The organism is Chroococcidiopsis sp. TS-821, from assembly GCF_002939305.1.
Lineage (GTDB): Bacteria > Cyanobacteriota > Cyanobacteriia > Cyanobacteriales > Chroococcidiopsidaceae > Chroogloeocystis.
The window spans coordinates 1-230686 of the sequence record NZ_MVDI01000002.1 but is presented as its reverse complement, the minus strand read 5'-3'; the positions used below and the strand labels follow the sequence as shown (position 1 = coordinate 230686).

The window sequence follows — 230686 nt, the reverse complement described above, 5'->3', positions numbered from 1 at the left end:
AGCAGAATTTAGACGTGCTTTTTCAGCTGCGACTGTTCTTGATATGTTTAACTTACTAGCAGTAGCTATGTTTTTGCCCTTAGAAATTTTATTTCATCCTTTAGAACGGCTGAGTTTAGCAACCGCAGGATTATTTTTAAGCGATGCTTCATTAAGCATGAAAGATGCTAACTTTATTGCAGTTTTGACAAAACCAGTAGCAAGTATTATTACCGGCAGCACTGAATTTTTACCTTCTCCGTTTGATGGTATTTTACAAATTCTTATTGGAGTTGTCTTGATTTTTGTGTCTATTTACTATGTAGGCAAATTACTCAAGCGTCTCATCGTAGGACGTGCTAAGGATATCCTACATACTGCTATTGGGCATTGTTGGCAGAGGTACTAGCCGTACTGATTATGTAGGTAGCGAAGATGTCGATTTTTTAGTTGAACAAGTACAAAATGACCCAGAAGCATTAGCCTTTTTTGGATTAGGTCACTACGTGCAAAACTGGGAAACACTGAAAGAGATCGCTGTTGATAGTGGCAAAGATCCAGTTTATCCCACAGTAGATGCAGTGCGTTCAGCAACCTATAAGCCACTGACTCGTCCGCTGTTTCTTTACATCAATACCGACTCTATTGCTAAGAAACCGCAGCTTGTTGCTTTTGTCCAAGACTACTTGAACAACATGAAAAACTGGGTTCCGTTTGTTGGGTATGTTCCTCTATCAGATATTGGCTATCAACTGGCGCTAGCGCGTTTTCAGCAACGAGTTACTGGAAGTTTGTATGATGGGCAAATAACAGTAGGCGTTTCCCCTGAAGCCGTGTTACAACAAGCAACTGTGAATTAGTAGGAGTCAGGGAGCTTTTTGCATTAACGAACTCACCAACTCTCTAACTCGATCCGCTGAATCCAAATTCAAAGCCCTTTGCGCGATCGCTTGCGCTTCAACTGCATTTAACTCAGAAATAGCGTGTTTCACTATTGGTATCGCTTGCGGATTGAGACTAAGTTCATCTAACCCCAATCCCACTAAAATTGGCGTAGCCACAGCATCAGCAGCTAACTCTCCACACAAGCCCACCCAAATCCCAGAAGAATGCGCAGCTTGTACCGTTTGCCAAATTGAGCGTAGTACCGCAGGATGTAAAGCATCCGCCAGCATGGCAACTTGAGAATTTGTGCGGTCTGCTGCCATCATATATTGACTTAAATCATTCGTTCCAATACTCAAAAAATCAACTTCAGTAGCTAACTGGTCGGCGATCGCAACAGCAGACGGAATCTCCACCATAATTCCTACTTGCATTGTCTCATCAAAGGGAATATTTGCTCGTCGCAATTGAGTTTGCACTTCGGCTAAAATTTCCTTGGCAGCTTGCACTTCTTGCACCGTCGCAACCATCGGAAACATAATTTTGAATTGATGTCCGTAGCTAGCCCGTAAAATCGCGCGTAACTGCGTTTTAAAGATATCCTGATTTTCTAGACAAAACCGAATACCGCGTTTGCCAAGAAAAGGATTTGGTTCTGAGTGTAATCCGAGATAATGCAGTGGTTTATCACCGCCGATATCTAAAGTCCGAATGATTAAAGCGCGGCGGTCTAGAACTTCAGCGATCGCTTGATAAACTGCGAATTGTTCCTCTTCGGTAGGTGCAGTTGTGCGATTGAGATACAGAAACTCGGTGCGGAGTAACCCAACACCTTCAGCACCATTTTGGATTGCTATTTTCGCCTCGGCGACACTACCAATATTCGCCGCGATTGTCACGCGCTTGCGATCGCGCGTGATTGCAGGTTGATGTGCGGTAGCTTGCGCGTGTTGTTGCGCTTGTAATTTAGCTTCGCGTTTAGCTTGTAGTGTTGTTATGGTATCTGTATCCGGTTCTAGCCAAACTCTGCCATTTGTACCATCAATTGCCAGAAGTGTCCCATTGGCTAGATGTAAAACTGCGGCTGGAACGCCCACGACGGCGGGTATACCAAGGCTACGCGCGAGAATTGCTGTATGTGAAGTTGCACTACCCCGCGTTGTACAGATTCCTAACACTTTTGTTGTGTCTAACTGCGCGGTGTCTGAAGGCGTTAAATCAGTTGCAACTATAATGCTAGGTTGCGTGAGTTCAATTGTTGGTATTGTGATTCCGCGTAGCGATCGCAAGACTCTTTGTCCCACATCAGTAATATCATTCGCGCGTTCTTGCAAATACGCATCGTCTAAGGTGTCAAAGTTATGTGCTAACTCATCAATCGTACTTTTCCAGGCAAATTCTGCATTTTGGTGATGGCTAAAAATTCGTTGGCGTACGGGTTCGAGTAATGCAGGATCTTGTAGAATCAGTAAATGCGCGCTAAAAATTTCCGCCTCGTCGCCGAGTTGGTTTGCCCTTTGCAATGATTGCAAATCTTGTGTAGCAGTTTGAATTGCTGTTTGTAACCTTTGCCATTCGCTGGCTGTATCCTCAACAATGTATTCTTCAACTTGAACAGTTGTCGGACGATATTGAAAAACAGGCGCGATCGCAACTCCCAAAGACGCAGGAATCCCAACGAGTTCTCCTTCTACCGTCTCACTTGCAGCAATAACTGGCGGTAGGAGATCGCTGTCATCTTCACCAAAGTTATCTGCAACTAATTGTTGCAATGCTGCTATAGCCGCTTCTGCATCGATTCCCGTAACCGCGATCGCAATTTCATGTCCCTGACGCACTCCTAGTGTTGCTACTTGATTGATACTATCAGCCCTCACAAAGTCTGTATTCCTCGTAACGTTTCGTACTTGAATTTGCGCTTGAAATTTGGCTGCTGTTGCCACAAACCTTGCTGCGGGACGTGCGTGCAAACCTAATCGATTAGCAACTGTCAGTTGAATTTGGACTGCGTGCGGGTTATTAGTGGGTGTTTGTTGATTGTTGGTAATAACATCAATTCCCAGTTGCGCGGCTTTAGCAGTTAATGCACCACGCGCTTCTGCAATGACTTGTTCAATCGAATTTCCGGATGCGGCGGAAATGGTTGCAGCGATCGCGCCTTCGACCAGTGGTGCTTCGCACAAATAGATTTTCTTGCGCTGAGTTTCTGACAAGAATTCCAACGCCATCTCTGCACTTAATAAAGCACTTCCCAAATCCATCAAGACAATAACACCATCGTCGCTATAAACAGACTCGATCGCTTGATAAACTTGCATTGCATCGGTACCGAGTGGATTGTTTGGATCGTCAATACCAGCAGCGACAGCTAAAGCAACATCACCGCCAACCATTTGTGCTGCAAGTTCCCGCACTCCTGCTGCTAGCTGTTTACTGTGAGAGACGATGACAATTCCTATCACTACAACACCATAATTTCAGAGGACAGGGGTCAGAAATCAGAGGTTAGGCTTATGCTAAGCCTCTATAATGTTTTAACTATATCGGCTGTTGCTATAAGTATTACAGCCTTAACTTGCGCTTTGATGATGAAGATTTTTTTAGAAACTGAAAGATTGATTTTGCGACAATTTACCGAAGACGATGTAGATAATTTATTTGAACTTAATAGCGATCCGCAAGTCACTCATTTAACACCTGACGCAGATCGACCACCAGATTACGCGACAATTCAGACGCAAACGTTACCACAATACCTTGCTTACTACCAACTATACGATGGTTACGGTTGTTGGGCTGCTGTGGAAAAACCTACTCAAGCGTTCATTGGTTGGTTCTACTTGCGTCCAGCCATACACGCAGCTTACTTTAATCCTGCATTCGCCGATCGCGATGATATTGAGCTAGGATATCGCTTGCGTCAAGCAGCTTGGGGAAAAGGTTATGCTACAGAAGGAGCTAAAGCTTTAATTCATAAGGGCTTTTTTGAGTTAGGAATGCAGCGCGTGTTTACCGTTGCTTTGGCTGTGAATGCACCGTCGATTCGAGTTATGGAAAAAATAGGACTAAAACACGAAAAAAGATTGTTCGATGAATTTGGTAACGATCTGGTTATCCACGCACTCAACAAAGCTGAGTTTGAATCCTTAAGCTTACTCTAAACTTGCTACGCAAACCGCGCGATCGCGATACCATCCAAATGTAGTTAGCATTACATTGAGTAAAAATTATGGAGCCAGATTCACTACCAACGGAGATCATTCTGACGCACCCACGTCAATCTTTGGGTAGCGTTAGATTAGATTGGATACCCCAACCAGGAAACTATCTCGACCTTGAAGGGAAAACTTATGCTGTCCTAGAGCGCCGCCACCGCTATCATTTAAGATCGGGACGCTATCGCTTGCATAAAGTTGCACTATACGTACAATCAGCACCACGTCCGAGTGAAAAAAGTCTTGTGGCTGGGCGTTGGGTAATTGGCGATGCTAGCTGTCGCTACAATGCGCATTCTGAATTAATTCGCTGTGCCGTTAATCCTGAAGGACCGTGCGATCGCTGTCGCTTTTACGAACCTGCCGAAGCGTAACTCCTCAACTTTTCTCCTACCATTAAACGACTACCGTTAGCAAAATCCCATCCTGATTGCGGACGCTTCCCTGCAAGTTGTACCTGTTGTAATAGTAAGAGTCCTTCGCCTGTTTGGATAATTGGTCCTATTCCCTTGGCAATGCTGACGACTTCACCGATCGCCGCCAAAGTTGACAAAGATAAAGTCTGATATAGAGAGCTAAACTCTGGTAGTAATGACATATAAGCAGCGCCAAGGGGAACCGTAGCGATGACTTTTAACGACTCGTCGCGAAAGTGCGTGACGCAGTTGGGAAAAAAGCCGCGCACTTGGTTGTGTAATGCGATCGCAGATTTAGACCAATCTAAAAGGTAATCGTGCTTTTTAATTAACGGTGCATAAGTTGCTTGCGAGTCATCTTGCGGAATTGGTTGAATTTCTTGGCGTTCCCACTTAAATAGTGTTTCTATCAACAAATCTGCGCCTATTTCGGCAAGTCGTTGCGCTAAGTCTTGGGCGTTATCAAGTAGCTGAATCGGCGTATAGGCTTTGAGTAGCATCGCACCCGTATCCATACCCGCATCCATCAGCATTGTTGTAATACCCGTCTCGGTTTCGCCATGATAGAGACACCACTGAATCGGCGCAGCACCTCGGTACTTCGGCAAGAGCGAAGCATGCACGTTAATACAACCTCGACGTGGTATATCCAAAATTTCCTGCGAAAGAATTTGTCCATAGGCAACGACAACAAAAACATCGACGGATAATTTTCGTAATTGTGCTAAAACTTCAGCATCTTTCTTAATCCGTTGCGGTTGCCATACAGGAAGGTTATGCTGCAAAGCTAAAGCTTTCACCGGAGAAGGACTCAACTGATTACCGCGTCCGCGACGTTTATCTGGCTGCGTAACAACCGCCGCGACTTCAATTGCGGGATGTTGTAATAATTTTTTTAACGTGGGGACGGCAAAATCAGGAGTACCAAAAAATACGACTTTCATTCGAGACGACAAGCTAGGCGAATATCGGCTATCCTATCGCAGAGTTTAGCCAAGGCACAGGTACAAGTCTTGTGACACTTTTATTTGTGAACTTCGATCCAGCCAACTCAAGCGGTAGAAAAATTTAATGGAAATAGGTCTTCTCAGTTGCCTATTTCTCTTGTTATACCTGAAATAGCATACTGCCACATCGCCTGTCTCGCTACTGCCCTACCTAAAACTGTACAAATGCTACGAAACTTCTTCTCTGGATGGTTTTGCTCGCAGCCACGCCTTAAGCTGCTGTTAATGGCTATGCTACTGACGCCAGCGATCGCAGCAACGTCAATTCAGGCGGCGTCAGCCCAGTCGTTTGAAGCGATCTCGCCAGAAGAGCAAGCTAGCGATCAGCCATCAGTATCTCTCGATCCGTTAAACAGCCCTTATCCTGTTCCTTGGAATTGGGTAATGAAAACTTACGAAGATGTGAGTTCGCAACAAGGTTCGGGAGTTCGTTATTACCGCAGTCATTCCCTACTTTCTCCTGATGGCGAGTATGCTGCTTACAGCCGCATTCAAATGCAAGTGCAGCCAGAACTTTATCGCAGTCAGGTCAGTAGTGTCATGTTTTTAGAACACTTGCGCACCGGGAAGTTACAAGAAGTTAAAGCGTCATCGCCATTAGCAATGCATTTGTTGCTGCGTGGGAAATCAGCCGCTCCAGGAATTATTTCAATTTTGTCTCCTATTGGTTGGTCGCAGTCAAGCGATCGCTTACTCGCGCGTCAATTTGAAGGTTTCTTTAATACGTCTGATGTATCGGACTATGCTGTGATTTGGCATCGGTACAAAAATCGCACAACAACACTAGCGCCAGCACAAACGTATCACAACCATGCCATGTCCATTTTACTTGGCTGGAGTCAAACTGACCCCGATCGAGTTGTCTTTCGAGTTGGTGAATTAGGCGATGAGCATTGGCAGATGTGGACAGTAGCAGAAAACGGTCAAACAACGCCTGCAGCAAGTATCGAGCAACCCATCGTTTTCGGACTACGGCAGATGAAACTTTGGGCAGGCGAACAAATTGCCTTTCGATAGTATGGCAAGCGCTGCACAAGATTTGTGAGTTCTCTAGGTCGAGTGTTGATTTCAGCAAATTCTTATAATATACCTTCGGTTCGCAGCCTGAACAAAACTCAAAACCAACTACTAGCCACTCATCACCAGTTACTCACCCCTCGCTGTTTACTAAATTACTTAAACTTAAAAACGCGATTGACCGAGATAACGTCCTGCAAGCTGTATAGCATCAGCAATATCTACCTCACCATCGCCGTTGGCATCTAAGAAAGCGTCTAATACAGTATTTCGGTTACTCGTTTGAGTACTAGTACTTGGCGCATTTTGTACGCGGCTACCGCTTTGCAATAGATTTAGCACGATCGGCACTAAAATAGGTAGCATTTGCACAATCATATTGGGATTCAACCCTGTGCGCTGGGCAGCAAATTGTGCGAGTTGTTGAATTTGATTTTGAGAAAACAGTCCAGAAACCGCTTGTGGATTTGGTGATGCGCCGCTGTATTGATTGACAAACGCTTGTGTTTGGTCGTAACCATCTCTAGAACGCTTTTGCTGTAGTCCTGAGCGAACGTAGTTACCTACAATCGACATTAACGATTGCATTGTCGATGGATTTGTGTGATAGCTACTGCTTAATTGCTGTACTGTATTCAGAATGTTAGCTAGCTGTCCAGAATTTGCTTGCTGCGAAGGATTATTGATTGCCCCAAGAATTTGGTCAAAAAGTCCCATATGTCAATACTTTCATCATGTATGACTTCAATTTTCCCTAGTCAACAAGCTGACGACCTCTAGCTAACAGCAGAAAATTTGATGAAATCTGCAACGGGGAATTTGTTTTAATTGCTTCTCAACGCAAATATCTCCCCCAGAATTAGGGGAGAGTGAAAGGGGGCAAGAAGCCTTAAACTTGAATTAGTGAACTTGTGCAGATACTACGACTCTGCTTGCATTACAGATTTCGATCGAAGTCGAATGAGGCGGTCAATACAGGCTTGACCGTAGCTAATTGCTTCATCAAGCGTTTGGAAACAGAATGGTTCGCTGTAGTGATTGCCTTCTGGATCGGTGTAGTCTACAACAATACCGTTGAGTTCTTGCTTTGCAAGTAAGATCCACTGTTTGTAATAGTTCATCATCCTTTACCTCTGTTTACGTGTAGCGACGGACGAGGTGGGTCGAGAGGTCAGCAGTTAACCCAAATATTGATTCAGGGATACCTGCGAGGAGACCCTTAGGACAATTGCTTATATAAAATATAAAGCTAATGCCACAGGTACTCCTTCCATTGCCTACGAAGTTAGCTGACGGGCTAAGATTGGAAGGTATCTTTCTCAGATCCTGAGATTCGCCCCAAATTTTGGTTCCTCCGTTCTTCAACGCAAGCCGTAGAAGATTAGGCTACCCACTAAATTAACTGACAAGTAGTAGCACGCGGTTACTTTATATCCAGACTAATAACTCATCAGTTATGCGTAATATAGCGGAATCGCTTCTGTTGCGCAATCCTAATAGAGTGAGACACAAAATTGAGTCAAGCTATAGTCTCAACTGTATCTGGCTTTCAGAACAATATTAAATTTTCCTAAAGCTTCAAGACAGCTTGTCGCGATCGCCCTATTCCCCCTGATGCATTCAAGACAACAGCAAGCAGATTAAGATCAAAAGCATCTCCTGCGTTGTAGTAACTCAAAGACAATGCCTTTTCCACGCATCGTAATGCTGCTGATTGCCCTGATTGTTGTCGTCGGGCTGTTGCTGTGGCTGTTCGCTAGCTTGTCACAGTTGTTATGGCAGTTGTCTTACACTTCGCCGCTACTAGCGGATGTGTTGTTATTTCTCATCATTGCTTTAGTTGTCTTGCTGATTGGTGTCGTTATCTACTACATCGCGATTGTCCAACGCGGCGAACGGCGATCGCGACGACGGGCACAACGACAAGTTCAGATTCCGGAAGAACGCATTGATGTGGCAGAGGAGAATCTGCGGGCAATTCAGCAACAATTAACCCAAATTCAAGACGAAGTGGCGCGTCAAGCGTTACTCGCGCGATCGCAAGAAATTGAAGCGAGTTTATCGCGTGGTGCGTTGCGAGTAGTTGTCTTTGGGACAGGTTCAGCGGGTAAAACTTCGCTCGTGAATGCTATCTTTGGGCGGATTGTCGGACAAGTTGCCGCACCAATGGGAACAACACAGGAAGGACAAACTTATAGCCTGCGGCTGAAAGGCATGGAACGCCGAATTTTGATTACGGATACGCCAGGAATTTTAGAAGCAGGAGTCGCTGGAACTGAACGCGAAAGACTCGCACGACAATTAGCTACCGAAGCTGACTTGTTGTTGTTTGTTGTAGATAACGATTTGCGGCGTTCCGAATACGAACCGTTACAAACTTTAGCCGAAATTGGCAAGCGATCGCTGCTAGTTTTGAATAAAACTGACCTATACACCGACGTAGACCGCGAGACGATCCTCGCCCAACTGCGCGAACGAGTTAAAAATTTTATTGCACCAACGGATATTGTGGCGATCGCGGCGAATCCGCAACCTGTGACGTTAGAAAATGGCGAAATCTTTCAGCCTGAACCAGATATTATGCCGTTACTGCGCCGCATGGCTGCGGTCTTACGTACTGAAGGTGAAGATTTAATTGCAGATAACATTTTACTGCAATCGCAACGACTCGGCGAAGAAGCACGGCAGATTATTGATGCCCAGCGGCGTCGTCAAGCGGATAAAGTTGTCGAACGTTTTCAATGGATTAGTGCAGGTGTTGTAACAGTCACGCCGTTACCAGGAGTTGATTTACTCGCCACCGCTGCGGTGAATGCACAAATGGTTGTTGAAATCGGGCGAATCTACGGCAGCGATTTGAATTTAGAACGCGGTAAAGAGTTGGCACTTTCTTTAGCAAAAACGCTAGCTAGTTTGGGAATTGTCAAAGGGGCGATTCAACTTTTATCAACAGCATTGCAGTTTCACGTTGCGACGTTTGTGGTTGGTCGTGCAATTCAAGGAGTGACGGCTGCGTATTTAACGCGAATTGCTGGTAAAAGTTTTATTGAGTATTTTCGTCACGATCAAGATTGGGGTGACGGTGGAATTACGGAGGTAGTGCAGCGTCAATTTGAACTGAATCGTCGCGATGAGTTTATCAAAGCTTTTGTGCAAGAAGCGATCGCCCGCGTGATTAAACCGCTTAAGGTTGATTCGTAACTTGGTAATCGGTAATTGGCGTGTCTAGCCACTAATCACTCGTCATACCAAGGACTTCGGATAAACTTTTTAGCATCAAATATACAGATGTTGCTCCAGGATCTTGATGGTCGATGCTGCGATCGCCTAAGTAGCTGGCGCGACCTTTCTTTGCCAGCATGGGGATAGTTGCTTGCATTCCTTGTTCGGCGGCGGCGGTTGCTTGTTGAATTGCTTCTGAGGTTGTTTTACCTTGACCGATAGCTTGGGTAAAAGCCGTAACCGCAGGCGATAGCGCGTCAATCATTGTTTTATCACCAAGTTGCGCTTTGCCGCGTTGTAAGACGCCATCTAAGCCTGCTTGCAGTAAACTTGCCAAATCTTTGTTCGATAATTCTTGTTTTCCAGCAACAGCGGTACTCGCGCGTAAAAAAAAAGTGCCATACAATGGTCCACTCGCACCACCAACACTAGAAATAAGTGTCATACTAACTGTTTTCAAAACACTGCTGATATCTTGCTCTGCAAGCTTGGGTAATTGATTGACAACTTTTTGGAACCCGCGATCCATATTGATACCATGGTCGGCATCACCGATCGCCGCATCGAGTTGCGTCAAGTATTCTTTATTTTGCGCGATCGCATCTGCGAATTGCTCTAACCATTGTAAGATCTGCTCTTTTGTCACCATCATCAACTTCCCCAGCGCCAGCTTGCTGTTTTTACAGGTGCATCCCAAAGGCGAATCATTTCATCGTCTAACCTTAGTAGCGTAATCGAACACCCTTGCATATCGAGCGATGTGATGTAAGAACCGATTAAGTTGCGGACAATTTGCCATCCTTGCTGCGCGCACAAATCGGCAAGTTGGCGATACACAATGTAAAGTTCAGCCAGTGGCGTACCACCCATACCGTTAACAAAAGCTAAGAGGCGATCGCCCTTTTCCCATTCAGGATCGGTTAATTGCACGTCAACAAATCCGCCTTTGCTTTCATCCCACTCGCGGACTGTGCGAGTATAAGCAACATCTTCAAAAATAGACATTGCCAGCATTTCAGTAATCTCATCCGCCGACATAATCGTCATTCTTTCGCGCCCTGGTTCGCCGTGAATCCCGATTCCCATTTCGATTTCGTCAGCACCTAATTCAAACGTCGGCTTCATAATTGCGGGTACAGTACACGAAGTTAAGGCGACTCCCATACTTCGCCCATTAAGATTAACTCGACGACACAAATCGGCAACATCGGCTAAATCATATCCTTGTTCTGCTGCCGCACCACAAATTTTTTCGGCTAGTACCGTTGTTCCTACACCCCGCCGTCCTTGCGTGTACAAACTGTCTTTAACCGCGACATCATCATCGATTAAAATACTCAAAACTCGCAGATCTTCAGCACGGGCTAACTCGGTTGCCATCTCGAAGTTCATGACATCGCCGCTATAGTTTTTGACAATATAAAGAATTCCTGCACCACCATCGACTTGTTTTGCCGCTGCTAGCATTTGATCGGGCGTTGGCGAAGTAAAAACTTCTCCAGGACAAGCCGCATCCAGCATTCCTCTACCAACAAATCCTGCATGCATAGGTTCGTGTCCGCTACCACCACCGGAAATCAGTGCAACTTTTCCTTGTACGGGTGCATCTGCACGATAGACAAATGTAGGTTCAAATTGTACCTTTAGTAGATCGGGATGCGCCTTTGCCATACCTGCTAAACTCTCACGGACAAAATTTTCCGGTTGATTGATGAGTTTTTTCATTAGGGTGACTCCTGGCAATGTCGCTTTGAGGCTGGTAATCAGTAATTGGTAATGGGTATTTGCGTGTCAAAGAAGAGGACAAATCAAAAATCTATTAGGGTAGTTGTTCTTTTAGTTGGCTAAGACTATCGGGATTGAGCGTAATTTTGACTTCTAGTTGTTGGTGATTGTCGCGTAATGTAAGGATGTGGTTTTCACCAACGCGACGATACAGCCAGTACGGATTTTTAACTTCAATTGTTTCATAATTTACCTCGCGTAAAGCTACGCGGATGACGAGTTGCTTTTGCGACTGCGGGAAAATATATAACTGCTGCAAGCGAGGATCGAGTATCAACTGATGCGGTGTCGTGTTGCGTGTTTGCGGTGAATCAGGTTTTTGCCAGTAAAGCGTGATACCGCGAACTTCAGGATTTTTGATTTCAAAAACTTCATCAAAGCGTTGTGGTTCCCAATCAAGTTGATCGACATCGCCATGGGAAATCATCCTCTGTGCTAGCATCACTTGTTTATTTGCCAAGCTTGACCACCATTGCTGAATTACCGCAAAATTGTCGAGATTATCTGGTTGAGAGTTACCTTGCTGCCAAAGTATTTTACCTTCCATATTTCTTATCTCAGTTGCGATCGCTTCTCTTTAGCAGAATAATTGATGCACGATCAGCTAAGGGCTAAAAGCTAATCGCTTGCTAAAGATGGACTTACCAATTATTTACCACCCTGACTACGTAGCACCTCTACCCGCAGGTCATCGCTTTCCGATGCCTAAGTTTAGCCGACTTTATGAATTACTCATAGCCGATGGCGTAGCACATCCGGCACAATTTCATACTCCCGTGCAACCACCACCCGAATGGATTACATTGGTTCATACGCCAGAGTACTTTCAAGCCTACTGTACAGGGACGCTCGACCCTAAAGCGCAACGCCGCATTGGCTTACCTTGGAGTTCGGCGTTAGTCAAGCGCACGTGTATTGCTATTGGGGGAACAATTTTGACGGCAAAATTAGCCCTCACTTACGGTTTAGCGTGCAATACTGCGGGGGGAACGCATCATGCTTTTCCCAGTTATGGTTCGGGTTTTTGTATTTTTAACGATTTGGCGATCGCCGCCCGCGTTTTACAACAGTTAAAACTCGTCGAAAAAGTGTTGATAGTAGACTTGGACGTACATCAAGGCGATGGCACAGCATATATTTTTCAAAATGACGCGAGTGTTTTTACGTTTTCGATGCACTGCGAGGTAAATTTTCCAGGAACTAAACAAAAAAGTGACTTGGATGTTCCTTTACCTGTAGGGATGGAGGATGATGCTTATTTGCAAACGTTAGCGAATTACTTACCCGATTTACTTTCTGAAGTTAAACCAGATCTGGTGTTATACGACGCAGGTGTTGACCCGCACGCAGGCGATCGCTTAGGTAAATTAGCCTTGACTGACACTGGCATTTATCGCCGCGAAATGCAAGTTTTAAGTACCTGTGTTAGTCGCGGTTATCCCGTAGCTTGTGTCATTGGTGGTGGCTATGCAGATGATTTTCAAAGTTTAGTTTATCGCCATTCTTTACTACACCGCGCCGCTAGCGAAGTCTACCGTCATTATCGCTAAGCACAGTTACGAATTTTTAACTCACTCCTCACCGCTCGAAACTTGTAAGATGCTAGCCTCTTGACGGATGCGTCGCGAGCGTTACAGATTTAGACTGTAAATTGTAAAAATCTATCCCATTTGAGGAAATACCGTGCTGCTATCCAAAGGTTTTGAAGTCGAGATGTACACTGGTACACCCCAGGGTGATATTGTCGGTCTTTCAGACAAGATTGTAGCCGGTATAGATGGCTTTGTCCGCGAGCCAGATAGCCGCAATGTCGAATACACAACCCCTCCACTAACGAAGTATGAAGATCTGCTCTGCGCCTTACTACGCCCTCGCTTGCGGTTACGCGAATATTTACAAAAATTGGGAAATTATACTTTAATCCCAGGGAGTACGCTGGCTTTGGGTGGAAGCGATCGCTTCTTTCGTTCCGATCCAAATAACCCCTATCACGAATACATTGAAAAAACTTACGGTACGAAAGTCGTTACCGCTAGCGTTCATATCAATATAGGTATTCCTGAGCCAGAAACATTAATGCGTGCGTGTCGTTTAGTGCGCGTAGAAGCTCCATTGTATCTTGCATTAAGTGCCGCATCTCCCTTTCTTGATGGCAAAGCCACAGGCTATCATTCAACGCGCTGGGGACTATTTCCGCAAACTCCTGCATATGTACCTTTATTTGAAAGTCACGCACATCACATTCGCTGGGTAGAAGAACAGTTAGCAGCAGGGACAATGCAAAATGTGCGACACTTGTGGGTATCAGTACGACCGAATGGCGATCGCCGCCCGTACGACCTAAATCGCTTAGAATTACGAATCTGCGACCTTGTAAGCGATCCTATTAATCTACTCGCGATCGCAGCTTTGCTCGAAGCACGTCTATTACAGCTCATTGCCGATCCGGGACTCGATCCACTCGAAGCAAGCACCATACCTGCAACAAATCGTTCAGAAGAACTGATGGCGATTACCACTGCAAATGAAGCGGCGGCGGCGCAACATAGTCTAGATGCACGTTTGACGCATTGGCAAGATGGTAGAAAAATTTTAGCACGCGATTGGATTGCAGAAATTTATCAAGATGTTTGGGCGATCGCAAAACACAGTGGTTTCAACTGTTTTCTTTCCCCCGTTCGCAAAATTCTCCGCGAAGGTAACGAAGCACAGCAGTGGTTACAGCTTTGTAGTTATGGATTTAGTATCCAACAAGTTCTAACGCAAGCAAGCCTCGCGATGCGCGAACGCGAACTAGAACTCGAAGCAGAATTGTGTTCGCCTGTAGCAGCTTGAGTTAAAGTGCGAAGAAGATTCAAAATATTTAATCAATGTGGTTGAATAGACTAACATAAAAAAAAACTATAAGTTGACTTTAGGTGCATTCTGGCTGGAACAGGCAATTTATGATTGTTCGCAGTCCAATTTAAGATCGCATGCCTCAGATTGTCTTAGTTCATCCTCAAATTCCGCCAAATACTGGAAATATTGCTCGTACCTGTGCTGCAACTGAAACTGAGTTACACTTGGTTGGTCCATTGGGATTCGAGATTAGCGATCGCTATCTCAAACGCGCTGGATTAGATTATTGGCCTTATGTCAACTTGCACTATCATGAATCAATTGATACTTTTCAGTCTCACTACAAACAACGGGGCGGACGCACAATTGGTTTTAGTGTAAGGGGCAACAATAACTACGCAGCTTTCCAATTTCAAGCTGACGATTGGTTAATATTCGGCAGTGAAACGACAGGTTTACCGCCTAAAATGCTAGCAGAATGTACTGCTACGGTTTATATTCCCATGCCCCATCCTAAGGTGCGGAGCTTAAATCTTTCTGTCAGCGTTGCAATTGGTTTATTTGAAGCTCGACGCCAATTAGGTTATCTTGTATAAGTTGTTGTCATTTTTACATACAACCAAACATTCAAGAAACGCGTCAATCTGCAATAAAGTTTAAGATTTAGCCTGCGCTTACTGAGCAGTCAAAGTGATTTTGAGCGCAGTTTTTTTGTATTTTCTTGGGATAATCAGCATAAATTTATACAAGAATTACTGTAAAAAATCTGGGATTTGGCTTTCCCCAAAATGTACTTCGAACAAAAAAAGCGATAAGAAATATTTATATTAAAAAAGATTTTTTAGGAGAAGAAAGCGATAGATTTTACTCATTCTAAATTGGCTAAATCTGTCACGTCTTCGGGGATCAAATCTGATTAAACCTAGTACAATCGACAAGCTAAGCTATTTGGCTAAATTTGACGAACTTCAACGCGAGCTAGAGGAGGGGAAAGTTAACCTGCACGAGGACAGCAACGTAGTAGCAAAGAAAAACCAGTCGCTGACTAAAGTAAATTGCCGAAAACTTAGAAAAACGGTTAAGTACATAACAACTGCGATCGCTTGCATGAAGGACAATGACAGCCGCGATTTTAATACCATTTGCAGGTAGTAAAAATCAACACCAATTTCTGCGAGTACGCACTCGGCAACGCGAGTCAGCACAGTGCTAGGAGTTGATGTAAACTTGTCTAAATTAAAATTGCCTAGTAATCTTGCTTAAGTATGTTTGCTGGATATGAAGGAAATCTATCAAAAGAAGTAGTTTAATTCGTTAACTAGTAATAAACTCGATAAATCGAGATCAGGTAAGCCCTATTGCTCATAGGAGGTCATTTTTGAAACGAGCATGGATGAAGAAGGTTAAGGCTGTTCCTACCAGTGCCAAAAGCAAAGCAGCTGTGGAGGAACAATTGAAGCCCGTTCAACCCAAGGTCAAACGGCGAGTGCGCACTTCGGTCGCGATGATGGCGATCGCGATTTCAATGGGAGGACCCAACCTTTTACTGACTCGACACGATCGCGCTCCAGCAGCCGAGATCCCCCAGAGTGAAGAACCTGCTGCTACTCCAGTTTCGGCGACAACTTCTTCTCATCAAACAGCATCGATTGTGGTAGAAGTTTTGCCAGCGCCAGCCACGACAACTGCACCGGCTACGCCTGCGAGTCCTCCCTTGGCGGATACAGTGCAAGTCAAAACAATAAAGCAAACTCCAATTCAAGCACAACAGCAACAGCCAACTTTGGCAGTGAATGCGACGCCAACGCATACTGCACCAAAAGCAGTAGCACCGCGCCGCCAAGTTGCCGCAACAAATCCTGCGACACAAATCAGTACGAGTCGAGCACAGACAGCACAGCGCCAAGATCGCTTAGTACAAAAACTCAAATCAGCAAACAAAGTAAACGCAACCAACAAATCAATTAGCGTTCCGCTAGACTCATTACCGCAGCCAGTAAGCGGTACAAACAACCAACAGCCAGAAAGCACGCTACCAGCAGAAATTAAAGATAGTGGGAGTGTAAGTGCGAAACAAAGATTGCTAGTCAATCGCCTAAAGCAACAATCGAACCACTCACAAGCTAGTTCGGCGGAGTTGCGGTCTGAGGAGTTCAATACGCGTACAGTTATTCAAGAAATGCCACAATCGCCTAGTACGGTTGTGACGCAGCCGAGTAATCGTATAGTCAGCTCACAGGTTGAGACGACTAGACGCGAAGCTATGATGGATAACACTACGAGCAAGTTAAATCAATCTGTCACAACGGCACCTCAACTTGAGCCTAATTACGAAACATCCAATCAAAGACAACTCGTACAGCGGCTGCGTGCAGCCCAGTCCCCACCACAATCGCAGCCAGAAAGTACGCACAATAATCAAAACTTGATTGTTGAAACTCAAGTTCCATCAGCATCAGTTCTCCATCCACCCCAAGTTTCAGCTCCAAGTGTCAATCCACTTCATACAGTTACATCTCCTACCATTATTGGCGCGCAAGCAACGCCAAGCGAAGATATCCGCGATAACAGCGTCGTAGTTGACACTAAAGAATCTTTGGCGACACCATTCGCCATAACTCCGGATACGTCACAGCAGCAAGCGCAAGCAGAAACTACAAGTGGGGACAATCAAAGCGATCGCACTCAAATTCCAACAACATCAGTAGAATTTGGAATTGCTAACAGCGCACCATATACAATTTCTAGTCCTACAAAAGATACTGTAACTCAAACAGCAGAAACGGCAACATCACAGAATTTAGCGCAGCGACTGCGAACCCAAACAGCAGAAAACCAAAGTAGAGTTGCAGAGCGCGTACAGCCAAAAACGCTAGAACCAGATACAGTTTTTGTTATTTCTGAGGCACTTAAAGACACTAACCACGCCAGCGTTCAAGTAGCCTCGCTAGCAACAGAATATCAAGTAAAACCAGGAGATACACTTACCGCGATCGCCCGCGCGCATGGTGTTGCCTTAGATGAACTTGTCAGTGCGAACCAAATCGCTAATCCTGACCAACTACAGATTAACCAAAGCATCACAATACCGACATCAGCATATCGCAAAACAGTTGCTCAAAATAATAATGTTGATGTCAGCGATCGCCCTCGACAACAAAACACGGCAACGATATCTGCACAACCCCATATAGTATCAGTTATTCCTGACAACCGTGAAGCGCAAGCAGTCGCATTTGTTGCTGATAACAATTCCACAACACTTGGTATGGGTGGCAGTCTCTCGAACGAGGAACCGCTAGATCCGCCAAATTTTTATGTCCAAGGCTTAAAAGCAGAAATTCAACAACTGCGTCAAAAGTACAATAATTCAACGGCTAATTCTATTGAACAAACTGTTGAAACGGCACTTAAAGTAAATACCAAGCCGAATACTGCTTTGGCAAAGCCCAAGTCAGTGGCGTCAGATAGTCAAAGTCGTTCTCGTCAAGAAGTTGCTCCTGAACCAGTTAATCCAGAGTTTCGTCGCGTTGCTCAAGCAAACACATCAGGTTCTGGCACCATCAAAGCTCGACTAGCCACAGCACCGACGAACGTCGATCCTACCGAAGCGCTGCAATCACTTCGAGGCAGACAGGTTTCTCCAGAATTGCCTCCTCTGGGAGCAGCCGATATGTATTTACCGAAACCAGGATCGTCAGCACCCTTCACAGGCTATATTTGGCCGGCAAAAGGCGTTCTCACTTCTGGCTATGGCTGGCGCTGGGGCAGAATGCACCGAGGAATCGATGTAGCCGCACCAGTAGGAACCCCCATTTTTGCAGCAGCTTCTGGCGTGATCGTGCGTGCTGGGTGGAATTCTGGTGGTTATGGCAAGTTAATAGACATCAGGCACCCTGATGGTTCTTTAACACGTTATGCTCACAACAACCGCATTCTAGTCCGTGCAGGGCAAGAAGTCGAACAAGGTCAACAAATTGCAGAGATGGGTAGCACTGGTTTTAGTACTGGTCCTCACCTCCACTTTGAGGTGCATCCTGCAGGTAAAGGAGCTGTCAACCCGATTGCTTTGTTACCTCGGCGTTAGCAATTTAATCTAGTCAAGATTGAGGAGAAAAACGTTAGTTCTTCCCATAACTAGCGGAATCTCCTCAGGTCAGGAGTGCATTTAGAGCGATCGCAGCCTGCGCCAAATTGTAAAGCTCAGTAGCACGATGATACTGGCGATAGTTACGAGTGCGGCGATCGCGCTCATCCCCTGTAGCTGCATTGCTAGCCAATTCGAGACAATTGTCACCGTCCACAATGTAAGCGCTGTATGTCTTTGAGAAAAGCCCCAAGCAAGTAATCGGTGATGCAAATGGTCTTTTCCAGGGGTACTCAGCGGATTTTTACCTGCCATCAATCGCAGTACAAATACTTGAGTTGTATCGATGACTGGTAACAGCAGAAATAAAACAGGCGGTACTAGCGCAAATACCGTAGTTACTTTGAGATTACCTAAAATAGTTGTTGCTGCTAAAACGTAACCAAAAAAATAGGCTCCAGCATCGCCCATAATAATTTGTGAAGGATGAAAGTTGTGCCGTAAAAATCCTAATGCGCCTCCTCCTAATGCGGCGAGTAGTAACGTTGCAGCTGCCCGTGTTTCAAATTGAGCCGATACCGCTAGCAAACTCATTGCGGTAATAAAGCTAACTCCTCCAGCCAAGCCATCCATTCCATCCATCAGATTAATGGCATTGGTAATTCCTACTACCCATAGCACGGTAAGACATATCGCCAGTAGCGAGTCAACCAAAGTACCCAACGGTGCTTCAATTTTGATACCACTGCTGATGAGTAGTAGGGCTGTCAGAATTTGAGTAAATAACCGCACCCAGGGTGGTAAACCAAATTGGTCATCAATAAAGCCAACAAGGACTAGTATCGATCCTCCCAGTAAGATGGTTAGGACTTCAGCAAGGACACCTTCAATCACGATCGGGCGTAATAGCGTAGCAAGTACTAACGCAGCTAGAACTCCGAAATAAATTACTAAGCCTCCAGCGTTGGGTAATGGTTCGCGATTGAGTCGCCTTTCGTTAGGTTGATCTGCCCAACCAACTTGCAAGGCAAACGCACGCACGGGCGGAGTTAACAGCCAGGTGACTACCCAGGCTAATAAAAAGGTAAAAACCACCGCTAGCCAACCAGTTCCGCTAGGATTGGCAATGCCGAGCGATTGAAGAAATCCGTACAGGTTCATCTGTTAATTCAACCCTTACTGGGAATGATGACATCAAGTATTATCGCTACATAAATGAATATGCTACTGCGTTAGGGAAATTTCGTCGCTGATATAAATCAGAAAAAAAATTAGGAAATCTCACATTTTTATGACTCAATAGCTGTCTTTACGCACAAATCGTGCTATTTCTATTTAATTTAAGTACGGCTACTAGCGATCGCGTATAGTATATGCTATAGTTATAAATTGTTGTCTAATACTTGGCTCAGTAGCTCAGTTGGTCAGAGCAGGGGACTCATAAGCCCAAGGTCGAGTGTTCAAATCACTCCTGAGCCACTTTTAATCATCAATAACAAAGCGGTGAACCGCTGATTTTGTAAGGTTTTCAAAATTACTGGCATTTTGGCGATTACCGTTGAATTAGGTTGATTGTTGCTAATACAGGGTCAGTTTTTAGGCAAGTTTTAGGCATGAAATATTTCTGGTGGACGCGGGCGATCGCTGCGGTTCAAAAGGAAAGGCACTAGGAACAATCGTTACGATTATCTTTAAAGACCACACAGTTTCGCCTTCCTCGTCAACCCCAAGCGATCGCTTTAACAGAAGCTAGCAAGGAAGCAGTTGTCGAAGCCCTGTCACAGCGTTCCACCGATTTCAAAAATGCACTCGAATTTCAGATTGAATACGCAGAATATCTGCGAAGCTTAGAAAACCAAGGTTGAAGCACTACAGATGCAGCACACTTAAGTTTGAGCAACGCTAACGATACCCAGTTGCATCTGCGGGTTTACCAACAGCCTCAACCTCACGAATGTAGCGCCAAGCATCAGGCTGCGAACCATCTAAATCTGTAAAGCCATAGAATTTTGCCAGTTGACCACTCGACAGCGACTGACCATTCCAGCGAGCAACGTTTGGATCTCCAGCAAGACACGCCACAGCACGACCGATGTAATGAGGGGTTTCAGAAATAACAAAGTGCGGTTCTTTTGCCGTTGCGTCTTGCCAGTTGGCTTCGCTTACCCCAAAATGATCTAGCATGATTTCCGATCGCAACCATCCTGGAGTCAGCGCCACAGATGTGCATTGATGAGGTTGAAGCTCTTGTGCTAGCGCCCAAGCCATGCGAATTACTGAGGTTTTTGCCAGATCGTAGAACAGTGATAGTCGGTAGTTTTTATTGTTATATTCTGCCGTACCATCAGTGATTTCGACGACTAGACCACCTGGTTGTTTGATTAAAAGCGGCAGCGCAAAGTGGCTAGTAATAATATGCGTGTCGAGCGCTAGTCTTAGCAATCGCAGTCCCTTTTCCAAAGAAAGCTGCCACACGGGCTGATTAAACTCTGCTAGATATTCTCCACCGATATCATTAACTAGGATATCTAACCGACCTTGCTCGTTCTCAATTCGCGTTACCAGAGCTTGAACCTGTGTCGAATCGAGATGATCGACCTGAACGGGTATACCATAACCGCCCACTTGATTTACCAGTTCTGCCGTTTCTTCAATAGTTTCAGGACGGTTGTACTCGGAGCGTTGAGCGTGGGTAGTTCGACCTGTGGCATAAACAATTGTACCCGAAGCACCTAGTTCAATGGCAATACCGCGACCGGCACCGCGTGTTGCTCCTGCAACTAGGGCAACTTTGTTCTTCAGCACTTGATTTATCATTTAAACCTCCTCCGTTTCTACTTGGGGAAGTAAATATTAGCGATCGCCACTATGTGTTGTAAGGCACTGTCGAGTGCGAGTGTTATTCGATACCTCAAGTTGCGAGTGCCTAGTAAGCTAGAGTCCAAAAATTAAGTTTGCTCACTGATGGTTGGGGAAAGACTAGACGTTGCGTCATCAGAATGGCAACCATTTTAGCAATCGTATCTATATTTACCCCACCTCGGCGACTGACCAAAGTGACAAAACCAGGTTCTTCGTCAACATAGCTAGACATGACATCGTGCATCCGGCTGAGTCGTGCTTTGGAAAGCCGCCAATGCTCAATCGCTGTTTCCTCGGTTCTGCTACATGGTGCTAGAATCTGGAATTCTGCTACGACTGCCGTCGATAATTTATTGTCATAAACTTGTGCCACTCTCCGTCATCGCCCAACACAGACGATGTCAGCACCCGATGATTGTCGTTTTTGAACTCGATCGCGTCTTTGTACTTTGCCAGCCCTTCACCAGTCATTGCCGGTCCCTCTGCTTTGAGCGTCAACACCCTTCCAGCCGCATCTAGTTCGCCATCGTATACCCAAAGGTGAGACATCATCGAGCCAATCCAAGTGCCCACATAACGCTGCTTCTGCGAATCGTAGCCAAGTGTCACCATCGTTGTTGCACTACCACAGCCAGGCATCTCACCGCGTCCTTCAGCTAGAATCCAAATTCCATCAAGCGATCATCGCACGCGCTCGGTTCCCGCAGCCTTTTCCGGTGGCTGATCTACCTCGATCGTCACCTCTTCGTATGTCCACTCGCCAACAAGCTTCTGTAACCAACAGTGTTCGTTCTGTAGTTCAGTCTTCATCGCTGACTCCTAATATGCTTTATTTGTCTCTATTGCTTGCTCGGCTCTTCGTTGCACCGTAACGTCTGATGCATCAAGCGGCTGGTTCGGAGTTAATCATCCACGGGATGCCAAATTGATCGACAAGCATACCAAAACGGGCAGCCCAAAATGTCTTCTGCATGGGCATCCGCACTGTCCCGTTTGCAACCAATGCCTGAAAAATGCGCTCTGCTTTTACTGGACTGTCAATGTCGAGTAATACAGAAAAGCCTTTTGTTTGTTCATATTGCCCAGGCGAACAGTCAGAACCCATCAATACTCGCTCGTTCACAATTAAGCTGGCGTGTATGATTTTGTTGCGCCACTCCGACGGCACTTCCTCTGCCATTGGCGACTCACCATAGCTCATCATTGCTTCGATTTTGCCGCCCAAACACTGCTCGTAGAACTTAAACGCTGTCTCGCATTGTCCGTTGAAAGTCAGATAGGGATTCAACTGCATCGTGCGCTCCTTGTAGTTAATAGAAGATTAAAAAATCTGCTTGCGCGAAATGATGTGGCTCCCCGATTTCCAAATTAATAGTACAAATGTACCATAATCTACGAACTCTACTTACCAGCGAAATATATCTTAAGAAAGATATGCAAAGTAATTTAGAATTCAAAGCCACGGTGTTGAACTAACACTACTGACGAACGAAACACAAGCCTCAGAAGCGCTTGCAAGCACAACGCCATACTGCTGATTGCTGTATATAGAACCGCAACAAAGAGGCGATCGCATATCTTTCGGTATCTGATCCTACTGACACTGCAAGACAGTTTGTTTTCTCAATATCAAACATTTGGAAGGAAAGCTGCGTTGTAGTGAAGTCATTCTTGAGCTTACTAGCTTGTGATAATACGCAGCCAAGTACCATCTATTGAGCAGACTATTCATACTGAGGTTTTTGTCTTAGTTATTACTCTAGGGGCGATTTCGTGTTTATATAACTTTTCCCTGAGAAAGTTTGACAACTAAATTGATGAGTTATTTTGGTGAATCACAAAACGATGGTTTCTCTAAATTTTCCTAAACTTTTTTGTGTTTAAAATCACAATTAATATAAGCTATGTAAAATCTGTGATTGAAGGAGATATTCTCTCTCTAATGAACAAATTTTGTTAAAGGCAGATCTGGCAACACAATTTTGAGTAGATCGCGCCTAAGTACGAGATAATGAGAGCGTTTTTAGCAACATTGTGTTTAGCTAAAAGTGTATTAATTGAATTTCTGAACACTGAAACTACACATAAAAAACCTAAAATTCGTAACGACGAATATCTTGTTTTCATAACATTTAGGGCATTGTTGAGACCAAAGGTAATTAATGTTTTGGCAACTTAAATTGAGAAAGAAAACAGCACGGTCGCGCGGAACACAGCGCCAAAGGCGATCGCTATTAGGCGCAGTATTAACAGCGCTTTTAGTTAGTGCTTGTGGTAATAATCAGCAGACTACGACTACCACTAGTCCTCCAGGTACAACAGCAGCGGAAGGTGGAACACTCGTTTGGGCACGTTATGGAGATGCAGATTCGCTCGATCCGCATCGCACAACAACAACGCTATCGTGGCAAATCTTTGACCAGATTTACGATACGTTATTAGCATTCGATGACAATGGTGAGATTGTGGCTAATCTGGCTCGCGAATGGCAGGTTAGTGATGATGGTAGAGAAGTCACATTTGTGCTCAATGAAGGAATTACGTGTCACGACGGTACGCCGTTTGATGCCAACGATGTGAAATACACTGCCGATCGCGCAATTGATAGTCAGAATCCTAGCGTAACGCGCGGTGCGTGGGGACCAATTGAATCTGTCGATGTTGTTGACCCGCAAACTGTCCGATTTAGATTTCAAACTCCGTTTGCGGCATTTGTCTCCTTTATGGCAGATCCTTTTGCAAGTATGATTTGTGACAGCAATCAAGAGTTTGGCGGTCAATTTGGCGTATCACAGGCAGTAGGTACAGGTCCGTGGCAGCTTGTGAGTTGGACGCGCGGCGATGAAATTGTGTTAGATAGAAATCCCGACTACGTTCGTTATGGTCGTCCTGTACAAAATGAGGGCGCGCCGTATTTAGAAAGGCTAGTGGTGCGGCAAATTCCCGAAGCGCAAACGCGGCTGGCTGGTCTACAAACAGGGGAAGTGCAGCTAATCGTCAATCCACCCCTCGATGACTTGGATGCAGTGCGCAATGATGCCAATTTGGAGTTACACGTTGCTGAGAATACTGGACAGAACTTTTTCTTTGAGTTCACAGTTTCGCGTCCGCCGTTTAACGATATCCGCGCGCGTCAAGCGGTGGCTCATGCCGTTGATGTTGATGCAGCGCTGCGAGTTGCTTTTGATGAAGGATTAGTCGAACGCGAACGCTGTCCGATTAGTCGCGGGGTATTTGGTAACGACCAAGAATTTTGCGCGCAGCATGGTTACGAGCATAATCCCGATCGCGCAAGAGAACTATTAGCAGAAATGGGTTATGGTGCAAATCGACCGATGGAAGTGATTTTGATGACTTCCACAGGTGACAACCGCGAACGCATGGTACAAGTTTTTCAAAGTCAATTGGCGCAAGTCGGGATTAACGCCAAGATTGAAACGATGGACATTGGTACGCTCAATGCTCGTGTCAAACAAGAGAATGAAAGAACTTCTGGGATTAGTACGTTTGACATGATGGACTGGGCATGGTTCGATCCAGATATTCTTTATCAACTGTGGCATTCGCCTGGGGCGTACAGCGGTTATCAATCGCCAGAATTGGATAAATTATTAGAGCGAACGCGCACGACGGTTGATGCAACTCAGCGGCGAGAAGCTGTTAATGATGTAATGGAGTATTTGCTGTCGAATGCTGTACACATTCCACTGTATACACCAGGTTCGTTATGGGTTTATGCGACGCGATCGCAGGTGCAAGGCTTTAAGATTGGTCCTTTTAATCGACCTGTGTTTAATGATGTGAGGCTGCAATAGATACATTTTTGGTGGGGGCTTTTTGGAACGAACCACAAAGGTCGCAAAGAGAAGAGATGGGGAGTGGCAATTTTGAGGAGTTTTATCACACAGACTGATGACACGTTATTTTATTAAACGGTTGCTGGGTGGTTTGTTTACGATTTGGATTACGACGATCGCGGTGACGTTGTTGATTCATCTTGTGCCTGGCGATCCGGTGCAAATTATGTACGCGCAGTCGCAATCGACAACGCCAGAACAAATTGAACAAATTCGCCGCAATTTGGGACTCGACCGCCCAATTTATGAACAGTACATCATGTATATGGGGCGGGTATTGCAGGGGGATTTCGGCACTACGATTCGGGGAAATCAGCCAGTATTGGATTTATTGCTTGTAAGGCTACCGAATACGCTGTTGCTTGCGGTGACTAGCTTGATGATTACGATGGTTGTCGGCGTGACGGCAGGTTTTTTTGCGGCGTATAAGCGCGGTACTTGGATTGATACGACGTTGATGACGGGTGCAATTATTGGAATTTCGGTTCCTAGCTTTTGGCTGGGGTTGATGCTGATCTCGATTTTTTCTGTGCGGCTAGGATGGTTTCCTGTTTCAGGGACAAATTTGAATAATCTCGTTTTACCTGCACTGACGTTAGGACTTGCTAATGCAGCATCCGTATCGCGCTTGACTCGATCTTCGATGCTGGATGTGCTGTCGCAAGATTATATGCGGACTGCAAGGGCGAAAGGATTAGCAGAAACTTTGGTATTGTCGCGCCATGCGTTTCGCAATGGCATGATCAACGTCGTCAATATGCTAGGGCTACAGTTTACCTACATGATGGGCGGTGCGATCGTTGTAGAAAATGTGTTCGCCTGGAATGGTATTGGACGTTTGGCAATTCAGTCGATTTTTCAGCGCGACTATCCGACAATTCAAGGCTTTATTCTGATTTTTGCTACCGTTGTTGTCGTCGTTTCTATCGTCTTGGATTTACTTTACGCCTGGATTGACCCTCGAATTACATATCACTGATGACTCAGCAAATTACCACACCACCACCACCTGTTGCGCCGCTTCCGTCTAGGAATAGAGAATTTCGGCGGTTTCTACAGGTTCTGTTTCGCAGCCCTGGTGCTAAGATTGGCGGCGTTATTTTGCTAGTAACGACGATCGTGGCAATTTTTGCTCCGGCGATCGCGCCTTTTGACCCACTGGAAATGGGAGTTGGTTCGACGTTGCAACCTCCGAGTGCGGAACATTGGTTTGGTACGGATGATTTTGGACGCGATTTGTTTAGCAGGATTGTTTATGGTAGTCGCCTAACGTTACGTATTGGACTCGTCGCCGTGTTTATCTCAATGACGGCGGGAGTTTTGCTAGGAATGGTTGCAGGCTACGCCGGAGGTTGGGTAGAAGCTATTTTGATGCGGGGCGTCGATGTTTTGTTCTCTTTTACCGAAACGCTGATAGCCCTCGCAGCTGTTGCGGTACTTGGTCCTAGCCTTACTAATGCCACAATTGCTGTTGGAATTAGTTCGATTCCTTTCTATGCGCGCGTTACTTATGGGGCTGTGCTGGTAGAAAAAAATAAGGAATATTTCAAAGCCGCCCAAGCTGTGGGTGCAAAGCACTTTCGCCTCATCTTTCGTCACATCTTACCCAATATTCTTTCGCCGATTATTGTTGTAGCAACTGTAGGAGTCTCCGTTGCAGTTCTTTCAGCATCTGCGTTGTCATTTCTCGGACTCGGCGCGCAACCACCCTCACCTGAATGGGGAGCAATCTTAGCCGCAGGACGCGATTACTTTCGCCGCGCACCTTGGGTAACAACGTTTCCTGGTTTGGCGATCGCAATTACAGTCTTAGGCTTTAATCTCCTCGGTGATGGATTGCGCGAAGCCCTCGATCCCCAACAGCGACGGTCTTAATTACCAACATTTTCTCCCCTGCCCACGCCAGTTGCCTCAACGGGGGAAACCCCCGCACGGCGCAGGCTCCTCTGCTTCCTCTGCTCCTCTGCTCATCCATACGTACTAACTTTAAAGCACAACAGTACCATGGCTCGATTGCTTGATGTTCAGAACCTGAAAACGCGCTTTTTTACCCAAAATGGTGTCGTTCATGCAGTGAATGATGTCTCGTTTCATGTCAATGCGCAGGAAACTGTAGGAATTGTCGGCGAATCGGGTTCGGGAAAAAGTATTACGATGCTATCGGCAATGCGGTTGATTCCATCGCCTCCAGGCAAAATTGTGGGTGGTGAAGTGATGTTTCAGGGACAAGATCTACTCAAATTGAGTGGGCGCGAAATGCGATCGCTGCGGGGAAATCGTCTCTCGATGATTTTTCAAGACCCGATGACATCACTTAATCCGGTATTGCGGGTGGAAAAGCAGATGACTGAAGCTATTCAACTGCATTTAGGCATGGCAAAATCAGAGGCGAAAGCGAGAGCAGTTGAACTTTTAGAGCAAGTTGGCATTCCTGGGGCACGCGATCGCGTCCGCAACTATCCGCACCAATTTTCTGGAGGAATGCGCCAACGCGTGATGATCGCGATGGGACTAGCGTGTAATCCTGATTTACTGATTGCCGATGAACCGACAACAGCACTTGACGTGACAATTCAAGCACAAATTGTTGAACTTGTCAAGCAACTCAAAGAAGAACGTGGCATGGCGGTCATTTGGATTACGCACGATCTGTCATTGCTTGCAGGTTTAGCCGATCGCATCTTGGTGATGTATGCAGGGCAAATTGTTGAACAAGCGCCACTGAACGCACTGTATCACCATCCACGCCATCCGTATACAATTGGGTTACTGCAAAGTATTCCGCGTTTAGACGAACAGCGCCAAGAACGTCTCAAGTCAATCGATGGATTACCGCCAAGCTTAGTCAACTATCCGCAAGGATGTCCGTTCGCGCCGCGTTGCGAGTTTGCGATCGCCAAATGCCATAACGAAGATCCACCGCTAGAACCTGTGGGAGTGAACCACCAAGTCGCGTGTTGGGTAAAACCCGAAGGCGCAGACGTTTTGCAAGCATCTCAATCAGCAACCGCCTAATGTCGATCAACGAAAATCATGGTGCAACCTCAAACGAGTACAATTCAAACGCAACAGCGAAACGACACCTTATTGCGCGTGCGCGACCTTAAAGTTCATTTTCCGATTCTGCGCGGGTTAATTCTCCAACGACAAGTAGGGGCGGTAAAAGCCGTCGATGGACTCACTTTTGATATCAAACGTGGCGAAACTTTGGGCTTGGTAGGGGAATCAGGATGCGGTAAAAGTACGACAGGACGGGCGATTCTGCAAATAGAACCACCAAGTGCAGGACACGTTTATTTTGAGGAAACTGAACTAACGGCATTATCCGGCGAACCGTTACGACAAATGCGCCGACAGATGCAGATGATTTTCCAAGATCCTTACGCATCGCTCAATCCTCGCATGACAATTGGTGATGTGATTAGCGAACCACTAGAAATATTCGGTTTAGCTTCAGGACGCGAGAAACAGGCGCGAGTTCAGCATCTTTTAGATGTTGTCGGCTTGAGTCCAGAGTTTATTTCTCGTTATCCACACGAATTTTCTGGAGGACAACGCCAACGAGTTGCGATCGCACGGGCGTTGGCTGTTAACCCTGATTTTTTAGTATGTGACGAACCGATTGCCGCATTAGATGTTTCGGTTCAAGCGCAAGTAATTAACTTAGTGCAGTCACTCCAGCGCGAGTTTCAACTGACTTATCTATTTATTGCCCACGATTTGAGTGTTGTGCGCCATATCTCAGATCGCATTGCAGTAATGTACCTTGGTAAAATTGTCGAACTTGCCGATCGCGTATCGCTATACGAAAATCCACTACATCCATATACACAAGCTTTACTCTCTGCGATCCCGATCCCCGATCCTACCGTAGAAGCAAAGCGCCAGCGAATTGTTTTACAAGGCGATGTTCCTAGCCCAACAAATCCTCCAAGTGGCTGTCGTTTCCACACGCGCTGTCCTTGGGCAATTGAACATTGTCATCAAGTAGAACCAGAATTTCGCGACGTAGGCGATGGACACTATGTTGCGTGTCATCTAGTTGATACATCAGGAAAGTTCGATCCGGCGCTTGGCGAATAACGATTTTCCAATGCTATGTAGTCAATTAGTGGCAAACTGCGATCAAGGCTAGAGTTAGGATATTTTGCCATTCTCAAAACTTGGACACAAATTGCTTTGGTGGATACAGTATACGAGTTGTAACTAACTTACCAAAGAAGAAAATGAGACTGCGCCATTGTTACAGATTTATCCGCTTAGCTAGTATAGCAACCGAAGGGAAATTTAGGACAGTATACAAGCTCGAAGACCTTGCCCTGGGTAGCTTTTAGCTCTGAATTATGCTATGTAAACGGTTGTACCACATATTCGTGAGTTTGCCCCTGAGCAAGCAAAGTTGGGGCAGATTCAAAAACTTGCTGAAGGGCATTATGGCTGGGGGTGTATAATCACTTCCCAATAGGCTGTAAAGATTTAGGTCAGTTCACTTGAATAGCAATATAAGTGGAATTGTTGTTCTCGTACTGTTCGCTGACCGCATTAGTTCTATCCACAATAGCACCTATGTAGTAGTTGCCAACAGTTAGATCGCTAGGAATAGTAACTGTCCTCCTCGATGTCAAAGCAATATCCCTAGCAAGTGTAAATGAAGCTGTTGCAATTAAGCGGTCAGCTGTTGAGATATTGTCATTAGTAGAAATATAGTAGCCAACACCAACCGTTTGAGTGGCAGCACCATTGTTTTCATAGGTTAGCTCGACTTGAACCTGCTGTCCTCTATTTACGCGATAACGTGGCTCACCAGCATCATTGAAGGAACTAAGAAGTGTGCCAGTAGTATTGTACATTTGAGTTCTGGTGTGTGTACTATATTCTCCATCGCTACCTAACCGCTTCCAATGAACTACAGAAAGATCATTAATAGCAGGCGAATAGAGACCATACAGAAATACTGCACCATTTGAAGCATCTTCCCCTGGATAGTTTCTCGCAATTCCTGCATTGGTATGGATATGATTCCAATCTTGACCCATTATGTTGTAAATTGTATTCACGTGCAGCAGACCCAATGCATGACCGAATTCGTGTGATGAAGTTGTCTGGAAAGGACGAGAGCTTCCACCATAAGGCCAAAGTGAACTTTTGTTGGTAGAAGGGGTGTAGGCAACTCGACTGTCAAAGAGGACATCTGACTCATTGATCTTGATGCTACTAAATATGTTACAACTCCACCAGGTATAAGCAATTGCCGGTGCACCATTTAGCAGACTATCATCATTGCTGAACCAGACTTCATTTTCGCCATTGTCTAATCCAACACCAGGTTCGTTATAAGTTAGGTTAAAGTAGAAATTACTGGGGTTTGTGTTCCAACGACTGACAGAATCGGTCAAAGCATCTCTCCAGACACCAGCTGGAAAACTAACTCCAGCTGCGCGCATTCGTGGTGGAATACTAGTCCATTTAATAGGACCATCAGAGGCTGGCCATGGTCGATCGCAGATCCGATAACGGAAGGCATGAGCGTCAGACGTATGACCAGTAATAGCCGCAAACAATGCTAGACCGATTAAACTTGTTAGATATTTCTTCATAACTGTTCTCCATAAATTTCTCTTCCGGTTAAATAAAAATCCAATTAATCTGTTTTTTCCCTCAAGTCAGTAGCCTTGAGGCGAAACAGCCTGTGAAATAAGCACTTCAAAGTTGCAAAATGCTCTGGTATATTTCGCCCACTGCATTCTGCATAAGTGTTCTACTTAAAACGGGGAAACTTCCTAAACCTTAAGGTTTAGAATTCAGGAATACTGGATTGCCTCCGTTTTGCTGTAACATCTCAAGTTCTCTGCGGTCAGTTTCGCTCAAGCTTGACGATCTTGAAGATTCAGAATGAGGAACTGCTATCGCAGGTGGACTTACAGGTCTAGGTTGGGCAACAGAAAAACTTGCTTTACTGTCCACGCTGACATTAAACTGTCGTGCCTGCATCTGTGTAGATAAGCCAAGCTGTTGCACTTGATTTTGAATAAGATGCTCAAGTTGACTTGCGCTCAGAGATGATGATGAAGCTACTAGTTCTTGTTGAGATCGCACTACACGCCCTCCAGCAGCATCTTGCGAACTCTCTTCGTTTGATAAAACATCCCTAACAGATATATCACCAATCCTATTGTTGACTACTTCCTCTAACGGCAGCGGTCTCCCATAAGTCAGTTCCCCTTGGTTATTTAATGCAATTGGCTGTCCCTCATCAGTGAAGACTTGATCGCTAATAATCCGAAACCGACCGTCTGCACATCCCACAAGGGGACACCCAGATTGACCATTACCTTGTACTAAGAGAATACTCCGCTCTCCAACGTCAAAAAGAGGAACTTCAGACACTGTGAGAAAGTTACCATTACCAGCAGGACCGCCAATAAAACGCAGAGTCACAAATTGTTGATTAAATTGTCCCTTGAGCCTCTTTTCTACTTTAAAAGTCACAAACGAGTGAGGAAGTTGTGGCTCATTAGCTGACATGCGATATTCAATTTTAGTAACAACTCCTCGGAAAATGAAATCAGCATCTTCTACAGATGCTTTCAAGGGATGATTTTGAGCCATCGCCCCTGAACCCTGAACTGTGGAAGGTTTACTACTATCCTTCATCTGTGCTTGAACTGCTGTAACTCCATATATAAGTGCGCCTAGGAGGACAGACATAATAATAAGCTTGAATTTCATATACCTTAGTCTCACCTCATGAAGTAATAACGGAATTCACTGAGTTAAAGTTCTAGTTCGCGTCGCTTTCAATACCTCAACTTGCAGTTTATAAATATGCTTTTTTAATAAAAAAGTGGATGTAGTTTTAGAATGCAGCTATCATAGTCGAAATTCTATTGAAATAAAGGACATTTAGCTCTCTAATGCTTTATTCAGCAGACACCTGAGGAATTACTCATAAAAGCTACAAAACTTTATATTCAAAAAAATCGGCACTGATGGGTATCACAACAAGAGTCATGCAGTGCCTACTCTATCCAACAGATGTAATATAAATAAACAATAGGCATTCTGTCCCCGATCGTCCGCTTCCCTACCTAGAGAACGGTCTATTATTACTTCCGCAGCCTAGATAAAAGCTGCTATGGTTGGAATCATCAATGGACGATCAGCGTTGTAATTTATACTTTTCAGACATTCTCTAATGGTATTAGCTGTTGGCACTTAGTCTAATTGTTAGTTAAAAAGTGCTAATTGCTTTTATAGGTTTTATGCCATCACTAATACAATAAGTGTTCCTCTGCCCCTCTACTACCTACTGGATAGCAACTTATAGTGGGAAGTATTACGCTCCAACTAACACAAGTTGATCTTTAGCGTACCAACCGCGCTCTTTGGCGCGATCGCGGGCGACAGCAGGCACATCATTGCCGACAAAATGCTTGTGCAACATTTGCACGCTGAGCATATGATTAATAATTGCATCGAGTTGTACGCGGTCTGACACTGGGGTATTGGCATCGCCGTGACGCTGAAGAATCTTTTGTACGCCTGCGGCGTCGAGTAACCCTGCTTCTTGGATCGCTTGTTTTGATAAATAAGTTGCCGATAACGCCTGCATCGCCCGTTGTTTAATGGGGTCAGTATGCGATGGGGGAGCCATGAACGCAAATTTTTGTCGCTCGTAAAGTGCTTTTGGTAAAAGCTCGCGCATTGTTTCGCGCAGGATATATTTATCTTTGCGTCCCCGCAAGCGCATATTTTGCGGTAGAGTCACAGCGAATTCGACTAAGGGATGATCGAGAAACGGCGGACGTGCTTCCATCGAGTTTGCCATATCGACGCGATCGCCTGCCCAGCCGAGGACTTGTGACTCAAACTGCGTTTTTATCCATATATATTGCACTTTGTCAAGTGGGTGACGTCCCTCAATTTGACCGCGATCGAGGGCATTGGCAACAGCTTCTCCTGGCGAGTAATTTTGCGTTGCGGCGCGGCGATCCGGATGCAGTAAACTCGGTACGTAGGCAGATGCCGATAACCACGATTGTAAGCAACTGGGTGTAAAGCCCACTAAGTTTGTCAATGCTGGATCGTCTAACGCTTTTTCCGCTAAAAGATTGCCTTTGAATAAGCGATTACTTTCTGCTAGCCAATCTTCTAAATCGGCGCGTTCTTCTGGGGAAGCATCATCCATACCATGCAAAATCATATCAAGTCGCAGTTGCGGATATCCTGCAAAAAGTTCATCCGAGCCTTCACCTGTGACGACGACTTTGTATCCAGCTTTGTTGACATGTTCGCTCATCAACAACTTGGCAACGGTAAAAGTATTATAAATACTGCGTTCTGTATGCCATAGCGTCCGCGCAAAGTGATCGTAAAGTTGATTGCCATCGACCATTAAGACATCTTGATCTGCACCTGTGGCTTGTGCCATTTCGCGGGCGATCGCAGTTTCATCGTAGTCGCGATCGTCAAACCCAATCGTAAATGCTTTAACAGGTGATTGTTGACTTGCGGCGGCAATACCCATAATCGTACACGAGTCGATACCGCCAGAGAGATAACACGCTACAGGAACATCCGCTTCGAGTCGCAATTGCACAGCTTCAATAAAACGGCTGCGTAACTCTTCGATGTACTCTTCGTCAGCTAATCTTGCGCCGCGTTCAGACTGACGCGGGAAGTTCAAATCCCAGTACTGTTTTGTTTTAACTTGTAGTTGCCCGTCATGACGCTCAACAATCACCATTTGTCCAGGTTCAACCGCATAAATGCCCTCAAACGCGGATGTTCCTGGTACAATTAGCTGCATCAGTTGATGATAAAGTCCTTCAGAAGAAAAGCGGCGCTGGACTGCTGGATGTGCAAATAACACTTTAATTTCTGAACCAAAGACTAAACCTTCGGGCGTCATCGTCCAATACAAAGGTTTGACACCAAAGCGATCGCGCACTAATGTCAGGCGGTCTTTGGAACGTTCGTAAAGTGCAAAAGCAAACTCGCCACGTAGATGTGGTAATGCACCTTCTAACCCGTAGCGATCTGTTAAGTGCATCGTTAGTTCAGTATCGCTCTTGCTGCGAAAGCGATAACCTAAAGAAGTCAGTTCAGCGCGGATGCGTTTGTAGTCGTAAAACTCGCCGTTGTGTGCAATCATGTATTGCCCATCAGCAGAAACAAACGGTTGTCGTCCGCGTTCTGGGTTGAGGTCAATAATTGACAGTCGCGCATGGGTGAAGCCCACACCGCAATCGCTCATAATTTTGACACCGAATCCGTCTGGTCCGCGATGATACTGAATCGCCGCCATCGCCACTAGAACATCTGGATTCACGGGACGAGCCGGATCGTGGTGCATGACGCCACCAATACCGCACATAAAATTACACCTTTACTTACAACAAACCGAAATAACTGCTAAGTCCTTCAACAACAATTGTTTTGTGAGATATTGCAGCGGTCAATCTTAACTCATAAAACCTGACCCCTGACCTCTGCCATAGCAGCTAATGTTAGCAATACAAGCTTTTTGGGAATAGTTAAATACACGACAGTACATACCAGTACATAAATGATATAGAAAAATAACGTTTCTATACAGAACTCATTAGGTAGTAAAGACAGGGAATCATGACATTCTCAATTGTGGCTTGGGATCCATCAACGCAAATGACAGGGGTTGCAGTCGCAACAAAGCATCTAGCAGTAGGGGCGTTAGTGCCTCATGCCAAAGCGACAATTGGGGCGATCGCAACGCAAGCACAAACTAACCCGCTGCTGGGAATTTTGGGTATTCAGTTACTCGAACAGCGTGCCATCAGCGAAGGAACCTTAGACGAAATCTCTGTCGAAGATATCATTTACCTTTTACTCAAAGACGATAAAGACCGCGACCATCGGCAATTACATTTAGTCGATCACAACGGTCACACTGCAGCTTGGACAGGCAAAGAGTGCATCGATTGGGCAGGACATTTTACTTTTCCCTACTTCTCTGTCGCTGGCAATATGCTAGTTGGCGAACAAACTTTGCTAGCAATGGCAGAAGCGTATCAAGCCAAAGAAGGGATGGAGTTTTCCGAACGCTTACTGCAAGCCTTAGAAGCTGGGGAAGCAGCAGGCGGTGATAAACGGGGTCGTCAATCGGCAGCAATTTATGTTGTCCATCAAGATGTCTATCCCTATCTTGATTTGCGCGTCGATCATCACAATAACCCGATCGCTGAATTGCGCTATTTATTTGAAGAATCCCGTAAAGATTACTACCAAATGTTTCGGCGGACAATGCCTACACGACACCCTCGTACGACGGAACCGCTTAGTTTAAATCCTGCACCGTGGTCAGCTTCTACAAAAGTACCACAAAAGAGTGTTAATACGACAGACACACCCCTGTCTGCTTGATTTATTCTCTGAGACAACGCAAACAGAGCGGAAACAATAAGATCAGTACAAGCGCCTCGATTGGTAGTTGAAACTGCAAGGGGGTTAGGGCAAACCCCCACACGATCGAGATGGCACCAGAAATTGCTATTGCCAAGCGATAAACATCGTTTTTGACTTTTACACTTACCCAGACGAGTCCCATACCAAGCGTTAAAAAAACTAAGTGAGTTAAAGGCATATTGTCAATAAATATTTAAAATCTACTCGCTAGGATACTAAGGATGCGGTTAGGTACAGCAGTACAAGACAGTACAATCGTCTTTGTATTAACTGCTAAGTGCGATCGCGCTTTAAAATCATGTCCACAGTTGAGACGAAATCAAATTCTGTATTCCAACGAGTTCTTCTTACCTTCATCGCATTAGTGTTCGTCACTTTTTGTGCATTAGGAACTAAAATCACCTTTTCTGGAGAACCGCAGCTATTTGCCGGAACGCGACCGAATAACCTTGGAGTTCATGCTGGTCAATTAGCACCGTGTCCGACTACCCCTAATTGTGTCAGCAGTCAAAGCCAAGATGCAGTGCATCAAATTGCTCCTCTAACTTACAATTCAACTGACCAAGAAGCAATGGCGCACCTCAAAACAGTGCTGCAATCTTTTCGCCGTGCCAAAGCGATCGCCCAAACCGAAAATTACATTTATAGCGAATTTACAATTCCCGTTGTCGGATTTGTTGATGATGTCGAATTTTTGCTTGACAAAGATGCCAAAGCGATCCACGTTCGTTCAGCTTCGCGGTTAGGTGAGGGCGACTTGGGAGTTAATCGGCGTCGAGTTGAAACTATCAGGACTAAATTCATGGATGTCTCCGAATGAAGTCGGGGCTACATAAGCCAAGTGTACGTAGGCACACTCAAGAGTTTAAGATTTATGTGTAGTCCACGTAAGTGGACTTTGTATATTAGCCGCGAATTCATTCGCCAGGCATTTATATGTAAGCTTTAGAGAAGACAAGCTAAAATTGTCTTGACCAATCTTGGAACCAGCGTTCGACCACAACTTTCGTTTGGGTAAAGAATTCAACGGCGTGATGTCCTTGTCCGTGCAAATCGCCAAAGAAACTTTCTTTCCAGCCGCTAAAGGGAAAGAAAGCCATCGGTGCAGCAACGCCAATGTTGATACCAATGTTACCCACTTCCGCTTCGTAGCGGAATTTGCGTGCAGCAGCGCCACTAGAGGTAAATAAGCACGCCATATTACCGTATTGACCGCTATTAACAAAGGCGATCGCGTCATCAACTGTATCGAGATGAATTAAACCGAGTACAGGACCAAAAACCTCCGTTTGAGCAATTGTACTTGTAGGTTCGATATTTTGGAGTAGCGTCGGTCGAATAAAATAACCTTGAGGATAATCAGCAATTTTTGCTTGTCTACCATCAACAAGCGGCGTTGCACCTTCAGCGATTCCCTGCTGTATTAATTGCTCAATTCTCGCTCGACTTTCTGCTGTAATCACAGGTCCCATTTGAACTTTATCGTCTAACCCGTAACCAACAACGCGAGTAGACGCCGCATCAGCGATCGCCTCAGTAAAAGTTTGACGTGCTTTTCCAACAGTAATCGCCAGCGAAGCTGCTAAGCAACGTTGTCCAGCGCAACCGAAGGCGCTATCTGCAACAATGCGAGTTGTCATCTCCATATCTGCATCCGGTAGCACAATCACTGGATTTTTTGCCCCACCCTGACACTGCGCGCGTTTACCATTTGCTGTCGCCCGACTGTAAACATAACGCGCTACCAAAGTCGAACCGACAAAGCTAATTGCCCGAATCGCAGGATGATCGAGAATCGCATCGACAACTTCTTTCGCACCGTTAACAAGATTGACAACACCTTTGGGTATTCCTGTTTGTGCCAAAAGCTGCATCACTTTTTGCATTGTCAGCGGTACTTTCTCAGAGGGTTTAATAATATATGTGTTACCGCAGGCGATCGCATACGGCATAAACCAAAACGGAATCATCCCTGGAAAGTTGAACGGCGCAATAACTGCTGCAACACCTACAGGTTGTCGAATTAAGATTTCATCAATGCCTTTGGCGATATCTTCTGAGTTGTAGCCTTGCATTAAAATCGGAATTCCACAAGCAACTTCCACATTTTCGATCGCCCGTTGCAATTCGCCTTTTGATTCTGCCAAAGTTTTGCCGCACTCTTGTGTAATCGTCGTGGCTAAGTCAGCAAAGTTCTCTTCTAGTAGCGTTTTAAGTTTAAATAAATACTGTACTCGTTCCCCCGCTGGAGTGCGCCGCCAGGTGGTAAATGCTGCGATCGCGGCTGTTGCTGCTCGATCTACGTCGGTTGCTGTTCCGAGTGGAACTTTAGCAAGTATTTCTGCTGTTGCTGGATTAGTTACATCCAAATATTCAGTAGCAGTGGAGTCACACCATTCGCCATTAATGTAGTTTTGGAGAACAGCGCAACTCATAGGATTCACTCTGAAACTAAACTCTATCTATTATCAGGGTAATACTAGACAATTGCTTTAAAATTTAAGCGAATAAATTCACCGCTAAAAAAACAAAGTCCACCTGCGTGGACTTCTTCAGTCGTAGGGCGTTTGTCAACCTTTACTATACACCTACAGCTAGCGAACACTTTGGCGCACTTTTGCTAATCCAATTCACAACAATTGTAATTCCCTGCAAGCAAAACGAAAATTCAGCAACTGTACCAGCTACATAGACTTCATCACCTATTTTAAATTCCTTGAGATTGCCCACAAGTGTGTAAAGTTCGCCGTCAGCAGCGCGGAGTGTTTGGCATTCTACACCCTCATCGGTGAGAACTCCTTTAACGCAAATTGTCCTTTCTTTACCGCTAGCTTCTAAAAGCGCAATTTGAGAATTACTGGAAGCATAAACTTTTACTCCTCTCAGGTTAGGAATCGTTTCCAGACGAAAATTTGCCTTTATTGACGCAAGTGCTGGTGCGACAATTCCTTTTGGCGGTTCAGCGACAAAATCAAATTCATAAATACCATCTATCGGTGGCTGGATATAAATGTAAGGAATGAGTTCAGCATTTTTCCAGCCCTGCGTGGGAACAATTCCAGTTGCTGTAATGGAAAGTTGTGGAGGAAAACTTTCTAAAATAGCTAGCTTAATTTCTCTTACTTCTAACACCTTCTTTGCTTCCATTCTCTGTCTCCAAGGCTGCTTTTTTTGATAAGTGAAGTTGTGCTTCATTTCTTCTTCAAAGCAGTTTGGGGATCTTACACAAGTTATTTGCAAAACTTAATAATTAATCTTGATGTTCAGAGGAAGTATCTTAATTGAAGTGTGGCAGTAAAAAAAATGCGTACAAATAAAAACAGTTAGATAAGGCGATCGCGCTAAAATAATTAATTTTTTAATAACTAAAAGAAGGGAATTTGTACTCCCTTCTTTATCGTTTTACTTATGTTCAGAGTATCTACTTTCCGAGTATCTTACTGCTGCTTCTGATGGAACAATTTTGTATCCTAAGATGTGATGTTCTCTTGCTACTGTTTCTGCTTTTTCTCTACTTTGATACATCAATGTATAGTGCAGATGTCCGTGCCATTCTCCGTAGACTCGATTTTCGTCATCTAAGATTGAATAGTGATTAGGCATCGTTACTTACTCCATTTTCAAGCACCGCCTATATGCTTTAAATTATCGTCTGTAAACGAACTGTCTACGGTAAACAATTATAAAAATGTGTTGAAATTATTTTAAGTTTTTTATTCAGAAAATAACATTGTTGTCAATTGATGAGTCAAACACGACTCATCGCCATCACAAAGCAGCAGTTACTTTATAGTTTTCGCTTGATCTATAAACTAAGCTATCAAAGCAAGCAAAATTTTCTTAACAAACTTATACATTTCTACTTAGCTCTTAGCTTTAAAGGGATGCTCATAGCACCCCTTATAGTACTTATTCTTCTACAACTTCACGAATTCGCTGCTCGAGGCGTTCTAAATCAAGTCCACCCTCATCGCGCACAATTCTACGGATCGTTGGATTGACATTACTCAAATCCATAAGTAAATCGTGTAAAATCTCCTGCTGTTGGCGTGATTGAGTCACCTCACGTGGTTCTTGCACTAAGTCACGAACTATTGAGTCTTCAGCGCGAGAAGCAACAATCGGATCTGTTTGTCCTTGGAGGTGTATAAACGTCCGTCGCCCAGGACCGCGATCTTCCTCGATAGGGATAACCGCTGTTACTTGATCTGAACGCACATATTTGCCAAAACCAAGATGCACTAGTGCTGATGTTTGTATTCTCATTTGATCGCATGAATTTTTTCACCTATATCTATTATCTTTTATTGAATGCTAACTCAAGAATAAAAATCGAACGGTTTCTTGCACTTTTTTATCGTATTTTCCCTAATTTTTCCTGAGAATAGTTTGCTATTTTGCTCTCTTATTTATCGAGTTTAAACCATCCAGTATTGGCAATAAAATACCTGAAATATTTTTTATAATATGTTTGTGGAGTTTGAATTTGACCGTATTTGGGTAAACGGTGTTAAAGAATTTGGAATATCAATGTATATTCAGTTTTTGAAGTTGATTTTTAGATTGAAGTTAAAGGATAGGAGTTGAGTGAGGCAAAATTGTTTATTCCAGAAAAGATTACGACGATGAATCAAATGCTGCTAGGACTTGATGAGCAAATTTTTCTGGATCGTCTGGCGTAACAACAACTGTGCGATCGCGCAACTTGAGAATGACGGCTTTACTCAGATCAGTGGCATAAGCTTCATAATTTCCTAATCTGCGGTTGTAGAACTTTCCAGAAAAACTAAATAAACCACCATTTCCCCACTTGCGGATCGAGTTTCGCATTGCTTGCGGGTCTACCTCAGCGGTAATCAAATTCTGTAAATCAACTTTGGTATTCCAACCAAGGCGTTGAATATAAAGGGTATTGTCTGTAATGACATAACCGCGAATACTGAAGAAGAGAGAGGTTAATAAAATCGCCACAGGAATGATTACCATGGCAACTATCCACGCAAGATCGCTGCGAGGACCTGTTAACAAGCCAATTAGAACAATTCCCAGTAGTAGTGCAGAAGTTATGGTGGCTATCACTATCAGCGATCCTGCCCAAGGAGCCTTAAATACTCCATTCACAAATAGCTTCTCCTGTGGGACATTAATGCTTTACTTATATGTTATTCGTGGCAACTGATACGTTAGTGGTAGGTTAGTAAATCGTTATTCAGTACCTTGAGATTTACAGACTCCCGCTTGCGGGAACCCTAAAAAAAGACTTGCATTGATTGCTGAGTCGAGTTGAGAATAAGTTAGAGTAACGCGCGCGCTTTGAGGAGACCTGCGGTGAGTCAGGAAGCATTTGATTACGATTTAGTCATTATTGGCGCTGGAGTCGGCGGACACGGTGCGGCTTTACACGCAGTCAGCTGTGGATTGAAAACCGCCATTGTCGAAGCAGCGGATATGGGTGGAACCTGTGTCAATCGGGGTTGTATCCCCTCAAAAGCACTACTGGCTGCTGCTGGTCGCGTGCGAGAATTACGCAATGCGCATCATCTCAAAGCTTTAGGAATTCATGTTGGGGATGTGACGTTTGACCGTGCAGCGATCGCCGCTCACGCGAATAACTTAGTTAGCAAAATTCAGGGTGACTTGACAAATAGCCTCAAGCGTCTGGGTGTTGATATTATCCGCGGTTGGGGTAAAGTCGCAGGACAGCAAAAAGTCACAATCGCTACCGACAACGGAGAAAAAACCGTTACAGCCAAAGATATTATTCTTTCGCCTGGTTCTGTCCCGTTTGTTCCACCAGGAATTGAAGTAGACGGTAAAACAGTATTCACAAGCGACCAAGGCGTCAAGTTAGAATCGCTTCCCGACTGGGTAGCAATTATTGGTAGCGGCTATATTGGGCTAGAATTTTCTGATGTGTACTCGGCGCTGGGGTGTGAAATTACAATGATTGAAGCCCTAGACCAACTTATGCCAGGCTTTGACCGCGATATTGCCAAACTCGCTGAGCGGATATTAATTACACCGCGCGATATCGAAACGTATGTGGGAATTTATGCAAAGCGCGTGATTCCTGGTTCTCCTGTAGTTATTGAACTTGCAGACTTCAAAACGAAAGAAGATGTGGATGTCATTGAAGTAGACGCTTGCTTGGTTGCTACGGGACGCATCCCAGTGACGCAAAACCTCGGTTTAGATTCGGTGGGCGTCGAACTTGACCGCCGCAATTTTATTCCTGTAGACGATCGCATGGCAGTTTTATCTGCGGGTGAACCTGTACCGCATCTGTGGGCGATTGGCGACGCGAACGGCAAAATGATGTTAGCGCACGCGGCTTCTGCACAAGGTATCGTTGCTGTTGAAAATATCTGCGGGCGTCACAAAGAAATCGACTATCGCAGTATCCCCGCCGCTGCGTTTACGCACCCTGAAATTAGCTATGTAGGAATGACCGAAACTGCGGCGAAAGACATGGGTAAAGAACAAGGATTTGAAGTGGGTGCAGTCCGCACGTACTTTAAAGGTAATTCTAAAGCTCTCGCGGAAGGCGAAGCTGACGGTATCGCAAAGGTCGTGTATCGTAAAGACACTGGGGAAGTCCTCGGAGTTCACATTATCGGAATGCACGCCTCAGATTTAATTCACGAAGCCTCCGCCGCGATCGCCAATCGTCAATCTGTCCATTCTTTGGCGCATCTCGTCCACGCCCACCCCACACTTTCAGAAGTGCTGGATGAAGCCTATAAACGCGCGATCGCTTAAGTAAAGTGCTAATCGGTAATTGGTAATTGGTCATCAGCAAAAATATCTATTACCCATTACCCATTTCCCATTCCCCATTCCCCAATATGCAAATTCGCCGTCGTCCACCAAATCCATCTGTAGACATCCGCAACTTGCGCTATCAGGTTGCACTGCCTGATGCTGAGCCACAAAATATCTTAGAAAAAATTGTCTGGCATAAAGAAACTGAAGTCGATCAAATGCGGGAAAAACTCCCTTTAGTCGAACTTCAGCGTAAAGCCCTTGCTGCGCCACCAACGCGTGATTTTATGAGTGCGTTGCGTCAAGGAAAAACAACCCCTGCACTTATTGCCGAGGTAAAAAAAGCTTCACCAAGCAAGGGGGTCTTTCGCGAAGATTTTGACCCTGTAGCGATCGCGCAATCGTATGCGCAAGGTGGTGCTAGCTGTCTTTCGGTACTGACGGATGAAAAGTTCTTTCAAGGCAGTTTTAATAATCTTGCCTTGATTCGTGGTGCAGTAGATCTACCACTTTTGTGCAAAGACTTCATTATCTACCCGTATCAAATGTACATGGCGCGAATTCGCGGTGCGGATGCGGTGCTGTTGATTGCTGCAATTCTGAGCGACCAGGATTTACAATACTTTGTCAAAATTGCAACTGCTTTAAAAATGGCAGTTTTAGTTGAAGTTCACACCCTACAGGAACTTGACCGCGTTTTGGCAATTGATGGCGTACAATTAGTTGGTATAAATAATCGCAACTTAGAAGATTTTACCGTAGATTTACAGACAACTTGCGCGTTACTAGAAGCACGCGGTGAAGAGTTGCGATCGCGGAATATCTTAGTCGTCAGCGAGTCAGGATTGCATACACCCGCAGATCTACAAGTTGTCGCTCGTGCAGGCGCAGCAGCGGTACTCATTGGCGAATCTTTGGTCAAGCAAAGCGATCCGCAAGCGGCGATCGCGGCTTTATTCACAACTCAGTAAGCTGACAAAATCAACTTCTTCATGCAAACAATTCCCCTTCCTTCCCCCATTCACTACGAACTTTTGTTGCAGCTATTAGAACAACAGACACTATCCGCAACAAGTCAAAATCCAACTTTGCGCGAACAAGTGAATCAGCTGATCGTTACCCTGCGTAAAGCCGCCGCGCAACAGAAACAGCTAGAAGAAAGTTGTCAGCAGTCACAAATTGCAATTGAATCGCGGTGGTCACTGAATCATCAATAAAAGAAAAAACGAAGGGTGATGAACTGCATTATTCGACCGCTGATGATTGAAGATGAGCCGTTTTTGTGGGAAATGTTGTATCAGGCACTTTACATCCCCAAAGGGCAATCTGCGCCACCGCGCGATGTCGTTAGCCTCCCAGAAGCTTGTTATGTTCGAGGTTGGGGACGTGAAGGCGATTGTGGTCTCGCTAGCGATGCGATAACAAAACAACCGATCGGCGCGGTGTGGTTGCGCTTACTCGTAGGCAATCGTAAAGGTTATGGTTATGTAGATGATGGCACGCCTGAACTGAGCATTGCTGTATATCCTGAATATCGCGGTCAAGGTGTAGGCACCAACTGCTGACTCACTTATTTAGCTCCAATTGCGGACAATCATCAATTTCGCTGAGTGTCTCAGTCAACAATCCGGCGTTGCGGCTTTATGAGCGTTTCGGGTTTAAAGTCGTCAGCAAAAGCGCAGAGTCACTCACGCTGCGACGAGATTAACGCAACGTTGGTAGCGTAGCAAAATCAACTTTCTGCGCGGGCTTTGAGTGCTTGATTCATCTTTTCAAAACCACTTTTAGTTTTCGTGTCTAAGCTGTTTGCTAAAAAGGGAACGAGTAACCCTGAGAAAACTTCGCTGTGGATAAATCGAATGCGATCGCGGTCTCGCGACTCAATTTGAAAACAATGTTCGCCATCAAAAATTCCTGGTAAAAGCAACCGCCCTAACCAACGCAATTCTCGTTCAGGTTCAGCAACCAAAACTGTGGGGCGAAATGTCATCGGGTTTCCCCCTGGTGGTTGCAGTTGTACTTCTAGCCGCGCCCCTTTTTTCACCTCACCGCGCACAAAGCGAATAAACGGGTTCCATTGTGGATAACTATCAAAGTCAGTCAAGATTTTCCAAACCTTGCTAGCCGCAGCATTAATTTCAATGTGGGTGTTTAACTGCTTCACAAGCCATCTCCTCAATGAAAACGCGAGCGAATCATGCTGCTAGATTAACAAACTTTAGACGATGCGGAGACTGATTTATTTTCTGACTAAATGTATAGTACGTACATCGCATAAATTTTAGGCATTGACTAAAATAAAGCGACCGCGATAGTACTTATCAAAAACCAGACAGTTAGCCCAATCGACGGGAGAACTAGCGTGTTAGAGCAAGATTTGATACAGAGTGAAGCGCATCGGTCGGAGCGTTACTTGCACGCGATCGCGAAGAATCGCTATAACGAAATATCTTCTGATAATCAAACCGAGCAAAAGCAATCGGAGCGCATTTATCAGCTAGAACGAGCGTTAGAGCAGTCATTGAAGTATTTAGCAGAATTGCGCAGAAAGCTGAAAACTCAAGCTTTACTCGAAGCACAGCTAGCAGCAGTCGAGGAAATTGCCAATTTACAGAAGCAAGTTATTAGCAAATTGCAACAGCAACAATCGCAGGTGCAATTGCAACAAGAGTTACATCAGAATCTTCAGCAAACGGCAATTCTCCAAGAACAAATTATCCAGCAATCGCAACAAGTTGGCGAGTATGTTGCTGCGGTACATTATTGGAAAGAGCAGTATTTAGCAAGTGTGACGCTGGCGCTCGAATTGAAAGAAGTGATAGAAAGATTTTTGCCAGAACGATTACTCGAACTTTCCCCTTTATTGACAATGGTGCAATCAATAACACAAAAAACACGCGAAGTTGCGTCAACTTTACCTGCGCCTGCAAAGCGCGCGTCTAAGGTTGATTTACCACCTTTTTTGAAATAGTACTATTTTTTCATATGTTGGTTGAGAACTAAGCTGTATCCGCGATCGCACTTTTGCAGGTATAATCAAAAGATTTCCCAAAATCGTACAAGCTTTTCAACTTGTGCAATCCTAGAGAAACCCCTATCTCTTCGCACAACAGTAGGACAACGATGCAAGACAAGCTGATGCTGATGATTCCTGGTCCCACTCCGGTACCAGAGGCGGCGCTACTCGCGTTAGCCAAGCACCCCATTGGTCATCGTACCAGTGAATTTAGCAACATTTTGGCAGAGGTGACAGAAAACCTTAAGTGGCTGCACCAAACGCAAAGCGATGTGATGCTGCTGACAACCAGCGGTACAGGTGCAGTCGAAGCTGGAATGATTAATTTTTTGAGTCCTGGCGATCGCATTTTAGTCGGTTGTAACGGTAAGTTTGGCGAACGCTGGGCGGAAGTTGGTGAAGCTTATAGTTTGAATGTCGAAAGAATAACTGCTGAGTGGGGACAACCCCTCGATCCGCAGGCGTTTGCGGAAAAACTTGAAGCTGACAAAGAAAAACAAATCAAAGCTGTCGTCGTTACGCACAGCGAAACATCAACAGGCGTACTCAATGACCTAGAAACAATTAACCGCCATGTTAAAAATCACGGTGAAGCACTGATTATTGTCGATGCTGTGACAAGCTTGGGTGCGGTTAATGTACCAATGGATGCTTGGGGTTTAGATGTCGTTGCTTCTGGCTCGCAAAAAGGTTACATGATTCCTCCAGGATTGGGAATCGTTGCGGTTAGCCCCAAAGCTTGGGACGCGTACAAAACCGCGAAACTACCCCGCTACTACCTCGATTTGGGTAAATATCGCAAAGCAACTGCGAAAAATACAACTCCGTTTACGCCACCGGTCAATATGATCTTTGCTTTACACGCAACGCTGCGGATGATGAAGCAAGAGGGATTAGAAGGAATCTTCGCCCGCCATCAAAGATTAATGAATGCAACCCGCGCTGGAATTAAAGGCTTAAATCTACCTTTGTTTGTCAGCGATGATTGTGGAAGTCCTGCGATTACTGCGGTAGCACCCGAAGGAATTGAAGCGGATCAGGTGCGTGCCATTATGAAAAAGCGTTTTGATATTGCTTTAGCTGGCGGACAAGACCACCTCAGTAATAAAATTTTCCGGATCGGACATCTGGGCTTTGTGAGCGATCGCGATATTCTCAGTGCGATTTCAGCACTTGAAGTTGCCATGCACGAACTCGGTTACGAAAACTTCACTCCTGGTGCGGGTGTGGCTGCTGCAGCAAGGGTTTTTGCTCAATCGTAGGATGAGGGGCTTACTCATTCGCGTACGCAGTTTTGACGTGCAGATCGCGATATCAAAAGAGCGGGTATTACCCGCTCTATGGATTGCCAGTACATTGTTCGTCTCCTTTAGCTACTACCTACGCATAACTTGGGTGTATAGACATAATTGAACTAGCATTTGGCGCTTTTTCAGATTTTTTTAGTATTGCTATACTGCTGCGCTTTCCAACCAATCGTAGATTTGATTGAGTTGATCTAACGTCACTAGACCATATTGCCACAGAATCATGGGTAATGGACCTGGATCTTGCTCGCGATGGCGTAAAGCGACGTCAATTGAAGCAGCAGATATCGATAAATCTTTTTGGAGAAAATCGATGAATTTTGAGTAGTTTGCGGGTGACATAATTTCACCTTCCGTTGTATATAAGTTTAAGTTTGAGTTATTTGTCATATGATGAGCTAGTACTCGCTAGCCAGTTTTTTGTCTGTCTCGATACCACTCGTGAATTGTTAACTCTATATTGACAGTGAAACTAGCTATTGCGTGTTTCCCTAATATAGAAAGAGTACCAATACGATGTGGAATAGAATTTTAGCGCAACTTGCTAATCTTCGTGAGTTTATTCCAGGGAAAGCAAAATATATTAAGATTATTTTTACTTTAATGCAGCAATATTGTTCACCTATAACAAGGAGGATATTAGCTACTGAATTTTACTCTCCCAGAAGACTGATTGGGGTTTAACTTGTGCAAATTTGATTTTTTTGAATTGTAACGCTCTACACAGGAAAAACGAGCGCAGCAATAATTTTGTTTTTTTATCAAATCTATCAAATATTACCTCGATTGGCGTCAAAGCACCACACTTTTGTTGGGGAATTTCCCCCATTTTATAAATAATGTGCTAAGGGAAAATTTCTCGTTGAGGTTTTACGAGTCTAAAAAGCGAATATCTAGACGATCGCCGACGCGAATTCCGAGTTCAGCGGCGCGTCCTCCACGCAGTTCAATTACTTGATTAACAGGTGTTTCGGGACCATACGTCGGACAGGGTTCAGCTTGACAAGGCGGTACAGCAGGTGCGATCGCTTTCACGCGTCCATTTTCTAAAAAAATCATGTCAAGCGGAAATCGGACATTTTTCATCCAAAAACCGACTGGGCGCGCCGGTTCGAAGACAAACAGCATTCCGCGATCGTCGGCTATCGTGTCGCGATGCATTAATCCGATTGCTTGTTCTTGAGGTGTCCGAGCGACTTCCAAGTTAATTTTACGTCCGGCGATCGTTGCTACGGCGGTAATGGGCAGCTTTTGACCAGCATTTACAGATTGTTGCGCCAGAGGTGTCACGGTTGGCGATACTGCGGGCGTTGGTGTGGAACAACCCAGCATCATAGTTCCTAAAATTATGCCGAGGACAGTAGAACCACGACTCACTTTATTAATAACTCCCAGTATTTGCGTTCATAGCTCTTGAGCGGTTCTCCATCATCAGAGTTCCCTAATTACGATTCTCGTAAAACGTAGCCCACACCCCGCACGGTTTGAATAAGACGTCTATGTCCTTCGTCTTCTATCTTGAGGCGTAAATAACGAATATAAACTTCAATGACATTCGATTCTCCCATGAAATCATAACCCCAAACATTTTCGAGAATTTGTTCGCGAGTTAAAACTTCACGCGGATGTTCCATCAAATACTTGAGCAGTTCAAACTCCTTCATTGTCAGATCCAGCGCTTTGCCATGACGAATAGCGCGACGCGTCCCTAAATCTAGAACGAGATCGCCAAAGCGCAGTTGTTCGGTTACGCCTGTATCAGGTTGTAAATAGAGGCGCACCATCTGCAAAAATTCTTCCGAGCGGTAAGGTTTGAGAAAATAGTCATCGGCTCCCGCTTCTAAACAAGCTATGCGATCGTCAACTGTATCTCTTGCCATCAAGACTAATACAGGTACGCGCGCTCCTGCTTTACGCAGATGAGTACATAACTCTAACCCTGATTCGCCAGCGAGCATGCGATCTACAACAATCAAAGCAGGTTGCATTTCTCGCGAGTATTGCATCCCACTATAAGCGTCAGTAGCAATTACTGCTTCGTAGCCTGATTCTTGTAGGTCAAGACTCACTTGCTCTGCTAAAGTCTCATCAGTTTCGACTACTAGAACACATGGACTGCGTTCAGCCTCTGCCGTACTCATAAGCCGCTATCCGCGAATGAAGGATTGCCTCTAGTTATAGCTTAGTTATCACATGGCTAAACTAAGCACGAACACTTAATTATATTCATATCCTTACAGAAATTGCCCACTACTAAGGCAACTCTACCGAAGTCGGCTTGGCGATATGGGGTAGCCCCCAACCTAGCTTTTCGCGTAAAATGCGAAAGAATTCAGGCGATTGCAGGCGGATAAAACGCGCGGAGTATTGCGATCGCGCTAATTTCACCTGATCCTCAGGAAAAACATAGCAGCCAGCATTGCCATCCACCACCATCACCAACCGATCTGTGCTCGCACTCGAAATTGTTACTGTTTCGGTATCAGCGAAAACCAGCGCTCGTGACGCGAGCGAATGCGGACAAATAGGAACTAGCTGCAGTACAGGAACTCCTGGCGTGACTACTGGTCCTCCCGCACTCAACGAATACGCTGTTGAACCAGTGGGAGTCGAGACAATAACGCCATCTGCAGCAATGTCTACGGGCGCGTGATGTCCCACCGCAATTTCAAAATGGCACATACATGTCAAAGGTTCGCGATGTAGTACCATCTCGTTTAAGCACAAGGCTTCCCAAAGAACGGATTCCCCGCGACGCAATACCTTAACGGCTAACATCGCCCGTTCTTCAATCTCGTATTTGCCCGCCATCACTTGTTCCATGACTAGCGGTAATTGATTGACATAAGCTTCGGTTAAAAAGCCCATGTGTCCTGTATTGACCGTTAGGATCGGAACGCCACAAGGAGCTACTAAACGAGAAGCCGCTAAAACTGTGCCATCACCGCCAAGGACAATGGCAAATTTCATTTCCGCATCAAAACCAGGTGGAGTGAGACCTTCAATTGGTGTATGACACACCGGACTTTCTGGGTTCGAGTAACCCAAAATCCCTCCGATACCAGTTGTGACACAAACTTCCCAACCCGCTGCAATGAGCTTGTCTTTCAGTTCGTTAGCAACACGACCGGCAATCGGTTTAACGTCGTTGTAAATAATGCCTGCTTTCGGCACGCTACAAGTCCAGATTTCCGCAATGCTTACTATTAGCTAGATCCTTGCACATTTTTGCTCAAGAGGCGAGGTGTTTCTTTCAGAGAGTCTGAAGTGTCGAGCTCAGAAAATACTTCAATTTAAAACTCACGCACTAGCAACTATTCACTCACTCCTCTTTAACTCTTAAACGGCGTTTTCTTGGGAGTTTGCTTCTTTTTTGTTTTGGTTTTTTCGTAATCGAGTTCTCGCAATTTCTTCAATATTCTGGCAAAGTACTCTTGCATATAACTTTCCAGGGTTGTGGTTTCTGTTGGATCTAACCCAAAGACTTGATAAACTTCCTCCATGGGAGCATCCAAGGGTTTGCCATTTGCTAAGACTTCAGTAAAAGCTAAGCGGTCGGCAACGTTCCATCCCCATTGAAAAAAGCGGAGTACGCGGCGCATTGTCCGTAGTAAATTGATTGGCATTCGCGTAATGCGCGCCTCTTTACCCGATAGCCGTTCGCATAAATCAATAATTTCTTCCGCACTCCAAGCACGAGTTCCGACTACTGGAAAAGTTTGTTTTTCTGTTTCTGGAACTGACAGAGCGCGAACCGCGAATTTAGCAATATCTTGCGTATCCATGTAGGCGATCGGCGAAGACTCCCCTGTAATCCATACGGCTTGTCCTTCCAAAATTGGAATTGCGTACTGTCCAATCAACCCCTGCATAAAGCCACAGAGTCGCAAAATCGTATAGTTTAAACCAGCTTCTGCTAAAAATAGCTCAGTACATCGCTTGATTTCCATAAGCGGGACATCAGGATGCCGATCTGCGTCTAGTAGCGAGAAGAATATATAACGCTCGACACCAGCAGCTTTAGCTGCTTGGATAAGCGCGACTTTCCCCTCCCAATCAACTTGTTTGATGCTCAGGGAATCGGTAGCGCGAGCTGTGGCTGCGTCAATAATTGCAGTTATACCCGCAAGCGCTGGAGGTAAAGTATCTGGATAGCACAAATTACCGGCTACCAGTTCAGCGCCCCATTCTTTTAAAAAAGTGGCTTTCTTAGGATTTCTTACAAGACAGCGTACCTTATACCCCTCATCGAGAGCACGGCGAACTACTTGTCTTCCCAAGGTGCCAGTAGCACCGACAACTAATATAGTCATGAGGGATTAGCAATGAATCTTAAACTTTTATTCATAAAATCCTATCAGAATTCATTGTAGTCACAAAACTTTACAATAGGAGAGAGACGACTTTTAAGCCAGGGAAGCACGAGTTACTAGTTGCTAGTTACCAGTTGTTAGCCACTCCTGACACTAACTACTAGCCACTAACCACTAGCTACTAACCACTGAGTCCTCTACAATTCGCTTCCTTCGCCTCCCTGAATTTTGAGTAAGAGAAAACCCAAAACGATGCCGATAGGGATCAAAGTGAGACACAAAATGGTTGCTGTAAACATCTCGCCCATAATAATTCTCCTTCGCTAAGTCAATTGCAGTAAGCTAGTATGAAAAAGTCCACAACTCAGGAAGAGGCAGTGTCTTCCTAAAAAAATTTAGACTAGTGTAAAGTATTTTAAATCAGTTCGGTGACATAACTCTGCTTATTTGTTAGTTGATACGCAATCATCTAGAGGTGCTAACTCAAACTTTTGTATGTATTTGTTGCAGCAGAATTTGCTTCGTGCAGAAACATGTCCGCGTTTGGCTTTGACATTGGGCGATCCGGCTGGTATAGGACCAGAAGTGATTTTAAAGGCTTTAGCCAAACCAGAGTTTCCGCAAAAATACGATGTCACCGTTGTTGGCAGTAAAACTCAACTCCTCAAAACCTACGAACAGTTACGCCAGCACTGTCGTGACAATTTAGCAAATCCAGAAGATTTAAAAATTATAGATATTAATACTGAAGATTCTATCACTACTGGAATCGGTAATGCAGCTAGTGGAGCTGCAAGTTTTGCTTATTTGCAAGCCGCGATCGCCCGCACGCAAAGCGGTGAATTTGAGGCGATTGTCACAGGTCCCATTGCTAAGTCTGCTTGGAAAGCCGCGGGCTACAATTACCCTGGGCAAACCGAGTTACTCGCGCAAAGTTCGGGCGTGACAAGATACGGAATGTTGTTTGTTGCGCGATCGCCCCACACAAATTGGACGCTGAGAACATTACTCGCGACGACGCACATTCCTTTACGTCAAGTTGCGGATACACTGACCCCTGAATTGCTGGCGAATAAATTAGACTTACTCGTGGAGTGTTTGCAGCAAGATTTTGGGATAGAAAAACCCAGAATTGCGATCGCCGGATTAAATCCGCATAGTGGAGAATCAGGACAACTCGGACGCGAAGAACAAGACTGGCTCATTCCTTGGTTGGAAAAAGAAAGATGCGATCGCCCCGAAATTCAATTAGATGGTCCCATACCGCCAGATACGATGTGGGTAAAACCCAGTCAAGCTTGGTATGGGACTATCGATACAGCAAAAGCTGCAGACGCTTATCTTGCGTTATATCACGACCAAGGTTTAATTCCTGTCAAACAACTTGCGTTTGACCGTGCGGTAAATACTTCAATCGGTCTTTCTTTTGTACGGACTTCACCGGATCACGGTACAGCGTTTGATATTGCAGGTAAAGGAATTGCGGATGCTACTAGCATGAAAGCCGCTATACAGCTTGCTGCTGAACTTGCTTGTCAAAGAAGCTTCTTAAGAAGTATGACGCAAATAGGTTTTTCTGACTCTTGAGCCTCTAATCATTAATCGCTAGCCACTAGCTACTAAGATTTGTTCTTCAACTGTTAGTTCTGTAGGCTGACATTGCTTGACTTGAACGCGAATTTCTTGACAGCCCTCTTGTTCTATGTCCTCGATGTAACCCGGTAAAAACCATTGTGCTTCCTCTCTACTCGCAAATGGTCCAAAGTAATAAATGACATTCGGTTGAGTCGTTATAACTTCTGCCCACCAATCGAGTTCAACGTGGTCGCTATTAAAGTCATCTACTGATTTCATAAATATTTGCTCCCTCATCTTCAGCGAGCATATCTAGCGAACGCTCTTCCTATCGGAGTTTAACAAGGCGGATTGAGCAGTTTGCGGATCGAGTTAAGTTTCTAAAATTTAATATTTTGTCAATGTGAAAATCTTTAGAGAGAAAGCACTCTGGGTTAACCTCTAGAGGCATATAGGGGCTAACCCAGTGCATCATAAAGAAGGGCAATGAGGAGATTTTAGCTTTGATGAACAGCCAATCACCTGACTTAGTTACTTAACCTACAAGTTGCGCGTGAAGAAAAGGGAGAAGAAATCGTGAAGAAATCGGGTATTCTTCAAAAAAGTTCCTCAATCTCACAAAAAATCAATTTAATATAGAAAACTTAATCTTTTGTTGATAAGCTTTGCAATACATAGAATCAACTATTGATGTAGCAAGGGTTGTCTGAGGCGATAGCCGACACCGTGAACAGTTTCAATAAAATCACTCGCAGCTCCTACAGACTTAAGCTTTTGGCGCAAAGTCTTGATATGCGCTTTGACTGTATCTTCTTCGGGCGGATCTTCCAAAGACCAAACATGTTCAATAATGGCACTACGACTAATAACTCGCCTGCCATTACGTAAGAGCACTTCGAGAAGACTATACTCTTTAGGTGTCAAGTACAAAGGTTTTTCTTTGTAGGTGACTTCGTACGTACTCGGATCTAGCTGTAATCCATCCCATTCCAAAATTGGCGACGTTTGCGAGCTTCCTCGTCGCAGTAGCGCGCGAATCCGCGCAAATAATTCTTGTAAATCTACTGGTTTGATGACATAATCATCAGCCCCCGCATCTAGCCCTGTAACTTTATCTGCAATATTATTTAAAGCAGTTAGCATCAGTACTGGAATTCCGTAGCTTTGAGAACGCAGCCGCTTACATAAGCTGATTCCGTCAAGTTTGGGAAGCATCATATCCATAACAATAAGATCGTACGTAACCGTTTTGACTTGTTGCCAAGCGGCTTCCCCATCACTTACTGTATCTACTACATACCGTTGCTCAATCAGTGCTGTTGCTAAAATTTCGGCAAGGCTAAGATCGTCTTCGACTATCAGAATCCTCATGGAGCAAAATTATTTTTGGTATCCATTGTCAACCAGCTTAAAAAGCAATTAATTTATTAAGTTACTACTGTTGAATACTTTGCTGCAAGTAACGCTCGCGCGCTCCATGATTTGTATAGGATGTAACCAGGTTGATACTTTATAACGAGTATTGCGACATTTAACTCATTTAGATTTGGGAATGACGATCGTACAAATATTTTGAAATACTACTAGAATTAACTGAAAGCTAACAACGCAAAAACGCTACAAGTATTGATTGTTTAGCTTTTCAAATTTAGACTGTCAAGTCTAAACGAAATGAAGGTTTGTTAAACTTAAATTTTGAACTTTCATCGGCAAGCTAAATTTATCATAAATATTCAATATCCAGTTTTGCTAAATATTAAAAACATATTTGTTATCTCGCTCTTGAGTTGCATAGATACAATATTTTTCGCACAAACCGACTGCAAGCAATTGCTACTCAAGAATAGTTGAGTTTATTGCACTACTGAATATCATAAAATTAGTCCGGCAGCGTTGCCAAAGCCCCGTATGGGCATCGCATCCTATACATTTAGTTGAGGATGCGATCGCGCGAGTTGTGTCATCGAATTGCTAATTCCTAACAGGTTCAGCTAGTGCTGGTGCTTCAGGTTGCAGTAATCCGCGTAACAATGAGGCTGGAGGCTGCTGACCGTAAGGCCAAGCAAATGCATGACGGAAAGCTGCATTCTGACAAGCTTTCAACTGCTGAAAGTCAATAATGTCTTGCGTCAGTAAATTCTCGTACTCAAAAGGCAAGCGCACATTATGTAACCCAGCGTTGTCAGTACAAATAGCAATATCGACTCCCGCATCAAAACATCGGTCAAACACAATCTTAAGTTGCCGCAGGTCTTCTAGAGTTCCTGTTTTGAGATAAGTTGTTGGGCAAACTTCTAGACATTGATTGCGTTGTGCTAACTCACCGAGTAATTCTGGATAGCGTAGGGGAATTTGAATGCCGTGTCCGATGCGCATTAAATAAGGTAGTAATTCAGGGTAACAACCATCCGTCGTTTCGTAAAGATGTCCGGTTGTGTTGAGATTAAGCGATCGCGCATAGTCGTACAATTCGATAAACTCATCAAGTCGTTCTTTGTAGTGAGCATCACCACCTGCTACATCGATCGCGCAAACATAATCTCGACTTTGAGCCGCTAAATCGACAATTGCTTTGTTGACTTCATAAGGAAGTCGCGAGTGCATGCACAAAATTTGACTTGTGACGATTGGATACTCTGGTACTCGACTTGCTTTCCCAACAACTGCTACAATTTCAGCCATCTGGTCAATGCGTTCTGATTGACTCAAATGATCCGGTGTACGCAAATAAGGCGTATAGCGTAATTCTAAATAAGCAAGGTTCTCAAAAATATAAGCACCACGCATCAAGCGATAAATAAAATACGGCAAAGTTTCCACGCTTTGCACGCTTTCTACCAGCGTATGGAGTTCTAGATACTCATCGAGAGTATTGCGTGGTTTTGTATAAAACTCTTCAAACGCTTGATACTCAGGAAATTTTTCCCCTAAATCAGGTGAATGACGTTGAAAGTAGCGCCACAATACGCGCGGTACTACCGAACCTCCTAAATGCCGATGCAATTCTGCATATAATGCCATGATCTTGATTAAAATTAACAATACAAGGTATTAATTAATCTTAACAATAATCTTTGGATTGGCAATTTGCAGTGAGTTTTTAGTGTCAAGTTACAACGATTTTAAGCTCAATGCAAAAGTGGCGACACTCAGCACGGATAAGCATGTCAAGGATAAATAATTACCTAGGTGTTATGCTAAATCAATATGATTTTGTAGCATCAAGTCATTGACATATTGCAATTATTTTGCTATTAATTAGAGTTTGTGTGAAAACCTTAGCTAACTTACATAAACCTTGGCTAACGTCATAGTGATCGGCGCTCAATGGGGCGACGAAGGAAAAGGAAAAATCACGGATCTGCTCAGCAAATCGGCTGACATTGTTGTACGCTACCAAGGGGGTGTCAATGCCGGACACACACTTGTAGTTCAGGGTCAAACATTCAAGTTGCATCTTATTCCTTCGGGAATTTTATACCCTGATACTGAATGCATTATTGGCTGTGGTACTGTAATTGACCCACAGGTGTTAATTAGAGAACTCGACCAATTAGAAAAGTTCAACATCTCTACCAAAAATTTGCTGATTTCAGAAACAGCTCATGTCACAATGCCGTATCATCGGCTGATCGATCGAGCATCAGAAGAACGCCGAGGCGATCGTAGAATTGGGACAACAGGGCGGGGAATTGGTCCAACGTATGCAGATAAGTCCGAGCGTACAGGGATTCGTGTCATTGATTTGATGAATCCTACGGGCTTGCGCAAACAACTGCATTGGGCAATTAGCTATAAAAATGTCATTTTAGAAAAGCTTTACAACCTACCTCCATTAGATGCAGAAGAAGTCATCGACCAGTATCTAGAATATGCAGAACGCTTACGCCCGCATGTAGTAGATACATCGCTCAAGATCTATGATGCAATTCAGCGACGTCGCAACATTTTGTTTGAAGGCGCGCAAGGGACATTGCTCGATCTCGATCATGGAACTTATCCTTACGTCACTTCCTCAAATCCTGTTGCTGGTGGGGCTTGCGTTGGTACGGGTGTAGGACCTACCATGATTGACCGCGTGATTGGAGTTGCTAAAGCGTACACGACACGCGTCGGCGAAGGACCATTTCCAACAGAACTCAATGGCAAAATTGGCGAATTATTGTGCGATCGCGGTGCAGAATTTGGTACTACCACTGGGCGGCGGCGCCGTTGCGGTTGGTTTGATGCGGTAATCGGACGCTACGCGGTTCGCGTCAACGGTATGGATTGTCTCGCAATTACAAAACTAGATGTTCTAGATGAACTAGACGAAATCAAAGTTTGTGTTGCGTACGAAATTGATGGAGAAAAATGTAAGGATTTTCCTCACAATGCTCATCGATTTGCGCAGTGTCGTCCCATTTATAAAACAATGCCCGGCTGGAAACAGTCAACTGTCAATTGTCGCTCGTTGGAGGACTTACCATCGCAGGCGCTTGACTACTTGAAATTCTTAGCCGAATTGATGGAAGTTCCGATTGCGATCGTTTCCTTAGGAGCGAGTCGCGAACAAACTATCATTGTGGAAGACCCAATTCACGGTCCTAAGCGTGCTTTACTTCACGCAAATGGCACTCCTGTCGTTACAGAAGTGTGAGTTCAAGAAACTTTTTAAGATTCAAAATTTACCGTTTATCGCTCGTCACTTTATAGCAGTATGGAAATCACAGTCGAAGGAAAAAAAAGAGCAGAAGGTAGTAAGCCGAATGCTTTACGCCGTTCAGGTTTAATTCCTGCCAATTTGTATGGTCACAACGGTACAGAATCAATTCATCTCACGCTAGAAGCTAAAACAGTAGAGACACTGTTAAAAAAAGCTTCTGTTAACAACACATTAATTCAGTTAAATATTAGCGATTTGCCTTGGCGCGGTAAAGCGCTCCTGCGGGAAGTTCAACGCCACCCTACGAAAAGATTTCCCTATCACCTCAGCTTCTTCTCGGTCGCAGCCCAAGATACTGTAGAAGTAGAAGTACCGCTCCACTTCGTCGGTGAAGCACCTGGAGTGAAACTCGAAGGTGGTGCGTTAGATACAGTCCTAACTCATATTCAAGTCCGTTGCGCTCCCGATCGCATTCCTGAAACACTTGAAATCGACGTCTCTAACATGAAAATGGGAGACGTGCTGTATCTTCAAGATTTAGTCTTACCCGAAGGTGTTTCTTTAGTAAGCGAAACTAATGATGCTGTCGTTTCTGTTTTAGCGCCACAAATTACACCAGAAATTATTGAAGCCCAAGAAGCCGCAGCTGACCAAGAAATCGCCGCAGCCCAAGCTGCTGAAGCAGAACAGAAAGAACCACAAACCGACGCTGAAACGGGTGGTTAATTCTGACTCAGAGGATTTGCTACTTTGTAAGACCAGAGAAACATTCTGGTCTTTATTTATAATTAGGCTGGCGACTAAAGTCACAGCTTAACGAACAAAGTCCATCTTCGCGGACTAATACAAAAATGAGAGTTTGAGCAACATTGGCTTTAGAGGATGTTTGAAAAAGGGATGTACAGTTGTTCAAACCACCTATCTCTAATTCTAGGGAATTCTAAAATTAAATTTCCCCAAGTCTATGGTATTTAGGGGGCAAATACCACATTACTAACTCTTATCGCCTGTATAGCAGTTCTCATCACTAAGCTTTAAGCAAAAACCTAAAACTTAAAATGGCATCTGATAATTTTCTTCCTCCTTTAATTCAACAAATGCTGCAACCGGAGTTTTATCCGCATCCGGTAAAAGAACCAATCGAACTGATTCAAACGCACGTCTCTTACGTGCTACTCACGGGTGATTACGCCTACAAACTCAAAAAACCTGTGAATTTCGGTTTCTTGAACTACTCAACGTTAGAACTACGACAGCATTTTTGTCAGGAAGAATTGCGGTTGAATCAAAGAGGTGCAGGGGAGATTTATCTAGAAGTTTTACCTATTACTCAAGAAGAGCGATATCATCTTGGTGGTAACGGAGAGCCTGTCGAGTACGTGCTGAAAATGCGACAATTTCCGCAAGAAGCACTTTTTCTCTCGATGTTTGAGCGAGGCGAACTCGATGAGGCTCGAATGGAAGAATTGGGGCGCGTTGTCGCACAATATCACGCGCAAACTGTTACAAATGATTATATTCGCAAGTTTGGGGAAGTTGAGCAGATACGCCAATCAATCGATGAAAATTATGACCAGACTGTAAAGTATATTAGCGGTCCTCAAACGCGATCGCAGTTTGAAGAAACGAAAAAATATACAGATAACTTTTTTGCGCAGCGTCAGCAATTATTTAGCGAGCGAATTGCCAATGACTGGATTCGCGAGTGTCACGGCGATTTGCACTTACGCAATATTTGTTTATGGCATGACAAAATTTTGCTATTCGATTGCATTGAGTTTAACGAACCGTTTCGCTTTGTCGATGTCATGTTTGATATTGCCTATGCAGTGATGGAACTAGAGATGTTGCAGCGTCCCGACTTAGGCAATGCGTATTTAAATACTTATATTGAGCAAACAGGTGATTGGGAAGGTTTGCAGGTATTACCACTGTACCTCAGTCGTCAAGCTTATGTACGTGCTAAAGTCAATTCTTTCTTACTTGACGATCCTGGCGTACCAGAAACAGTCAAACAAGAAGCGGCAAAAACCGCTGCGGCTTACTACAAATTAGCGTGGGAATATACAAAACCACGTCAAGGTAAACTGATTTTGATGTCAGGGTTATCAGGTTCAGGAAAAAGTACTGTCGCACGCCAGTTAGCGCGTAAAACTGGTGCAATTCATATTCGTTCGGATGCTGTGCGCAAGCATCTAGCAGGAATTCCCCTACTAGAACGTGGTGGAGATGAAATTTATACCGCCGAGATGACGCAAAAAACTTATGCGCGATTGTTAGATTTGGGGATTATGTTGGCAAGTCAAGGTTATACCGTAATTTTAGACGCGAAGTACGATCGCACTTCTCTCCGTCATGCAGCGATCGCCGAAGCCCAAGCGCAGCAAATACCACTACAGATTATCCACTGTACAGCACCAGTAGAAGTGTTACGCGATCGCTTGTCTTCGCGCACTGGTGACATTGCAGATGCAACTGTAGATTTATTAGAAGCACAGCAAGCAGCATTTGAGGCTTTCACCACTGAAAAACATTTAGTCCAAGAGGTGAATACAACTCAAGAGTTAGAACCGCAGTTAGCGCTAGAGTAAAACTTCATTGCAGTCTCTTCAATTACGTGGCTGTTTGTAACACTTCTTGCTCCAGTGAAAGGGATTTCTATATTGCTAGTTTGTTAGGTAAGTGTAAACGTCCCTTCAATAAAAGGGATTTCTACTGATCGCAAGCTTTCGCTTACTGCGACTTTTCGTAGTATTTCAATTTAGTCCCTTCAATAAAAGGGATTTCTACATATGGAAATGCGCTTGTTTCGTCATCTACTTGTGTGTTTCAATTTAGTCCCTTCAATAAAAGGGATTTCTACGATTTACGAAGCGATCGCGAATTACGCGATATCGGGGTTTCAATTTAGTCCCTTCAATAAAAGGGATTTCTACTTCCCAAGCTAGCTGAACGCGACTCCCCGGTCTGGTTTCAATTTAGTCCCTTCAATAAAAGGGATTTCTACTTTGTATCACAGACTAAGCCAAGGGAAATCGATAGCAGTTTCAATTTAGTCCCTTCAATAAAAGGGATTTCTACAGGTAAATCATGTATAATAAGGGAAGCGGGAATTGGTTTCAATTTAGTCCCTTCAATAAAAGGGATTTCTACTTTAAGCCCAGGAGAGCCAGGTTGGGAGGGGCATCTGTTTCAATTTAGTCCCTTCAATAAAAGGGATTTCTACCATCTGATTACAATAGCGTATTTGAGCAAATTGCAGCGTTTCAATTTAGTCCCTTCAATAAAAGGGATTTCTACCCCTGGGCTTTTACGATTCACTTATTTATCGGTTGTTTCAATTTAGTCCCTTCAATAAAAGGGATTTCTACTCCAAGTGCTTCGCAAAGGCTTTACTGGCAGAGGAGCGGAAAAAGTTTCAATTTAGTCCCTTCAATAAAAGGGATTTCTACTCGAGAAAACATTATTGGCATTTTCATGTATCAGCGTTTCAATTTAGTCCCTTCAATAAAAGGGATTTCTACTTTTTATTTGCAATCGACTTGGCAAATTGTTGCAGGAATGCGTTTCAATTTAGTCCCTTCAATAAAAGGGATTTCTACCTGAAGGATTTAGTTGTTCGCAAAGCATCTGTTCGGTTTCAATTTAGTCCCTTCAATAAAAGGGATTTCTACAAATCGCTCTATAGGGGATTAGAGATTAAATTGTGGTTTCAATTTAGTCCCTTCAATAAAAGGGATTTCTACAATTTGATTAAAAGCTGCGTTGTTTGTGCCACTTGTTTCAATTTAGTCCCTTCAATAAAAGGGATTTCTACGAGAGGAGGATCTATATCAATTCGGTATCGAAATCTAGTTTCAATTTAGTCCCTTCAATAAAAGGGATTTCTACCCGGAGATAAATCAGGTCTATCCACCCACCAAGAAACCGTTTCAATTTAGTCCCTTCAATAAAAGGGATTTCTACTTCGACTCAAAACTACTAGCATTTTTAATATTGTTCATGGTTTCAATTTAGTCCCTTCAATAAAAGGGATTTCTACCGGAAGTGCAGCTAACTATTGAAGATACGCTGGCTGTTTCAATTTAGTCCCTTCAATAAAAGGGATTTCTACCAGAAAATATCAAATTCATACTAAAAACTTCTGGCGACGAGGTTTCAATTTAGTCCCTTCAATAAAAGGGATTTCTACATAGATCGCATTGCTCTTAATTCAGAGATGATCGGAGGTTTCAATTTAGTCCCTTCAATAAAAGGGATTTCTACCTTCTTTATGGTCTCAGCGAATCCTCTAAGCCCGAGGTTGTTTCAATTTAGTCCCTTCAATAAAAGGGATTTCTACTCAATCTATCAATTTGCTGCTCCAGGGCGTGTGAATCGTTTCAATTTAGTCCCTTCAATAAAAGGGATTTCTACATTGTTTGTCAACTGATGGACGGCATATTTACCTAGAGTTTCAATTTAGTCCCTTCAATAAAAGGGATTTCTACCAATAACGAACTGGCACAAAAATTTACAAAGTCGTTTCAATTTAGTCCCTTCAATAAAAGGGATTTCTACTCCAACGAATTGAGAGAAGCAGTAGAAAAACTGAAGTTTCAATTTAGTCCCTTCAATAAAAGGGATTTCTACCCTGCGTAATTTCTGAGCAATTGGGATACCACCGACAGTTTCAATTTAGTCCCTTCAATAAAAGGGATTTCTACGCTCCTGTCCGCCAGTACACGTAAGCGGGGCTATGTTTCAATTTAGTCCCTTCAATAAAAGGGATTTCTACCCGGAGGAGCTTGAAAAATCAATCGATTCATCTAGTGCGTTTCAATTTAGTCCCTTCAATAAAAGGGATTTCTACTCTTACCTCCCCAGTCCTGGAGTCGGTAACGACGTTTCAATTTAGTCCCTTCAATAAAAGGGATTTCTACGAGACAAATCAGGTTTATCCGCCCACCAAGAAACCGTTTCAAGTTTCAATTTAGTCCCTTCAATAAAAGGGATTTCTACATACAATTCAGTTTCAATATCGACCCCATTTCCTTGTTTCAATTTAGTCCCTTCAATAAAAGGGATTTCTACGGGAGCCAGCAAAAGTAGCGTTCCTTGTTACCTGTTTCAATTTAGTCCCTTCAATAAAAGGGATTTCTACAAAATGATTTGCGAAAACTTATTACTACTACGCGGTGTTTCAATTTAGTCCCTTCAATAAAAGGGATTTCTACAGGGGGTATCCATCTTTTGCTGCGATCGCGTAGGTTTCAATTTAGTCCCTTCAATAAAAGGGATTTCTACTTCTTTGGTGCCTGTGTTGCAGTGAATTGCGGTGTTTCAATTTAGTCCCTTCAATAAAAGGGATTTCTACCGGGTAGTTATACATCAATACCAAATTTTATTTATGTTTCAATTTAGTCCCTTCAATAAAAGGGATTTCTACAAGAATTTTATTGCCCTGCAACTTGCCCAAATCGCATGTTTCAATTTAGTCCCTTCAATAAAAGGGATTTCTACTCTAGTGCCGAAGAAAATTCCTAGCTTTTTAAGCTTAGGTTTCAATTTAGTCCCTTCAATAAAAGGGATTTCTACATTGTCGTAGTGCCTGTCCTGCTTGTTGTTGCGCGTTTCAATTTAGTCCCTTCAATAAAAGGGATTTCTACCTAGGGAGGCTTGCAGGAACATCAAGGCGCTGAAGGTTTCAATTTAGTCCCTTCAATAAAAGGGATTTCTACTTGTGTACATCAAGTGCTTTTCTATTTAATTGGGTCGTTTCAATTTAGTCCCTTCAATAAAAGGGATTTCTACCTTTTTTACTACCTCCCACCCCAGAACCTAAGTGGTTTCAATTTAGTCCCTTCAATAAAAGGGATTTCTACGTGAATATTTTAGAGATATTCGGAAACTTAGTACTGTTTCAATTTAGTCCCTTCAATAAAAGGGATTTCTACACAAACATTATTCCACTTGGCTATTTATCGCCAGTAAATCGTTTCAATTTAGTCCCTTCAATAAAAGGGATTTCTACATATTGGCGAAGTAGTGGGAAATGTCAGCAATCTCAAGTTTCAATTTAGTCCCTTCAATAAAAGGGATTTCTACTATATCCTTCGTTTCTAGCGAGTTCCTACGCCCTGTGTGGTTTCAATTTAGTCCCTTCAATAAAAGGGATTTCTACCCCTGTATTTGTATTATAGGAAGTGAGCTACTATAGCGAAGTTTCAATTTAGTCCCTTCAATAAAAGGGATTTCTACTCCGCGATTATCTTGAGTAAATCCTACTTGAGTTGTTTCAATTTAGTCCCTTCAATAAAAGGGATTTCTACGTAGGCAGGACTGGTTTTGGAAGGTGGCGCACGAGCTGTTTCAATTTAGTCCCTTCAATAAAAGGGATTTCTACCAACTCTCTTCAACAATCCCCTCCTTGGAAAAGGCTTGTTTCAATTTAGTCCCTTCAATAAAAGGGATTTCTACATTCAATCTAGTCTAAGGAATTCCCCTTCACCTGAAGTTTCAATTTAGTCCCTTCAATAAAAGGGATTTCTACCAGCGCCTCGTCGTCCAAAGTTCGTGCATCTTTTGTTTCAATTTAGTCCCTTCAATAAAAGGGATTTCTACCTGCGATCGCACTTTGGCGTCGATCAGATCCAGCAAGTTGTAGTTTCAATTTAGTCCCTTCAATAAAAGGGATTTCTACGGCACGGCGATCGCGGAGGGTTAGGATATGGAAAGTTTCAATTTAGTCCCTTCAATAAAAGGGATTTCTACTGGATCGTTTATTGGCAGTGCATTACCAAAAGAAATTGTTTCAATTTAGTCCCTTCAATAAAAGGGATTTCTACATAGCCATGCAGTTTATAGCACTGCCCTCGGTACGTTTCAATTTAGTCCCTTCAATAAAAGGGATTTCTACAAGAAGCAATTGTACTTCAGCAAGTTCACTATTGGGTGTTTCAATTTAGTCCCTTCAATAAAAGGGATTTCTACGCGCTATGAAAACGATCGCAATGGTTTTCGTTTGGCGTTTCAATTTAGTCCCTTCAATAAAAGGGATTTCTACTTTATACTTTTTGTCGCTCCAGTTTATTTCTTGGTTTCAATTTAGTCCCTTCAATAAAAGGGATTTCTACTCAATGCCTCAAATCAATTCTTAATCAAACTTATCCCGTTTCAATTTAGTCCCTTCAATAAAAGGGATTTCTACAGGAGTACGGAGAATGCTTTTTGCCTTTTACTGACGTTTCAATTTAGTCCCTTCAATAAAAGGGATTTCTACCCTCAACCACTCCGCTCGGTTAGGCAGCGATCGCACGGTTTCAATTTAGTCCCTTCAATAAAAGGGATTTCTACTGTTGTGTTACTTCTTTTTGAATTGTTTTTTGTACTGTTTCAATTTAGTCCCTTCAATAAAAGGGATTTCTACCTGCAAAACTATATAGTTTTGATATACACTAATTGTTTCAATTTAGTCCCTTCAATAAAAGGGATTTCTACTTTCTGGTGCATCTTCTTGATATGCCGGGGGAGCTTGCGGTAAGGAAGGTTTCAATTTAGTCCCTTCAATAAAAGGGATTTCTACAGTGCATAGTGGATCAGTTCTCTCTCCTGGCGTTGAGTTTCAATTTAGTCCCTTCAATAAAAGGGATTTCTACCTACAAAACAGCTAAAAGCGATACGAGCGTCAAACATAATGTTTCAATTTAGTCCCTTCAATAAAAGGGATTTCTACGCGGTCCCCCCAGTAAGGCCGCGAGTTGCCACGGTTTCAATTTAGTCCCTTCAATAAAAGGGATTTCTACCGCGAGAGACGACTGGTAGCTGGTGGAGTCCACGCTGTTTCAATTTAGTCCCTTCAATAAAAGGGATTTCTACCTGCCGCTGTTGTCTCGGATTGCAATTCAGTGCCGTTTCAATTTAGTCCCTTCAATAAAAGGGATTTCTACTGTTTGAAAATTTCATCGAAAGGATTAACTATTTCTGTTTCAATTTAGTCCCTTCAATAAAAGGGATTTCTACAGCTTCAATTGCCCCTGATTTAGCCCAAATTATTCGTTTCAATTTAGTCCCTTCAATAAAAGGGATTTCTACGATTTTGAAGGCAAAGGGGAGGATTGCTGGTTCGTTTCAATTTAGTCCCTTCAATAAAAGGGATTTCTACGTTTGTCAACTGACGGACGGCATATTTACTTAGAGTTTCAATTTAGTCCCTTCAATAAAAGGGATTTCTACCTATCCCTTCAAAATGGTATTTGGTACAAGAAACGTTTCAATTTAGTCCCTTCAATAAAAGGGATTTCTACCACTTTAGCGGCAGCAGGTGGATTTTCTGCTAGCCAGTTTCAATTTAGTCCCTTCAATAAAAGGGATTTCTACCAGTTTGGCGCACTGCCCCGCCCAGCCATAAAGCGCACCTTGATTGTTTCAATTTAGTCCCTTCAATAAAAGGGATTTCTACAATACAAAGATATCTTGTTTCTTCATGGATATACGCGTTTCAATTTAGTCCCTTCAATAAAAGGGATTTCTACCTACGAGCTGTACGAATGCGATGAATACCTTTGTATCGAAAGTTTCAATTTAGTCCCTTCAATAAAAGGGATTTCTACCCATCATTGTCACCAGTTGGTTTCGTCCCGAACCCGTTTCAATTTAGTCCCTTCAATAAAAGGGATTTCTACTTTGCTTGCCAATACAAATACAATCGCTTCACTTGTTTCAATTTAGTCCCTTCAATAAAAGGGATTTCTACGGGTAATAACTCCTACGCCCAGTAGTGGGGAAATGGTTGCCGTTTCAATTTAGTCCCTTCAATAAAAGGGATTTCTACTGTGTTGCGTGTTAGCAGTTCGGTGGCTGTCCGGAGTTTCAATTTAGTCCCTTCAATAAAAGGGATTTCTACCGGAGTTGGGGATAGTGGTATTTACTGGCGCGTCAGTTTCAATTTAGTCCCTTCAATAAAAGGGATTTCTACGCTGGTAGCTGTCACTGGTAGGGTGAAATCCTGGATTGTTTCAATTTAGTCCCTTCAATAAAAGGGATTTCTACGATCGCGGCTGCGTCCCCTTTGCGTAATGCGGCTTTGTTTCAATTTAGTCCCTTCAATAAAAGGGATTTCTACTCGCGATCGCTGGGTTGAGCCTGTCACCGACCAGTGGGGTTTCAATTTAGTCCCTTCAATAAAAGGGATTTCTACCCACTACCCCACTTTTGAGGTTCCTTACCGGGAAGTTTCAATTTAGTCCCTTCAATAAAAGGGATTTCTACGAAAGCAAACGTAGGCTGCATTGTAATCCATCACCTAGTTTCAATTTAGTCCCTTCAATAAAAGGGATTTCTACTTTGAAATAGTGCTATGCAATTATTTCGATGTTCCTTTAGAAGGTTTCAATTTAGTCCCTTCAATAAAAGGGATTTCTACTCCAGCATGTGTTCTAGCCAAAGTCGCTCAGAAAGTTTCAATTTAGTCCCTTCAATAAAAGGGATTTCTACAAACTCCGTCAGGGAGAGCGTTTCAGGTAGTTTGTCGTTTCAATTTAGTCCCTTCAATAAAAGGGATTTCTACCAATTTGTGGGGAGCCACGCAAGGTACTCTCCCCTACGTTTCAATTTAGTCCCTTCAATAAAAGGGATTTCTACATTCTGTGGACAATGATCGCTGCCGAAACTGGATCTGTTTCAATTTAGTCCCTTCAATAAAAGGGATTTCTACTGGGGATGGAATTGCAAAAAGCGATCGCGCTTAAAGTTTCAATTTAGTCCCTTCAATAAAAGGGATTTCTACAATCTTCTACGGATACTTTCGTCCTCCGGGTTTTCGGTTTCAATTTAGTCCCTTCAATAAAAGGGATTTCTACCGCGCATTTTAGACTCACAATCGCGCAGTAGCGTCCACGTTTCAATTTAGTCCCTTCAATAAAAGGGATTTCTACAAATAGAAGGTGCAGGAAGCATTCTGCCATTGACGTTTCAATTTAGTCCCTTCAATAAAAGGGATTTCTACCTTAAAAGGGCATCACCTGGTCTTCTAGGCTCTTCTAGTTTCAATTTAGTCCCTTCAATAAAAGGGATTTCTACTCGCGGAAATCTTTCCTCTAAAAAAAGGAGAAATCTTAGGTTTCAATTTAGTCCCTTCAATAAAAGGGATTTCTACTCCAGGAAATCGTTTTTCTTTTTACTTAGAAAAGTTTCAATTTAGTCCCTTCAATAAAAGGGATTTCTACTGGTAGAAGCTAGGAGAGTTTTGGTCAAGGCGTGTTTCAATTTAGTCCCTTCAATAAAAGGGATTTCTACACAAACCTGATTTATCTCCGGATAGCCACCGAACTGCCGTTTCAATTTAGTCCCTTCAATAAAAGGGATTTCTACCCAAAAGACGACACACTTGCCCGCATTGCGCATTTGTTTCAATTTAGTCCCTTCAATAAAAGGGATTTCTACCGCAGAAACTTCTACAGCAGCGAGAGTTTGAGAATCAGTTTCAATTTAGTCCCTTCAATAAAAGGGATTTCTACTCTGTCGTTGAATTGACTGGGATATTTGGCTGCGGGGTTAGCGGCTAGTTTCAATTTAGTCCCTTCAATAAAAGGGATTTCTACTTTTCCCTCCCTTTGTATATTCCAAGTATACAGTTTCAATTTAGTCCCTTCAATAAAAGGGATTTCTACTACCTAGTAGAGGCAGTAACAGCTGAGGCTGCCAGAGGTTTCAATTTAGTCCCTTCAATAAAAGGGATTTCTACTGCGGCTCTCTCGAAGTTTTTCTGTATGAGGTTTTCAAGGTTCGAGTGCGCGATTGCTTTCGCATTTGTCAAAACAATTATACTAATCACTGGTTCACAAGTACAAGAGGATGTTTGAAATCATTGATATACAACCGTTTCAGCAAATGCGCGAATCTATAGCGAACTAATTGGCTGAAATCATTAACACATCATTATTCTGAATGATTCCTTGATAAACACCCACCCACTCGCGCGTGGGAACCATTGCGCCTAAGCCGTAGTGTGCTGCATACCCTAGGATAATTGGTCCAGTCACCATAGTGGCAAACTTTAACCGCACTTGATAGCCAACTTGCCCCACCTTTTTACCCTGGCGACACTCAGATTCCCATTTCCAAAATCCTGGAAATGGTTTACAGGATGCAACAATAGCAACCTCACCGTCGAGACAGAGCGCTAAATGATCTTTGTACTCTCGGTAAGTAGGAGTTCCCTGAAGGTTTAACCAGGGAAGATATTGCAGATATTGAAGAACTTGATGTTCTGGACCATCCTTTTGGTAACGTGCTGACAGCATCCGAGGTTTACCGCGACGAACAGCAGGAAATCGGGAAAGAAAAAACGGCGTAGATGATATCCAATCCTCGGAAACTTGCTCATTGCTTCCAATATCAGCGATCGCAAGCTTAAGATCGTAACCACGCGCAACTCCAGGTAAATCAGAACAACTGGCGATCGCAGCTAATGCTTCTAAGCTATAGCCACTGTAGCTGTAAAGTCTGACTTGCTCAACGTAACGCCCTGTACGATCGGGAAGACACTGAAAAATCGTATGGTCATGTTTTTTACTTGGTTCACCCATTTCCTGTCCAGTAAAAACGGGTGCAGGACAACGACTAATCAAAGCTTGATGCAACCGATGCGTTAAGAGAAGTGCTAAGTTAAATGGGAGTTTAGGAGAACCTGAAACTGCTAAGGTGACACTATGCGTACGCTGCTGCTCATCTGCTTGCGGTTGTAATTGAAGTTGGTCAATTCGATAAGTTGCCCATCGGATACCTGGAAACACTGCTGAACGATTGACTCCATAGTTTTCATGCGCAGACAAGTTCAATGCATTCCATAGAGTATCTGCATCTAGATCCGGATCGGCGATCGCAACAATTCGTGTTCCTTGAGTGTCTGGCTCAGCGTTTGGTTCTGGTGCTGTGTCTACTAGCTTCATCGTTGCTACCGACTCTTTGCGACCAAAGTACGTTAACCCAGACAAGCATAAGCTCAACACCAATTCTTCTATTTCAGCCAGCGTTACTGACCAATGAATATATAACTCGTTCTGCTGGCTAGACATCAGCAAGCCTGCGGAGTAAAGCGTTTTTCCTGAAGCTACCTTAGCCGTTTTTGAGTTGACCTGCGGGCGGGGACTGCGATGCTGAATATAAGTTGTTGAGGGCAAAGTATAACTCGGCTGTGCTGTAGCTAACTTGTGCAGTAATGCCTTTAATGTTGGCTGGTATGTCTCCGAAAGATTAACATTATAAGCCCCTGCAACGAGCGATCGCAAAATCCGCCAGGGAGCAGGAGGCCAGTCAATAACTCCTTCAGCGTGCAGGTTTCCCCAAGCACAAGCTTGATATTGGTTGGTGTGGAATTGAATTTTAATGTGGATCATGCTTCAACAGCTTCCTCTTCTTCAGCAAATTGCACTTGGTCATCTGGTACGACAACCCGTACTTTTTCAAACAGATCCGCACAATTTTCAATCGCAGCTTTGACTTGCTGCTCTAATTCCTCAAGAGGAGACAATTTCTGCAAACCTGTCTCTGACTGGGGTATCAAATAGCATTCAGTCCGTAACGTCACAGGCTCAGATAGTAAGCGACGCACGAGATATTCACTCAGTACCTGAATCAGATGCTTAGCTCGACTATCTAAGTTAGATTTATCGACCAGACGAGTATCGATCACAAATCGTCCTATATAGCGTTGTGCTTTAAAACTTTCACGCACGTAAACAATATTTCCTAAACCTGCTTCACTTGGTTTTTTCACTGCCTGATCCTTGTCATTTTTGACAGCAAACATATGCTTGAGATTCACTCCTTTACCACGAGCAGAAACCGGATCGTGAACTGCCCCGCCAGTCGGCATGGAAATTGCATTTTCTGCAACAAACTCGCCCGATAGAACTCGGGGAATGCGGTATACTCCAGCAATATGGGCATAAAAGCTGCCTAGAACAATACTCATAGGACACAGCGCAAATGCCGCTTGATAAACTCCGCTGTCTCTAATCCGCTGTCGCAAGCCTTCGCGAAACCGTTGCCCATCGAGTTGGGCGTGTTTGTTCTTGAGTAGATAGCCAGTTCCCAAACGGTGAGGTAGATCTAAAGTGCTAGCGATGTACTGCCCTGATTTTGTATAGATTTCGACAAAAGGTAATCCCGCAAGTTCAGGAATTAGAGTATGATTCACGCTGTCCCAAATGCTATCTTCAATTAAATTAGCTGTTGCTTGCGGTGTGTGTAATACAACATCAAGCCGCTGTTCCCAAGGTAAATAGGCTTGAGAAACACCGACATCTAAAAAGGTAGGAGGTTTAACAGTGGGCAGGGCAGATTCAAATTCGACAGTAATTACGTTAAGCATGAGCTTCTCCTAATTGATGAAAAGGTTGACAGGGAAAAACAAGCGCCAGCGCACAGCGTTTACCAACAGCGATCGCACTCGGCAATACCACTAGCTTTTGCATTGCGGCAAGTTGCCGACTTAGCGGTACAGTAGAGCCAGCCAATAAAGCATTTACAGTCTGAGCGCTCAACGAGGTATTGCGGCACCACTGAAGAGAGGCAGCATATTTGTAAGGCTCTGGTAAAGGCTGAGTATGAGAAAAAGGTGCTAATTTGCTAGGAATTTTACAAAGTGCGAACCCCAAAGCTAGCTCTAGAATTAGCTGATCGTTGGTACGTCCAGCGATGAAAGTGGCGATCGCCGAAGGGCTAGCGCGGTACGTCCAACCGTGGGCAGGATGATATTTATCTCTTTCCCACAGTTCATTCCACAAGTGAAGTAGCGATACGCACAACGCTTCTAAAGAAAACGTCTTCAACTTGTGGTGATGTTCATCCGACCAAAACCAAGTGTCGTTATTGCCATATCTTGCCGATGACAACAGCCGTCGAAACGGGTATGAATGACCAGAATCTACGTGTGTCGGTGCAGTACTCGCCAATGCAGCGGCTAACTCAACTTCAGCCATCGGATATTCTTGATAAACTGCTTCAACCCATTTCTCACTGAGTTGCGGAACTGGAGGCACTTTGGTTTTAATTCGACCGTGCAATACCTCTAGCTGCCCTAAAAGACGAATAGCTGTAGTGACCTCCGCATTACCTTGTTGCAGGCGATAAAGCGTTTTCTGAATCGCTGTGAGTAGGTTGTATTGTGCTTGCGGTTGTTTTTCGCTAGGACGCGCTTGCAGTCGCCATTTTCTTAGTTCAGCGGCAAAATCTGTTTTTCCAGGGGTAGCAAGTCCTACATAAATTAGGTATTTGCCCTGCCCTTTGCGCGTCCAAAGACCAAATCGAGCAAATCGGGATAGTCCTCCGCAATAGTCATTTGCTTGAGTAATGACATCGAGCATATCGATGGTATCGACGACCTGATTTTTGAGCCGAAACGCCAAGTCGGTTGTGACTATATCTTGAAAGTCTTCCCAGTCCATTGGTTGCTCCCACAAAGGTAGCCAAACTTCATACGCCCGCCCAGTGCGATCGCTCGTATCTGCACTCCCAGAGTTCACCTCTAAAAGCAGTGGATAAGCCGCTATGGTGTATTCCTGACCGCCTTCTGCAACTTCATTAAGCGGAATTGCTTTCCCTGTAAATGTTGTGGCTCCTTCAAGATACAGAATCAAGTCAACAGGATTAGCCAGTTGCGATGATCTACCACCGTTATCTAAATAGTCTGCTGGAGACGTACCCGCAGGAGCTAAGTCGTCGAAATAGTCAGCAACTGGATAAGTATGACCCAATAAAGCTTGCGGTAGTAGTGTTTTTGACTGCGACTCGCCCAACACCGAAGCTCGAATAAAGGCTGCTGTCTCAGGTGATGGTTCTCCTGTGTCTAAATCCCACAGTTGCGTGCAAACTTGGAAATAAGCTGTACAAAATTCCGTTGTGCCTATATTACCGCCCGTTCCGAGTAAGTCATTGCAAAGAAACCTCGATCCTGTTTGCGTGTTGGTCATTAGCCCAACTGCATTAATCCATTCCAACCAGTGATGGTTGCCCACTCGCTTAGGGAGATCAGCCATCAGCGTTAGCTTTTTTTGCGCCGCTGATTGTCCTACGGTGTCCAACGATTGCATCGCATTTTGTAGTTCCGCGTATCCCTCGCGCATCAATCTATAGCGCTCAGATTGAGATGCTAAAACTCGCTGAAACTCATTTTTGTTGACAAGGCTGCCGTTATTCCAAGGACTAAGAAAAGGTTTCGGTTGATAGTTGTTGAGGATGTTCTTAACTAAATCTTCTGCTGATATATCTAGTAAATAAAAACAGTCATCCCAGTAACCTCTAGCTCCAGACAATCGCAATAATCCCACGGCTTTTAACCATGCGATCGCGGTTGTGGGTGTTAGATGAGGAAAGGCGACTGCCTTAGTTGCTGTTACCATGTTTTGCTTGCTCCTCACGATATCGAGATGCTTTCACATCCGCATTGCGAATTATGGCTTCGAGGTAAATAAGTCTGAATGGTCCGTACTCGCGCAGTAAATTCCTGACTTGTCGCTCCCAGTTACCTGCATTACCAGAAATCGTCAATTCCACCGCAGGTAGTACCTCAACGCCTGAAATCTCTACGCTAGGTAGGTGCGTCCCCAATTCAACGCCTCTTAAAACTTGTTTGTTAAATCGTTCTTTGGGGTTAGTAGGCCACAAACTATCGCGGACTTTGCCGTGATGCGCGGCAATGAGGTATTGCGACAAAAACGCAGCACCTTGAGTTGCTGCAGCGATCGCACTTGCTAACTCATGGCGATAACCTTTCATTTGCATTGGAGAACCGTACTTTGTAGACTTTGCTAAGAGTTCTCCTCGATCCGCCTGTGCATAAGCTTGCCAAACCTGATGTGCTTTACCCCAATCATGCCACCGCGCACAGCGACAAAGTTCCTCGATCAGCCTTTCAGGAATTTTCAGCATTTGGAGATAGGGAATCACCTCGCGCAATGCTGCTTCGGTATCTTGCAAGTGAATTCCTAACGGCAAAGCATAGGGAAAGGGCGGGTCATTGTACTGTGGTTCTACTTCCAAACTGTATGCTTGGCATTGATCGTCAGGGTTTGCTGTCCATCCTCTTTCGTGTGAATAGCCGCCAGCAGCGAGTGGTAGCCACACAACATCACCGTGTTTTGGTTCTTTGTTCTCCCAAGCATCCTCACCCCAAACTAGCGGGATAACGCTATAAGACTTGCAGAAATCTGTTAGCTCTTTAGTTGGAACTGGGCACGTAAATTTTTGATGTGGTAGGCGTTCTGGTGGCTCAATCGACCACACTACCGACACGGTGAAAGCTGTCGGATCGCGAACATATTGGGAAATTGTGTATGTTGTGTCTCGGTTTTTGTAGTGGGTACAGAAGAACGTTTGGACATCGCGCTTCGTCAACTGGTAGCTTGGTAAATCCAATTTTGGTAAAGGAATTTCAGCAAGGTGATGGAGACTTGCATCTGATAGTTTGAGCAAGCGATCGCGAGTTGCTTCGCATTCTGGAGCATCATAAGGAAGCGGTTTCCATTGCTGCTGGTAGTCAAGCCAATGAATCTGCACTGCATTCTCTGTTCGCTTGCGCCCACACCGCCCACAGCGTTGTACAAACGAGGACCAAGGGCATAGTTCTGTAATCAACAGATCGGCATCTAAATCTACGCCTGCTTCCACAACTTGAGTCGCAACAATGACTCCTTGATAACTTTTGAGCTTCTGCTGTAACTTCTCGCGGTCAATGCCTAAAAACTGACTATGAATGACGAGTGGCGCTAAGTCAAACAGCAATTTGCCAACTTCCCGCGCGCGCTCTACTGTATTAACAACTGCAAGCGATAAGCTTCCTGGCAAGTGATGAGCTTTTACTAAAGCCGCAACATCGGCAACATCCGCAACGGTGGCTCTAAAGACAGGCTTCGGGCGCATGACTTTCGCGGCTAATAACGAATGCGCCATATCTTCTGTACTTAGCTCAAATCGCTCTACCTCTAATCCGTGCAGGGGTCTATCATCGAAGGTTGCAGACATTAAGCACAGTTGAGTTTGTCCATAAGTTCCCAACTCTTGCCAGTGTTTATAAAGTTGCACCAAAGTGCTGTAAGCAACACCTGTCAGCTGAATTTCATCTAAAACCCAACGGCAATCGTTCGTTAGGGCAGCACAGTGCAGCGGGCGTTGTCCCCACGATACGCCAAAGCCACGATTTAAAGCACGTGACAATAGCTGATCTTGCGTGCCAATGAGAATCGCAGGTTGAGTTAAGTCTTGTTCAAAGCCGTGTTCAACTAAGCCACCTTTGAGGCAATACACCTTAATCGGCAAACCTGATTTAGTTACAACTTCAAGCGTATTTTCATAAACCTGTTCTACTAGCGATCGCGTAGGCAATGCGTAAATTAATCGGGCTGTTGTGGGAATACTCATCTTATGGCAGTAAAGCCAAGGAATCTCAACCCCAAATTCTTTACCCGCCCCTGTAGGCGCAGCGACTACCGCGATTGATTTACCGCTCCAAGTCGAGAAACGCTTCTGCCAAGGATAAGGAGAGAATCCTGTGCACTGCCAGAAAAACTCGCAATAGTGCATCTAGCTTAAGTCTTTTTATTATGACGTTAAAAATTGCCACCAGTCTAACTTCCTTGAACTCTTTTGTCCACAGGTTAAATGAGAAATTAAAACTAAAACTTAGTCCCACCTGAGGTGGGATTACTTTTAGATGATTGGTGCGTTAAGACTTCTAATCATTTTTCAATTTAGTCCCATTTCAATTTAGTCCTAGCCAATCTAGCCTAATGACAATGATTTGGTAATGGGAAATAACTGGAAAATAACATTGTATCTTAGCAACAGCTACGTTGCTCCACAATCACTGCTACAAAATCTCTTACTTTCTGCCTTTAACTTTTTGCCTTTTTGCTTCGTACTTATTTTCAAATCCAACCAAAAACTACTTGACCTAATTAAGAATCTATTGCAATAATGAGCTAGACAAAGCGCTCATACCAAGATACCTCCACTTAAAAAAGACAAGGTGACTGGTGGCATTCTCCTGCAAGTAGATTGAATCTTAACTGGAGAGTGTCGCTTTTCTTATAGCTAGTTGCAAATTATTCTTAACTCCACTAATATATTCTGTTCTGAGGAAGAAGATTTTTAAAATTGGTAAGGTAAGCCATCCTGAAAAACCGTGAGTTCTCCAGGAGAAATTTGCGTCCAGACTTCGTTATCAGTGAGAGGAGTAGTTGCAATGACAGCAACGCGATCGCTTGGTGTTGTTAATTTCTGAAAATCGACAGTAATATCTTCATCGATTAAATGTGCTGCGGCAAAAGGTGCTTGCCGGACAATGTAGCATAGCTTTGTCGAGCAGTAGGTAAAAAAGTGTTCGCCATCAGAAAGTAAATAGTTAAAAATCCCTTTAGCTGCTATGGTTGCAGTAATTTCTTGCAGCACAGGATATAGTTTTTCTAACCGAGGTTTACCCGTAGGAAAGCTTTGTCGTAAAGTTTCAAGAATTAAGCAAAATGCGCGTTCGCTATCAGTTTGACCTACAGGCTGATAAAAGTTTGTGTGCGCGTGAAAATCTAAAAGATTGCCATTGTGCGCAAATACCCAATATCTTCCCCAAAGTTCGCGCTGAAAAGGATGACAGTTGACTAACGCAATTCCCCCTTGAGTTGCTTTACGAATATGCGCAATTACGTGCGTTGAGTGAATTGGATAGCGTCGTACTAAATCTGCAACAGGAGAAGCGATCGCCGGTTTAGCATCTAGAAAGATACGACACCCCAAACCCTCAAAAAAGGCAATACCCCAACCGTCTTGATGTTCGTCGGTTCTTCCTCCCCGCGCCGAAAAGCCCTCAAACGAAAAACAAATATCTGTTGGAACATTGCAGTTCATTCCCAGCAGTTGGCACATGAGAGCTTAGCGATTTGGATTCGGTATTGGGTAATCGGTAATGGGAAAGCTGTTAGCACTTAACAATGACCAATGACCAGTTACCAACTTTTAAAGTTCATTTTACTTCTACGTGATTACTCATATTGTACATTGGGCTACGGGTGTTGCGATCGCCGCGTCGCTTGTAGATAAAGGCATAATAAGGAAAGATTAAAGATTGTTAAATTCCTGAGAGGAGTTGAGTATGAGTCGCCAGCAGGCTATTGTAATCGGAGCCGGTATTGGTGGGTTAGCTATGGGAATTCGCCTGCAAAGCTTGGGATTCGACACCACCATTGTAGAAAAACTCGATAGTCCTGGTGGACGGGCGTACGTGCGCCACGTGGATGGATTTACTTTTGATATGGGACCTACCGTAATCACAGTTCCCCATTTTATCGAAGAATTATTTTCCCTCGAACGCGATCGCGCCGATCTCGCCACGCCAGACTTTCCAGAGGAAATTCTAGATGAAAGCAAACGCATTAAAACTGGCGTTTCTGGTGGCTCAAACACGAGTCGTTATGTCAAAATTGTACCGATTTTGCCGTTTTATCGCATCTATTTCGACGATGGTTCTTTCTTCGACTACGATGGCGATCCAGTGCATACCCGCGAACAGATTCAGCGCTTGGGCGAACCTGGCGATTTAGAGGGCTACGAACGATTTCACAAGGATGCGAAAGCAATTTTCGATCGCGGCTTTTTGGAACTAGGTTACACTCACTTTGGCACGGTTGGATCGATGCTCAAAGTTGCTCCGGATCTCATTCGTTTGGATGCGGTGCGCAATCTTTTTAGCTTCAGTAGCAAGTATTTTAAAAGCGACAAGCTGCGCCAAGTCTTTAGTTTTGAAACTTTACTAGTCGGTGGAAATCCTCTATCGGTTCCCGCAATCTACGCGATGATTCACTTTGTCGAGAAAACCTGGGGTATCCATTTTGCGATGGGTGGAACTGGCGCACTTGTTAAGGGCTTTGTGCGTAAGTTTGAAGAACTCGGTGGCAAAATTATTTATAATTCCGAAGTTAGCAAAATTAATGTCACGCGCCAAGGGCGCAAAAAAGTTGCGACAGGTATCACTTTAGCAGATGGTAGCGTATTAAATGCCGATCTAGTAGTATCTAACGGCGATTGGGCGAATACTTACGGCAAATTAATCGACTCGAAGTATCGACGATGGAATAGTGACACCCGTATCAAACTCACTCAGCAGTCGATGTCCTTGTTTGTCATTTATTTTGGATTCAAAGCCGATGGGCGCGAAGCAGAAAAACTGCGCCACCATACGATCATTCTTGGTCCACGCTATGAAGAACTTTTAAGAGATATCTTTGGACGAAAAATTTTAGCGGCAGATTTCTCACAATATTTACACGTTCCCACGTTAACCGATCCTTCCCTCGCGCCTCCTGGTCATCATGCGGCATATACGCTATTACCCGTACCGCATAATGGTTCTAAGTTAAATTGGCAACAATTGGGAGAACCCTTGGCGGATAAAGTTTTGAAGTTTATCGACGAACGCGGCTATTTACCAGGACTGACTGAGCGTATAGTTTACAAAAGCTTTATTACGCCAGATTACTTCGAGCATACACTCAATTCGTATGTTGGTAATGCTTTTGGTCCCGAACCTCGGTTATATCAGTCAGCGTTTTTCCGTCCGCACAATCGTAGCGAAGATATCACGAATCTCTACCTTGTCGGTGCAGGAACGCAACCAGGGGCGGGAACTCCCAGCGTCATGATGTCGGCGAAAATGACGGCACGATTAATCGCGCAAGATTTTAAAGTAGCAGAAGAAATCGTGAAGGGACAACCAGAACCAAAATTGACTTATCGATAGTTAGTAATTTTAAGAAGTGCGATCGCTATTTAATTACACTTAAGAAGAAGCGATCGCACTTTTTCCGGTATTAATCCTAAAATTTGGCGTGATATGAGCGTTACTCTACAACTTCCCCCCGTTCTCAAACTGACGGATGAGCAGTTTGAACAACTCGCCGCTGCTAACCGCGAGTTGCGACTAGAATTAACTACCAGGGGAGAACTAATTATTATGCCACCTACCGGAGGAGAAACAGGAAATAGAAACTTTGAAATTTATATTGATCTTGGTAATTGGAATCGCCAAAATCGCTTAGGAAAAGCTTTTGACTCCTCGACAGGTTTTCGCCTACCAAATGGTGCAACTCGTTCTCCTGATGTTTCTTGGGTAAGAATTGAGCGCTGGAATGCTTTAACTCAAGCGCAAAGAAAAAAGTTTTTACCCTTGTGTCCAGATTTTGTGATTGAACTGCTTTCAGAAACCGAGGAGTTGGCTGACACTCAAGCGAAAATGCGAGAGTACTTAGACAACGGTTTACAGTTAGGTTAGTTAATTAATCCTAGTACTAAACAAGTTGAAATTTATCGCGCTGGGCAAGAAGAAGTTGAAATTTTAGCAGCGCCGACAACATTATCTGGTGAAGGTGTTCTTCCTGGGTTTGTTTTGGATTTACAACCAGTTTTTACCTAGTTACTTACAGATTTAGCGTTTATTCTTGTTACTGAACCTGACGCAATCAGTGAACAAGGATGTTTTTGTATTTATCAAAGTTATTACCATTATTTTTCTATCCGCTAGGATTGGCGTGTATTTTAATCGTATTTGCGCTAGTGACGTTGTGGAAAAAACCGCGTCAAGCCTCCACTGCATTAACTATAGCCCTTGTCGTTTTGTTATTGGCGAGTAACGGCTGGGTTTCGCGCTCTTTAGTGCGATCGCTCGAATTTCAAAATATTCCGCAGGAATTACCTAATGCTGACGCCATCGTCGTTTTGGGCGGTGCTACTAAGCCTGCATTTCCGCCGCGCCCTTCTGTCGACTTATCTGAAGAAAGCGATCGCATGTTTTATGCGGCGCAGTTGTATCATCAAAAAAAAGCGCCTTTTGTGATTCTTAGCGGTGGGCGGATCGATTGGAGTGGTGCTGCTGGTTCATCGGAATCTGCTGATATGGCAATTGTGATGCAGCAGTTGGGCGTACCAGAATCGGCAATTATTCAAGAACCAGACTCGCTCAATACCTACGAAAATGCAGTTAATGTCAAAAAAATTCTGCAAGCGCGTCAGTTTAATCGAGTATTACTTGTTACTTCTGCAATGCATATGCCGCGATCGCTTGCTATCTTTAACAAACTTAAAATTGCAGCTATTCCAGCGCCTACCGATTTTTTGTCAAGTGGCGATATGCAATATGCTGGTAATTCAACTGAAGCTAAACTGTTAAATTTACTACCAGAAGCCGAGCGATTGCATCAGTCTACTCGGGCTTTGAAAGAATATGTTGGTTTACTTATCTATCGTTTACGCGGTTGGTTGTAAGGCGATAGGCAACAGTGCTACTAAATTATGCATTTAGACACAAATTTCTCTATGTCGCGATCGCTATAATTGCAGCAAGACGACTTTTGCTCAACTCATGGCTAACCAGTTTCACTACATTATCCCACTGCCGCCACCAGAAACACAAGAAATCTTTGCGACTTACCAAGCGACACGTCAATTTTATCAGGAAGTGCAAATACGCACAGAGTTGCAACAACACTGTGATTGGTATTTTACCACAGCCGAATGCCATAAACAAGAATTAGAGCAAATGCGGCGCGAACTCAATATTTTTAGTTGGTTTCGTCGGGCAAGGAGCTAGATAACGAATCATCGCCATCGTCCTTAGCCACGAGCCGAACTAGGATAGAACCTCAATTTCAGTTTCGCGTAGATGCGCTTTAAACTTTTTAGTAAACTGGACTTGAATTGGCAAATTAGCACTGATTGGTTTGCCTTGCCATTCGTTAGCAAAGCCTACAATCTCGCCTTCTAAGCCTTTGAGATCGAAAGGTTCACCGCGATGTTCGGGATGATGGTAAACGATGACTGATTCTTTAACGCGGACGCGATCGCCAACTTTCATAGACGTATAATTAGAGTGTTCTCCTCTCAAGAAGCAATGCAAAATTATTCAAGACAATTGCTTATTCCAGACAACCTCTTTATCTTTGCATAAGATTGTCCCTTGTTATACACTTTAAGCCATAAATGAGAAGTCAGAGTCAGAAATTGCAAGTCAAGGAAGCTTGAGAGCGTGTTGAGTATTAAGTTTGAGACATTTTTGAGAAATGCCTCTTTGAGTTTGTTGCGCTTTCCAAAACGCAAAACTAACTACTTGCTACCTCACTCCTAGCTTTGATATTTATACCGCCGCAGACAGCTTAAAAAACCTTTAAATTCAATTAAACTCACTCCTGATTGCGCAAAGCATAGGTTAGATTGGTATTAATGATACAGTTCGAAGTCGCGAGCGGTTCTAGTGCACGAAACCATTGTGGTTTAAAGAGAAGCAGATTGAGTAAGTGCTTAAATCAGTAGATTAGTATGTAGGTAGCTATTTAAACACCACGATGCCGATAAACGTCACGCTGTTATGGTTAATAGCAGGGGCAGTTCTCTGCTTAATGGAACTAGTGCTACCAACGGCGTTTGTCGCTTTTATGATGGGGCTGAGTGCCTTTGTTGTGGCAATAGTGTCATTAGTAATTCCTCAATTGAGCTTACAAGCTTTTTTGTGGTTGGGGCTGTCAGCAGCTTTGATTTTACTCTCGCGCCGTTTATTGATACCCAAACGGAAAAAACTGCAAGATGCATATATTGCTGAAACATTAACTGAAATTCCCGCGGGTAGAGATGGAAGAGTGATTTATGAGGGAAATTCTTGGCGGGCGCGGTGTGAGGATCGACATTTAGCGATCGCGCCTTCCCAAAAAGTTTATGTTGTCCGCCGTGAAGGTACGACTTTGATTGTTGTTCCAGAAGAACTGTTGCACTAGCTCGCAAACGCAAAGTTTATCGTTTTTGCTGTGTTACAACAGAGTCTAAACAAACCTATTGTATTTTTGCACCGAAGTTCTGCGCGGTTTATGAGGATGCGATCGCAAGTTTGCATAGCGTCTTCTAACTTCCTTCTGATTTAGTAACTTGATCGTCAACAGAAAAGAACATGAATGAATTATTTTTGCTTGTCGCCTTAGCGTTGGGTGGTTCTGCTTTAGCAGGTTCGGTGAAAGTTATCAATCAAGGTAACGAAGCGTTGGTAGAAAGACTCGGTAGTTACAATAAAAAACTCGAACCAGGGTTGAACTTTGTTCTTCCCTTTGTCGATAAAGTTGTTTTTCGCGAAACAATTCGTGAAAAAGTTCTTGACATTCCGCCACAAAAGTGCATCACGCGCGACAACGTCTCAATTGAAGTCGATGCGGTTGTGTACTGGCGCATTGTTGATATGGAGAAAGCTTGGTACAAAGTAGAAAATCTGCAATCAGCAATGGTGAATTTGGTATTAACGCAAATTCGCTCGGAAATGGGCAGATTAGAGCTAGATGAAACGTTTACAGCCCGCGCCCAAATCAATGAAATACTACTACGCGATTTAGACATTGCCACAGATCCGTGGGGAGTTAAAGTCACGCGGGTAGAACTACGCGATATTATTCCTTCGCTTGCGGTGCAAGAATCGATGGAATTGCAAATGTCTGCTGAACGACGCAAACGCGCGGCGATTTTGACATCCGAAGGCGATCGCGAATCGGCGGTAAATAGTGCTAGAGGTAGAGCCGAAGCCCAAATCTTGGAAGCCGAGGCACAACAAAAAGCAACAATCCTGCAAGCCGAGGCGCACCAAAAAACAATTGTGCTACAAGCCCAAGCCGAACGCCAGCAGCAAGTTCTCAAAGCCCAAGCCACCGCTGAAGCATTACAAATCATTACAAAAACGCTACAAACGAGTCCGGAAGCGCGAGAAGCACTGCAATTTTTAATCGCGCAGAATTATCTCGACATGGGAACAAAAATCGGTAGTAGCGATAGCAGTAAAGTCATGTTTATGGATCCGCGCAGTATCCCTGCCACAATAGAAGGAATGCGTTCGATTGTGTCAGATGGTGTGCATAACTTACCGCAGGTGAATGGCGATCGCGCTAACTAGGGGTGAGTGCAAGAGTGGTTAGTGGTTAGTAGCTAGTGATGAGTTGAGTTTTGAGTTATTTAAATTCTTCCTCTGCTTCCTCTGCTCCCCTGCTTCCTCTGCTTCCTACTCCGCACCAACACCCGCAGCTTGGGCTATCTGACACTGATTGCATAGTCCAAAAAATTCCAAAGTGTGGTAGAAAATTTTAAACTGATGAGCTTGATGCAATTGAGTTTCTAGCTCGTGTACAGGGCATTGATTGATAGCAATCGATCTGCCACACTGCAAACAAGTTAAATGGTGCTTATCTTGCTGCACAGAACTATAAAGCGATTCGCCAGAAGCTAATGTCCGCACTTGCACTGCGCCTTCAAGTTTTAAGGCTTCTAAGGCGCGATATACAGTCGCAAGCCCCACGCTTTGGTTGCGATTGCGTAATTCTACATAAATATCTTGAGCAGAAATTGCTTTATTGAGGCTTTTGAGCAATTTTAAAATTCGCTCCTGACTGCGAGTGCGTTCGGCTTTCATAGACACTTATACACTTACGGTATTTTCTTATCTAAAAATCAAACTTGGAGATTTTCATAAGCTAGCTCAAACCGATACGCGAGTCATAACTATACTTTACTATGAAGTATAGACGCAGTTAGCAACTCGGCAATTCAGTTATCAATAGCTGAGTTTTTACATCAGAAATAGAACGAAGACGGTAGGATCATCTTTTGTGGCATTGGTTCAAGAAAAACTAAGCGATGCGAAAATATCAAGCTTATATCTATGTTACTCTGCGACCCTCGGTTCTCGATCCTGCTGGCACAGCTGTTGTGTCTGGTTTACAGCATATGGGTTACGATACGGTTGAGCAGGTGCGAATTGGTAAGTATATTGAACTTCGTTTAAGTGCCCAGGATGAGGATAGCGCACGGCGGCAGTTAAATACGATTTGCGATCAGCTACTAGCTAACCCTGTGATTGAAAACTATCGCTTTGATTTAGTTGAACGAGAGGAAGTATCAGTGTGAAATTTGGAATTGTCGTGTTTCCAGGGTCGAATTGCGATCGCGATGTTGCGTATGTCACGCGCGACGTGTTGCAGCAGCCAACGCGGATGGTATGGCACGAAGAAACGGATATTAGCGATCTTGATGTCGTCATTATTCCTGGCGGCTTTAGCTATGGCGATTATCTCCGCTGTGGTGCGATCGCCCGTTTTTCGCCGGTGATGCAACAAGTTGTTAAGCACGCGGAGCAAGGTAAGTTTGTTTTGGGAATTTGCAATGGTTTTCAAGTTTTGACGGAAGCGGGATTATTACCAGGTGCGTTAATCCGCAACCGCGATTTGCACTTTATTTGCGATCGCGTTCCGCTCCGAGTCGAACGCACTGATTTACCATGGACGCAAAACTATACTCAAGGAGAGATTATTACTCTACCAATCGCGCACGGCGAGGGGCAATTCTATGCTAATGAAGACACTATAAAACAACTCGAAGACAACAATCAAGTCATCTTTCGCTATCACGGTGAAAATCCGAATGGCTCAATCAACAACATTGCAGGTATTTGCAACGCTAAGGGTAACGTCATCGGCATGATGCCGCACCCCGAACGCGCCGCCGATCCTGTGCTGGGTAACACTGATGGTTTAGGGCTATTTAAGGGGATAAGAATGAGTGAAAGAGTGGCTATTAGTTAGTGGTGAGTGATGAGTTATATAAAACACTATTCTTCCTCTGCCCCTCTGCGTCCTCTGCCCCTCTGCCCCTCTGCGTCCTCTGCACCTCTGCGTCCTCTGCTTCCTCTACACCTGAAGCTTCTTAAGACGCAGGAGTATCGCCAATCGAACCATAATCTGAACTGCCAAAAACGGCTTCAGAATAGCGGTAATACTTATATTCCATCAAGTTGTAGAACGGGTCTTCTAAAAAGAAGGTGCGATGTTCTAAAGGCGAGTTGGGAAAACGATGTTTAGCTTCTTCGCGAAAGACTAGTTTTTTGGCGCGTGCTCTTTCTAACAAATCTTTCCAGTCAGTTTCTGAGGTGAAGATAATGCCGAAATGCCTTGGATAAATGCCTTTTTGGGGAGACACAGGCTCTTTCGTTAAGTGGGCAACTAACTGATGACCGTATAAATTGAGGATTAAGGCGTGCTTATTTTCACGACCAGGAATACATCCTAAACCATCAACATAGTATGCTTTTGCTTGCGCAATATCGGTGACGGGAAAGGCAAGATGAAATAAAGTTTGATTCATGGCGCGTGTATCAGAGAGTCAAAGTAGATGCTATATACTTATTCGCTTAATCCCTGGCTCGTTGCAGTGGGTTTAAACACACTTTTGCTAGCAATTGCTTGGATTGTACCGAAAAAACTGTTAACGCCTGCGGGGTTATTCCATGCGTGGGTACTCGGTGTTCTCATCTGGGGAACTTTGGGTTGGCAAGGCTACGTTGTAGTGATGTTTTATTTTCTTGTCGGTTCAGCAGCGACGCGCCTCGGTATGGCACAAAAAGAAGCCGCAGGAATTGCCGAAAAGCGATCCGGCGCGCGAGGACCTGAAAATGTTTGGGGTTCCGCTTTAACTGGTACGTTGTGTACCTTAGGAACTCTGGTTGTTTCTGCATTAGGAGGAGATCGCTTTATTGCATCGCTACTGTTACTCGGCTACGTTGCGAGTTTTAGCACTAAACTTTCTGATACTTGTGCAAGTGAAGTCGGGAAAGCATACGGTAAAAGAACATTTTTAATTACGAATCTTCAACCTGTCCCGCGCGGTACAGAAGGCGCAGTATCTTTAGAAGGAACGTTAGCAGGCGTAGTTGCTTCGGGGGCGATCGCGTTTGTTGGTTGGGGTGTGGGTTTAATTGATTTACTCGGAGTTGTTTTTTGTATTGCGGCGGCGTTTGTCGCGACGAACTTGGAAAGCGTAATTGGGGCGACACTACAAAACAAGTTTGACTGGCTAACGAATGAATTAGTCAATGTTTTGAATACGTTGATTGGTGCGATCGCAGCTATTCTACTAGCACTGCTATGGCATCAAGTATGAATACTTTGGACTAGCAGCCATTTACCAGCATAATTTATTCTTCCAGACACCTCGATTGGTGAATTATTCGGGTAAGTTTCTAGCTGATGGTTGACGTGCGATCGCAATGTTACTAATATCCAACTACCGCAAAATTCCGTAGGTGAGTCAATTCTTATAGTATAATTTTGCGTATCATGTTTGTAAAAAGTTCCCGAAAATTTGGTTGTATTATCTGATGGAATATCTTGATATACAGCACATGGGCAATTGCCATCAACTGGGTATTTTTCTGGATTATCTAAGTAATATTTTTGCCAATACAACCAATCAGGATGTTGTGGCGGAAGATTAAACAAAGGAGCGATCGCCGCTTTTTGTGCAAGTAATGCTTCTTGTAAAGTTCTCACCGCTAATTCGCGGGGTTGACACCCCTGTTCCACACACAAAGCAGCAGCCGTACCCGCCGCTTGTCCAATTCCCATAACAACGGGTTGCAAGCGAGTTGCGCCATTGGCAATATGCGATACAGAGATATTCTTCTCACATACTAATAATCCATCAATAGTTGCGGGAATCAAACAACCGTAAGGAATTGTAAACGGCGTTCCTGTCCAACGCCCGCCCCAACGTATTGATTTGGGGGTGAGGGGAAACTCAAAACCAGGATAATGATGATCGTTTGGGTAGTTACCAAAGGCGATCGCATCAGGTTTAAAAGCAGCAACTTGTCCTGTTGGTATTGGTAAGATATCCTGTTCGCGTACGGTATCTAACCCGATGACACGACGACTTTCTCGGTAGTAAGGATGCATCGCCAAACCTGTATCAAAAACATCCGCCAAACCATAACGACAACCGATTTGCGATTGAATAAAGTAAGCGAAATTTTGACTGTGCCAAAAACACTCTTGCAGAAACTCGTTTTGTGCGGTTTTTGATGCAATTAAACGTTCTACTCCTACACCGTAATCATTACCATGGATCGGCCAGTTAATCATAAATCGATTTTCTGGTAAGCGCCCGTAGTTTAAAAATTGCTCTACACCGTAGTTTTCCCACGCACGACTAAACTTTGATGCATCGTAATTGGGTGCGGGTGCAATTTCTGGTGCAATGTCTGTACTATAATCTTGCATGATGACAACCCAAGTCGGTGCTTGAACTGGGTATTGTGCGGTTAAAGCGTTAGGTTTTACTGGCGCACTTGGTTCGTTCCACTCTGACTGCAATTCCCAACCCCAGCGATAAGGAACATCAGCTAAGGCAAGGATATCTCCCAATTCGGTAGCATCAAGAGTGATTTTTGCTGTCACCGCGAACTCGCGAAAGCGAACGCCAGTAATACAACCGCCTTGGTAATAAACTTCTAAAGGCACTTCGCCACGAATCCAATGCAAATTGGGTAATGCTTGCACCCACTCGGCAAAAATCTGCGCTCCTACGCGCGGATCGTAGCTGAAAAAACTGACCCAACTACGATCTAATCCTCCATGTCGTTGCTGTAATTCCTTTAAGAACGCGCCCCAAAGCCCTGTTTGAAACGCTTCTAACTCATTACCGTCCGGCGCAGATACCCCAGCTGATGTAAGCATTCCGCCTAACCAAGGAAATTCACTGACTAAGATTGTTTTTGCACCGCGTCGCGCTGATGCGATCGCCGCAGCGGTTCCACCCGTACCACCCCCCACCACCAACACATCGGCTGTTAATATTTGCATGCTTATTTCGGATATTGCGTTTATGTATTACGATAGGCGAACAGGATTTCACACAAATTATTATGTTAAGCCACAACGTTCCAACAGATGTAGTTGTACATTCTCAGCAGCTAAATCATACACCTACCGCAAAGCTTGTCAGTCCTAAAGGAGAAGAAATTCTTATTTCTGAATCGACTTATCAAGTTTTACGTCAAGTCATCGAAGCGATGAAAGCAGGTCAATCGATTACGATAGTTTCTCAAGAGCAAGAATTGACAACGCAACAAGCCGCAGATCTGCTCAATGTTTCACGCCCATATCTCATCAAGCTACTAGAACAAGGAGAAATTCCGCATATCAAAGTCGGAACGCACCGACGGGTACGTTTTCAAGATTTAATGCAATATAAAGAACAGCGAGACAGTAAGCGAAGTGAACTCTTGCAGCAGCTAATCGAGATTAGCGAAGAGGCTGGCTTGTACGAGGACAACGAGTAAAAACCTGATTATAAACCTTATGCTCAGTGTTGTTCTAACTTTGTTGTCTGTAGCTGAAGCAGGTTTTGTATAAACCCTATTGGTCACAAAATATTCTAGATGAAGCAATAAGTAATCTTGTTGCCAGAAAAATATCAGCTGAAAAAGCTAAAAACCTTGAGCAGGTGATGAAAGCAGCATTTCCAGAAGCAATGGTTGAAGTACCAGCGGAACTCGAAGAGGCTATGAGGAATCATCCCAAAGATCGCCATGTTCTTGCTGCTGCGGTTATGGCGAATGCACAAGTTATCGTAACCCATAATCTTGCAGATTTTCAGACCGATGCCTTAGCTCCTTGGAATATCACAGCACAGTCGCCTGATAATTTTCTTTGTGAACTGTTTGATGCATACCCAGACTACCCAGCTAAAATAGTTCAAATATTACAACAACAATCTCAGAAATATAAAAAACGTTCCTTAAGCGTTGCTGAGCTACTAGAGCTTCTGAGTCAACAGCGTGGTGCAAATTTACCTAACTTTGTTAACAAAATTCACCGTTACACAGCTTGAGTGATACTACTTGTAGGTAGCACTAAGAATGAAAAAATTTGCCACTTTTGGGCGAAAGAAGATTCTTGGTATTAACTCTAAAATCATCGAGTGGTGAAGCGGCATGAAAGCACAAGTGTATCGCGGTGTCAAGCAGCTAAGTTACGAAGATTTGCCAATACCGACTCTCGAAGCTGATGAAGTGTTGGTAAGAGTGCGCGTTGTCGGCTTGTGTCAATCGGATATTAAGAAAATTCTTTACCCCTTATACGAACCGCCGCGCATTTTTGGACATGAAACAGCGGGAGTCATTGCAGCGGTTGGCGAAGATGTCAGAAACTGGCAAGTGGGAACTCGCGTCGTTGTCATGCACCACATTCCTTGTATGCGCTGTGGATACTGTCTTAACGACAATTTTTCAATGTGTGATATGTATAAAAACATTTGCACAACGGCTGGGTTTGTACCGAGTGGCGGGGGTTTTGCTGAATACGTTAAGGTTCCTGGTCATATCGTACGTAATGGTGGGTTAATTCCGATACCAGATGATGTGAGTTTTGAAGTCGCAAGTTTTGTCGAACCGACGAATTGCTGTCTCAAAGCAGTAAAAAAAGCCCAAATCGCGCCAGGACAAACTGTATTAATAACAGGTGCAGGACCAATTGGGTTAATGTTTATTATGTTGGTGAAGTATTTTGGCGCGCGGGCGATCGCCACTGATTTACTTCCTTCTCGAATTACCAAAGCATTGAGTGTTGGCGCCGAAGCGGCGTTTGATGCGCGCGATGCAGATTTAGTCGCAAAAATCCACGCGATGACAGACGGGATGGGTGTTGATACAACACTTCTGGCTGTACCGAGTGAAAAAGCCTTTTTTCAAGCTTTGGACTGTACGCGTAAAGGTGGGAAAATCTTGTTTTTTGCAGAATTTCCTGAGGAAGTTGAAATTCCCTTAAATCCTAATGTTCTTTATCGTCGGGAAATTGACTTGATCGGTAGTTACAGTTCCTCGTTTCGGATGCAAAACTTGGCTGCGGATATTGTCTTCAACTCGCGGATTGATGTTGCTGCGTTGATTAGCGATCGCTTTCCATTACAAGAATTGTCGGCGGCGGTAGAACGCGCGATCGCTCCTACTCAAGAAACTTACAAAATCTTGATTTATCCATAAACCAGTAATTTACGACCACATCAATTTTTTACCCAAAGTTCTTCCATTAGGAGTATATTTGAATTTGTGTAATCTTTGTATCAGATGATATCAACCCACTAAGGGTAGAAAACAGTTTCATCTGATCGACGCTTTCTTCATCTGAATCAACTATGGATTCTTCTACTCCTACGCGTGGGCAAATTGAACGTGCATTGTCACAGCGAATTCAAGCATTGTATCGCAATCAGCTGGAGCATCAACCAAGCCGCATATCTTGCCAAATTTTTGATGAAAAAGTCGCAATTATTTTAGAAGATTCTATCACCCAACCTGAGCAACTTCTCGTCAATACTGGTCAAGAAGAATTAGCCCAAGAAGTTCGTTCCGAGATTGATGAAGCGCTAAAGCCGCAAATTCAATCAATCATTGAAGAGATCGTGGGAGTAGGTGTTGTCGATTTATTAAGCAATGCAAAACTTGACACGGGTCGCACTGCGACTGTAGCGATTTTAGCAGAAACACCAAAACTCCGTAATATGTCCTAAATCCTGTTGTGCTTTATTACCAGTTACCCATTACTTATTACTTTATAAAACAAAATATCTATTAACTAAGACAGCGGCGAATCGTTGCTTCTAGTTCTTCAATAATATAGGGTTTTTTGATGTATTCCTGACATCCTGCACGTAAAAAGCGTTGCTGATCTTCTTCTCTTGCCATTGCAGTCACCGCAACAATGGGAATTTCCATCGTTTCTGGATTTTGTTTTAAGCGCAATACTACCTCAATTCCATCCAAATCGGGCAGCATCATATCTAATAAAATCAAGTTTGGTTGGTAATTTTGTGCCATGAGCACTGCTGATTGACCATCAGTTGCTGTAATGTGAGAACAATCAATCAACATTAGCAACTGCGCCAATAGCTGCAAATTATCTTCATTATCGTCTACAGCCAAGACTAATGGTTGTCTAAGCTGATCTTGCTGAGGACTATGAGAAGAACTTTGCAAATTCATATCCATACTTAACTTAGGAAAAGCCGCAAAAGCGCATGACTAATTTCTGTAACCGCTGCGGCGAGGCATTCCCCAAGTGGTGCGCAAACAGCACTTGCAATGGACTGGCTCGCAGTTGATCCGCCAAGCTGGCAATTGTCTATTGTTGGCGGAGAACATAGCAACCTAGTACAAGGACTATATTTTCTTTGTTGATTTTACTATATTGTTATAAATAAATACATCTTTAGATAGAAAAATTTACTCCTCTAGCTAGATTGACATTGCGTCAAAAACTACCTTACATGATAATATCTGAAATTTCTATCGCTCGACGTAAATTATCTGTCTTGAGGCTGTTTGAGTCGGCGAACAGAATTTGATATTTTGTTGAAGCATTATTTCTATTAATATATCTTTCTTTATTGATAAGTTTATGGAGGAAAAAAAACCAGTCGATTGCCTTCAGATGGAAGCAACTTTAGCGCAACAGATTCAGGCTTTGTATTTCAAACAGCTAGGACATTTACCCGAAAAAGTTGTCTGTAATTTGTCAAACCAAAGTTTAACCGTTGTTGTTGAACATCCAACGACTCCACCAGAACGACTTCTGATCGAAAGTCAGAAAAATGATTTAGCCCGAGAATTTGGTCGGAATTTATATAGAGCTATAGAACCACAACTCAAAAACTTGATCGAAGAAGTTCTAAAAGTCCCTGTAGTCGATCTTTTGGGTAGTTCTAATAGTGACTCCGAGCGAATGAGTATAGTTGCCGTTTTAGCAGATAAGCCGGTTTAACTGCAACTAAGCTGTAACGGCAGTGGGATATAAATAGCGGAAAATTAAGTCTTCCAAGTCATCTAACATGTAAGGCTTAGTGATGTAACCGTCACAACCAGCCGCCATAATACGATCGCAGTCTTCTTCTTTTGCTAACGCTGTGACGGCAATGACAGGAATACATTGAGTTTGCGGATTTTTTCTTAAACGATGTAAAACTTCCACGCCATTCAAATCGGGCAGTAAGATATCCAATAAAATTAAATTCGGTTGATGCACCTGCGCTAACGATAAAGCTGTTTTACCATCCGTGGCAGTAATGCATGATAAGTTACTCCCTTTCACCACCTCACTAACTAAACATAAGCTATCTTCATCATCGTCAACTGCGAGAACCAGTGGCTGATTAACTGCCTGTTTGTTGCTTACTAAGAGTACTTCCAACTTTATTACTCCCTAAACGGAAGGTCTTCAATCTGTGAGGCAGTCCCCACGAAACTTACGATTGAGGCACTCCCTAAGCGGCGAAGGACGGCGCTTACAGTGGACTGGCTCGTAGATAACTAACCCACTCATTTACAGTCTGTGCATGGGGTCGAGGGAAAAGCGGGACAAGCTAACACGATTTGAGTTTGTTTTATCTTCTTTAGTTCAGTTTAAACTGAATTGATCTCTAAAATGAGAATTCCTTAAACTTACGCAACATGCTTGACGGTTGCACTCAAGTCTTTACATACAAACGGATACAGATATTTTTTACCTACATAATTTTCTACCTTTACAACTCGTTACTCTCTTTAATAATTTTTTAATATCTTACCTGCTGCTAAGTCTTTTTGCAACTGCAAAAGCCTCTGTTTGAAATATTTTATATGTAAGCTGCGATCGCCACTTGATAATGGTTACGCTCGATACAGTTAAGTAATTTTACTCATCAATAATCAACGATCCTTTACACAATCTTTTGAGAATTTAGAGTGAAAAAAGCGATAATTTAAATAAGAAGAAATGATTGTGGGAGTAAGATAAAAAATTTTTGTAATGAATTTATCACAGAGGTCAGGTAATGGGTATCGCTACAATTAATCCCGCAACAGGGGAAACGCTGAAAACGTTTCAGCCGCTGACCGATGGCGAAATTGCAGCTAGACTGGAACAAGCACAAACAGCCTTTGAGAAGTATCGTTGGTTGCCAATTGCCGAGCGATCGCAGTTTATGCAAGCAGCGGCAGAGATATTAGAGCAACAAAAAGCAGAATATGCGAAGCTAATGACCCTAGAAATGGGGAAACCGTTACAAAGTGCGATCGCCGAAGTTGAAAAATGCGCGTTAGTATGCCGTTATTATGCAGAACGCGCCGCTGAGTTTTTAGCAGATGTCGCCGTCAAAACAGAAGCCAGTCAAAGTTTCATCCGCTATCAACCGTTAGGAATCATTCTAGCAGTTATGCCGTGGAATTTTCCATTCTGGCAAGTTTTTCGGTTCGCAGCACCGGCATTGATGGCAGGAAACGTAGGCATACTCAAACACGCGTCGAACGTACCGCAGTGCGCGCTAGCAATTGAAGATATTATCCAACGCGCAGGTTTTCCTAAGGGAGTTTTTCAAACGTTGTTAGTCGGCGCGGACAAAGTACCTGCCTTAATTGAAGATGAACGCGTTAAAGCCGCAACGTTAACCGGAAGCGAACCCGCAGGCGCAAGTTTAGCCGCCCATGCTGGCAAACAAATTAAAAAAACGGTACTCGAATTAGGCGGTAGCGATCCGTTTATTGTGTTAGCAAGTGCTGACATTGAAACAGCAGCGGCAACCGCTACGACTGCAAGAATGCTCAATAGCGGTCAATCGTGTATTGCTGCTAAACGGTTTATTGTCGAAGAGGCGATCGCCGATAAATTTGAGAAATTATTGGTAGAACACTTTCAGGCACTCAAAGTCGGCGATCCGATGCATCCTGATACTAATATTGGACCATTGGCAACGCCAGGAATTTTGCGAGATTTAGACCAACAAGTGCAAAATTGCATTGCAAGTGGCGCAAAAGTCCTTGTAGGCGGAAAACCGTTAGCGCAACCAGGAAACTACTATCCCCCAACGATTTTAAGCGAGATTCCTGCGGGGTCTGCGGCGTACAACGAAGAATTTTTTGGTCCAGTCGCACTTTTATTTCGCGTTCCCGATATCGACGCAGCGATTCAACTTGCCAATAGTACGCCATTTGGGTTGGGTGCTAGCGCCTGGACGAACGACGAACAGCAACGCGATCGCTTAATTTCCGAATTAGAAGCAGGTGCGGTGTTTATCAACGGTTTGGTAAAATCCGATCCGCGTATGCCCTTTGGTGGAATCAAACGTTCCGGCTATGGTAGAGAATTAGGCATTCAAGGCATCCATGAGTTTGTCAATGTTAAAACAGTGTGGGTAACGTAGGGGCGACAAGTGAGGGATGAACCCTGACTCCAGACCCCTTTCTAGGGAGAAAATGTATGAATACAGCAGAATTATTAGTGCAATGCCTAGAAAATGAAGGCGTGCGCTACGTTTTTGGCTTGCCAGGAGAAGAGAATTTACACGTCCTCGAAGCGCTGAAAAATTCTTCGATTCAATTTATCACGACGCGGCACGAACAAGGTGCAGCGTTCATGGCAGACGTCTACGGACGCTTAACCGGAAAAGCGGGCGTGTGTCTTTCGACATTAGGTCCTGGCGCAACGAATCTAATGACAGGAGTCGCTGACGCGAATTTGGACGGCGCACCCTTAGTAGCAATTACCGGACAAGTGGGAACAGATCAAATGCACATCGAAGCCCACCAGTATTTAGATTTAGTGGCAATGTTTGCCCCTGTAACGAAGTGGAATACGCAAATTGTTCGTCCTAGTAATACGCCGGAAATTGTCCGAAAAGCATTTAAGCGATCGCAAAGTGAAAAACCTGGTGCGGTTCATATCGATTTACCCGAAAATATTGCTGCAATGCCTGCGACTGGTACGCCTTTGAAGACTGATAAATTAGAAAGAACCTACGCAGCGTTTCATAGTATTACTGAAGCAGCAACAGCGATTTCCAACGCGCATAACCCGATTATTCTTGTTGGTAATGGCGCGATTCGTGCCGATGCGAGTGAAGCGGTTACTGAGTTTGCCACGCAACTAAATATTCCGGTTGCTAATACTTTTATGGGGAAAGGCGTGATTCCTTATAAGCATCCACTAGCATTGTGGTCAGTGGGATTGCAACAACGCGATTATATTAATTGTGGTTTTGATAATACTGATTTAGTTATTGCAATTGGCTATGATTTAATCGAGTATTCCCCGAAAAAATGGAATCCTGATGGCGAAATTCCGATCGTTCATATTGGGGAAACTCCCGCAGAAATTGATAGTAGTTATATTCCTCTTGTCGAAGTTGTTGGCGATATTTCGGATTCGTTATACGAAATCTTAAAACGCGCAGACCGCAGCGATAAACCCGATCCTTATGCGTTGGAATTACGCGAAGATATCCGTGCCGATTATGAGCAATATGCTAACGATGATGGATTTCCTATTAAACCACAAAAACTCATCTATGACTTGCGTCAGGTCATGGGACCAGAAGATATTGTGATTTCGGATGTCGGGGCGCACAAAATGTGGATTGCGCGACATTATCATTGCGATCGCCCAAATACGTGTTTGATTTCTAATGGCTTTGCGGCGATGGGAATTGCGATTCCTGGCGCGGTAGCGGCGAAACTTGTTTACCCTAATCGTAAAATTGTGGCAGCGACGGGTGATGGTGGTTTTATGATGAACTGCCAAGAATTAGAAACAGCGTTACGAGTTGGGACGCCATTTGTCACTTTGATTTTTAATGATGGCGGTTATGGATTAATTGAATGGAAGCAGCATAATCAATTTGGCAGGTCGTCTTTTGTCCATTTTGGCAATCCTGATTTTGTGAAATTAGCAGAAAGTATGGGACTGAAAGGCTATCGCGTTGAAGCGACAACCGATTTTATTCCTATTTTGAAAACAGCATTAGCGCAGGATGTTCCGGCGGTGATTGATTGTCCGGTTGACTATCAAGAAAATTATCGGTTTACGCAACGGTCTGGGGATTTGAATTGTATTGTGTAAATTGAATTTTATTTAATCAGCAAAAAGTTAAATTTGTTACTGATTGTTGAACTCAGCGAGTGCCTTAATCAGAAAACGTACAAGTTACACTCTGACAAAGGAGACTCCATTGAAGTTACTGAGTAAAAAAGTGACAGCTGTCGTAACAAGTACATTTTTCTCAGCTGTTTTTACTCCAACAGTAGCAAGTATATCAATCTCGATTACCTCTGTAGCGAATGCGGCTAGACCAACAACCATGTCTACCAATGGCATGGTTACAACTCCCCACTATCATGCTTCGCAAGCAGCACTCGACGTTCTTAAAGGTGGTGGTAATGCTGTAGATGCAGCGATCGCCGCAGCTTCTACTCTAGCCGTTGTTTATCCGCATATGAATAGTATTGGCGGCGACAATTTCTGGCTAATTTATAACGCCAAAACTAATGAACTAAGAGCACTCAACGCGAGTGGTCGTGCTGGAGAAAAGGTTACAATCGAATTTTATCAAAAACAGGGTTACGAAAAGATACCTGCTAGAGGCTACTTAGCAGCAAATACTGTACCTGGAGTCGTTTCAGGGTGGCAAGAAGCCTACAACTATGCGCAAAAAACAATGGGCAATTCTCTCCCTTGGAATCAACTATTCACTGCTGCTATTGGTTACGCGGAAGCCGGTGTTCCAGTCACGCCAAGTCAAGAAATTTGGACGAAGAGAAATATTGATGAAAAAGACCAAGAATTTCGGGCATTACAACGTTTTCCTGCTTTTCGCCAAACGTATTTAAAAGAGAATGGAGAAGCCTACAAAGCTGGGGAAATTTTTAGACAACCACAACTTGCGCAAACACTAAAACTTATTGCTACTCAAGGGGCGGATGTTTTTTATCGAGGTGAAATTGCTCAACGAATTGTAGCAGATGTGCAAAAGAATGGCGGGCTTTTAACGTTGCAAGATTTTGCGCAACATACTTCTGATTGGGTGCAACCAATTTCTACAAATTATCGCGGTTACCAAGCTTACAATTTCCCACCAAATACACAAGGAATCGCGTCACTATCAATTCTCAACATTCTCAACAACTTTGACCTGCGAAAAATAGGCGAAGGAACAGCAGACTACTACCACTTAATTGTTGAAGCTACTAAACAAGCGTTTGCCGATCGCGATAAATATGTTACTGACCCTGAATTTGTAAAAATTCCTGTTGATTCGCTGTTGTCCGTAAATCACGGTAGACAATTAGCAGCTCGAATTAGCATGAATCAAACGCGAAAAGAAGCAAAGCCACTCGATCCTAAAGGCGATACCGTATGGTTAGGAGTCGTAGATAAAGACGGAAATGCTGTTTCTTTAATTCAAAGTATTTATCATGATTTTGGCTCAGGAATTGTTGCCGGAAATACCGGAGTATTATTGCAAAATCGTGGTAGTTTCTTTTCGTTAGATAAAAATCACATTAATCGTTTAGAACCAAGAAAGCGGACTTTTCATACCTTAAATCCAGCCATGCTCTTTAGAGATGGAAAACCCTATTTAGTCTATGGCACGATGGGCGGTGAAGGTCAACCACAAACCCAAGCAGCAATAGTAACTCGGATTGTTGATTACGGATTTAGCGTTCAAGAAGCGATTGATGCACCGCGATGGCTACACGGGCGTACTTGGGGTGCATCTTCTAATGACTTAAAAATTGAAGGGCGAGTACCAGAAAGCGTCACGGCGGAATTAGCTAAACGCGGTCATCCCGTGAATGTTGTTGACGATTACACTGACACAATGGGACACGCAGGTGCTATTTTGATTGACCCTACAACGAATGTACTTCATGGCGGGGCTGATTCTAGAGGCGATGGTTCAGCAGTAGGGTACTAATACAATTTAGCTTCAAGAAGATTAGGTGTAAATTTTGAGTAGGGTGAGTATTGTTCGCTCTACTTTTTTCTATGAAATAAAATTAGGAGAAGACAAGTGTCCGATAACAAAGAACTAGATATTGTCGATGCGGCTTCATCTGTAAGCGACACTCCTAAAGAAGTGTTAGTCGAAATTTTACTCAGCGGCGGGTTTCGGTATCAAATTAAGGTCAAATCGGATAATCCTCTACTGCGTAGCTTGATTGCGGCTTTTTTGGCACGCACTCAGGGAAAACAAGATAGCTATTTATTTCAAATTCCCATTGACGAAAATAAATCAAGCCTCTGCTTCACCAGCGATCGTCTCGTGGGGTTAGTGACACAACCACCAATCTTATTACGTAAAAAGCAGGAGTTAGACACAGAGTAATTTTGCTGTGTGGACGATCGCAAAAGTACGAAAACAACTGCAATCAAGTTCCGCTGGTGTGGCAGACTAATAAGCTAAAGGTAGCTCGTGCTGATTGCCCATTACTTGATGCAAATTGCCACTTGGAACGTTAATTCGATTCGGACTCGCCAAGAACACGTTGTTGCTTGGTTGCAGCAAAATCCTGTTGATGTATTGTGTTTGCAGGAAACCAAAGTTGTCGATGCAGATTTTCCGCGATCGCCTTTTGAGCAACTTGGCTATTATATTTATGCTTCTGGACAAAAGTCATACAACGGAGTGGCGATCCTCAGTCGTTCGCCGTTAACGGATGTTAGTACAGGATTTACACCCGTTTTGGGCGATGCGATTCCCGACGCATTTGAACTTGACGCGCAAAAACGCTTGATTACAGGAGTAACGGCAAATATTCGCATTGTGAATCTTTACGTACCGAACGGTGCAGCGGTTGGTAGTGACAAGTACGAGTATAAACTGCGGTGGTTGCAAGTTTTACGCGAATACTTGCGATCGCTTTTAGTTTTATCCGCTAACATTTGTATCTGTGGTGACTTCAATATTGCACTCGAAGACCGCGATCTGCACGATCCCGCTACTCTTACAGGACATATCATGGCATCAGAACTTGAGCGACAAGCACTGCGTGAAATCCTTGAATTAGGTTTTAGCGATGCTTTTCGTAAATTTACTTCTGAAGCAGGGCATTATAGCTGGTGGGACTACCGTAGTGGCGCTTTTCGCCGTAACTTAGGTTGGAGGATCGACCATCATTACCTAACTGCGGATCTGTACAAACAAGCAAAAAGCTGCTTTATTGATATCACTCCACGAAAATTGCCGAAACCAAGCGATCACGCTCCCGTTGTTGTTGAGTTGTAGATATATTTAGGACGTTGTAGAGGCGTAGAATTCCTACTGGAACTATCTTTTAATCTCTGAGCTCTGACCTCGAACCTCAAACCTCTACTATAGACTTGAGATGAGGAATTGTTGGCGACTATCTATTATCAAACTTCAGGGACAATGCTGCTATGTTTCTAGTCACAGGCGCAACAGGACAAATTGGGCGGAGAGTAGTCAGATTGCTGCGACAGCAGGAATTACCCGTACGCGCTTTTGTTCGCCTTAGTTCTCGCTATGGGGAGTTAGAACACCGAGGAGCAGAAATTTTTATTGGTGACTTGCGCGAAGAAAAAGATATTCAAAAAGCTTGTCAAGGAGTGCAATATATCATTAGTACGCATGGTTCGGATGGCGATCCTCTAGCACTAGATTATCGTGCCAATATCGAATTAATTGACTGCGCGCAAGCACAACAGGTACGACACTTTGTCTTTATTTCGGTACTAGGTGCAGATCGCGGCTATGAAGATGCACCAACATTTAAAGCCAAACGTGCTGTTGAACAATATCTCCAAGCGAGTGGTTTGAACTATACAATTTTTCGTCCTGCCGGACTATCATCAAATCTACTATCACTTGCTGAACGCTTTCGCCAAACGCGAATGTATTTATTGATAGGCGATCCGAAAAATCGTACTTCTATTGTCAGTACAGACGATTTAGCGCAAATGGTAGTGAATTCGGTTTCGGTTGGCGGCGCAAAAAACCAAATTTTACCCGTGGGAGGACCAGAAATTTTACACCGCGAAGATATTCCCCACATTTTTGGTCGCGTGTTTAATCAAGAACCGATTATTATTAATCCACCTTTATTTGTTGTCGATGGTTTTCGTACCGTATTAGGCTTATTAAATCCTCCAGTTCAGAAGACTTTAGGAACTTTTCGCACGTTGCTTGCTAACGAGTTTTTCTGTACGCATGATGAAATTGCGCGCCTAGAGTCAATATTTAATTTGAAGTTAGAGTCTTTAGAGAGTTTTCTCCGTCGCTATTTGGCAGTTTAGGTTAATTAGTTGTAGGCGTAAATGAAAGAGCGTACTTGTAAAGGTCGGGTAATAGGAAGCTCGATATTCTTATCAATTAGCAGTTACCAATGACCAATTTCTGAGCATTCAATATGTACTCGCTGAGTGCCATAGTTTTAGCTGGTGGAAAAAGTTCGCGAATGGGCAAAGATAAAGCTTTGCTAGCAATTCAGGGCGTTCCGCTGTTAAAACGCGTGTGTGATGTCGCCAGCAGCTTGTGCGATGCAGTTTATGTTGTTACGCCTACACCAGAAAAATATCAGCATTTGGCACTGAAAAATAGTCAATTTGTTCGGGAAGTTCCACTGTCGCAGGAAACTCTGAGCATACCATCTTCAACTAAGGTAACTTTACCACTTCCCCACGGTCCATTAGTTGGTTTTGCACAAGGACTCGCTGTAGTGAAAACTGATTGGGTACTATTACTTGCTTGCGATTTACCTAAACTGCAAGTAGAGGTACTACAAGACTGGGCAGAAGAGTTAGAAAATGTTCCTCAAGAGGCGATCGCTGCTTTACCGCGTCAGGAAAAAGGTTGGGAACCTTTGTGTGGCTTTTATCGCCATGGTTGTTTACCTGTATTGAACGCTTTTATTGCCCAAGGCGGGCGATCGTTTCAAACTTGGCTGGTACAACACCCCGTACACGTTTTATCTTTACCTAATGCAGAAATACTTTTTAACTGCAATACGCCAGAGGATTTGGCTTTTGTCGATGATACTCGCTGACAGATAATTGGTAATGGGTAATAAATGTTCTTCTCAATTACCAGGTTTTATATCATCTTCAGTTAGATAACCTTTCTTTGTGGTTAGTCACTATTTACTATAATCAACTAAATTTAATATTAGAAGTTAAACTAATGGTTTTGGTTTAGAAATTCCATATCCTTGAGCGTAATCTACGGGCAAATTTCGCAGCTTTTCTTGAATGGCGTCGTTTTCAACAAACTCTGCAATTGTTTGTAGTTCCATCACGGTCGCAACGCGGCTGATTGCTTCGACCATACTGTAAGCGATCGCATCTTGAACAATATCTTTGACTAAAGAGCCATCAATTTTGAGGTAATCGACTGGTAAACTTTTTAAATAGGCAAACGAAGACATGCCGCTACCAAAATCATCTAAGGCAAAATAACAACCGAGATTTTTAAGTTTTTGAATAAATACCACTGCTTGACTTAAATTAGCGATCGCCAGTGTTTCAGTAATCTCAAAACAAATACTTGAGGGTGGAATTTGATAATGTGCAAATTGTACTTGCACAAAATCAATAAAACTGTCATCGTTGATACTTGCTGCCGAAACATTGACGGCGTAAATTGTGTCATCAATAGTTGACGATTGTGCTAAATGTGCGAACAATGTAGAAATTACCCAGCGATCGATTAGATGCATCAAGTTATAACGCTCAGCAGCTGGAATGAAAGCCATTGGTGGTACAATTTGACCATTCTCATCTTTTAAACGCAACAGAATTTCGTAGTGTTGTTGATGATTTCCCCCAATTAAGGGGGCAATTTCTTGATAAAATAAACAAAAACGGTTTTCTTCTAAAGCTTTAGGAATTTGCGATACCCATTGCATTTCGCCGCGTTGTTGAGCTATTTCGCGATCGTTGGGTTGATAAACATTGACTCGATTGCGTCCTTTATTTTTCGCGGCATAACAAGCTGCATCCGCAGCGCTTAAAACACTTGCTAAATCAGGGGTATCTGCATTAATAGCCACAACCCCGATACTCGCACTCACGGAAAAAACTTTTTCTTTCCATATGAACGGAAATTCGTTCAGTTGTTGTCGTAGAGCTTCTGTAATTTGAGTAGCTTCTTCTAAAGAACACTCATAAAAAATGATCCCAAACTCATCGCCACCTAAACGGGCTAACACATCCGTTTTACGTAATCTATTTTGAAATAAATTACTGACTTTGCGTAATAAATGATCTCCCGCTGCATGACCGCAGGTATCATTAATAATCTTGAATTGATCGACATCTACGTAACAAACAGCATGGTTTATACCTTCATTTTTTGCACTGTTTAAAGCACTGACCAAACATTGCTCAAATTCACGACGGTTAACCAGCCCAGTTAGCGAATCATGACTTGCTTGCCAAGATAAACGTTGTTCGCTTTCACGCAACGCCATCTCAACTTTCTTTCGATCGGTAATATCTCTGACTACTATACAAAAAGCAGCTTTTTCGTTGTACAAAATCTGAATCGCACTTGCTTCAACATCAATTAATGAGCCATCCTGACGTTGATATTTGTATTCGCGTGTAAAATTAGAGTCTTTGGCTGAAATCTGCTGAAGGTCGGTATCAATTTGCTGGCGATCGCCAACAATAATATCGTACAGTGTGAGTTGTAAGATTTCCGTTGCGGTATAACCTAATAAACTTTGTAATGCTGTATTAGCTTCTAGTAGAACTTTACTTTGAGCATCAATCAAAAAAATACCTTCAGAAGCTTGGGTCACAACTGCATGATAGCGCTCTTCGCGTTCTTGTCGATCAAATCGCAATAAAATTAATCTTTCTAATAAAGGTAATGTTACCCCAGCAAAAGCCAATCCAATTAATACTAATAGCAAAAAGAGATAACGAAGACTATTAATACCTTGCAAGTATATAGTTCGCGGTTGTTCTGTGCGTAAAATTGCTATAGGCTGATTGTCTATATCTGTCAGTAAAATGTAACCAGCAATCAGGCTATCATTGATGGGGCGAATAAAAATTGTTTGCGTTTGTGAGAGTGATGCTAAAGCTGTTTGAAAGTCTGGAGGTAATACCTGATTTAACCCATATAATGTAAGGTTTAAGCGGCTTTTTTTAGCTAAAATATCAATTTTGGTTTTATCGAGATAGCGCCCAAAAATTAGTGTCCCGCGAATTGGTCCTTCAGCTTTACTATCAATAATTGGTCGTGAAGCGATCAGCATTAGACCTTGAGGTAAGGCAATTACTCCTGATATACTACTATCAAAACTAGAGTGTTGCAATAATTGTTTGTGAGTAGCAATATATTGATTTAATGACTTTGGTATACCTACTTTTTGGTTTGTTGTTAAATCAAATTCTGCACTATAAACAATATGATTTTTAGTATTGAGAAAGACTGCGGCATTAATTTGAATGTTTTGGATTGATTCTGGAGTTATATTAATTTCGATGTATTCTTTATTACTATCTTGTACAAATTGATACGTATCATCCCACATTGCCCAGTCAGCGACGCGCAAGCTAAAATCTGCCTGTGTTTGCGCAAACGCATCTAAAAACCCTTCAACGTTTTGGTAGGTATCTTCGATTTCAACCTTTTCCAAACTTTTCAGCAAAGTAGTAGCAGTAGTAGCATACAATACGGACACTAAGGTCGCGATCGCACTACAAAATACTAGTCTTGCTTGCCATCGCAAACTACGAGATTTCCTTTGAGCAGGTTTATTTAGCGAACTCTTGCTATTATCTGCCCATTTCGCTTGCTTCCCGAATTGATTGAAACATTTTTTCGATTGAGGCTTTGAATTTGCTCGAGTTGTCGAGGAATGCCAGCGAGAAGAGGACATGATAAAATTCAGTTTCTCTATTTTGTAGTTAAAAGCAATAAATTCGCCTATTCTTACTGTTCCCGTTAAATGACTAGCACGCACTTAAAATAAGTATTTCTTATGCAAAATACAGAGGTAATAAAGCTAGCTAGTATTTTTTATTACTTAACTGTAAATTCACCGAATAAATTCCTTAACAAAGCTAATGTTCCAGCAGAAATATCTATATTATTACAAAAAATATAACTAATGAGAGATGCAGATTTTCAGTAAATTCTTTAAATTATCAATTGAATTAATTATGGCAAAATTAAGGAGATCTTTATGAGCATTGAAAACCGTGCTGAAGCTGTTGCTAAGAACGTAGAAGGTAAACTGCAAGAAGCTGTCAGTGAAATTACGGGTAACACAAAAGATAAAGCTGAAGGTCAAGCGAAACAAGAAGAAGCCGCAGCAATGCACGCGATTGAAGACGCTAAGGATGCAGTCAAGGATACTATTGATAAAGTGTAATTTCATCACAAATAGAAAATTGTATTCAGCAAACATTCCGTTTGCTGGATATTGTCATTGTTGCAAGCGATCGCCAATCGCAACTGTACCGCTAGCAATGACTTTGGCAAGAACTCCTATTTGCTGATGCTCAAAGTGCTGTTTTAGTAAAGAAAGTAGTGGTAAATCTTGCTTACCTGTTTGAGGATTGACATTAATATTTAAACAGCGATTAATTGGAGCAGTAATTTCGATTTGTGCAGAACCAACTTGAAAGTGTTGTCCTATCCAATCAAACTCCGTCCATGCTGGTATACCTGCAAAAACAATATTGGGGCGAAAGCGTCGTACATCTACACGTTCTCCCACAATATTACTTAATTGGTCTAATGTGGCTTGATTGATAAGAGATATGTGTACTGTGTTGCGATCGGGGTAACGCGTTTTGCCATCGTTTTCACCAACTAACCGTAGCGGCGATTTCACATCCGTTGCAAGATAGCCTGTAAAAAATGAACTGATTAAGTTGCGTTCCTGAGAATCGTTTGTTTTCGCTGCGAGTAATTCGCGTTCTTTGTGCTTAATCGTTAATAATGTAGTTTGAAAATCGTAGTGACAATCCAAAGCTGCTAATGCAGGAAAATCGCATTGCATCGCAAAATGACGTTTGTGCATCCACGGAACAACATCATCGGAGGATCTAGAAGTATCGTATACCAATGCAAACGCGCGATCGCCTATAACTCCATGTCCCGCTTGCAACTTTACTTGAGTTGCGGCTTGAGGTGTTAGCCCTTTGACTGGATGAACGAACAACTCTGTAATAATACTTGACATTTGACTTTTACAAATCTTTGTAATTGCTATTTTGTCGAAATCTCTATCTGACTGCTCTTAACAGAGTACTGCTAAACCGTGTAAGCTTAATTTCGACTTCAAGAACTATAGTGGAGGGTCTCAATGAAGCGATCGTGGTTGCAAAGAATCAAATTGCGGCAGATTGTTACTGTTTTTCTCGTTGCATTGGTGTTTATAGTGAGTACAGCGATGCAAGTACAGGCTGAACCTGTGACACCAGAAGCGACTTCGTATCAAGTTGACCGCGTAGATAGTCAGGGACGTCCAAAAGCTGAAAAACTCAGAGAAGAAACTGAAAAAGCCGAAAAACTTTTAGAAGAGGAAGGCTACAAACCAGCGACTAAAACTGCGGCGGAAAAAGCCCAAGCCAATAACAAAGGTTTCTTTGAGAACGTCAAAGAGAAACTTAACCTAGACGAACCAATCGATCCTGGGACAAAGCAAGCTGCTGAACAACTTAAAGAAGCTGTTACAGGAGAGTAACGACCTTATTTGTAGCTAGATTGTACGTTTTTATCTGTTTTATATTGGTAGTAGTCAACTGATACTTCGATCAGGGCTACTACCTTATTTTTTAAGTTGCTAATTTGCATGAAAATTGATTTAAATAACTTAATTAATCAACTCACCGAACCAACGTCAATTGAACTTGCAAAAAGTATTCAATTTCAGGCGATCGCAACTCCGTTTGCCAAAGCCATTACTACAGCTTATATTCAAAAAGGTAACGGCGGTCAACCCATTTTACTTTTACATGGTTTTGATAGTTCTGTTTTAGAATTTCGTCGCTTGCTACCGATATTAGCAGCTCAAAATAAAACTTGGGCTGTTGATTTATTAGGGTTTGGCTTTACCGAAAGAATTGCCAATTTAGCTTTAAGCCCAAGCACAATTAAAACACATTTGTATTGTTTCTGGAAAACGTTAATTCATCAACCTGTAATTTTAGTTGGTGCATCGATGGGAGGTGCAGCTGCGATTGATTTTACGCTAAATTATCCAGAAGTTGTCAAAAAACTAGTATTAATAGATAGTGCCGGATTTACTGCAGGTTCGGCGATGGGAAAGTTGATGTTTCCACCGTTCGATCGACTGGCAACAGAGTTTTTACGCAATCCTAGAGTACGTAATAGTATTAGTCGGGCAGCGTATAAAAATAAAAGTTTAGCTTCAGTTGATGCGCAATTATGTGCAGCATTACATTTAAATATGCCTGGATGGAATCAAGCTTTAATTGCTTTTACAAAAAGTGGGGGTTATACTTCTTTTAAAGAAAAGCTAGCGCAAATCGAGCAACCAACGCTGATTTTGTGGGGAGAAGACGATCGCATTTTAGGAACTAAAGATGCTGAGAAGTTTCAACAAGCGATCCCCCAGAGTAAACTTGCTTGGATTAAAGACTGCGGTCACGTACCGCATCTCGAACAACCGCAGATCGCAGCCGAACACATTTTAAACTTTATTACTGAGTGATGGAAGAGTTATTTACGCTTAAAGAATTACTCTTACAAGGCGATATCAAAGGCGCATTAGCCATTGTTGAAGAACTCGAAGTAAATGAGTCGCGATGATAAAATTAGTGCGATTAGCAGTTATGCAGTCATCCTTTTGATTTATCTTATCAAACAATACGTCGAAAACCGTTCTACGCGAGCGTGGGAAGTATCAATTCGTAATTCCGTTCGGATGATTCAAGAAAAGAACAAACGTCGCCAGGCTGGTGGTTATTACTTACCACCAGAAGATTTACGGATTGCTTTAGAAGAGGCTTATCCAGAAGCAATTGATCGCGCTTCGTTAGAGGTTGAAGAAGGACGCTATCAACCGGATGAACTAGCAAAAAAGGTTAATCAAGAAGAGATTCTACAGCAAGCAATGACACTTATCTTAACTCAAGATTTATGATTTTTTGTTTAATAAATTAACAATGGTTGCTAACAATTTAGCAGGTTCGACGGGTTTTGCTACGTGTCGATTAAACCCAGCGGCGATCGCAGCTTGTTGATCGGTTTCACTCGCATAAGCTGTAAGCGCGATCGCCGGTATCGATCCGCCTTGTTCAGGTGGTAAAGTTCTAATTTGCCGCATTAATGTATAGCCATCAACATTAGGCATTCCAATATCGCTAATTAAAATCTGATACTGTTGTGGTAGCTTTTCTAAAACTTCGCTGGCTGATGCAGCAGCAGTGACTTGCGCGCCATATTGTTCTAAAGTCACAACGAGTAATTCGCGCATATCTGCTTCGTCATCAACGATTAAGGCGCAAATTCCCAATAGTGGTAGATCGGAGTCATTGTAATGAATGCAATCGCCCGACGTTTCATCCGCGATTTCGGATGCGGGAAGTGGTAATGTAACGCTAAACGTTGCGCCTTTACCTTCGCCTTGACTATCAGCTTTCACTGTACCGCCGTGTAATTCGACTAAATGACGGACAATGGCAAGTCCTAACCCTAATCCACCAAATTTGCGCGTAGTGCTACTATCAGCTTGGCGGAAGTAATCAAACACGTGAGGAAGAAATTCTGCTGCAATTCCTTTACCAGTGTCGCTGACTTGAATTTGTACGGAAGATGCTAATTTCTCTAACTTGACCTCTACGCGCCCGCCATTAGGAGTAAACTTGACTGCATTTGAGAGGAGATTCCACACAATTTGCTGCAACCGCGCTGCATCTCCCGCAATCAGAAATTCAGAAGAATGCACTGAATCTGCAACAATTAGTTGTAAGTGAATCGCTTTTTCCTCCGCTGCGAGTCGTACCGTTTCTAGGGCAGCTTCGGCGATTGTCACTAAATTAACTTGGGTAATATTTAAACTCAGCTTACCGCGTAAAATGCGCGAGATATCGAGTAAGTCTTCAATGAGGCGTGTTTGTAATTGGGCGTTGCGCTCGATTGTTTGTAAAGCCTTGCGTGTTGTATCTTGGTCAAATTGACGAGTCAAAAGAAGTTTTGCCCAACCCAAAATCGGATTAAGGGGCGATCGCAATTCGTGCGAGAGTACTGCGAGAAATTCATCTTTGATGCGATTTGCGGCTTCTGCTTGGGATCTTGCAGATCTTTCGCGTTCAACAGCGCGATCGCGTTCTTCTAAGGCAATTTTTTGATCGTGAATATCAGTACACGAACCGAACCAGCGAATGATTTGTCCATTTTCATCGCGCAACGGAAACGCCCTACCTAAGAACCAGCGATATTCGCCATCAAAGCGACGAAAGCGATATTCAATTTCATAATCCTTTCCCGTTCGCAAAGACTCGTGCCAAACTTCCCAACTGCGTTGTCGATCGTCAGGATGCAAGACATGATTCCAACCAGTACCTTTCGTTTCTTCCAACGTCAAGCCGGTGTAGTCGTACCAGCGTTGGTTGTAGTATTCGTGATAGCCATCGGGTAGCGTTGTCCAAAATAACTGTGGCATTGTATCTGCCAGCATTCGATAATTCAGTTCGCTTTCGCGTAGCGCTTCTTCTGTATGTTTGCGATCGCTGATATCCAGATTCACGCCAATCATGCGGATTGCTTGCCCAGAATCATCGTAAAAGAAGCGACTTTTCGCTGCAATCCAGCGGATTTCCCCTGTTTGAGCGTGAAAGATCCGAAAATCATCTTGCCATTCTTCGCTGCGAGTTTGGATTTTCTCTTGCAAACTTTGCTCAATTCGTACAATGTCTTCTGGGTGAACTTGTTGTCGCCAAGATTCGTAATTACCGCTAAAGCTACCAGGAGTTAACCCATAGAGAATTTCTAGTTGTTGCGTCCAAACAATATCTCCTGTAATCATGTCCCAAACAAACGCGCCAATTTGCCCTGCTTGTTGTGACAGTTGCAACCAATCTTGACTGTTTGCTAAAGATTCTTCCGCTTGACGGCGTTCGGTAACATCGCGGCTGACAACAAGTACTGATTCTACTGCACCGTCAGGTGCCAACTCTGGAATGAATATCGAGTAGAAATACCGCGTTTTTCCCGCAAAGGAAAAGTCGAACTCTAAAGTTTGTTGATGCCCCGTTGTCAAAACTTCAGCGATCGCATTTTCCCATGCTTTAGTATAGGTTTCTGGTATCCCGATTTCGGCATTGGTTTTGCCGATGAATTGTTGCGTAGGAATACCTGTAATTCGTTCAGCAGCTGGACTAATATAAAGGTAGCGAAAGTCTTTGCTGTAACGGCAAATCACGTCAGGAGTATTCGCCAAAATTGTTGTTAATTGTCTTTCTCTTTCTGCAAGTTCAGCAGCTTGTTGCTTGCGCTGTGTGATTTCCTGGACGACAATATTAATTCCCACAACGCGGTTATCGCAATTATGTAGTGGGTAATAACTTACTAGCCAGTCGCGTTCGATTTTTGGTTGCGCAGGGGTAGTACCCCGTATTTCCACATCTAAAATTGGTTCTCCTGTTTGAATTACTCGTGCAAATAACGGTGCTTGCGTAGCCGCTAGTTCCGGAATAATCTCTGCAAGCGATTTACCGATGTGTTCTGCTGCTGGAATACCATTAATTTCTGCTAAGCGATCGTTGACACGCACATAGCGCAAGTCGGTATCTAAAAAGCACAATCCAATCGGTGCGGAGGCGTAAATAGCTTCAATTTCTTCGATCTGTCGTCGGACTGTTTCCTCGCTTTGCTTGCGTTCGTCAATATTTTGAAGTAGTGCCATCCCTGCAATAATTTCCTGCTGTTCGTTACGCACAGGTACAATTTGCACAGCGTAATGATGACCGCAACAAACCATTTCTGTTACGATTTCTTGTCCTGCCAGCGCTGCGCGATATAGTGGCTCAATTTCTGGACAAATATCTAGTGGTAAAGCTTCCCAAATTGTTTTACCTTCCAAGACATCTTGGGTCAAGCCCATACTAGCTATTTCTTGCCCTTCACATAGCTCATAGCGCAGATCGCGATTAAATACGAAGACAGCAGTTTGAGGCAGATTGCGTGCTAAGGTGCGATAAAGGGTTGTCTCTGGCGTGGGTGTAATTGTCGTCAGTTCGCGGGCGATTCCATAAACTAATTTTGTTTTGACATCAAAACAGATCGTCCATCCGAAGTGTTTATACAAACCGTCACAGCAGCGGTAGCGATTTTCACAGTATCCTGTATGTCGATCGCTTGTTTGAATTTGGGCGATCGCCGTTGTTGTCACAGCGCGATCGTCAGGATGTACCAAATCAATAAATTTTTGCTCTAACAGTTCTCCATCTGCATATCCTAAAGTCTTGCGAAAAGCTGGATTTACCTGCTTAAAAATCCCATCTTCACTAACGACACACAGTAAATCTGGAGATAGTTCAAAGAAAACTGCTGTATTTACAGTTACAGAACTTTCCTGTTGATTGATTTGATTTTGCCGTGTTGATGGAACAGGCTGCATTCTGCCGAGATAACCTTTAAAATCAAATAATACTTAGTATAGCGCTCTTGAATCATTCTCTCTTTTTAGGTGTTTTCCGAGTTACTTCCACCAAGTCTAAAACTTAATTAAGTTTTCCACATAATTCCCTACTAGAAAAAATGCCATATCAAAGGGTAACGATACGGCTTATTTACATTTTTAACAGCATAAATAGTCGCAATCAATGGCATAATAAAGCTGACAATAGCGAGGAGAAAGAGTAAGAAAACACCAATACCTTCCACTAAAATGAGCATAGTGCTAATGACAGCACAAATAATGATATTAATTGTAAAATTAATTGCTTCTTTAGCATTACCACGCACAATTGGGTCATTGGTTGCTAGCAAGATAACAATTGGTACAAGAACTGGAATGACAACAGCGTTAAGCATTAAAGCCGCGTGACTTAATCCAGAAAGAAGTTTTCTTGTATCCGAGTCATTCATAATACTTTTGAGTTGCTCATTTTGAAGAGATTTGTTCAAACAAATCTTGCTCTAGTCGTTCTAATAAAGTATTAACATCAGTTGCTAATTGTGCGTAACAGATAGGTGGTGCAGGATCGGGTTCATAATGTATGAGCTTAATTTGTTCGCTACCAATGCCAATAATTAAAACTTCTTTTTCAGGTTGATGATTATCAATAATTCCTAGAATCTCTTGAATTTGATTTTCTACATTATCATTCAAGGTTTCAATTGCTGATTTGGGACAATAAACAAAATGCGGTTGGGGTTTTAAATTAATTCCCAATGTTCCTTGACTGTCGCCATTTTCTAGCCATAATCCCCAAGATAAAGCTGCGAGTTCTTGCTGATTGACCTTGGCAAATTGATCTAATTGACGTCGCCAGGTATCTTGAGAATGAGGTTGAGGGCTACCAAAAAACATAAGCAATTCAAAATTGAAAGACTCTAAGGTGGTGACTAGTGACTAGCAACGGTTAAACCTGATTGTACCCGCCAAAGGCTCGCATAGATTCCTTGTTGGGCAACAAGTTGTTCGTGAGTACCTTTCTCAACTAACTTACCGTATTCCATAACGTAGATACAATCGGCATTACGTACAGTAGACAGCCGATGCGCGATCGCAATCGTAGTGCGATTGACCGTAATTTTCTCAAGCGATCGTTGAATAGCAGCTTCAGTTTCATTATCCACTGCCGAAGTCGCTTCATCTAAAATCAGAATCGGAGGATTTTTCAAAACCGCGCGGGCGATCGCAATTCTTTGCCTTTGTCCTCCCGATAACTTCTGTCCGCGTTCGCCAACAATGGTATCGTAATCTTGAGGAAGTTGCATAATAAACTCGTGTGCTTCCGCTATTGTAGCTGCGCGGACAATTTCGGCAGGTGTCGCGTCAAAACTTCCATAAGCAATATTTTCGGCGACTGTACCGTGAAATAAAAAGACATCTTGACTAACTAACCCAATCGCGCGACGCAGGTCGTCAAATCTCAAATCGCGTAACTCGATACCGTCAAGCGTAATGCGCCCCGATTGCACTTCATACAACCGCAATAATAGTTTGACCAATGTACTTTTACCCGATCCGGTAGAACCGACAATTGCGATCGTTTTTCCCGCCGGAACCGACAGCGACAAATTTTCAATAACCGGATCGCGTTTATTGTAAGCAAAAGTGACATTGTGCAATTCAATTTCGCCCTGTACCTTCTCCACAGGAAGCGCCACATCCCCCGTATGAATCGCCACTGGAGTATCGAGTAAATTCATGACGCGATTGGTTGAAGCCATTGCGCGTTGATACTGATCGAACGTTTCGCCTAATCGCGTTAAAGGCCATAATAACCGCTGAATCAAAAACACCAACACGCTGTAAGTTCCGACAGTGATTGTACCCTGCACCGCTGCTAAACCACCGTAGAGTAACAATGCGGTAAAGCCTGCTAGAATAATCATGCGAATCAGTGGCACAAACGCCGCAGAAAGTGCGATCGCTTTTCTATTACTTTGACGATAAGCTTCACTTTCCTCCTGTACCCGTTGGGCTTCGTAATCTTCAGCAACAAAGCTTTTAATTGTTAACATTCCTGACAAATTATTTGCCAAACGCGAATTCAGAAAACCCACCTTCTCGCGCACATCTGCATAACGCGGTGCTAACAATCGTTGAAACGCCACCGAACCCCAAAGAATAAAAGGCATAGGAAGCATTGCCATCCAAGCCACACTCGGAGCCATAATAAAAAAAGCACCCGCAATCACAACTACCGTTGTTGTGACTTGAATTAAATCATTCGCACCAATATCTAAAAATCGTTCTAACTGGTTGATATCATCACTCAAGATTGACATCAAACCGCCCGTACTTCGTTCCTCAAAGTAAGCTAATTCTAATTCTTGTAGATGTTGATAAGTATCCAAACGTAAATCGTGTTGAATATTTTGTGCTAAATTCCGCCACTGTCGGGAATGAGCGTATTCAAAAACTGACTCAAAAACCCAAAGAATAACAGTTAGAATAGAAAGGATAACAAATTGTGCATAAACATCGTGTATACCCCAACGAGCGATGATTGAATCTTGCTGATTGACAACGACATCAACGGCAATACCAATTAAAGCAGGTGGGGCTAAATCAAATACTTTATTTAACACTGAATACAGCGACGCCATCCAAATTTGACCGCGATATTGATGAATGTATTCAAGTAAGCGCTGGAGAGAATGTTGTTTGCGGCGACGTTTTTTACTATAATTTTGTTTCGACACTAAAATCACCTTACTAGCACACAGATTGGTTAATTATTTTGATAACTTATCTCTCAAATTAATAACTACAAAAAACAATTCTCATTCTCTTTATCCAGAAAAACTCTATGATTCATTAATTTATCTTTCTTTATTCCTCTGCGTGCTTTGTGGTTCGTTTCCGCAAGCACTTTCTTCTAAAATAGAATTATAATTTCATTTCTTTTTATAAAATCAGCGAATTAAATAGCAACAATAAAAAATCATACTAACGGTTGATTTTTATTAGCATCAAACACCTCTACAGTTGTATTGCCTCTAGAAGAGCATCTCCTTTGCATAAATGTCATCATTTTTGCTATACGGTGCTAACGGTTACACAGGAGAACTTATCGCGCGATTAGCAGTACAAAAAGCGCTAACGCCAATTCTTGCAGGGCGTAATTCTCAAAAAATAGCACCATTAGCGACAGAACTAGGACTAGAGTATCGCACATTCACCCTCGAAGACACCGCCGCTGTTGACGAAGCGTTAGCCGATGTACCAGTTGTTTTAAACTGTGCAGGTCCTTTTTCACAAACAGCAGAATCACTTGTTGCTGGATGCTTGCGCGCGAAGACGCATTATTTAGATATTACTGGAGAAGTTGCTGTATTTGAAGCGATCGCTTCTCAAACTTCCCCAGCCCAAACCGCAGGAATTATGCTACTTCCTGGTGTAGGTTTTGATGTTGTTCCTTCAGATTGTCTCGCTGCGCATCTCAAAGCCCGACTTCCCACTGCAACACAACTCACCCTTGCATTTCAAGCATTAGGCAGAATTTCACGCGGAACAGCAAAGACAATGGTCGAAGCGCAAGGTAAAGGCGGTTTAGTACGTCGTAATGGAGTTCTCACTTCAGTTCCCGCCGCTTGGAAAACGCGCACAATTGATTTTGGTAGAGGCGCAGTTACCGCAGTAACAATTCCCTGGGGAGATGTGTCTACCGCTTTTTACAGTACAGGTATTCCTAACATTGAAGTTTACGCCGCCTTTCCCACACCAGTGCGCCTAGGAATGATAGCAACGCGCTATCTTGGTGGATTATTAAGCTTACCACCCGTGCAAAACCTACAAAAACGTTTGATTCAAAATCAATTACCAGGACCTAGTGAGATAGAACGCACTCAAGGAACAAGTTTACTCTGGGGAGAAGTCGCAGATGATTCTGGTAAAATGGCAACATCGCGCTTGCAATGTCCCGAAGGTTATACATTAACCACAATGACAGCCGTAGAAATTGTTTCACGAGTGCTTGCAGGACAATTTGAGCCTGGATTTCAAACACCCTCACGAGTTTATGGTGCAGATTTCATCTTAAATTTTGATGGAGTGGTACGCGAAGATTTAAATTAATGGGTAATGGGTAATTGGTAATTGGGGGTATAATAATTAACTCAAAAGTCAAAGCTTATTCTTCAGCTTATTTAATACTCGCTGGATTCTTAGTTGTAATACACGTGTATTTGTTAAATTTTGAATATTACCAGATAAGTTTTTCTTACAATCAAAAAAAGTGTTGATATCCTCTAAAATGATTTGCAAGCGTTTAAGAATATTTTGAGCTCTATATTCTGTAAACAATGGATTAGGTGGCATAATTACTTTTGATCTTTCTATTACTTTTAAAATTCGTTTAACATCATAATCTTGTGCATAACCAGCAATCTTATAGCAGTTGAAACCTGGGTCTAAGTAATCAGAAAGTCCTCCGTTAACACTAGAAAAAACTTGACAACCGCACGCCATAGCTTCCATTGGTTGCAGTCCAAAGCCTTCGCTAACGCCTTGTGTTGCCCAATATTCAGCCGAGTCGTAGAGATAAACTTTAGCCCGATTAAATAACCCTGCTAAATCTTCTACATAAGAATCAACAACAACGACATTGCAGCGCTGTTTTAACGCGGGAATTAATTGCTGTAGTAAATAATGCGAAGACTTTCGGGCTTGCACTAAGACATCAATATCGCGTTCGAGATGTAAATTTTGAAATTCGTCAGATATTTGATTGGGTAAATAGTAAATTAATGAATTGGGTGCATGTTGTCCCCAATATCCCATTGTATTCCGGCTGACAGTAACAATTGGAATGCTTGCAGGTAATTTGAATCCGTAACCTGTACTATGTGCATGATAAACAACGTTATAAGCCGCGAGTTTACGCGCAAGTTGTGGAATATCAAACCCCCAACTGATGACAAAAATCGCATCGTCTAAATTTTGATTGTGCAATAGATCGTCGAGAAACAGCGTATCTTTCTCTTTTTGGCGGTACGTGACAACTTCTGCACAACACACTTGCTTTGCTAAGTGTAAGGTTTTTAACTCTGCCCAAAGTCCACCACAAGCAAATTTACCGCCTGTTCCTGGAACTAAAAAATAAAGCGTTCTCATATCTTTCCCTCACTCCTTACCCCTCACCCCTCAATTAGAGATAATTGGCAGTAAGCTATTCTACGGTATTCAAGGCGATTCTACATGGCAACGATTAACGATAACTATCTCAAACTAAAAGCAGGCTACCTATTTCCAGAAATTGCCCGACGGGTAAATGCTTTTGCTGACGCGAATCCAGAAGCTGATATTATCCGCTTGGGAATTGGAGATGTTACCGAACCATTACCGCAAGCATGTCGTACCGCAATGATCAAAGCTGTGGAAGAAATGGGCGATCGCGCGACGTTTAAAGGCTATGGTCCTGAACAAGGTTATGCTTGGTTAAGGGAAAAAATTGCTAAGCATGACTTTCAAGCACGCGGATGCGACATCGATGCTTCCGAAATCTTTATCTCAGATGGTTCCAAGTGCGATACAGGGAATATTCTGGATATTTTTGGTAACGATAATGCGATCGCTGTCACCGACCCTGTTTATCCTGTGTATGTAGATACCAACGTTATGGCAGGGCATACGGGTGAGATTAATGATAAAGGCGAATATGCAGGTTTAGTTTATTTGCCAATTACCGCCGAAAATAACTTTACTGCTGAAATCCCTACACAAAAAGTTGATTTAATTTATCTGTGCTTTCCGAATAATCCTACAGGTGCAACCGCGACGAAAGAACACCTCCAAGCCTGGGTAAACTACGCCAAAGCGCATAACTCAATTATCTTTTTTGATGCAGCTTACGAAGCGTTTATTACCGATCCCGAATTACCGCATTCGATTTATGAAATTGATGGGGCGCGAGATTGTGCGATCGAATTTCGTTCTTTTTCCAAAAATGCAGGTTTTACGGGAACTCGTTGCGCATTAACCGTCGTACCCAAAACACTCACCGCCAAAGCTGCGGATGGTTCGGATGTGGAATTGTGGAAACTGTGGAACCGCCGCCAATCAACAAAGTTCAATGGAGTATCCTATATAGTGCAACGCGGTGCAGAAGCTGTCTATTCTGATGAAGGACAAGCGCAAATAAAGGCGCTAGTAAGCTTTTATCTCGAAAATGCTAAAATCATCCGCGAACAACTGACCGCTGCTGGAATCGCCGTCTATGGTGGTGTCAATGCACCATATGTTTGGGTGAAAACACCGAATAATCTTTCGAGTTGGGATTTCTTCGATAAATTGCTGCATACTTGCAACGTTGTTGGAACTCCTGGTTCGGGTTTCGGCGCAGCTGGCGAAGGTTATTTCCGCATCTCTGCATTCAATAGCCGCGAAAATGTCGAAGAAGCAATGAAGCGGATTACTGAGAAGTTCAAAGTGTAAAGCTATGGTGGGCATTTTGTCCCACCTGTATGTTTAAAAACAGCATTCGCACACTTGGCGACAAGTAGAAAAGATATGTCTACTTCAACTTCTGTTGTTAAACCTGTCAGTCAACTCAAGCTTGCACCTGGTAGTAAGGTTGCCATTCCAAATGTGAGTTGGGAAGAATTTGAAACAATTTTAGTGGAACTTGGCGAGCAGCGCTCTGCAAGAGTAGCCTACAGTAATCGTACTTTAGAAATTATGGTTCCCTTACCTGAGCATGAGATTTCTAAAGATCTGATTTCTGACGTTGTAAAAATGTTACTCAGGCTGACAGCAAGAAAGTACCAACCCTTTGCCTCAACGACATTTAAGCACCAAGGTAAAGCTGGTGTAGAACCTGATGCGTGTTTTTATATTCAAAACTATCAACGGATGATTGGTCGTCGCCTACAACCTGACGATCTGCCTCCTGATTTAGCTATTGAAACAGATGTTACGTCTAAAACTACGCTTGATGCCTATAAAATTATCGGCGTCCCAGAATTGTGGATTTATGATAGTAGCAAACTCACAATTTATATACTTCAAGAGGGAAAGTATGTAGAATCTCCAACAAGTCCAATTTTTGAAGAGATAGAAATTACTCAAATCATTCCTAGTGTTGTTGAACGTGCTTGGCAAGTAGGAAGCGTTCAAGCATTAGAAGAACTTGAGGCACTGCTTAAAGCCAGTCATTGACCCCTTTACCCGTGATTCGTAATTCTATAGTGCATTAATTGACATAAGAATTGTCTCCAAGTAAGTTCTCAGTACACTGTCTTAGCCAGTGAGCAGTGAATTAACGCGATCGCCAAGTTTGAGTTTGTTGCTGCACGCCGCGAGTTAAAAACCAGTAAAGAACTCTGATGCTAGTAAAGACGATTAGCGTTGTCATATCGCCACTTTATCTTGCACTGCTTGTTAGATGTGCGAAACATTCGTATCGTCGTTGTCTTTCAAAATAATTGGAATGCAATATAAAGAGTTAGTTAAAGGGTGACTTTCTCTATAAATCATCCTGACTTTCCGCTAAAGTTAATGCTTTGGGATTAGGTGTAATGATACTGATTTGTCGTAAGCTTATCTGCGCTCTAGTTGCAGAGAAGTTAACTGGCGGCAATTTAATCCAGATTGCATAGCTGTGTGAATATCAGCTACTGATGCTTCTTTCAAGCGAAAAAGGCTTTAATTGTGCAGTTAAAGTGAAAACTCCTCTAAAAGTTGGCTAGATAGGAGACCTCACTCTAAAGATATAAAAGCCCCATGCTTCAATTTGGATAATGGTATTTAGTAAGACGATGATGAATGATGGTCGATGAGTAAGCGAATCATTGTAGTTGGGGCTGGATTAGCAGGACTGACAGCTGCGTATGAACTTACTCGCGCTGGGTTTGACGTGCAATTATTTGAAGCTCGCGATCGCGTCGGCGGACGAGTCCAAACAGCCTATCTTGGGTCAGAACAATACGGTGAATTGGGTGCAGAGTTTGTTGACGATACCCACACCGCATTAATCTCTTATGCTACTCAATTCAATCTCCAACTCGATGTTGCCTTTAGGTTGCCAAACGAGCTTTGCTATTACATTGATGGCAACTTCTATACTCAAGAAAAACTAACTCCTCAACAGCAAGCAGAATTAAATGACTTGTATCAGCGGTTGAATCAACTGTTAGAACAGTCTGCCGATCCTCCTGAAACTCTAGCTCAATGGCTCACCGCACAATCCATTGCTTCCTTTGCTAATAAAGTTGCCCGACAGCAATCTTATGGGCTGTATGCTGCCGATCCGGAGGCAATTGGAGTTGGCTTTTTTGCTCATAGTAGCACTTCTAGCAATCGCAGTCGGCGAATCCGTGGGGGCAGTACGCAACTGGTAACTGCATTAGCTCATCGTTTGGGCGATCGCATTCATCTAAATGCGCCAGTGCGTCGGATTCAGCAACACGAACAAACCATTATTGTGAGTTTAGAAACATCGCAGGGACAGGTTGAGGCAGTTGCCGATTGGATTGTAATTGCTCTGCCTTGGAGCGTTTTGCGCTATTTGTCGATTGAAGCTCCACTTTTAGAGATACAGCGCGAGGCGATCGCCCGCCTGTCCTATGGTACGTCGGTGAAGACTTTACTTCAATACTCCCACCGTTTCTGGCAACAGTGCAATTGGGGGTTAATTGTGGGAGACACACCATTACAAACAGTTTGGGAATCTACCACAACTCAGACGGGCGAAGCAGGAATTCTTGCCTGTACGAGTAGCGGAACATTTAGCCGAAGTGCGGCTGCACAACCTGTTGAATTAGCACAACAAACAGTTGCTGCGCTTTACCTTGATGCGTCTAATGCATCACTTCCGGTACGCGATCGCGTAAGTGCGACCGCAACTCACGATTGGGGGGACGATCCTTGGTCGCGGGGAGCATACTGCTACTTTGCTCCTGGAGATTTGAAAGCCTGGCGCTCTGACTTACCGTACTCTGCTGGAAGAATCGTTTTCGCAGGAGAACATACTGCTCCCGTTGAATTTTGTGGCTACATGGAAGGAGCCATTCGCAGCGGACAACAAGCGGCAGCACAAATTTCAGCTCATGCGATCGCCTTTTAATTGAGACGCAAGTAATTACAATGTTCCTGCAACGGACACTTGCCACAGTGGGGTTTTCTTGCTGTGCAGACTGTTGCTCCAAAATCAAGCAGCGTTAGATTCCACTTTCCTACTTCCTCGTGGGGCGCGACTTGCTCAGCGGCTTTCCACAAAATCTTGCAACGCGACTTGACTCTTCCTCCCTGCAACCCAAAGAAGCGCTCTAAGATACGAGCGACATTGGTATCGAGAATTACCTGCTGCTGTCCGAAAGCGTGAGCGCAAATAGATCTAGCCGTGTACTTACCAACTCCTGGCAAGGCAAGTAATTGCGCTTCTGCATCAGGAATTTTACCATCGTAAAATGCATTAATCTTCTGCACTGATTCGCACAACCGTTTGGCGCGAAAGTGAAGACCTAAAGGCTGCAACAGAGTTACTACTTCGGTAACTGAAGCTAATGACAAGCTTTCAATAGTAGGATATCGAGCTAGGAAGGTCTCGTAGATAGGAACGACCTTAGCAGCGTCAGTCTTCTGCAATAGAAATTCAGCCACAAAGATTGCATATGGGTCAGTTGTGCGCCGCCACGGAAAATCTCGCAGATTGTCATCTGCCCAAATAGTAAGTTGTTGGCGAAACCAGTGAAGCTTCTCTGTTTCCAACCAATCTGCGTCTTTAGATATCTTAGATATCACTATAAGGAGGTGAAACGGCAATGGAGCTTCGCTCGCACAGCCAACTTTTAATGACTAACTAAGTGCATTGAATTTAAACTATTATAAAGACTTCTGTTTTCAGTCTTGTAATCATATATTTACTATAACTCTAATATTATTTTCTGATGCAAAATACGGCTGAATATACTTGTGCATACTGTGGTGAAACTAACTTGACCTTTGTTGACTTAAGTGCAGGAATGCAGCAATCTTACGTTGAAGACTGTCAAGTATGCTGCCAACCAAATGTACTTTTTTTTGTCATTGACGAACAAACTTTGGATATTAAGATCGACAGCGAGCCAGAAAACTAACTTTTGTTTGGGTTGCGATCGATTCCTTCTAACGTCTGCAACTAGGCACTTAGCTTGCAACTTCCACCTCCACATTTTAGCACCTAAAGGCGATCGCTAATATTCGTTCCAAACGGTGGAGTCGCTTTGTGCATGGGAAGGCAAGACGACTTGCCCCCATCAATTACATCTCAATTAAGGCACAGCCTGATTTGCTCGGCTTGGTGTCAATTTGTCCATACAGTACGTCCATCCAGTCATCATTAGAGTGGGGATGCTTAGTATCTGTGAATATAATCCAGTGCTGGTCTACTCCTAAGTCAGTGCGTATCATTTGGAACTTTCTCGACTCTATGACTGCCAGAGTTTTTACTGCCATGCGCCAGTTATTTGTCAGGTTGATAGCTACCCTTTGCTGCTTACCTTGGACGTTTTCAATTTTGATCGCCCCATCAATGAACAGAAGTTCCCACCAATAAGTCGGGTCTTCCAAATCTAAACCCTTTGACTCCATCTCTTTAACGAGTATTGGTAGGCGATCGCTAACTATTGCTCGAACACTTTCAAAGCTTAAACTCTGCTCCAATAATTGCAGTTGGCTAGCAGCGCTTCTAAACCACATTGATTGATATGACATACAACCTTCCTAACTCAACACAGATACAAGAACCCCTTGGATTCCGGTAGCTCTTGATTTGTGTCATCGGCAAGTTAGTAGGTAGTCATTCGATTACCACGTGTATAAAATATCTCTTACTAAGAGAGCATTATTGGCAAACTTGTCAACCTGTACGGAATAGTAAGTGTAAATAAGATAACGCTACATTGAAGTATCCATACTCTTCTGGCTATGGAGTAGCGAGCAACTTTCAATTTACTGGTTTCTACTTGTGGTAATGGTCTCCACCTCTCGCCCAGTGGCTCTGTAAATTTGTTGCTTTACCAATGTAAAGTAAGCGATTGTGTTCGTCAGTGACAAAATAGATACCAAAAGCCCTAAGCAGCAAAGTTCGTTTTGAAGTAAGAGTATCTTCAGATGTAAAAGTATTAATTAACTTATCCTACCTACCGTTGTCCATACTAGCTAGTTCGCAGGGCTTCACTTTGTTGACTGCTTGATGTTCGTACATACTTTTTATAGTAAGAAGTTACACAGTGAAGAGACTACTTGAGATATTGTAGTAACCCATAGGGGATCTGTATTTGTTCGCTCTCTAGTTCTGTAGAATATCCCAATCGAGTTGCTCGTGACTCCAAATCATAATCCCAAGGTTGCCAAAGATTGTGACATACAGCCCAGTATATCCAGTGAGAGCCAGAGTTATAACCGTATGGGCTTCCACCAGGGTTAATGACATCAATAACTGCTATCTGTTGCTCAAAGTCAGATTTAAAGGCAACAAAAGGTTTGGAAGTTGAACACTGAACTAAATTAGTTTGTCGCGTTATGCCATCGTAGCTACTGTTTACTTCTAAATCGATTAAATATAATCGCCTATTTTCTCCACCCAATTCTAGTTTTTTAACTAACCTTTTATTAACCAGATACACCTTCCACTCTATTCCTTGGCGCGAGCTTTCATAAATCAGCTTTTTACCTTCTGCTTGAACTGAAGTACTTATAGATAAGATTCCTACTAAAGTTATAAATACGCTCAAGAATACTTTAGTTTTCACAAGTCGATTAACCATGAAAAAATAACTGAAAATACACTATTAAATAAATTGCTATCAATTTTAAATCAATAATTCACAAAAATTTGAAAATGACAAAAATATCTAATTTTTGATAATAAATTTTATTGCTTGTTCTAGATACTGTTAACGTTACCCATTCACCAGTACCGCAAGTCATCTTTTCTTCAAGAAAAACTTGATATGTATATCGATTGTTTTTTTGCCTGATAGGTCAATCCTCCATATTTTCTTTTAAAAATAAGTATTTCTCCTAATTCTGAGTCGTATTGAAAAATTAGTGGCAGAACAATACTAGAACTATCTCTTTTGCTTTGTCCAATGTCGTACAAATGCTGACATTGTAGATATTTGTAGATAAAGCTACTACAGCGTGTAAATTACGTTTTTGCATTAGAGGAGCTTAAAAGCAGTAAAATTAGTGTAGCTAAAGTCATACATAACAGATATTTCAGCGTATTCTGTTAACAATAAGCTAGCTTTCTTATTTTGAGGTTAGATAAGAAATAGCTAAAATATACTTCCTAAAATCTTTAACTTAGTTTGCCAATCTTCATCATGCCGTAAGGTTAAGACAGTGTAAACTGTGTTGTACCTGAGATTATCTCTTTCAATTTTGTCTTGTTTGCGCTTATCAGAACTATCGTGGATCGAACCATCGCAAAAAATAGCGATCGCATCTTCTTTATATAGAAAGTCAGGTTTGCAGTTAGCGTCATTAATGAATTCTTGCGCTGCCTCTGGTAATTTGTATCCTCGTTGATAGATCTCTTTTAAAACTATGCGCTCAAATTCAGAATTAGGGTCTGTTTGTTGCAATAATTGCTGATATTGTTCCTCGCGAGAAATGCCTTCACGGATAACATGACTTGCTAGCAGTTGGTCGAGTAAAGGTTTAATTAAGTGGCGATTGATTAATGGATGGTCGAACTGATTGCGGTAGGATAGCAAGCAATCATAGCAAGCTTGAACGCAGCTTTCTTTCGGTTGGTTGAAATGACAAATATCTAAAGCTGCATCGGCAATTTTTTGAAAGGCTTCTGGTTGTCCTAATTGTGAAAGAACGCCTGCTCCTCCTTCGGCTGCTTCCCACAAAAGTAAATACTTGCTTTCTCCTAGCCTTTCGGAATCAAGTTCGTCAGCTTCTAGTTTGTATACTGCTTGAATAGCTGTTTTCAAAGTATGTTGCAGCGTAGCAACAAAAGCTTCTTTATTTTCAGCCGGAACACATAAAGGCTCGACAACTAAAATATTGCAAGTATCGTTAACCATTAAATTGATTCCTTCATGCAAGCTTTCAGTTGCTTGTTCAGTTCTGGAATCGCCCCAGAGCCCTGTTTTGGTATTGAGTTTGAATCCACGTTCGTCGGTATTCTTCTTCAGTCCGCGATTAATCCACCAAATTTCGGCTGTTGCTCCGTAAGTTAAGCGTAAAAGTGGCGTACCTTCAGCAGTTTGAACAGTTGCTGATTGTTTATTAGCGTAGCGGAAGTGAGTCGTAATGTTGTAACCGTACTTGAGCCGTTCTTCTTCATCGCAGGTAATGCGTTCTCGTCGGCGGGCGATCGCAGTTTCCATTGGCAGTACGCAATTTAGTTTAGCCTCATTCTGGTAGCGATCGTTTTTAATTTCTGCACCGCAATTTTCACAGGTATCGCGAAAATCGCCTTCGTGGAAATAACCGCAGTTAAAGCAGACGCTTGTTCTTTTGCACTGGCTGTCGATCCCGCCAACAGGAACTTTAGTCTTTGCTACCATAAACTTACTACCCTCGTAGTAAACAATATTGCCAGGCGCAAATTCACGTAAAGCAACAGTGCGGGGGCGGGAGATGAATTCGCCGCCATCTCCTGTAGGAATGTACGCTCTTACTGGTAGGCGAGGAAAGTTGAATCCTGGCAAAAATCCTTCGGCAGCAAAGTAGCGGTAGGGATAAAATTCAAACTCGCTATTATTTTTACCTTCATGCAATCCCACTAATAAGCTTCTTTGCCGTAATGCTTCTTTTTCCTGAGCTTTGGCAATGTCGTAGTCTTCCTGATTTGCATAGCCTCTAGCATAACGGTCAATCGTTTCGCGGGCTTTTGCTAATTGAATGACGGCATCACTATACAGTTTGCGCCAGCGATCGCACGCTCGTTCAAATGCCTCTAGCGCATTTTCTACTGCGTACTGCAACCAATCTACAGAATACCAGGAAGCTTTTTGCAGGTCTTGTTGACAGAAAATATCAGCGAGAATAGATTGAGTTGCTTGCAGGCATTTTGTTAATTTATTCTGGCTTAAAGTTAACCCTTGACGCACGTTCTCTTTAAGAGGATATCCATCGAGATCGAGTTCCAGAATTTTGTTCATCGAATCATCGAGATAAACCCCAGTGTGTGCTAGCCAAATCGAATGAACGTGAGATCGCACCAAATCTTGGTTAGCAAGTTCCAACTTGGGCGGAGCCACAACTCCAGCAACCATTTGATTTTGGCGTTTGAAGAAGTATTGGTCGTGACCGCTACCAATTGCGGCATAAGTAATGACAAGGGCTTCCTGTCCGCTTCTACCGGCTCTACCACTGCGTTGCGCGTAGTTGGCAGGACTAGGGGGAACGTTACGCAAATGCACGACGCTGAGATCGGAAATGTCAATTCCCAATTCCATAGTTGGAGAGCAGAACAAAGCCGCTAATGCACCGTTGCGGAATTTCTCTTCTCGTTCTTGGCGATCTTTATTGTTCACTTGTCCGGTATGTTCGCGCCCTTCCATTGTTTGAATTTGGAAAGCATTTGTTTGATAAAACTTTTGAAAGAAACTGTTTACAGGAATTTTTGTGCCTTCATTTCCCTGCAAGCGCCGTGCTGTTAAAGGATCGGCAGGAATTTCGTTTAAGAGTTTAGCTTGCCACAACAAACAATCGACCCGTAGCTGAATCTCGGTTTTCTCTTTCACTAAATAACCAGCATCGCATAGAGCGTTGACGAAAGCAGCGATTAAACTGGCGTACTCTTGATCTGTTAAGGGTTGACTTTGCAGCGACCAAGCTTTGGGCGATCGCAAAAATCGACCAATTTTACTTTTAGGTGTGAGCTTGACTTTAGCTTTTTCATTATTACCGCTGCTCGTACTTGCCCAAGTTGCTTTATGCAATTGTTCGTTCTCGTCAAACACCCAAGGTTCTTTAATGGCTTGAACAATCTCGCTTTTGAGTTGTTCGTGTTGTTCTGGTTGCAAAAGCTTGGCATCAATTGCTAATTCTCGCCGCAACTGGTTGAGCAAGGCAACAGAGGCGATGAACCGCTCTTGAGGGGTAGCTTGCAACAAGACACGATGGTGGTGTTTTTGCCACAGTGCCTCATTCGCACATTCTGCTTGCAAACCGTCATACTCAATTGCTAGCAATCCACACTGTTCGAGGTTAGGTTGAACGATGCGCCATCCCCGCCGCAAATCTTCATAAAGGCGGTACTCAATCAGTTTGCGAAACGCTTCTTCGTTACGCTGCTTACCTCTACCAAACTCGGCTGGTTGCTTAGCGTAGTCTGTTTGAGACAGCCCCATACATTTGACAACTTCGCTGACTAACTCGCTGTGGGTGAGTTGTTTTTTTGCCTGAAGTGCCTTCCATAGTGCTGCCCGTAAGAAACTAGTTTGCACAAAATCGTTGAAATGTCCCGCCTGCAACGAAGCATCTTGACGGTTATCTGTAAAACTGAGAATTTTAGCGGCTTTAGCTTTCTCGCCCGTAAAGACTTGCTTTAAGCGACTGGTAGTAGAAAGACATAGCAGGGTGGTTGCGGTACTGCGTCCTTCGCTGCCCAGACGCGATAGTTTGCTAAATTCATTTTTGCGCCCGTCGTGTACTACGCCGCAGTTGAGACAAACGAGAAATGGTTTGCGAATAAACCAACAGGTAGTTCCCTGTAACAAAGAAGTTGTGACTTTACCGTTGGGTAATACTTGCAGTTGCTGGGGAATAAATTTGGCGTAATCCTTTTTAGGAATTCGTCCTTTCTTTTTAGTTTCGGTAAACCAAGAATCGGGGAGCTTTTCTTCATCGCTAGCATCCCACAGTCCTGGATCGTCTAAAGTTAGGTAGCCTTCGCTGATCTCGGCATCGTCGGCACTGATATCTAAGGCAGTAGGTAGTTGGGGTAAGACACTCTGTTCATCGGCATCGTAGCGCACCACGTAATAATCCTGTCCGCATTCTCGGCAAAAGACGAGAGGATAAAGTAGGCGGTTTTCGGTAGTCGTATATTGACCTTCGAGCGTCAGAATGCGTTTTTCTCGACTTTCAATCGTAGAGTAAACGCTACCTCCTTGGGAGATAAACTGATGCAGGCGAAAGGCAAGTCCCTTGGTTTTGCTTCCCCAAAGAAACATTTGCTTGAGGATGGTTAGGCAGGTTTCTGGTGGAAGTTGGGTTTGTGCTGCTAGGGTTGCTGCTCCCGATTCTAGAGTAATAGGCGTGCGGCGCACCAAATGCCCTTCTTGTGCTAAACCGAAGTTCATCTCAATCCAATAGCTGAGGGGATGCGTTTTGAATGCATCTAAAGTTTGTTCTGACTCTGGTGGTAAGCCTGCTAAGATACTGTCTCGCAGTTCGTCAGTGGTGGGTGCAGCACGTTGAATAGAACGCTCTAGAGTTTCATCGATGACATTGCTGGGTTGGATTTCCACGCCGAATAATTTGCTGGCAACATTCGCTACAACTTGGCGGCGTTGTTCGCGGGAGCCTTCTGTAGACATGGTGGCGCTGGTACCAATGCACAGAAGATTTCTACCGCAGCGTTGGCGGAGTTTGCGGATCAAGATGGCGACGTCTGCACCTTGTCTTCCTCGATATGTATGCAATTCATCGAGTACTAGGAATTTTAAATTGGGAGATTCTACCAGTTTATCTTCGTGAGTGCGGGAGAGCATTAGCTCTAACATCACGTAGTTGGTAAGTAGAATTTGGGGCGGGTTTTCTTGAATTTCGGTTTTCTTAGCTAAGCTTTCTTGTCCGGTGTATTGTTCGACGCGAATATGAGTGTTGGGGACTTGACGCAGAAACTTGTCAAGTTCTTCTTTTTGGGAGTTAATTAAGGCGTTCATGGGATAGACCAAAATTGCCCTGACTCCTTTAATTTCAGGATGGCGCAGCAGATCGTCGAAAATAGGCACAATATAAGTCAAGCTTTTACCGGAACCTGTACCTGTGGTGAGAACATAAGGTTCTTGACGCTGTGCTGTGAGAAATGCTTGCTGCTGGTGGTAGTGAAACTGAAAGGGTTTACCGTCTTTGGAAAAGTAGCGATCGCACTCCGGATGAAGAACTTTTTGTTGTACTAATTCGGTAACGGTTGCACCTTTTTTGTAGGTAAGATTTAGTTGTACTAAAGGATCGCTCCAAAGTTGTCCTCGTTCTAATTCTCGATCGACAAATTCTTTAACTTTAGAGTCGCGAATTCTCAAAAAACTTTCGATGTAGCGGCGATAGTCGTCAATAACTCGATCGCGAAAGTTGAAAATATCGAGATCATTTGTAGTTTGCCGTAGGCTTAAGTCTACGGATTCGTAATTTGTAGTTGATGGTTGTGGAGGGTTAGTGGTGTGTCCGAAGTTTTGGTTAATCCACTCTAGAAGTTGGCTTGCAAAGGTTTCGCTGAGGGTGGAGGAGTTGAAGATTTCTCCAAGTTCGACAAAGTCCCAGGTTTTGGGTATGGCTGAAAATAACTGAGTGAGTTGTTCGGGGGTAAGAGATGCTACGCCTGTACAGTCGAGATTGACTAGTTTTTGACCGAGAAGAATGCTTGTCGCGGCGATCGCACTTTCACTTTGTTGTAGTAAGTCTTGAAGTTTCAGTGTCGTCATGCTTGTTGCCAATAAGGAGGAACTAAAGAGTTGAGAAACGAAGAAGGATGCGATCGCGAACCGCAAACGACTAAAGATCGCATCGCGCGGGTGCAACCGACATAAAATAGCCGCCGCTGTTCGTCTATCACTGCTGGAATTTCTTCTGGAGGAACGTCAGGTGGAATATGGGGTAAGCTGTCTTGTTGTAATCCGACAATGACGACGAAGGGAAACTCTAAACCCTTGGCAGAATGCAATGTCAGAACTTTAACGCATGGGGCGTTGATGTCTATTTGCTTACTTGTGAAAAACTGGGCTTTGAGTCCTTGCTGAGTGAGTTGCTGGGCGATCGCTTTACCCATTTGGCTCGTAGGACACAGTACCGCACTGCTGTTGACTGATAATCTATACTGACGGGCGGCACAAATTAAGGCATCGTGAATAGCTGTAATTTCTTGTGTTGGTTCGTCTACTAACACAACTTTTGGGCAATCTCCGATATGGGGAGATGGTAGCTGATCGATACACTCTGAGTCGCCTGCGGTTGTTCCGGCTAAGATTTGGGCGCAAGCAGCGGTAATTTGTTGTGTATTGCGATAATTGCGTCGCAGCAGCAGCGTTCGTCCGCTAAACTTAAGGTCGGTATGGACTTGTTTCCAACTAAACCCTTTTTGATACAAAGATTGCGAGGCATCGGCAGTGAGATAAACTTGTTGCAGTGATGGCACGATCGCGAGGAGGAAGCGCAACGCTACAGGTGAAAGATCTTGAGCTTCGTCTATAACAACGGCTTGATAAGGTGGTGTAGAATTGCTGACGATTTCTAAAGCTTTGCAGCGTAGCTGTTCCCAAGTGATGTAGCCGTTTTGATGCAGCAGACTTAACCAAGTTTGATAAACTGCCCACAGTGCTTCGCGTGTATTTGCTTTGAGGGGGACGCCGCGTCCGTACCGTGCAAATGTTTGGTATTCTTCTAGTGTGGAGATGCCCCAACTTTCAATTACATCGCGGATTTCTTGTCGTAAGTAGGCGACTCCTAACCGTTCTAATGTTTGTTGCCGAACGCGCAATTCAAATACATTATTTGCAGGAATGGTTGCTGAAGAAAGTGCAGTTTCGAGATACGCAAGACTTGTTTCTTCGTTGATAAACTTGGGTTTACCATAAGTGCGGACGTAGTATTGATAGGCGATCGCATCGACAGTACTTACTTTGACTCCTACAGATTGCGGCGATCGCATCAACAGTTGTTCGAGAAGTTGCTCGGAGTAGGTGACTAAAGCTTTAGTATAAGTTGTGAATAGAATCGGTTGAATGCCTTGTTCTAGCAGCTTTTGCACGCGATACAGTGCCAAAGTAGATTTACCTGTTCCTGGTCCACCTTTTACTAGAACAGGACCAACTTTACCAAAATTGCACAACTTCTCTTGTTCGGGGTCAAGTTTGAGTAAAAAAGCACTCAAATCGCCTTCGACAAAGCGGTCTAAATCTTCAGGCTGTTGCAGTTGATACTCTCTTTGGCGATCGAGTTCTGCAATTGAACGCGGGTAGCAGTTATCGAGAATGCGACTTAAGTAGCGATCTGGTATGGCAAGATCGAGTAAGGCTTCAGCATTTTCAACTTGTAAGATATCAGCCCAGTATTCTTGCGGAATCTGCCATTGCTTCAGTAGCGTTTCGGTGAATTCAATTGGCAAGGAACTTGATATCGGCTGTTGTTGCGTATTGATGGCAACTTGAGGAGTTAATAAGTCTTCTACTGGGGGTGGAGTCGGAGTCTCAAAGTTTGGTAGTTCGATTTCGTAAGTGCGATCGTCTCGCTTGCGGATGCTTAAGAGTTTTACCCAACCTTGACCAAAGCTATAAATTAGGCGGTAATCGCCAATCCGAACGCGGTAAATATTATTAGTGTATCCTTTCAGCTTTTTGGCATTTCCTTGCGCAGAAATTGGATCTTCTTCTAAGATTTTAACAACTTTGCTAACTTTTTTACTTACACTTTGGGGTAAGTTTAATAGTTCGTTTAAAAAGGTATCAACAAGAGAAACAGCCCAAGTTGCCATAGTTAAGGCATTTGAGAAACTATGAATTATAATTTAATATCAATCGGCTAAAATTGGCTTCAGAATTTATACGGATTTTGTGGTTTATGCGGTAGGAAAATTATGATTTTTATAGCAAAGAGATTACGATTTGTATAGCCAGGAAAATAACAATTTGTACAGTTAGGAAAATACGATTTTTACGGCAAAAAAAAAGACAATTTGTACAGCCAGGAAAATACGATTTTTACAGCCAGGAGAATACGTTGTTACAGCCAGGAAATTAATTTCCTGGCTTATAGAATATGTCCTCTGAAGAGGAATGGGTTATTTATTGTTGATAAGATGTGGATGAAAAAGTATTTGGGGATATAATTAGTGGTGATATTGGTTGTGAGTTAATTGGGTTTATCAGTTTCTAAAGATGCGATCGCTGTTCCTTGGAGATGATGTGTCTTTTGATTTTTAGCATAATCAACAGCTTGCTGAAGTTGCTTGCTTCCTAACGAGAATACGCCATATCCTTCTTGCCAGACAAATTTATTGGTGGAAGATGAATGTTGGTTTAAAAAATGAGCACTACTGCCTTTAATATTTTTAACAAAATCGGCGATCGCGAGTTTTGGCGGGATAGAAACGACTACATGAATATGATCTTCAATTCCACCAATGGCATGAATAATACACCCCAACGAGTCAGCTTTGGCAATAATATAAGGATAAAGCTTAGCTTCTCTTTCAGAGGTAATTAAAGGTAAACGCTCTTTTGTCGCCCAAACTAAATGATAATATAATCGCCAATAAGACATAGATATATTTTTAGTTTTTAGTTATGATACGCCTGGAAATTAATTTCCAGGCTGATAGCAAAAGTCTTCTGAAGAAGACTAATTGGGTAATTTGCAATTTAGTCCATTTGAATGGACTTATTGTTTCAGCCGGAAAATTAATTTTCCGGCGGGATGACAACACATATCCGTGAAATTGTGATACTTCATTGCTGCATTTATTTAAGATAGATAATAAACCGAAATCTCATTATGATTCTTCCCAAAATTTGGATTGATATCACACCAGATATCACGCCAGGAAATCAATTTCCAGGCTGATAGCAAAAGTCTTCTGAAGAAGACTAATTGGGTAATTTGCAATTTAGTCCATTTGAATGGACTTATTGTTTCAGCCGGAAAATTAATTTTCCGGCGGGATGACAACACATATCCGTGAAATTGTGATACTTCATTGCTGCATTTATTTAAGATAGATAATAAACCGAAATCTCATTATGATTCTTCCCAAAATTTGGATTGATATCACACCAGATATCACGCCAGGAAATCAATTTCCAGGCTGATAGCAAAAGTCTTCTGAAGAAGACTAATTGGGTAATTTGCAATTTAGTCCATTTGAATGGACTTATTGTTTCAGCCGGAAAATTAATTTTCCGGCGAGATTGCGGCAAAATCCCGTGAAATGGCAATACCTCATTGATGCATTTATTCCATGAGATTGCGGTACAAGCTTAATATCTTAATCTCGTGAATTGCGGCACCTGTAGATAACTTTGCTGGATATAAATAATATTAATTGAAATCTCATTATGATTCTTCCCAAAATTTGGATTGATATCACGCCAAATATCACGCCAGATATCACACCAGATATCACGCCAGGAAATTAATTTCCAGGCTGATAGCAAAAGTCTTCTGAAGAAGACTAATTGGGTAATTTACAATTTAGTCCATTTAAATGGACTTATTATGTCAGCCGGAAAATTAATTTTCCGGCGATATGGCTTTTATTCAAGCATGATAGCGTTTAACATCCGCTCCATCTTTACCAGAAATTTTCATGCCAACGTAAATTGTCGATTATTCATCGCTACTATTTAAACATCCTATCCCACGCCTCTAGCACTAACCTTTGAGTGCAGTATTCGCCAAATTGTTTAATTTCATTATTTTTCAAAACGCGGAATGTTTCGCTAGGAAAATCTGCGCCATAGACATCAGCAGGATCGAGAATATAACGAAGTTCATCGCGGGTAAGTCCGTAGAGTTTGGCATAATATGCGTCTAATTCTGCTCTTAATAAGGCGCGTCTGTTAGGATTCCACATGAAGGGTTCGCCGTCGTATCCCATGTCTTGCGCGAAGGGTTGCATATCCCAGGTGGTGTAGACGAGTTCAAGTACGCGGCTGCTGATAAATTCAATGTCTGCTGTTGTGTATGCTTCTGGGGGAATGACGGGGAGTTGTTTGAGGATGAAAAAGCTGAAGTTAGTTCCCCCCATTTTTTGGCGAGTTATAAAGTCAAAAACTAAACTACTTAAGTTAGCTTGCAGGCAAGAAACTTGTGATGCTTTATTTATTTCAAGTAATACTACAGGCGCACTATGTCCTATACCAATTTTAGGGAGTAAGCTGAAAATAGCAGTACGTTCATTAGTTGAATTAGTTATACCTCTAAAAGCCAGCAACCATTCTTTATTCCACTTACCAGCTAACTTGTTTTCCACCTCACTACGACTAACCCAGTAGCGTGGTTGTACTTGAAAATTGGCATCAGATTTCTCACCCAAGGTGACATCTCTAGTTTCTCCTGCTTCGTACGTCGCCCACCGATGATCGAACTGGTGAAACATCTTAGCTTCGTAAAGCGGAACTAGCCGTGGGTTTGAGCCTGCGGATAAGAATAAATGGCTGTCATTTGCCATATGAAACATACTCATAAATGAAATACCCCAAGGATTGCTACCAGTGCATTCATTTTCTAAAACAGGGACGCGCTGATAGATCTTTTTGGTAATTTCTGCATCAGTGCGAGTGCGAAAAACTGGACAAGTGAGTGTATTAGGATTGAGTAAGGCAATGTCTTGCGGCGAAAGCTGAAACTGACGCGCTGCTTCTATTTGTTTCGGTTGAGTGAGGAAAAAGGCAAAGTTACCTCGTTCTACTGGTTTACCACTAATAGAAAGTAGAGAGAATTTATAGCTACGATGTACAGCAGAAAAAATTGCTTCTCGGTTTTCAAAATCATACAAATTTGCTAAAGCTTGTTTTTGCGTTAAATCTCCAAAGAATTTTTTACAAGTATCATCAGTTGCAATTCCTGTAGGCACAATTATGCCAACTCTTCCCTGAGATGAAATTAACTTTCTACTTGTTTCTGCAAATACTGCATAAGTGTTGATATCTCCTATAGCAGTTAACGGAAATCTCGCTGACTCGCGAATAAATTTACTTTGGGCGTCAGCATCGTGTTTTGCTTCTTCCCAAGCTTGTGCCAATGTTGGATTTTTCTGCGATAGTTCCTTAATTAACTTCTCCCGCACTGCTTTATTTGCAGCATTAGCAATTTCAAGATCGCGAGAAGCAAAAAACTCTTTTTCTTGTAACTTAATTCGTTCCCAAGGCGGATTACTTAATACACAATCAAACCCACCTATCTCAAACACTTCAGGAAACTCTAAACACCAGTGGAAAAAGCGCTTCTCTTGTGCTAATTTATTTGCTGCTTCCACGATTTCTTGTGTAGACGGATTCTCTCGTAATAGCTGAGTTAACGCTGCTGTTGTTGGTAACAATTGCATATTCTGTTTAGTCAGCGGCATAAAAAATGCAGCCGTCCACAAATTACAAGCAGAATAGTCTTGCCACCACCGCTGATTTTTACGAGTTTCTTGATATCGTTTCTCTTTGTCTTTCACTTCCTGCGGTGTCGTTTCAGGAATTTCCCCCAACTCTCGCCAACTTTGTGCATACTGGGTGCGATCGGGTTCTGAATCTCCTATTGAAAATTGGTCTTTACCATTCCGTTCTTGCTTATTTCGCTTCTTTAGCTGTGAAGATAACTGCTTATCATCCCCAGTGACTGCTTTATAAGCTTCATCAGGTATCCCCTCATCCAAACAACTTAAGTCCAACACTCCCACTAAGGAATTTCCACACTTAATTCTGTGATCTAAAAAGTTGAGTGGTTTACCGCGCGAAAAACCTTCAATCCATAATGCTACTTTGCACAAATCTACTGCTAAGGGGTTTAAATCTACTCCATAAATGCAATTTTGAATAACGTCTCTAATTGCTGCGCGTAATGGTTCTTGTCCTGGTTCTGCTTCTTTAGTGCGAATGCGTGCCAATTCCTTCCCGATACGACGCGCAGCGGCTAAGAGAAAATGTCCCGAACCGCAGGCAGGATCGACTTTTTTAGACTTAATAATGCTTTTTCTTGAGAAGTTGGGAATTCTTCTTTTACCTCTTGCAACTTGGCTTCAATGACAGGTTCTAGTGCAGTTTTGATTAGTTGTTGTACGAGTTGGGGTGGAGTATAGTAAGAACCTGTGGTTTTGCGTTCGCTACCAAACACCAATGCAAATTCATACTTTCCTTGCCGTTGAATAACTTGAGGATGAAAGTCTAGTAAGCTTTCGTAAACACTGCCTAATTCTTCAACATCTAAAGCGGCATAGTTTACTCGCCGTAATTGTCCTTCTTGATACAATGACAAGTGGCGAATTGCTACTAATAAATCATGATTGTCAAGCGCACAATTACTTAAATCTGGTAGCGTATTGGAACCAAAGAGATCGCCATTTAAAGGCGATAATCCTAATAATTTTCCCCGCCAATTCTCGTCAAACAACAGAAAAGTTACCCACAATCCCCGCCACAAATCTTGAAAACCTTCCCGCCGCCAACTCGGACGTTCGGCTAACTCTCGCAGTCGCTCAATGCTGTAATATTCGCGGTAGATTCGTTGTTTCTCTGTGTCTTGTTCGATTAATAACAAGTTCCGCGATTCTGCCACCATTAAAAATAGCAGGCGGTAGATGAGCCGTAATAATTGACGATAGTATCCGACATCCGTTAGACCATCAGCAAGTTTCTGTCGTAGGTGTTCGTTATTTGGATGTTGTAGGAAGCCTGTACCTAACTGAATTAAAGCTTTTTCTACACCATCTCGCAGGCGATCGCGTACTCGTCCTCCTTGTTGCAATGCTTCTTGATGGTAATATTCCAACAGGCACTTATCCGCATCGTCCATCCCTTGGGGCAAGCGGGAACGGTGAAACAGGCGATAAAACAGCCCAAACTCAGCAAAGTTCTCGCCGTTGAGGATTTGTTCTAAGTCAAATTCGATATAGGTAAGACGAGTCATTAAGGAAGAATCGCGCAGTAACCGCCAGCGCAAACCATTCGTTGCGATCGCCCACAAATGTTCTGTTTTGTTGAGATATTCTTGCACCAGCGCATGGGCTGATAATCTCGGCGTACCGCTAGGAGGACGTTCGTCTACTTTAACTCGACAACCAATAATGTGGATGGGTGGCTTGTTTTCCCCTGGTTCAGCACGATGAGAAATTGCATAAGTTTGTCCGTCTACTACTTCCGCTTTGGCAGTGTATACAGGGTCATAGCCAAGACTGCGTAACAGCGGAACTGCCCATTCGCGGGTGATTGTTGTTGCTGGATCGTCCTCCTTTAACCGCCTTAACGCTCGTTGAAACGCTGTCCAATAAGCTTTGGCATCTCCCCAAGCAGTCGCAATTTCATCTGCTAGCTTATCAGTTTTGGCAAAACCAAAATCCTCCGGCGCTTGTCCTTTGATACCGCCTGTCAGTACCAGAGAAGTCATATCTGGTGGAATTAAGTTACCTTCAATTTGGACGGCTGTAATTGTCGCTACTGATTTCATAAGAGTTAAAAGTAAAAATTTATACGTTAAATTGAACCCGCCTGTGAATTAATTGAGTGGCAATTGCCAAGCCTGCGTGTGAATTAATTGAGTGGCGAGAGTCCGCCTGTGAATTAATTCACAGTCTCATAGCCCAAGTCCTCTGGAACAGGACTATTGAGAAATGGCAGTCAACTTCAGTAGACTTTAAGTGTCAGCCAAGAAATTCATTTCCTGGCGGGATATTGTGCTCAATTGAGATGTGGCGATAATTACCACGCTGTGAATCAATTGAGATGTGGCGAGAGTTGCCACGCTGTGAATCAATTGAGATGTGGCGAGAGTCCGCCTGTGAATCAATTCACAGTCTCATAGCCCAAGTCCTCTGGAACAGGACTATTGAGATGCAGTCAACTTCAGTAGACTTTGAGTGTCAGCCAGGAAATTGATTTCTTGGCGGGGTATTGTGCTCAATTGAGATGTGGCGAGAGTTGCCACGCTGTGAATCAATTGAGATGTGACGTTAGTTAACCAAGTCCGCCTGTGAATCAATTCACAGTCTCATAGCCCAAGTCCTCTGGAACAGGACTATTGAGATGCAGTCAACTTCAGTAGACTTTGAGTGTGAGCTAGGAAATTCATTTCCTGGCGGGATATTGTGCTCAATTGAGATGTGGCGACAATTACCACGCTGTGAATCAATTGAGTGGCGTTAGTTGCCAAGTCCGCCTGTGAATCAATTCACAGTCTCATAGCCCAAGTCCTCTGGAACAGGACTGTTGAGATGCAGTCAACTTCAGTAGACTTTGAGTGTCAGCCAGGAAATTGATTTCTTGGCGGGATATTGTGCTCAATTGAGATGTGGCGATAATTACCACGCTGTGAATCAATTGAGATGTGGCGTTAGTTAACCAAGTCCGCCTGTGAATTAATTCACAGTCTCATAGCCCAAGTCCTCTGGAACAGGACTGTTGAGATGCAGTCAACTTCAGTAGACTTTGAGTGTCAGCCTGGAAATTCATTTCCTGGCAGGATATTGCATCAAACACGTTCTCCCCTACTTGCTTTGCACCTCTGCTACCAAAATGAAACAGTAAAATTTTCATCGTCGCCCTGGTTGGAGAATGTAAACGCCTAGAATATCCATTGGTAGCTGTGGTTTAACCTGGATTTGTCCTTCTTTAGTAATGGCTCTAACGCGTCGATGCGATTGGGCAAGTTCGCGCGATCGCACTTTGGCAAACTCTTCCAAATCTGCTTCTAGTTCAGTCATTCTGCCGAGTAACTCTTGTAATTCCATCTGCTTGATAGCTTGAGGAACATCACTTACCGGATTAGCTTGTTGCAGCAAGGATGTTGCTTCTTGAGGCGACAGCCAAAGTGGATGAGATGGAGAACCGGTAAATCCAACTACAGCACACTCTTCGGCTAGTAATGTTTGATTAGAGCTTTCTAGCAAGTGTCGCAGCCGTAATAACAACAAAGTCGTGCGTTTTTGTACGGCATCTGTTGTGGTGAAGCCGCATCGCGCTGCTATGGGGTTTTTGGCATTTTCTAATGCATCTTCGAGAATGTAACGTGCTAAACCTTCAACTAGGGGGTGATTTCGTCCTACATATTCCACTCCTTCTGGTGCGGGGGTTGTAAATGTCAGCAACCGCGATTTATTTCCTACTAATGGTTGAAGAAATGCTGGCGGCGTTGGCAACAGCCATCCCTGTTTTTTCTGAATTAGCCCAAAGTTCAAACGCGAACAAGCAGATTGCACAAATCGTTCTACATCTTGCTCGTTACCCAAAATCTCGTCAGAATCCATCAATTCCCGTTCTACTTCCTCTGGCTTGATGGCGCGTTGAGCAAAGCGGGTGCGGCTGATTTTTTCTCGTTCTACTGCTCGATCCCAACTTTTATGAAGCTCGACAGTAGAATCTTCATCATCCAACAAATCGAGTAGCGATAACTGCACAGCATCGGTAGCGCGATCGAATAAAGATTTAAATACGGCTTCGGCGACACTAGCACTGTCCATTGGTACGGGAACTGCGATTCCTAGCGTTTTGTGAATTTGAACTGCTTTACGAATTAAGACATCAAGTACTGCACCATCAACTGGATTATCTTGTCCGTAGAGAAGATAAGTCTTGACAACGGGTACAGTTTGTCCATAGCGGTCAACTCGTCCTTCTCTCTGTTCCAAACGGTTAGGGTTCCACGGCAAGTCGTAGTGAATCACAGCACTAAAATGCTCTTGCAAGTTGACACCTTCACTCAAGCAGTCGGTTGCAACCATGACTCGCTGTGACGCAGATTGCAAATCGGCTAAATAACTTTCTCGTTCGTCTTCTGATTGTTCGCCCGTAATCGCGAGGACGCGAACATGACCGCTTTTCTCTAACTTCTTCAGTGCAGTGGCAACATAATTAGCTGTAGCAATGTAGCGACACCAGATAATAGGATTGAACCCGTCTTTGAGCAGCGATTCAACTGTGGCGATCGCTGTGTGTAGTTTGTTATCCTTTCCTTGCAGTTTCGCCGCTTCTTGCACGAAAGCTTTTAACTTCCGCCGTTCTGGATCGCCGTAGGATTGCTGCCCTTGTTCCACTACTACTGTTGGTGCAGCATCAACAGCTTGTTCTTGTTCGGTAGGATCGTAGACGTAAGCACTTAGTAATTCTTCGTCTAAATCGCTGACTAACTCGTTGGTATGACCTGCTTTACTCGCCTGTCGCGTGAGGGTGGCGATCGCTGCTGCGGGAGATGACATGACGCAACGAATCAAAGCTAGTGCTGACCAGTATCTTCCCCGCCGTTGAGCATAACTGAGGCTGTCATCCGCTGTTTTAACTAACCCCCGTGCTAAGTTATAAACGTTTTCAAATAAACTGCGATATTCCTTAGTCAGGCGATAGGGAAGTTCTAATGCTTCTCTTACAGGAAATGGCGTTTCATTTCCCAGCCATAGTTTGACATCAGCGCGTCGGCGTTGCACGAAATGATTTGCTAGGTGCGATCGCGCTTGTTCAGTCAGGGAATCGAGATTAAGTTGCGCAAATTCTGGTTTAAGTAAGCCCAAAAGAGATAAGAACGAAGCTTCAATTCCACTATGAGGAGTCGCTGTCAGTAATACTAAGTGCCTGTCTGGTTTTTCGGCAATTTTCTGGATTAACTGGTGACGCTGTTGTACGGCAGTACCTTGAGAATGAACGCGGGCGCAGGTGTGTGCTTCATCAACAATGACTAGATCGGGACAGTGGGCTATGAGGCTAGCCCGTCGCCGTTCTGATTTGGCATAGTCGAGGCTAACAATAATGTGGCGATAATATTCAAAGATATGAGCAGCATCGGGCTTTGCCCGTTCTAGTTTTGACGCAGTTCCCGAACGAATGACAACAGCATCAATCTGAAACTTTTCTTGTAATTCTCGTTGCCACTGATCGCACAACTGAGGCGGACACAAAACAGCTAATCGCTTAACTTCGCCTCGATCTAAAAGTTCGCGGGCAATCAATCCAGCTTCAATGGTTTTCCCAATACCAACATCATCAGCAATGAGTAGCCGGACAGTAGATAAACGCAATGCCATTAAAAGTGGTACGAGTTGATAAGGACGCGGACGAACTGATAATCTTCCTAAACAACGAAATGGTCCTGCCCCACTCCGCAAACTCAGCCGCGCAGCATCCATTAAAAGTTGCATCGCGGTACGATCTTGAATTGTTTCTGGTTGCGGTAGCGGAAATTGGGCTGAGGCGATCGCTTCGAGTGCTAAAGGTCGGTAAATTCCGCAAATTTGGTCTTCGTTGCCGCTGAGAGGACGCAGGCGCACAACGTCTGAATTTTCCGCAGGTAAGACTATCCAAGTGCGATCGCGACACGTCACAATAGAACCCACTGCTAAGTTCGCACTATCGTTTATGGAGGCATGCAGATTCTCCTTGGTAAAAGCCATAAGCGTACCAACCCCAATGTATTAATAAGTTTTTGTTGATGAAATGCCGATTGCTGCTGTGCCATGTCTGCGCGGCACAGGTTATCTATTTATTAATGGTTTGAATACTTCGCTAGTAACTCCTGACCGCGTTCGCCCATTTGTTCCAACATTGTCAGAATCTTTTCCATCGCTAGCGGTAACGGCTTACCCCGACCATTTTCCCAACGATTAACTGAAGAACAAGTCACGCCCACTTCAGCTGCAAACTGCTCTTGTGTGAGTCCAATTTCTTGCCGAACTTCGCGAATAAATTTACCTATAAAAGGCTGATCTATGACTAAACGTTTTTTAATCATCTAAGTTATAAAATTTTATTTATACCTGACTTAGCACAACATGTAGTGTGTTACGTAATGCATTATCTTCCCCATTACGTCAAACTGTAATCAGAAAAAACTCGGAAAAAATAAAAAAGTTTATAGGTCTTATAAAGCTTATGTAAAATTACTGGTAGTCTTACGAAAATATACGTATATGCTAAACTTTATGAAAAACAAAATTATTTGAAAAAATACTAGTATGCCTTCAAAAATGGCAACAATAGAATAGGTTTTATATAACGAGAGTTCCACCAATATTCATTGCTTGACTGCAATCTCTTACCTATTCTGTAAAATAAGCATTCAAGGCAAGCTTTGACAAGCCTTGAGTGGCACGGATATTCTGGTTATATTGTTCTTTCTCAATCTGGCTACAGTGCAACTTTGATGGTGCAAATGCCTAGCGACGAACAGGTTCTTACTATGGCTGTTGGATGCGATTGTGAAGTAGAGTTGGAGGATGTGATATCTCTTAGTGAGAGCGTTAAACCGATCGCTCGATGATTTGCGCGATCGCTGTCGTTCATTAAACTTAAAAAACCTCAAATTAAGTCTGTATTTTGTGCTGGAGTAGAAATAACTAGCAAAACGGTTTTGAAGCATAGTGTTGCGAGAATGGGCGATCGCAGCCCTTAAATTTCGCCAAAAAGTTCGCCAGTAAAATCAAATTCTTTACAATTCTCAACTTCCCCATCTGTCAGAAAGCATCAGTATCGATTACCCTAAGTGTATATGCTTACCTCATCTGAGGTGTAACAATGCCCCAACCACAACCAAAGAAACAAACTGAAGAAATCGATGTAGATGCAGGAACGCTGTTGTTAGTTGTGTCTGCACTGATCTTTGTTCCCCTGTTGCTTGTCGGCTTTCTCTCTCAGTAATTTACTCTTGCGCAAAATTACGCATGCTAGATTTGGAAGATATAGTATGCCTTTGGTTTCACTCATCATAGAAGAGAACCAGCATGAGTTTCTGAAAAAATAGCTCCAGAAACTGTTTGTTTGTCAATTGCTCCTAGAATAGGTAACGCTAAATGATGTTGTGCTGATTTTTCATTGCAACAGAATGTATCGATCCAAGTGCTTTTACTTTCAGGTTTTGTAGTGCTGACCTTGTCTTGTGGTATTTGTATTAGGATGTGTAATCCAATGCCTTCAGCGTGTCACCTTAGCCAAGATAATAGGTGTTTCACTCCAGGTATCTGATTATACCTTTACTTGATTCTCTCGATGAACCGTTGAAGGTATAAATGCCCAAACCAATAATGCCCCAATAAGTAAAGCAATACCAGCAACAACGACTGTAGCGTGCAAACCTGAAACGAAAGCATTGTGAATTGCGTGCTGCAACTTTGATGGATTGATGTTAGCTGGGAGATTAGCAGGAAGTTTCGCGCCATTACGTAGAACCTCAGTAATGAGTTGATTTTGCAAGTTTGAAGGTAGATTCCAAGCAGAAAGCGATCGCACTAGTTCCGCAGCTTGTCTTTGCATCAGAATTGTTCCTTGCAGTGCAACTCCTAAAATCCCACCGAGACGATTTGTTGTATTGAGTACTGCTGAGGCGATTCCTGCTTGTGATGGCGGTGCAACACTCATCGCAACTGCGGCTAAAGGGGGTAGTGTCAAGCCACCACCAAAGCCAGAAACCACGAGCATCCATACCATTGTTCCATATTCAGTATCAGCACGCAGACCAACAAACGATAATGTCGCCAAGCCTGCTAAAGTTAACCCTACCGTCATCGTCAAGCGCCATCCTACCCGCGCTGCTAACCAACCTGAAATCAGCAACGCCACAACAAAAGCCCCATTTAACGGGAGAAAACGTACACCTGCGGCGATAGCTGAGTAACCTTGCACTTGTTGCAAAAATAAGCTGAAAATGAACAGCGAGCTAATGAACGTGAACATCACTAAGACATGAACGCCATTAACGACGCTGAAACTGGGATTTTTAAATAAATTGATTGGCAATAAAGGATGAGTGCTGCGAAATTCAACAATTAAAAATGTCACAAAACTGACTCCTGCGATCGCAAATAAACCGAGAATCAGCGGCGATCGCCATGTCTGCGTATTTCCTTCAATTAAGGCGTAAGTGAGTGCTGCCAAAACAACGACACTTAAGATCAAACCTGGTAGATCGATATACCGCCGACGTTTATGCTGTGCTTCGTTGACAAAGCGCGTCGTAATCCAAAACGCGATCGCACCAAAGGGTATATTCATAAAAAATGTACTTTGCCAGCCAAAAACATCCACAAGTAATCCCCCAATCACCGGACCTGCAATGAGTGCTAATGCTGATACCGCAGACCAAATTGCGATCGCTTGCGTTTGTTCTTGGGGTTTAGGAAAAGTATGCGTGAGGATCGACAAAGAAGTTGGAATTAAAGCAACCGCACCAATACCTTGCAATACTCGACCAGTAATTAAAATTCCCATATGAGTAGCACAGCCACAAATCACTGAAGCGACCATAAAAATGGCGACTCCTGCAAGAAATAGTCGCTTGCGTCCGTAAGTATCTCCAAAGGTACCGCTTGTGAGTGCCAAACTTGCAGCAGGTAACGTGTAAGCGTTGAGAATCCACTGCAATCCTGAAACATCAGAACCTAAACTCGTTTGAATCTGCGGTAGTGCTACGTTCAAAACTGTGTCATCGGTGTTTGTCATAAATAATGCAGAACACATTGCAGCTAAAGTCAAAACTTTGACGCGACTTTGATTCATGACTTTGATGACCTCAATTTAAGGGAATTCAGCGCAACACTCAACCACGGATACCAATTTGCCATTATTTTTTCTTTTGCAAGGTAAGTTTTCGTTGCTGTACAGCTTCTACTTGTGCTTGATAATCAGGAAATTCTGTTTTCATCAGCTTGTCCCACCACGTGAAAATCAAACCATAGTTACCATGTACTTTTGCATGATGCATATTGTGGTGGGTACTAGGAGTTTTCCAATTTGTCAATCGCGATTTAGTAAACCATCGAGGATAAATTTCATAACCAAGATGAATAATAATTGCATTTAATAACGTTAGGAGTAACCAAAGACTAATAGCTAAATTGTGTACAGGAATAATAGATGGCGTTAGCCGATAACCAAAAAACAAAATAGCTGCTTCTAATGGATGAAAAGAATAAGTTGAAAAAGGCGTAGGATCGATGCTGTAATGATGTACTTTATGAACGCGGCGAAATAGTTGTGGATGATGCAGTAAACGATGCGCCCAGTAGAAGTATGTGTCATCAATGACGAGTAACAAAAATATACTTAAGCAAAAATAACTCCAACCGTAAGTACTAATATCACTGTATACATTGTCATAAAATAAACCATAACGCTCCTGTAAAACTATATTTAAAAACCAATTTATCGTGCCAATAACTACAAAAGTTGATAAACTAAAACCAATTTCTCTGAGGATGACTTTGTTTTTTGTTTTTGGTCGAGGTTGGATGCGAAAATGTGCTAATCTATCTTTAAATAATACCCAAAAAACGAGAAAACTGAGAATTGTAAATCGAAAATAATTGGCACTAGCATAAACAAATATCTCGTAAATACTTTGGATTAAGTCTTGAGCTAACTTGCTTGCTATCTCTAACAATGTTGCAGTCGTTTGCCCCATCGCTATCACGACCTCTGTTTAAGAATTTCAGGTGAATTTAACTTATAACTATTTGCAAGAATTTTCTGTAAAATACCTGGCATTTCAAATACAGCACAATTATCTACAGTTGCAATCTTTGCCTGATAACGCGCCAAACTTTCTGCATCAATAAACTGTGCAACTGCCTTATCGATATCTCGAATACTGCGGATCGCCACACCTACTTGTTGTTGTTGAATCCAATCAGCATTAAGTCGCTCATTTTTGAGTATGGTATTATTGCTTTCAACGATAATTGGTAACTTCATTGCCAGTGCCTCGCTGATACTACTACCACCTGCTTTACCAATAAAAAAGTCAGCAAGATGCATATAGTAAGGAATGTCCTGAGTAAATCCCACAACAAACTTCTTTTGATTACCTTGAAGTTGATTTAATTCGGTAGCGAGTTCTTCGTTACGTCCGCAAATAAAAATAAGTTGTAAGCTTTGATGAAACTTCTCCAAGCGCTTGGCAATTTCCAACATCACTTTAGAACCATAGCCGCCGAACATGACAATTCCAGTCAAACAATGAGGATCTAAACCTAAACGTTCTCTTTCCGAGGCGCGATCGCACAGAATAGGTTGATAAAAACGAGGATGAATCATCAATCCTGAAGTTGGCACAATCAGTTCTTCTTTGACTCCTAAAGCGCGGGCTTGTTGTGCCATTTTTTCACTCGCGCAAGCTATGTAGCTTCCTGTTTCTGGTTCGATATAAAATCCAGGTGGGACATCGCCAAAATCTACAGGAATAACGATCGCAGGAGTACCTGGTTTTCCTTGCTGTAAACTATTCCAAAGAACTTTGTTATACAAAGGTAATGTTGAAATAACTAAATCTGGTTGGCGATCGCGCCAGAATTCAGTAAAAATTTGTACGCCTTTTGAGTAATTAAGTTTAACAAGAAGTTGATTCATAAACAGTAGCACTGGGTGAAGCCATGTTTGCCCATTTTTCAGCATCTGAGTATACAATTCACCACCCCTCTTTCCAGTAAGTGCTTTGTAGAGATCTACCATTTGATTTTGTTGTGCCATGAAGCGTTCTACGATGTCGTCTACATCAATAGCATTCAGTTGCCAAGGAAGTTGTTGCTGTTCCACGATCGCGCATAGTGCCTGATAGCTAGCGTAGTGTGCGCCACCATAGCGGGCGACAAGAACATCAATTGATTTAGGAGTTGATAGCATTGGTCTAGCGAATAAGTGAGTGGATGTAATTAAGATTGGGTAATAGTAAGTAGCTCAATGTTTTTACCAATTACCAGTTACCGATGACTAACTTTAATTATTTGTCCGGTACAAACAGTGAAAAGTCTAAATTTCTAAATGAATTTCTGCTAAAAGTTTCTCTAAATAATCCAGCGATTGCTGCTACTTGAGAGACGAACAACAACAGTGTTAATAAAATTGCTGGGTGCTCAAACTTTTGCAGATTTTGCCAAAAAGGATAAGTTAGTAAATTAAAGAGAAACTTCAGTGGATTGACTTTAGTTTTTTCGCGAGTTCGAGAAGACCTACAAACTTGAAAGTTAAAAGCTCCGCGACCATAATTGAATTGCTGACGCCAGAAACTTGCAAGTGTTAATTGATGTGCGTGATAAATCTGCACCTCAGGAGCGTAAATCATTTCATAACCGTAATGTAACCAGCGATCGCACAATTCCCGATCTTCTGCGGCAGCCAGCGTAAAGGTAGTATCAAAACCACCAAGGTTGCGAAACATTTCTGTTGGCAAGGACATATTATTAGAGGTAAAAAAATGCAACTGCGGCAGGCTAGTTTGATGAAAAATATAAAGGTAATCTACTAATAGTTGACTCGCAGTAGAGTAGGGGTTTTGCCGAAGTGCATTCAAGGTTTGACCGCCAATCATACAGTTTGGTGCAGTGGCAAAACGATCTGCTAAGGTTGTTAACCAATCAGGTGCAGGCGTACAGTCATCATCGGTGAAAGCTAAGTACTTGCCCTTTGCGCGTTTTACACCAGTGTTTCTTGCAGCCGCAGGTCCAGAGTTAGCTTGATGAATCAGCGTTAAGTTCAGCTTGTAACGAGTAACAATAGGTTCTAGTGGTGTTGTACTGCCATCGTCTACAACAATTACCTCAAAGTCTTGACGCGGGTAGTCTAAGCGCGTCAACGATTCTAAACAACGTGCCAGTTGTTCTGGACGGTTGTAAGTCGGAATCACAATCGAGAAATAAGGTTGTTGGTGCTTCATAAATCAAGCTCATCGTGCTTTACAAATTTCTAGAGCTCTTGAATAGTTGCATTCCTCCCAAAAGTATCCATAACAGCAGATAAAACACGCTAAAAACGATCGTCTTGAGTAGTAAACTCAAAACACCCTGGTTGAGTGGTAAAGCAAATTGAGTTGCATAAAGAATGATGGCGGCGATAATCGAAGCAAATGCTGGTCGCCAAACAACACCAAAAAAATCCGATGTTGATAGCGGCGAAGTTTTTAAACAAAAAGCAACTGAAGGATAAGTTAGTAAACAAATTCCCGCTGCATAACCAACAGCAACCCCAAACGCTCCCCACATAGCACCAATGGCGACAGCGCCAATCATCACAGGAGTATGAATTAAACCCCAACGTAACTGTCGATCGGTTTGACTTGTTGATACATAGAGCCATTTGGTAACGCGATACATACTACCGACGAATACAGCGATCGCCAAAACTTGAAGCAAAGGAACGGCTGGTAACCATTGGTTTCCTAGGAGTAAGAGAACAATATCGCGTGCGACAACAAAACCAAACGCCAGTATGGGCATAGAAAAGGCAAAAATTGGCATCAACCCCCGCCGACAGTAAGCGCGGTACAGTTGGGGATCGTGCTGAGTCCGACTAAAACTCGACACCGCAACATCGAACAGAGGATGATAAATCTGCTCAAAAGGAAAATACGCCCACTGGTAAGCAACCGCATAAAACCCGAGTGCGCCCGCACCACTCAAGTAGCCTATGAGAATGCGGTCAAGTGACATTCCAATACGTGTCAGAAAGCGAAACCCAGTTAAGTGTGCTCCATAAGCAACCATTGCCCGCAAATTGAAATCTAAAGCATTTGATTTGACATATCTTGCTGGTCGCCAACCACACACAAACCAACTTGCAATGCTTTGAGTAAGTTGCATCACGACAATCTGTAAAACTAACGCCCAGTACCCCAAACCCAACCAAGCCGCCGCGATCGCACTAATTGCACCTGCAAGTAGCGAACCGATTTCAATTGCAGTGATTGCTTCAAAGCGCATTTGTCGCTTGAGAAGTGATTTGTGCTGAAACGTGAGACACAAACTCAAAACACCAACTGCCAGCGCGATTGTTATTTCTGTTAGCTCGTTTTGTTGGTAGAATCGCGCCAGGACAGGAGCCATTAAAACCATCAAACCGAGGACGACTGCGTTAATTTTCAAAGATAACCAGAAGACAGCACTTGCTTGTTGATGATCTAATTTTTCGCGTTGGACTGTGGCAGTTTCTAAACCAAGGTTTGCTAAACTATCAACGAGTTTCAACAGGGGAGCAACCATTGCCAGTAAGCCAAAGTCTGCTGGTGTAAGCAGTCTTGCCAAGATAGCCGTTGAGCCAATTCCTAAAGCGACCTTAATTGGTTGAGCCGCCACTGTCACCAAGCCAGACTTGCGCGATCGCTTTTGCAACTGCGCATTGAGTGCGTCAGTTTGAATGTATTGATTAGAATCAACACGCACAGGGTCTGGAGTCATGAGGCGGTTTCTCTAAAGGGTGCTATCCTGGAAGTTTGACGAACGCGATGAGTGCTGTAAGATGCAATTAATCGCTGGTAGATTTCTAGAAATTTTTCAGTACATTTATCTTCACTAAAGTTCTTCAAGGCGCGATCGCGACCAGCCCTCCCCATTTTTTCAGCGCGATCGCGATTTTGTAATAAACTCAGCAATGCAGTAGTTAAAGCATCAACGTCATTCGGCGGTACTAAAAAACCAGTCTCGCCATCGCGGACAATCTCAGGTTGCGCGCCAACACGGCTAGCAATGACCGCTGTACCTCGCATCATCGCTTCTGTCGTCACATTACCAAACGGTTCTGCCCATAGTGAAGGCACAACTTGCACCCAAGCTGTGTCGAAGTGTTGTTCCATAGCTTGGCGAGGTAAATGACCCAACCACACAATGCGATCGCCAAGGTTTAATTCGGCGGCTAAGGCTTGGAGATTTTCTGCTTCTGCACCTTGACCTGCAATCACTAACTGCGCTTGAGGAATCTGCGTTTGAACGCGGGCAAAGGCTTGCAACAAAACTCCCACGCCTTTTTCAGCAACCAATCGACCTGCATAAGCTACAGTTGGCGGCTCGCTAAGACACGACGAACGTATTGGTCTAACCGGAACTCCGTTATGCACGACTTCAATCGGTTCAATTCCTGCGGTTGCAAAAATTGCTTTCATGGCATGACTTAGCGTTACGACTAAGTCGATAGCATTGCGCCACTTTTGCCAAAGCTGCTGTTGTAGCATAAACACTGGCCATGTTGCTGGTACTTCCAAACAGCCATGACGCAAACAAGCTTTTCCAGGAGGTTCGTGACACGGACTTTTGTCGGGCAATAGTTTTGTCCCTACTGGGCAAATTGCTTTGTAGACGGCAGTTTGATACAAACACGGTATGTCTTTCAGCAGTGGCAGAATTAACGGCGAAAGTTGCCACAAAAACATCCGGATATGCACGACATCCGGTTGAAATTCTTGCAGAGCGCGACGCAAGTTAAAATAAGCCGAGGGATTAATAGTATTTGAGAGAAATTGCAGCGATATTGATGTCGTGCCAAAGCAAGTGTAATCTGCTAAAACGGGACTGCCAGGAACTAACGTGCCACGACTAGCAAATAGCCGCGCATCATGACCGCGATCGCGCAAATTTTTCCGCAAAGCTAGTATTTGCAGTTCGGCTCCTCCGGTTGCTGTACCATAGTCGTGAAGTAGAAGAATCTTCATTGTGCTATGCCTTCAACTACCAGGCATGAATGTGACTGAGGTCGGATGTGTTGGCGATGGAGACTGTGGTTTGAGGTGGTGCTTGGCGTATTGACTTGTGAGGTAGCGATTGAATAACTTTTCTATAGGTGCTAACCCATAGATGAGAGCGTTTTCCAGCCATTGATTTTCGACACCTAAAGTCAACTTCCGAATGAGCGGAAGATAAATTGCATGGACGCGTCTCCATCCCAAAATTTTGTATTTATGCTGAAAGTACCCGTCTTCGGCTAAGCCCCACTTTTCTCGCAAGTGTTTTAAGCTAGCTAACTCCCAAGCATCACTCCACCGCAGCATATAAAAGTGTAAATCTGTCCACTTTAGAGGTGGTGGCGCTACATAAGTAACGATGCTATCAGCCTCAAAGTAGACTGTACCTCCTGCTTTGACTACGTCCATACAAAAGTCTAAGTGCTCCTTTGTATTGAACATCGATTCATTAAAGCCGCCAATTTTGTGAAATATCGCCGTCCGCACTAGCACGCAATGGAACTCTGATAACTCTGTGAGAGTGCGTTGCAACTTATGACGTACCTCTGCTACCATTTGACCTTGTCTGTACATCTTCTCGCGCAGGCGACGTCTTCCTTTGGCATCGAGAACAATGTGACATTCGCCGCCAGCAAAGTGAATAATTTCATGTACGGGTTGCTCTTGACAGACCAATGGTCCAACAACGGTTGCTTCTGTTTCTTCAGCACAGTTGATAAGAGCATCCAACCAATTTGGCGAAAAAATGACGTCGTTATCAACAAACACGACATATTTTGTGTCAACCGCAGCTAAACCAAGATTTCGAGCGCGATTAGGACAGAGGTAGTAATCGGTACGAATCAGTTGAAAATGTTTTTCTTGGGCTTGTGCTGCGAGATATTGCTGTACATCTGGCGGCGAGTTGCCATCGACATAAACTAACTTAAAGGGAATGTTTGTGTGTGCATAAAGACTTTCTAAAGATTCGCGAGTGTAGCTAAAACGCTCGCGCGGGGAAACAACGATTGTGACTTGTGGATTCATCATTGTGGACTAATTTGCGCTCTAACTGCTTTTGCGGAACATCACAGACATCCGCGAGTAAAAACTAAGCCAATAGCCGAAAGTAGCGTAGAAAATAAATTTAGGTGAGGTAAACGCTTTTCCTAGTTTGAGTGGTTCAAAAACAACATCGACAGAACCATCCATTAAACTCACGTAGGCGTTCCAAGTGCGAACGTTGAAACCAAACCAAGGTGTATCGTCGTATCCGCGATTGAAGAAATCTACAACTTCCCATCCTTGATGACGCCCTAAAGATTCGAGCGATTCACGTGTATAAATATGTAGGTGGTAGGGAACGTGAACTAAATTGTAGTCATCAGGTGAGTTTGGTCGGTTAAGATGGAGACGAGCAGCGTCAGGCGTGCCGATGAGAATATAACCTCCAGGAGCAAGCAAGCTATCTAACTCACTCAATAACTCATGAGGATCTTCAACGTGTTCGATAACATCTTGAAGTGAAATGTAATCGAAAGGTCCGTTTTGGAGGATGGCGCGATCGCCGAAGCCATCTTTTGGTCCGTAGGGGTCATATCCATAAGTATTCTGAAAGCCGCGTTCTTGCAGGTATTGCACAAACAACCCATTAGCACCACAGCCATAATCTAGCAACAAGTGATTCTGGGAAAACCCATGCTTTGTGAATCGACTGCAAAGCTTGCGATAGATAAATCGATAAGACCACGTTAACTCAGCTTGAAAAATCGGGAACTTTGCATAATAGCGGTCAAGATCGACAACGTCTAGACAGTGAATCGTCTGACAATCAGGACATCGCCAAACCTTGAACTCTTCGTCCATATAGGCTCGGACATTGCAACGGAACGTATAAAATGCAGATTCATCAAGCGGATTGACACGATAGTGACACATCAAGCACTCTAAGCGTTGCTTGCTTGTTGTCTGATTTTGTGTTAAAGGTTCCATAAAAAATTTTCCGCGCGAACGTCATAGTCTCAAACAGCAGCGATTTCCTTTTCAAACACGCCAAGCGCCCTGACCACGACTTGATCCATGTCGTAATATTTATAATCTGCTAATCGTCCGGCAAATATTACCGAACCATTGAGTTTCTCGATTTCTTTGAGGTAAAGATTGAGGCGATCGCGGTTTTCCTCGCGCGGAATTGGATAATAAGGATCGTTTTTCCCTGGGACATAAGCTTGAGGATATTCCAGCATCACAGTAGTTTTATCTGAGGTTTGCCCTGTCAAATATTTTTGCTCAGTGATGCGAGTAATATCGTAGTCATTCGGGTAGTTAACAGTACCGGCTTCTTGATACCATTCTTGCTCCAAAGTCTGAAACTCAAAGTTTAAACTCCGATAGGGTAACTCCCCATACATATAGTCAAAGAAAGTATCAATTGGTCCAGTATTGATTATGCGGTTAAACTTAACGTCATTGATAATCTCGCGATAATCTGTATTCAACATGATTTTAATGTTAGGATGCGCCAGCATGCGGCGGAACATCTCGGTGTAGCCGTGCTTAGGCATTGCTTGATACGGATCTTGGAAATACCGATTATCTCGACTAATGTATACTGGAACTCGCCCTGTCACTCCGCGATCTAGTTCTTCTGGTTTTAACTCCCACTGCTTCATCGTATAGCGCAGGAAGACGTTTTCATAAATGTAGTCAGCTAAGAAAGTTAAGTCTCCACTTGCACTTTCACGCAATTTGAGAATAGGAACTTTTACCCCAAAACCAAAGTGTTCTAGAAGTAAATTTTCTAGCTTTTCTGCGTATTTAGGCGGAAAAAGTGCGTACAACGAATTAAGATTAAAGGGAATAGGAACTTTTTTCCCTTCTATGACTCCTAGCGCGTGATGGTGGTAATGTCTCCATTCTGTAAATTGCGACAAATAATTCCACACTTTCTTAGACTTTGTGTGAAAAATATGCGGTCCATATTTGTGAACTAAAATGCCATGTTCGTTATAGTAATCGTACGCATTTCCGCCAATGTGATCTCGCCGCTCAACAATCAAAACTCTCTGCCCAAGCTGCGTTACAATGCGCTCAGCTAGTACGCAAGCTGAGTATCCTGCCCCGATAATTAACCAATCAAATTTCATTAATTTACTCCTTATTAAATCAAGGATTTCTTGAGGCTGAAATGAGGTGTTTCGCACTCACCTCACTCAAACGCGAACTATTTGTGTAGCTTCTAAGAAGGAGTTTTCTAAAACTCTTTCTAAAATCTCAACAACTTCAAATACTGCGCGGTTATCCATAGCTGCTGCATTAGCACGGTAACGCCTTAAATTTTCCGGCTGAATTAACTTAGCGACAGCTTGATTAATATCGCGAAAATCTTTAACGACAATTCCAATTTCATTTTCAGCAATCCATGCAGCAGAAGGACGTTCTTGAAACATACTCAAGGCATTACAATCAGTAATGACTGGTAAGTTCATCGCTACTGCTTCACTCACACCTACTGAGCCAGATTTACCGATGAAGAAATCTGACAAATGCATATAGTAAGGAATTTCACTTGTGAATGTTTCGATGAATCTTGGCAAACGACTTTGTTGACGACGCAGAATATTTGCAATTTCTTCGTTGCGTCCGCAAATAAAAATAAGTTGTAGATTCAGTAACGATTTTTCTAAACTATCGGCAATCTCTAGCATCACTTTTGAGCCTTGACTGCCAAAAGTAATTAAGCCTGTAGGTAAATCAGGATCTAGTCCGAGTCGCTGTCTTTCATTGCGACGATCTACTTTGATCGGTTCAGCAAATCGAGGATGAATAACAACTCCTGATGTGCAGAAGATTTTGTCTTGCGGAAAACCCAGATGTTTGGCTTGAGTAACTGCTGTCGGTGTAGGACAAATTAAAAATTGTTCTTGTGGTTCAATCCAAAAGTGGGGCGGACAATCGGCGTGATCTGTAATGACCGTAACGAAAGGAACACTAGGACATACTGCCTGCAAGCTTTCGTAAATTAGTCGATTGGTATAAGGTAATAGTGCGACGACTAGATCGGGTTGATGCTGCTGCCAAAACTTTTTAAAACGCCCTAACCAAGCAAAATGACTCAGTTGTATTTGTAACTTAAACGAGGGAACTAATAAAGGGTCATTAATAATTTTTGCCCAAGTTTTTTTGAGAATCAAATTATTATAAACGTAGTGAGGAGCCGTCGTTCCAATAATTTCTTTAAATGCATCAACTATATGAATTTTCCAAGGTAGTTTTCGTTGTTCAATAACTGTTTTTAAAGCGTTGGCAGTACTACGATGACCTGCGCCTAAGTCATACATCATTAAATAGACTTTTTTCATCACAGTACTCCTATTTCTACTACTGATTCGATTAGGCTTAATTTTTACGGCATAGCAGAGGAAACGTCCGCACGCTTCTTCAACTGCTACCATTGCTAACTTTTAACTCCAACCTCTGAACTTTGATTTTTTATCCGCTTTTGGTTTAGCTCTGTTACTCGAATTAACCGATAAAAAGCATCTCCAAATCGCGGAAAAAACTGTCCGATGGCAAATACTATTTTTGAAAAAGTTTCTGTTACAACGTCTTGGTTAACAACAACTTCAGCCTTATTTTGCTCGATTGCTTTGACAAGTGCGATCGCAACATCGTTGGCTGTCGATGCACCAGCTAACTTTGGTATTGGCACGCCGCTATCAGCAATCATTCCTTGCCCAGAAACATATCCTGGACAAATTGCAGAAACTTCGACACCAGTACCCGCTAGTTCTTGTCGAAGTGCATCAGTCCACATCAATAAGCCAGCTTTACTTGCCGAATAAACACTGTTGTAAGGAGCACCTTTTTTACCTGCTAAAGAGGCAATATTGACAATATGACCTTTACGTCGATATAACATACTAGGCAAGAAAGCACGAGTTAATTCCATTGCAGCCAGTAAATTAACTGTCAATATGGACTGAATTTCTGCTAGGGAATAATCTGCAAAAGAGCGATAGATTTCTATACCAGCATTGTTGATTAAAATGTCAATTGAATCTGTAATTTGCTCAATTTTTTTAATTAAGTTTGGTAGTTCTTCTAACTGACTTATATCAAAGGGAATACCTATCCATTTACCACCCAAAGCTTCAACGTCAGCTGCAACTTTATTTAACTCATTTGGCGATCGCGCAACACCAATAATAGTTGCCTTCTTTTTCGCCAAATGATGAGCAATCGACTTTCCAATACCACGCGAAGCACCCGTTAATAGTACTGTCTGACCTGCAATAATTGTCATGGTTAATATCCTGATTCATTGCTAGCAATTCAGCTAACAGCAATGTTTTCTTTAAGCGAAGGAAAATGTTTACCGCCTAACTCAATTTGTTGTTGTTCAACACCAGATTTAATTTTGGCAACTAAATACTCCCAGTTAGAGGTGATGATATTTGTGCCGTGATCTGGTTCAATTAAACAGGCTAAGGTAATATTGCTACCGTATTTGTTGACTAAATTGTATATACCTAAAAAATTGAAAACTCCCGATTCATAGGTTCCACAAGGAACTGAAGGATTGTCTACACCAGTGCAATATTGATGAGTTTCAAACCACTGAATTGATGGATATCCATGAAAATGAACGATGGGCGCACCGTCTTCGATTAGTTTTGGTGCATACAAAGCAGTCGCTAGGGCGATCGCTACCATGACGTAGATATCGTAAGAAGGCTTGATATCTGCTACTGCTGGATCGACACCCTCTGGTAATTGCAGATATAATTTGTCTTTTAAACCAACTCTAAGAATGTCACGCTCTAAACTTAAATCTGTTTTCTTGGAACCTGAACGAGAAGTAAGTAGCCAAATATCAGGAACTTGCTGATAAACGTATTTATCTGCTATTTTTGTTTTTACGTATCGCCTACCAGCTTGATTTTGCCGTACTTCAGCGCTACTATATCCTTCTATTGGCAACAAATTGAGCCATTCATCTTCAGATATTTCTCTTGCTCCTATATATTGTGGCGGTTCGGCATAAGCAACAAATCCATAAGAAACACCTGTCCTACCATCCATCATCCAGTCAACGATATCTCGGTGTGACTTCCTTTTAATGACGTTATTGATTTTGAAGCCAGCAGGTAAGAGATTTGTTGAAGCTAACTCTTGACCCATTTTTACCAACTTAGCAGCAAAGCCCGATTGAGTTGAGTCATAAGTTCCTACTTGAAATTGCCGCATTGACAATGGCATTATCGGTACATAAATTTTAGGAATTAATGATTTGAGAACGAATCGGTCTATCTCATTTACAGGAAATATTGAATCAGAAAGATTCATATTTAAAATAGAAATGTGAGTCGGCGAGACTCCAATCGCAATCTCAGAAAACGTTCTGACTAATGTATTAATTCCAATTGGAATCTTTTGTTGATAAGGAACTTGCGAGTCAGTGATTTTTTTATCGAGTTCTGTTAAAACGATAACTTGAGTATTTGTTGGGTCTTCAATAGAGCGAACATTTTCTTCAGCCCAACTGATAAACTGAGCTATTTTTGAAACAGATATTCTTTGATTTTTCAAAATAAATCGAGTGTAGCCATTGTAGAGATTCTCTACAACACATATCTTTAGCTTACCTGCCAAAGACGGTTTTCTTTCTACATCAATAACTGCACTAATTCCAGCTTTTACTGCTCTGGTTTTGATGCTTTTCTTCCAATTGATAAATGGTATATTGAGTTCATATGTAAACTCTTTTGTTGCTTGTTCCCAAGGTTTGATCTGAACACCACACGCTGCGAGTTTAGTTTCTAAGTTTTTTCTAAATTCCACGATCGCGTTATTGTTGTAACCTGGTGGTAAAGGACGAAAAGTTACGACTAAACTTTTTGCCATGATTGTTGAATCGATCGCAGGTGGTTTAACACCCATGCGATCGCAATATCCGCCAATCAGACGACCTATAGTTGGTAAACTCAGATGTTCTTCACGTACATCCGAATCACTAACACCGTTACTTTCATCCAAATATGCTAAAATTTCCGGCTTGCGCTGCGCGATTTCTTGGCGCATCTCGGATGTTAAAATCCCTTTGGGAGAATGAATTTTAAGTTTGCCATTATCAGCCCAGAGTTGAACGCCTTGCTGATGAAGATTTTCTACAAGTTCGGATACTTTCAGCACAGATACATTCATATACAATCTCTCTTATTTTGTAATTGTTCAAATTAGTTTTGAAATTAAATTTCAAAAATTTCGGATTCTGAAGCTTCAATTTCTTTAGCTAATTGCTGTGAAAGCGACTCAATTGTGGGATAATGCACCAACATAAGTGGGGAAACTTCAATTCCTAGAACTTGCTTGCCCGCACTAGCAATGCTAAGTGCTAGCACTGAATCTAGACCGTAGCTATCAAAAGCAGCACGAACGTTGATATCTTTTGGTTTAACTCCCAATTCTTTAGCAATGCGGTCTACAAGCCAAGCTTGAATATCAGGCGCTGTTAGAGAATGAATATTAAACTGTGGCACGGTTTTTCGTTCAGTTTCTTGCGTACTAACTGCTTCGGGGTAATGTTTTAAAACCTCAAAAATTCTGGGAATTAAATTCAATTCCTCCTGTGAAAGTTTGCCAGTTTTTTCAAGTTGCTTAACTAGCTGTTCGGGTGCTACTTGATTAAACAAATTAACAGTCGACAATTGAGTTTTTTGATGCCCATTATGAGTTTCATTTTGAGTTTCGAACCAGTAGCGCTGGCGCTGCCAAGGATAGGTTGGTAGTTGTACGCGCTGACCCGAGTAGTCTTTTGCAAAACCAAACCAGTTGACTTTTGCACCGCGCGCGTATAAGGTGCCTAAACTCTCAAGAAGTTGTTGCCAATCATTCTTCTGTGGATGCAGACTAGGAAGCAAAATTTGCTCAGATAACTCTTCAGGGTTTGCTCCAACTGCCACGCATATCTCGTATCCTTGTTGCGTTAAGGTATCTAAACTGGTAGTCGTAATCGATTGTCGTTTTCGATGACACCAATATTCAGGGCTAGCTATCTGAGTAGTAACTACCTGTCCAGTATTAGACACCAGGGGAATTTTGGGCTGCGAGTAAGTTATTTGCTGAGCTATCTGCTCGAATTCTGGAGACGATTTGGCAACTAACTTTAAGCCATCTTCTAAGCTAAATACTCCAGCTACACAAGCAGCTACATATTCTCCGACACCTTGACCTGTGACGATGCTAGGTTCTATGCCCCAAGCTTTCCATAATTGGTATAAGGCATACTCCAAGGCAAATAAAGCCACTTCACTGTCAGCACTTGCATTCAGAGCAGAACTTGCTTCTGGTTCAGGATACAGAATATCTAACAAAGACTTATTTAAATAGGAACGCGCAATATCATTACAGTGGTCGAAAACTCGCTTGAATTCTGGTTGAGTTTCGTAGAGTTGGCGTCCTAGTCCCAGGGATTCAAAACCTGGGGGAAATAAAAAAGCAATCTTGAGATCTGCAACTTTTCCTTTGCATAGCCCTGCGACTTCTTTTCCAGCACGAAAAGCAGCGAGTTTCTCACAAAGTTCGCTGGATGAGCAAGCTACGATACTCAATCGATGTTGAAAATGCGATCGCCCGCAGCTAGCACTAAAACAAACGTCTTCTAAAACTAAGTCTGGATGAGCAGCCAAGTGCTTTTCGTACCGCTCAGCCAACTCGACTAATGCCTTCTCTGTCTTAGCTGAGAGTACTAACAAATGCCAAGGACGTTTGAGCGAACTTTGCTTTGACTTTGCAACCGGCGCTTCTTCGACAATTAAATGAGCGTTAGTACCGCAAAAACCAAAACCACTAACTCCTGCCAAGCGTTTCTTTTCGTTGGTAAGCCAAGGTAGCCGAGAAGTAGGAACCTTGATTGATTTATCCCAGTTGATGTAAGGATTAGGTTGCTGCAAATGAAGGTGAGGTGGAATTTCCCCATTTTGGAGGGCAAGTACGACCTTAATCAAACCTGCCACTCCTGAAGCTGGTTCTAAGTGACCGATGTTAGTTTTTACTGAACCAATGACCAAAGGTTGACTGGGAGAGCGATTTTGTCCATAAACTGCCTGCAAAGCTGCTACCTCAATCGGTTCTCCAACAGATGTTCCTGTGCCCTGAACTTCTACATAGTCAATTTGGTCTGAAGTTACGCCACTATTTTCCAAAGCTTGGCGAATCACAGCTTGTTGAGATATTCCATTAGGAGCAATCAAACTGCTACTACGACCATTGTGATTAACCGCAGAGCCGCGAATCAAGGCGAGAATATTGTCGTTATTCGCTAAAGCATCGCTAAGGCGCTTGAGGACGACGACACCACAGCCTTCTCCTTTGACAAATCCATTAGCCGCAGCATCGAAAGTTTGGCAGCGACCGTTAGGATTGAGCATCCGCGACTTAGAAAGCGCAATGCTCGTATCTGGCATGAGGTTCAAACCAACTCCGCCAGCCAAAGCGCGATCGCACTCTCTGAGGCGCAAACTTTGGCAAGCCAAATGTATTGCAACTAAAGAAGAAGAGCAGGACGTATCAATAGCCATACTCGGACCTTTCAGTCCTAAGACGTAAGATAAGCGTCCAGCAGCTACGCTCAAAGAGTTACCGATCGCGCTAAACGCATCGATTTGAGACTGATCCGCTTGCGACCACATCACTTTGCTGTAGTCGTTTAGGTAAATCGCGACAAACACTCCTGTAGAACTATTAGACAAGTGTTCTGGTGCTTGTGCTGCGTTTTCTAGCGCCTCCCAACTGACTTCTAGTAACAGCCGTTGTTGAGGGTCCATGCTTGCTGCTTCTCGCGCTGATATCCCAAAAAACTCAGGGTTAAAGGCATCCACCTGAGATAAAAACCCACCTTTGCGGGTACACATTTTCCCCAGCGCATCAGGGTCAGGATCGTAGTATTTTTCAACGTCCCATCGGTCAGCAGGAACGTCAGTAATGGCATCTACCCCGTCGCGTAGTAGTTGCCAAAATGCTTCTGGATTATCTGCTTTCGGAAATCGGCAACCCATACCAACGATCGCTATTGGTTCCTTCTGCGCGTATTCAATAGCGTCTAGTTTGGCTTGCATATTCTCCAGCGCCAGAAGGGCGCGCTTGATTGGAGATACAGATTCTTGTTCTTTCAAATTCATCTTCAGTACCTCATGCTGTCCAATTTACTCAGCAACAGCGCTTCAGCTTCGTCATCGGATAAATGCTCTAAGCAATCTCTATTTGACTCAGCAACAAGCTGTTCGTGGTTGCTTTGGTGTTCTCCAGCAGATTCGCGACTAAACTCTATTTGCATGACTTCTTGCACTAGATAATCCACAAGCGCTGCCACAGTAGGATAGTCAAAAGGTAAAGTTGTCGGTAAAGAAGTGCCAAGAGTGTTTTCCAAACGGTTTTTCAACTCGACAAGCATCAGAGAATCCATACCCAGATCGAAGAAACCTTGTTGCGGATCTGGCAATTGAGACGCGTCAAGTCGCATCACGCGAGCTACTTCAGTTTGAACGTGAGCGATTAAAAGATTGCGGCGATCGCTGAGGGGAGTTGTCTCTAGTTGCTGTAGAAATGAGTTTGTTGGCGGTGGTGCAGAAGGTTCTGCAATTGCTGCTGCGAACGACTCTAGAAATGGCGCAGCTACGTGAGGGAACTGCTTGAGGAATTGAGACCAGTTAACGGGTAATACTCCTACCTGAGTTTTATTCTGTTGAGCGAGCCATCCTAATACTTGCATTCCTTGTTGTGTTGGTATCGGTTCCACTCCTTGGGCAGTGAATCTCGCTTGGTCGCGATTATTCAGGTTAGCTGCCATTCCTGCATCGCTCCACGGTCCCCAGTTAATACTCAACCCTGGCAACCCCATGGCTCGCCGATGATGAGCTAAAGCATCCATAAAGGCATTAGCTGCTGCATAATTTCCTTGTCCTGGCGAACCCAACAATGCGGAAACTGAGGAGAACGTGACGAATAAATCAAGCGGTAACTGCTTCGTCAAGCTGTGTAGAATCCAGGTTCCTTTAACTTTTGCCGCCATCACTTGCTCAAAGGCTTGCCAATTTTGCTGTAGCAAAATACCGTCATGGAGAACGCCAGCCGCATGGACGATTCCGCGTAGGGGCGGCATTGCCGTTTCGATGTGTTCAAACACGCGCACCATATCCTGCCACTCGGCGACATCAGCTTGCGCGACGACAATCTCGGCTCCTTGCGTTTCCATCTGTGCGATCGCTTGTTGTACCTCCATAGAAGGTTCTCGACGCCCAGTCAGGAGTAAACATCGCGCTCCTTGCGCTACCATCCACTGCGCTACTTTGATTCCTAATGCCCCTAGCCCGCCTGTAATTAGATAGGTGCTGTTTGCATCGAAAGATGCAATCTTGTTCGGTGGTACTTCGCTACGGACTAAGCGAGCTACATAGCGCTGTCCTTCACGAAACGCCACCTGCTCTTCTCCTTGAGAATCAACAATTTCTGTCAATAAATGAATGGCTTCATCTTGCGGTGCATCGCCAGCTAAATCGAGTAATCCTCCCCACAGTTTTGGATGCTCTAGTGCAATGACTTTGCCCAATCCCCACAAAGAAGCTTGAGCGACTCCTGGCTGTGATGACGAAAGTTGTACTGCCTTGCGCGTCACCAACCATAAATGAGGTGAGGCTTGTTGATAACGCTTAGCAAGAGTTTGTACCAAATGCAGCGTACTGCCACAACCGAGAACTTGAATTTCTTCTAGCGACGGAACAGTCAATACCAATAATTCTGCGTCTAGACTCCACAGGTGGACAATTTTCTTTAATGGCGGGTTTGTTGTTGCTACGACTTCTTGAAAGAGACGCTCGAAATCAGCTGGGTTAGAGGGGTTGAGACTCCAAGTACCTGGTTCCTTGGCTTGATATGTATCTCCCGCGTAGACTAAAAGACAGTTCTGACCTCGTTCTTCTAAAAGATTGGCTAGGGCTTGTCCTACACCCATTCTGTCAGCGAAAATTAACCAACTACTCGGTTCTTGCAAGCGGATGTCTGTCCCCTGACGTGGTTTGGGTTGCCAAGTAACTTCGTAAAGCCAGTCTTGGAGGAATGTTGCTGTTAGCTGCTGTTGGTGTTGCTTGACTAATACAGATAGCAGCTTAGGCAGTAATTTGACATCTTCTGGCGAAAGTTCTGCTGCTGTTTCTATGTATTGCGCCAACTGTTGAGTATCCCCCTGATGCAAAAGGTCGATGATGGTCGTTGTTTGCACGTTAGGGGATAAAGGCGCTGTTTTTGCCTGCCCATTCTGCTGCGATCGCAACCAATAGCGCTGGCGCTGAAACGGATAAGTTGGGAGTGCTACTTGACGACGTCGCGGATAGTCGCGGTCAAAACTCTGCCAATCTACTGGTATGCCAGATACGTATAATGTCGCTAAACTGTCAAGAATTTGTTGCCAATCTTCATGTCCGCTGCGCAGGCTAGGAAGCCAAGCTATCTCGTTTTCTGTTAAGCAGTAACGACCCATGCCTACTAAGATGGGCTTAGGACCTATCTCGACAAACAGCTTGTAGCCCTGCTGACCAAGCGCTTGCATACTAGCAGCAAATTTTACCGGTTGTCGTACGTGATGACACCAGTACTCAGGAGTCGCAATATCGGTTGTAATCGCTTGACCTGTGAGGTTAGAAATGAGGGGAATTTTAGGTGGCGAGTAGCTAATACTTTGCGCAACTTGCTCAAACTCTCCGAGCATTGGCTCCATTAAGGGAGAATGAAAAGCATGCGAAACTTGTAACTTTTTAGTTTTAATTCCATCTGCGTGTAAGTTGTTGATTACTGCTTCTACCGCTTGGCAATCGCCAGAAATAACGATGTTTTGCGGACCATTAATAGCAGCGATCGCAACTCGCTCGTAAGGCTGAATTGCTGAGGCGACGCGGGCTTCATCGGTTAAGACCGCAACCATCGCACCATTTTCAGGCAAGGCTTGCATCAAACGGGCGCGTTCGGCGATCAGTCGCAGACCGTCTTCTAAACTAAATACTCCTGCTGCACAAGCTGCCGCATATTCACCGACGCTATGACCCATGACTGCATCAGGCTTAACGCCCCAAGATTCCCACAACCGAAACAAAGCGTATTCCAGCGCAAATAAAGCTGGTTGGGTGTAGGCAGTATTATCTAAGGGTGAAGTGCCGCATGTGGGATAAAGAACCTCTAGTAGCGGTTGTTGAAGATAAGGACGCAAAATTTCAGCACAGTGGTCGAGAGTTTGCCGAAAGAGCGGTTGGGTGTCGTAGAGTTGGCGACCCATACCTATATATTGCGAACCTTGACCTGTAAATAAAAATGCCAGTTTTGGCGGTTTACGACGAGTGACGTGCTGGCTTTTGAGACCATCTGTCTCTTGGGCGGTGGTAAAAGCAGTTAACTGCTGGCACAACTGTGCAGAAGACGCCGTGACAACAGCAAGGCGATGCTCAAAATGCGATCGCTTGGTATTAGCTGTAAAACAAACGTCGGCAAGCGAGACTTCTGGATGCGAGACCAAAAAGTCTTTATATTTTTGCGCCAAGTCAACGAGGGCTGGAGCACTTTTTGCCGATAAAGTGAGAACGTGTTGCGGGCGGTCGAGCGATTGAAAATTGCGATCGGTATTTCTTAAATTGGATGGAGCTTCTTCGAGAATGACATGGCAATTCGTTCCCCCAAAGCTAAAAGAACTGACTCCAGCTAACCGACTGCCAGCGCACGACCAAGGTTGATAAGACTGAGGAATAGCTAGCGGTGTCCCTTCTAGAGAAATATAAGGGTTGAGTTGCTTGAGATGAAGGTGCGGGGCAAGATGCCCGTGTTGCATTTGTAACACTACCTTAATCAAACCTGCAATTCCCGCCGCACCTTCGGTATGACCAATGTTTGTTTTGACTGAGCCAATCCAGCACGGTCGATCTGGGGAACGGTCTTCTGTCAGCACAGCTTTGAGCGATTTAACCTCGATTGGGTCTCCTAAGGAAGTTCCGGTACCGTGAGCTTCCACATAGCTAATTTGCGCTGGAGCCACGTTTGCCTGTTTTAAAGCTTGGCGAATAACTGCCTGTTGCGAAGGTCCATTCGGCGCTGTTAGTCCATTACTGGTGCCATCTTGGTTAACTGCTGAGCCTCTAATCAGTGCGAGAATATTATCGCCATCTTGCAGGGCATCTTCTAAGCGCTTAAGTACGATAATGCCGCAGCCTTCTCCGCGAACGAAGCCATCCGCACTGGCATCAAACGTCTTACAGCGTCCATCCGCCGACATCATTTGCGATTGAGAGCAGGTAATCGTCGGTTCCGGAGACAGCATTAAGTTGACTCCTCCAGTAATGCACAGATCCGACTCTCGATTGCGTAAACTTTGGCTTGCTAAATGAACGGCGACTAATGACGAAGAACAAGCTGTATCAATCGCCATGCTTGGACCGCGCAAATTTAGCAAGTAAGATAGACGATTGGCGGTAATGCAGGGAGTCGTACCTGTTGCACTGTAGGCAGTTAAGGCAGCAGAATCTTTGTAGAGAATTTTATGATAATCGGCGTTGGTCAGACCGATAAATACTCCAGTCTGACTGTTTGCTAAAGTTTCTGGGACAATTCCAGCATTTTCCAAAGCTTCCCAGGCGACCTCCAACACCAGTCTTTGTTGGGGGTCCATATGTTCGGTTTCGCGGGGAGAAATTCCAAAGAAGCCAGGGTCAAACCCGTCAACTTGGTCTTGGTCTAAAAAACCGCCCCAACGAGTATTCATTTTTCCTGGTGTCGCAGGCTGGGGGTCATAAAAGGTATTGATGTCCCATCGTTGCGGTGGTACTTCGGCGATCGCATCTATACCATTGCGCAACAGTTGCCAAAACGATTCTGGGTCTTTAGCTTTCGGAAAACGGCAACCAATACCAATAATTGCTATGGGTTCCATACTGTAGTTTGCCCCACTGATTTCATAACTACTGACAAGTGGTAACTGGTAGTGGGTAACTGGTAATTGCCTAGAGTTAAAAGCTTTTCCCTTACCGATTACCCATTACCCGATCTCAACAAGTGCGAGCTTTCATGACGTCTATACTTATGCTTCTTGCGCCAGAATGGACTGCGAAAATTGCTCAAAAGTTTGACTATTTTTTTGTAGGGCTTTGCTAATCGAGCCGCCAGCAGCCATAACTCCCATCTCGCGGTTGACGCGCCATTGGTAATCGAGTTGACCAAACAATCTCCGCATTAAATCGAGCAGGCTTTGATGATATTTCAGCCCAATCTGATACCCTTCATGTTCTTGACAGAAGCACTTTTGCATCCAATCCAAGGCTTCTTTAGTTTCCATGCCAAACAGGGGGGATTTTAACAGTTTGTAGTAAAACACCATGAGCATTGGGTCATCGTATACGCAACGTCCTGGTAGCACTCCAGAAAGTCCACTGAGCAGGTTACATTGCATTTTGTAGACGATTAGACCAGCGATAAATTTCTCGTACGCTGTTGGCTTGGGAAAATCTTTATACACATCTTTGGCGAGTGTTTGCGAAATTGTAGTATGAAACGCTTCGTCTAACAAGTGGTAAAACGAAACCGCAGTTGGTGTCGGAATATACTCGCCTTTGCGCTCTAACTCGCGATAGTAGCGCACATACGGATATTCTTGGTTTTTCAGAATGGCGTTTGCGGTGTAGCGCAAGGAATAATATTGGCACGCCATAAACGGCGACATTCCCCAATGCAGTGTGAAAAAGCGCAACCAATAGCGCGGTGCGATTCGTCCGCCCAAACCATCCGAAGGTGCAGGAATTGGTTCGCCTTTTGCTTCTAATCCTTGCAAATACTGCGAATAATATTGCTTGTTCTCGCGCAGCATAGTTTTGGCGATCGCATTTAGAGCCTTGTCGCGATGCAGTGAAAATGGCGAACTTCCTTGACTCGAATCAAAGTAATTGCGTATTGGTTGAGGCATCACAAACCCTAACCAATTTTTACTTTCTTTTTCTGATTTACCGTAAAGCGAATTTCCTAGAGTCGCTTTACCCACAATCGCCATTTTTGATTTGTAACCAATTCTTTGGAAGGTGCGAATGTGGTAGCTTTCCTGTTCGGTTTCAAAATCTAGTTCGTCACAAAGTTTCTCGTAACCGCCAACTGCGCGAAACACGCCTGCGGTCACCATGTTGTAAATACTGGTTGTCGCTTCGCTCACCGCAGTGTGGTTATAGTTACCCACCCAATAAAGATGATTGAGGGCTAGCTTTTGCGTAGGAGACGCAGCATCATACAGTGGAGTGCCATACAACAGCGAAAGTTCGGGAATACCCCAATAATGGTCGCGGTTATTTTCGTAATCAAAGTTCTTACCCAACTCGGTCAGTTTTTCTGTGTAATCAGACTCGATGTTGTTCTGGTAAGTTCTTTGAATCACCTGAGCGTGTCTTGTTTGCTCCGCCGCTGAGCGAATTAACTCTTTACTTTTGGGAGTCAATTTTTTACTGATAGTTATCATGGTTTTCTCCTGACAACAATGACTACTTAGTTTTGAGTTGAGAACTTAAATGCTGAACTAAAGCTTCGATTGTTGGGTAGTCGTACAGTAGAGTTGGATCTATGTCAGTTTCTAACCAGTCTTCTAAATCACCTGTCATACCAACTGCTGCGGAGGAATCTAATCCATAACGATCGAAAGGGATCGTTACGTCAATTTCGTCAGGGTCTACTTCTAGCAAGTCAGCTAAATAAGCAACCATCCAGGCTTGGATTTCTGTTGCAGTTGGTAACTGCTTAGTGGTAATTTGTGCCGTATTTGTTTCAAGATTCTGCATTGTGGTTTTAGTCTTTAGTAAATTGTTTGTCTTAAACGCTTAGGCTCGCGCCTTTGAGAAGCTTTTTTTCATCTCAAGGCATTCATAAATTGATTTAGATTTATCTGTCAGCTACGTCGTTCTTTTCTGGAGCTTCTCTTTCGTTGGGCAATTCACATCCCAAACTAAGCCAAAGACTTCTAGCAATCGGATGACCCAAGTACTCGGGTCAATTTGCCACCATTGCAACCCAGCAACTGCTGAATTTGGAAAAGCATGATGGTTATTGTGCCAAGACTGTCCGCAGCTAAGGAAGGCTAGCCAGATGTTATTTGTACTGCGATCTTTGAGTTCAAAGGGGCGATCGCCGTACATGTGACAAATTGAGTTAGTACTTGAAATGATTTGCTGTGCCAAACACAGACGCACAAATCCTCCCCAGAGTAATCCTTGCAAAGCTCCTATCCATGTGTGCGTTACTATTCCTCCTACGATGGTAGGAATGGCTAAGCCCAACAACACCCAAACATGATGTAGTTGATTGATTTTGCCAATCACAGGATCGCGAAGTAAGTCTTTGGCAAAGAGCATAGTATTTGTTATCTGTCCCTCAAACAACCAACCTATGTGTGCGTGCCAAAATCCACGCAGATATGGAGAGTGAGGGTCTCCAGGCTCATCTGTATACTGGTGATGACGGCGATGATGCGCTACCCAGTAAATGACACCTCCTTGCGCAGCCATTGAGCCAAGAACAGCTAGGATCGCTCGTACAGGAGTACTTGTTTGAAATGCTCGGTGCGAAAAATAACGGTGAAAGCCAATCTCAATTCCTAAGGTTGTTAAAGCATACATGCTTAATAGCAAGCGCGCTTCTAACCAACCAATGCCTAACCACCAAATTGATACAACTGCTGCTATTGTTCCTAATAGAGGAATGAGGAACGTCGCTAAAGCTAGTCTTTTGTAGACAAGTTGGAGAGCATCGTTCGCGATTACGATCTTCTGCTTGTAAGGTGATTGCATTAGCTTCTCTCTACTTTGTCTTTGCTAATGTTACTTAGGGGACATTTTTATCCCTGTCACTTACAGTCAACCTAAGCCAGCAATACCGAGCAACTATTCAAAACTCAGCAAGTATCATTTCTGAACTTGCACTTGTTCTGAATTAGAAAGCTAGTTGCAATCAAACTAAATTTTTAAAACTTTTATTTGTAATAAGTAAAAAATTGGTAAGAATACCATTCTATTGGGCTGTTGCCATATCCAACGTTTTTTAGCGCTTGCTAAACGTTGCAAAATTTCAAGCTTTTGCCGTAGTTGTGATTTGTGTGCCATAATTTTCATTGGGAAACATCATGTATGAAGCTTTGGTGAAGCCTTTCGCGTTTCTGTTGTCATACCCGTCGCAAAGGTGCAACAGTTACGTGCTTAATTAGCTGTGGGAAGCTAGTTGAGATATGTGATGTTAACCACCTGGGAAGTCCTCTTAAGGTTTCAGCAACTGAAGCCTGGGAGGTATTCCTGGGTTAGCTATCTCAATCAACATGCTCTTGTAAGTCTTGGGGAGACACACAGAGCAAGGTTTTTTTGCCGTTTTTGCAAGCAATAGAATCATTGCAATATTAATAATGGTTTTATGACTTAACTGAAGTTTCAAAGGGTTCCGTTATCCTGGGGATCTGCTGTATGTGAGGATAACTTTCTAGAATTTGAAACTTCCTAGTAGTTTATGTCGAAGGTTATGAGCATGTCTATAATTCTTGAGAAATATTTTACCCTGGTAGTAAAAGGCACTAGTTAGTTTGAATATACCTCCTACATTTATAAATATTACACGAATAGTTTAAAAAAAAATGTATTTTGTGACTCCAATCACCAAAAATATGTGAAAATCATCCAAGATGATTGCGATCGCTATACTTGTTTGCCCGAAGTGAGCTGCTGTAATATCAACTCAACCTCAGCTTGCAAGTCTCTATATTTAGCTTTGTTCTGAGGGTTTTCGCTCCAATCTTCTACAATATCTAAGCTTCCTGCTAAAAAGGCAGTTCGACAAGCGCGGCGGCGAATCTTACCACTAGAAGTTTTGGGAATGCTACCAGTTTTAACAAGGGCTGTTGCAAAAACGTCTAACCCGTGTTGTGCTGCGACAGCTTGTCTAATACTCCCGACAACTTCGGCTACATTGAGCTTCCGTAAATAACTGCGTTCTACTTCATGGACAATGACTAGCCGTTCAGAACCTTTAAAGTCTATCGCGAACGCCGCCCCACAACCAATTCTCAGCGCTGGGTGACTGTTTTCTACCGTTAGTTCGATGTCTTGCGGGTAGTGATTTTGCCCGCGAATGATAATGACATCTTTAATGCGCCCTGTAATAAATAGCTCTCCATCTTGCAAAAAGCCCAAGTCGCCTGTGCGAAGGAATGTACCTTCATGAATATTTGCTAGTTTGGCGCGAAAATTTTTCTCCGTCTCTTCGGGTTGATTCCAGTAACCTTGAGCAACACTCGGTCCTGATACCCAGATCTCACCGACTTCTTCTGAAGTGCAAGGAATTAGCGTGTCAGGATTAACGATCGCCACTGTTTGCGAACTTGGGCTGCGACCGCAACCTACAATAGTCTGACTACTTCCGCGATCGCCTTTGCTAACGCGATTCTGCTCTAGTGCCACTTTGTCTACATCATAAGTTACTGGCAAAGCTGTTTTCTCACCCCCAGATACGATGAGTGTTGTTTCTGCCATTCCATAGCAGGGGTAGAAAGCTTCCTTACGAAATCCACACTCAGCAAAAGTAGCAGCAAATTTGTCGATGGTTTCCGCTCTTACAGGTTCAGCCCCAGTAAAGGCAACTTCCCAACTACTGAGATCGAGAGTGGCTAAGTGTTCTGGTGTCACTTTACGCAAACACAAATCATAAGCGAAATTAGGTCCGCCGCTTGTTGTTGCCTTATAACGAGAAATCGCCTGCAACCAACGCATCGGTTTTTGGAGAAAGTCTACAGAAGCCATCAAGACAACAGGAAAGCCGCCGTACAGTGGTTGCAAGATGCCACCAATGAGTCCCATATCGTGATAGGGTGGTAGCCAAATCATGCCTTGACTTTGTGGTGAATGCCCAAACATCTGATAAATTGTGCTTGAGTTAGCCAGCAGATTGCCATGACTCACCATCACTCCTTTGGGATTGCCTGTCGAGCCGGAAGTATATTGCAAAAAAGCTAAAGTGCGATCGCTAATTTGTGGAGGTTGCCATGTCAGCGCCAAATCTGTACTCAAGCTATCAGTCGCTAACCAATGCAATCCAGATATACCTAACCCTTCCTGTGTTGAGCTAGCTTGCAGACTCTCTATCAGTGATGTAGAAGTAAGAATAGCTTTAGCTTGAGCATCTTGGGCGATCGCCTGCAATCGCGATAGGTTTTGATTTTTTCTAGGTGGATACGCTGGAACTGCCACAACTCCAGCATATAAACACCCAAAGAAAGCCGCAACGAAATCTAAACCTGGCTGATAAAGTAGCAAGGCTCGCTCGCCGAACATATCTAGAGCTTGCAGTGCTGCTGCAATTGTTTGTGCTTGCATCTGTAGCTCTTTGTAAGTTAGTTTTTCAGTCTCTGTCTCGCCACTTTTCAAAAACGTGTATAATTGTTGCTCCGCCTGACTTTCTGCCCTGTAATTAAGTAACTCAACAAACGTTGAGAAACAATAATCGCTAGCTGGCATCTCCTGATTTTGACAATTCATGACATGCAACCCTGTTACTATTGTGATTTGATGTTCTATACCAACTTGAAATCCTTCAGTTTCACTCTGTTAGCCTGAGTTAAGTTGAGACAATTATTTACTAGCTAAAATATCTCAATCTGCTTTGTCTGCTTGCCTAGAACGGATAATTCTCTAAGCTATTTCTATTTCTCCCTGTTCAAAATTTCTTAAAATTAATTTGCTCTCATCTTATAGACACCTGCAGTTTTAGCTGTGCCTTATTTTACATTTCTAGTAAAAGTAATTATACGTTTTTGACTATTACTAAAACTATAAAAGGATTATTAGGTACAGCGTGTTTGCACTTCTAGAACTTTGTACGACGTATCTTCTATTCAATTCTTTAATACTTAACACTAACAATTATTTTAAACAGCAGCTAATATTTGCCCAATTGCCCTTTGTCGCGACCTAATTGCAAATTTTCTTGCAACCTACTAGAGGTTTTAATTTGCGAGCTGCTTAGAACAGCAACTTCGATACAGATGATACTACACTTTTCTTCATTTAATCACTCTATTTTGATAAAAAAAACTTATTTGATATTTCCAATAAGGTAATTGATCTAAATAGTACTACTTTTGTTGATTTGGCAAAAGCATATATCATAAATGCATAAAATTTTGGTAAAAATAAAAAAATCTTGCGAGCGCAAACCCCTAATGTATCAAAGTTCTATTGCAGACTAAACTAATATTGTAGGCAATTTCAAGATGTAGTCTGTCACCAATTATTAGGGGAAAATTGCTAGGTTTCTAATAGATCTAGCTTAGTATGACTGTAACGCATCTTACAAAACTGCCAACTAGCAAACAGGACAAAAGCATTTTTCACAACTACGGTAAGTTAAAGATTTAACCTCCAAAAACAATAATTATTTCTAATGTAGCTAAAACTACAAAATTGTGTTTTTTCATCAAGTTTGAAGCTGATTTAGCGATAAAGGTATGATTTTATGGGCTTTTAGCCTAACTTAGGTCTTTAAATTTCTAGCTAGAATAAGTTATAAGTATAATAAATGTATAATATATTTCTAGAGCAATTTTTATTGAAATATCAAGCTCGATATTGATTGCAGCGTAGTCCCAGAGACGATTTAGTGGTAATTGAAGTTGAAGGTTAATTGAAAAGAGCAGCCTGCCAATAAAGTATTTACTTCCAATTCAAAGTGTGAGAATATACTGCTGGTTAGCAACAGAGGCTGCGTAACTTAAAAACGAACAGTGTATGAGTTAGCAGTCGTAGGCTGCCTGTCAAAAATCTTAAGTGTCTACCAGCAAGATTGCCTTATAAATGAGTATTTCTTGTTGGATGCAAAATGTTTTCGAATCTATCTTTACACCGCAAAAGATTGCTCAATCTTAAAGACACAAAGGGAGATTTTTCAAAAAAATCAATACTGTACGATTGCTATTGGCTGTTATTCTTACTAGCTAAAGCTCGCCCTTATACCTATCACATCAAGGTATATTGCTATACAAGTTAGGGAATAATATCATGTTGGATTGTAACGACCAAACATCTGGTTAAGCTATTGTTTTTGTTTTCTCGCACTAAACCTATTGAGATGAGTAGAAGCATAGCAGCGTCACCTTCTACAACATCTAGAAAAATTTGACATTAGGGGCAATAAGAGTAATGAATCGAGGTCGTGTTCGAGTTATGGCACTGGCTGCTATAGCGTGTGCTTTATTCATGACTAATTTTGACAATACAGTCATGATGGCACTTCCTAAAGTTCAAGCGAGTTTAGGTTGGAATGTATTGCGATCGCAGTGGGTACTCAATGCGTATACTTTGACTGCCGCCAGTTTGGTATTAACAGGCGGGACGATCGCAAATTTGTATGGACGCAAGCGAGTATTGCTAACAGGGCTATTCCTGTTTGCGATCGCGTCCTTAATATGTGGATTCGCACCAAACTGGGAAATTTTGCTCGCTGGACGAATATTACAAGGAATTGGCGCTGCTGGCTTTATCCCAACGTCAATTTTTATCGTTAATCATTGTGCTAGAGGGCGTCAAAAAGTTCTTTTCCTCGCACTTTGGCTAGGAGTCTCAGTCTTTGGGTTATGGGCTGGTTATAACTGGAGTGGAAACATCGCCAGTATTTTGGGATGGCGGAGTTTATTTTTACTCAATGTCGCGATCGGGGCGATCGCATTTTGGGTAATTGCCAAGACAGTATCGCCAGATATCCCTCAGCGGCGACAAAAACGCAATTGGGCAGGTATTGTTCTTAGTATTATTGTTTTAGGTACGCTTGCTTATGCACTAAGTCACGGAATCGATGGTGTCTGGCGATCGCCTTTTAGGCTTTGGCTACTGAGTGTCAACGGACTTAGCTTCATAGCATTTTTGGCAGTTGAGTACCGTAACAATTATGTGATGCGGCAACTGCGCTTTGTGCGAACAAAGGTGCTTGCAACCGTTAATTTTGTCTCAGCTTTGTCTGCTTGTACTGTATTTAGTTTACTGATCGTTCTTAATGTCTGGTTACCACAGGTACAAGCACAAACTCAAAGCGATGCTGAATCGTTTCCTGTTTACCTATTTACACCAGCAAGCGATTTAGTTCAAGCAGGCTATTCTAATTTTGAACTCGTGTTTGGGCGTGCTGGAAGTGATACGATTTACAGCGACGATCCTCCGGTCACCCGCCGACAAAACGTAGATGTTGATTTTCTGTTCGGTGACATCTTCGATAACACCCCGCAAGAGTACGAAATTATTCTGAACATTCAGAATAATCAGCAAGGAGGTAATCCGTTACTAATTCTAGAAAGAAATATTCCCTCAGTCGGGAAAGATCGGTTCGTTTTAGGAGATTCCGATCGACCATATTATGCTAGTGCTGACCCAGCCACTCTACTGACAACTAATTTCCTAGGTTTAAACGAGTACGCAATTATCTATGACTTCGATCCTGCTCAAGATTCCATCCAACTCAACGGTCGTCCCCAAGACTATCGCTTGATCGATGTTAACAACTTGAGAGTTGAAGGAATTCAACAACCTTTCTTTGGTAAAGCCATTATCTCACTTCAACAAGGCGCACCCGACGTACTCGGTTACATCATTGCAAGACCAGAAGTCACTTTAGATTTAAACGCGAGTTACTTTAAGTACGTAGGAACTAGACCCCAAGGAAGACCAGGGCGTCGGAGAAAGATTAGCCAACTAGGAACAACAGGTAGAGATTTAAGTCTTGATGCTGCAACCGATTCTGCTGGAAATGTTTACATAACCGGAACGACAACAGGACCGCTATTTGGCACAAATCAAGGTTCTATTGATGCATGGCTAGCGAAATATAACAGCAGTGGAACTCAAGTATGGGCTAGGCAATTTGGTGGTTCTAGCGGTGACAGTGCCCATGCGATTGCCACAGATAGTCAAGGTAATATCTACGTAGTCGGAGAAACAGGTGGCAGCTTATTTTCACCCAAACAATCACAACAGTTAGATGCGTGGGTAGCTAAATACGATACCAATGGCAATCGCTTGTGGGGTAGGCAATTTAATGCTGGTGGTTTTGTCAGTACTGCTTGGGGTGTCGATGTCGATCCAGCAGGTAATGTTTATGTCTCAGGACTAGCAGTTAAGGATAACCCAAATCGAGAAATCTTCGATTTCAGCGTTGAAGACGATTCCTGGATAAGAAAGTTTGATAGCAATGGCAATCAACTCTGGTCTACTGAGATTAATACTCCCTTTTTCCACGAATGCTATGACGTCACCGTCGATCAACAAGGCAATGCTTACATTACAGGATGGACGCAAGGTTTAGTCAGAGAATCAGATCCAATCCGACCTCTGCCAAAATACGATGTTTGGGTTGTGAAGGTCAATTCAGCTGGTCAAGTGCAGTGGCTGCAACAAATAGGTAGCACAGACTTTGGACTAGAGTTTGCTTGGGCAATTGATACTGACAGTCAAGGCTTTGTGTACCTCACAGGATGGACAACAGGTGACATTGGTCCAAGACTTAACCAACGCAGGAGACGATTAGGAGGAGGAGCCCGCGATATCTGGCTATTCAAGTTAAACCCAACTGACGGAAGTCAAGTATGGGCTAAGCAATTCGGCGGTCCAGGTGATGATGGCATGATCTTATCTGACATGGAAATTGATGCTCAGGATAATATCTTTCTCATCGGGCATACAGATATTAGAGCGCTCAGACGACAAGCGGCAAATTATTCTTTCAACACCTGGGTAGCACGTTTTGATACCAATGGTAACATTGGGTGGTTCCGACAGTTTGGTAGCGATAATAATATTGACTACCCAGCTGGAGTAGCAGTTGGTAACAACAATATGTTGTATGTCACGGGATTTACAGATGGTTTACTCGGAAACCTCAATGGAGCGACGACTTCTGCTGTCGATGCTTGGCTAACGCAGTTAGACAAAAACACGGGACGACTACTTCGGTTTATGGGTGGTAGACCGGGTCTCCAATTTAATAGTGTTGCTCAGCAGGCTCCCCCTGTACGTGATATTAGTAGTGAATTGGTGACAGCTGAGCGATTACCCGCGGGTGACTTTGTTATCCAAACTACTGAGGGAATTCCGATTGCAAATGTATTCAGCTATGGAAGACTTGCTACTAGCCTTGCAAGAATTTTTAACCCGAATGTACAAAACTCGTTTCCTCGCGCTTTGGCTGAGCAAGTGAGAAATGGTAACATTCAACTCTAAGCTTTCTCAGGCTGTTAGAAGTTAATACTAACAAATCCCGCTAGATTGTTCGTTTAGCGGGATTTCTACTAGATTTGCGTGTAGTCTACTTTCGCAACTCTTTTCATGCAGGAGGTTTATTGATCGTCCTTGCTGCCATTGAGATAATTTACGGTACTGCGTAATTTGTAACAGAAATCAGGTTAATACTTGCCGCAGCGCTGCTAAAAGTCGATCGACACTTTCTTTACGGCTATTTATACCCATCAATCCTACACGCCAAACTTTACCAGCTAATTCGCCCAAACCACCGCCAATCTCAATATTGTGGTCATTTAATAATTGTCGAGCTACTGCCTTACCATCAACTCCTTCAGGAATACATACAGTTGTGAGAGTGGGTAGGCGATACTCGCGTTCGACGTGTAGCTTTAATCCCAAATCTTCTAATCCTTCCCAGAGGTACTCAACATTTTTTTGATGGCGCTGCCAACAGTTTGCCAATCCTTCTTCGGCAACTATACGTAAAGCTTCCCGCAAGGCATAGTATAAATTTATCGGCGCTGTGTGGTGATAAACGCGTTCTTGACCCCAATACTTACCCAACAAGGTCATATCGAGATACCAGTTTGCTACCTTGTTTTGGCGTTGCTGTAACTTCTCCATTGCCCGCGCACTCATTGTAAAAGGCGAAGCCCCTGGGGGACATCCTAAACCTTTCTGGCTACAACTATAGGCGAGGTCAACACCCCAAGCATCTAAGAAAATTGGCACGCCACCAAGACTTGTGACAGTATCTACGAGTAATAAACAATCGAACTCGCGACACAACTCGCCAACGCCTTCTAAAGGTTGCCTTGCACCTGTAGATGTTTCGGCATGCACGAGTGCTAAAATTGCTGGACGATGGGTTTCTACAGCAGTTCGCAATTCTTCTAAGGAGAAAACTTGTCCCCAGGGTTTGGTTATCGTACGGACATCACCGCCGTAGCGCCCTGCCATATCGACCAAGCGATTGCCAAAATAACCACTGACACCAATTAAAACAACATCTCCAGGTGCTACGGAATTTGCGATTGTGGCTTCCATCGCCGCAGTTCCTGTTCCACTGACTGCGATCGTCAAGGGATTTTCTGTTTGCCACACATAGCGTAGCAGCGACTGAATTTCGTCCATCAGCGCCAAAAATGCAGGGTCGAGATGTCCTACAGGCTTTTTATTCATCGCTTGCAACACATCAGGATGCGCATTTGATGGTCCAGGTCCTAATAGCAGGCGATTAGGCATCTCTAAGGGAGCAAGTTGCAGACGCTGCTTGTCGTTGATTGAAATCGTTTGTGTCATTATTTGGTATCAGGCTATACTGCAATTAATTTAAGCAATAAATAAAAGTCTAAACTGAGCAGGAAGCAAAACTTTATCTAATCAGCTGCTTATCTCATCTTAGTGTCAGTGGTTAGTGAATGAGACAATACTTATGTAAAAGCAGTAGGCTCGTTAAAAATACCAATTACCAGTTACCAATCGCCTTTCTCTGACCAACTTTTTCACGATTGTGTGGTTCTAAAAGATTCACTTCAGGTCCACAAGGAATAATACCACCTGGATTGAGTGGAAATAAGTTACCGTAGTAGTCTTGCTTAACTGCTTCTAAATTACACGTCTCAGCCACGCCTGGTAACTGATATAAATCCCGCAAGTAAGGTCCTAGATGGAGATAATCTTGAATGCGGCGACGGTTACACTTAAATAGACCGTAATAAACAACATCAAAGCGAAACAAGGTTGTAAATAGACGTACGTCTGCAAGGGTGACGCGATCGCCACATAGATATCGATTTGATGCTAACGCGATATCAATTTCATCTAAAGTAGTAAATAACTCGTTGCAAGCTTGTTCGTAAGCTTCCTGCGTTTGGGCAAAACCACAACGGTATACGCCATTATTCACTGCATGATAAATCTTCTCGTTCCACCAATCAATTTTTTCGCGCAGTTGTTCGGGGTAAAGATCGCGTGTGGGATGCTTGGCGAATTGATTGAATTCGGAGTTCAACATCACTATAATTTCAGAACTCTCGTTATTTACAATTGTCTTCGTCCGTTTATCCCACAAGACAGGTACGGTAGAACGTCCGCGATATCCTGGTTGTGCTAGCTGATACACTTGCGCTAGGGTGCGACAGCCGTTTTCTTCTTTATCAAGTACCCAACCGCCTTCAAGCGGTGAGGGAGACACAGTGGATACTGAAATTGCATCTTCCAATCCTTTCAACGCCCGTACAACCAGCGTTCGATGCGCCCAAGGACATCCTAACCCAACATAAAGTTGATAGCGTCCTGAGACAGGTGGGTACGAACTTCCCTCTGCTGCACTGATAAAGTTACGAAACTCGCTATTAGGACGAATGTACGCGCCTGAACGATCGCGTGGTGCTAGCTTTGACATCATTATATGCCAAAGATTTGTCCAGACAAACTTGCCTAACCAAACGATCCACTTCGATGGTAATTTACTCCGCTTTGTCGCGATCGGCTTTTTTTCATCTTCTGTAGAGGACATAACACGCACTCCTACGAACGTAGGAAGAATTAATTCAACAGTGCAGCAGCATGATGACGAATGTGGTCTTCTATAAAAGTAGCAATAAAGTAATAGCTGTGGTCATAGCCAGGTTGCATCCGTAAGTTTACCGGTTGATTAACTTTGGCACACGCGCTGGCAAATAATTCTGGCTTGAGTTGCTCGACTAAAAACTGATCCGCAGTTCCTTGATCGATCAGTATCGGACGTTGATAGTTGGCATTTAGTACTAATTCCGTTGCATCGTAGCTACGCCAACTTGCGCGATTCCCTAAATAACGCGACAAAGCTTTTTCACCCCAAGGACACTGCATCGGTGCAACAATTGGTGCAAACGCAGAAACAGACTGGTATCGATCGGGGTTACGCAACGCACATACTAACGCCCCATGTCCGCCCATAGAATGACCGAAAATTCCTTGCTTTTCTGGTTGTATTGAGAAATTCTCCGCAATCAGTGCAGGTAATTCGCGCACAACGTAACTGTACATTTGATAATGCGATCGCCACGGAACCTCTGTCGCATCAACATAAAAACCTGCACCCGTCCCAAAGTCCCAATCGTCATCTTCGCCTGCAATTCCTGTATTTCTAGGGCTAGTATCGGGGACAACTAACATTAATCCACATTCCGCTGCGTAACGCTGCGCCCCTGCTTTGACGATGAAGTTTTCTTCGGTGCAAGTTAACCCTGAAAGAAAATACAACACTGGAACTCGTTGCGACTTTGCTTGCGGCGGTTGGTACACAGCAAAACGCATTTCAATGTTACAAGTTTCCGACTGATGGCGATAAAAGCCGACAGTACCATCAAAACAGCGATATTCACTTGTCAGTTTGAGCGATGCAGCCATGTCGAACAGATTGAGATAAGCGTCGATCTGATTTTAGACTAAGCGGCGATCGCGCTTTAGCGGCGCTTCCCATGTTTGCGTTGCTTGTGCTTGGTAAGTTCTTTGCGCTTGCGTTTTTCAATTGGTGTCTCAAAGTGACGGTTTTTCCGCATATCTGGGAAAATCCCTGCTTTCGATACTTGTCGTTTAAAACGACGCAAGGCTGAGTCAATGCCTTCGTTTTCACCTAGAATTATCTGGGTCATTCTCGCTTCCAATGGATAACAAAAAAGGCAGACTCTTTATCTGCCCCAAAGACTTTAGAGTAAAGTTTGTTTAGCGCAAAGCTTAGTAGCGGCGCGAGTATCCACCACCACCATTTCCTCGTCTTCCACCACCAGAAGATCTATCCTCTCTAGGTTTAGCTTTATTTACTTTCAGGTTGCGCCCCATCCACTCAGCACCATCGAGGGCTTCGATCGCCGCAGCTTCTTCGGCTTCTGTTCCCATTTCAACAAAAGCAAAGCCTCTTACGCGACCTGTTTCGCGGTCTGTAGGTAGTTGTACGCTCTTAACGTCTCCATATTCGAGAAATACTTGCTTGAGATCCTCTTGTTCTACCTGGTAAGATAGATTACCAACATAAATCGACATAAAAGTCTCCAGAATCATAGATGTAGAGAATTAGATTCGGAGAGAGTTCTGTGATATGAAAACAACAAACTGCACAACCGAATGTAATCTGTAATTGACACTTTAACACAAGTCCCAAGGTTGTGTTAATCAAGAACAGCAAACAATACAATTAACTCAAGTTAACTTTTTCAGGTTCGACACACACGCGTCTTACAATTGAGTTGAGACTAAATAATTTAATAGCGATCGGTAACGGGTCACTGGCAAGAATTATGTATTGCCCATCACCCTTTACTCAACAAATGCTGCGCGCGATCGTATGTGAACCACGCATACAACATACCTGGCTACCTTACCACCATTAAAAAATTAACAATTTAGGAGGAATAACAAACACTCCTCCTAATTCTTTAGCTTCTAAAACGTGACGACACTGCGGATCGATTCACCTTTGTGCATTAAATCAAACGCGTCGTTAATCCGTTCTAATGGCATGGTGTGCGTAATCAGATCGTCAATATTGATTTTGCCTTCCATATACCAATCGACAATTTTAGGAACATCGGTACGTCCTCTAGCACCACCAAATGCCGAACCTTTCCAAACACGTCCCGTGACTAATTGAAAAGGACGAGTGCAAATTTCTTGCCCAGCAGCAGCAACGCCAATAATCACGCTGACACCCCAGCCTTTGTGACAGCATTCTAATGCTTGACGCATGACATTCACGTTGCCAATGCATTCAAAAGTATAATCAGCACCACCTTTCGTGAGATCGACCAAATAGGGTACTAAATCACCTTCAACTTCTTTCGGATTAACAAAGTGCGTCATCCCAAATTTTTCAGCTAACGCTCGCTTATTGGGATTAATATCCACGCCGACAATCATTTCGGCTCCTACCATACGAGCGCCTTGAATCACATTTAAACCAATGCCGCCTAATCCAAAGACGATGACTTTTGCCCCTGGCTCAACTTTGGCAGTGTAAATCACCGCCCCAATACCAGTTGTAACCCCACAACCGATGTAACATACTTTATCAAAGGGAGCATCTTCGCGAATTTTAGCTACCGCAATTTCTGGTAAAACTGTATAATTAGCGAAAGTGGAGGTTCCCATGTAGTGGTGGAGCATCGTGCCATCAAGCGAAAAGCGGCTTGTTCCATCTGGCATTACGCCACGCCCTTGCGTTGAGCGGATAGCTTGACAAAGATTTGTTTTGCGACTGAGACAATATTCGCACTGGCGACATTCTGGAGTATAAAGCGGAATAACGCGATCGCCTGGCTTGAGACTGGTTACTCCTGCACCCACCTCAACAACAACACCCGCGCCTTCATGCCCCAAAATTGCTGGGAATAATCCTTCTGGGTCGGCACCAGAAAGCGTAAAAGCATCTGTATGACACACTCCAGTCGCTTTAATTTCGACTAAAACTTCGCCGGCTTTGGGTCCTTCGAGTTGTACTGTTTCAATCGACAATGGTTTATCAGCTTCAAAAGCAACTGCTGCTTTAACATCCATGTTGTAGTATTCTCCGTGTTGTGCTGCTCAAAAATCTGTAATCTATGTTGATAAAGCTGTTTATCGTTACTAGAATTCTTGCATAAGTACTTGAACTGTCTGTTGAGCGTTGCAAAACATCTCGCGAGATTCTGCGCTACATTACATTTCGCTGGGAATGACGTTCGCAATTTTTCGACTTTTGCTAGAGGTCTACTGAATTAACTTGTTATTTGTAATACTCTTGGTCTATCAAAAGAGTGAATTTACTTAACAACCTATCATAAGAAAACCTCTATCTAGAGCGCGATTTAGGCGATGAGCCAAATGAAGTAAAACTTAGGATGCCAAATTTAATGGAATTGTATTCTATGAAACTAAGTCACTTCACAAAACGGCTTGCCGCAGTCGGACGCACAATCGTAACAGTGGTATTTCTCGCTGCGATCGCCTTTGTTTGGCAGGGTGTCTTAAATACTGATGCGATCGCGGCTCCTCATGCAACCTTAATCGCAGCCGATCTCGGAGATCGAGCACAAAATAAAGTGCAAGAAGACGCTGGAAGTGCTAAGGGCTTCATTCGCGATACAGCAAACCGCGTTGAGGAAACAGCAAAGAAAAATGCTAAGCGTGTCGAAGAAGCAACCGATGGCGATGGTAATTTCGTTGAACGCAAAGCTAAGCGCGACGCGGCTCGTATTGAGAAAAGAGCAGAAGAAGACGCAGCACGGACTCAAAAAGCAGTAGACAACACCAAAAATGCAGTTGAGCGCACTATTGATAGTATCAAAGATGCTTTTGGCGATTAAAGATCGATCGTCCGACTCAAGTTGCAAAATGAATTCATTGCTAGACAAATAAAGCCTATCTACGTGTAATTACGTAAATAGCATTATATTTGGGTGCATAAGAATACATATTAAAAGGTAATGGGCGGAAAACCTCCGCCCTTTATCAGTATTGCGTAGCTCTAACTTTTAAAAAGCTGTTCAGGAATCTCACATTAAGATGCAGAACCAGGCTCGGTTAGTTGGCGGTGCTGCTCAGCCCCGATAGTATCCGGTAAGATCTTACTGACATTGCCTTGAATCTTAGTCATTAGCGAACCTGCAATAACAGAATCTTTGCCAGCCATCAGTGCTTCAAATCCTTGCTTGGCAACTTCAGCCGGATCGTCCTTTTTGCTCGCACCTGCTTTAGTGTCGTCCATGCCAGCGCGATGGAAAAAGTTAGTATCAGTTGGTCCTGGCATAAGAGAAGTTACGGTAACGCCCGTGTCTTTTAGCTCGTTGCGCAATCCCTCAGCAAACGAATGTACAAACGCTTTTGATGCCGCATAAACTGCCTCAAATGGTCCAGGCATCAGCGCTGCGATTGATGAGGTGAACAAAATTCTTCCTTTGCCACGCTCTACCATATCTTTCACTACGCGTTTAGCAAGATGAACAGATGATACAACATTGAGGTTAATCAAATTAAGTTCGTCTTGCAAATCAGTTTCGCGGGCAAAATCACCACCAACACCAACACCTGCGTTAATTGCGATCGCTTCCACAGGTCGTCCCGTTGCCTGAATTTGGCTGTAAAGCGTCTCAACACCCTCATAGGTAGCAAGATCGGCTTGAACTGTCTCGACTTTAGCACCCAGCTTTTCAAAGGCTTGCGCCGCTTCATTGATACTTTCTCCTGTAGCTGTGACAAGCAGATCGAAACCATTTTGGGCAAACTGCTTGGCAAGCTCATAACCAATGCCATTAGAAGCACCAGTGACAACAGCCAAAGGTCGAGTCAATGAACTCATTAATGCACTCCTATGATAGATAACGCAAATTGTGTACGAATCTCCATCATCCTAAGCAAGTAACAGTGTGTCTGCGTCTTTCTCACGACAGATCGCAAGAACGCTCACTTCATGCAGTATAGGCAACGACATGGTATGATGATAGATTGTGTCGAATTAACAAAAACTCATGCCAAAACTTAAAACCAGAAAAGCAGCGGCAAAAAGGTTTCGTGCAACTGGTAGTGGAAAAATTGTTCGCCGCAAAGCGTTCAAAAACCACCTACTACAGCACAAATCTTCTGCAAGAAAGCGTCGCCTCTCCCAAATGGAAGTCGTCAACGAACGCGACGAGCAAAACGTCCGGTTTATGCTGCCATACTTGTAATTTAACTTTTAGGAAAAAACGATGACACGAGTCAAACGCGGTAACGTTGCGCGCAAGCGCCGTAAAAAAATTCTCAAACTAGCCAAAGGTTTTCGCGGTTCGCACTCAACTCTATTTCGCACTGCAAATCAGCAAGTGATGAAAGCACTGCGAAGCGCCTATCGCGATCGCAAAAAACGCAAGCGCGATTTCCGTCGGTTGTGGATTACCCGTATCAATGCTGCAGCGCGACAGCACGATATGAGCTACAGCCAACTAATCGGAAATCTGAAAAAAGCCAACGTTCAACTTAATCGTAAAATGTTGGCACAAATGGCAGTCCTCGATCCAGCAGGTTTTGCTAAAGTTGCAGAAATGGCAAACCAAGCGCGGGGATGAAGGTAAAACGTCAGCTTCTGCTGATTCTTGTTTGTTCCTTTGTGATAGCTAGCATGAATATTAGGGCAGGCACAGCGATTGCACGCTGGGGAATTCCATTTGCGATCGCTACCCATGCTGCTAATTTGCCAGAAATTCAGCAACGCGGTTATTTTCTCGTTGCGGTGAAAGACAATTTACGTCCACTCAGTTACCTCGATGCGCAAGGAAACCTGCAAGGGCTAGAAATTGACATAGCACAGCGTTTAGCCCAAGATTTGCTAGGAGATGCTAACGCGGTTCGATTTCAACCTGTCGCCAACCGCGATCGCTTAGCAGCAGTGATAGACCGTCAAGTCGATTTTGCGATCGCCAACATAACGGTGACAGAATCGCGCGCGCGATTGGTGGATTTCAGTCTTCCTTACTACTTTGATGGAACAGCGATCGTAACAAAAGTTCCGTCCGTACAGAACTTGAGTGATTTTGCAGCAAGAAGAATAGCCGTCTTAAATGGTTCAAGTACGATTCCTACGATTCGTTATTTCATGCCATCAGTGCAATTAGTTGGTGTTGACTCTTACACGCAAGCTTACTCACTTTTAGAGTCTAATAATGCTGATGGGTTCGCCGCTGATGCTAGTGTTTTGAGCGGCTGGGTACAAGAATATCCACAATATCGCCTTTTACCAACATTACTGTCCGCAGAGCCAATAGCGATCGCAATGCCCAAAGGCTTGCAATATAATGCCTTGCGACAACAGGTAAACGCTGCGATCGCGCGTTACTTCACACAAGGGTGGCTGCAACAACGTGCTAGCTATTGGGGATTGCCAATTAACCAGAAAGCTAGATTTTCAGATAACTAAATGCAAAGTGCGAGCAAAAATTATAACTCACCTCTAGCCCCCAGTCCCCCATCTCTTTAATAATAAAGACAGCACAAACTTGTTTAATATCTGTATTTACAAACAATGGATAACTCTTTAGCTGTTGTTTACCTTTCTATTTTGCTAGTGTTACTATCAGTGGCGGGCTTCACCATCTTCCGTCAAGTTTTCAAAACCCGTAGAATAGAAAATGCACTCTCGCGGCTGCAAAAGAAGCTCAACAAGGAAAAGGGAACAACGCAAGAATATTATGAGTTGGCAAGTATTTATTTAGATAAAAAAGTTTACGCGCAAGCGATCTCGCTATTTCAAAAAGCACTCAAAGCAGCCGAACAAGAAGCAGAAGAAAATATTGCTCCTATTTATAACGGGTTAGGCTATGCTTACTTTGCCCAAGAGCAGTATGACTTAGCAATTCGCAACTACAAAGAAGCTCTTAAACATCGACCTCAATACATCACTGCACTCAACAACTTAGGTCATGCTTACGAGCGAAAAAACCTAACAGCTCAAGCACTACAAACCTACGAGCAAACGCTAGAGTTTGAACCCAATAATTCTACTGCTAAGCGTAGAGCAGAAAAGCTGCGCAGGAGAATCGGCGTATCAGCATAAGCTATCTGAGAAAAATAGTTAGTATGATGCGCTTTCTTTGTCAAGATTAATTCAACTCTTTTGCCTTACTCAAACTTCAACTATTTATTAAAACTTTAATTACTCATAACCAAATAGCGCTAGTTTCATTTATTAGATACAGCAAATAATGAGGTTTTGGAAAGCGTACTGCTATCATTACCTGCTTGCTGTTGCTCAAACAAGTTCGTGTTTTAATTCCTAAATTTATATAGCTGAGATAATATATGGAGATGTTGTATGGCGATTATCAAGGGTACGCCAGGAAACGATACTCTCACTGGCACTAACTCGGCTGATTCTATATTTGGTTTTGCTGGTAATGATATTTTACGCGGTCTAGGAGGTAACGATCGCCTATTCGGGGGCACAGGCAACGATACACTCAATGGTGGAACTGGTATAGATACCCTGAACGGAGGAGCAGGTAACGATATTTATATTGTTGACAGTATAACAGACACGATTATTGATAATTCAGGTACAGATACCGTCCGGTCATCGGTCAGCTATACGTTAGGAAATAAGCTAGAGAATCTCACCCTAACAGGGACTCGCGCGATTAATGGTACAGGCAACAACCTCAACAACATCATCGTTGGTAACGCTGCCAATAATTATCTAGTGGGCGGACAACGTTACAGCTATAATGACAATGATACGCTGTATGGTGGTGACGGCAACGACACTCTACTAGGTGATGACAGGTATACTTCTGGGAACGACGTCCTCTATGGTGGCGATGGCAATGATGATTTAAGAGGGGGCTACTACTCGCTAATCAATCAGGATTTCAGAGACACTTTGTACGGTGGCAATGGAGACGATACATTGAGAGGAAGTGACTCTCGATTTGGCAATGCCAACTCGTACGGTGATGTCTTGCATGGTGGTAAAGGAAACGATACTTATATCCTTACTAGCACGGGTGACACGCTTATAGAAGCTGCCAACTCAGGAATAGATACGGTTATAGCTAACTTCAGCTATACGCTAGGCAGTAATCTGGAAAATTTGACGCTAAACTCGAGAGCCACTAGTGGCACAGGTAATAACCTCAATAACATCATTATTGGCAATGATCTTAACAATGTCCTTAAGGGATTAGCAGGTAGCGATCGCCTTTCTGGAGGTGCAGGTAAAGATAAACTTTGGGGAAGTTCCGGAGGAGTTAGAGAAAAGGATACTTTAACTGGCGGTACGGCGTCAGATCGATTCGTTCTTGGAAATGCCACTCAAGTTTTCTATGACGATCGCAACCCTGCCACCGATGGTAGAAGTAGTTACGCACTCATCACTGACTTTAACCCCAACGCTGATGTCATTCAACTCCAGGGAACTCGCAGCAAATATGTTTTGGCTGCATCGCCGAGTGGTTTACCAAAGGGGACAGCGATCTACATCAATAAGCCTGGTAGCGAACCGAATGAACTCATTGCAATTATCCAAGGCGTTACAGGTTTAAGCCTTGCGAACGATTACTTCAGGTTTACAGCAGGATTCCAATTTACAGAAGAACTCAACCTTGCTGACCTCAATGGCAAGAATGGCTTTAAGATTCGCGGCATTAATGCTTATGACTATTCAGGCACTTCGGTCAGTTCAGCAGGGGATGTCAACAGCGATGGCTTTGCTGACATTATTATTGGTGCTCCTCTTGCCAATTCTGCTGGTGAAAGCTATGTCGTGTTCGGCGCAGAGGGGTTTGATACCAACTTGAACTTGTCTACCCTTGATGGCACCAATGGCTTTAGGATTAATAGCCTTAGTACTTCCGACAGTTTGGGGACTTCCGTGAGTGGTGCAGGGGACGTCAACGGCGATGGCATCCACGACCTCATAATTGGTGCTCCTAATGCCAATTCCGCTGGTGAAAGCTATGTCGTGTTCGGCAAGCAGGGGGGCTTTAGTGCTAACTTGAACTTGTCTACCCTTGATGGCACCAATGGCTTTAGGATTCGCGGTATTAATAGTGGTGACAGTTTGGGGACTTCCGTGAGTGGTGCAGGGGATATTAACGGCGACGGCTTGAGCGACATCGTTATTGGTGCTCCTCGTGCCAATTCTGCTGGTGAAAGCTATGTCGTGTTCGGCGCAGAGGGGTTTGATACCAACTTTAACTTGTCTACCCTCGATGGCACCAATGGCTTTAAGATTAGGGGATTTGCCGACAACAATTACTCCCCTAGTAGTATTTCAGAGGCAGGGGATATTAATGGTGACGGCTTTGGCGACCTAATTATTGGGGCATCCACTTTTAATGGGGGTTACAGCTACGTAGTCTTTGGTAAACCAGGGAAGTTTAGTGCTAGCTTAGATCTTTCTACCCTCAATGGAACTAATGGTTTCAAAATTAGCGGGTTTAGTACCTATTTTTCTTCAAACATTTCGGTAAGTGGGGCAGGAGATGTCAACGGCGATGGCTTCGATGACTTGATCGTTGGTTCTCCTAGCGACGGTGACGCTGGGTTTTACCGAGGTGCTACGGGTAAGAGTTATTTGGTGTTCGGCAAAGCAGCAGGCTTTACTCCCAGCCTCGACACTTCTGACTTCAATGGCAGCAATGGTATTGTCATTAATGGTATTGTGCCAAGTGACAACTCAGGTAATTCGGTAAGTGGGGCAGGAGATGTTAACGGTGATGGCTTTGATGATTTGATAATCGGAGCTTCTAATGCCGATGCCAATTGGCAACAAAATGCTGGCGAAAGTTATGTAGTATTTGGTCGCAACTTCACTGGTAAAGTTACGCATCTAGGTACAGCAAACAGCGATCGCCTAACTGGCACGCCTAGCAATGACGTCATCATCGGTGGGTTAGGCAATGATACTTTAATTGGCGGTTTAGGCGCAGACGTTCTTTATGGTGGTGCAGGAAATGACACTATCGCGTTCGATGCAAGCGATCGCCGCGTCAAAGGCGGTAGCGGCAATGATACGTTAAGAGTCGATGGTACTGGTATCAATCTAGACTTGATTAATCTTAGTAACAACAAGATGAGTGAATTTGAGCTAATCGACCTGACGGGGACAGGCGACAATACCTTAAAGCTCAATCGCTTGGAGTTACTCAACCTCTCTGACACCAGCAATGAGTTAATTGTGAAAGGGAACGTCGGCGATACAGTAACTGTGCTCGATCGAGGATGGCGCTTCGACCGCACTCTAGACATCGAGGGTAACCGCTATAACCAGTATCTTTCTGGTATCGCCACTTTAATCGTAGATACAGATATTACCCAGACATTCACCTAAGTCTGTCATCTTTAGAAGGAGAAGAGCAAGACATTCTCGGTCACCTTGTCTTGCTATCTCCTCTATTTCAGCTTGATTTAACTTTCGTTACCTAAGCTTCCTTGTTGAGAAAAGCTTGAATTTGCTTGATAGCAGCAGGTGCAATGTTGAACACTGCCCAACTTGCTGCGGCAATGACAGGAAGTAACACAAAAGCAACCCGCATATCGATGTCCATATCTTTACCTCTTGAAAGTAGAAATTAAAGATTTTTGAATTTTCTCATCTTTTATTGTTAGCCGAAATTGGTAAAATTTCTAGATCCCCGCATTGTTATCTTAGTGAATAAGTTCTTTATGTAAAGATTATTATATTTTGCCTTGCGGGCATTGCTTTTTCATGTACTAAAGCACCACCTACGGCAAGAATCCTAAGTCTGTACCTTTACCTGCATGAACGAGCGCTAGCTTTTGATAGTGACGTGCGTGAGTAATTAATTCAGCGGCTTCTGATTCAGAAACCTCACGAATGCATTTTCCAGGTACTCCAACAACAAGCGATCGCGGCGGAACATCTTTCGTCACAACAGCCCCAGCCCCAACGATACTTCCAGTTCCTACCCTAACTCCATCTAAAATGACTGCGCCGATTCCGATCAAGCTACCGCGTTCAATATACGCTGAATGCACAACGGCTCGATGCCCTACAGTCACGTAATCTTCTAAAATCGTGGGCTTACCAGGATCGCCATGCAAAATCGCACCATCCTGAATATTTGTATACTCGCCAATTTCAATTCGCTCAACATCACCGCGAATGACAGCACCATACCAGACGCTTACCCCTGTTGCCAGCGTGACTTTACCCACAACAGTAGCATTGGCAGCAACAAAAGCCGCCGCAGAAAGGTCAGGATCGCTCCAGTAGGATATAACAGACACAGTAGAATAGATATTATTCTCAGAGTTCAACCAAAATTTATCTGCGAATGTGGATAAAAGAATTAAAACTTGGTTGTTCTATGAGCATATCATGGTGTAAAAACTGATAGAAAGACAGTGCAAGCAAAAAAGTATGACAGCTTTTTAGAGCAATGTCAAAATAAAACTACTGGCGCTGGTGTACAGAGACCTATGCTGCTTTGCTCTACATGATTAACCCAGGCTTACAATACCCAATTTTTGGTCCCGAAATTCAGTGTCCTCACTGTCGCCAGACGATTCCGGCACTGACTTTGACTGATACGTATTTGTGTCCGCGTCACGGCGCTTTTGAAGCCGATCCCAAAACTGGCGAACTGATTCATCTTCAGTCAGGGCGTCACTGGCGACGTTGGAATAGCGAGTGGTATCGACAGCACACGCATCCTGATGGCATTCGCTTTGAAATTCACGAGGCACTCGATCGCCTGTATACGCAAGGATATCGCGCAACTCGCGTGATCATCGCCCGTCGCTATCAAGAACTGATTAGTGGTTATTTAGAGCGAAGTACACCCTGGCGAGGACAGTCGGAAGCCTCAAAACCAAGGCTTTACGGTTTACCTGTAGAATTTAGTCCCGATCCTCAAGAGGAACCATGTTGGGAAGTGATTAACTTTGACTTGGAAAAAGAGCCTGGTGTCCCTGTACGCTACCCTTATTTCCGATTGTTTGAATAGCACGTAGGTATTTTACCTGCGCTACTTCCATGCATCACGCTTCGATTCGCACTGCTGATATTCATCGCGCGATCGCCTTTTACGAACTTCTGGGGTTTACCGTGTGCGAGCGCTTTACTACAGGCTACACCTTGGCTTGCTGGATGGAAGGACTCAATGGCAGAATTGAACTCATTCAAATTCCTCAACCCCGCCCCGCACCAGACGCTTTCAACGACGAACATTATGTCGGATACTACCACTTATCGTTTGACCTGAGTCATGTCACTAGCGATCTTCCTAGTTGGTTAACGGCATTACAACAACGCTTTATCCAAGCCCAGCAGTCGCAACCCGAACGATATCAGGCTTTAAAAGTTCTTCTCGAACCGACTCAACAACAAATTGGCGATCGCTGTTATGAAGTCGCCTTTATTGCCGATCCGGATGGATTACCCTTAGAATTCATTCGCGTTCTGGGCTAGGCTTACTGACGTTCAGCACTATAAGTGTAAAAATTATTAAAAACTCCTAAAGTTTCAAATTGATAAGATGGCAGTAAAGGATTCACCGATAGATTCGTTCGATAAATACTAAATAGAATAAAATTTTGCTGCTGTGTTGCTTGAGTAACGATCAATCGCATTTGCTCTTGGCTCGAATCCACAATCTTAGCGCAATTACGCTGCAAGAAATCGCCAAAAGCCTCTGGAACTTGCGAACAAACGTCGCTTTTTAAGTATTCTGTCAACCGTTGTACCGCATAGGCTTCGTAGGCTGACAAGCTTGGGTTAGTCGCAGCCATTGTGATTCCTATTCCTGCTAAGGCTGCAACTCCAAGGTAGGTAATAATATGAGGATTTTTCATATTTTGTGTTAAAGCAATCAAGCTGCGAATAAAAGTGGTATACTGAGTAATGCAACGGCGAGCGTAGCCAAGTGGTTAAGGCAGAGGATTGTGGTTCCTCCATTCGTGGGTTCGAATCCCATCGTTCGCCCTATTGATGTTTTTCAGGATATAGTAATCTTCCTGAAAATTCCGGAATGCAGTTAGACTTGATAAAAATGGTAATTAGTAACACAAGCTTGTAGAAGTCTTGTATTTGCGAGTTAGAGGAATTGGCAAGAGGTCCGATCGCCGTGCTAAGTCCTGAGATCAATCTAACAGCGAACAGTAAAAGTTTGTTTAAATCTATGCTTGATTCATCACCTGCAAAATAGTTGGTAGCTGGACAAGGCAAATGAATCACCGATGACCAATTACCTACTAACTTACGAATAATTTTTTTTGACGACGGCAAATATCCTATCTGCCCATATTTCGCTTTAACTGTTCTAATTCCTCTTGAGTTTCCCAGCGCTGAAAAGTTGCTTCGAGGTCATCTGCTTCTTGCGATCGCTCGCGACGATTCCAACCCTCTGTTTCCCAGAGTTGTTGCGTTTGGTAATTGGCGCGATTTACTTGTGCTTCTGTCGCTTTTCTTTGAACTTCTTGGCGTCGTTGTTGAATTTGGTGTAGTAGTTCTTTTGCTTGGCTAATACGTTCTTTTAAACCCTGCATGTGACCCCAACGCTGATTACCTTCCCGCAACAATGCGGCTTCGCGTTCTTGTGCTGGTTGTGCGAGGTCGAGTCGATTTGCTGCTTTTGCTTTTTCTACACGAACGTGCCAACGCTGGATTTCTTGCGCAGTCGCTAAAATTTCATCTTGCGCGCGCTTCTCTTGTAGTTGCAAATCCGCAATCAATTTTAAAGTATCTTCTTCTTGCTCGCGGAGTTGTTCTAAAAGCGCTTCAAACTCCAAATGCGGGTTGTTGCGCAAAAATTCTTCTAAGCGGTTTTCTAAAAAGCGGTTGAAATCGTCGAATAAGCCCACTATGAGAACTCCATTGATGAGGGATCGGGGTTTTTTAGAGCAGGAAAGCAGAGGGAGTAGAGGTACAGAGGAGATCTGAGGAGAATTTTTTCGATTCAAAATTGATTGCTAGTCAATAGCCACTCAACACTCATAACTCATCGCTCAAAACTTCTCAATTGCCCTTCTTTCCTACGATACTAAAACGGAAGGTTGTGCGATCGCGCCGCCACGAGAACGTACTTCCAGATAGACGAGCAACGCATTGACATCCGCAGGGTTGACGCCACCAATTCGCGCGGCTTGACCGATTGTCAGCGGTTTGACTTTGGCAAGTTTCTCGCGGGCTTCTTTCGATAGCGTTTCGATCGCTGCATAATCTAGATCTGGCGGTAATGGGCGGTGTGCTTGTCGCGAGATTTGGTCAATCTGGTTTTGCTGGCGTTGCAGATAGCCTGAGTATTTAATTTCAATTTCAGCACCTTCTTTTTCCACAACATCAAGAGCCGAGTTACCCAAACCATGATGTTCTAGATCTTTGTAATGAAAGCCAGGACGCCGCAGTAAATCAGCAAGCGTGATCGAGCCTTTAATGGCTTGCTGCGTAGAGGCTGCGATTGCTTGTCCTACTGGTTCGTGTTCTTTCACGCGTGTGGTATGAAGTCGTTCTTTTTCCGCTGCAATGTTTGCTTGTTTGCGGGTAAACAGCTCCCACCTGCGGTCATCAATTAACCCAATCTCGCGTCCTAGTGGTGTTAATCGCTGATCGGCATTATCGGAGCGCAGTAACAACCGATACTCAGAACGGCTAGTTAGCATTCGATAAGGTTCGCGCAAGTCTTTCGTACACAAATCGTCTATCAGCGTCCCGATATAACTTTGTTCGCGAGGAAAGACAATCATTTCTTGATGCCGTACATAACGCGCCGCGTTAATACCAGCAACAATTCCCTGCGCTGCGGCTTCTTCATACCCTGTTGTTCCGTTAATTTGTCCAGCACAGAATAAACCCGCAACTTTCTTGGTCATCAACGTTGGGTAACATTGCGTTGCAGGTAGATAGTCGTATTCCACCGCATACGCTGGACGCAGCATCACGCAGTTTTCTAGCCCTGGAAGCGTACGGAGCATTTGCAGTTGCAGCGCTTCGGGTAAACCGGTAGAAAATCCTTGGATGTAGAGTTCAGGAATATCGCGTCCTTCTGGTTCAATAAAGATTTGATGGCTTTCTTTATCGGCAAAGCGGACAATTTTATCTTCAATACTGGGACAGTAGCGCGGTCCTTTAGCATCTACCCAGCCGCCATAAACTGGAGATAAATGAAGATTATCGCGAATTAGCTGATGTGTTTGGGCGGTGGTGCGCGTCAGGTAACAAGGCATTTGCTCGCGTTCTACCCATACCTGCGGGTCAAAGCTGAACCAACGTACTTCCGAGTCGCCTGGTTGCGGCTCTAACTGACTGTAATCGAGCGATCGCTTATCGACTCGTGCTGGCGTTCCTGTTTTCAATCGTCCAGTTTCAAATCCCAGCTGATTGAGTGTTTCTGTAAGTCCTTCGGCGGCAAATTCTCCGGCGCGTCCTGCGGGCATTGATTTATTGCCAACCCAAATGCGACCACCGAGAAATGTGCCCGTCGTTAAAATCACCGTGGGAGATTGGAAGCCGACCCCAAAGTAAGTTTCGACTCCAATGACTTCATCGTTGGCGCCCAACACCAAATCTGTCACCATCGCTTCGCGAATTGTCAAATTTTCTTGGTTCTCGACAATTCCTTTCATGACGGCTGCGTATTCGCGTTTATCTGTTTGCGCGCGTAATGCCCACACTGCAGGTCCTCTTGATGAGTTGAGTATCCGTTTTTGCAGGTAGGTACGGTCTGCCATCTTGCCGATTTCCCCACCTAAGGCATCAACTTCGTGCGTCAACTGCGATTTAGCTGGACCTCCGACCGCCGGGTTACACGGTTGCCAAGCAATTTTATCCAAGTTCAGTGTCAGCAGCAGCGTCCGACAGCCCAAGCGTGCGGTAGCAAGAGCAGCTTCACAACCAGCATGACCTGCTCCGACAACGATGACATCAAACGCGTCGATAAATTCTACAGTGGTGGGCGATCGCATAAGCTATAGCTTCAAGCAGCAGCAATGACTCAGTACTGTAATAATTCTAATTGTTATACGGCATAAGAGGTTACAAGCTGATTGCCAAGGCGAATGATTCTCATTTTGCAACAATTACAGATTACAGAAGCTCGTGATACTATTTCACAAAAAGCGCGATCGACAGGACGGCTCTCTTTATTCTTTATTCTTTTTGTTGCCCGTACTCCCTAATTCGGAGCAGCCTTACGGTAAAACGGTATGAAATACTTCTTTCTCACTGATGGCTGGACAGTCTGCCGAGTCTGGGCATCGGATGGATTGTGGAACGAAACTGCGTGGCGACGTCAACCAGATATTAACCGCTTAAATATTTGCCTTGTAGAAGCTAACGAAAAGTTGTGGTTGTATGCTGTAGAAGACATTGTATTAACTGTAGAGGTCAAACCCATCGCAAGTCTTCAAAACAACTCCGCAGCCAAAGGAATTGGTCAAGTCGTTCTCAAACGCTTAATTAGTGCTGAACAAGTCATTGAGCGCTTAGGTGCAGCCGAAGCGATGTGTCAGTTGAAAAATATTCAATCAGTTGTGCAATAACCCAACGGGATCGCTCTTGCAATCGGCACAGGACATAGTTACACTTTTTTAATAATTCTCATTTTTGTTTGTCCTTCCATTGCTTAGCTGTGAAGACAATTTGTTACTTCAACACAGTTGTGTTTCTCGGCAAGCACCTGGTAATAACAAAAAGTTGAAAAATTGCGTTGTAGACATAATTCACCCTTGGAGGATCGTAGTCGATGGGACTACCCTGGTACCGAGTACATACAGTCGTCTTGAATGATCCAGGGCGACTGATTTCTGTACACCTAATGCATACTGCGCTTGTCGCAGGTTGGGCTGGTTCTATGGCCCTGTATGAATTAGCAATTTTTGACTCCAGCGATCCGGTTCTCAACCCCATGTGGCGGCAAGGAATGTACGTACTGCCCTTCATGGCACGCTTAGGCGTTACTGGTTCCTGGGGGGGCTGGAACATCACAGGAAGTGCTGTCACTGACCCTGGTATTTGGTCGTTTGAAGGCGTCGCTGCTGCCCATATTATTCTTTCTGGGCTACTATTCTTAGCGGCTGTTTGGCACTGGGTTTATTGGGATTTAGAACTTTTCAGAGACCCCCGTACTGGCGAACCCGCGCTTGACTTGCCAAAAATGTTTGGCATCCACTTATTTTTATCTGGTCTGTTGTGCTTTGGTTTTGGTGCGTTCCACCTTACCGGACTATTTGGTCCAGGAATGTGGGTGTCCGATCCTTATGGTTTAACAGGTAGCGTTCAACCTGTCGCACCTGAGTGGGGACCTGCTGGGTTTAACCCCTTCAATCCTGGAGGCGTTGTTGCCCACCATATCGCGGCTGGTATTGTTGGTATTATTGCTGGTTTATTCCACCTGTCAGTACGACCACCCGAACGGCTGTACAAAGCTCTACGGATGGGTAACATCGAAACGGTACTTTCTAGCAGTATTGCCGCCGTCTTCTTTGCTGCGTTTGTTGTTGCTGGCACAATGTGGTACGGCAGCGCGACCACGCCAATCGAATTATTTGGTCCAACCCGCTATCAATGGGATGATGGCTATTTCAAACAAGAAATTGAACGTCGCGTACAAGCAAGTCTAGCAGAAGGGGCTTCCCTATCAGAGGCTTGGTCGGCAATTCCTGAAAAGCTCGCCTTCTACGACTACATTGGTAATAACCCTGCCAAAGGCGGTTTATTCCGTGTAGGTCCGATGAATAAAACGAACGGCGTTGCCTTAGCTTGGCTGGGTCATCCCGTGTTCAAAGATGCCGAAGGACGTGAATTGTTTGTCCGCCGAATGCCTGCGTTCTTTGAAACGTTCCCAGTCATTCTGACCGATGCTGATGGTGTTGTCCGCGCTGATATTCCTTTCCGTCGGGCAGAATCCAAGTACAGCTTCGAGCAAGTAGGTGTCACTGTTAGCTTCTATGGCGGTGAGTTAGATGGACAAACCTTCACCGACCCAGCCGACGTGAAAAAGTACGCACGTCAAGCTCAATTAGGCGAACCCTTCTTGTTTGATGGCGACCAAAGTACGCGTTTTGGCGACCTGGCGATCGCGAAACCGGACGGAGTCTTCCGCACCTCACCGCGCGGTTGGTTTACTTTCGCGCACGCTACATTTGCTTTGTTATTCTTCTTCGGTCATCTCTGGCATGGTTCGCGAACAATCTTCCGCGACGTATTTGCTGGAATTGAAGCAGATTTAGAAGAACAAGTCGAGTTTGGTCTGTTCCAGAAAGTCGGCGACAAGACTACCAGGAAGAAAGAAGCTGTTTAGCACTTCTTTAGTAATTGTAAAGAACGGTAACAAATTGCTGCGGCAACTATAGCCTTAGTAGTTTTTTAAACCGTTCTTTTCTTTTGCTTGGTAAACTATCAATATTAGCTCAGCTTGTAATTAGAACATTGTCTTATGGAAAGCGTTGCTTACATCTTAATTCTTGCCTTGGCAATTGGAACTCTATTCTTTGCAGTCGCCTTTCGCGAACCTCCCCGCATCCAAAAGAAATAGCAATTTCTCAAGCTAGTTTTAGCAAGGAAGGCAATTTGACAACCGCTGCTGCCGAGCGTGGAAGTAGCGGGTTGTTTGCATCTTTCCCTGCTTTAAGGTAAGTAGAGTTTTAGGGCAAGGTTAATATGGTTAGGATACTATCGAGGCTAGGCATGATGACTTTCACTAACCTTGAGTTCTGACCTCTGACCTTGACCGCGATTGCAAGTAAATCCTTTTTCAAGATGCGTTTTTTATGCGTTGTCCTTTCTGCCAACATCCTAATCATCGGGTGTTGGAATCACGAGTAACAGAAGCAGGGCAAAGTATCCGCAGGCGACGCGATTGCCTCAACTGTCAGCGTCGCTTTACGACCTATGAGCGTATTGAGTTTCTACCAATTACCGTTTTAAAGCAAAACGGCGATCGCGAGTGTTTCGATCGCTCCAAATTACTTCGCGGTATTGTCCAAGCCTGCCATAAAACAGGTATTTCTACAGTCAGGCTCGAAGCATTAGTAGACGAGATTGAATCTGAACTTCAACAACGCACCTCGCGCGAAGTCACGAGTTTAGAAATTGGCGAATTAGTTTTACATCACCTCAAGTCACTTAGCGAGGTAGCTTATGTGCGTTTTGCTTCAGTATATCGCCAATTCCAGAGCATCCGTGATTTTGTAGATACTCTAGAAGATCTCGCTCGCCGCAGCAGTCCCCCAACATCCGATATTGCCACCGAAACTATCAACGATTATGAATTTACTCATTCATGATAATCAGGTATAATGGAGGGTCTGAATACTTGTGCGTATAGATTTGGCTATCCTACGCTAGAATTAACTTAGAGATGTAGGTGTAAAGCGCTGTTAAGAAGTAGCGAACATATACATCGATAGGAGGCAAAAACTTACGGAGACTAAATACCAGGAAAACATTAGCATGGTCAATCAGAAACAAACTGTCGCAGAAATTGGTTTTACTCACGAGGATTTCGCTGCTCTACTCGATAAGTACGATTATCACTTTAGTCCTGGAGATACGGTAGCTGGGACAGTATTCAGTATCGAGCCTAGAGGCGCTCTGATTGACATTGGTGCGAAAACAGCGGCGTACATCCCCATTCAGGAGATGTCCATTAACCGCGTGGATTCCCCAGAAGAAGTTTTACAATCGAACGAAACACGGGAATTCTTCATTCTTACCGATGAAAATGAAGATGGTCAGCTAACGCTGTCGATTCGTCGAATCGAGTATATGCGGGCGTGGGAACGAGTACGACAATTGCAAACCGAAGATGCCACAGTGCGCTCTAATGTCTTTGCAACCAACCGTGGTGGCGCATTAGTCCGCATTGAGGGTCTACGGGGCTTCATTCCAGGATCGCATATCAGTACTCGTAAACCCAAAGAAGACTTAGTCGGCGAAGAACTACCGCTAAAATTTCTAGAAGTAGATGAAGACCGCAACCGCTTAGTTCTATCGCACCGCCGAGCTTTAGTTGAGCGCAAGATGAACCGTCTAGAAGTCGGTGAAGTTGTGGTCGGTACTGTACGCGGAATTAAACCTTACGGCGCATTCATTGATATTGGTGGCGTGAGTGGTCTACTACATATCTCTGAAATTTCGCACGATCATATAGATACACCTCACAGCGTGTTTAACGTCAATGACGAAGTAAAAGTCATGATCATTGATTTGGACGCGGAACGCGGTCGGATCTCGTTGTCTACCAAGCAGCTAGAACCCGAACCAGGAGATATGATTAAGAATCGCGACCTGGTGTACGAAAAAGCTGAAGAAATGGCAGCTAAGTACCGCGAGCAACTGCTAGCAAAACAACAAGGAATTACCTTGGAAGATACTGAAACAGTAGCTGAAGAAATTCCAGCGGCGACGGAGGAGCTTGAAGAAATTCCAGCAGCAACCGACGAAGAGTAAGCTTTTTTCTTTTCTGGGTAGAAAGTAAATACATCGCATAGTGACTAACAAGAGGGAAAAACCCTCTTTTTTTATCGCTGAAATCTACAGCTTTGCCTCCCCAAATTTCCCACACGATCGTAACCATCTCACAAGGAGGTATCTTGTTTGGTCTCAATTCAGTGTAAAAACAAAATATTCCCAAATATTCAAGCAATTATCTTTGATAAAGACGGTACCCTAGAAGATTCTGAAGAGTATTTGCGTTCCTTAGGACAAAAGCGATCGCGCCTAATTGATGCGCAGATTCCTGGAATTGGAGAACCGTTGTTAATGGCATTTGGTATTCAAGGCGATCGCCTCGATCCAACAGGATTACTGGCGGTTGGTAGTCGTTACGAAACCGAAATTGCTGCAGCGGCTTATATTGCTGAAACAGGGCGGGGGTGGTTAGAGTCACGGGCGATCGCGCACAATGCCTTTATGGAAGCCGATCGAGTAATTGGAACGACACCTTCACCGTTATTTGTTGGTTCCTTAGAAGTCCTACAGTATCTATCGCAAGCGGGTTTAAAACTAGGAATTCTTTCAGCAGCTTCAACACAACGAGTCAAAGCCTTTGTCGAACGCCATCGGTTGCAAGACTACGTGCAATTGCAAATGGGAGTTGAGGAATTTGGACCTAGTAAACCCGATCCAGCATTGTTTATTCAAGCTTGCCAAAAGCTAGAAGTCGTTCCCCAAAATACCTTGATGGTAGGAGATTCTGTAGGTGATATTGAAATGGCACGCAATGCGGGTGCAGCAGGATGTATAGGTATTGCCTGGAGAAGTTCAGCAGCACATTTACATTCAGCCGATGTCGCGATCGCGCAACTGAATGAAATTCAGATTTGGCAATCTGACTAAATGTTCGCCTACTCCTGCGATCGTACCTTATTCTTAACTTATCCGTATATTGGAAATGTTGCTATGATGGCAGACTAACATCATACAACCATCAACACTAATACATCATGAGTTAAGGAGAATTGCCCTTGTCTCGTCGTTATTTCTTTACTTCTGAATCAGTCACAGAAGGACATCCAGACAAAATTTGCGACCAAATTTCTGACACGATTTTAGATACGCTACTAGCACAAGATCCTACTAGTCGCGTTGCCGCAGAAGTTGTCGTCAATACTGGATTAGTCCTGATTACCGGAGAAATCAGCACCAAAGCCCATGTCAACTACGTTGATATTGCGCGCAAGAAAATTGCTGATATCGGCTATACTGATGCGAATAATGGCTTTTCTGACAATAGTTGTGCGGTTTTGGTTGCTTTAGACGAACAATCGCCTGATATTGCCCAAGGTGTGAATACAGCGCACGAAAGTCGCGAACAAGATAGCGATGAACAATTTGATGCGATCGGTGCAGGCGACCAAGGTATTATGTTTGGTTTTGCTTGCAATGAAACACCCGAATTGATGCCATTACCAATCAGTTTGGCACATCGAATTTCCCGTCGCCTTGCTGCTGTACGCAAAACAGGAGATTTACCTTACCTGCGTCCTGATGGTAAAACACAAGTCACTGTGGTTTACGAAGATGGACGTCCGGTTGGAATTGACACCATTCTCATTTCTACGCAGCATACAGCAACGATTGGCGATATCACCGACACCGACGCTGTACAAGCCAAAATCAAAGCTGATTTATGGACAGCAGTAGTTGAACCTGTGTTTGCGGATATTGCGATTAAACCAGATGACAGTACGCGCTTTTTAGTGAATCCGACTGGTAAGTTTGTGATCGGCGGTCCCCAAGGCGACTCAGGACTTACTGGACGTAAGATTATTGTGGATACCTACGGGGGTTATTCGCGACATGGTGGTGGGGCTTTTTCTGGCAAAGATCCCACAAAGGTAGACCGCAGTGCGGCTTATGCGTGTCGTTATGTCGCTAAAAATATTGTTGCTGCTGGGTTGGCAGATAAGTGTGAAGTACAACTAAGTTATGCGATTGGTGTTGCACGACCTGTCAGTATCATGGTGGAAACCTTTGGTACAGGCAAAGTTGCAGAAGACCGCTTGCTAGAGTTAGTCAAACAGCACTTTGAACTTCGTCCGGCGGGCATTATCCACACTTTCAATTTGCAAAAGCTACCATCTGAACGAGGCGGACGTTTTTATCAGGACGTCGCAGCTTACGGTCATTTTGGTCGCACCGATTTGGATTTGCCGTGGGAACGTACCGATAAAGTCGATGCGTTGAAAGCAGCAACTCAACCGCTTTCAGCAACTGTTGGATAAGTAAAAATGATGAGTGGCTGGTGTGTCGTGACTAGAACGAAGCCAGCCACTGATTATCTAGTAACAGGTAATGGGTAAGCGGAAAGCACTTAGTAATTTACTTTCAATGACCAGTTACCAACTTTTATTACATTCATTTATACCTGCCTATTGATACTGTAGAAAGTATCTCGGATACTTGTTGCGGTGTCACTAGAGTATTTGCACACAAAATGCCCGAAGCTGCAACTGCAGGAACGCCAATGCCAGGCATCGTGCTATCACCAACGCGGTATAATCCTGGTATCGGCGTGGTAGCTCCAGGAAACATCCCCTGACCGGCGGCGATCGCTGGTCCATACGTACCTTGATACCGTCGTAAATAATAGGCATGAGTTAATGGCGTACCAATAAGTTCTATAACAACTCGTTGCCTAATATCAGGAATTATGCATTCTAAGGCTTTGTATAAAGATTGCGATCGCATTTTTTTCTTCTCTTCATAACCATCATCGCGCTGCCAAGAGTGATAAGGTTCTAACGTATAGGCGTGGATAACATGATGACCTGATGGTGCAAGCGTTGCATCCCACACCGAGGGAATCGAAATCATGCACGTGTTACCAGGTTCAGTAATATCGCGTTGCGGATCGCGAACGACGACATGATGACCTGTCAAATGCTCTAAACCCTCAGCTTTGATACCCAGATGAAGATGCATAAAACTATCTACCGTTGGTGTCTTTAAAGAAGCTTGACGATAGGAACTCGGTAAGTCATGCGGTTGCAATAAAGTGTTGTAAGTATCCCAAATTGAAGCATTGGAAATCACTACGGGGGCTTTCAAAATTTCACCATTACGTAAGCGTACCCCAGTAACTTTATTAGATACTAAGATTTGCTCGACATGAGTTCCCAAGCGCAACTCACCACCCCAACGTTGCAACCCGCGTACTAAAGCATCAACGATCGCCCCGCTACCACCGATGGGATAATCGACTCCGACGCGCGATCGCTCTCCCAACATAAATGCAACTTCAGGAGCGATCGTGCCATGCGCTTTTAAACCAGAAAGTAAAAAGCATTCCAAGTCAATCAAGCGTCGTACCCAAGGATCTTGTACTTCGCGATCCATCACTTGCCCTACGGAACTTTGAATTGTTCCGAGATGCGGTAGCATTTTGAGTACAGATGGCAAGTATTTTAGTAAAGTCGGAATCAGTTGCCAATCTGCTCTTAAAGCAAGAGTAGGAATACCTTGTAAAGCTTCGTATAGTGGGAGCAAGCGTTGCGTAAATCGCTGTAGTTCCCTTGCACCTTGGGGAGTGATTTGAGCTACTGTTTCAAGATACTGCTCAATTACGCTATGAACTGCAAAAGTCCCTTCAGGAAAGTGGTAATGTCCTAGTGGGTCATACGGGATAGACTGTATTGATTCTCCTAATACGTCTAGAACTTGTCGTAAGGGATTGTAACTGTTTGGGTTACTCAAACCGCAGTAAAATGAAGGACCAGAGTCAAAGGTAAATCCTCGGCGGGTGAAACTGTGTGCTGCACCACCAGGGATATTGTGACTTTCACAAACAATGACTCGTTTACCATAACGCGACAATAAAGCCCCAGCGGTTAAACCACCGATACCGCTACCAATGACGATGACATCGCTATCTTGCATGAAAACACTTAAATATAACTTGAGCCTGGCGACCGAAGTCGCGGCTGAATAAACATAGACGCATAGCGGCTTCCCGCAGGGTATTCCACGCAAGTGGACTAATGCAAATATTTATTGTCGTGCAAACATATTTAGTATAACCAGCTATGATACTCTGCGTTGGTGTCTTTCATGTCTTCGTACAGCCAAACCATGCGGTCTATAAACCACAGCTTACCAAGATAAACAACGACGTTTCCTAGAAGTGTAGACCAGTAGAAACAATCTTAAGGAGAACTTTGGCAAGAAGCCAATCCAACACTACAACACGCCGACGCATTAGATCCTTTTGATGTTATTCGGAGGTATCCATCTAAGTTAGGACAAGGTTTTCGACGCAACATTGAGTATCAAGAAGGAATCGAGATTAGAATTGATGACTATCAACTACACGGTAATGTAATTGAAAAAGTTGATGTACGCGAACATCCTATCCAGTGCGGATTTCTCCTTTCAGGAAACTACAACAATAATGACGAACAGGTTTGTTCTAGGTTGTATTGCTTTTGCGGAAGTGGATGTGCAACAGGTGGATTGTGCGAAGAATTGATGCAGCAAAGGATGTTAGCTGTTGATGTCCATATTGCACCAAAATTAGTTCAGTCGTATCTTGCCAAATCAACCGAACAAACTCCCCCAGAGTTACTTCATCTATTTAAGCAACCGCATCAACACTATTTTTATCGTTACGGGAAAGTGACACCACAAATACAGATAGCGTTACAGCAAATTCTGCAATGTCTGTATGCGGGAATTACCAAACGCCTGTATGGGGTATCGCGATCGCAGTGCATTTACGAAAGCCTTTTGCCGTAAATTTAGTATGAGTCCGAACAACTATCGCCAAGCAAAACACAGATAAAATATGCTAGTTTGACCAACTTAGCTGCGTTTAGCTAATGGCGATTCTTTTACATTTTGTTCCGAGAAACCAGTTACAGGAATTACGGAGATTAATGACGCGATATTCGTGACAAGTTGTTTCTCAGTGGAAGGAAGTTTCAGAATGGTAATTTAACTAAGAAACTGAATAAGAAAAATTTGAACAATCAACCAACGATGCGCTTAAATATGTTCGCGAAGTATGTGCGAAGCATAGAATAGACAAAAAACGATCGCCTTTAATACGCGTTTGGTGCTATAGAAGGCGATCGCGCGTAACTTTAAAGTCAATCTTTATGTTTGTTGATGAAAAGGACAGCCATTGGCGATCGCCTTTCCACCCGATGTCAATTTTCCTAAGAAAGAATTCGTATCAAAATAATGTTCTAATGATTCAATTTTCAAATCATCAGTTACTCGCGCCACACTAATTCCAACAACTTCGACGACTTCTCCTGTGGGTTCATATCCTTTGTAAGAACCGCTAAAAGTTCCCCAGTGACGCCACTTGAAAGTCACATTAGGCGGTCCGGCTAAAACCTCAATAACTTCCCATAAAAAGCCATTAGGAAAGGCTTCGTGAAAAATTTTTCCTGATGATTCAAAATCCTCAGCTTTTGCACTGTAGTGCTCAGACTCTCCTAAAAATAAATTATAAGTTCCAGCCGCAACGATATCCTCAGCAGTGTACTCTGGTTGTGTATTCGTCCGCATCCGAAACTTATCAGCAACAATCGATAACCACTGTTGAGGATTCGTCTTAAATGAGGCTTCCATCTCAAAAGTTCGGACAAGGTTTTGTACGATCGCCTCTAAAGAACCTTCAATATGATTGTATTGACTTTGCTCTTTGAGTGCTGCATTGTTACGCGAGTAGTCTGGTGGTTCTCCATAACGCCACTCAACATTACTTCCTTCTGCAATGACTGTATCTCTGTCTTGAACCCACAAAGGCGTATCTGATGTTCCCATATTTGTTATTCTTTATACAAGATGAAACGGTTGAATGCGATCAAGGCTATCAAACAGTAGATGACATACAAATGCGAAATCTACCGAAAAACAGACGTAAATATTTTATATCAAAGAATAATAACAGTGATACTACTGAAGTTAAGTAAGCTTAATGTTTGCTAAAGATCGATAATTCAGAATTAACTCGCAGAGATTTTAGTAGTATATAATACAGTCTGTCGTCGGTAGATTGTTATAACGCGGCAACGTTTCAAGTAAGAAGCTATCAAGATATCATAAGTTTTGTACTATAGGTCAGACAGGATATATCTTTTGCAGCCCTAAGCGCGATCGCACTTCTGACACCCATGACGACAACCATTGATTTTTTCAGCCACCTTAATCCGAGTCAACGCCAAGCTGTAGAACATTTCTGCGGTCCAATGTTGGTAGTTGCTGGCGCAGGTTCTGGTAAAACACGAGCACTGACTTACCGAATTGCCAATCTGATCCTGAAACACCGCGTCGCTCCTGAAAACATCTTGGCTGTCACCTTTACCAACAAAGCCGCGCGGGAGATGAAAGAACGCATCCAGAAGCTGTTTGCCCAACAAATTGCGATGCGCGACTATGGAAAGCCCCTAGAAGCGCTAGCACCGCACGAACAGACAAGTTTGCGATCGCGCGTGTACAAAACTATCATTAAAGATTTGTGGATTGGTACTTTTCACAGCTTATTTTCCCGCGTGCTGCGATTCGATATTGAAAAATATCAAGATGAAAAAGGAAGACGTTGGAATCGCAATTTTTCAATTTTTGATGAATCTGACGCGCAAAGCCTTGTCAAACAAATAGTCACAAAACAACTCAATTTAGACGATAAAAAGTTTGAACCGCGTTCGGTACGCTATGCAATTAGTAATGCGAAAAATCAAGGATTAACTCCACAAGAGTTTGAGTACCAGCAACCGAACTATCGCGGTCGAGTCATTGCTGAAGTTTATAGTCAATACCAAAACGCTTTAGCAGAAAACAACGCTTTAGATTTCGACGATCTCATTCTCGTTCCTGTCCAACTCTTTCAACAAAACGAACAAGTATTAAGCTATTGGCACCGCAAATTTCAACATATTTTAGTCGATGAGTATCAAGATACCAATCGCACGCAATACGATTTAATTCGGTTACTTGTTACCAATGGCGAAACTAATAAACACAATTGGAATTGGCAAAACCGCTCGATATTTGTTGTTGGTGATGCCGATCAGTCAATTTATAGTTTCCGCATGGCAGATTTTACAATTTTACTAGAATTTCAATCTGATTTTGGCGATGGATTACCTGATGCTGATACCCGCACCATGGTAAAACTGGAAGAAAACTATCGTTCTAGAGAAAATATTCTTCAAGCAGCAAACCAACTAATCGAAAATAATACTCAACGCATCGATAAAGTTCTCAAACCTACGCGCGGGGCTGGCGAACAAATTTATTTATACAAAGCCGACGATGAAATTGCTGAAGCGCAGTTTGTTATTAATCAAATTCAGAATTTAGAACGCCGTTATGCTGATTTTCACTGGGGTAGCTTCGCCATTCTTTACCGAACGAATGCGCAATCACGACCATTTGAAGATACTTTAGTACGATGGGGTATTCCCTATACAATCGTTGGTGGATTGAAGTTTTACGATCGCAAAGAGATTAAAGATATTCTTGCCTATCTGCGAGTCATTGTTAATCCTTCAGATACCGTAAGTTTGCTGCGCGTGATTAATACACCGCGTCGCGGTATTGGAAAAGCAACAATTGATGCTTTGGTCAGCGCGGCGCAAGAGTTAAGCATCCCTGTCTGGGAAATTATCAGCGATGAGACATCGGCGGGTACTCTAGCAGGGCGATCGGTAAAAGGCGTGACGAGTTTTGCGCAATTGATCGGTCGTTGGCAACAACAAGTAGATATCACGCCGGCGTCAGTCATCGTGCAAGCAATTATGGAAGAATCAGGTTATATTCAAGACTTGAAAAACCAAGGTACTGATGAAAGTTTAGAACGATTGCAAAACTTACAAGAACTTTATAATGCTGTTGTTCAATTTGAAGAAGAAAGTGAAGATACTTCTTTAGAAGCTTTTTTAGCTAGCACCGCATTAAATTCTGATTTAGATAATTTAAAAGAAGGACAAAAAGCTGTTTCATTACTAACATTACATGCAGCTAAAGGGTTAGAGTTTCCTGTAGTTTTCTTAGTAGGAATGGAACAAGGTTTATTACCCAACTTTCGCTCTTTAGACGATCCTGATGCCTTAGAAGAAGAACGGCGTTTATGTTATGTTGGCATTACTCGCGCGCAAGAACTATTGTATCTTTCACACGCACGAGAACGTCGGCTTTATGGTTCGCGCGAACCGGCGATTCGTTCGCAGTTTTTGACAGAGTTACCTGAAGAATTACTCGCAGAGCGACAACCTGTGAGTCGCAGTTATACGAAACCACCGAGTATTGCTTCGCGAAGTAAACAAGTAGCAGCAACTCCTGTGAATACAAGCTCGCAAAATTGGCAAGTCGGCGATCGCGTGTTACATAAAACGTTTGGTGTTGGTGAAATCACCCATGTTTTCGGTTCTGGAAATAAAGTATCCGTCGCGATTAAATTTCCCACTTTAGGTCAAAAAATTATCGATCCTCGCATTGCACAATTACAAAAATTTAACTAGCGTTTAAGTACTTTACTTTTAGGTAAACAACTTATAGAAATCTCTGAAAGTAAATTTTATACATAAGAAGTAAAGTTACCCCTAATTCGATCGTGAAATTGCAAGTTCGAAATGTAAAAACTTAACTCAGGTTCAAGCGCGTTATATGATTTAAAAATAATTCTTAATAACTTACGTTGCTTACTTATGTTATAGATACACATTCTTGGGCAAAAGACTGAATCAGCCTTGCAGCCCACTTTGAGTGGGCTTGAGCTATGAGCGTGGTAATTAATTCCCGGGCGGGTTGTTGGGTTAACTGAGAATGCTGCAAGATCTCAGAATGCCTTAATAGTAAAAGCTTGCTGACATTCACTGCATGGATCTAAATTCCCAAAATGTTAGTAACGAAGCACTAAAAATCATATGACTTTAGTACCAAACTCACAAAAAAATGCAACAAAAGTCTCTGGTGAAGAAACGCGATCGCGTAGATTATGAATAATACCATTTCTCGCGGATTCTGACGACAGTTCCACGCTCCAAATGCCATACACTGTCCAGCTTTTGTCATTACCTTCGCGCAGCGTGCCAAAGGCAAATACTATACATCACAAATTACGAATTAGTATAAGAACCTATTGTTCAACTCTTAATACTGTGAGCTACTATTTATAAATTAATGTGTTACGCTTAATTGCTCGTGGTGCTAGCAATTGTGAAATTGCCCAAGCACTTTATGTCTCAAAAACAACCGTGAAAAATCACGTTACGAGTATTTTAAATTACACTTACGCGATCGCGCCCAAGCTGTCTTGTTCGCTAGTTCATTTCTTCCTGTTTTAGATAAATCACGAATATAGTTCTACGATTTGTAATTAATTGTGCTAGGGTTTCTGAATTTAGATAAACCTGCTGGGTTGACTTCTCACGACTGTGTAGCGCAAGTACGGCGATTACTACAGATGAAGCGGGTAGGACATGGGGGAACATTAGATCCTGCTGCTACAGGTGTTTTACCTATTGCTTTAGGAAAAGCAACTCGATTATTACAGTTTCTACAAACCAAAAAAGCTTACCAAGCATCAATTCGGCTAGGAATAACAACAACAACTGACGATCTCGAAGGCGACATTATTAGTTCACAGCCAGTGTCTGATTTAAGCTTGGAACAAGTCACAACCGCGCTCAAACAATTTCAAGGCAAAATTGAGCAAATACCACCGCGTTATAGTGCTATCCAAGTTCAAGGAAAACGCTTGTACGATCTTGCCCGCGCAGGGGAAGATGTTGAAATTCCTGTACGCAGTGTAGAAATATTTCACATTGAAATTTTAGACTGGCGACCAGGAGACTTTCCAGAGATTGATGTTGCGATCGCCTGTGGTACAGGAACCTATATTCGCGCGATCGCCCGCGACTTAGGTATAGTCTTACAAACTGGAGGAACTTTAGCTAAACTCATCCGCACGCACAGCAGTGGTTTTGAAATTGCAGATAGCTTAACATTTGAGCAATTAGAAGCTCAAATTCAACAAGGAAGCTTTCAACCAATTCCACCAACACAAGCATTACAGCATCTTCCTGCTGTCACCTTACCCTTTGCGATCGCCCAAAAATGGTGTCAAGGGCAAAAAATTGCTTGCGATATCACCAGTCTTCCATCAAACTCACCGTTGCGGATTTATCAGGAAGGCGGCGACTTTTTAGGGATTGGATATTTAACGATGATAAATACACAAACCAAACTAGTTCCACAAATTGTTCTCTAAACGGAGAGGGAGGGATTCGAACCCTCGTTGAAGTTACCCCCAAACAGCATTTCCAGTGCTGCGCCTTCAACCACTCGGCCACCTCTCCAGGTGTCACAAATTCTAATTATACAATGAAGTCATGTACGTTCAGCAAGAATAGATAATTCTTAAGCTTCATGACTCGTTATTTTAAAATTAAAATTCGCGATCGCGCGCGTGACAAGAACTACACGCTCGAAGTTCCTGAAGATAGCTACATCCTCCAAAGCGCCGAAAATCAGGGCGTAGAACTGCCATTTTCGTGTCGTAATGGGGCTTGTACGACGTGTGCAGTACGCGTGCGATCGGGAGAAATCTACCAACCCGAAGCGATGGGCTTATCTCCCGAATTACGTGCCAAAGGCTATGCGTTGTTGTGTGTCAGCTACCCACTTTCCGATTTAGAAGTCGAAACCCAAGACGAAGACGAAGTCTATGAACTACAATTTGGACGTTATTTTGGTAAAGGAAAAGTGCGGGCGGGTTTACCGTTAGATGAAGATTAGTAGTTAGTCATGAGTGGCCAGTGGCTAAAAGTTATGATGTGTTACCGACCTTGGTTGAATAGACTTGTTATCCTGCTGTTATTGGTGCTAACACAAAGTTGTCAACCGGAGACTACACCGCAAGGCAAAATTGTCAAAGTAACGCGGGTAGTTAGTGGTAATACACTTGAAGTCATTGGCTTAGAGGCGCAACGTAATTTTAATGCACGAGTCCGCCTCATCGGCATAGACGCACCCGATTTGCAACAACAACCATGGGGACAAACGGCAAAACAACAATTAGAAAAAATTGTTCAAGGCAGCGATGTTCTGCTAGAGTTTGACGTGCAACAAAAAGACCGCTTTGGACGCTATCAAGCGTATGTTTGGCATGACAAACGATTGTTAAACGAATGGCTTGTCGCACAGGGATATGTTCTAGCTGTTGCTAGAAACCCTAATGACAAATACACTCAGCAACTCAATCGCGCGCAAGAATCAGCTAGACTCATGGGGCGGGGAATTTGGAATCCCGCTCAACCAATGCGTTTTACTCCAGCCGAATTTCGCCGTCAATCATGAATCCTTCAACTTCCCAACTGCAAACTTATCTAGATATTGCAACAGAAGCCGCGCTAGCTGCTGGTGCGGTTATTCAAAGTTACTATGGTGCATTAGATGGTGTTATTGAAAAAGGACGCCCTGGAGATTTAGTAACCCAAGCTGATAAAGCTTCCGAAACCGTGATATTAGACGTGCTACAGCGTCACTTACCGCAACATGGAATCTTAGCCGAAGAATCGGGGAATGTCGGAAATTCAAATAGCGATTATTTATGGGCGATCGATCCTTTAGATGGTACAACTAATTTCGCGCACCAATACCCAAGTTTTGCCGTGTCGATTGGGTTACTTGTGGGGGGAGTTCCTCAAGTAGGCGTAATTTTTGATCCTTTTCATCAAGAGTTATTTCGGGCTGCAAGAGGATTAGGCGCGACGCGCGATCGCCGCCCAATTTCTGTTTCCCAAACGCAGGAACTAAGTAAAAGCCTTTTAGTCACAGGTTTTGCCTACGATCGCCGCGAAACACTAGACAACAACTATGCCGAGTTTTGTCATCTGACGCATCTGACGCAAGGCGTCCGCCGTAGTGGTTCCGCTGCGCTTGATTTAGCTTATGTTGCGTGTGGGCGCTTAGATGGCTATTGGGAACGCGGACTGTCACCGTGGGATATCACGGCGGGAATTGTCTTACTCGAAGAAGCAGGAGGAAAAGTCACTGCTTACGATCAAAGTGCGTTTGACATGGCATCAGGGCGCATTCTAGCAACAAATGGCTATCTGCACGCAGCCTTGAGCAATGAATTATTGCACGTTCGTTCTTTAACCTTGGTAGGGAATAATAGTAACAAAAGCGATTGCGCTTTTAGCTATGAATCCCCAACTTAGGAAATATGGCGCAGTACACTAGAAACAAATTATAGGCTTTGCCGGTGGCACAAGGTTCTATGTCATTTAAAATCGAACGTGGCTTATTTCAGTATGATGTAACTGACCACCATGCAGTACTAGGCGTTCCTGTCGATGCTGATTTCAATCAAATCCGCAAGCGTTATCTGCAAATAGCCCGTCGTTTACACCCCGATAGTTGTGCAGCAGTTACACCAGAAGCGAAACAACTCGCCAATCAACTTCTCTCAAAAATTGTCAATCCTGCCTACGAACAATTTTCAAAAGATCGTAACCGTGCTGAGCATCTTGTCGTGCTGCGAGAGATGAGCAAGCGTCTCGCACAAGAACAAAGTACCGTTGAATTGAAATCTAAATTAGCACAAAAGTTAGCGCAAGCAAGCGATATTGAATACTCTTATCAAACTTCACTTCAGCAGTTAGCCGTAAAGCAGTATGAAAATTTTGAGCAAGTTTTCGATATTATTGGCACTCTTAGCGAACTCAATTTAGTATACTTGATGCGCAAAGGTGCTATTAGCGTTCAGCAACCCAAACCCGTAACTCGTATTAATCCTAATCCCCATAAAACACCACAGCCAACGCCTACACCCCAACCCACAAGCGCTGTGGAACAATATTATCGCCGCGCGCAAGCTTTTATGGAAAATAATAACTTTACACAAGCGCGAATTGAGTTACAAGATGCACTGAAGTTAGAACCCAACAATAGTAGTTGCCATAGCTTAATGGGAGTCTTGTATTTGAAGCAAAATCAAGTCACTATGGCTAAGGTTCATATTAATAAGGCATTGCAGTTGAACCCTCAAGAACCAATGGCACTCAAAGCAAAGAAATTACTCAATCAAGCAACACAAACTGCGAGTACAAAATCAACGTCGGTCTCGCAGCCAAGTTCAGGCAAAGCCAATAATGGGGGTAGTGGTTTGTTTGGTGGTTTATTCGGCGGGAAGAAAAAATAATGGTCTATCAATCGCCAGCAGGGGCGCGGGATTTATTACCTCTAGATGTCGCACAAAAACGTTGGATCGAAGAACGACTACAGCAAGTCTTTCACCGTTGGGGCTATCACCGCATTATTACATCAACTTTAGAACACCTCGATACCTTAATGGCAGGTGGTGCAGTCGAGCGATCGCAACTGATTCAACTACAATCTGACGAAGGCGAAATCGGACTGCGCCCCGAACTTACCGCATCTATCGCCCGCGCTGCCGTCACGCGCATGGCAGGATCGATGTATCCGCAACGCTTGTACTACAATGCTAATGTGTTTCGCCGCGCATCGAGCAGCAACCACAATCAGCAACAAGAATTTTATCAAGCAGGCGTCGAATTACTCGGTGCTAAAGGTTGGCTAGCAGATGCTGAAATTTTGCTGTTACTTGCTGAGTGTCTGCAAGAACTTAGTTTAAATAACTGGTGTCTGATTTTAGGCGAAGCCGGTATCGCGCGATCGCTATTATCAACATTTCCAGCAAATTTGCGCGAACAAGTTCGCTATGCGATCGCCAACCTCGACCGCATTACACTAGAAACTTTACCCCTTAGTCACGAACTACGCGATCGCGCGCTGGTGATGCTTGACTTACGCGGACGTCCTGCTGATATCTTACAAAAACTCGCCTCGCTTGATTTAGAAATACCTCAAACAGAAGCACTCAACTACTTGAAGTCATTACTTGCTTTATTAGATGAATGCTTTCCCATATCATCACAAGCAATTATCCTCGACTTAAGTTTGATCCAAACGTTTGACTACTATACCGGAATTGTTTTCAAAGTCGTCAGCAATACTCATCCAGCAAGAATTATTGGACAAGGCGGACGTTACGATCAACTTCTAGGACTCTACCACCCGCAAGCTGAAATGATTCCAGGAATTGGATTTTCGCTCAATATCGAAGATTTACATCAAGTTCTACTGCCCTCGCAACAACTTCCCCATGCAACTCCTGCAAGTCATTGGTTAGTAGTTCCCGAAACGCCCCAAGCATATACCGCAGCCTTTGCCTATGCAGCTAAACTACGCACTTCGCAACATCTTGTACGCGTTGAAATGAATTTAAGCGATGCCGATCCTGATACAATTCGCGAGTATGCCCGTCAGCGCCGCATTCAACAAATTGCTTGGATTAAACCCGAAGGTCTACCGACAATAGAGGCGATCGCTTTTGCACAAAGGCTTCACTAATTTCTCTTGATGATGTTTTAGGGTCTTAAAACAAACAGCTACTCGCTCTAGTCTAACTGAAGGCATTGTCACGTGTAGAAGAAAGCTGTCCTTTGTTGATTTAGGAGGTTAATTCAGCGTCTTTAACACTTCCTATACCATTTCTCGCGCATTCTGACGATAGTTGCACGCTCCAAATTCCATACACTGTCCGGCTTTTGTCATTACGTTCGCGTAGCGTGCCGGAAGCAACTACTATAAATTTCGAATTACGAATTAGTATTATGCATCCTCTTAAACAAGACTATAATAAAGTTTAGGTTGTAAATCAAGATACAAGTTAATTTATTTTTAAAAGTGCTGCTTAGTAAGCATATCTATAGTTTTAAAAAATACTAGTTCATCCTACTAAAAAACACTGCCTTCTTTTCAAGCTCTGGTTCAGCGTTAAATTGTGCAGGTAAAAAGTAGTAAATAACTATCGATAATTATCACAACCTACTTAAGGAATAAACTATTGATTTAGGCTTATTAGCTATTTATATAATGAAAATGGAATAAGAAAATATTTATACATCGGTAATTTTTAAGTAACAAACATAGGCGCAAGAAAACTTAAATTAAAAGTTTTTTGCTAGAATCAAAAAATATTCTAAGCAACCTAGTTTAAAGAAGCAGAAGAGAGAAATCATGCCGCATACAATTGTTACAGAAACTTGTGAAGGAGTTGCTGACTGCGTTGATGCTTGTCCTGTAGCTTGTATTCACCCTGGACCAGGAAAAAATATGAAGGGTACTGATTGGTACTGGATCGATTTTGCTACCTGCATTGACTGCGGTATTTGTATTCAGGTTTGTCCTGTAGAAAATGCAATTGTTCCAGAAGAAAGACCAGATTTGCAAAAAACTCCCTAAATAAGTAATAAATAACGAGATTTGTCAAAGAAAGTAGTAAACACCATCTTGATACCTCATGCATTGTACTTAGGTTAAATGTAGTAATTATGTTATGCAGCTAAAAGCTGAAGGTTGCAGGATAATATTCATACTTCACCTTTTTTGGCTGTACGCGTATGATACAGACGACTCCTTTATTAGAAGTTGAGGATGTCTGGGCGGGTTATGTTAAAGACCTAGACATCTTGCAAGGAATTAATTTTCATATCTTTCCTGGAGAATTAGTTGCAGTTATTGGTCCTAACGGTGCAGGAAAATCAACTTTAGCAAAAACGATATTTGGGCTATTGACTCCCCGGCGTGGGAAAATCACTTTTAACAAGGAAAATATCGCTGGACTTAAATCAAACCAAATTGTCAAGCGCGGCATGTGTTATGTACCGCAAATTGCCAACGTTTTTCCTTCTTTGAGTGTAGAAGAAAATTTAGAAATGGGGGCGTTTATTCGCAACACGCCATTAAGTGAATTAAAAGAGAAAATCTACACAACCTTCCCAGTCTTGGCAAATCGCCGCCGCCAAAAAGCAGGAACGCTTTCAGGAGGAGAACGCCAAATGTTGGCAATGGGGAGAGCATTGATGCTAGAACCGAGTTTGCTGTTGTTGGATGAACCTAGCGCCGCACTTTCACCGTTACTCGTCAATAATGTATTCGAGCAAATACAACAAATTAACAAGGCAGGAACCGCAATTGTGCTTGTAGAACAAAACGCGCGTAAAGCACTAACAATGGCGCATCGGGGTTATGTACTCGATGCAGGACGCGATCGCTTTACCGGTTCAGGGAGGGAATTACTCAACGATCCGAAAGTCGGCGAACTTTATCTTGGCGCACATGAAGGTAAAAGGCAGAAGGTAGAAGAAACGCAGGATTGGAAAACAAGAGATTGAAACAAAGACACTTTGTATTTCTGGAGCGTGCATCAAGTTTTGTACCCACAACAGGTATTTTTTATGAATATCTTCAGCTTTTCGTCTAGTGCCCTTTCTTTCCTGCCTTTGTTTGTAAACGAAAGACAGATATGGTAGTAAAGATTTCTCCACAGCAGCTACAAGCAATTCGCACGCACGCCGAAAGCACGTACCCAGAAGAATGCTGTGGTTTATTATTGGGTAAAGCGGTTGACAACCAAAAATTAGTCACCGAAGTTGTCCCAACCGAAAATGCTTGGCACGCCGCAGCACTTGAATGGGAAGATGATACGAGCAATCATGGCAAAAGCGATCGATACGCGATCGCCCCACAAGAAATGTTAAAAATCCAAAAAGCTGCGCGCGATCGCTCTTTAGATATAATTGGTATTTATCACTCACACCCGAATCATCCGGCAATTCCTTCCGAATGCGATCGCATCTATGCTTGGCAACAATACTCGTATATCATAGTTTCGGTGGTCAATGGCGAATGTGATGATGTGCAAAACTGGAGCCTGGACGACCGTCATCAATTCCAGTCCGAAAACCTGATCGTTACAGAACGCGTTGAGTCGTTATTTTAAAAACTACAAAAATCCAAACATCCAAAGGTTATCTTTGGACTAGGATCAAAAATCCGTTCTTTCACACACTGCTATGCTCAATCCCAATCTGGACGAAATCCAGCTAACAAAAGAAGAATACGAACGATATTCGCGCCACCTAATCTTACCCGAAGTTGGACTTGATGGGCAAAAGCGCCTCAAAGCAGCAAGCGTACTTTGTATTGGTACAGGTGGACTAGGTTCGCCGTTACTTTTATACCTTGCAGCTGCGGGTATTGGACGTCTTGGAATTGTCGATTTTGATGTTGTCGATAATTCAAACTTACAACGGCAAGTGATTCATGGCACATCGTGGGTTGGTAAACCCAAGATTGAATCAGCGAAAAACCGCATTTTGGAAATCAATCCAAATTGTCAAGTTGATTTGTACGAAACGCGCCTCAGTTCAGAGAATGCTTTAGACATCATCGCACCCTACGATATTGTGGTCGATGGTACAGACAACTTCCCGACACGGTATCTTGTCAATGATGCGTGCGTGTTGTCTAATAAACCCAATGTCTACGGTTCAATCTTCCGGTTTGAAGGACAAGCAACTGTATTTAACTATGAAGGCGGACCCAACTACCGCGACTTATATCCCGAACCGCCACCTCCAGGGATGGTTCCTTCGTGTGCTGAAGGTGGTGTTTTAGGAATTTTACCTGGTATTATCGGGGTCATTCAAGCGACTGAGACTATCAAAATTATTTTAGGACAAGGGACAACCTTAAGCGGACGCTTGTTGCTATTTAACGCCCTCGATATGAAGTTTCGCGAGTTGAAACTGCGCCCTAACCCCGAACGTCCTGTTATTGATAAACTCATCGACTACGAATTTTTCTGTGGTATTCCCCAAGCAAAAGCCGAAGAGGAAAAACGACAGATGGAAATGCAAGAAATGACCGTACAGGAATTAAAGCAATTACTCGATAGCGGCGCAGATGATTTTGTACTGCTTGATGTACGCAATCCTAATGAATACGAAATTGCCAAAATTCCAGGTTCTGTCCTCGTTCCTTTATCTGAGATTGAAAGCGGTGAAGGCGTCAAGAAAGTAAAAGAACTATTTAATGGTCATCGTTTAATTGCGCATTGTAAGATGGGCGGACGATCTGCAAAAGCGCTGGGTATTCTCAAAGAAGCAGGAATTGAGGGAATAAATGTCAAAGGTGGTATTACCGCTTGGAGTCGCGAAGTCGATCCTTCAGTACCTGAGTATTAAGCGATTGGGTGGGTATGTCCCACCCTTTGTTGAGTTAAAAGGGCTTTTGCCTTGTATCCAATTGTCTTTAGTAGCGCTGGATACGCGGATGTAGTTAAAAGATAGACTGTGCTACTTGTTCGCGAGTAGGAACATCAGCAGGGAGGAAACTTATTAAATCCTCCTTTGTTGGGTTAGCTAGTGCTGCTAAACGGTTACACTGATTAGCTATACAACGATCGAAAATATTTCTCACAAATCTACCATTTCCAAGTTCTCCAATTTGATGTTCAAATTGATTGACTAAATGACGCACTGATTCTAGTGTCTGAGCAGAGATTAGATAGCCATGCTGTTCGCATCTAACTTTGAAAATCTCGGCTAACTCAGATGGAGAATAATCCTCAAAGTGAACTGATCTGGAAAATCTCGACTTGAGACCAGGATTAGAATCAATGAATCTGGACATTTCTGCTTTATATCCTGCAACCACTACTACCAAATCCTCTCGATGATCTTCCATCATCTTCAAGAGGGTGTTGATGGCCTCTTGTCCAAATGTATCTCCACGATCGTCTGGAACTAGCGAGTAAGCTTCATCAATAAAAAGTACACCTCCTAAAGCAGATTCAACTACTTTGACTGTTTTGGGTGCTGTTTGTCCTACATATTCTGCAACTAGATGACTTCGGTCTACTTCAACAAAGTGACCTTTTGACAAAACACCAAGATTTTTGTAAATTGCACCAAGAATCCTAGCCACTGTAGTTTTGCCAGTTCCAGGATTGCCTGTAAATACAAGGTGTCTAGTAATTGAAGGCGCTTTAATACCTACCTGGGTTTGCATCTGAGCTATTTTTGCAATATTGACCAACTCTTGAACTGTAGATTTAACGGCACTTAATCCAGTCAACAAATGAAGTTGATCTAGAGATTTCTGAAGTTCATCAGTGACTACTTCACGTTCAACAGTATCAATACGAGGTTTCTTGCTAACTGCTTTACGTTCAACAGTATCAGTACGAGGTTTCTTGCCAACTGCTTTGCAGACTTCTATAGCCCATTCATTACCTATTTGTTTAATGTGATTACCTAGTAGCTTACGCGCTGTTTTAATAGCAATTTCCTCAGAGGGTGCTTCCGCATAGATTAAGCAATCCAAAGCTAAATCTTTTTTAGGTTTTTTTAGAAAAGTATCAGCATCCTGTGGACTGTTCCATGCAGCCCATAACCAAGAACTATCTAATGCACACACACTAAATACAGGTAATAACCACGACATAATTCTGCACTAACCTATGAAAATGACACACAGCTCAGTCATATGTTACCCAGCAGATCATTAAGGCTATACAAATCTGCGAACCGTAGTATTCCTGACTTCGATTACTCGCCGTATTATCTTAGGTTAAAAGCTTTTCAACAGACACTGTAACGTCTGCAAATGCTAGTGGTGTAATCATTTCTTTTTGAATCGTATATTCTTCGGTATACTTAACCGCTTGAGGATTTCTAAATACAATTATCTCCTTCACAGATAAGTCCAAAACCCAATACTCTTGAATTGCAGCAGTTGCGTAAATTGCAGCCTTGATTTCCACGTCTTTCTTTATTCTTGTTTTATCTACTTCTACAATTCAGAAGATATCTTGAAAAGCAGGATGGCGATCGCTGTACGCTGACTCTAAGCAGTATCAGGTTCAGGCTCTGAATCTGATAAAGTAATAGAACCAGTAAACCGAACATCAGCTTTACCCAATAGCAATTCTTCTAAGTATTTTGCTCCTCATCTTGCTGTGGTGTAATGAATTGGGATAACTGGACCTATCTCAACAATTTCGTCGGCTATTAATTTCACACGGCGATCGCGCCGAATACCCGCTTCAACCATTCGATGATAGTCATCTACAGACCATTTAGCGAGTGTTTTCATAGTCAAGTATCGTTACCAGCGCCACCTGTAAGAGAGTCAACGCCCGCGCCCCCATTAAGTGTATCGTTACCCAACCCACCGTTGAGCGTATCATTACCGCCTAAACCTCGTAGCAAATCGTTACCGGCAAAACCAAAGATAGTATCAGCAAATAAGGTTCCGGTTAATGTATCGTTGCCAGGAGTACCGTTGATGGTTGCCATATTTTTGTACCAATACCAGTATTTACGTCTACGTCAATCGACGTAGCACAAGTTATTGAGTTAAAAAATCAGGTTTCACCCCGATAGTATGAGATTAAACCGATTAAGTTTTGGAAAGAATAATTTTTTGATAAAGCTAGCGATCAAAAATGATTTTATTTAAAGCTACGGTAAAGTTGAGTTCACAAATATGTTATTGAATTGCGTGTAAATGTCTAAATATCAACTAAATTTCAGTATATTTAAATACTTTGTTTTTTGTAACTATCGAAATAAAGTATCAGCAACGCGGCAGACATCGTGCATTTCTCGAACATCATGAACTCGGAGAATATCTGCACCGTTGGCGATCGCTGCACAACACGCGGCGGCGGTTCCCCAAACTCGTGCTTTAGGTTCGGGTTGATTGAGAATATGTCCGATAAAACTTTTTCGCGATGGTCCTACTAAAATGGGACAATTAAGCGAGCGAAACGCAGATAAGTTACGAATAATTTCGATACTTTGGTTGTATTTTTTAGCAAAGCCAATTCCAGGATCGATAATAATGCAATTTTGCGGAATTCCGGCGGCGATCGCCGCACTAATTCTATTGGCTAAAAACGCATAAATCTCCCCAATTAAATCTTCATATTCAGTATGTTGTTGCATGGTTTGTGGTGTACCGCGAATATGCATTAATACAATAGGTACGCCAAGCTCAGCCACGGTAGGCAACATATCTGTATCAAAAGTCCCGCCAGAAATGTCATTAACGATATCTGCACCAGCCTTCACCGCAGCTTTGGCAACTGTTGCTCGCGTTGTATCCACAGAAATGGGAACAGAAATTTCTGGACGTAGGACTTGTAATACAGACAAGACGCGCTCTCGTTCTTCTTCGAGCGAGACTTCAACTGCACCAGGACGCGTTGATTGTCCGCCAACATCAAGAATATCCGCGCCAGCGGCGACTAAGCGGCGTGCTTGAGCTAACGCAGAAGGTGGGGTATTGAATTCACCACCATCACTAAAGCTGTCTGGCGTGACATTCAACACTCCCATCAGGTAGGTACGCTTACCCCACTCAAACGAGTTTAAGGTTGCCATCGAGTTAAGTCTAAGTCACTACTACTGATAATTGACAATTCGGGCAAAACTACCTGGTTCTAAGCTTGCCCCTCCGACCAAAGCACCGTCAATCTCTGGTTGTGCCATAATTTCATCAATATTGTTTGGTTTCACTGAACCACCGTATTGAATCGGCGTATCAGGATAACTTAGCTGAGTGCGAATTAACCCAATCACGCGGTTTGCTTCTGATGCTTCGCAAGTATCACCCGTTCCAATTGCCCAAATTGGTTCGTAGGCGATGACAAGATTTTGCTGATCGACTTCCACCAGATCTTTTTCCAACTGCATCGAAATGAGTGCTTCAGTTTCACCCGCATCGCGTTGTTCCTTTGTTTCCCCGACACACAAAATTGGAGTTAAACCATGCGCTTGGGCTGCTCTTAATCTTTTGTTAACTGTCTTGTCAGTTTCACCAAAATATTGCCGTCGTTCGCTATGACCAACAATGACGTAACGTACGCCAATTTCTGCAAGCATAGGAGCCGCGATTTCACCTGTATAAGCTCCTTGATCTTCCCAGTGAACATTTTGCGCGCCTAACTGCACGCGGCTTCCGTGAAGATTTTTAGAAATTAACGACAGTGCAGTAAACGGAGGGCATAGCACGACTTCGCGCGCTTCTGGTGTTTGCTCCAAACTCGGCATAAATCCTTGCAAGAACTCCAGGGATTCTGCCTGGGTTTTATACATTTTCCAATTACCGGCAATAATTATTTTTCGCACAAGTGACTCAATCAATCCAAATTTAGAACACAATCAAATGTAAAACATAGTTTAAAGCTTTCAGGGATCAATGTCACATTTAGCTTGCTGATTCTATAGCAGACGACGGTAGAGGTCAGGGTTAAAACAGGATAGATGTAAACCAAGTTGCAAATTAACAAAGCGATTAGCTATTAGCCATTCGTCTTTAGCTAATTGCCAACCGCTCACTGCTAATTGCTGTGAATAGATTATTGATTCATTGATGCAGCTTCGCGTGCTGCAGCGGCTTGATCGGGATGAATTCCCAAACGTGTCAGGTTGATTCGACCTTTACTATCTAACTCTCTAACTTTGACAATTACTTCATCACCCACAGCGACTTCATCTTCGACTCTACCTACGCGATAATCGGCGAGTTGAGAAATATGAATCATCCCTTCTTTGCCTGGTAAAAATTCGACAAAAGCGCCTATCGGAATAATACGAGTGACTCTCCCAGCATAAACATCACCTTCGTTCAGCTTGCGGGTCATAGCTTGAACGATATTTCTTGCCCGTTTAGCTTTGCTTTCGTCAACAGCAGAGATGGTTACTGTACCGTCGTCTTCAATATCGATTTTGGCTCCTGTTTCTTCGGTAATGCCTTTAATTGTTTTGCCCCCAGGTCCAATTAACATGCCGATCATTTCTGGATCGATCTTAATTGTGAGTAGCCGCGGGGCAAAAGGCGACATTGTAGAGCGCGGCTTGTCGATCGCTTGCAGCATTTTTTCTAAAATATGCAATCGCGCTGGTAAGGCTTGCTGAATTGCTTGCTCGATGATGTCTAATGATAGACCAGGAATTTTCATATCCATTTGCAAGGCTGTAATTCCGCTATCTGTACCTGCAACTTTAAAGTCCATGTCGCCCAAAAAGTCTTCTATACCTTGGATATCGGTAAGAACGCGGACTTCATCGCCTTCTTTGATTAAACCCATCGCTGCGCCACTGACAGGTTTAATAATGGGCACGCCTGCATCCATTAACGCCAGCGTCGAACCGCAAACCGAACCCATTGAGGTAGAACCGTTAGACGAGAGAACTTCGGAGACGACACGAATGACGTAGGGAAACTCATTTTTAGGTGGTAATACTGGTACGAGAGCGCGTTCGGCGAGCGCACCGTGACCGATTTCCCGGCGTCCTGGGGCACGCAGTGGCTTAGTTTCTCCTACGGAAAAGGGTGGGAAGTTGTAGTGATGGATATAGCGCTTTTCTAAGTCTTGTTGCAGATCGTCAGATAAGGCTTGGGCGTCTCCTGGCGTACCTAGCGTACACGCAGATAGCACTTGGGTGAGTCCGCGATTAAACAAGCCACTGCCATGAACTCGCTTCGGCAGAACACCTACACGACAGGACACTGGGCGAACTTCATCAAGCTTACGACCATCAACGCGGACGCCGTCTTCCACAATTTGACGGCGCATGAGTTTTTTGGTTAAGTCTTTGAATATGTTGCCTACAGCTTTGCTGTTTGTCGTGGCAGCAACTTGAATCGGGTCTTCTTCGGGAAGTTCGGCGATCGCTGCAACGATTTCTTCTTTAATGGCATCTAGTGCAGCATCGCGGCTATTTTTGTCGAGGTCAAATTGCGACAAAATTTGTTTCACTGGCGCTTCGGCGCGATCGCGAATAAACTCGACTAATACCGGTTCGACTTCAGGGGGTGGTTCCTCGTATGCCGTCTCTATTCCCAAATCCGCTATCAAGTCTCTTTGCGCCTGAATTAAGTCTTGTACAGCTTCATAACCGAAATCAATTGCCTCAATGATGTCTTGCTCGGGCAACTGATTGGCTCCCGCTTCCACCATAATTACGCCCGCTGGCGATCCGGCGACAACTAAATCTAAATCTCCAGCCTCTATTTCTGCATACGTGGGATTAATGATAAAGTCGTCTCCGACTAAACCAACGCGCACTGCTGCCATCGGACCATCAAACGGTATTTTGGCTAACAATACCGCTAGTGATGCACCCGTCACAGCTAATACATCGGGTGGCACTAGTTCGTCCATTGATAAAGTTGTTGCTACAATCTGTAGGTCATCGCGCAACCACTGAGGAAATAAAGGGCGGAGTGGACGGTCAATTAAACGGCTGGTGAGAATTGCTTTTTCTGGTGGGCGACCCTCGCGCCGGAGAAAACCACCAGGAATCCGACCAACGGAATATAGTCTTTCTTCATAATCTACCGTTAGCGGCAAAAAATCAATGCCTTCCCTTGCGGCAGAGCGGGTAGCTGTGACTAACACAGCAGTATCCCCAGATTGCATTAAAACTGACCCACCAGCTTGGGGTGCTAGTAGACCTACGGTCAATCTAATATCCCTTCCATCAAAGGATATTGACCTATCAATCTCTACCATTAAGTTTTTTGTCCTTCTTTATCACTTTCTTTTTCTGTGGCAATCCTAGCATTTCTAGCCCTGTAACTGCCTTACAGCGCAGGACAAAATAAGTACTAATGTTACGAGGATTAAGACGTAAGATTTCAAGTTTATATGTGTATTTAGTCAAACGAAGGTTGCCCTAGTTAAATGAAGTAAGTTTTTTTACTCAAACTTGCAGAGGGTACTTACGGTATTTTACATAAATCGTCAATACATCGGATAAACGTCCATTAGCTGAAGCCATGGCTGAGAATTGGTTAATACTTCCACGTTTTCAGAATTTTTGCCTCAAAAAAAACAAAGCGAATGTTGCGGTGCTCTAAATTCCTGGATTTTAACGCTTATACTATAACTCGCAGCAATCTAGTTTTTGCTTAAAAATGCTATTCTGGTTATAGAATAAATCTAGCGTATCTAACTCACGAGTATTGTAGTTAGAAGACTGGTTTAATAATGTAGGTAATTGCTAAGGTTTTATTCAAAATAAATATTTTATAGCTCTATTATTTTAGGCGCAAATATTTTTAAATTTGGAAAGCGATAAATTATATATAATACATTAAGTTGCTGTATTTATTTTTTAGGGTAAAAGTTTTAGCTTGTCGATAATTTGATATTTTTAGCCAAAACTTTAATAAGTACAGAAAGTAAGAGTATTTATCATTAAACTTGCTGTTAGCTTTAATAAAACATATCCTGATAAAACTAAAAATAGAAAAATTTATAGTAAATCTTATGCTAACTGAATTAGCATATTGATTAACTTAAATAAACAGAAGTATTTGTGTCAGATTGAGTAGTTGGTAAATGGCAATTTTACATGGAAGTTGGCTAATTGAAAACCACAGTTTATTCATTTGGGGAGAAACGTGGCGCGCTTTGAGTAGGATAGCACCCTCGTCAACAGAGAACTTAGACCATCCGTTGGCAATGACTCCAGTGGAATTAAACGAATGGCTGCACAAAACTGATTTTTTGCCACAAGTATCGCGCGACATCTTAAAATCGGCGTTGCCAGTGACGGAAACGGCTACTACTGAACGCACTCGTAAAGGAAAATCGAGACAAGCGACTGGCGTGGTAGAAATCGCGCGATCGCCCACTGCTATATTTGCCTTACCAACCGATCCTGATACAGGCTATCCCGTCCATTCAGCCGCATCTCAAGACGCTGACTATACGCTCAAACCTTGGCGCGTGCAAGGCTTACTTTTAGAACCTTTAGCTGCCTTTCAATTTCTCAGTTCGTTACCATTGGGTAGTGCTAGCCAAGTGGACGAGTACCTAGGAGGCGATTTACGCTTTTGGTCGCACGTTGCGCGTTGGAGTTTGGCTCTTCTCAGTCGCTGCAAGTTCTTACCTGCCTTAGAGAAATTTGATGATTCATTCAAGGCTAGCTGGCGATCGCTTTTAGATAGCGCCATCGATACTTCACGACTCGAAAAATTTGCGAAAGTCATACCTGGTGTTTGTCTTGCTTATCGCACTGGTGCAGCAGACAATGACGATGCAACCCAACCGTCGCCGCAAGAAGTGATATTAAGCTTTTTAGATAGCACCATAGACGTGCAAATAAGAACCATACTCAATGGCACTATACCGCCAAACGCACCCTCTCCAATACCAGAATGGTTGCAAGCATTAACAACACCAGACAAAATTGTCAAAGCCGCACCCAACCAACTTGAAAGATTAGTCGCCGTACTGAACGCATGGACAGCACCGCTCCAGTATCAAATTAACCAAGCTCAAATTCGGACTTGTTTTATCTTGCATCCACCCGCAACAGGTAACGAGTGGACGTTAGCATACGGTTTGCAAGCAGCTAGCGATCCCGAATTTGTTGTCGATGCAGCAAGCGTTTGGCGTCATCCGGTTGCTGAGTGGGTAATTGGCGATCGCACAATTCATCAACCACAAGAAACGTTGTTAAGAGGATTAGGGCTAGCTTCGCGTTTATTTGCTCCCATAGCAGCAAGTTTAGACGAGCAATATCCGACGTCGTGTTGTTTAACGCCCCTGGAAGCCTACGAATTTATCAAATCAATCGCAGCAAAATTTACAGATAGCGGATTAGGAGTGATTTTACCGCCGAGTTTAGCAAATCGTGAAGGTTGGGCAAATCGCTTAGGGTTGAAAATCCGCGCTGTGACACCGCGTCAAAAACAAGGAGTGGGGTTGCAGAGTTTATTAAATTTCGAGTGGGAATTAGCCATTGGCGGACAAACTTTATCGAAAGCTGAATTTGACCGCTTAGTCGCATTGAATAGCCCCTTAGTGGAAATCAACGGCGAGTGGGTAGAACTGCGACCGCAAGATATCAAAACGGCTCAAAGCTTTTTTGCAAGTCGCAAAGATAAGTTATCGCTGTCACTCGAAGATGCTTTACGTTTGAGTACTGGCGACAGCTTAGTCATTGAAAAACTACCCGTTGTCGATTTTGAAGCAACGGGAGCGCTACAAGAATTGATGTCCGCATTGACAAATAATCAGGCGATCGCTTTATTACCCCCACCAAAAAGTTTTCAAGGCGAACTTCGTCCGTATCAAATCCGCGGCTTTAGCTGGCTTGCCTTTCTCGAACGCTGGAATTTAGGCGCGTGTCTCGCCGACGATATGGGACTTGGTAAAACCATTCAGTTTATTGCCTTTATGCTGCATCAGAAAGAGCAAGGGGCACTGGAAAATCCTACACTACTGGTTTGTCCAACTTCAGTATTAGGCAACTGGGAGCGCGAAGTCAAAAAATTTGCTCCGCAGTTGAAAGTGATGCTGCACCACGGCGATAAGCGTCCCAAAGGTAAAACATTTGTCACCGCCGCACGCAAGCACGATCTTGTAATTACAAGTTATGCGTTGATTCACCGCGATCTCAAAGATTTACAAAGTGTTTCGTGGCAAGGAATTGTGCTAGATGAGGCACAAAATATTAAAAATCCTGAAGCAAAGCAGTCGCAATCAATTCGCCAACTCGAATCGTCGTTTCGCATTGCCCTGACAGGAACCCCAGTGGAAAACCGCCTGCAGGAATTGTGGTCAATTTTAGATTTTCTCAATCCTGGTTATTTAGGCACGCGACAATTTTTTCAACGGCGCTTTGCAATGCCGATCGAAAAATACGGTGATGTTGATTCTCTAACACAGTTGCGATCGCTTGTTCAGCCTTTTATTCTGCGACGCGTCAAAACAGATCGCGATATCATTCAAGATTTGCCTGAAAAGCAGGAAATGACAGAGTTTTGTGGTATCAGCCCCGAACAAGCCGCCTTGTATCAACAAGTCGTCGAGGAATCACTAGCAGAAATCGAATCCGCAGAAGGACTGCAACGACGAGGCATGATTTTAGCACTACTCGTCAAACTCAAACAAATTTGCAATCACCCTGTACTGTATTTCAAGCAAGATAAAATTACACAACCGCGTCAGTCAGGAAAGTTACTGCGCCTTGGAGAGATGTTGGAAGAAGCTTTAGCCGAAGGCGATCGCGCGTTAATTTTCACGCAATTTGCTGAGTGGGGTAAACTGCTACAACCTTATCTACAACAGCATTTACAGCGTGAAATTCTCTTTCTTTATGGCAGTACTTCCAAAAAACAACGCGAAGAAATAATCGATCGCTTTCAGCACGATCCGCAAGGTCCGCCGATTATGATTCTTTCTTTAAAAGCTGGCGGTGTCGGGTTGAATTTAACGCGGGCGAATCACGTCTTCCACTTCGATCGCTGGTGGAACCCTGCGGTAGAAAACCAAGCAACCGATCGCGTATTTCGTATCGGTCAAACACGGAACGTTTTAGTCCACAAGTTTGTCTGTACGGGAACATTAGAAGAAAAAATTCACGAAATGATTGAAAGCAAAAAAGCCTTAGCCGAACAAGTTGTCGGTGCAGGCGAACAGTGGTTGACAGAGTTAGATACCGATCAATTGCGCAATCTACTCGTGCTTGACCGTAATGCTGTAATTGATGAGGATGCAGAATGACCAATTTTAGTTTTCAAGCAAGCCGCGAATGGTGGTCGCAACGCTGGCTCGATCTCCTCGATTCTTACCGCTTCAAAAAGCGTCTGGAACGGGCGCGTAACTACGCGCGTCAAGGTAATGTTTTGAGTATAGAGTTTGAAGGCGCAAAAGTATCAGCACGGGTACAAGGCACAGAACCTGAGCCATATCAAGTTTCGCTATTTCTGGAACCTTTTACCGATGAACAGTGGGGTTACGTCATTGAAACAATGTCGCAACGCGCGATTTTTGCGGCAAAACTCCTAGCAGGTGAAATGCCACCTAATATCGAAGAAGTCTTTACTGCCAATGGACTATCGTTATTTCCGTTTACACTTTCCGAAGTGCGGAGCAAATGCTCGTGCCCTGATAAAGCTAATCCGTGTAAGCATATTGGTGCAGTGTACTATCAGCTAGGCGATCGCTTTAGCGAAGATCCTTTTGTCTTATTTCAGCTGCGCGGACGAACCAAAAACCAGATTATCGATGCTTTGCGCGAGTTTCGCAGCGCGCACCAAAAAGAAGTTGTGAGTACTGAACCAGCGCCAATTTCATCTACACTGGAGACGACATCAACCAACACGAGTGCATCGTTTTGGCAGTATCAAGAACCACTCGATCCTAACTTAGTCGTGATCGCTCCATCAACCAGCAGTGATGTCCTAGAAACGTTAGGCGCAATTCCACTGTCCCACGATCTAGCTGACGATTCTGATGCTAATTCATCCGATGTATTGATGAACTATCTAGATACGGCTTACAAGCAAGTGGCTCAACAAGCTTTCCTCGCGGCGATGAACGCTACGGCTAATTAAAACCTGGCGTTAACGATGACTAGAGTTGCGTAATTTGTAACTTAATGTTACGTTATGCCTGGAAAAATACTTAAGTTATCCAACCCTGCTATCCGACCAGCACCCTAAATTGATGAAATTAAACGAACTATTACGCAGATTATCTGAGTCTAAATTTATACAATTGCATTTTAATTTAAATTTTTGTTATATGTAACTTCGTAATCTTGCTTGCATTGAGGAAACTTCCCTCAAAACACTTAGTCTAAAACTCTAAGTGGTCTGTGCTTATCAAAAGTTATGATAGATGTTCTTTAATCTATAGAGTATACAAATGTAAGACAGCCAACTTGAAAAATAGCATCTTAATTCAAATAGATAAGAAGGCTACTAAACAAAGCTCTCTAATTTGCTTCACGTTTAATGTTCAAGATAACTTCAAGAAAATGTATGCCTAGCTGATAGTTTAAAATTGCAGAAGATTGAAGAATATTGCAGATATTTTAATGAGTTTGTATAAAAGCTACTTAAAAGTGTAGATAAAAATTGCTTAGCACATTATCTAAAATTAGGCAACCTCCGGTATGACAGCCAAAATTTAATTAAGTAGAGTAGTTTTTTGTTATCTCTGTTAAGATAATCAATTAATTTTAAGAAACTCACGGTTCAACCTGTAGTAGCTTCAATAACTAGAGAATTTTCAAATATAGATCTATGCCAGAAATTTTGAAACTTGAAGATGCTGTAGAATTCGCCGAAAACCCAGAACCACGGTGTCCTTGTGTTCTGCTTCTAGATACATCTGGTTCGATGCAGGGCGAAGCAATTGAAGCACTAAATGAAGGATTAAAAGTATTTAGAGATGAGTTAAATCGTGACAGCCTTGCTAGAAAACGAGTTGAGGTAGCGATTATTTCATTCAATTTTGAGGTAAAAGTTGTTCAAGAGTTTGTCACTGCCGATCAGTTCGAGCCACCAACCCTCGTTGCGCATGGTTTGACTCACATGGGTGCAGCAATTCATCAAGGGCTAGATTTAATTCAGGCGCGCAAAACTGAGTATCGCAACAACGGCATTGCCTACTATCGTCCCTGGGTGTTTCTCATTACAGATGGCGAACCACAAGGAGAGTTAGAAAGCCTTGTAGAACAAGCGGCACAGCGAATTAGAGATGATGAAAATAGCAAGCGCGTTGCCTTTTTTGCGGTAGGTGTCGAAGGGGCTAACATGGATCGTCTTAGCCAGATTGTCGTGCGTACGCCATTGAAGTTAAAAGGACTTAATTTTCAAGAGATGTTTATTTGGCTATCAGCTAGTATGCAGCGCGTTTCGCAATCGAAACCAGACGATCAAGTTGCCTTACCACCGCCAGGCTGGGGTGCAGTTTAATCGTAATTGTAATTATATTATTCTCCTGAGATTCTTTCTGAAGCACGCGGTGCAGGCTCATCGACTTACCTAGATGCCATAACACAGTTGCTTTGAGTCATTGTTTGTGGAGGAACCAATGCCACAACGTGAGGTACAGGGCGGGGCGTATAACCGACAAGGGATTCTCCTTTGTAAGCAAGTGAAGTACTTGCACCAGAATCGAGCATCACAGCGTCGCGCAATCCAGCTTGAGCAAGTGCGATTCCTAGCGACACTGAATCTATTAGTGTTGTAGAAACACCGATTGTTGGTTGTCCTGCTTGATTGATTCCCCAAAAAGCTCGGTGGCGAGCCGCGTCATAATCAAACAAACTACCAAAGGTACTGGCGGGTTGCGGTTGATTGTCCTTGACTAGCCATGCAGCTGCGACAAAACTGTCGGTAACGTTTGGTAGTGCGGCGTTTAATCCGGCTAGCGTGTTGTGCTGTTGGGGGTTGAAAGCAATAAATTTGACAGCTTGAGAATTGATGAGTACCAAAGGGCGTCCGCTGAGTTTTCGATTCTCAGTATTGTTTCCAGGAATGAATTTGCCGCTGTGACTCAATACAGGTCCAATCATGACATTAGAGTCGAGAGATTTGAGCGAAAAGAAACCGCCATCGACAGCAGCGATCGCCGGACTACCTGCGAGAATTTGTGGAACTTGGTAGCGGCTTTTAGCATGAATTGTGATTGGTTTCCCACCAGCGATCAAAATCAGTCGCGAAGAGTTAATCGTGGTTTTGCTAACAGTAATTTCAGATGTAAAGTCAAATTTTTCACCCCAAACTGGTAATTGAGATCCTCCCCAGGTAGCAGCGATCGCGTGCTTTAAGCGTGATTGTCCAAGACGGGCGATCGCCAAAAGACTCTCCGATTGTCCTGCAAAGCGATCCTCCGAATCATCCATCGTTAGTGCAGCTTTATACCCTGTTTGAGCGACCAAGCGCGCTACTCGCGAATCATACTTTCCTGTAGGATAAGTAAAGTAATCAATAGGAATTCCCAACTGAGTTTCTAGAATTCGTTTTGACTCACTAATTTCAAATCGCAGTTGCTCTTCGGGTAAAACAGTTAAATCAGCGGGATGGGTGACGCTGTGAGCTGCGATCGCGATCAAAGGATCGGCTGCCATTTGTCGCAATTGTTCCCAGGTGACGTGCGGTCTTCCTGTATTTTTACCAATGTTAGATGTATAAATTGAAAAAGTAGCTGGATAACCGTATTTTTTAAGTAAGGGATAAACATAGTGATAATGACTGCTGTAGCCATCGTCAAATGTCAGTAAAATAGGTTTTTTCGGTAATGGTATACCAGTACGGAGATGAGTAACTAATTGCGCCAAACTAATTGGAGTGAGTTTGTGCGATCGAATTAATTCGAGGTGAGTGGCAAATTCCTGGGGTGTAACGTCAAAAAAGACTTGTTTCTGGGGCAAGATATCGTGATACATGATAATTGGTACTCTTGCCTGTTTTGCTCTGGGGTGCAGCTTTGGTGTTGGATAGGGATTCAAGTAAGCAGCAAGCCAAGGTCCGAGATCTTGTACAAGTTTTGGAATCAAAGTTTGCGGTGCATCTACCCAACTCGCAAGCTGAATTGTTGGATCTGTGATGTTATATTGAACTGCTTTCGGTTCGGGACACGAATTTGCTAAAGCAGATGCTGGTAAAGATATTGCTAACCCAACGATGCTGAAACTGTAGCAAAAACCGGCATTTAGGAGCCGCTTTTGGTATATTTTCATATGGTTTGCACGCTACAGGTATCGTCTTAAAGAAAAGCCTGCTTTGTGACATATAGTTAAAGTCAATTACACCCTACTCATGAAGCGTTAAGGGCGTGCTAGCAACTCGTTAACGAACAACTAAATTCGCTTTAAGCTGTTCTCATCTCGTTATTAAGATTTCCAGAAACGGCGATCGCGGCTACTGACCAAATTCTACTCGTGCTTGCTCAACCAACTCTACTGTGACAACTTGTTGCCCCGATACACGGGCTAATTGCTCAATTCGTGCTTTAGCTTGAGTTCGCGCAAAAAAAGGAATGTTTTTAAGCTTGGCTTTGGCTTCAGGTGTCCATTGCAAAGCTCCTATAGATTCAAAGTCGTTCATATACTTACATGAGTAACATAAGCTGCCTATCTGATATCCGCTAAGTCAAATTGTGTCATAGATCAGCTGGGAAAACTTTTGCAATTAGTTAACATAGCCGGAGTCAGAGCTCAAGAGACAGGGTTAAACTTCCTTCAGGGAAGTTACTAGAAGTTATTAAGATCTTATACAATGTCCTCACTTCCTCTATTGACTAAAGCTACACAGGCATCTTCTCTACATCGTCGTCATTCTCTTCATACAAGAAATCTAATAAAAAAATAGCTCCTGTTGAAACACAGAAGCTACGTTTACTATTAGAACTGACAAAAGCCAGTCTGTTGCTTAGTCAAGTTCACCCATGGCCAATACTGGCTCATTTTCGCGGTTAATACCTTTTTCAAAGCCAGCCACTGCTGCTCTTGCGCGACCTGCATGCCACAAGTGACCTACAAGGAAGAAGAAGAACATAATAAAGTGGAAGGCAGCTAGCCAAGAACGTGGAGATACATAGTTAAAAGAGTTGATCTCGGTTGCTACACCACCTACAGAGTTGATCGAACCTAGAGGTGCATGCGTCATGTACTCAGCTGCACGACGAGCTTGCCAAGGCTGAATATCGTTCTTGATCTTATCTAAATCAAGACCATTAGGACCGCGTAGCGGCTCTAACCAAGGCGCACGGACATCCCAGAAGCGCATTGTTTCACCACCAAAGATGATTTCACCAGTGGGGGAGCGCATCAAGTATTTACCCAAACCTGTAGGACCTTGCGCAGAGCCAACGTTAGCACCTAAGCGCTGGTCGCGAATTAAGAAGGTCAGTGCTTGAGCTTGCGATGCTTCTGGACCTGTAGGACCGTAGAACTCGCTGGGATAAACAGTGTTGTTAAACCAAACGTAGCAAGTGGCAATAAACGCCATCAAGGACAAAGCACCTAAGCTGTAAGATAGGTAAGCTTCTCCTGACCAAATGAAAGCGCGGCGCGCCCAAGCAAAAGGCTTAGTCAAAATGTGGAAAATACCACCAGAAATCAGTAGTAACGCGACCCAAATGTGACCGCCAACAACATCTTCTAGGTTGTTTACACTGACAATCGAACCTTCACCGCCAAACGGAGACTTGAGCACGTAGCCAAAGATGACTGCTGGATTCAGTGTCGGGTTTGTGATCACGCGTACGTCGCCACCGCCAGGTGCCCAGGTGTCATAAAGACCACCCACAAACATGGCTTTAATTACCAGCAACAGCGCACCACATCCAAGAATGATGAGGTGGAAACCAATAATGCTGGTCATTTTGTTCTTATCTTTCCAGTCGTAACCGAAGAACGAAGAATATTCTTCTAAGGTTTCTGGACCGCGAATCGCGTGGTAGATACCACCAAATCCAAGAACAGCTGAAGAAATAAGGTGGAGTACACCAACGACAAAATAAGGAAATGTGTTAATCACCTCACCACCAGGACCTACACCCCAGCCTTGTGCAGCAAGGTGAGGTAACAAAATGAGTCCTTGCTCATACATTGGCTTTTCTGGAATGAAGTGCGCGACTTCAAACAAAGTCATCGCCCCTGCCCAGAATACAATCAAACCAGCATGAGCAACGTGAGCACCCAGTAACTTACCAGATAGGTTAATTAAACGGGCATTACCTGCCCACCAGGCAAAACCGGTCGATTCTTGGTCGCGACCGCCGCCCATTATTAAATCTCGATTAAAAGAGGCATTATAAGGCGTTTCCACGGGGTAGTACCTCCTCAGGGAATTGGAAATGCTCGTGAGGCTGGTCTTGGGGAGCCATCCAAGCCCGAATACCTTCGTTGAGCAGAATGTTTTTCGTATAGAACGTCTCGAATTCGGGGTCTTCCGCCGCGC

General features: G+C 43.4%; 185 protein-coding genes, 3 tRNA genes, 9 pseudogenes, 1 CRISPR repeat array and 1 riboswitch (1 of these 199 cut by a window edge). Of the genes and pseudogenes, 94 read left to right on the top strand and 103 right to left on the bottom strand.

From position 1 onward, the window contains the following. Window positions 1-367, top strand: a pseudogene (locus tag B1A85_RS08635) (Na/Pi symporter); its annotated part reaches 368 nt to the left of the window's first position; the annotation flags it as partial. After that, entirely contained in the window at window positions 363-839 is a 477-nt protein-coding gene (locus tag B1A85_RS08630) for a hypothetical protein (RefSeq protein WP_104546502.1), read from the top strand. The pseudogene B1A85_RS08635 and the gene B1A85_RS08630, both read left to right, overlap by 5 nt. A gap of 6 nt (window positions 840-845) precedes the next feature. On the opposite strand, the gene ptsP is transcribed toward B1A85_RS08630, so the two are convergent. Then, a complete protein-coding gene (gene ptsP, locus B1A85_RS08625; RefSeq protein ID WP_104546501.1) occupies window positions 846-3326 on the bottom strand; it encodes a phosphoenolpyruvate--protein phosphotransferase in 2481 nt (826 codons plus the stop codon). A 51-nt stretch (window positions 3327-3377) separates the two neighbouring features. Between ptsP and B1A85_RS08620 the strand changes: the two genes are divergently transcribed. Then, on the top strand, window positions 3378-4025 hold the full coding sequence (locus B1A85_RS08620) for a GNAT family N-acetyltransferase (protein WP_246841375.1): 648 nt from the start codon (window positions 3378-3380) through the stop codon (window positions 4023-4025). 68 nt (window positions 4026-4093) lie between these two features. Then, complete coding sequence (locus B1A85_RS08615; protein WP_104546500.1) at window positions 4094-4453, top strand: DUF6464 family protein; 360 nt, start codon at window positions 4094-4096, stop codon at window positions 4451-4453. Here the strand turns inward: B1A85_RS08615 and fmt are convergent. Then, a complete protein-coding gene (gene fmt, locus B1A85_RS08610) occupies window positions 4432-5439 on the bottom strand; it encodes a methionyl-tRNA formyltransferase (protein ID WP_104546499.1) in 1008 nt (335 codons plus the stop codon). The two genes, B1A85_RS08615 and fmt, sit on opposite strands and share 22 nt — an antisense overlap. 294 nt (window positions 5440-5733) lie before the next feature. Here fmt and B1A85_RS08605 point away from each other — a divergent pair, with 294 nt between their 5' ends. Beyond that, the gene (locus tag B1A85_RS08605) at window positions 5734-6519 is read left to right on the top strand and encodes a hypothetical protein (protein ID WP_104546832.1); all 786 of its coding nucleotides are present in this window, start codon (window positions 5734-5736) and stop codon (window positions 6517-6519) included. Window positions 6520-6684: 165 nt separating this feature from the next. Here B1A85_RS08605 and B1A85_RS08600 read toward each other — a convergent pair whose 3' ends face one another. Further along, window positions 6685-7236: a DUF937 domain-containing protein gene (locus B1A85_RS08600; RefSeq protein ID WP_104546498.1), complete on the bottom strand. Its 552-nt coding sequence runs from the start codon at window positions 7234-7236 to the stop codon at window positions 6685-6687. Window positions 7237-7439: 203 nt separating this feature from the next. After that, on the bottom strand, window positions 7440-7643 hold the full coding sequence (locus tag B1A85_RS08595) for a hypothetical protein (RefSeq protein WP_210404316.1): 204 nt from the start codon (window positions 7641-7643) through the stop codon (window positions 7440-7442). A gap of 135 nt (window positions 7644-7778) precedes the next feature. Then, window positions 7779-7917, bottom strand: a riboswitch (cyclic di-AMP (ydaO/yuaA leader). A gap of 285 nt (window positions 7918-8202) precedes the next feature. On the opposite strand from B1A85_RS08595, the gene B1A85_RS08590 reads away from it, so the two are divergent. After that, the gene (locus tag B1A85_RS08590; RefSeq protein ID WP_104546496.1) at window positions 8203-9720 is read left to right on the top strand and encodes a YcjF family protein; all 1518 of its coding nucleotides are present in this window, start codon (window positions 8203-8205) and stop codon (window positions 9718-9720) included. 31 nt (window positions 9721-9751) lie between these two features. On the opposite strand, the gene dhaL is transcribed toward B1A85_RS08590, so the two are convergent. The 3 genes from dhaL to B1A85_RS08575 all read right to left on the bottom strand — a co-directional run bounded on the left by dhaL (window position 9752) and on the right by B1A85_RS08575 (window position 12073). Continuing rightward, the gene (dhaL, locus tag B1A85_RS08585; RefSeq protein WP_104546495.1) at window positions 9752-10390 is read right to left on the bottom strand and encodes a dihydroxyacetone kinase subunit DhaL; all 639 of its coding nucleotides are present in this window, start codon (window positions 10388-10390) and stop codon (window positions 9752-9754) included. A 2-nt stretch (window positions 10391-10392) separates the two neighbouring features. Then, the gene (gene dhaK / locus B1A85_RS08580) at window positions 10393-11466 is read right to left on the bottom strand and encodes a dihydroxyacetone kinase subunit DhaK (RefSeq protein ID WP_104546494.1); all 1074 of its coding nucleotides are present in this window, start codon (window positions 11464-11466) and stop codon (window positions 10393-10395) included. Between the two features lie 94 nt (window positions 11467-11560). Then, complete coding sequence (locus B1A85_RS08575) at window positions 11561-12073, bottom strand: hypothetical protein (RefSeq protein ID WP_104546493.1); 513 nt, start codon at window positions 12071-12073, stop codon at window positions 11561-11563. 88 nt (window positions 12074-12161) lie between these two features. Here B1A85_RS08575 and B1A85_RS08570 point away from each other — a divergent pair, with 88 nt between their 5' ends. The 3 genes from B1A85_RS08570 (at window position 12162) to B1A85_RS08560 (ending at window position 14963) form a co-directional block, all read left to right on the top strand. Further along, the gene (locus tag B1A85_RS08570; protein WP_104546492.1) at window positions 12162-13076 is read left to right on the top strand and encodes a histone deacetylase; all 915 of its coding nucleotides are present in this window, start codon (window positions 12162-12164) and stop codon (window positions 13074-13076) included. A gap of 133 nt (window positions 13077-13209) precedes the next feature. Continuing rightward, window positions 13210-14361, top strand: coding sequence for a glutamate--cysteine ligase (gene gshA / locus B1A85_RS08565; protein WP_104546491.1), 1152 nt, complete (start codon window positions 13210-13212; stop codon window positions 14359-14361). Between the two features lie 140 nt (window positions 14362-14501). Next, window positions 14502-14963, top strand: coding sequence for a tRNA (cytidine(34)-2'-O)-methyltransferase (locus B1A85_RS08560; RefSeq protein WP_104546490.1), 462 nt, complete (start codon window positions 14502-14504; stop codon window positions 14961-14963). A 372-nt stretch (window positions 14964-15335) separates the two neighbouring features. Here the strand turns inward: B1A85_RS08560 and B1A85_RS23570 are convergent, their stop codons facing one another. Then, window positions 15336-15572, bottom strand: coding sequence for a hypothetical protein (locus B1A85_RS23570; protein ID WP_146087157.1), 237 nt, complete (start codon window positions 15570-15572; stop codon window positions 15336-15338). Window positions 15573-15745: 173 nt separating this feature from the next. Between B1A85_RS23570 and B1A85_RS08550 the strand changes: the two genes are divergently transcribed. Next, on the top strand, window positions 15746-18454 hold the full coding sequence (locus tag B1A85_RS08550; protein WP_146087156.1) for a peptidoglycan DD-metalloendopeptidase family protein: 2709 nt from the start codon (window positions 15746-15748) through the stop codon (window positions 18452-18454). A gap of 81 nt (window positions 18455-18535) precedes the next feature. Here B1A85_RS08550 and B1A85_RS08545 read toward each other — a convergent pair whose 3' ends face one another. Continuing rightward, entirely contained in the window at window positions 18536-19615 is a 1080-nt protein-coding gene (locus tag B1A85_RS08545; RefSeq protein ID WP_104546487.1) for an MraY family glycosyltransferase, read from the bottom strand. 244 nt (window positions 19616-19859) lie between these two features. Between B1A85_RS08545 and B1A85_RS08540 the strand changes: the two genes are divergently transcribed. Beyond that, window positions 19860-19933, top strand: a tRNA-Met gene (locus B1A85_RS08540). A 254-nt stretch (window positions 19934-20187) separates the two neighbouring features. Continuing rightward, window positions 20188-20319, top strand: coding sequence for a hypothetical protein (locus B1A85_RS26055; protein ID WP_371681648.1), 132 nt, complete (start codon window positions 20188-20190; stop codon window positions 20317-20319). 37 nt (window positions 20320-20356) lie between these two features. Here B1A85_RS26055 and B1A85_RS08535 read toward each other — a convergent pair whose 3' ends face one another. The 4 genes and pseudogenes from B1A85_RS08535 to B1A85_RS08520 all read right to left on the bottom strand — a co-directional run bounded on the left by B1A85_RS08535 (window position 20357) and on the right by B1A85_RS08520 (window position 22610). Beyond that, the gene (locus B1A85_RS08535) at window positions 20357-21271 is read right to left on the bottom strand and encodes an SDR family oxidoreductase (RefSeq protein WP_210404314.1); all 915 of its coding nucleotides are present in this window, start codon (window positions 21269-21271) and stop codon (window positions 20357-20359) included. 109 nt (window positions 21272-21380) lie between these two features. Next, window positions 21381-21689 carry a hypothetical protein gene (locus tag B1A85_RS23565; RefSeq protein WP_146087155.1) on the bottom strand — a complete coding sequence of 103 codons (309 nt, stop codon included), beginning with the start codon at window positions 21687-21689 and terminating at the stop codon, window positions 21381-21383. Continuing rightward, window positions 21647-22126, bottom strand: a pseudogene (locus B1A85_RS25170) (DUF1579 domain-containing protein). The gene B1A85_RS23565 and the pseudogene B1A85_RS25170 overlap by 43 nt, the downstream one beginning before the upstream one ends. Window positions 22127-22199: 73 nt before the next feature. After that, on the bottom strand, window positions 22200-22610 hold the full coding sequence (locus B1A85_RS08520) for a VOC family protein (RefSeq protein ID WP_104546485.1): 411 nt from the start codon (window positions 22608-22610) through the stop codon (window positions 22200-22202). Between the two features lie 868 nt (window positions 22611-23478). Between B1A85_RS08520 and B1A85_RS08515 the strand changes: the two genes are divergently transcribed. The 5 genes from B1A85_RS08515 (at window position 23479) to B1A85_RS08495 (ending at window position 29256) form a co-directional block, all read left to right on the top strand. Next, window positions 23479-25131: an ABC transporter substrate-binding protein gene (locus tag B1A85_RS08515; RefSeq protein WP_104546484.1), complete on the top strand. Its 1653-nt coding sequence runs from the start codon at window positions 23479-23481 to the stop codon at window positions 25129-25131. 97 nt (window positions 25132-25228) lie between these two features. Then, entirely contained in the window at window positions 25229-26152 is a 924-nt protein-coding gene (locus B1A85_RS08510; RefSeq protein WP_104546483.1) for an ABC transporter permease, read from the top strand. Continuing rightward, window positions 26152-27048, top strand: a complete 897-nt coding sequence (nikC, locus tag B1A85_RS08505; protein WP_104546482.1) for a nickel transporter permease — start codon at window positions 26152-26154, stop codon at window positions 27046-27048. Before B1A85_RS08510 ends, nikC begins: the two co-directional genes overlap by 1 nt. Window positions 27049-27177: 129 nt before the next feature. After that, window positions 27178-28188 (top strand): ABC transporter ATP-binding protein, encoded by a 1011-nt coding sequence (locus B1A85_RS08500; RefSeq protein WP_104546481.1) that lies wholly within the window; start codon window positions 27178-27180, stop codon window positions 28186-28188. A gap of 18 nt (window positions 28189-28206) precedes the next feature. Beyond that, entirely contained in the window at window positions 28207-29256 is a 1050-nt protein-coding gene (locus tag B1A85_RS08495) for an ABC transporter ATP-binding protein (RefSeq protein ID WP_104546480.1), read from the top strand. A 398-nt stretch (window positions 29257-29654) separates the two neighbouring features. On the opposite strand, the gene B1A85_RS08490 is transcribed toward B1A85_RS08495, so the two are convergent. The 3 genes from B1A85_RS08490 to asnB form a co-directional block, all read right to left on the bottom strand. Next, entirely contained in the window at window positions 29655-30770 is a 1116-nt protein-coding gene (locus B1A85_RS08490; RefSeq protein WP_104546479.1) for a CARDB domain-containing protein, read from the bottom strand. A 190-nt stretch (window positions 30771-30960) separates the two neighbouring features. Further along, on the bottom strand, window positions 30961-31881 hold the full coding sequence (locus B1A85_RS08485) for a hypothetical protein (protein WP_104546478.1): 921 nt from the start codon (window positions 31879-31881) through the stop codon (window positions 30961-30963). 628 nt (window positions 31882-32509) lie between these two features. After that, on the bottom strand, window positions 32510-34549 hold the full coding sequence (gene asnB / locus B1A85_RS08480; RefSeq protein WP_104546477.1) for an asparagine synthase (glutamine-hydrolyzing): 2040 nt from the start codon (window positions 34547-34549) through the stop codon (window positions 32510-32512). 251 nt (window positions 34550-34800) lie between these two features. Here asnB and B1A85_RS08475 point away from each other — a divergent pair, with 251 nt between their 5' ends. Then, window positions 34801-35574, top strand: a complete 774-nt coding sequence (locus B1A85_RS08475; RefSeq protein ID WP_104546476.1) for a DUF1028 domain-containing protein — start codon at window positions 34801-34803, stop codon at window positions 35572-35574. Between the two features lies 1 nt (window position 35575). Here B1A85_RS08475 and B1A85_RS08470 read toward each other — a convergent pair whose 3' ends face one another. Continuing rightward, window positions 35576-35794, bottom strand: a complete 219-nt coding sequence (locus B1A85_RS08470) for a hypothetical protein (RefSeq protein ID WP_104546475.1) — start codon at window positions 35792-35794, stop codon at window positions 35576-35578. A gap of 120 nt (window positions 35795-35914) precedes the next feature. Here B1A85_RS08470 and B1A85_RS08465 point away from each other — a divergent pair, with 120 nt between their 5' ends. Further along, window positions 35915-36436, top strand: a complete 522-nt coding sequence (locus tag B1A85_RS08465) for a DUF1499 domain-containing protein (protein WP_210404311.1) — start codon at window positions 35915-35917, stop codon at window positions 36434-36436. Window positions 36437-36575: 139 nt separating this feature from the next. Here the strand turns inward: B1A85_RS08465 and B1A85_RS08460 are convergent, their stop codons facing one another. The 5 genes from B1A85_RS08460 to B1A85_RS08440 form a co-directional block, all read right to left on the bottom strand. Continuing rightward, on the bottom strand, window positions 36576-38051 hold the full coding sequence (locus B1A85_RS08460; RefSeq protein WP_104546474.1) for a CoA-acylating methylmalonate-semialdehyde dehydrogenase: 1476 nt from the start codon (window positions 38049-38051) through the stop codon (window positions 36576-36578). Between the two features lie 145 nt (window positions 38052-38196). Beyond that, window positions 38197-38763, bottom strand: a complete 567-nt coding sequence (locus tag B1A85_RS08455) for a DUF5818 domain-containing protein (RefSeq protein WP_104546473.1) — start codon at window positions 38761-38763, stop codon at window positions 38197-38199. 255 nt (window positions 38764-39018) lie between these two features. After that, window positions 39019-39219 carry a hypothetical protein gene (locus B1A85_RS08450; protein WP_104546472.1) on the bottom strand — a complete coding sequence of 67 codons (201 nt, stop codon included), beginning with the start codon at window positions 39217-39219 and terminating at the stop codon, window positions 39019-39021. Window positions 39220-39525: 306 nt separating this feature from the next. After that, window positions 39526-39882 carry a hypothetical protein gene (locus B1A85_RS08445; protein ID WP_104546471.1) on the bottom strand — a complete coding sequence of 119 codons (357 nt, stop codon included), beginning with the start codon at window positions 39880-39882 and terminating at the stop codon, window positions 39526-39528. Window positions 39883-40233: 351 nt separating this feature from the next. Continuing rightward, window positions 40234-40602 (bottom strand): PH domain-containing protein, encoded by a 369-nt coding sequence (locus B1A85_RS08440; protein ID WP_246841374.1) that lies wholly within the window; start codon window positions 40600-40602, stop codon window positions 40234-40236. Here B1A85_RS08440 and B1A85_RS25165 point away from each other — a divergent pair. The 5 genes from B1A85_RS25165 to B1A85_RS08420 all read left to right on the top strand — a co-directional run bounded on the left by B1A85_RS25165 (window position 40601) and on the right by B1A85_RS08420 (window position 43943). Next, window positions 40601-40795, top strand: coding sequence for a hypothetical protein (locus B1A85_RS25165; RefSeq protein WP_246841373.1), 195 nt, complete (start codon window positions 40601-40603; stop codon window positions 40793-40795). The two genes, B1A85_RS08440 and B1A85_RS25165, sit on opposite strands and share 2 nt — an antisense overlap. 149 nt (window positions 40796-40944) lie before the next feature. Continuing rightward, a complete protein-coding gene (gene lpdA / locus B1A85_RS08435) occupies window positions 40945-42375 on the top strand; it encodes a dihydrolipoyl dehydrogenase (RefSeq protein ID WP_104546469.1) in 1431 nt (476 codons plus the stop codon). 86 nt (window positions 42376-42461) lie between these two features. After that, complete coding sequence (gene trpC / locus B1A85_RS08430; protein ID WP_104546468.1) at window positions 42462-43349, top strand: indole-3-glycerol phosphate synthase TrpC; 888 nt, start codon at window positions 42462-42464, stop codon at window positions 43347-43349. Between the two features lie 21 nt (window positions 43350-43370). Then, entirely contained in the window at window positions 43371-43595 is a 225-nt protein-coding gene (locus B1A85_RS08425; protein WP_104546467.1) for a DUF5340 family protein, read from the top strand. Window positions 43596-43613: 18 nt separating this feature from the next. Continuing rightward, window positions 43614-43943 (top strand): GNAT family N-acetyltransferase, encoded by a 330-nt coding sequence (locus tag B1A85_RS08420; RefSeq protein WP_210404310.1) that lies wholly within the window; start codon window positions 43614-43616, stop codon window positions 43941-43943. Between the two features lie 167 nt (window positions 43944-44110). Here B1A85_RS08420 and B1A85_RS08415 read toward each other — a convergent pair whose 3' ends face one another. Next, window positions 44111-44542 (bottom strand): SRPBCC domain-containing protein, encoded by a 432-nt coding sequence (locus tag B1A85_RS08415; protein ID WP_104546466.1) that lies wholly within the window; start codon window positions 44540-44542, stop codon window positions 44111-44113. A gap of 198 nt (window positions 44543-44740) precedes the next feature. On the opposite strand from B1A85_RS08415, the gene B1A85_RS08410 reads away from it, so the two are divergent. Continuing rightward, window positions 44741-45349, top strand: a complete 609-nt coding sequence (locus B1A85_RS08410; RefSeq protein WP_104546465.1) for a hypothetical protein — start codon at window positions 44741-44743, stop codon at window positions 45347-45349. A gap of 152 nt (window positions 45350-45501) precedes the next feature. Continuing rightward, window positions 45502-46656, top strand: a complete 1155-nt coding sequence (locus tag B1A85_RS08405) for an alanine--glyoxylate aminotransferase family protein (RefSeq protein WP_104546464.1) — start codon at window positions 45502-45504, stop codon at window positions 46654-46656. A gap of 189 nt (window positions 46657-46845) precedes the next feature. On the opposite strand, the gene B1A85_RS08400 is transcribed toward B1A85_RS08405, so the two are convergent. The 6 genes from B1A85_RS08400 to B1A85_RS08370 all read right to left on the bottom strand — a co-directional run bounded on the left by B1A85_RS08400 (window position 46846) and on the right by B1A85_RS08370 (window position 51322). After that, complete coding sequence (locus B1A85_RS08400) at window positions 46846-47043, bottom strand: DUF2949 domain-containing protein (RefSeq protein WP_104546829.1); 198 nt, start codon at window positions 47041-47043, stop codon at window positions 46846-46848. A gap of 528 nt (window positions 47044-47571) precedes the next feature. Next, window positions 47572-48078, bottom strand: coding sequence for a DUF192 domain-containing protein (locus tag B1A85_RS08390; RefSeq protein WP_104546462.1), 507 nt, complete (start codon window positions 48076-48078; stop codon window positions 47572-47574). A gap of 68 nt (window positions 48079-48146) precedes the next feature. Further along, on the bottom strand, window positions 48147-48842 hold the full coding sequence (nblR, locus tag B1A85_RS08385; protein WP_104546461.1) for a response regulator transcription factor NblR: 696 nt from the start codon (window positions 48840-48842) through the stop codon (window positions 48147-48149). 112 nt (window positions 48843-48954) lie between these two features. Further along, window positions 48955-49875, bottom strand: coding sequence for an NAD(+) kinase (locus B1A85_RS08380; RefSeq protein WP_104546460.1), 921 nt, complete (start codon window positions 49873-49875; stop codon window positions 48955-48957). Window positions 49876-50033: 158 nt separating this feature from the next. Further along, complete coding sequence (locus B1A85_RS08375) at window positions 50034-51014, bottom strand: SDR family oxidoreductase (protein WP_104546459.1); 981 nt, start codon at window positions 51012-51014, stop codon at window positions 50034-50036. Between the two features lie 197 nt (window positions 51015-51211). After that, a complete protein-coding gene (locus B1A85_RS08370) occupies window positions 51212-51322 on the bottom strand; it encodes a PetM family cytochrome b6-f complex subunit 7 (RefSeq protein ID WP_246841372.1) in 111 nt (36 codons plus the stop codon). A gap of 187 nt (window positions 51323-51509) precedes the next feature. Here B1A85_RS08370 and pdxA point away from each other — a divergent pair, with 187 nt between their 5' ends. Then, window positions 51510-52601, top strand: a complete 1092-nt coding sequence (gene pdxA / locus B1A85_RS08365; RefSeq protein ID WP_104546457.1) for a 4-hydroxythreonine-4-phosphate dehydrogenase PdxA — start codon at window positions 51510-51512, stop codon at window positions 52599-52601. A gap of 18 nt (window positions 52602-52619) precedes the next feature. Here the strand turns inward: pdxA and B1A85_RS08360 are convergent, their stop codons facing one another. The 3 genes from B1A85_RS08360 to B1A85_RS08350 all read right to left on the bottom strand — a co-directional run bounded on the left by B1A85_RS08360 (window position 52620) and on the right by B1A85_RS08350 (window position 55610). After that, window positions 52620-52868, bottom strand: coding sequence for a DUF1816 domain-containing protein (locus B1A85_RS08360; RefSeq protein ID WP_104546456.1), 249 nt, complete (start codon window positions 52866-52868; stop codon window positions 52620-52622). 405 nt (window positions 52869-53273) lie between these two features. After that, window positions 53274-53960 (bottom strand): response regulator transcription factor, encoded by a 687-nt coding sequence (locus B1A85_RS08355; protein ID WP_104546455.1) that lies wholly within the window; start codon window positions 53958-53960, stop codon window positions 53274-53276. A gap of 600 nt (window positions 53961-54560) precedes the next feature. Continuing rightward, entirely contained in the window at window positions 54561-55610 is a 1050-nt protein-coding gene (locus B1A85_RS08350) for an adenosine deaminase (protein WP_104546454.1), read from the bottom strand. 277 nt (window positions 55611-55887) lie between these two features. Between B1A85_RS08350 and B1A85_RS08345 the strand changes: the two genes are divergently transcribed. From B1A85_RS08345 to B1A85_RS08335, 3 genes are all read left to right on the top strand, one after another. Then, on the top strand, window positions 55888-57228 hold the full coding sequence (locus B1A85_RS08345; RefSeq protein ID WP_104546453.1) for an adenylosuccinate synthase: 1341 nt from the start codon (window positions 55888-55890) through the stop codon (window positions 57226-57228). A 60-nt stretch (window positions 57229-57288) separates the two neighbouring features. Then, window positions 57289-57960: a 50S ribosomal protein L25/general stress protein Ctc gene (locus tag B1A85_RS08340; protein ID WP_104546452.1), complete on the top strand. Its 672-nt coding sequence runs from the start codon at window positions 57289-57291 to the stop codon at window positions 57958-57960. Window positions 57961-58292: 332 nt separating this feature from the next. After that, a complete protein-coding gene (locus B1A85_RS08335) occupies window positions 58293-59825 on the top strand; it encodes an AAA family ATPase (RefSeq protein WP_104546451.1) in 1533 nt (510 codons plus the stop codon). Between the two features lie 88 nt (window positions 59826-59913). After that, window positions 59914-67957: direct repeats of the CRISPR family, unit length 37 nt; unit sequence GTTTCAATTTAGTCCCTTCAATAAAAGGGATTTCTAC. Between the two features lie 166 nt (window positions 67958-68123). Here B1A85_RS08335 and csb2 read toward each other — a convergent pair. The 5 genes from csb2 to B1A85_RS08310 form a co-directional block, all read right to left on the bottom strand. Next, window positions 68124-69611: a type I-U CRISPR-associated protein Csb2 gene (gene csb2, locus B1A85_RS08330; RefSeq protein ID WP_104546450.1), complete on the bottom strand. Its 1488-nt coding sequence runs from the start codon at window positions 69609-69611 to the stop codon at window positions 68124-68126. After that, the gene (gene cas7u / locus B1A85_RS08325; protein WP_104546449.1) at window positions 69608-70588 is read right to left on the bottom strand and encodes a type I-U CRISPR-associated RAMP protein Csb1/Cas7u; all 981 of its coding nucleotides are present in this window, start codon (window positions 70586-70588) and stop codon (window positions 69608-69610) included. The genes csb2 and cas7u overlap by 4 nt, the downstream gene beginning before the upstream one ends. After that, on the bottom strand, window positions 70581-72617 hold the full coding sequence (gene csx17, locus B1A85_RS08320) for a type I-U CRISPR-associated protein Csx17 (protein ID WP_104546448.1): 2037 nt from the start codon (window positions 72615-72617) through the stop codon (window positions 70581-70583). Before csx17 ends, cas7u begins: the two co-directional genes overlap by 8 nt. Continuing rightward, window positions 72601-74796, bottom strand: a complete 2196-nt coding sequence (cas3, locus tag B1A85_RS08315) for a CRISPR-associated helicase Cas3' (RefSeq protein ID WP_104546447.1) — start codon at window positions 74794-74796, stop codon at window positions 72601-72603. Before cas3 ends, csx17 begins: the two co-directional genes overlap by 17 nt. 567 nt (window positions 74797-75363) lie before the next feature. Next, entirely contained in the window at window positions 75364-76131 is a 768-nt protein-coding gene (locus B1A85_RS08310; protein ID WP_104546446.1) for a class II glutamine amidotransferase, read from the bottom strand. 226 nt (window positions 76132-76357) lie between these two features. On the opposite strand from B1A85_RS08310, the gene crtI reads away from it, so the two are divergent. From crtI to B1A85_RS08290, 4 genes and pseudogenes are all read left to right on the top strand, one after another. Beyond that, window positions 76358-78001 (top strand): phytoene desaturase family protein, encoded by a 1644-nt coding sequence (crtI, locus tag B1A85_RS08305; protein ID WP_104546445.1) that lies wholly within the window; start codon window positions 76358-76360, stop codon window positions 77999-78001. Between the two features lie 93 nt (window positions 78002-78094). Then, window positions 78095-78673, top strand: a pseudogene (locus B1A85_RS08300) (Uma2 family endonuclease). 59 nt (window positions 78674-78732) lie between these two features. Continuing rightward, window positions 78733-79521 carry a YdcF family protein gene (locus tag B1A85_RS08295; protein WP_104546444.1) on the top strand — a complete coding sequence of 263 codons (789 nt, stop codon included), beginning with the start codon at window positions 78733-78735 and terminating at the stop codon, window positions 79519-79521. A 97-nt stretch (window positions 79522-79618) separates the two neighbouring features. Beyond that, a complete protein-coding gene (locus B1A85_RS08290; protein WP_104546443.1) occupies window positions 79619-79846 on the top strand; it encodes a hypothetical protein in 228 nt (75 codons plus the stop codon). Window positions 79847-79885: 39 nt separating this feature from the next. Here the strand turns inward: B1A85_RS08290 and B1A85_RS08285 are convergent, their stop codons facing one another. Next, a complete protein-coding gene (locus B1A85_RS08285; RefSeq protein WP_104546442.1) occupies window positions 79886-80110 on the bottom strand; it encodes a ferredoxin-thioredoxin reductase variable chain in 225 nt (74 codons plus the stop codon). A gap of 487 nt (window positions 80111-80597) precedes the next feature. Between B1A85_RS08285 and B1A85_RS08280 the strand changes: the two genes are divergently transcribed. Together B1A85_RS08280 and B1A85_RS08275 are read left to right on the top strand one after the other, a co-directional pair. After that, a complete protein-coding gene (locus B1A85_RS08280; protein WP_104546441.1) occupies window positions 80598-81023 on the top strand; it encodes an NfeD family protein in 426 nt (141 codons plus the stop codon). Between the two features lie 170 nt (window positions 81024-81193). Beyond that, complete coding sequence (locus tag B1A85_RS08275; protein ID WP_104546440.1) at window positions 81194-82177, top strand: SPFH domain-containing protein; 984 nt, start codon at window positions 81194-81196, stop codon at window positions 82175-82177. Between the two features lie 105 nt (window positions 82178-82282). Here B1A85_RS08275 and B1A85_RS08270 read toward each other — a convergent pair whose 3' ends face one another. After that, window positions 82283-82690, bottom strand: coding sequence for a Fur family transcriptional regulator (locus B1A85_RS08270; RefSeq protein ID WP_104546439.1), 408 nt, complete (start codon window positions 82688-82690; stop codon window positions 82283-82285). A 224-nt stretch (window positions 82691-82914) separates the two neighbouring features. Between B1A85_RS08270 and purS the strand changes: the two genes are divergently transcribed. Together purS and purQ are read left to right on the top strand one after the other, a co-directional pair. Then, the gene (gene purS, locus B1A85_RS08265) at window positions 82915-83184 is read left to right on the top strand and encodes a phosphoribosylformylglycinamidine synthase subunit PurS (protein WP_104546438.1); all 270 of its coding nucleotides are present in this window, start codon (window positions 82915-82917) and stop codon (window positions 83182-83184) included. Then, on the top strand, window positions 83181-83858 hold the full coding sequence (gene purQ, locus B1A85_RS08260) for a phosphoribosylformylglycinamidine synthase subunit PurQ (RefSeq protein WP_104546437.1): 678 nt from the start codon (window positions 83181-83183) through the stop codon (window positions 83856-83858). Before purS ends, purQ begins: the two co-directional genes overlap by 4 nt. 121 nt (window positions 83859-83979) lie before the next feature. On the opposite strand, the gene B1A85_RS08255 is transcribed toward purQ, so the two are convergent. Next, window positions 83980-84417: a VOC family protein gene (locus tag B1A85_RS08255; protein WP_104546436.1), complete on the bottom strand. Its 438-nt coding sequence runs from the start codon at window positions 84415-84417 to the stop codon at window positions 83980-83982. Window positions 84418-84444: 27 nt separating this feature from the next. Between B1A85_RS08255 and B1A85_RS08250 the strand changes: the two genes are divergently transcribed. Further along, the gene (locus tag B1A85_RS08250; RefSeq protein WP_104546435.1) at window positions 84445-85212 is read left to right on the top strand and encodes a TIGR00297 family protein; all 768 of its coding nucleotides are present in this window, start codon (window positions 84445-84447) and stop codon (window positions 85210-85212) included. Here B1A85_RS08250 and B1A85_RS08245 read toward each other — a convergent pair. Continuing rightward, window positions 85203-86912 carry an FAD-dependent oxidoreductase gene (locus B1A85_RS08245; RefSeq protein ID WP_104546434.1) on the bottom strand — a complete coding sequence of 570 codons (1710 nt, stop codon included), beginning with the start codon at window positions 86910-86912 and terminating at the stop codon, window positions 85203-85205. The genes B1A85_RS08250 and B1A85_RS08245 overlap by 10 nt on opposite strands. 62 nt (window positions 86913-86974) lie before the next feature. On the opposite strand from B1A85_RS08245, the gene B1A85_RS08240 reads away from it, so the two are divergent. The 4 genes from B1A85_RS08240 (at window position 86975) to B1A85_RS08225 (ending at window position 89619) form a co-directional block, all read left to right on the top strand. Next, window positions 86975-87391 (top strand): helix-turn-helix domain-containing protein, encoded by a 417-nt coding sequence (locus B1A85_RS08240; protein ID WP_104546433.1) that lies wholly within the window; start codon window positions 86975-86977, stop codon window positions 87389-87391. A gap of 65 nt (window positions 87392-87456) precedes the next feature. After that, window positions 87457-87942, top strand: a complete 486-nt coding sequence (locus B1A85_RS08235) for a PIN domain-containing protein (RefSeq protein WP_210404307.1) — start codon at window positions 87457-87459, stop codon at window positions 87940-87942. Between the two features lie 103 nt (window positions 87943-88045). Further along, complete coding sequence (locus tag B1A85_RS08230; RefSeq protein WP_104546431.1) at window positions 88046-89092, top strand: zinc-dependent dehydrogenase; 1047 nt, start codon at window positions 88046-88048, stop codon at window positions 89090-89092. 152 nt (window positions 89093-89244) lie between these two features. Beyond that, a complete protein-coding gene (locus B1A85_RS08225; RefSeq protein ID WP_104546430.1) occupies window positions 89245-89619 on the top strand; it encodes a DUF2294 domain-containing protein in 375 nt (124 codons plus the stop codon). A gap of 61 nt (window positions 89620-89680) precedes the next feature. On the opposite strand, the gene B1A85_RS08220 is transcribed toward B1A85_RS08225, so the two are convergent. Continuing rightward, window positions 89681-90097: a response regulator gene (locus B1A85_RS08220; RefSeq protein WP_104546429.1), complete on the bottom strand. Its 417-nt coding sequence runs from the start codon at window positions 90095-90097 to the stop codon at window positions 89681-89683. A gap of 409 nt (window positions 90098-90506) precedes the next feature. Between B1A85_RS08220 and B1A85_RS08215 the strand changes: the two genes are divergently transcribed. Further along, a complete protein-coding gene (locus B1A85_RS08215) occupies window positions 90507-90869 on the top strand; it encodes a DUF2294 domain-containing protein (RefSeq protein ID WP_104546428.1) in 363 nt (120 codons plus the stop codon). A gap of 6 nt (window positions 90870-90875) precedes the next feature. On the opposite strand, the gene B1A85_RS08210 is transcribed toward B1A85_RS08215, so the two are convergent. Then, window positions 90876-91295 carry a response regulator gene (locus B1A85_RS08210; protein WP_104546427.1) on the bottom strand — a complete coding sequence of 140 codons (420 nt, stop codon included), beginning with the start codon at window positions 91293-91295 and terminating at the stop codon, window positions 90876-90878. Window positions 91296-91917: 622 nt separating this feature from the next. On the opposite strand from B1A85_RS08210, the gene B1A85_RS08205 reads away from it, so the two are divergent. The 7 genes from B1A85_RS08205 (at window position 91918) to B1A85_RS08175 (ending at window position 99919) form a co-directional block, all read left to right on the top strand. Continuing rightward, on the top strand, window positions 91918-93282 hold the full coding sequence (locus B1A85_RS08205; protein WP_104546426.1) for an NAD-dependent succinate-semialdehyde dehydrogenase: 1365 nt from the start codon (window positions 91918-91920) through the stop codon (window positions 93280-93282). A 56-nt stretch (window positions 93283-93338) separates the two neighbouring features. Then, complete coding sequence (locus B1A85_RS08200; protein ID WP_104546425.1) at window positions 93339-94976, top strand: acetolactate synthase large subunit; 1638 nt, start codon at window positions 93339-93341, stop codon at window positions 94974-94976. Window positions 94977-95214: 238 nt separating this feature from the next. Continuing rightward, window positions 95215-96831 (top strand): gamma-glutamyltransferase, encoded by a 1617-nt coding sequence (gene ggt / locus B1A85_RS08195; RefSeq protein ID WP_104546424.1) that lies wholly within the window; start codon window positions 95215-95217, stop codon window positions 96829-96831. Window positions 96832-96927: 96 nt separating this feature from the next. Then, window positions 96928-97242, top strand: a complete 315-nt coding sequence (locus B1A85_RS08190) for a hypothetical protein (RefSeq protein WP_104546423.1) — start codon at window positions 96928-96930, stop codon at window positions 97240-97242. Between the two features lie 108 nt (window positions 97243-97350). Further along, on the top strand, window positions 97351-98142 hold the full coding sequence (gene xth, locus B1A85_RS08185) for an exodeoxyribonuclease III (RefSeq protein WP_104546828.1): 792 nt from the start codon (window positions 97351-97353) through the stop codon (window positions 98140-98142). A 152-nt stretch (window positions 98143-98294) separates the two neighbouring features. Then, window positions 98295-99170 (top strand): SDR family oxidoreductase, encoded by an 876-nt coding sequence (locus tag B1A85_RS08180; RefSeq protein ID WP_104546422.1) that lies wholly within the window; start codon window positions 98295-98297, stop codon window positions 99168-99170. 113 nt (window positions 99171-99283) lie between these two features. Beyond that, window positions 99284-99919, top strand: coding sequence for a molybdenum cofactor guanylyltransferase (locus B1A85_RS08175; RefSeq protein WP_104546421.1), 636 nt, complete (start codon window positions 99284-99286; stop codon window positions 99917-99919). Between the two features lie 126 nt (window positions 99920-100045). Here B1A85_RS08175 and B1A85_RS08170 read toward each other — a convergent pair whose 3' ends face one another. After that, window positions 100046-102613 (bottom strand): EAL domain-containing protein, encoded by a 2568-nt coding sequence (locus B1A85_RS08170; RefSeq protein WP_210404306.1) that lies wholly within the window; start codon window positions 102611-102613, stop codon window positions 100046-100048. A 456-nt stretch (window positions 102614-103069) separates the two neighbouring features. On the opposite strand from B1A85_RS08170, the gene B1A85_RS08165 reads away from it, so the two are divergent. Beyond that, window positions 103070-103258: a CsbD family protein gene (locus B1A85_RS08165; protein WP_104546419.1), complete on the top strand. Its 189-nt coding sequence runs from the start codon at window positions 103070-103072 to the stop codon at window positions 103256-103258. 54 nt (window positions 103259-103312) lie between these two features. On the opposite strand, the gene B1A85_RS08160 is transcribed toward B1A85_RS08165, so the two are convergent. Further along, window positions 103313-104074, bottom strand: coding sequence for an MOSC domain-containing protein (locus B1A85_RS08160; protein ID WP_104546418.1), 762 nt, complete (start codon window positions 104072-104074; stop codon window positions 103313-103315). A gap of 123 nt (window positions 104075-104197) precedes the next feature. Between B1A85_RS08160 and B1A85_RS08155 the strand changes: the two genes are divergently transcribed. The 3 genes and pseudogenes from B1A85_RS08155 to B1A85_RS08145 all read left to right on the top strand — a co-directional run bounded on the left by B1A85_RS08155 (window position 104198) and on the right by B1A85_RS08145 (window position 106000). Further along, complete coding sequence (locus B1A85_RS08155) at window positions 104198-104578, top strand: hypothetical protein (protein WP_104546417.1); 381 nt, start codon at window positions 104198-104200, stop codon at window positions 104576-104578. 108 nt (window positions 104579-104686) lie between these two features. Beyond that, window positions 104687-105568, top strand: coding sequence for an alpha/beta fold hydrolase (locus B1A85_RS08150; RefSeq protein WP_104546416.1), 882 nt, complete (start codon window positions 104687-104689; stop codon window positions 105566-105568). Further along, window positions 105568-106000, top strand: a pseudogene (locus B1A85_RS08145) (DUF29 family protein). The gene B1A85_RS08150 and the pseudogene B1A85_RS08145 overlap by 1 nt, the downstream one beginning before the upstream one ends. Here the strand turns inward: B1A85_RS08145 and B1A85_RS08140 are convergent. The 4 genes from B1A85_RS08140 to B1A85_RS08125 form a co-directional block, all read right to left on the bottom strand. Further along, window positions 105995-109477, bottom strand: coding sequence for a PAS domain-containing protein (locus B1A85_RS08140; RefSeq protein WP_104546414.1), 3483 nt, complete (start codon window positions 109475-109477; stop codon window positions 105995-105997). The pseudogene B1A85_RS08145 and the gene B1A85_RS08140 sit on opposite strands and share 6 nt — an antisense overlap. A 131-nt stretch (window positions 109478-109608) precedes the next feature. After that, the gene (locus B1A85_RS08135) at window positions 109609-109947 is read right to left on the bottom strand and encodes a DUF4870 domain-containing protein (RefSeq protein ID WP_104546413.1); all 339 of its coding nucleotides are present in this window, start codon (window positions 109945-109947) and stop codon (window positions 109609-109611) included. Between the two features lie 16 nt (window positions 109948-109963). Then, on the bottom strand, window positions 109964-110392 hold the full coding sequence (locus tag B1A85_RS08130; protein WP_104546412.1) for a hypothetical protein: 429 nt from the start codon (window positions 110390-110392) through the stop codon (window positions 109964-109966). Between the two features lie 35 nt (window positions 110393-110427). Next, window positions 110428-112140 (bottom strand): ABC transporter ATP-binding protein, encoded by a 1713-nt coding sequence (locus B1A85_RS08125; protein ID WP_210404357.1) that lies wholly within the window; start codon window positions 112138-112140, stop codon window positions 110428-110430. Window positions 112141-112558: 418 nt separating this feature from the next. Here B1A85_RS08125 and B1A85_RS08120 point away from each other — a divergent pair, with 418 nt between their 5' ends. Then, window positions 112559-113611 carry a trans-acting enoyl reductase family protein gene (locus tag B1A85_RS08120; protein ID WP_104546410.1) on the top strand — a complete coding sequence of 351 codons (1053 nt, stop codon included), beginning with the start codon at window positions 112559-112561 and terminating at the stop codon, window positions 113609-113611. 48 nt (window positions 113612-113659) lie between these two features. On the opposite strand, the gene B1A85_RS08115 is transcribed toward B1A85_RS08120, so the two are convergent. Beyond that, window positions 113660-114649, bottom strand: coding sequence for a glycosyltransferase (locus B1A85_RS08115; RefSeq protein ID WP_104546409.1), 990 nt, complete (start codon window positions 114647-114649; stop codon window positions 113660-113662). A gap of 84 nt (window positions 114650-114733) precedes the next feature. Here B1A85_RS08115 and B1A85_RS08110 point away from each other — a divergent pair, with 84 nt between their 5' ends. From B1A85_RS08110 to B1A85_RS08100, 3 genes are all read left to right on the top strand, one after another. Further along, complete coding sequence (locus B1A85_RS08110; protein ID WP_104546408.1) at window positions 114734-115969, top strand: LL-diaminopimelate aminotransferase; 1236 nt, start codon at window positions 114734-114736, stop codon at window positions 115967-115969. Window positions 115970-116044: 75 nt separating this feature from the next. Next, window positions 116045-116692 (top strand): Uma2 family endonuclease, encoded by a 648-nt coding sequence (locus B1A85_RS08105; protein ID WP_104546407.1) that lies wholly within the window; start codon window positions 116045-116047, stop codon window positions 116690-116692. Between the two features lie 616 nt (window positions 116693-117308). Then, complete coding sequence (locus B1A85_RS08100) at window positions 117309-118598, top strand: FAD-dependent oxidoreductase (protein ID WP_104546406.1); 1290 nt, start codon at window positions 117309-117311, stop codon at window positions 118596-118598. Here B1A85_RS08100 and B1A85_RS08095 read toward each other — a convergent pair. Beyond that, on the bottom strand, window positions 118595-119275 hold the full coding sequence (locus B1A85_RS08095; protein WP_104546405.1) for an A/G-specific adenine glycosylase: 681 nt from the start codon (window positions 119273-119275) through the stop codon (window positions 118595-118597). The genes B1A85_RS08100 and B1A85_RS08095 overlap by 4 nt on opposite strands. 146 nt (window positions 119276-119421) lie before the next feature. Here B1A85_RS08095 and B1A85_RS08090 point away from each other — a divergent pair, with 146 nt between their 5' ends. Next, the gene (locus B1A85_RS08090) at window positions 119422-119610 is read left to right on the top strand and encodes a CPXCG motif-containing cysteine-rich protein (RefSeq protein ID WP_104546404.1); all 189 of its coding nucleotides are present in this window, start codon (window positions 119422-119424) and stop codon (window positions 119608-119610) included. Window positions 119611-119773: 163 nt separating this feature from the next. On the opposite strand, the gene B1A85_RS08085 is transcribed toward B1A85_RS08090, so the two are convergent. The 8 genes and pseudogenes from B1A85_RS08085 to B1A85_RS08045 all read right to left on the bottom strand — a co-directional run bounded on the left by B1A85_RS08085 (window position 119774) and on the right by B1A85_RS08045 (window position 139117). Then, window positions 119774-120226 (bottom strand): hypothetical protein, encoded by a 453-nt coding sequence (locus B1A85_RS08085; RefSeq protein ID WP_146087154.1) that lies wholly within the window; start codon window positions 120224-120226, stop codon window positions 119774-119776. A gap of 527 nt (window positions 120227-120753) precedes the next feature. Further along, window positions 120754-121281, bottom strand: coding sequence for a hypothetical protein (locus B1A85_RS08075; RefSeq protein WP_104546402.1), 528 nt, complete (start codon window positions 121279-121281; stop codon window positions 120754-120756). A 513-nt stretch (window positions 121282-121794) separates the two neighbouring features. Then, complete coding sequence (locus tag B1A85_RS08070) at window positions 121795-127131, bottom strand: DEAD/DEAH box helicase (RefSeq protein WP_210404304.1); 5337 nt, start codon at window positions 127129-127131, stop codon at window positions 121795-121797. Then, a complete protein-coding gene (locus tag B1A85_RS08065; RefSeq protein WP_104546401.1) occupies window positions 127128-129176 on the bottom strand; it encodes a 3'-5' exonuclease in 2049 nt (682 codons plus the stop codon). The genes B1A85_RS08070 and B1A85_RS08065 overlap by 4 nt, the downstream gene beginning before the upstream one ends. Window positions 129177-129553: 377 nt before the next feature. Beyond that, window positions 129554-129964, bottom strand: coding sequence for an IS200/IS605 family transposase (tnpA, locus tag B1A85_RS08060; RefSeq protein WP_104546400.1), 411 nt, complete (start codon window positions 129962-129964; stop codon window positions 129554-129556). Window positions 129965-131039: 1075 nt separating this feature from the next. Further along, a pseudogene (locus tag B1A85_RS26050) lies at window positions 131040-134851 on the bottom strand (Eco57I restriction-modification methylase domain-containing protein). Between the two features lie 1081 nt (window positions 134852-135932). Continuing rightward, the gene (locus tag B1A85_RS08050; RefSeq protein WP_104546399.1) at window positions 135933-138779 is read right to left on the bottom strand and encodes a helicase-related protein; all 2847 of its coding nucleotides are present in this window, start codon (window positions 138777-138779) and stop codon (window positions 135933-135935) included. Window positions 138780-138871: 92 nt separating this feature from the next. Beyond that, entirely contained in the window at window positions 138872-139117 is a 246-nt protein-coding gene (locus B1A85_RS08045) for a DNA-binding transcriptional regulator (RefSeq protein ID WP_104546398.1), read from the bottom strand. 782 nt (window positions 139118-139899) lie between these two features. Between B1A85_RS08045 and B1A85_RS25535 the strand changes: the two genes are divergently transcribed. After that, window positions 139900-140022 carry a hypothetical protein gene (locus B1A85_RS25535; RefSeq protein WP_256387442.1) on the top strand — a complete coding sequence of 41 codons (123 nt, stop codon included), beginning with the start codon at window positions 139900-139902 and terminating at the stop codon, window positions 140020-140022. Window positions 140023-140346: 324 nt separating this feature from the next. Here B1A85_RS25535 and B1A85_RS08040 read toward each other — a convergent pair whose 3' ends face one another. The 18 genes from B1A85_RS08040 to B1A85_RS07955 all read right to left on the bottom strand — a co-directional run bounded on the left by B1A85_RS08040 (window position 140347) and on the right by B1A85_RS07955 (window position 168378). Then, on the bottom strand, window positions 140347-141876 hold the full coding sequence (locus B1A85_RS08040) for an MFS transporter (RefSeq protein WP_104546397.1): 1530 nt from the start codon (window positions 141874-141876) through the stop codon (window positions 140347-140349). Window positions 141877-141940: 64 nt separating this feature from the next. Continuing rightward, the gene (locus tag B1A85_RS08035) at window positions 141941-142780 is read right to left on the bottom strand and encodes a sterol desaturase family protein (RefSeq protein WP_104546396.1); all 840 of its coding nucleotides are present in this window, start codon (window positions 142778-142780) and stop codon (window positions 141941-141943) included. A gap of 5 nt (window positions 142781-142785) precedes the next feature. Then, window positions 142786-143997, bottom strand: coding sequence for a glycosyltransferase (locus B1A85_RS08030; protein ID WP_104546395.1), 1212 nt, complete (start codon window positions 143995-143997; stop codon window positions 142786-142788). A 97-nt stretch (window positions 143998-144094) separates the two neighbouring features. Further along, complete coding sequence (locus B1A85_RS08025; protein ID WP_104546394.1) at window positions 144095-145027, bottom strand: glycosyltransferase family 2 protein; 933 nt, start codon at window positions 145025-145027, stop codon at window positions 144095-144097. Between the two features lie 19 nt (window positions 145028-145046). Then, on the bottom strand, window positions 145047-146543 hold the full coding sequence (locus B1A85_RS08020; protein ID WP_104546393.1) for a lipopolysaccharide biosynthesis protein: 1497 nt from the start codon (window positions 146541-146543) through the stop codon (window positions 145047-145049). Next, window positions 146540-147790, bottom strand: coding sequence for a glycosyltransferase family 4 protein (locus tag B1A85_RS08015; RefSeq protein ID WP_104546392.1), 1251 nt, complete (start codon window positions 147788-147790; stop codon window positions 146540-146542). The genes B1A85_RS08020 and B1A85_RS08015 overlap by 4 nt, the downstream gene beginning before the upstream one ends. A gap of 12 nt (window positions 147791-147802) precedes the next feature. Next, window positions 147803-148849 (bottom strand): glycosyltransferase family 2 protein, encoded by a 1047-nt coding sequence (locus B1A85_RS08010; protein ID WP_104546391.1) that lies wholly within the window; start codon window positions 148847-148849, stop codon window positions 147803-147805. A gap of 18 nt (window positions 148850-148867) precedes the next feature. After that, window positions 148868-149791 (bottom strand): class I SAM-dependent methyltransferase, encoded by a 924-nt coding sequence (locus B1A85_RS08005; protein ID WP_104546390.1) that lies wholly within the window; start codon window positions 149789-149791, stop codon window positions 148868-148870. Between the two features lie 29 nt (window positions 149792-149820). After that, the gene (glf, locus tag B1A85_RS08000) at window positions 149821-150945 is read right to left on the bottom strand and encodes a UDP-galactopyranose mutase (RefSeq protein ID WP_104546389.1); all 1125 of its coding nucleotides are present in this window, start codon (window positions 150943-150945) and stop codon (window positions 149821-149823) included. 66 nt (window positions 150946-151011) lie between these two features. Further along, window positions 151012-152160, bottom strand: a complete 1149-nt coding sequence (locus B1A85_RS07995; RefSeq protein ID WP_104546826.1) for a glycosyltransferase — start codon at window positions 152158-152160, stop codon at window positions 151012-151014. Window positions 152161-152255: 95 nt separating this feature from the next. After that, window positions 152256-153104, bottom strand: coding sequence for an SDR family oxidoreductase (locus B1A85_RS07990; RefSeq protein ID WP_104546388.1), 849 nt, complete (start codon window positions 153102-153104; stop codon window positions 152256-152258). 29 nt (window positions 153105-153133) lie between these two features. Continuing rightward, window positions 153134-155005, bottom strand: coding sequence for a hypothetical protein (locus B1A85_RS07985; RefSeq protein ID WP_210404301.1), 1872 nt, complete (start codon window positions 155003-155005; stop codon window positions 153134-153136). Between the two features lie 44 nt (window positions 155006-155049). Then, window positions 155050-157980, bottom strand: coding sequence for a type I polyketide synthase (locus B1A85_RS07980; protein ID WP_104546387.1), 2931 nt, complete (start codon window positions 157978-157980; stop codon window positions 155050-155052). A 2-nt stretch (window positions 157981-157982) separates the two neighbouring features. Beyond that, the gene (locus tag B1A85_RS07975) at window positions 157983-162764 is read right to left on the bottom strand and encodes a type I polyketide synthase (protein ID WP_104546386.1); all 4782 of its coding nucleotides are present in this window, start codon (window positions 162762-162764) and stop codon (window positions 157983-157985) included. Window positions 162765-162911: 147 nt separating this feature from the next. Beyond that, window positions 162912-164330 (bottom strand): hypothetical protein, encoded by a 1419-nt coding sequence (locus B1A85_RS07970; protein WP_104546385.1) that lies wholly within the window; start codon window positions 164328-164330, stop codon window positions 162912-162914. Window positions 164331-164352: 22 nt separating this feature from the next. Continuing rightward, complete coding sequence (locus B1A85_RS07965) at window positions 164353-164646, bottom strand: acyl carrier protein (RefSeq protein ID WP_104546384.1); 294 nt, start codon at window positions 164644-164646, stop codon at window positions 164353-164355. Between the two features lie 111 nt (window positions 164647-164757). Continuing rightward, entirely contained in the window at window positions 164758-165651 is an 894-nt protein-coding gene (locus B1A85_RS07960; protein ID WP_104546383.1) for an acyl-CoA desaturase, read from the bottom strand. 891 nt (window positions 165652-166542) lie between these two features. Further along, entirely contained in the window at window positions 166543-168378 is a 1836-nt protein-coding gene (locus B1A85_RS07955) for a fatty acyl-AMP ligase (RefSeq protein WP_210404300.1), read from the bottom strand. Between the two features lie 1659 nt (window positions 168379-170037). Here B1A85_RS07955 and B1A85_RS07950 point away from each other — a divergent pair. Further along, window positions 170038-173103 (top strand): MFS transporter, encoded by a 3066-nt coding sequence (locus B1A85_RS07950; protein ID WP_104546381.1) that lies wholly within the window; start codon window positions 170038-170040, stop codon window positions 173101-173103. A 177-nt stretch (window positions 173104-173280) separates the two neighbouring features. On the opposite strand, the gene B1A85_RS07945 is transcribed toward B1A85_RS07950, so the two are convergent. From B1A85_RS07945 to B1A85_RS07920, 6 genes are all read right to left on the bottom strand, one after another. Next, on the bottom strand, window positions 173281-174426 hold the full coding sequence (locus tag B1A85_RS07945) for an alanine--glyoxylate aminotransferase family protein (protein WP_104546380.1): 1146 nt from the start codon (window positions 174424-174426) through the stop codon (window positions 173281-173283). Between the two features lie 166 nt (window positions 174427-174592). Next, complete coding sequence (locus B1A85_RS07940; protein WP_104546379.1) at window positions 174593-175645, bottom strand: glutathione S-transferase family protein; 1053 nt, start codon at window positions 175643-175645, stop codon at window positions 174593-174595. 29 nt (window positions 175646-175674) lie between these two features. Continuing rightward, a complete protein-coding gene (gene fghA / locus B1A85_RS07935) occupies window positions 175675-176520 on the bottom strand; it encodes an S-formylglutathione hydrolase (protein WP_104546378.1) in 846 nt (281 codons plus the stop codon). 56 nt (window positions 176521-176576) lie between these two features. Then, on the bottom strand, window positions 176577-176765 hold the full coding sequence (gene rpsU / locus B1A85_RS07930) for a 30S ribosomal protein S21 (protein WP_104546377.1): 189 nt from the start codon (window positions 176763-176765) through the stop codon (window positions 176577-176579). An 82-nt stretch (window positions 176766-176847) separates the two neighbouring features. Further along, on the bottom strand, window positions 176848-177153 hold the full coding sequence (locus B1A85_RS07925; protein WP_073549126.1) for an RNA-binding protein: 306 nt from the start codon (window positions 177151-177153) through the stop codon (window positions 176848-176850). 399 nt (window positions 177154-177552) lie between these two features. Further along, window positions 177553-178662 carry an S-(hydroxymethyl)glutathione dehydrogenase/class III alcohol dehydrogenase gene (locus tag B1A85_RS07920; RefSeq protein WP_104546376.1) on the bottom strand — a complete coding sequence of 370 codons (1110 nt, stop codon included), beginning with the start codon at window positions 178660-178662 and terminating at the stop codon, window positions 177553-177555. A gap of 350 nt (window positions 178663-179012) precedes the next feature. Here B1A85_RS07920 and B1A85_RS07915 point away from each other — a divergent pair, with 350 nt between their 5' ends. Continuing rightward, on the top strand, window positions 179013-179450 hold the full coding sequence (locus tag B1A85_RS07915) for a hypothetical protein (RefSeq protein ID WP_104546824.1): 438 nt from the start codon (window positions 179013-179015) through the stop codon (window positions 179448-179450). Window positions 179451-179644: 194 nt separating this feature from the next. Here the strand turns inward: B1A85_RS07915 and B1A85_RS07910 are convergent, their stop codons facing one another. Then, entirely contained in the window at window positions 179645-180442 is a 798-nt protein-coding gene (locus B1A85_RS07910; RefSeq protein ID WP_104546375.1) for an SDR family oxidoreductase, read from the bottom strand. Window positions 180443-180611: 169 nt separating this feature from the next. Here B1A85_RS07910 and rpmI point away from each other — a divergent pair, with 169 nt between their 5' ends. The 5 genes from rpmI to B1A85_RS25160 all read left to right on the top strand — a co-directional run bounded on the left by rpmI (window position 180612) and on the right by B1A85_RS25160 (window position 185944). Continuing rightward, a complete protein-coding gene (rpmI, locus tag B1A85_RS07905) occupies window positions 180612-180809 on the top strand; it encodes a 50S ribosomal protein L35 (RefSeq protein WP_073549123.1) in 198 nt (65 codons plus the stop codon). A 21-nt stretch (window positions 180810-180830) separates the two neighbouring features. Then, a complete protein-coding gene (gene rplT, locus B1A85_RS07900; RefSeq protein WP_104546374.1) occupies window positions 180831-181187 on the top strand; it encodes a 50S ribosomal protein L20 in 357 nt (118 codons plus the stop codon). A gap of 53 nt (window positions 181188-181240) precedes the next feature. Beyond that, entirely contained in the window at window positions 181241-182035 is a 795-nt protein-coding gene (locus B1A85_RS07895; RefSeq protein ID WP_104546823.1) for a transporter substrate-binding domain-containing protein, read from the top strand. A 105-nt stretch (window positions 182036-182140) separates the two neighbouring features. Further along, entirely contained in the window at window positions 182141-182671 is a 531-nt protein-coding gene (locus B1A85_RS07890; RefSeq protein WP_104546373.1) for a tetratricopeptide repeat protein, read from the top strand. 258 nt (window positions 182672-182929) lie between these two features. Further along, the gene (locus B1A85_RS25160; RefSeq protein WP_104546372.1) at window positions 182930-185944 is read left to right on the top strand and encodes an S-layer family protein; all 3015 of its coding nucleotides are present in this window, start codon (window positions 182930-182932) and stop codon (window positions 185942-185944) included. 91 nt (window positions 185945-186035) lie between these two features. Here B1A85_RS25160 and B1A85_RS07880 read toward each other — a convergent pair whose 3' ends face one another. Both B1A85_RS07880 and B1A85_RS07875 read right to left on the bottom strand, forming a co-directional pair. After that, window positions 186036-186161 (bottom strand): photosystem II protein Y, encoded by a 126-nt coding sequence (locus tag B1A85_RS07880; RefSeq protein ID WP_015188467.1) that lies wholly within the window; start codon window positions 186159-186161, stop codon window positions 186036-186038. Window positions 186162-186339: 178 nt separating this feature from the next. Continuing rightward, complete coding sequence (locus B1A85_RS07875; RefSeq protein ID WP_104546371.1) at window positions 186340-186864, bottom strand: gamma carbonic anhydrase family protein; 525 nt, start codon at window positions 186862-186864, stop codon at window positions 186340-186342. Window positions 186865-187073: 209 nt separating this feature from the next. On the opposite strand from B1A85_RS07875, the gene B1A85_RS07870 reads away from it, so the two are divergent. Further along, window positions 187074-187583, top strand: a complete 510-nt coding sequence (locus B1A85_RS07870; RefSeq protein WP_015188469.1) for a TIGR02652 family protein — start codon at window positions 187074-187076, stop codon at window positions 187581-187583. 29 nt (window positions 187584-187612) lie between these two features. Continuing rightward, window positions 187613-188047: a VOC family protein gene (locus B1A85_RS07865; protein ID WP_104546370.1), complete on the top strand. Its 435-nt coding sequence runs from the start codon at window positions 187613-187615 to the stop codon at window positions 188045-188047. Window positions 188048-188049: 2 nt separating this feature from the next. On the opposite strand, the gene B1A85_RS07860 is transcribed toward B1A85_RS07865, so the two are convergent. Next, window positions 188050-188430 carry a DUF4359 domain-containing protein gene (locus tag B1A85_RS07860; protein ID WP_104546369.1) on the bottom strand — a complete coding sequence of 127 codons (381 nt, stop codon included), beginning with the start codon at window positions 188428-188430 and terminating at the stop codon, window positions 188050-188052. 57 nt (window positions 188431-188487) lie between these two features. Between B1A85_RS07860 and B1A85_RS07855 the strand changes: the two genes are divergently transcribed. Next, window positions 188488-188560 (top strand) — tRNA-His (locus tag B1A85_RS07855). A gap of 308 nt (window positions 188561-188868) precedes the next feature. Here B1A85_RS07855 and B1A85_RS07850 read toward each other — a convergent pair. Both B1A85_RS07850 and mnmG read right to left on the bottom strand, forming a co-directional pair. Beyond that, on the bottom strand, window positions 188869-189438 hold the full coding sequence (locus B1A85_RS07850; protein ID WP_104546368.1) for a TIGR04376 family protein: 570 nt from the start codon (window positions 189436-189438) through the stop codon (window positions 188869-188871). A gap of 171 nt (window positions 189439-189609) precedes the next feature. Continuing rightward, window positions 189610-191538, bottom strand: a complete 1929-nt coding sequence (gene mnmG / locus B1A85_RS07845) for a tRNA uridine-5-carboxymethylaminomethyl(34) synthesis enzyme MnmG (protein WP_104546367.1) — start codon at window positions 191536-191538, stop codon at window positions 189610-189612. A 240-nt stretch (window positions 191539-191778) separates the two neighbouring features. Here mnmG and B1A85_RS07840 point away from each other — a divergent pair, with 240 nt between their 5' ends. The 7 genes from B1A85_RS07840 to metK all read left to right on the top strand — a co-directional run bounded on the left by B1A85_RS07840 (window position 191779) and on the right by metK (window position 198300). Continuing rightward, complete coding sequence (locus B1A85_RS07840; protein WP_104546366.1) at window positions 191779-192114, top strand: hypothetical protein; 336 nt, start codon at window positions 191779-191781, stop codon at window positions 192112-192114. Window positions 192115-192317: 203 nt separating this feature from the next. Continuing rightward, window positions 192318-193874, top strand: a complete 1557-nt coding sequence (psbB, locus tag B1A85_RS07835; RefSeq protein ID WP_104546365.1) for a photosystem II chlorophyll-binding protein CP47 — start codon at window positions 192318-192320, stop codon at window positions 193872-193874. A gap of 135 nt (window positions 193875-194009) precedes the next feature. After that, on the top strand, window positions 194010-194108 hold the full coding sequence (locus tag B1A85_RS07830) for a photosystem II reaction center protein T (protein WP_104546364.1): 99 nt from the start codon (window positions 194010-194012) through the stop codon (window positions 194106-194108). Between the two features lie 235 nt (window positions 194109-194343). Next, window positions 194344-194859, top strand: coding sequence for a transcriptional regulator NrdR (gene nrdR, locus B1A85_RS07825; RefSeq protein ID WP_104546363.1), 516 nt, complete (start codon window positions 194344-194346; stop codon window positions 194857-194859). 166 nt (window positions 194860-195025) lie between these two features. After that, the gene (locus B1A85_RS07820; protein WP_104546362.1) at window positions 195026-196024 is read left to right on the top strand and encodes a 30S ribosomal protein S1; all 999 of its coding nucleotides are present in this window, start codon (window positions 195026-195028) and stop codon (window positions 196022-196024) included. A 147-nt stretch (window positions 196025-196171) separates the two neighbouring features. After that, window positions 196172-196912, top strand: coding sequence for an HAD family hydrolase (locus B1A85_RS07815; RefSeq protein ID WP_104546361.1), 741 nt, complete (start codon window positions 196172-196174; stop codon window positions 196910-196912). Window positions 196913-197040: 128 nt separating this feature from the next. Continuing rightward, a complete protein-coding gene (gene metK / locus B1A85_RS07810; RefSeq protein ID WP_104546360.1) occupies window positions 197041-198300 on the top strand; it encodes a methionine adenosyltransferase in 1260 nt (419 codons plus the stop codon). A 133-nt stretch (window positions 198301-198433) separates the two neighbouring features. Here the strand turns inward: metK and B1A85_RS07805 are convergent, their stop codons facing one another. Both B1A85_RS07805 and B1A85_RS26045 read right to left on the bottom strand, forming a co-directional pair. Continuing rightward, on the bottom strand, window positions 198434-199954 hold the full coding sequence (locus B1A85_RS07805) for an NAD(P)/FAD-dependent oxidoreductase (protein ID WP_104546359.1): 1521 nt from the start codon (window positions 199952-199954) through the stop codon (window positions 198434-198436). A 131-nt stretch (window positions 199955-200085) separates the two neighbouring features. After that, window positions 200086-200196 (bottom strand): annotated as a pseudogene (locus B1A85_RS26045) (DUF6653 family protein); the annotation flags it as partial. A 346-nt stretch (window positions 200197-200542) separates the two neighbouring features. On the opposite strand from B1A85_RS26045, the gene B1A85_RS07800 reads away from it, so the two are divergent. Beyond that, a complete protein-coding gene (locus tag B1A85_RS07800; protein ID WP_146087153.1) occupies window positions 200543-200809 on the top strand; it encodes a hypothetical protein in 267 nt (88 codons plus the stop codon). Between the two features lie 360 nt (window positions 200810-201169). On the opposite strand, the gene B1A85_RS07795 is transcribed toward B1A85_RS07800, so the two are convergent. Then, entirely contained in the window at window positions 201170-201856 is a 687-nt protein-coding gene (locus tag B1A85_RS07795) for an ester cyclase (RefSeq protein WP_104546357.1), read from the bottom strand. A gap of 341 nt (window positions 201857-202197) precedes the next feature. Between B1A85_RS07795 and pcrA the strand changes: the two genes are divergently transcribed. The 3 genes and pseudogenes from pcrA (at window position 202198) to truB (ending at window position 206297) form a co-directional block, all read left to right on the top strand. Further along, complete coding sequence (gene pcrA, locus B1A85_RS07790; RefSeq protein ID WP_104546356.1) at window positions 202198-204546, top strand: DNA helicase PcrA; 2349 nt, start codon at window positions 202198-202200, stop codon at window positions 204544-204546. 663 nt (window positions 204547-205209) lie between these two features. Then, window positions 205210-205388, top strand: a pseudogene (locus B1A85_RS07785) (response regulator transcription factor); the annotation flags it as partial. 21 nt (window positions 205389-205409) lie between these two features. Then, the gene (truB, locus tag B1A85_RS07780) at window positions 205410-206297 is read left to right on the top strand and encodes a tRNA pseudouridine(55) synthase TruB (RefSeq protein ID WP_104546355.1); all 888 of its coding nucleotides are present in this window, start codon (window positions 205410-205412) and stop codon (window positions 206295-206297) included. Between the two features lies 1 nt (window position 206298). Here truB and B1A85_RS07775 read toward each other — a convergent pair. After that, window positions 206299-206385, bottom strand: a tRNA-Ser gene (locus B1A85_RS07775). Window positions 206386-206455: 70 nt separating this feature from the next. Between B1A85_RS07775 and B1A85_RS07770 the strand changes: the two genes are divergently transcribed. The 9 genes from B1A85_RS07770 to moeB all read left to right on the top strand — a co-directional run bounded on the left by B1A85_RS07770 (window position 206456) and on the right by moeB (window position 214146). After that, window positions 206456-206824 carry a 2Fe-2S iron-sulfur cluster-binding protein gene (locus B1A85_RS07770; protein WP_104546354.1) on the top strand — a complete coding sequence of 123 codons (369 nt, stop codon included), beginning with the start codon at window positions 206456-206458 and terminating at the stop codon, window positions 206822-206824. Window positions 206825-206833: 9 nt separating this feature from the next. Further along, entirely contained in the window at window positions 206834-207385 is a 552-nt protein-coding gene (locus B1A85_RS07765; protein WP_210404296.1) for a thermonuclease family protein, read from the top strand. Continuing rightward, window positions 207382-208251: an inositol monophosphatase family protein gene (locus B1A85_RS07760; protein ID WP_104546353.1), complete on the top strand. Its 870-nt coding sequence runs from the start codon at window positions 207382-207384 to the stop codon at window positions 208249-208251. Before B1A85_RS07765 ends, B1A85_RS07760 begins: the two co-directional genes overlap by 4 nt. A gap of 59 nt (window positions 208252-208310) precedes the next feature. After that, window positions 208311-209234, top strand: coding sequence for a J domain-containing protein (locus tag B1A85_RS07755; protein ID WP_104546821.1), 924 nt, complete (start codon window positions 208311-208313; stop codon window positions 209232-209234). Beyond that, complete coding sequence (locus B1A85_RS07750) at window positions 209234-210466, top strand: ATP phosphoribosyltransferase regulatory subunit (protein WP_104546352.1); 1233 nt, start codon at window positions 209234-209236, stop codon at window positions 210464-210466. Before B1A85_RS07755 ends, B1A85_RS07750 begins: the two co-directional genes overlap by 1 nt. Window positions 210467-211135: 669 nt before the next feature. Continuing rightward, window positions 211136-211360 (top strand): ferredoxin family protein, encoded by a 225-nt coding sequence (locus tag B1A85_RS07745; protein WP_104546351.1) that lies wholly within the window; start codon window positions 211136-211138, stop codon window positions 211358-211360. A gap of 158 nt (window positions 211361-211518) precedes the next feature. Beyond that, on the top strand, window positions 211519-212292 hold the full coding sequence (locus B1A85_RS07740; RefSeq protein WP_104546350.1) for an ABC transporter ATP-binding protein: 774 nt from the start codon (window positions 211519-211521) through the stop codon (window positions 212290-212292). A gap of 131 nt (window positions 212293-212423) precedes the next feature. Continuing rightward, window positions 212424-212900, top strand: coding sequence for a Mov34/MPN/PAD-1 family protein (locus tag B1A85_RS07735; protein ID WP_104546349.1), 477 nt, complete (start codon window positions 212424-212426; stop codon window positions 212898-212900). A gap of 73 nt (window positions 212901-212973) precedes the next feature. Further along, window positions 212974-214146, top strand: coding sequence for a molybdopterin-synthase adenylyltransferase MoeB (gene moeB, locus B1A85_RS07730; protein ID WP_104546348.1), 1173 nt, complete (start codon window positions 212974-212976; stop codon window positions 214144-214146). A 94-nt stretch (window positions 214147-214240) separates the two neighbouring features. On the opposite strand, the gene B1A85_RS07725 is transcribed toward moeB, so the two are convergent. The 6 genes and pseudogenes from B1A85_RS07725 to B1A85_RS07700 all read right to left on the bottom strand — a co-directional run bounded on the left by B1A85_RS07725 (window position 214241) and on the right by B1A85_RS07700 (window position 220487). Next, complete coding sequence (locus tag B1A85_RS07725; protein WP_104546347.1) at window positions 214241-215407, bottom strand: AAA family ATPase; 1167 nt, start codon at window positions 215405-215407, stop codon at window positions 214241-214243. Window positions 215408-215528: 121 nt separating this feature from the next. Next, a pseudogene (locus B1A85_RS26040) lies at window positions 215529-216058 on the bottom strand (Uma2 family endonuclease). A 2-nt stretch (window positions 216059-216060) separates the two neighbouring features. Next, window positions 216061-216261: a calcium-binding protein gene (locus B1A85_RS25530; protein ID WP_104546346.1), complete on the bottom strand. Its 201-nt coding sequence runs from the start codon at window positions 216259-216261 to the stop codon at window positions 216061-216063. A 264-nt stretch (window positions 216262-216525) separates the two neighbouring features. Then, window positions 216526-217350 carry a dihydropteroate synthase gene (gene folP / locus B1A85_RS07710; protein WP_104546345.1) on the bottom strand — a complete coding sequence of 275 codons (825 nt, stop codon included), beginning with the start codon at window positions 217348-217350 and terminating at the stop codon, window positions 216526-216528. A 21-nt stretch (window positions 217351-217371) separates the two neighbouring features. Further along, window positions 217372-218097 carry a triose-phosphate isomerase gene (gene tpiA / locus B1A85_RS07705; RefSeq protein WP_104546344.1) on the bottom strand — a complete coding sequence of 242 codons (726 nt, stop codon included), beginning with the start codon at window positions 218095-218097 and terminating at the stop codon, window positions 217372-217374. A 230-nt stretch (window positions 218098-218327) separates the two neighbouring features. Then, window positions 218328-220487 carry a polyribonucleotide nucleotidyltransferase gene (locus B1A85_RS07700; RefSeq protein WP_104546343.1) on the bottom strand — a complete coding sequence of 720 codons (2160 nt, stop codon included), beginning with the start codon at window positions 220485-220487 and terminating at the stop codon, window positions 218328-218330. 831 nt (window positions 220488-221318) lie between these two features. Here B1A85_RS07700 and B1A85_RS07695 point away from each other — a divergent pair. From B1A85_RS07695 to B1A85_RS07685, 3 genes are all read left to right on the top strand, one after another. Then, complete coding sequence (locus tag B1A85_RS07695) at window positions 221319-224492, top strand: DEAD/DEAH box helicase (protein ID WP_104546342.1); 3174 nt, start codon at window positions 221319-221321, stop codon at window positions 224490-224492. Next, window positions 224489-225325, top strand: coding sequence for an SWIM zinc finger family protein (locus B1A85_RS07690; RefSeq protein WP_104546341.1), 837 nt, complete (start codon window positions 224489-224491; stop codon window positions 225323-225325). Before B1A85_RS07695 ends, B1A85_RS07690 begins: the two co-directional genes overlap by 4 nt. A 693-nt stretch (window positions 225326-226018) precedes the next feature. Beyond that, window positions 226019-226693 carry a VWA domain-containing protein gene (locus B1A85_RS07685; protein ID WP_210404293.1) on the top strand — a complete coding sequence of 225 codons (675 nt, stop codon included), beginning with the start codon at window positions 226019-226021 and terminating at the stop codon, window positions 226691-226693. A gap of 65 nt (window positions 226694-226758) precedes the next feature. Here the strand turns inward: B1A85_RS07685 and B1A85_RS07680 are convergent, their stop codons facing one another. From B1A85_RS07680 to B1A85_RS07665, 4 genes and pseudogenes are all read right to left on the bottom strand, one after another. Continuing rightward, entirely contained in the window at window positions 226759-228462 is a 1704-nt protein-coding gene (locus B1A85_RS07680) for a polysaccharide deacetylase family protein (protein WP_104546340.1), read from the bottom strand. 181 nt (window positions 228463-228643) lie between these two features. Further along, window positions 228644-228829, bottom strand: a complete 186-nt coding sequence (locus B1A85_RS07675) for a PCP reductase family protein (RefSeq protein WP_104546339.1) — start codon at window positions 228827-228829, stop codon at window positions 228644-228646. 324 nt (window positions 228830-229153) lie between these two features. Beyond that, entirely contained in the window at window positions 229154-230512 is a 1359-nt protein-coding gene (gene psbC / locus B1A85_RS07670) for a photosystem II reaction center protein CP43 (protein WP_104546338.1), read from the bottom strand. Window positions 230513-230537: 25 nt separating this feature from the next. Beyond that, window positions 230538-230686: pseudogene (locus tag B1A85_RS07665) on the bottom strand (photosystem II protein D2); the annotation flags it as partial.

Bases quoted from the DNA above. Each gene is read 5' to 3' on its own strand.
- B1A85_RS08620 (WP_246841375.1), top strand. From the start codon at position 3,378: ATGCTAAGCCTCTATAATGTTTTAACTATATCGGCTGTTGCTATAAGT.
- B1A85_RS08615 (WP_104546500.1), top strand. From the start codon at position 4,094: ATGGAGCCAGATTCACTACCAACGGAGATCATTCTGACGCACCCACGT.
- fmt (WP_104546499.1), bottom strand. From the start codon at position 5,439: ATGAAAGTCGTATTTTTTGGTACTCCTGATTTTGCCGTCCCCACGTTA.
- B1A85_RS08605 (WP_104546832.1), top strand. From the start codon at position 5,734: ATGCTACTGACGCCAGCGATCGCAGCAACGTCAATTCAGGCGGCGTCA.
- B1A85_RS08600 (WP_104546498.1), bottom strand. From the start codon at position 7,236: ATGGGACTTTTTGACCAAATTCTTGGGGCAATCAATAATCCTTCGCAG.
- B1A85_RS08595 (WP_210404316.1), bottom strand. From the start codon at position 7,643: ATGATGAACTATTACAAACAGTGGATCTTACTTGCAAAGCAAGAACTC.
- B1A85_RS08590 (WP_104546496.1), top strand. From the start codon at position 8,203: ATGCCTTTTCCACGCATCGTAATGCTGCTGATTGCCCTGATTGTTGTC.
- dhaL (WP_104546495.1), bottom strand. From the start codon at position 10,390: ATGGTGACAAAAGAGCAGATCTTACAATGGTTAGAGCAATTCGCAGAT.
- dhaK (WP_104546494.1), bottom strand. From the start codon at position 11,466: ATGAAAAAACTCATCAATCAACCGGAAAATTTTGTCCGTGAGAGTTTA.
- B1A85_RS08575 (WP_104546493.1), bottom strand. From the start codon at position 12,073: ATGGAAGGTAAAATACTTTGGCAGCAAGGTAACTCTCAACCAGATAAT.
- B1A85_RS08570 (WP_104546492.1), top strand. From the start codon at position 12,162: ATGGACTTACCAATTATTTACCACCCTGACTACGTAGCACCTCTACCC.
- B1A85_RS08560 (WP_104546490.1), top strand. From the start codon at position 14,502: ATGCCTCAGATTGTCTTAGTTCATCCTCAAATTCCGCCAAATACTGGA.
- B1A85_RS08545 (WP_104546487.1), bottom strand. From the start codon at position 19,615: ATGAACCTGTACGGATTTCTTCAATCGCTCGGCATTGCCAATCCTAGC.
- B1A85_RS08535 (WP_210404314.1), bottom strand. From the start codon at position 21,271: ATGATAAATCAAGTGCTGAAGAACAAAGTTGCCCTAGTTGCAGGAGCA.
- B1A85_RS08520 (WP_104546485.1), bottom strand. From the start codon at position 22,610: ATGCAGTTGAATCCCTATCTGACTTTCAACGGACAATGCGAGACAGCG.
- B1A85_RS08515 (WP_104546484.1), top strand. From the start codon at position 23,479: ATGTTTTGGCAACTTAAATTGAGAAAGAAAACAGCACGGTCGCGCGGA.
- B1A85_RS08510 (WP_104546483.1), top strand. From the start codon at position 25,229: ATGACACGTTATTTTATTAAACGGTTGCTGGGTGGTTTGTTTACGATT.
- nikC (WP_104546482.1), top strand. From the start codon at position 26,152: ATGACTCAGCAAATTACCACACCACCACCACCTGTTGCGCCGCTTCCG.
- B1A85_RS08500 (WP_104546481.1), top strand. From the start codon at position 27,178: ATGGCTCGATTGCTTGATGTTCAGAACCTGAAAACGCGCTTTTTTACC.
- B1A85_RS08495 (WP_104546480.1), top strand. From the start codon at position 28,207: ATGGTGCAACCTCAAACGAGTACAATTCAAACGCAACAGCGAAACGAC.
- B1A85_RS08490 (WP_104546479.1), bottom strand. From the start codon at position 30,770: ATGAAGAAATATCTAACAAGTTTAATCGGTCTAGCATTGTTTGCGGCT.
- B1A85_RS08485 (WP_104546478.1), bottom strand. From the start codon at position 31,881: ATGTCTGTCCTCCTAGGCGCACTTATATATGGAGTTACAGCAGTTCAA.
- asnB (WP_104546477.1), bottom strand. From the start codon at position 34,549: ATGTGCGGTATTGGTGGCGTCATGCACCACGATCCGGCTCGTCCCGTG.
- B1A85_RS08475 (WP_104546476.1), top strand. From the start codon at position 34,801: ATGACATTCTCAATTGTGGCTTGGGATCCATCAACGCAAATGACAGGG.
- B1A85_RS08470 (WP_104546475.1), bottom strand. From the start codon at position 35,794: ATGCCTTTAACTCACTTAGTTTTTTTAACGCTTGGTATGGGACTCGTC.
- B1A85_RS08465 (WP_210404311.1), top strand. From the start codon at position 35,915: ATGTCCACAGTTGAGACGAAATCAAATTCTGTATTCCAACGAGTTCTT.
- B1A85_RS08460 (WP_104546474.1), bottom strand. From the start codon at position 38,051: ATGAGTTGCGCTGTTCTCCAAAACTACATTAATGGCGAATGGTGTGAC.
- B1A85_RS08455 (WP_104546473.1), bottom strand. From the start codon at position 38,763: ATGGAAGCAAAGAAGGTGTTAGAAGTAAGAGAAATTAAGCTAGCTATT.
- B1A85_RS08450 (WP_104546472.1), bottom strand. From the start codon at position 39,219: ATGCCTAATCACTATTCAATCTTAGATGACGAAAATCGAGTCTACGGA.
- B1A85_RS08445 (WP_104546471.1), bottom strand. From the start codon at position 39,882: ATGAGAATACAAACATCAGCACTAGTGCATCTTGGTTTTGGCAAATAT.
- B1A85_RS25165 (WP_246841373.1), top strand. From the start codon at position 40,601: ATGGCAACTATCCACGCAAGATCGCTGCGAGGACCTGTTAACAAGCCA.
- B1A85_RS08440 (WP_246841374.1), bottom strand. From the start codon at position 40,602: ATGGTAATCATTCCTGTGGCGATTTTATTAACCTCTCTCTTCTTCAGT.
- trpC (WP_104546468.1), top strand. From the start codon at position 42,462: ATGCAAATTCGCCGTCGTCCACCAAATCCATCTGTAGACATCCGCAAC.
- B1A85_RS08425 (WP_104546467.1), top strand. From the start codon at position 43,371: ATGCAAACAATTCCCCTTCCTTCCCCCATTCACTACGAACTTTTGTTG.
- B1A85_RS08420 (WP_210404310.1), top strand. From the start codon at position 43,614: ATGAACTGCATTATTCGACCGCTGATGATTGAAGATGAGCCGTTTTTG.
- B1A85_RS08405 (WP_104546464.1), top strand. From the start codon at position 45,502: ATGCAAGACAAGCTGATGCTGATGATTCCTGGTCCCACTCCGGTACCA.
- B1A85_RS08400 (WP_104546829.1), bottom strand. From the start codon at position 47,043: ATGTCACCCGCAAACTACTCAAAATTCATCGATTTTCTCCAAAAAGAT.
- nblR (WP_104546461.1), bottom strand. From the start codon at position 48,842: ATGAGTACGGCAGAGGCTGAACGCAGTCCATGTGTTCTAGTAGTCGAA.
- B1A85_RS08375 (WP_104546459.1), bottom strand. From the start codon at position 51,014: ATGACTATATTAGTTGTCGGTGCTACTGGCACCTTGGGAAGACAAGTA.
- B1A85_RS08370 (WP_246841372.1), bottom strand. From the start codon at position 51,322: ATGGGCGAGATGTTTACAGCAACCATTTTGTGTCTCACTTTGATCCCT.
- pdxA (WP_104546457.1), top strand. From the start codon at position 51,510: ATGTATTTGTTGCAGCAGAATTTGCTTCGTGCAGAAACATGTCCGCGT.
- B1A85_RS08360 (WP_104546456.1), bottom strand. From the start codon at position 52,868: ATGAAATCAGTAGATGACTTTAATAGCGACCACGTTGAACTCGATTGG.
- B1A85_RS08355 (WP_104546455.1), bottom strand. From the start codon at position 53,960: ATGAGGATTCTGATAGTCGAAGACGATCTTAGCCTTGCCGAAATTTTA.
- B1A85_RS08350 (WP_104546454.1), bottom strand. From the start codon at position 55,610: ATGGCATTATATGCAGAATTGCATCGGCATTTAGGAGGTTCGGTAGTA.
- B1A85_RS08340 (WP_104546452.1), top strand. From the start codon at position 57,289: ATGGAAATCACAGTCGAAGGAAAAAAAAGAGCAGAAGGTAGTAAGCCG.
- B1A85_RS08335 (WP_104546451.1), top strand. From the start codon at position 58,293: ATGGCATCTGATAATTTTCTTCCTCCTTTAATTCAACAAATGCTGCAA.
- csb2 (WP_104546450.1), bottom strand. From the start codon at position 69,611: ATGATCCACATTAAAATTCAATTCCACACCAACCAATATCAAGCTTGT.
- cas7u (WP_104546449.1), bottom strand. From the start codon at position 70,588: ATGCTTAACGTAATTACTGTCGAATTTGAATCTGCCCTGCCCACTGTT.
- csx17 (WP_104546448.1), bottom strand. From the start codon at position 72,617: ATGGTAACAGCAACTAAGGCAGTCGCCTTTCCTCATCTAACACCCACA.
- cas3 (WP_104546447.1), bottom strand. From the start codon at position 74,796: ATGCACTATTGCGAGTTTTTCTGGCAGTGCACAGGATTCTCTCCTTAT.
- B1A85_RS08310 (WP_104546446.1), bottom strand. From the start codon at position 76,131: ATGTGCCAACTGCTGGGAATGAACTGCAATGTTCCAACAGATATTTGT.
- crtI (WP_104546445.1), top strand. From the start codon at position 76,358: ATGAGTCGCCAGCAGGCTATTGTAATCGGAGCCGGTATTGGTGGGTTA.
- B1A85_RS08295 (WP_104546444.1), top strand. From the start codon at position 78,733: ATGTTTTTGTATTTATCAAAGTTATTACCATTATTTTTCTATCCGCTA.
- B1A85_RS08290 (WP_104546443.1), top strand. From the start codon at position 79,619: ATGGCTAACCAGTTTCACTACATTATCCCACTGCCGCCACCAGAAACA.
- B1A85_RS08285 (WP_104546442.1), bottom strand. From the start codon at position 80,110: ATGAAAGTTGGCGATCGCGTCCGCGTTAAAGAATCAGTCATCGTTTAC.
- B1A85_RS08280 (WP_104546441.1), top strand. From the start codon at position 80,598: ATGCCGATAAACGTCACGCTGTTATGGTTAATAGCAGGGGCAGTTCTC.
- B1A85_RS08275 (WP_104546440.1), top strand. From the start codon at position 81,194: ATGAATGAATTATTTTTGCTTGTCGCCTTAGCGTTGGGTGGTTCTGCT.
- B1A85_RS08270 (WP_104546439.1), bottom strand. From the start codon at position 82,690: ATGAAAGCCGAACGCACTCGCAGTCAGGAGCGAATTTTAAAATTGCTC.
- purS (WP_104546438.1), top strand. From the start codon at position 82,915: ATGCGAAAATATCAAGCTTATATCTATGTTACTCTGCGACCCTCGGTT.
- B1A85_RS08255 (WP_104546436.1), bottom strand. From the start codon at position 84,417: ATGAATCAAACTTTATTTCATCTTGCCTTTCCCGTCACCGATATTGCG.
- B1A85_RS08250 (WP_104546435.1), top strand. From the start codon at position 84,445: ATGCTATATACTTATTCGCTTAATCCCTGGCTCGTTGCAGTGGGTTTA.
- B1A85_RS08245 (WP_104546434.1), bottom strand. From the start codon at position 86,912: ATGCAAATATTAACAGCCGATGTGTTGGTGGTGGGGGGTGGTACGGGT.
- B1A85_RS08240 (WP_104546433.1), top strand. From the start codon at position 86,975: ATGTTAAGCCACAACGTTCCAACAGATGTAGTTGTACATTCTCAGCAG.
- B1A85_RS08230 (WP_104546431.1), top strand. From the start codon at position 88,046: ATGAAAGCACAAGTGTATCGCGGTGTCAAGCAGCTAAGTTACGAAGAT.
- B1A85_RS08225 (WP_104546430.1), top strand. From the start codon at position 89,245: ATGGATTCTTCTACTCCTACGCGTGGGCAAATTGAACGTGCATTGTCA.
- B1A85_RS08220 (WP_104546429.1), bottom strand. From the start codon at position 90,097: ATGGATATGAATTTGCAAAGTTCTTCTCATAGTCCTCAGCAAGATCAG.
- B1A85_RS08215 (WP_104546428.1), top strand. From the start codon at position 90,507: ATGGAGGAAAAAAAACCAGTCGATTGCCTTCAGATGGAAGCAACTTTA.
- B1A85_RS08205 (WP_104546426.1), top strand. From the start codon at position 91,918: ATGGGTATCGCTACAATTAATCCCGCAACAGGGGAAACGCTGAAAACG.
- B1A85_RS08200 (WP_104546425.1), top strand. From the start codon at position 93,339: ATGAATACAGCAGAATTATTAGTGCAATGCCTAGAAAATGAAGGCGTG.
- ggt (WP_104546424.1), top strand. From the start codon at position 95,215: ATGTCTACCAATGGCATGGTTACAACTCCCCACTATCATGCTTCGCAA.
- xth (WP_104546828.1), top strand. From the start codon at position 97,351: ATGCAAATTGCCACTTGGAACGTTAATTCGATTCGGACTCGCCAAGAA.
- B1A85_RS08180 (WP_104546422.1), top strand. From the start codon at position 98,295: ATGTTTCTAGTCACAGGCGCAACAGGACAAATTGGGCGGAGAGTAGTC.
- B1A85_RS08175 (WP_104546421.1), top strand. From the start codon at position 99,284: ATGTACTCGCTGAGTGCCATAGTTTTAGCTGGTGGAAAAAGTTCGCGA.
- B1A85_RS08165 (WP_104546419.1), top strand. From the start codon at position 103,070: ATGAGCATTGAAAACCGTGCTGAAGCTGTTGCTAAGAACGTAGAAGGT.
- B1A85_RS08160 (WP_104546418.1), bottom strand. From the start codon at position 104,074: ATGTCAAGTATTATTACAGAGTTGTTCGTTCATCCAGTCAAAGGGCTA.
- B1A85_RS08155 (WP_104546417.1), top strand. From the start codon at position 104,198: ATGAAGCGATCGTGGTTGCAAAGAATCAAATTGCGGCAGATTGTTACT.
- B1A85_RS08150 (WP_104546416.1), top strand. From the start codon at position 104,687: ATGAAAATTGATTTAAATAACTTAATTAATCAACTCACCGAACCAACG.
- B1A85_RS08140 (WP_104546414.1), bottom strand. From the start codon at position 109,477: ATGCAGCCTGTTCCATCAACACGGCAAAATCAAATCAATCAACAGGAA.
- B1A85_RS08135 (WP_104546413.1), bottom strand. From the start codon at position 109,947: ATGAATGACTCGGATACAAGAAAACTTCTTTCTGGATTAAGTCACGCG.
- B1A85_RS08130 (WP_104546412.1), bottom strand. From the start codon at position 110,392: ATGTTTTTTGGTAGCCCTCAACCTCATTCTCAAGATACCTGGCGACGT.
- B1A85_RS08125 (WP_210404357.1), bottom strand. From the start codon at position 112,140: ATGGCGTCGCTGTATTCAGTGTTAAATAAAGTATTTGATTTAGCCCCA.
- B1A85_RS08120 (WP_104546410.1), top strand. From the start codon at position 112,559: ATGTCATCATTTTTGCTATACGGTGCTAACGGTTACACAGGAGAACTT.
- B1A85_RS08115 (WP_104546409.1), bottom strand. From the start codon at position 114,649: ATGAGAACGCTTTATTTTTTAGTTCCAGGAACAGGCGGTAAATTTGCT.
- B1A85_RS08110 (WP_104546408.1), top strand. From the start codon at position 114,734: ATGGCAACGATTAACGATAACTATCTCAAACTAAAAGCAGGCTACCTA.
- B1A85_RS08105 (WP_104546407.1), top strand. From the start codon at position 116,045: ATGTCTACTTCAACTTCTGTTGTTAAACCTGTCAGTCAACTCAAGCTT.
- B1A85_RS08100 (WP_104546406.1), top strand. From the start codon at position 117,309: ATGAGTAAGCGAATCATTGTAGTTGGGGCTGGATTAGCAGGACTGACA.
- B1A85_RS08090 (WP_104546404.1), top strand. From the start codon at position 119,422: ATGCAAAATACGGCTGAATATACTTGTGCATACTGTGGTGAAACTAAC.
- B1A85_RS08085 (WP_146087154.1), bottom strand. From the start codon at position 120,226: ATGTCATATCAATCAATGTGGTTTAGAAGCGCTGCTAGCCAACTGCAA.
- B1A85_RS08075 (WP_104546402.1), bottom strand. From the start codon at position 121,281: ATGGTTAATCGACTTGTGAAAACTAAAGTATTCTTGAGCGTATTTATA.
- B1A85_RS08070 (WP_210404304.1), bottom strand. From the start codon at position 127,131: ATGACGACACTGAAACTTCAAGACTTACTACAACAAAGTGAAAGTGCG.
- B1A85_RS08065 (WP_104546401.1), bottom strand. From the start codon at position 129,176: ATGGCAACTTGGGCTGTTTCTCTTGTTGATACCTTTTTAAACGAACTA.
- tnpA (WP_104546400.1), bottom strand. From the start codon at position 129,964: ATGTCTTATTGGCGATTATATTATCATTTAGTTTGGGCGACAAAAGAG.
- B1A85_RS08050 (WP_104546399.1), bottom strand. From the start codon at position 138,779: ATGGCTTTTACCAAGGAGAATCTGCATGCCTCCATAAACGATAGTGCG.
- B1A85_RS08045 (WP_104546398.1), bottom strand. From the start codon at position 139,117: ATGATTAAAAAACGTTTAGTCATAGATCAGCCTTTTATAGGTAAATTT.
- B1A85_RS25535 (WP_256387442.1), top strand. From the start codon at position 139,900: ATGCCCCAACCACAACCAAAGAAACAAACTGAAGAAATCGATGTAGAT.
- B1A85_RS08040 (WP_104546397.1), bottom strand. From the start codon at position 141,876: ATGAATCAAAGTCGCGTCAAAGTTTTGACTTTAGCTGCAATGTGTTCT.
- B1A85_RS08035 (WP_104546396.1), bottom strand. From the start codon at position 142,780: ATGGGGCAAACGACTGCAACATTGTTAGAGATAGCAAGCAAGTTAGCT.
- B1A85_RS08030 (WP_104546395.1), bottom strand. From the start codon at position 143,997: ATGCTATCAACTCCTAAATCAATTGATGTTCTTGTCGCCCGCTATGGT.
- B1A85_RS08025 (WP_104546394.1), bottom strand. From the start codon at position 145,027: ATGAAGCACCAACAACCTTATTTCTCGATTGTGATTCCGACTTACAAC.
- B1A85_RS08020 (WP_104546393.1), bottom strand. From the start codon at position 146,543: ATGACTCCAGACCCTGTGCGTGTTGATTCTAATCAATACATTCAAACT.
- B1A85_RS08015 (WP_104546392.1), bottom strand. From the start codon at position 147,790: ATGAAGATTCTTCTACTTCACGACTATGGTACAGCAACCGGAGGAGCC.
- B1A85_RS08010 (WP_104546391.1), bottom strand. From the start codon at position 148,849: ATGATGAATCCACAAGTCACAATCGTTGTTTCCCCGCGCGAGCGTTTT.
- B1A85_RS08005 (WP_104546390.1), bottom strand. From the start codon at position 149,791: ATGGAACCTTTAACACAAAATCAGACAACAAGCAAGCAACGCTTAGAG.
- glf (WP_104546389.1), bottom strand. From the start codon at position 150,945: ATGAAATTTGATTGGTTAATTATCGGGGCAGGATACTCAGCTTGCGTA.
- B1A85_RS07995 (WP_104546826.1), bottom strand. From the start codon at position 152,160: ATGAAAAAAGTCTATTTAATGATGTATGACTTAGGCGCAGGTCATCGT.
- B1A85_RS07990 (WP_104546388.1), bottom strand. From the start codon at position 153,104: ATGACAATTATTGCAGGTCAGACAGTACTATTAACGGGTGCTTCGCGT.
- B1A85_RS07985 (WP_210404301.1), bottom strand. From the start codon at position 155,005: ATGAATGTATCTGTGCTGAAAGTATCCGAACTTGTAGAAAATCTTCAT.
- B1A85_RS07980 (WP_104546387.1), bottom strand. From the start codon at position 157,980: ATGAATTTGAAAGAACAAGAATCTGTATCTCCAATCAAGCGCGCCCTT.
- B1A85_RS07975 (WP_104546386.1), bottom strand. From the start codon at position 162,764: ATGGAACCCATAGCAATTATTGGTATTGGTTGCCGTTTTCCGAAAGCT.
- B1A85_RS07970 (WP_104546385.1), bottom strand. From the start codon at position 164,330: ATGATAACTATCAGTAAAAAATTGACTCCCAAAAGTAAAGAGTTAATT.
- B1A85_RS07965 (WP_104546384.1), bottom strand. From the start codon at position 164,646: ATGCAGAATCTTGAAACAAATACGGCACAAATTACCACTAAGCAGTTA.
- B1A85_RS07960 (WP_104546383.1), bottom strand. From the start codon at position 165,651: ATGCAATCACCTTACAAGCAGAAGATCGTAATCGCGAACGATGCTCTC.
- B1A85_RS07955 (WP_210404300.1), bottom strand. From the start codon at position 168,378: ATGAATTGTCAAAATCAGGAGATGCCAGCTAGCGATTATTGTTTCTCA.
- B1A85_RS07950 (WP_104546381.1), top strand. From the start codon at position 170,038: ATGAATCGAGGTCGTGTTCGAGTTATGGCACTGGCTGCTATAGCGTGT.
- B1A85_RS07945 (WP_104546380.1), bottom strand. From the start codon at position 174,426: ATGACACAAACGATTTCAATCAACGACAAGCAGCGTCTGCAACTTGCT.
- B1A85_RS07940 (WP_104546379.1), bottom strand. From the start codon at position 175,645: ATGTCCTCTACAGAAGATGAAAAAAAGCCGATCGCGACAAAGCGGAGT.
- fghA (WP_104546378.1), bottom strand. From the start codon at position 176,520: ATGGCTGCATCGCTCAAACTGACAAGTGAATATCGCTGTTTTGATGGT.
- rpsU (WP_104546377.1), bottom strand. From the start codon at position 176,765: ATGACCCAGATAATTCTAGGTGAAAACGAAGGCATTGACTCAGCCTTG.
- B1A85_RS07925 (WP_073549126.1), bottom strand. From the start codon at position 177,153: ATGTCGATTTATGTTGGTAATCTATCTTACCAGGTAGAACAAGAGGAT.
- B1A85_RS07920 (WP_104546376.1), bottom strand. From the start codon at position 178,662: ATGGATGTTAAAGCAGCAGTTGCTTTTGAAGCTGATAAACCATTGTCG.
- B1A85_RS07915 (WP_104546824.1), top strand. From the start codon at position 179,013: ATGAAACTAAGTCACTTCACAAAACGGCTTGCCGCAGTCGGACGCACA.
- B1A85_RS07910 (WP_104546375.1), bottom strand. From the start codon at position 180,442: ATGAGTTCATTGACTCGACCTTTGGCTGTTGTCACTGGTGCTTCTAAT.
- rpmI (WP_073549123.1), top strand. From the start codon at position 180,612: ATGCCAAAACTTAAAACCAGAAAAGCAGCGGCAAAAAGGTTTCGTGCA.
- rplT (WP_104546374.1), top strand. From the start codon at position 180,831: ATGACACGAGTCAAACGCGGTAACGTTGCGCGCAAGCGCCGTAAAAAA.
- B1A85_RS07895 (WP_104546823.1), top strand. From the start codon at position 181,241: ATGAATATTAGGGCAGGCACAGCGATTGCACGCTGGGGAATTCCATTT.
- B1A85_RS07890 (WP_104546373.1), top strand. From the start codon at position 182,141: ATGGATAACTCTTTAGCTGTTGTTTACCTTTCTATTTTGCTAGTGTTA.
- B1A85_RS25160 (WP_104546372.1), top strand. From the start codon at position 182,930: ATGGCGATTATCAAGGGTACGCCAGGAAACGATACTCTCACTGGCACT.
- B1A85_RS07880 (WP_015188467.1), bottom strand. From the start codon at position 186,161: ATGGACATCGATATGCGGGTTGCTTTTGTGTTACTTCCTGTCATTGCC.
- B1A85_RS07870 (WP_015188469.1), top strand. From the start codon at position 187,074: ATGATTAACCCAGGCTTACAATACCCAATTTTTGGTCCCGAAATTCAG.
- B1A85_RS07865 (WP_104546370.1), top strand. From the start codon at position 187,613: ATGCATCACGCTTCGATTCGCACTGCTGATATTCATCGCGCGATCGCC.
- B1A85_RS07860 (WP_104546369.1), bottom strand. From the start codon at position 188,430: ATGAAAAATCCTCATATTATTACCTACCTTGGAGTTGCAGCCTTAGCA.
- mnmG (WP_104546367.1), bottom strand. From the start codon at position 191,538: ATGCGATCGCCCACCACTGTAGAATTTATCGACGCGTTTGATGTCATC.
- B1A85_RS07840 (WP_104546366.1), top strand. From the start codon at position 191,779: ATGAAATACTTCTTTCTCACTGATGGCTGGACAGTCTGCCGAGTCTGG.
- psbB (WP_104546365.1), top strand. From the start codon at position 192,318: ATGGGACTACCCTGGTACCGAGTACATACAGTCGTCTTGAATGATCCA.
- B1A85_RS07830 (WP_104546364.1), top strand. From the start codon at position 194,010: ATGGAAAGCGTTGCTTACATCTTAATTCTTGCCTTGGCAATTGGAACT.
- nrdR (WP_104546363.1), top strand. From the start codon at position 194,344: ATGCGTTGTCCTTTCTGCCAACATCCTAATCATCGGGTGTTGGAATCA.
- B1A85_RS07820 (WP_104546362.1), top strand. From the start codon at position 195,026: ATGGTCAATCAGAAACAAACTGTCGCAGAAATTGGTTTTACTCACGAG.
- B1A85_RS07805 (WP_104546359.1), bottom strand. From the start codon at position 199,954: ATGCAAGATAGCGATGTCATCGTCATTGGTAGCGGTATCGGTGGTTTA.
- B1A85_RS07800 (WP_146087153.1), top strand. From the start codon at position 200,543: ATGCAGCAAAGGATGTTAGCTGTTGATGTCCATATTGCACCAAAATTA.
- pcrA (WP_104546356.1), top strand. From the start codon at position 202,198: ATGACGACAACCATTGATTTTTTCAGCCACCTTAATCCGAGTCAACGC.
- B1A85_RS07770 (WP_104546354.1), top strand. From the start codon at position 206,456: ATGACTCGTTATTTTAAAATTAAAATTCGCGATCGCGCGCGTGACAAG.
- B1A85_RS07765 (WP_210404296.1), top strand. From the start codon at position 206,834: ATGAGTGGCCAGTGGCTAAAAGTTATGATGTGTTACCGACCTTGGTTG.
- B1A85_RS07760 (WP_104546353.1), top strand. From the start codon at position 207,382: ATGAATCCTTCAACTTCCCAACTGCAAACTTATCTAGATATTGCAACA.
- B1A85_RS07755 (WP_104546821.1), top strand. From the start codon at position 208,311: ATGTCATTTAAAATCGAACGTGGCTTATTTCAGTATGATGTAACTGAC.
- B1A85_RS07750 (WP_104546352.1), top strand. From the start codon at position 209,234: ATGGTCTATCAATCGCCAGCAGGGGCGCGGGATTTATTACCTCTAGAT.
- B1A85_RS07745 (WP_104546351.1), top strand. From the start codon at position 211,136: ATGCCGCATACAATTGTTACAGAAACTTGTGAAGGAGTTGCTGACTGC.
- B1A85_RS07740 (WP_104546350.1), top strand. From the start codon at position 211,519: ATGATACAGACGACTCCTTTATTAGAAGTTGAGGATGTCTGGGCGGGT.
- B1A85_RS07735 (WP_104546349.1), top strand. From the start codon at position 212,424: ATGGTAGTAAAGATTTCTCCACAGCAGCTACAAGCAATTCGCACGCAC.
- moeB (WP_104546348.1), top strand. From the start codon at position 212,974: ATGCTCAATCCCAATCTGGACGAAATCCAGCTAACAAAAGAAGAATAC.
- B1A85_RS07725 (WP_104546347.1), bottom strand. From the start codon at position 215,407: ATGTCGTGGTTATTACCTGTATTTAGTGTGTGTGCATTAGATAGTTCT.
- B1A85_RS25530 (WP_104546346.1), bottom strand. From the start codon at position 216,261: ATGGCAACCATCAACGGTACTCCTGGCAACGATACATTAACCGGAACC.
- folP (WP_104546345.1), bottom strand. From the start codon at position 217,350: ATGGCAACCTTAAACTCGTTTGAGTGGGGTAAGCGTACCTACCTGATG.
- B1A85_RS07700 (WP_104546343.1), bottom strand. From the start codon at position 220,487: ATGGTAGAGATTGATAGGTCAATATCCTTTGATGGAAGGGATATTAGA.
- B1A85_RS07695 (WP_104546342.1), top strand. From the start codon at position 221,319: ATGGCAATTTTACATGGAAGTTGGCTAATTGAAAACCACAGTTTATTC.
- B1A85_RS07690 (WP_104546341.1), top strand. From the start codon at position 224,489: ATGACCAATTTTAGTTTTCAAGCAAGCCGCGAATGGTGGTCGCAACGC.
- B1A85_RS07685 (WP_210404293.1), top strand. From the start codon at position 226,019: ATGCCAGAAATTTTGAAACTTGAAGATGCTGTAGAATTCGCCGAAAAC.
- B1A85_RS07680 (WP_104546340.1), bottom strand. From the start codon at position 228,462: ATGAAAATATACCAAAAGCGGCTCCTAAATGCCGGTTTTTGCTACAGT.
- B1A85_RS07675 (WP_104546339.1), bottom strand. From the start codon at position 228,829: ATGAACGACTTTGAATCTATAGGAGCTTTGCAATGGACACCTGAAGCC.
- psbC (WP_104546338.1), bottom strand. From the start codon at position 230,512: ATGGGCGGCGGTCGCGACCAAGAATCGACCGGTTTTGCCTGGTGGGCA.